Origin of the sequence: Nitrospirillum guaranorum, from assembly GCF_034653275.1 — a bacterium.
Taxonomy (GTDB): domain Bacteria; phylum Pseudomonadota; class Alphaproteobacteria; order Azospirillales; family Azospirillaceae; genus Nitrospirillum.
Map to the genome: position 1 here is coordinate 230,878 of NZ_JAYEES010000003.1, position 221,861 is coordinate 452,738.

Annotated in this window: 211 protein-coding genes, 7 tRNA genes, 1 other RNA gene and 4 pseudogenes (2 of these 223 only partly in view); 115 read left to right on the plus strand and 108 right to left on the minus strand. The window is 68.9% G+C overall.

Features of this window, described 5'->3' with window-relative positions; genetic code table 11:
* Positions 1–785: the 3' portion of an acetylglutamate kinase gene (gene argB / locus UAJ10_RS09860; RefSeq protein WP_322915209.1), read on the plus strand. 142 nt of this gene lie to the left of the window's left edge; only the last 785 of its 927 coding nucleotides appear in the window; the start codon falls outside the window, past its left edge; the stop codon is at positions 783–785.
* Positions 786–858: 73 nt separating this feature from the next.
* Here argB and UAJ10_RS09865 read toward each other — a convergent pair whose 3' ends face one another.
* The 3 genes from UAJ10_RS09865 to UAJ10_RS09875 are packed head-to-tail and all read right to left on the minus strand — an operon-like array spanning position 859 to position 5,239.
* Positions 859–2,238 (minus strand): DUF6880 family protein, encoded by a 1,380-nt coding sequence (locus tag UAJ10_RS09865; protein ID WP_416235358.1) that lies wholly within the window; start codon positions 2,236–2,238, stop codon positions 859–861.
* A 17-nt stretch (positions 2,239–2,255) separates the two neighbouring features.
* A complete protein-coding gene (locus tag UAJ10_RS09870; protein ID WP_322915211.1) occupies positions 2,256–3,500 on the minus strand; it encodes a DUF2336 domain-containing protein in 1,245 nt (414 codons plus the stop codon).
* On the minus strand, positions 3,500–5,239 hold the full coding sequence (locus tag UAJ10_RS09875; RefSeq protein ID WP_322915212.1) for a sensor domain-containing diguanylate cyclase: 1,740 nt from the start codon (positions 5,237–5,239) through the stop codon (positions 3,500–3,502). Before UAJ10_RS09875 ends, UAJ10_RS09870 begins: the two co-directional genes overlap by 1 nt.
* 220 nt (positions 5,240–5,459) lie before the next feature.
* Here UAJ10_RS09875 and UAJ10_RS09880 point away from each other — a divergent pair, with 220 nt between their 5' ends.
* From UAJ10_RS09880 to UAJ10_RS09895, 4 genes are all read left to right on the plus strand, one after another.
* A complete protein-coding gene (locus UAJ10_RS09880; RefSeq protein ID WP_322915213.1) occupies positions 5,460–6,206 on the plus strand; it encodes a pyrimidine 5'-nucleotidase in 747 nt (248 codons plus the stop codon).
* Between the two features lie 162 nt (positions 6,207–6,368).
* On the plus strand, positions 6,369–7,214 hold the full coding sequence (dapD, locus tag UAJ10_RS09885; RefSeq protein ID WP_322915214.1) for a 2,3,4,5-tetrahydropyridine-2,6-dicarboxylate N-succinyltransferase: 846 nt from the start codon (positions 6,369–6,371) through the stop codon (positions 7,212–7,214).
* Positions 7,215–7,220: 6 nt separating this feature from the next.
* Complete coding sequence (dapE, locus tag UAJ10_RS09890) at positions 7,221–8,444, plus strand: succinyl-diaminopimelate desuccinylase (protein WP_322915215.1); 1,224 nt, start codon at positions 7,221–7,223, stop codon at positions 8,442–8,444.
* Between the two features lie 8 nt (positions 8,445–8,452).
* On the plus strand, positions 8,453–9,046 hold the full coding sequence (locus tag UAJ10_RS09895; protein ID WP_322915216.1) for a hypothetical protein: 594 nt from the start codon (positions 8,453–8,455) through the stop codon (positions 9,044–9,046).
* Between the two features lie 135 nt (positions 9,047–9,181).
* Here UAJ10_RS09895 and truA read toward each other — a convergent pair whose 3' ends face one another.
* The 3 genes from truA to def form a co-directional block, all read right to left on the minus strand.
* Entirely contained in the window at positions 9,182–9,922 is a 741-nt protein-coding gene (gene truA / locus UAJ10_RS09900) for a tRNA pseudouridine(38-40) synthase TruA (RefSeq protein ID WP_322915217.1), read from the minus strand.
* A gap of 5 nt (positions 9,923–9,927) precedes the next feature.
* Positions 9,928–10,887: a methionyl-tRNA formyltransferase gene (gene fmt / locus UAJ10_RS09905; RefSeq protein ID WP_322915218.1), complete on the minus strand. Its 960-nt coding sequence runs from the start codon at positions 10,885–10,887 to the stop codon at positions 9,928–9,930.
* Positions 10,888–11,053: 166 nt separating this feature from the next.
* Positions 11,054–11,560, minus strand: coding sequence for a peptide deformylase (def, locus tag UAJ10_RS09910; RefSeq protein ID WP_322915219.1), 507 nt, complete (start codon positions 11,558–11,560; stop codon positions 11,054–11,056).
* 253 nt (positions 11,561–11,813) lie between these two features.
* On the opposite strand from def, the gene UAJ10_RS09915 reads away from it, so the two are divergent.
* Positions 11,814–12,377: an energy transducer TonB gene (locus UAJ10_RS09915; RefSeq protein WP_322915220.1), complete on the plus strand. Its 564-nt coding sequence runs from the start codon at positions 11,814–11,816 to the stop codon at positions 12,375–12,377.
* A gap of 46 nt (positions 12,378–12,423) precedes the next feature.
* On the opposite strand, the gene recR is transcribed toward UAJ10_RS09915, so the two are convergent.
* The 4 genes from recR to ffs all read right to left on the minus strand — a co-directional run bounded on the left by recR (position 12,424) and on the right by ffs (position 15,624).
* On the minus strand, positions 12,424–13,032 hold the full coding sequence (gene recR / locus UAJ10_RS09920) for a recombination mediator RecR (protein WP_322915221.1): 609 nt from the start codon (positions 13,030–13,032) through the stop codon (positions 12,424–12,426).
* Between the two features lie 108 nt (positions 13,033–13,140).
* Complete coding sequence (locus UAJ10_RS09925) at positions 13,141–13,464, minus strand: YbaB/EbfC family nucleoid-associated protein (RefSeq protein WP_040842623.1); 324 nt, start codon at positions 13,462–13,464, stop codon at positions 13,141–13,143.
* A gap of 3 nt (positions 13,465–13,467) precedes the next feature.
* Positions 13,468–15,432, minus strand: coding sequence for a DNA polymerase III subunit gamma/tau (locus tag UAJ10_RS09930; protein WP_322915222.1), 1,965 nt, complete (start codon positions 15,430–15,432; stop codon positions 13,468–13,470).
* 94 nt (positions 15,433–15,526) lie between these two features.
* Positions 15,527–15,624, minus strand: an RNA gene (ffs, locus tag UAJ10_RS09935) — signal recognition particle sRNA small type.
* 133 nt (positions 15,625–15,757) lie between these two features.
* Between ffs and nudC the strand changes: the two genes are divergently transcribed.
* Together nudC and UAJ10_RS09945 are read left to right on the plus strand one after the other, a co-directional pair.
* Positions 15,758–16,720 carry an NAD(+) diphosphatase gene (nudC, locus tag UAJ10_RS09940; protein WP_322915223.1) on the plus strand — a complete coding sequence of 321 codons (963 nt, stop codon included), beginning with the start codon at positions 15,758–15,760 and terminating at the stop codon, positions 16,718–16,720.
* A 30-nt stretch (positions 16,721–16,750) separates the two neighbouring features.
* Positions 16,751–17,167, plus strand: a complete 417-nt coding sequence (locus UAJ10_RS09945) for a phage tail protein (protein ID WP_322915224.1) — start codon at positions 16,751–16,753, stop codon at positions 17,165–17,167.
* Between the two features lie 9 nt (positions 17,168–17,176).
* Here the strand turns inward: UAJ10_RS09945 and hisN are convergent, their stop codons facing one another.
* Positions 17,177–17,962 (minus strand): histidinol-phosphatase, encoded by a 786-nt coding sequence (gene hisN, locus UAJ10_RS09950; RefSeq protein WP_322915225.1) that lies wholly within the window; start codon positions 17,960–17,962, stop codon positions 17,177–17,179.
* A 173-nt stretch (positions 17,963–18,135) separates the two neighbouring features.
* Between hisN and UAJ10_RS09955 the strand changes: the two genes are divergently transcribed.
* Complete coding sequence (locus UAJ10_RS09955) at positions 18,136–18,405, plus strand: AbrB/MazE/SpoVT family DNA-binding domain-containing protein (RefSeq protein WP_322915226.1); 270 nt, start codon at positions 18,136–18,138, stop codon at positions 18,403–18,405.
* Positions 18,402–18,800, plus strand: a complete 399-nt coding sequence (locus UAJ10_RS09960) for a type II toxin-antitoxin system VapC family toxin (RefSeq protein ID WP_322915227.1) — start codon at positions 18,402–18,404, stop codon at positions 18,798–18,800. Before UAJ10_RS09955 ends, UAJ10_RS09960 begins: the two co-directional genes overlap by 4 nt.
* A gap of 69 nt (positions 18,801–18,869) precedes the next feature.
* On the opposite strand, the gene UAJ10_RS09965 is transcribed toward UAJ10_RS09960, so the two are convergent.
* Positions 18,870–19,409, minus strand: a complete 540-nt coding sequence (locus UAJ10_RS09965) for a c-type cytochrome (protein ID WP_322915228.1) — start codon at positions 19,407–19,409, stop codon at positions 18,870–18,872.
* Between the two features lie 273 nt (positions 19,410–19,682).
* Here UAJ10_RS09965 and UAJ10_RS09970 point away from each other — a divergent pair, with 273 nt between their 5' ends.
* From UAJ10_RS09970 to UAJ10_RS09980, 3 genes are all read left to right on the plus strand, one after another.
* A complete protein-coding gene (locus UAJ10_RS09970) occupies positions 19,683–20,453 on the plus strand; it encodes a 3-deoxy-manno-octulosonate cytidylyltransferase (RefSeq protein WP_322915229.1) in 771 nt (256 codons plus the stop codon).
* Positions 20,454–20,534: 81 nt separating this feature from the next.
* Positions 20,535–21,419: a prephenate dehydratase gene (locus UAJ10_RS09975; RefSeq protein WP_322915230.1), complete on the plus strand. Its 885-nt coding sequence runs from the start codon at positions 20,535–20,537 to the stop codon at positions 21,417–21,419.
* A 188-nt stretch (positions 21,420–21,607) separates the two neighbouring features.
* On the plus strand, positions 21,608–22,540 hold the full coding sequence (locus UAJ10_RS09980) for a 2-hydroxyacid dehydrogenase (protein WP_322915231.1): 933 nt from the start codon (positions 21,608–21,610) through the stop codon (positions 22,538–22,540).
* A gap of 6 nt (positions 22,541–22,546) precedes the next feature.
* Here the strand turns inward: UAJ10_RS09980 and UAJ10_RS09985 are convergent, their stop codons facing one another.
* From UAJ10_RS09985 to UAJ10_RS10015, 7 genes are all read right to left on the minus strand, one after another.
* Complete coding sequence (locus tag UAJ10_RS09985) at positions 22,547–23,434, minus strand: cyclic nucleotide-binding domain-containing protein (RefSeq protein WP_322917303.1); 888 nt, start codon at positions 23,432–23,434, stop codon at positions 22,547–22,549.
* Entirely contained in the window at positions 23,431–23,808 is a 378-nt protein-coding gene (locus tag UAJ10_RS09990; RefSeq protein WP_322915232.1) for a response regulator transcription factor, read from the minus strand. The genes UAJ10_RS09985 and UAJ10_RS09990 overlap by 4 nt, the downstream gene beginning before the upstream one ends.
* A gap of 128 nt (positions 23,809–23,936) precedes the next feature.
* A complete protein-coding gene (locus UAJ10_RS09995) occupies positions 23,937–24,581 on the minus strand; it encodes a response regulator transcription factor (protein WP_322915233.1) in 645 nt (214 codons plus the stop codon).
* Positions 24,571–26,085: a PAS domain-containing sensor histidine kinase gene (locus UAJ10_RS10000; protein ID WP_322915234.1), complete on the minus strand. Its 1,515-nt coding sequence runs from the start codon at positions 26,083–26,085 to the stop codon at positions 24,571–24,573. The genes UAJ10_RS09995 and UAJ10_RS10000 overlap by 11 nt, the downstream gene beginning before the upstream one ends.
* 127 nt (positions 26,086–26,212) lie before the next feature.
* Positions 26,213–27,082 carry a C40 family peptidase gene (locus tag UAJ10_RS10005; RefSeq protein WP_322915235.1) on the minus strand — a complete coding sequence of 290 codons (870 nt, stop codon included), beginning with the start codon at positions 27,080–27,082 and terminating at the stop codon, positions 26,213–26,215.
* Between the two features lie 6 nt (positions 27,083–27,088).
* On the minus strand, positions 27,089–27,520 hold the full coding sequence (locus UAJ10_RS10010) for a MarR family transcriptional regulator (protein WP_322915236.1): 432 nt from the start codon (positions 27,518–27,520) through the stop codon (positions 27,089–27,091).
* 221 nt (positions 27,521–27,741) lie between these two features.
* Entirely contained in the window at positions 27,742–29,154 is a 1,413-nt protein-coding gene (locus tag UAJ10_RS10015) for a leucyl aminopeptidase family protein (RefSeq protein ID WP_322915237.1), read from the minus strand.
* A 164-nt stretch (positions 29,155–29,318) separates the two neighbouring features.
* Here UAJ10_RS10015 and UAJ10_RS10020 point away from each other — a divergent pair, with 164 nt between their 5' ends.
* Entirely contained in the window at positions 29,319–29,981 is a 663-nt protein-coding gene (locus UAJ10_RS10020) for a glutathione S-transferase family protein (protein WP_322915238.1), read from the plus strand.
* Between the two features lie 4 nt (positions 29,982–29,985).
* On the opposite strand, the gene UAJ10_RS10025 is transcribed toward UAJ10_RS10020, so the two are convergent.
* Both UAJ10_RS10025 and UAJ10_RS10030 read right to left on the minus strand, forming a co-directional pair.
* The gene (locus UAJ10_RS10025; RefSeq protein ID WP_322915239.1) at positions 29,986–31,044 is read right to left on the minus strand and encodes a TAXI family TRAP transporter solute-binding subunit; all 1,059 of its coding nucleotides are present in this window, start codon (positions 31,042–31,044) and stop codon (positions 29,986–29,988) included.
* A gap of 238 nt (positions 31,045–31,282) precedes the next feature.
* Positions 31,283–31,831, minus strand: coding sequence for a PAS domain-containing protein (locus tag UAJ10_RS10030; RefSeq protein ID WP_322915240.1), 549 nt, complete (start codon positions 31,829–31,831; stop codon positions 31,283–31,285).
* Between the two features lie 112 nt (positions 31,832–31,943).
* On the opposite strand from UAJ10_RS10030, the gene UAJ10_RS10035 reads away from it, so the two are divergent.
* Complete coding sequence (locus UAJ10_RS10035) at positions 31,944–32,600, plus strand: glutathione S-transferase family protein (RefSeq protein WP_322915241.1); 657 nt, start codon at positions 31,944–31,946, stop codon at positions 32,598–32,600.
* An 84-nt stretch (positions 32,601–32,684) separates the two neighbouring features.
* Here the strand turns inward: UAJ10_RS10035 and UAJ10_RS10040 are convergent, their stop codons facing one another.
* Positions 32,685–33,446: an SDR family NAD(P)-dependent oxidoreductase gene (locus UAJ10_RS10040; RefSeq protein ID WP_145749332.1), complete on the minus strand. Its 762-nt coding sequence runs from the start codon at positions 33,444–33,446 to the stop codon at positions 32,685–32,687.
* Positions 33,447–33,695: 249 nt separating this feature from the next.
* Between UAJ10_RS10040 and UAJ10_RS10045 the strand changes: the two genes are divergently transcribed.
* The 4 genes from UAJ10_RS10045 (at position 33,696) to UAJ10_RS10060 (ending at position 38,525) form a co-directional block, all read left to right on the plus strand.
* On the plus strand, positions 33,696–35,636 hold the full coding sequence (locus tag UAJ10_RS10045; protein WP_322915242.1) for a di-heme-cytochrome C peroxidase: 1,941 nt from the start codon (positions 33,696–33,698) through the stop codon (positions 35,634–35,636).
* A 135-nt stretch (positions 35,637–35,771) separates the two neighbouring features.
* Complete coding sequence (locus tag UAJ10_RS10050; RefSeq protein ID WP_322915243.1) at positions 35,772–37,052, plus strand: Tox-REase-5 domain-containing protein; 1,281 nt, start codon at positions 35,772–35,774, stop codon at positions 37,050–37,052.
* Between the two features lie 7 nt (positions 37,053–37,059).
* Complete coding sequence (locus UAJ10_RS10055) at positions 37,060–37,755, plus strand: Imm52 family immunity protein (RefSeq protein ID WP_322915244.1); 696 nt, start codon at positions 37,060–37,062, stop codon at positions 37,753–37,755.
* A gap of 395 nt (positions 37,756–38,150) precedes the next feature.
* The gene (locus UAJ10_RS10060) at positions 38,151–38,525 is read left to right on the plus strand and encodes a hypothetical protein (protein WP_322915245.1); all 375 of its coding nucleotides are present in this window, start codon (positions 38,151–38,153) and stop codon (positions 38,523–38,525) included.
* A gap of 12 nt (positions 38,526–38,537) precedes the next feature.
* Here the strand turns inward: UAJ10_RS10060 and UAJ10_RS10065 are convergent, their stop codons facing one another.
* The 3 genes from UAJ10_RS10065 to UAJ10_RS10075 form a co-directional block, all read right to left on the minus strand.
* Positions 38,538–39,164, minus strand: coding sequence for a ParA family protein (locus UAJ10_RS10065; RefSeq protein ID WP_322915246.1), 627 nt, complete (start codon positions 39,162–39,164; stop codon positions 38,538–38,540).
* Positions 39,165–39,201: 37 nt separating this feature from the next.
* On the minus strand, positions 39,202–40,890 hold the full coding sequence (locus UAJ10_RS10070) for a CYTH and CHAD domain-containing protein (RefSeq protein ID WP_322915247.1): 1,689 nt from the start codon (positions 40,888–40,890) through the stop codon (positions 39,202–39,204).
* Between the two features lie 115 nt (positions 40,891–41,005).
* Positions 41,006–41,590: a hypothetical protein gene (locus UAJ10_RS10075; protein ID WP_322915248.1), complete on the minus strand. Its 585-nt coding sequence runs from the start codon at positions 41,588–41,590 to the stop codon at positions 41,006–41,008.
* Between the two features lie 339 nt (positions 41,591–41,929).
* On the opposite strand from UAJ10_RS10075, the gene UAJ10_RS10080 reads away from it, so the two are divergent.
* The gene (locus UAJ10_RS10080) at positions 41,930–43,126 is read left to right on the plus strand and encodes a phosphoglycerate kinase (RefSeq protein WP_322915249.1); all 1,197 of its coding nucleotides are present in this window, start codon (positions 41,930–41,932) and stop codon (positions 43,124–43,126) included.
* 96 nt (positions 43,127–43,222) lie between these two features.
* Here the strand turns inward: UAJ10_RS10080 and UAJ10_RS10085 are convergent, their stop codons facing one another.
* A complete protein-coding gene (locus UAJ10_RS10085; protein ID WP_322915250.1) occupies positions 43,223–43,936 on the minus strand; it encodes a M48 family metallopeptidase in 714 nt (237 codons plus the stop codon).
* A 725-nt stretch (positions 43,937–44,661) separates the two neighbouring features.
* Here UAJ10_RS10085 and glpK point away from each other — a divergent pair.
* The 4 genes from glpK (at position 44,662) to UAJ10_RS10105 (ending at position 49,754) form a co-directional block, all read left to right on the plus strand.
* A complete protein-coding gene (gene glpK, locus UAJ10_RS10090; RefSeq protein ID WP_322915251.1) occupies positions 44,662–46,152 on the plus strand; it encodes a glycerol kinase GlpK in 1,491 nt (496 codons plus the stop codon).
* Positions 46,153–46,316: 164 nt separating this feature from the next.
* Positions 46,317–47,405, plus strand: coding sequence for a retropepsin-like aspartic protease family protein (locus UAJ10_RS10095; protein WP_322915252.1), 1,089 nt, complete (start codon positions 46,317–46,319; stop codon positions 47,403–47,405).
* 221 nt (positions 47,406–47,626) lie between these two features.
* Complete coding sequence (locus tag UAJ10_RS10100; protein WP_322915253.1) at positions 47,627–48,568, plus strand: retroviral-like aspartic protease family protein; 942 nt, start codon at positions 47,627–47,629, stop codon at positions 48,566–48,568.
* Between the two features lie 97 nt (positions 48,569–48,665).
* The gene (locus UAJ10_RS10105) at positions 48,666–49,754 is read left to right on the plus strand and encodes a retroviral-like aspartic protease family protein (protein WP_322915254.1); all 1,089 of its coding nucleotides are present in this window, start codon (positions 48,666–48,668) and stop codon (positions 49,752–49,754) included.
* A gap of 180 nt (positions 49,755–49,934) precedes the next feature.
* On the opposite strand, the gene gltB is transcribed toward UAJ10_RS10105, so the two are convergent.
* A complete protein-coding gene (gltB, locus tag UAJ10_RS10110; RefSeq protein ID WP_322917304.1) occupies positions 49,935–54,506 on the minus strand; it encodes a glutamate synthase large subunit in 4,572 nt (1,523 codons plus the stop codon).
* A 21-nt stretch (positions 54,507–54,527) separates the two neighbouring features.
* Positions 54,528–55,976, minus strand: a complete 1,449-nt coding sequence (locus UAJ10_RS10115) for an NAD(P)-dependent oxidoreductase (RefSeq protein WP_322915255.1) — start codon at positions 55,974–55,976, stop codon at positions 54,528–54,530.
* A 453-nt stretch (positions 55,977–56,429) separates the two neighbouring features.
* Between UAJ10_RS10115 and UAJ10_RS10120 the strand changes: the two genes are divergently transcribed.
* On the plus strand, positions 56,430–57,245 hold the full coding sequence (locus UAJ10_RS10120) for an undecaprenyl-diphosphate phosphatase (protein WP_322915256.1): 816 nt from the start codon (positions 56,430–56,432) through the stop codon (positions 57,243–57,245).
* 217 nt (positions 57,246–57,462) lie between these two features.
* Here UAJ10_RS10120 and UAJ10_RS10125 read toward each other — a convergent pair whose 3' ends face one another.
* Positions 57,463–58,467 carry a complex I NDUFA9 subunit family protein gene (locus tag UAJ10_RS10125; RefSeq protein ID WP_322915257.1) on the minus strand — a complete coding sequence of 335 codons (1,005 nt, stop codon included), beginning with the start codon at positions 58,465–58,467 and terminating at the stop codon, positions 57,463–57,465.
* 299 nt (positions 58,468–58,766) lie between these two features.
* On the opposite strand from UAJ10_RS10125, the gene UAJ10_RS10130 reads away from it, so the two are divergent.
* The 9 genes from UAJ10_RS10130 to ptsN all read left to right on the plus strand — a co-directional run bounded on the left by UAJ10_RS10130 (position 58,767) and on the right by ptsN (position 65,907).
* A tRNA-Leu gene (locus UAJ10_RS10130) sits at positions 58,767–58,853 on the plus strand.
* A 268-nt stretch (positions 58,854–59,121) separates the two neighbouring features.
* A tRNA-Leu gene (locus UAJ10_RS10135) sits at positions 59,122–59,208 on the plus strand.
* A 145-nt stretch (positions 59,209–59,353) separates the two neighbouring features.
* Positions 59,354–59,965: a ribonuclease D gene (locus UAJ10_RS10140; protein ID WP_322915258.1), complete on the plus strand. Its 612-nt coding sequence runs from the start codon at positions 59,354–59,356 to the stop codon at positions 59,963–59,965.
* A 230-nt stretch (positions 59,966–60,195) separates the two neighbouring features.
* Positions 60,196–60,993 (plus strand): LPS export ABC transporter periplasmic protein LptC, encoded by a 798-nt coding sequence (gene lptC, locus UAJ10_RS10145; protein WP_322915259.1) that lies wholly within the window; start codon positions 60,196–60,198, stop codon positions 60,991–60,993.
* Positions 60,990–62,036, plus strand: a complete 1,047-nt coding sequence (locus tag UAJ10_RS10150) for an LptA/OstA family protein (RefSeq protein WP_322915260.1) — start codon at positions 60,990–60,992, stop codon at positions 62,034–62,036. Before lptC ends, UAJ10_RS10150 begins: the two co-directional genes overlap by 4 nt.
* Positions 62,033–62,866 (plus strand): LPS export ABC transporter ATP-binding protein, encoded by an 834-nt coding sequence (gene lptB / locus UAJ10_RS10155; RefSeq protein ID WP_322915261.1) that lies wholly within the window; start codon positions 62,033–62,035, stop codon positions 62,864–62,866. The genes UAJ10_RS10150 and lptB overlap by 4 nt, the downstream gene beginning before the upstream one ends.
* A 61-nt stretch (positions 62,867–62,927) precedes the next feature.
* Complete coding sequence (gene rpoN, locus UAJ10_RS10160) at positions 62,928–64,463, plus strand: RNA polymerase factor sigma-54 (protein ID WP_322915262.1); 1,536 nt, start codon at positions 62,928–62,930, stop codon at positions 64,461–64,463.
* A 138-nt stretch (positions 64,464–64,601) separates the two neighbouring features.
* Entirely contained in the window at positions 64,602–65,246 is a 645-nt protein-coding gene (gene hpf / locus UAJ10_RS10165) for a ribosome hibernation-promoting factor, HPF/YfiA family (RefSeq protein WP_322915263.1), read from the plus strand.
* Between the two features lie 202 nt (positions 65,247–65,448).
* Positions 65,449–65,907: a PTS IIA-like nitrogen regulatory protein PtsN gene (gene ptsN / locus UAJ10_RS10170; protein WP_040844426.1), complete on the plus strand. Its 459-nt coding sequence runs from the start codon at positions 65,449–65,451 to the stop codon at positions 65,905–65,907.
* A 164-nt stretch (positions 65,908–66,071) separates the two neighbouring features.
* On the opposite strand, the gene ubiG is transcribed toward ptsN, so the two are convergent.
* Positions 66,072–66,815 (minus strand): bifunctional 2-polyprenyl-6-hydroxyphenol methylase/3-demethylubiquinol 3-O-methyltransferase UbiG, encoded by a 744-nt coding sequence (gene ubiG / locus UAJ10_RS10175; RefSeq protein ID WP_322915264.1) that lies wholly within the window; start codon positions 66,813–66,815, stop codon positions 66,072–66,074.
* A 339-nt stretch (positions 66,816–67,154) separates the two neighbouring features.
* Between ubiG and UAJ10_RS10180 the strand changes: the two genes are divergently transcribed.
* From UAJ10_RS10180 to leuC, 10 genes are all read left to right on the plus strand, one after another.
* Entirely contained in the window at positions 67,155–68,390 is a 1,236-nt protein-coding gene (locus UAJ10_RS10180; RefSeq protein ID WP_322915265.1) for an aspartate kinase, read from the plus strand.
* Between the two features lie 170 nt (positions 68,391–68,560).
* On the plus strand, positions 68,561–69,658 hold the full coding sequence (locus UAJ10_RS10185; RefSeq protein ID WP_322915266.1) for an NAD(P)H-dependent flavin oxidoreductase: 1,098 nt from the start codon (positions 68,561–68,563) through the stop codon (positions 69,656–69,658).
* Between the two features lie 155 nt (positions 69,659–69,813).
* On the plus strand, positions 69,814–72,021 hold the full coding sequence (gene ptsP, locus UAJ10_RS10190; protein ID WP_322917305.1) for a phosphoenolpyruvate--protein phosphotransferase: 2,208 nt from the start codon (positions 69,814–69,816) through the stop codon (positions 72,019–72,021).
* 162 nt (positions 72,022–72,183) lie between these two features.
* On the plus strand, positions 72,184–73,404 hold the full coding sequence (locus UAJ10_RS10195) for a helix-turn-helix domain-containing protein (RefSeq protein WP_322915267.1): 1,221 nt from the start codon (positions 72,184–72,186) through the stop codon (positions 73,402–73,404).
* Positions 73,404–75,014 (plus strand): GH39 family glycosyl hydrolase, encoded by a 1,611-nt coding sequence (locus tag UAJ10_RS10200; RefSeq protein WP_322915268.1) that lies wholly within the window; start codon positions 73,404–73,406, stop codon positions 75,012–75,014. Before UAJ10_RS10195 ends, UAJ10_RS10200 begins: the two co-directional genes overlap by 1 nt.
* Positions 75,015–75,154: 140 nt before the next feature.
* Positions 75,155–76,291 (plus strand): flavodoxin-dependent (E)-4-hydroxy-3-methylbut-2-enyl-diphosphate synthase, encoded by a 1,137-nt coding sequence (ispG, locus tag UAJ10_RS10205; protein ID WP_322915269.1) that lies wholly within the window; start codon positions 75,155–75,157, stop codon positions 76,289–76,291.
* 202 nt (positions 76,292–76,493) lie between these two features.
* A complete protein-coding gene (gene prfA / locus UAJ10_RS10210) occupies positions 76,494–77,579 on the plus strand; it encodes a peptide chain release factor 1 (RefSeq protein WP_322915270.1) in 1,086 nt (361 codons plus the stop codon).
* Positions 77,576–78,457: a peptide chain release factor N(5)-glutamine methyltransferase gene (gene prmC, locus UAJ10_RS10215; protein ID WP_416235359.1), complete on the plus strand. Its 882-nt coding sequence runs from the start codon at positions 77,576–77,578 to the stop codon at positions 78,455–78,457. Before prfA ends, prmC begins: the two co-directional genes overlap by 4 nt.
* Before the next feature lie 348 nt (positions 78,458–78,805).
* Positions 78,806–79,255: a DUF4167 domain-containing protein gene (locus tag UAJ10_RS10220; protein ID WP_322915271.1), complete on the plus strand. Its 450-nt coding sequence runs from the start codon at positions 78,806–78,808 to the stop codon at positions 79,253–79,255.
* Positions 79,256–79,535: 280 nt separating this feature from the next.
* Entirely contained in the window at positions 79,536–80,945 is a 1,410-nt protein-coding gene (gene leuC / locus UAJ10_RS10225) for a 3-isopropylmalate dehydratase large subunit (RefSeq protein ID WP_322915272.1), read from the plus strand.
* Between the two features lie 128 nt (positions 80,946–81,073).
* Here the strand turns inward: leuC and UAJ10_RS10230 are convergent, their stop codons facing one another.
* Positions 81,074–82,345 (minus strand): NADH:flavin oxidoreductase/NADH oxidase family protein, encoded by a 1,272-nt coding sequence (locus UAJ10_RS10230; protein ID WP_322915273.1) that lies wholly within the window; start codon positions 82,343–82,345, stop codon positions 81,074–81,076.
* A gap of 69 nt (positions 82,346–82,414) precedes the next feature.
* On the opposite strand from UAJ10_RS10230, the gene UAJ10_RS10235 reads away from it, so the two are divergent.
* Positions 82,415–82,867, plus strand: coding sequence for a MerR family transcriptional regulator (locus UAJ10_RS10235; protein WP_322915274.1), 453 nt, complete (start codon positions 82,415–82,417; stop codon positions 82,865–82,867).
* Positions 82,864–83,319, plus strand: coding sequence for a GFA family protein (locus tag UAJ10_RS10240; RefSeq protein ID WP_322915275.1), 456 nt, complete (start codon positions 82,864–82,866; stop codon positions 83,317–83,319). The genes UAJ10_RS10235 and UAJ10_RS10240 overlap by 4 nt, the downstream gene beginning before the upstream one ends.
* Positions 83,320–83,336: 17 nt before the next feature.
* Here UAJ10_RS10240 and UAJ10_RS10245 read toward each other — a convergent pair whose 3' ends face one another.
* Positions 83,337–83,882 (minus strand): NUDIX hydrolase, encoded by a 546-nt coding sequence (locus tag UAJ10_RS10245; protein WP_322915276.1) that lies wholly within the window; start codon positions 83,880–83,882, stop codon positions 83,337–83,339.
* A 210-nt stretch (positions 83,883–84,092) separates the two neighbouring features.
* The gene (locus UAJ10_RS10250; protein WP_322915277.1) at positions 84,093–84,581 is read right to left on the minus strand and encodes a DUF1178 family protein; all 489 of its coding nucleotides are present in this window, start codon (positions 84,579–84,581) and stop codon (positions 84,093–84,095) included.
* Positions 84,582–84,723: 142 nt separating this feature from the next.
* Here UAJ10_RS10250 and UAJ10_RS10255 point away from each other — a divergent pair, with 142 nt between their 5' ends.
* Positions 84,724–85,329 carry a class I SAM-dependent methyltransferase gene (locus UAJ10_RS10255; RefSeq protein WP_322915278.1) on the plus strand — a complete coding sequence of 202 codons (606 nt, stop codon included), beginning with the start codon at positions 84,724–84,726 and terminating at the stop codon, positions 85,327–85,329.
* Positions 85,330–85,451: 122 nt separating this feature from the next.
* Here UAJ10_RS10255 and UAJ10_RS10260 read toward each other — a convergent pair whose 3' ends face one another.
* Positions 85,452–85,814 (minus strand): hypothetical protein, encoded by a 363-nt coding sequence (locus UAJ10_RS10260; protein ID WP_322915279.1) that lies wholly within the window; start codon positions 85,812–85,814, stop codon positions 85,452–85,454.
* Between the two features lie 346 nt (positions 85,815–86,160).
* Here UAJ10_RS10260 and UAJ10_RS10265 point away from each other — a divergent pair, with 346 nt between their 5' ends.
* Complete coding sequence (locus tag UAJ10_RS10265) at positions 86,161–86,976, plus strand: hypothetical protein (RefSeq protein WP_322915280.1); 816 nt, start codon at positions 86,161–86,163, stop codon at positions 86,974–86,976.
* 18 nt (positions 86,977–86,994) lie between these two features.
* Here UAJ10_RS10265 and UAJ10_RS10270 read toward each other — a convergent pair whose 3' ends face one another.
* The gene (locus UAJ10_RS10270; RefSeq protein WP_322915281.1) at positions 86,995–87,846 is read right to left on the minus strand and encodes a tetratricopeptide repeat protein; all 852 of its coding nucleotides are present in this window, start codon (positions 87,844–87,846) and stop codon (positions 86,995–86,997) included.
* A 188-nt stretch (positions 87,847–88,034) separates the two neighbouring features.
* Here UAJ10_RS10270 and UAJ10_RS10275 point away from each other — a divergent pair, with 188 nt between their 5' ends.
* On the plus strand, positions 88,035–88,931 hold the full coding sequence (locus tag UAJ10_RS10275) for an SDR family oxidoreductase (RefSeq protein ID WP_322915282.1): 897 nt from the start codon (positions 88,035–88,037) through the stop codon (positions 88,929–88,931).
* Here the strand turns inward: UAJ10_RS10275 and UAJ10_RS10280 are convergent.
* Both UAJ10_RS10280 and UAJ10_RS10285 read right to left on the minus strand, forming a co-directional pair.
* The gene (locus UAJ10_RS10280) at positions 88,919–89,650 is read right to left on the minus strand and encodes a hypothetical protein (protein WP_322915283.1); all 732 of its coding nucleotides are present in this window, start codon (positions 89,648–89,650) and stop codon (positions 88,919–88,921) included. The two genes, UAJ10_RS10275 and UAJ10_RS10280, sit on opposite strands and share 13 nt — an antisense overlap.
* Positions 89,651–89,904: 254 nt before the next feature.
* Positions 89,905–90,576 (minus strand): glutathione S-transferase family protein, encoded by a 672-nt coding sequence (locus tag UAJ10_RS10285; protein WP_322915284.1) that lies wholly within the window; start codon positions 90,574–90,576, stop codon positions 89,905–89,907.
* A gap of 76 nt (positions 90,577–90,652) precedes the next feature.
* On the opposite strand from UAJ10_RS10285, the gene UAJ10_RS10290 reads away from it, so the two are divergent.
* Positions 90,653–91,129 carry a GNAT family N-acetyltransferase gene (locus UAJ10_RS10290; protein ID WP_322917307.1) on the plus strand — a complete coding sequence of 159 codons (477 nt, stop codon included), beginning with the start codon at positions 90,653–90,655 and terminating at the stop codon, positions 91,127–91,129.
* 48 nt (positions 91,130–91,177) lie between these two features.
* On the opposite strand, the gene UAJ10_RS10295 is transcribed toward UAJ10_RS10290, so the two are convergent.
* The gene (locus tag UAJ10_RS10295) at positions 91,178–92,443 is read right to left on the minus strand and encodes a polyhydroxyalkanoate depolymerase (RefSeq protein WP_322917308.1); all 1,266 of its coding nucleotides are present in this window, start codon (positions 92,441–92,443) and stop codon (positions 91,178–91,180) included.
* 492 nt (positions 92,444–92,935) lie between these two features.
* Between UAJ10_RS10295 and recQ the strand changes: the two genes are divergently transcribed.
* Entirely contained in the window at positions 92,936–94,993 is a 2,058-nt protein-coding gene (gene recQ, locus UAJ10_RS10300; RefSeq protein ID WP_322915285.1) for a DNA helicase RecQ, read from the plus strand.
* Between the two features lie 292 nt (positions 94,994–95,285).
* On the plus strand, positions 95,286–97,586 hold the full coding sequence (locus tag UAJ10_RS10305; RefSeq protein ID WP_322915286.1) for a transglycosylase domain-containing protein: 2,301 nt from the start codon (positions 95,286–95,288) through the stop codon (positions 97,584–97,586).
* 52 nt (positions 97,587–97,638) lie between these two features.
* Here UAJ10_RS10305 and UAJ10_RS10310 read toward each other — a convergent pair whose 3' ends face one another.
* The 17 genes from UAJ10_RS10310 to UAJ10_RS10390 form a co-directional block, all read right to left on the minus strand.
* On the minus strand, positions 97,639–99,357 hold the full coding sequence (locus UAJ10_RS10310; RefSeq protein WP_322915287.1) for an acyl-CoA dehydrogenase family protein: 1,719 nt from the start codon (positions 99,355–99,357) through the stop codon (positions 97,639–97,641).
* Between the two features lie 74 nt (positions 99,358–99,431).
* On the minus strand, positions 99,432–100,073 hold the full coding sequence (locus UAJ10_RS10315; protein ID WP_322915288.1) for a MarC family protein: 642 nt from the start codon (positions 100,071–100,073) through the stop codon (positions 99,432–99,434).
* A gap of 114 nt (positions 100,074–100,187) precedes the next feature.
* On the minus strand, positions 100,188–101,198 hold the full coding sequence (gene ltaE / locus UAJ10_RS10320) for a low-specificity L-threonine aldolase (protein WP_322915289.1): 1,011 nt from the start codon (positions 101,196–101,198) through the stop codon (positions 100,188–100,190).
* A gap of 72 nt (positions 101,199–101,270) precedes the next feature.
* Positions 101,271–102,878: a lysine--tRNA ligase gene (locus UAJ10_RS10325; protein WP_322915290.1), complete on the minus strand. Its 1,608-nt coding sequence runs from the start codon at positions 102,876–102,878 to the stop codon at positions 101,271–101,273.
* A 106-nt stretch (positions 102,879–102,984) separates the two neighbouring features.
* Positions 102,985–104,247, minus strand: a complete 1,263-nt coding sequence (tgt, locus tag UAJ10_RS10330) for a tRNA guanosine(34) transglycosylase Tgt (RefSeq protein WP_322915291.1) — start codon at positions 104,245–104,247, stop codon at positions 102,985–102,987.
* Positions 104,248–104,281: 34 nt separating this feature from the next.
* A complete protein-coding gene (locus UAJ10_RS10335) occupies positions 104,282–105,079 on the minus strand; it encodes a queuosine precursor transporter (protein ID WP_322915292.1) in 798 nt (265 codons plus the stop codon).
* A gap of 146 nt (positions 105,080–105,225) precedes the next feature.
* Positions 105,226–105,522, minus strand: coding sequence for a 50S ribosomal protein L28 (gene rpmB / locus UAJ10_RS10340; protein WP_040846783.1), 297 nt, complete (start codon positions 105,520–105,522; stop codon positions 105,226–105,228).
* Positions 105,523–105,793: 271 nt separating this feature from the next.
* Entirely contained in the window at positions 105,794–106,288 is a 495-nt protein-coding gene (locus tag UAJ10_RS10345; RefSeq protein WP_322915293.1) for a DUF6265 family protein, read from the minus strand.
* A gap of 2 nt (positions 106,289–106,290) precedes the next feature.
* The gene (gene meaB, locus UAJ10_RS10350) at positions 106,291–107,304 is read right to left on the minus strand and encodes a methylmalonyl Co-A mutase-associated GTPase MeaB (RefSeq protein WP_322915294.1); all 1,014 of its coding nucleotides are present in this window, start codon (positions 107,302–107,304) and stop codon (positions 106,291–106,293) included.
* Positions 107,305–107,385: 81 nt separating this feature from the next.
* Positions 107,386–109,257: an ABCB family ABC transporter ATP-binding protein/permease gene (locus UAJ10_RS10355; protein ID WP_322915295.1), complete on the minus strand. Its 1,872-nt coding sequence runs from the start codon at positions 109,255–109,257 to the stop codon at positions 107,386–107,388.
* 85 nt (positions 109,258–109,342) lie between these two features.
* Complete coding sequence (locus UAJ10_RS10360) at positions 109,343–109,549, minus strand: hypothetical protein (RefSeq protein WP_322915296.1); 207 nt, start codon at positions 109,547–109,549, stop codon at positions 109,343–109,345.
* A gap of 107 nt (positions 109,550–109,656) precedes the next feature.
* On the minus strand, positions 109,657–111,414 hold the full coding sequence (locus UAJ10_RS10365; RefSeq protein ID WP_322915297.1) for a sensor histidine kinase: 1,758 nt from the start codon (positions 111,412–111,414) through the stop codon (positions 109,657–109,659).
* Positions 111,415–111,561: 147 nt separating this feature from the next.
* Positions 111,562–112,707, minus strand: a complete 1,146-nt coding sequence (locus UAJ10_RS10370) for a hypothetical protein (RefSeq protein ID WP_322915298.1) — start codon at positions 112,705–112,707, stop codon at positions 111,562–111,564.
* A gap of 189 nt (positions 112,708–112,896) precedes the next feature.
* Positions 112,897–113,781, minus strand: a complete 885-nt coding sequence (locus tag UAJ10_RS10375; RefSeq protein ID WP_322915299.1) for a TIGR01459 family HAD-type hydrolase — start codon at positions 113,779–113,781, stop codon at positions 112,897–112,899.
* 29 nt (positions 113,782–113,810) lie between these two features.
* Complete coding sequence (locus UAJ10_RS10380; RefSeq protein ID WP_322915300.1) at positions 113,811–115,052, minus strand: EAL domain-containing protein; 1,242 nt, start codon at positions 115,050–115,052, stop codon at positions 113,811–113,813.
* A 151-nt stretch (positions 115,053–115,203) separates the two neighbouring features.
* Positions 115,204–116,271, minus strand: coding sequence for a quinone-dependent dihydroorotate dehydrogenase (locus UAJ10_RS10385; RefSeq protein ID WP_322915301.1), 1,068 nt, complete (start codon positions 116,269–116,271; stop codon positions 115,204–115,206).
* Positions 116,271–116,630: a DUF952 domain-containing protein gene (locus UAJ10_RS10390; RefSeq protein WP_322915302.1), complete on the minus strand. Its 360-nt coding sequence runs from the start codon at positions 116,628–116,630 to the stop codon at positions 116,271–116,273. The genes UAJ10_RS10385 and UAJ10_RS10390 overlap by 1 nt, the downstream gene beginning before the upstream one ends.
* Positions 116,631–116,908: 278 nt before the next feature.
* Between UAJ10_RS10390 and UAJ10_RS10395 the strand changes: the two genes are divergently transcribed.
* The gene (locus UAJ10_RS10395) at positions 116,909–117,127 is read left to right on the plus strand and encodes a hypothetical protein (protein ID WP_322915303.1); all 219 of its coding nucleotides are present in this window, start codon (positions 116,909–116,911) and stop codon (positions 117,125–117,127) included.
* Between the two features lie 53 nt (positions 117,128–117,180).
* Here UAJ10_RS10395 and UAJ10_RS10400 read toward each other — a convergent pair whose 3' ends face one another.
* Entirely contained in the window at positions 117,181–120,159 is a 2,979-nt protein-coding gene (locus UAJ10_RS10400; protein WP_322915304.1) for an ATP-dependent DNA helicase, read from the minus strand.
* 134 nt (positions 120,160–120,293) lie between these two features.
* Here UAJ10_RS10400 and UAJ10_RS10405 point away from each other — a divergent pair, with 134 nt between their 5' ends.
* The 5 genes from UAJ10_RS10405 to UAJ10_RS10425 all read left to right on the plus strand — a co-directional run bounded on the left by UAJ10_RS10405 (position 120,294) and on the right by UAJ10_RS10425 (position 123,305).
* Complete coding sequence (locus UAJ10_RS10405; RefSeq protein WP_322915305.1) at positions 120,294–121,784, plus strand: hypothetical protein; 1,491 nt, start codon at positions 120,294–120,296, stop codon at positions 121,782–121,784.
* A 10-nt stretch (positions 121,785–121,794) separates the two neighbouring features.
* Positions 121,795–122,025, plus strand: a complete 231-nt coding sequence (locus UAJ10_RS10410; RefSeq protein ID WP_322915306.1) for a hypothetical protein — start codon at positions 121,795–121,797, stop codon at positions 122,023–122,025.
* A gap of 139 nt (positions 122,026–122,164) precedes the next feature.
* Entirely contained in the window at positions 122,165–122,479 is a 315-nt protein-coding gene (locus UAJ10_RS10415) for a hypothetical protein (RefSeq protein ID WP_322915307.1), read from the plus strand.
* A 36-nt stretch (positions 122,480–122,515) separates the two neighbouring features.
* Positions 122,516–122,944, plus strand: a complete 429-nt coding sequence (locus UAJ10_RS10420; RefSeq protein ID WP_322915308.1) for a hypothetical protein — start codon at positions 122,516–122,518, stop codon at positions 122,942–122,944.
* 100 nt (positions 122,945–123,044) lie between these two features.
* A complete protein-coding gene (locus UAJ10_RS10425; RefSeq protein WP_322915309.1) occupies positions 123,045–123,305 on the plus strand; it encodes an immunity protein Tsi6 family protein in 261 nt (86 codons plus the stop codon).
* On the opposite strand, the gene UAJ10_RS10430 is transcribed toward UAJ10_RS10425, so the two are convergent.
* On the minus strand, positions 123,302–123,952 hold the full coding sequence (locus tag UAJ10_RS10430; protein WP_322915310.1) for a glutathione S-transferase family protein: 651 nt from the start codon (positions 123,950–123,952) through the stop codon (positions 123,302–123,304). The genes UAJ10_RS10425 and UAJ10_RS10430 overlap by 4 nt on opposite strands.
* Here UAJ10_RS10430 and mtgA point away from each other — a divergent pair.
* From mtgA to UAJ10_RS10450, 5 genes are all read left to right on the plus strand, one after another.
* Positions 123,951–124,706, plus strand: a complete 756-nt coding sequence (mtgA, locus tag UAJ10_RS10435; RefSeq protein WP_322915311.1) for a monofunctional biosynthetic peptidoglycan transglycosylase — start codon at positions 123,951–123,953, stop codon at positions 124,704–124,706. The two genes, UAJ10_RS10430 and mtgA, sit on opposite strands and share 2 nt — an antisense overlap.
* A gap of 308 nt (positions 124,707–125,014) precedes the next feature.
* Entirely contained in the window at positions 125,015–125,320 is a 306-nt protein-coding gene (locus UAJ10_RS10440; RefSeq protein WP_322915312.1) for a FeoA family protein, read from the plus strand.
* Positions 125,317–126,903: a ferrous iron transporter B gene (gene feoB / locus UAJ10_RS10445; protein WP_463667861.1), complete on the plus strand. Its 1,587-nt coding sequence runs from the start codon at positions 125,317–125,319 to the stop codon at positions 126,901–126,903. Before UAJ10_RS10440 ends, feoB begins: the two co-directional genes overlap by 4 nt.
* Positions 126,861–127,208, plus strand: a complete 348-nt coding sequence (locus tag UAJ10_RS30005) for a nucleoside recognition domain-containing protein (RefSeq protein WP_463667862.1) — start codon at positions 126,861–126,863, stop codon at positions 127,206–127,208. The genes feoB and UAJ10_RS30005 overlap by 43 nt, the downstream gene beginning before the upstream one ends.
* Before the next feature lie 10 nt (positions 127,209–127,218).
* On the plus strand, positions 127,219–127,371 hold the full coding sequence (locus UAJ10_RS10450; RefSeq protein WP_186457229.1) for a hypothetical protein: 153 nt from the start codon (positions 127,219–127,221) through the stop codon (positions 127,369–127,371).
* Between the two features lie 159 nt (positions 127,372–127,530).
* Here UAJ10_RS10450 and UAJ10_RS10455 read toward each other — a convergent pair whose 3' ends face one another.
* A complete protein-coding gene (locus UAJ10_RS10455) occupies positions 127,531–128,502 on the minus strand; it encodes a hypothetical protein (RefSeq protein ID WP_322915313.1) in 972 nt (323 codons plus the stop codon).
* A 316-nt stretch (positions 128,503–128,818) separates the two neighbouring features.
* Here UAJ10_RS10455 and UAJ10_RS10460 point away from each other — a divergent pair, with 316 nt between their 5' ends.
* From UAJ10_RS10460 to UAJ10_RS10480, 5 genes are all read left to right on the plus strand, one after another.
* The gene (locus tag UAJ10_RS10460) at positions 128,819–129,619 is read left to right on the plus strand and encodes an ABC transporter ATP-binding protein (protein ID WP_322915314.1); all 801 of its coding nucleotides are present in this window, start codon (positions 128,819–128,821) and stop codon (positions 129,617–129,619) included.
* An 86-nt stretch (positions 129,620–129,705) separates the two neighbouring features.
* The gene (locus tag UAJ10_RS10465; RefSeq protein WP_322915315.1) at positions 129,706–130,593 is read left to right on the plus strand and encodes a transporter substrate-binding domain-containing protein; all 888 of its coding nucleotides are present in this window, start codon (positions 129,706–129,708) and stop codon (positions 130,591–130,593) included.
* A 369-nt stretch (positions 130,594–130,962) separates the two neighbouring features.
* Positions 130,963–131,673: an ABC transporter permease gene (locus tag UAJ10_RS10470; RefSeq protein ID WP_322915316.1), complete on the plus strand. Its 711-nt coding sequence runs from the start codon at positions 130,963–130,965 to the stop codon at positions 131,671–131,673.
* The gene (locus UAJ10_RS10475) at positions 131,670–132,359 is read left to right on the plus strand and encodes an ABC transporter permease (protein WP_322915317.1); all 690 of its coding nucleotides are present in this window, start codon (positions 131,670–131,672) and stop codon (positions 132,357–132,359) included. The genes UAJ10_RS10470 and UAJ10_RS10475 overlap by 4 nt, the downstream gene beginning before the upstream one ends.
* A gap of 162 nt (positions 132,360–132,521) precedes the next feature.
* Entirely contained in the window at positions 132,522–133,166 is a 645-nt protein-coding gene (locus UAJ10_RS10480; protein ID WP_322915318.1) for an acyloxyacyl hydrolase, read from the plus strand.
* Between the two features lie 150 nt (positions 133,167–133,316).
* Here the strand turns inward: UAJ10_RS10480 and UAJ10_RS10485 are convergent.
* A tRNA-Ala gene (locus tag UAJ10_RS10485) sits at positions 133,317–133,392 on the minus strand.
* A 254-nt stretch (positions 133,393–133,646) separates the two neighbouring features.
* Here UAJ10_RS10485 and UAJ10_RS10490 point away from each other — a divergent pair.
* From UAJ10_RS10490 to UAJ10_RS10500, 3 genes are all read left to right on the plus strand, one after another.
* Positions 133,647–133,955 carry a YggT family protein gene (locus UAJ10_RS10490; RefSeq protein WP_211098507.1) on the plus strand — a complete coding sequence of 103 codons (309 nt, stop codon included), beginning with the start codon at positions 133,647–133,649 and terminating at the stop codon, positions 133,953–133,955.
* 4 nt (positions 133,956–133,959) lie between these two features.
* Positions 133,960–134,289, plus strand: a complete 330-nt coding sequence (locus UAJ10_RS10495) for a DUF167 domain-containing protein (RefSeq protein ID WP_322915319.1) — start codon at positions 133,960–133,962, stop codon at positions 134,287–134,289.
* An 87-nt stretch (positions 134,290–134,376) separates the two neighbouring features.
* A complete protein-coding gene (locus UAJ10_RS10500) occupies positions 134,377–134,595 on the plus strand; it encodes a hypothetical protein (protein WP_322915320.1) in 219 nt (72 codons plus the stop codon).
* Between the two features lie 80 nt (positions 134,596–134,675).
* Here UAJ10_RS10500 and UAJ10_RS10505 read toward each other — a convergent pair whose 3' ends face one another.
* From UAJ10_RS10505 to rlmN, 4 genes are all read right to left on the minus strand, one after another.
* Entirely contained in the window at positions 134,676–135,887 is a 1,212-nt protein-coding gene (locus UAJ10_RS10505) for an argininosuccinate synthase (RefSeq protein ID WP_088870560.1), read from the minus strand.
* Between the two features lie 118 nt (positions 135,888–136,005).
* The gene (locus UAJ10_RS10510; protein WP_322915321.1) at positions 136,006–136,230 is read right to left on the minus strand and encodes a hypothetical protein; all 225 of its coding nucleotides are present in this window, start codon (positions 136,228–136,230) and stop codon (positions 136,006–136,008) included.
* Between the two features lie 47 nt (positions 136,231–136,277).
* Positions 136,278–136,508, minus strand: a complete 231-nt coding sequence (locus UAJ10_RS10515) for a hypothetical protein (protein ID WP_322915322.1) — start codon at positions 136,506–136,508, stop codon at positions 136,278–136,280.
* 247 nt (positions 136,509–136,755) lie between these two features.
* The gene (rlmN, locus tag UAJ10_RS10520; RefSeq protein WP_416235360.1) at positions 136,756–137,970 is read right to left on the minus strand and encodes a dual-specificity RNA methyltransferase RlmN; all 1,215 of its coding nucleotides are present in this window, start codon (positions 137,968–137,970) and stop codon (positions 136,756–136,758) included.
* Positions 137,971–138,102: 132 nt separating this feature from the next.
* Here rlmN and UAJ10_RS10525 point away from each other — a divergent pair, with 132 nt between their 5' ends.
* Positions 138,103–138,921, plus strand: coding sequence for an alpha/beta fold hydrolase (locus UAJ10_RS10525; RefSeq protein WP_322915324.1), 819 nt, complete (start codon positions 138,103–138,105; stop codon positions 138,919–138,921).
* Between the two features lie 5 nt (positions 138,922–138,926).
* Here UAJ10_RS10525 and UAJ10_RS10530 read toward each other — a convergent pair whose 3' ends face one another.
* Together UAJ10_RS10530 and UAJ10_RS10535 are read right to left on the minus strand one after the other, a co-directional pair.
* Entirely contained in the window at positions 138,927–140,975 is a 2,049-nt protein-coding gene (locus UAJ10_RS10530) for a methyl-accepting chemotaxis protein (RefSeq protein WP_322915325.1), read from the minus strand.
* A 243-nt stretch (positions 140,976–141,218) separates the two neighbouring features.
* Entirely contained in the window at positions 141,219–141,905 is a 687-nt protein-coding gene (locus UAJ10_RS10535; protein ID WP_088872405.1) for a Crp/Fnr family transcriptional regulator, read from the minus strand.
* 326 nt (positions 141,906–142,231) lie between these two features.
* On the opposite strand from UAJ10_RS10535, the gene UAJ10_RS10540 reads away from it, so the two are divergent.
* From UAJ10_RS10540 to UAJ10_RS10575, 7 genes and pseudogenes are all read left to right on the plus strand, one after another.
* The gene (locus UAJ10_RS10540; protein ID WP_322915326.1) at positions 142,232–142,702 is read left to right on the plus strand and encodes a hypothetical protein; all 471 of its coding nucleotides are present in this window, start codon (positions 142,232–142,234) and stop codon (positions 142,700–142,702) included.
* A gap of 81 nt (positions 142,703–142,783) precedes the next feature.
* Positions 142,784–143,974: a class I SAM-dependent rRNA methyltransferase gene (locus UAJ10_RS10545; protein ID WP_322915327.1), complete on the plus strand. Its 1,191-nt coding sequence runs from the start codon at positions 142,784–142,786 to the stop codon at positions 143,972–143,974.
* A 454-nt stretch (positions 143,975–144,428) separates the two neighbouring features.
* Positions 144,429–145,439, plus strand: a complete 1,011-nt coding sequence (gene nadA, locus UAJ10_RS10550; RefSeq protein ID WP_322915328.1) for a quinolinate synthase NadA — start codon at positions 144,429–144,431, stop codon at positions 145,437–145,439.
* A gap of 170 nt (positions 145,440–145,609) precedes the next feature.
* A pseudogene (locus UAJ10_RS10555) lies at positions 145,610–147,183 on the plus strand (L-aspartate oxidase).
* Positions 147,180–148,037, plus strand: coding sequence for a carboxylating nicotinate-nucleotide diphosphorylase (nadC, locus tag UAJ10_RS10565; protein ID WP_322915329.1), 858 nt, complete (start codon positions 147,180–147,182; stop codon positions 148,035–148,037). The pseudogene UAJ10_RS10555 and the gene nadC overlap by 4 nt, the downstream one beginning before the upstream one ends.
* An 82-nt stretch (positions 148,038–148,119) precedes the next feature.
* A complete protein-coding gene (locus UAJ10_RS10570) occupies positions 148,120–148,506 on the plus strand; it encodes an MbcA/ParS/Xre antitoxin family protein (RefSeq protein WP_322915330.1) in 387 nt (128 codons plus the stop codon).
* On the plus strand, positions 148,478–149,182 hold the full coding sequence (locus UAJ10_RS10575) for an RES family NAD+ phosphorylase (RefSeq protein WP_322915331.1): 705 nt from the start codon (positions 148,478–148,480) through the stop codon (positions 149,180–149,182). Before UAJ10_RS10570 ends, UAJ10_RS10575 begins: the two co-directional genes overlap by 29 nt.
* Here the strand turns inward: UAJ10_RS10575 and murI are convergent.
* Positions 149,179–150,063, minus strand: a complete 885-nt coding sequence (gene murI / locus UAJ10_RS10580; RefSeq protein WP_322915332.1) for a glutamate racemase — start codon at positions 150,061–150,063, stop codon at positions 149,179–149,181. The genes UAJ10_RS10575 and murI overlap by 4 nt on opposite strands.
* Positions 150,064–150,272: 209 nt before the next feature.
* Here murI and UAJ10_RS10585 point away from each other — a divergent pair, with 209 nt between their 5' ends.
* A complete protein-coding gene (locus UAJ10_RS10585; RefSeq protein WP_322915333.1) occupies positions 150,273–150,827 on the plus strand; it encodes a hypothetical protein in 555 nt (184 codons plus the stop codon).
* 70 nt (positions 150,828–150,897) lie between these two features.
* On the opposite strand, the gene cobT is transcribed toward UAJ10_RS10585, so the two are convergent.
* From cobT to UAJ10_RS10600, 3 genes are all read right to left on the minus strand, one after another.
* Entirely contained in the window at positions 150,898–152,784 is a 1,887-nt protein-coding gene (gene cobT / locus UAJ10_RS10590; protein WP_322915334.1) for a cobaltochelatase subunit CobT, read from the minus strand.
* A gap of 19 nt (positions 152,785–152,803) precedes the next feature.
* Positions 152,804–153,796, minus strand: a complete 993-nt coding sequence (gene cobS, locus UAJ10_RS10595) for a cobaltochelatase subunit CobS (RefSeq protein WP_050898122.1) — start codon at positions 153,794–153,796, stop codon at positions 152,804–152,806.
* Between the two features lie 83 nt (positions 153,797–153,879).
* Positions 153,880–154,458 (minus strand): J domain-containing protein, encoded by a 579-nt coding sequence (locus UAJ10_RS10600; RefSeq protein ID WP_322915335.1) that lies wholly within the window; start codon positions 154,456–154,458, stop codon positions 153,880–153,882.
* A gap of 182 nt (positions 154,459–154,640) precedes the next feature.
* Between UAJ10_RS10600 and UAJ10_RS10605 the strand changes: the two genes are divergently transcribed.
* Positions 154,641–154,913, plus strand: a complete 273-nt coding sequence (locus tag UAJ10_RS10605) for a BolA family protein (protein WP_322915336.1) — start codon at positions 154,641–154,643, stop codon at positions 154,911–154,913.
* On the opposite strand, the gene UAJ10_RS10610 is transcribed toward UAJ10_RS10605, so the two are convergent.
* The 4 genes from UAJ10_RS10610 to UAJ10_RS10625 all read right to left on the minus strand — a co-directional run bounded on the left by UAJ10_RS10610 (position 154,910) and on the right by UAJ10_RS10625 (position 158,469).
* Entirely contained in the window at positions 154,910–156,001 is a 1,092-nt protein-coding gene (locus UAJ10_RS10610; RefSeq protein ID WP_322915337.1) for a Fic family protein, read from the minus strand. The two genes, UAJ10_RS10605 and UAJ10_RS10610, sit on opposite strands and share 4 nt — an antisense overlap.
* Positions 156,002–156,086: 85 nt before the next feature.
* Positions 156,087–156,647 (minus strand): DUF2889 domain-containing protein, encoded by a 561-nt coding sequence (locus UAJ10_RS10615; RefSeq protein WP_322915338.1) that lies wholly within the window; start codon positions 156,645–156,647, stop codon positions 156,087–156,089.
* A 116-nt stretch (positions 156,648–156,763) separates the two neighbouring features.
* Entirely contained in the window at positions 156,764–157,876 is a 1,113-nt protein-coding gene (gene aroB, locus UAJ10_RS10620; RefSeq protein WP_322915339.1) for a 3-dehydroquinate synthase, read from the minus strand.
* Positions 157,873–158,469 carry a shikimate kinase gene (locus UAJ10_RS10625; protein ID WP_322915340.1) on the minus strand — a complete coding sequence of 199 codons (597 nt, stop codon included), beginning with the start codon at positions 158,467–158,469 and terminating at the stop codon, positions 157,873–157,875. The genes aroB and UAJ10_RS10625 overlap by 4 nt, the downstream gene beginning before the upstream one ends.
* 416 nt (positions 158,470–158,885) lie before the next feature.
* On the opposite strand from UAJ10_RS10625, the gene UAJ10_RS10630 reads away from it, so the two are divergent.
* From UAJ10_RS10630 to UAJ10_RS10645, 4 genes and pseudogenes are all read left to right on the plus strand, one after another.
* A complete protein-coding gene (locus UAJ10_RS10630) occupies positions 158,886–159,026 on the plus strand; it encodes a hypothetical protein (RefSeq protein WP_157999514.1) in 141 nt (46 codons plus the stop codon).
* Positions 159,007–160,848, plus strand: a complete 1,842-nt coding sequence (locus tag UAJ10_RS10635) for a hypothetical protein (protein WP_322915341.1) — start codon at positions 159,007–159,009, stop codon at positions 160,846–160,848. Before UAJ10_RS10630 ends, UAJ10_RS10635 begins: the two co-directional genes overlap by 20 nt.
* Positions 160,849–160,853: 5 nt before the next feature.
* Positions 160,854–161,896 (plus strand): annotated as a pseudogene (locus UAJ10_RS10640) (site-specific tyrosine recombinase XerD).
* Positions 161,897–162,021: 125 nt separating this feature from the next.
* On the plus strand, positions 162,022–162,975 hold the full coding sequence (locus UAJ10_RS10645) for an acetyl-CoA carboxylase carboxyltransferase subunit alpha (RefSeq protein WP_322915342.1): 954 nt from the start codon (positions 162,022–162,024) through the stop codon (positions 162,973–162,975).
* A 242-nt stretch (positions 162,976–163,217) separates the two neighbouring features.
* On the opposite strand, the gene UAJ10_RS10650 is transcribed toward UAJ10_RS10645, so the two are convergent.
* From UAJ10_RS10650 to UAJ10_RS10670, 5 genes are all read right to left on the minus strand, one after another.
* Positions 163,218–163,478, minus strand: a complete 261-nt coding sequence (locus UAJ10_RS10650) for a hypothetical protein (protein ID WP_322915343.1) — start codon at positions 163,476–163,478, stop codon at positions 163,218–163,220.
* 261 nt (positions 163,479–163,739) lie between these two features.
* The gene (locus UAJ10_RS10655; protein ID WP_322915344.1) at positions 163,740–164,744 is read right to left on the minus strand and encodes an aspartate-semialdehyde dehydrogenase; all 1,005 of its coding nucleotides are present in this window, start codon (positions 164,742–164,744) and stop codon (positions 163,740–163,742) included.
* Between the two features lie 285 nt (positions 164,745–165,029).
* The gene (ubiB, locus tag UAJ10_RS10660; RefSeq protein ID WP_322915345.1) at positions 165,030–166,568 is read right to left on the minus strand and encodes a 2-polyprenylphenol 6-hydroxylase; all 1,539 of its coding nucleotides are present in this window, start codon (positions 166,566–166,568) and stop codon (positions 165,030–165,032) included.
* A gap of 2 nt (positions 166,569–166,570) precedes the next feature.
* Positions 166,571–167,410 carry a class I SAM-dependent methyltransferase gene (locus UAJ10_RS10665; RefSeq protein WP_322915346.1) on the minus strand — a complete coding sequence of 280 codons (840 nt, stop codon included), beginning with the start codon at positions 167,408–167,410 and terminating at the stop codon, positions 166,571–166,573.
* Positions 167,411–167,527: 117 nt separating this feature from the next.
* Positions 167,528–168,367, minus strand: a complete 840-nt coding sequence (locus UAJ10_RS10670) for an AraC family transcriptional regulator (protein ID WP_322915347.1) — start codon at positions 168,365–168,367, stop codon at positions 167,528–167,530.
* A 140-nt stretch (positions 168,368–168,507) separates the two neighbouring features.
* Here UAJ10_RS10670 and UAJ10_RS10675 point away from each other — a divergent pair, with 140 nt between their 5' ends.
* On the plus strand, positions 168,508–169,680 hold the full coding sequence (locus tag UAJ10_RS10675; protein ID WP_322915348.1) for an FAD-dependent oxidoreductase: 1,173 nt from the start codon (positions 168,508–168,510) through the stop codon (positions 169,678–169,680).
* 158 nt (positions 169,681–169,838) lie between these two features.
* Here UAJ10_RS10675 and phoB read toward each other — a convergent pair whose 3' ends face one another.
* The 4 genes and pseudogenes from phoB to UAJ10_RS10695 all read right to left on the minus strand — a co-directional run bounded on the left by phoB (position 169,839) and on the right by UAJ10_RS10695 (position 175,727).
* Positions 169,839–170,543, minus strand: coding sequence for a phosphate regulon transcriptional regulator PhoB (gene phoB, locus UAJ10_RS10680; protein ID WP_004272237.1), 705 nt, complete (start codon positions 170,541–170,543; stop codon positions 169,839–169,841).
* A 95-nt stretch (positions 170,544–170,638) separates the two neighbouring features.
* Positions 170,639–171,403 (minus strand): phosphate signaling complex protein PhoU, encoded by a 765-nt coding sequence (phoU, locus tag UAJ10_RS10685; protein WP_322915349.1) that lies wholly within the window; start codon positions 171,401–171,403, stop codon positions 170,639–170,641.
* Between the two features lie 329 nt (positions 171,404–171,732).
* Positions 171,733–173,151, minus strand: a pseudogene (locus UAJ10_RS10690) (ATP-binding protein); the annotation flags it as partial.
* A 290-nt stretch (positions 173,152–173,441) separates the two neighbouring features.
* Positions 173,442–175,727, minus strand: coding sequence for an NADP-dependent malic enzyme (locus UAJ10_RS10695; RefSeq protein ID WP_322915351.1), 2,286 nt, complete (start codon positions 175,725–175,727; stop codon positions 173,442–173,444).
* 447 nt (positions 175,728–176,174) lie between these two features.
* Between UAJ10_RS10695 and UAJ10_RS10700 the strand changes: the two genes are divergently transcribed.
* From UAJ10_RS10700 to UAJ10_RS10710, 3 genes are read left to right on the plus strand one after another with little or no spacing between them, the layout of a single operon-like run.
* Positions 176,175–176,834: an RNA polymerase sigma factor gene (locus UAJ10_RS10700; protein WP_322915352.1), complete on the plus strand. Its 660-nt coding sequence runs from the start codon at positions 176,175–176,177 to the stop codon at positions 176,832–176,834.
* A gap of 10 nt (positions 176,835–176,844) precedes the next feature.
* Positions 176,845–177,420 carry a hypothetical protein gene (locus UAJ10_RS10705; RefSeq protein WP_322915353.1) on the plus strand — a complete coding sequence of 192 codons (576 nt, stop codon included), beginning with the start codon at positions 176,845–176,847 and terminating at the stop codon, positions 177,418–177,420.
* Positions 177,417–178,166 carry a periplasmic heavy metal sensor gene (locus UAJ10_RS10710; RefSeq protein ID WP_322915354.1) on the plus strand — a complete coding sequence of 250 codons (750 nt, stop codon included), beginning with the start codon at positions 177,417–177,419 and terminating at the stop codon, positions 178,164–178,166. The genes UAJ10_RS10705 and UAJ10_RS10710 overlap by 4 nt, the downstream gene beginning before the upstream one ends.
* A 42-nt stretch (positions 178,167–178,208) precedes the next feature.
* Here UAJ10_RS10710 and UAJ10_RS10715 read toward each other — a convergent pair whose 3' ends face one another.
* Positions 178,209–180,488, minus strand: a complete 2,280-nt coding sequence (locus UAJ10_RS10715) for an ATP-binding protein (protein ID WP_322915355.1) — start codon at positions 180,486–180,488, stop codon at positions 178,209–178,211.
* A gap of 837 nt (positions 180,489–181,325) precedes the next feature.
* Complete coding sequence (locus UAJ10_RS10720; protein WP_322915356.1) at positions 181,326–181,613, minus strand: hypothetical protein; 288 nt, start codon at positions 181,611–181,613, stop codon at positions 181,326–181,328.
* 189 nt (positions 181,614–181,802) lie between these two features.
* Here UAJ10_RS10720 and UAJ10_RS10725 point away from each other — a divergent pair, with 189 nt between their 5' ends.
* From UAJ10_RS10725 to UAJ10_RS10735, 3 genes are all read left to right on the plus strand, one after another.
* Complete coding sequence (locus tag UAJ10_RS10725) at positions 181,803–182,294, plus strand: hypothetical protein (RefSeq protein WP_322915357.1); 492 nt, start codon at positions 181,803–181,805, stop codon at positions 182,292–182,294.
* Positions 182,295–182,470: 176 nt separating this feature from the next.
* Positions 182,471–183,772: a hypothetical protein gene (locus tag UAJ10_RS10730; protein ID WP_322915358.1), complete on the plus strand. Its 1,302-nt coding sequence runs from the start codon at positions 182,471–182,473 to the stop codon at positions 183,770–183,772.
* A gap of 8 nt (positions 183,773–183,780) precedes the next feature.
* A complete protein-coding gene (locus UAJ10_RS10735; RefSeq protein WP_322915359.1) occupies positions 183,781–184,077 on the plus strand; it encodes a hypothetical protein in 297 nt (98 codons plus the stop codon).
* 106 nt (positions 184,078–184,183) lie between these two features.
* Here UAJ10_RS10735 and acnA read toward each other — a convergent pair whose 3' ends face one another.
* The 5 genes from acnA to pspF form a co-directional block, all read right to left on the minus strand.
* A complete protein-coding gene (gene acnA / locus UAJ10_RS10740; protein WP_145727982.1) occupies positions 184,184–186,892 on the minus strand; it encodes an aconitate hydratase AcnA in 2,709 nt (902 codons plus the stop codon).
* A 362-nt stretch (positions 186,893–187,254) separates the two neighbouring features.
* Positions 187,255–187,893 (minus strand): TerC family protein, encoded by a 639-nt coding sequence (locus UAJ10_RS10745; RefSeq protein ID WP_322915360.1) that lies wholly within the window; start codon positions 187,891–187,893, stop codon positions 187,255–187,257.
* Positions 187,894–188,660: 767 nt separating this feature from the next.
* Positions 188,661–189,359 carry a phosphate signaling complex protein PhoU gene (gene phoU, locus UAJ10_RS10750; RefSeq protein ID WP_322915361.1) on the minus strand — a complete coding sequence of 233 codons (699 nt, stop codon included), beginning with the start codon at positions 189,357–189,359 and terminating at the stop codon, positions 188,661–188,663.
* A gap of 179 nt (positions 189,360–189,538) precedes the next feature.
* Positions 189,539–189,613: transfer RNA gene (locus UAJ10_RS10755), tRNA-Thr, on the minus strand.
* A gap of 147 nt (positions 189,614–189,760) precedes the next feature.
* A complete protein-coding gene (gene pspF, locus UAJ10_RS10760; protein ID WP_322915362.1) occupies positions 189,761–190,849 on the minus strand; it encodes a phage shock protein operon transcriptional activator in 1,089 nt (362 codons plus the stop codon).
* Between the two features lie 235 nt (positions 190,850–191,084).
* On the opposite strand from pspF, the gene UAJ10_RS10765 reads away from it, so the two are divergent.
* The 7 genes from UAJ10_RS10765 to UAJ10_RS10795 all read left to right on the plus strand — a co-directional run bounded on the left by UAJ10_RS10765 (position 191,085) and on the right by UAJ10_RS10795 (position 194,336).
* The gene (locus tag UAJ10_RS10765) at positions 191,085–191,255 is read left to right on the plus strand and encodes a hypothetical protein (RefSeq protein WP_322915363.1); all 171 of its coding nucleotides are present in this window, start codon (positions 191,085–191,087) and stop codon (positions 191,253–191,255) included.
* Between the two features lie 14 nt (positions 191,256–191,269).
* Complete coding sequence (gene pspA, locus UAJ10_RS10770; protein WP_322915364.1) at positions 191,270–191,941, plus strand: phage shock protein PspA; 672 nt, start codon at positions 191,270–191,272, stop codon at positions 191,939–191,941.
* Between the two features lie 7 nt (positions 191,942–191,948).
* Entirely contained in the window at positions 191,949–192,179 is a 231-nt protein-coding gene (gene pspB, locus UAJ10_RS10775) for an envelope stress response membrane protein PspB (protein ID WP_040845458.1), read from the plus strand.
* The gene (gene pspC / locus UAJ10_RS10780; RefSeq protein WP_322915365.1) at positions 192,176–192,718 is read left to right on the plus strand and encodes an envelope stress response membrane protein PspC; all 543 of its coding nucleotides are present in this window, start codon (positions 192,176–192,178) and stop codon (positions 192,716–192,718) included. The genes pspB and pspC overlap by 4 nt, the downstream gene beginning before the upstream one ends.
* Before the next feature lie 240 nt (positions 192,719–192,958).
* Positions 192,959–193,195: a hypothetical protein gene (locus UAJ10_RS10785; protein ID WP_138918615.1), complete on the plus strand. Its 237-nt coding sequence runs from the start codon at positions 192,959–192,961 to the stop codon at positions 193,193–193,195.
* Between the two features lie 14 nt (positions 193,196–193,209).
* A complete protein-coding gene (locus UAJ10_RS10790) occupies positions 193,210–193,425 on the plus strand; it encodes a hypothetical protein (RefSeq protein WP_040845461.1) in 216 nt (71 codons plus the stop codon).
* Between the two features lie 137 nt (positions 193,426–193,562).
* Positions 193,563–194,336: a substrate-binding periplasmic protein gene (locus UAJ10_RS10795; protein ID WP_322915366.1), complete on the plus strand. Its 774-nt coding sequence runs from the start codon at positions 193,563–193,565 to the stop codon at positions 194,334–194,336.
* A gap of 60 nt (positions 194,337–194,396) precedes the next feature.
* Here the strand turns inward: UAJ10_RS10795 and UAJ10_RS10800 are convergent, their stop codons facing one another.
* Positions 194,397–195,062: a 3-oxoacid CoA-transferase subunit B gene (locus UAJ10_RS10800; protein ID WP_145610706.1), complete on the minus strand. Its 666-nt coding sequence runs from the start codon at positions 195,060–195,062 to the stop codon at positions 194,397–194,399.
* Positions 195,063–195,074: 12 nt separating this feature from the next.
* Positions 195,075–195,779, minus strand: coding sequence for a CoA transferase subunit A (locus UAJ10_RS10805; protein WP_322915367.1), 705 nt, complete (start codon positions 195,777–195,779; stop codon positions 195,075–195,077).
* Between the two features lie 262 nt (positions 195,780–196,041).
* Here UAJ10_RS10805 and UAJ10_RS10810 point away from each other — a divergent pair, with 262 nt between their 5' ends.
* Entirely contained in the window at positions 196,042–196,680 is a 639-nt protein-coding gene (locus UAJ10_RS10810) for a MarC family protein (protein ID WP_322915368.1), read from the plus strand.
* Between the two features lie 285 nt (positions 196,681–196,965).
* Here the strand turns inward: UAJ10_RS10810 and UAJ10_RS10815 are convergent, their stop codons facing one another.
* From UAJ10_RS10815 to UAJ10_RS10830, 4 genes are read right to left on the minus strand one after another with little or no spacing between them, the layout of a single operon-like run.
* A complete protein-coding gene (locus UAJ10_RS10815; protein ID WP_322915369.1) occupies positions 196,966–197,406 on the minus strand; it encodes a gamma-butyrobetaine hydroxylase family protein in 441 nt (146 codons plus the stop codon).
* Between the two features lie 11 nt (positions 197,407–197,417).
* Entirely contained in the window at positions 197,418–197,603 is a 186-nt protein-coding gene (locus UAJ10_RS10820; protein ID WP_040845462.1) for a Trm112 family protein, read from the minus strand.
* Positions 197,604–197,643: 40 nt separating this feature from the next.
* A complete protein-coding gene (locus UAJ10_RS10825; protein ID WP_322915370.1) occupies positions 197,644–198,309 on the minus strand; it encodes an LON peptidase substrate-binding domain-containing protein in 666 nt (221 codons plus the stop codon).
* Between the two features lie 40 nt (positions 198,310–198,349).
* A complete protein-coding gene (locus UAJ10_RS10830; RefSeq protein WP_322915371.1) occupies positions 198,350–199,282 on the minus strand; it encodes a co-chaperone YbbN in 933 nt (310 codons plus the stop codon).
* Positions 199,283–199,577: 295 nt separating this feature from the next.
* Between UAJ10_RS10830 and UAJ10_RS10835 the strand changes: the two genes are divergently transcribed.
* From UAJ10_RS10835 to UAJ10_RS10845, 3 genes are all read left to right on the plus strand, one after another.
* Positions 199,578–199,652: transfer RNA gene (locus UAJ10_RS10835), tRNA-Gly, on the plus strand.
* Between the two features lie 99 nt (positions 199,653–199,751).
* Positions 199,752–199,826, plus strand: a tRNA-Gly gene (locus UAJ10_RS10840).
* Between the two features lie 238 nt (positions 199,827–200,064).
* Entirely contained in the window at positions 200,065–201,315 is a 1,251-nt protein-coding gene (locus tag UAJ10_RS10845) for an MFS transporter (protein WP_322915372.1), read from the plus strand.
* A gap of 20 nt (positions 201,316–201,335) precedes the next feature.
* On the opposite strand, the gene UAJ10_RS10850 is transcribed toward UAJ10_RS10845, so the two are convergent.
* A complete protein-coding gene (locus UAJ10_RS10850; protein WP_322917310.1) occupies positions 201,336–202,232 on the minus strand; it encodes a LysR substrate-binding domain-containing protein in 897 nt (298 codons plus the stop codon).
* 135 nt (positions 202,233–202,367) lie between these two features.
* On the opposite strand from UAJ10_RS10850, the gene UAJ10_RS10855 reads away from it, so the two are divergent.
* Entirely contained in the window at positions 202,368–202,757 is a 390-nt protein-coding gene (locus tag UAJ10_RS10855) for a tautomerase family protein (protein ID WP_322915373.1), read from the plus strand.
* 24 nt (positions 202,758–202,781) lie between these two features.
* The gene (locus tag UAJ10_RS10860) at positions 202,782–203,147 is read left to right on the plus strand and encodes a hypothetical protein (RefSeq protein ID WP_322915374.1); all 366 of its coding nucleotides are present in this window, start codon (positions 202,782–202,784) and stop codon (positions 203,145–203,147) included.
* A gap of 40 nt (positions 203,148–203,187) precedes the next feature.
* Here UAJ10_RS10860 and UAJ10_RS10865 read toward each other — a convergent pair whose 3' ends face one another.
* The gene (locus tag UAJ10_RS10865; RefSeq protein ID WP_322915375.1) at positions 203,188–204,006 is read right to left on the minus strand and encodes an SDR family NAD(P)-dependent oxidoreductase; all 819 of its coding nucleotides are present in this window, start codon (positions 204,004–204,006) and stop codon (positions 203,188–203,190) included.
* A 128-nt stretch (positions 204,007–204,134) separates the two neighbouring features.
* On the opposite strand from UAJ10_RS10865, the gene UAJ10_RS10870 reads away from it, so the two are divergent.
* Positions 204,135–204,452 carry a TetR/AcrR family transcriptional regulator gene (locus UAJ10_RS10870; RefSeq protein ID WP_322915376.1) on the plus strand — a complete coding sequence of 106 codons (318 nt, stop codon included), beginning with the start codon at positions 204,135–204,137 and terminating at the stop codon, positions 204,450–204,452.
* 101 nt (positions 204,453–204,553) lie between these two features.
* Positions 204,554–204,826, plus strand: coding sequence for a hypothetical protein (locus UAJ10_RS10875; protein ID WP_322915377.1), 273 nt, complete (start codon positions 204,554–204,556; stop codon positions 204,824–204,826).
* Here UAJ10_RS10875 and UAJ10_RS10880 read toward each other — a convergent pair.
* The 4 genes and pseudogenes from UAJ10_RS10880 to UAJ10_RS10895 all read right to left on the minus strand — a co-directional run bounded on the left by UAJ10_RS10880 (position 204,823) and on the right by UAJ10_RS10895 (position 207,294).
* Positions 204,823–205,152 carry a CorA family divalent cation transporter gene (locus UAJ10_RS10880; RefSeq protein WP_322915378.1) on the minus strand — a complete coding sequence of 110 codons (330 nt, stop codon included), beginning with the start codon at positions 205,150–205,152 and terminating at the stop codon, positions 204,823–204,825. The genes UAJ10_RS10875 and UAJ10_RS10880 overlap by 4 nt on opposite strands.
* A gap of 29 nt (positions 205,153–205,181) precedes the next feature.
* A pseudogene (locus tag UAJ10_RS10885) lies at positions 205,182–205,862 on the minus strand (CorA family divalent cation transporter); the annotation flags it as partial.
* 123 nt (positions 205,863–205,985) lie between these two features.
* The gene (locus UAJ10_RS10890; protein WP_322915379.1) at positions 205,986–206,405 is read right to left on the minus strand and encodes a CopD family protein; all 420 of its coding nucleotides are present in this window, start codon (positions 206,403–206,405) and stop codon (positions 205,986–205,988) included.
* A 133-nt stretch (positions 206,406–206,538) separates the two neighbouring features.
* The gene (locus UAJ10_RS10895) at positions 206,539–207,294 is read right to left on the minus strand and encodes an SDR family oxidoreductase (protein ID WP_322915380.1); all 756 of its coding nucleotides are present in this window, start codon (positions 207,292–207,294) and stop codon (positions 206,539–206,541) included.
* A gap of 168 nt (positions 207,295–207,462) precedes the next feature.
* On the opposite strand from UAJ10_RS10895, the gene UAJ10_RS10900 reads away from it, so the two are divergent.
* The 3 genes from UAJ10_RS10900 (at position 207,463) to UAJ10_RS10910 (ending at position 210,120) form a co-directional block, all read left to right on the plus strand.
* Positions 207,463–208,347: a LysR family transcriptional regulator gene (locus UAJ10_RS10900; RefSeq protein ID WP_322915381.1), complete on the plus strand. Its 885-nt coding sequence runs from the start codon at positions 207,463–207,465 to the stop codon at positions 208,345–208,347.
* A gap of 221 nt (positions 208,348–208,568) precedes the next feature.
* Positions 208,569–209,123, plus strand: coding sequence for a flavin reductase family protein (locus UAJ10_RS10905; protein ID WP_322915382.1), 555 nt, complete (start codon positions 208,569–208,571; stop codon positions 209,121–209,123).
* A 100-nt stretch (positions 209,124–209,223) separates the two neighbouring features.
* Positions 209,224–210,120: a DMT family transporter gene (locus tag UAJ10_RS10910; RefSeq protein WP_322915383.1), complete on the plus strand. Its 897-nt coding sequence runs from the start codon at positions 209,224–209,226 to the stop codon at positions 210,118–210,120.
* Positions 210,121–210,126: 6 nt separating this feature from the next.
* On the opposite strand, the gene UAJ10_RS10915 is transcribed toward UAJ10_RS10910, so the two are convergent.
* A complete protein-coding gene (locus UAJ10_RS10915) occupies positions 210,127–210,996 on the minus strand; it encodes an NAD(P)-dependent oxidoreductase (protein ID WP_322915384.1) in 870 nt (289 codons plus the stop codon).
* 47 nt (positions 210,997–211,043) lie between these two features.
* The gene (locus UAJ10_RS10920; protein WP_322915385.1) at positions 211,044–211,742 is read right to left on the minus strand and encodes an SDR family NAD(P)-dependent oxidoreductase; all 699 of its coding nucleotides are present in this window, start codon (positions 211,740–211,742) and stop codon (positions 211,044–211,046) included.
* 259 nt (positions 211,743–212,001) lie between these two features.
* Between UAJ10_RS10920 and UAJ10_RS10925 the strand changes: the two genes are divergently transcribed.
* Entirely contained in the window at positions 212,002–212,340 is a 339-nt protein-coding gene (locus tag UAJ10_RS10925; protein ID WP_322915386.1) for a GIY-YIG nuclease family protein, read from the plus strand.
* Positions 212,341–212,416: 76 nt separating this feature from the next.
* Here the strand turns inward: UAJ10_RS10925 and UAJ10_RS10930 are convergent, their stop codons facing one another.
* Together UAJ10_RS10930 and UAJ10_RS10935 are read right to left on the minus strand one after the other, a co-directional pair.
* The gene (locus tag UAJ10_RS10930; protein ID WP_322915387.1) at positions 212,417–213,124 is read right to left on the minus strand and encodes a glutathione S-transferase N-terminal domain-containing protein; all 708 of its coding nucleotides are present in this window, start codon (positions 213,122–213,124) and stop codon (positions 212,417–212,419) included.
* A 274-nt stretch (positions 213,125–213,398) separates the two neighbouring features.
* On the minus strand, positions 213,399–215,864 hold the full coding sequence (locus UAJ10_RS10935; RefSeq protein ID WP_322915388.1) for a glycoside hydrolase family 31 protein: 2,466 nt from the start codon (positions 215,862–215,864) through the stop codon (positions 213,399–213,401).
* Positions 215,865–216,115: 251 nt separating this feature from the next.
* On the opposite strand from UAJ10_RS10935, the gene UAJ10_RS10940 reads away from it, so the two are divergent.
* Positions 216,116–216,967, plus strand: a complete 852-nt coding sequence (locus UAJ10_RS10940) for a pirin family protein (RefSeq protein WP_322915389.1) — start codon at positions 216,116–216,118, stop codon at positions 216,965–216,967.
* 59 nt (positions 216,968–217,026) lie between these two features.
* On the opposite strand, the gene UAJ10_RS10945 is transcribed toward UAJ10_RS10940, so the two are convergent.
* A complete protein-coding gene (locus UAJ10_RS10945) occupies positions 217,027–217,233 on the minus strand; it encodes a helix-turn-helix transcriptional regulator (RefSeq protein ID WP_322915390.1) in 207 nt (68 codons plus the stop codon).
* The gene (locus UAJ10_RS10950) at positions 217,233–217,628 is read right to left on the minus strand and encodes a hypothetical protein (protein WP_004272006.1); all 396 of its coding nucleotides are present in this window, start codon (positions 217,626–217,628) and stop codon (positions 217,233–217,235) included. Before UAJ10_RS10950 ends, UAJ10_RS10945 begins: the two co-directional genes overlap by 1 nt.
* 351 nt (positions 217,629–217,979) lie before the next feature.
* Between UAJ10_RS10950 and UAJ10_RS10955 the strand changes: the two genes are divergently transcribed.
* Together UAJ10_RS10955 and UAJ10_RS10960 are read left to right on the plus strand one after the other, a co-directional pair.
* A complete protein-coding gene (locus tag UAJ10_RS10955) occupies positions 217,980–218,450 on the plus strand; it encodes a hypothetical protein (RefSeq protein ID WP_322915391.1) in 471 nt (156 codons plus the stop codon).
* A 76-nt stretch (positions 218,451–218,526) separates the two neighbouring features.
* Positions 218,527–218,603, plus strand: a tRNA-Arg gene (locus UAJ10_RS10960).
* An 81-nt stretch (positions 218,604–218,684) separates the two neighbouring features.
* Here UAJ10_RS10960 and UAJ10_RS10965 read toward each other — a convergent pair.
* Positions 218,685–220,703, minus strand: a complete 2,019-nt coding sequence (locus UAJ10_RS10965; protein ID WP_322915392.1) for a S9 family peptidase — start codon at positions 220,701–220,703, stop codon at positions 218,685–218,687.
* 196 nt (positions 220,704–220,899) lie between these two features.
* On the opposite strand from UAJ10_RS10965, the gene UAJ10_RS10970 reads away from it, so the two are divergent.
* Positions 220,900–221,861: the 5' portion of a lysine-2,3-aminomutase-like protein gene (locus UAJ10_RS10970; RefSeq protein WP_322915393.1), read on the plus strand. The gene runs 109 nt beyond the window's last position; the window shows 962 of its 1,071 coding nt (coding positions 1–962); the start codon lies at positions 220,900–220,902; its stop codon lies beyond the right edge, outside the window.

Here is a 221,861-nt window from a genome sequence, read left to right on the forward strand (position 1 = left end):
CCATGGGCGACGAGCGCCTGGGCGAGATGTTCGCCCGCGACATCGTCCTGCTGAAGCAGGTGGGCATCAACCCCATCGTGGTGCACGGCGGCGGGCCGCAGATCGGCCAGATGCTGGACCGGCTGAAGATCAAGTCGGAATTCATCGACGGCCTGCGCGTCACCGACAAGGAGACGGTTGAGATCGTCGAGATGGTGCTGTCCGGCTCCATCAACAAGCAGCTGGTGCAGCTGATCAACGACCAGGGCGGCCAGGCCATCGGCCTGTCGGGCAAGGACGGCAACCTGATCGAGGCCCGCAAGGTGATGCGCACCAAGCGCGACCCCGACAGCAACATCGAGCGGGTGCTGGACCTGGGCTTCGTGGGTGACCCCTTCAACGTCAACCCGGGCATGATCCGCCGCATCCAGGACGCCGGCCTGATCCCCGTCATCGCCCCCATCGGCTTCGGCCCGCATGGCGAGACGTTCAACATCAACGCCGACACCGCCGCCGGCGCCGTGGCCGCCGCCATGAACGCCAAGCGCCTGCTGCTGCTGACCGACGTGGCCGGCGTGCTGAACAAGGACAAGGCCCTGATCCCCGAGCTGTCGGTGGACCAGGCCAAGGCCCTGATCACCGACGGCACCGCCAGCGGCGGCATGATCCCCAAGATCGAGACCTGCATCCAGGCGGTGGAAAAGGGTGTCGACGCCTCCGTCATCCTGGACGGCCGCGTGCCCCACGCCATCCTCATGGAAATCTTCACCGAAGGCGGCGCCGGCACCCTGATCGGCCACAAGTAGGCGCCGACGGCGGTCAAAGAAAGCGGAACGCCGGGTGGAGTGATCCGCCCGGCGTTTTTCTTTTGTCGCGCTGTCAGTCCGGCGTCACCTGGCTCCAGAAGGACGACTTGCGGCCATGGTCCTTGCGCAAACGCAGGGCGTAGGTGGTGTGATTTTCCATGTCGGCATAGGCGTCGACGCGGCGCGCCAGGGCACCCAAACGGTGGAGGTAACGCGCAGCATGCCCGTAAGCGGCCGAGACGCCGCGACCGAGGATGTCATCCAGCAGCACACGGTATAGAACGATCGCCGCCAAGGGGAACCCTTCCTCCAGCGCCGACGCCGCGTCGGAGAGCACGTCGTAGTAAGCCCCCCTCCAGTCGCCACGCCGGGCAAAGACCAGGGACGCCGCCAGGTCGAGACGAGGCCAACGGATGAAAAAGTCGAGCGCCTTATGTGGATCCTCGCTGGCGGCGACGAGGGCGAACGCGCGGTCCAACTCGTCGAATTCCTGGAAGTCATCCAGCTTGTCGATGTATTCGCGCAGGAGGCTGGCGTTCAACGTGGCCTCGAAGCCCTTCCATCGCAGCGCCTGCGCGGCGGCCCGATCCTTCATGGCCTCCAGGATTTTCGCTTCCAGCTGGAGCTTTTCGGGATTGGACCACCGGCGCTGCAAGGTACCGGACATCAGTTCCGCCCTGGTCGCCATGATCAGCCGGTTGGGCTTGTCCTCGGTGCGCACCCAGCGCAGCGCGTCCTCATGGCGCCCCGCCGCCAGCAAGCGCTCGGCAAGGCGCAAGGGATTCTGCCGCCAGGACGGCAACCGCGCCTCCAGCGCCATCACCGTGTCCATGTCGCCTCGGGCTTCCGCCAGGGCCTGGCGCACCTCCAAGGGGGCTGCAAGATCACCCGCCACCTTGGCCAGCGCCGTTTCCCAGTCCCGGCCCTGCGCATCGGACAACAGGGACGCCAGAACCAGAGCGACGCGCAGGAACAAGGAATAATCGTCCGACTGCAGCGTGCCGGTCAGCCACTGGGCAACCTGCGCCCGCTCCATCGGCTTCAGCCGCTCCAGCAACCCATGGGCGGACTCCGCGGCCTCCCAATAGAGGTTGCTCACGCGCCCACCGGAATCGGCCGTGCGCTCAAGCACATCCTGCTGCGTTCCCAGGAAGCGCAGCAGGCGATTGACGGCGGAGAACGCGTCCGCCGGGGCCAGTTCCTTGACGATGGTATCCACCGTCGCCTGGAGGTCGGCGACGAACGCCTTTTCCTTTTCCCAAGGAATGATGGCCTGGGCCCGCTCCAGCGCGGCGAGACGGCGGTCTACCAGCTTGGCCACCGCGTCCGGCCCCTTCAGAGCCGCCAGCGCCGCGTTCACCCGCTTGCGGAAGGGCGCGCTGTCGGTGGCCTCGTCCAGAATGATCTGCGCCAGTTTCTCCGGCCCCAGCGCCACCAGGGCTTCCACCGACAAGGCGGGCCTGCGCGCCATCACTCCACCCCGAAGAACTCAAGTTGCCACTTCATCTCGTCGTCGGTCATGGGGTACTTGGTGCCCTCACGCGCGTTCAGCACGTTGGACGGGGGGATTTGGGCCAAGCGCATCTGCACCTGGCGGGCGGCGCGCATCGTCAGCTTGGCCTTCCAGCACAGGGCGGTGACGCCGCGCGGGCTCTGGCCGGCGATGATCTTTTCCACGATGGGCTGGGGCAAGCCGGACAGCAGCGCCAGCGAGGCCATGACGAAGCCGCGGTCGCCCTGGCCCAGGGCCATGGTCACCGTGTCCTCCGTCAGCTTCTTTTCCTTGTGCAGGCGCCGGGCGCGGTCGGCCGGGCGCTCCTTGGGCGCCTCCTCCTCATCCACCAGGCCGTTGCCGGCGGCGGCGGTCTTGGCGGCGGGCAGGCGCTGGCGCACGGCCTGGGTGATGGCCTGGCGGGTTTCCACCGGCAGGTCGCTGCGGCTTTCCAGCACCTTCACCAGGCTGTCGGTGACGAAGCCGGCGATGCGCGCGGCGGCCGCCGGCGGCAGGTGGGGCCGCCGCACAAGGGGGGCGTGCCAGGGCTCATGCTTGGGCGCCAGGTCCAGGATACGGTCCAGCGTCTCTTCCCGGATCTGGGCGCTGGCGTTGCCCAGCAGGCTGGCCACCGCCGCCTCGCGCTCCGTCTGCACGATGGCGTCGGACACGGCCACGCTGACGTCCGCGCGCTCGGCGATGGCGCACAGCCGCTCATCCTCCGGCGCGCCGGCGATGATCTCCAGCAGGTCGTCGTCGGTCAGGATGGGGGAGTGGCGCAGGACGGGACCGGAGATGGAGGCGTCCAGGTCGCGGGCCAGTTGCTGGATGACCGTGGGCGGGGCGTTGGGCAGGTCCTTCAGTGCCGCCACCATGACGCCGCGCACCGCCACCGCCCGGTCGCGGGCCAGGGTTTCCAGGATCTGCAGGGTCATGCGCTCGATCTGCCCCACCCGGTCGGCGGACAGCGTGGGCACCAGGGCCGCGATCTTGGTGGCCAGGCCGCTGCGCACGCCCTCGTCCGCGTCGGTGGACAGCATCATGTCCGCCTGGCGCGGGGTGGAACTGTTCAGCGCGATCTCACGCCGCACCTCGGCACTCTTGTCGGTCGCCAGCAAGTACAGGATCTCAGGCTGGGTTTCCGTGCGCGAGGCGACGAAACGCCGGTCGGCCGCGTCGCCGGTGGCCAGCTTCTTGGCGGTATCGTAGTCCAGTCCGCCCATCACTTATCCTTTTCCCCGGGTTCCCCGGGACCCTCTTTCCCGGTGTCGTCACTGTAGGCGGGCGACAGGCAGCGATGGCCCTTGCCCAGACGCTTGGCGGCATACATGCCCTGGTCGCCGCGATCCACCAGGCTTTGCACCGGCTCGCCCCCGCCGCCCAGGTGGACGGCCACGCCCACGGAGACGCCCAGCGGCTTCTCCGGCGCGGCGGACAGCGGCCGCAGGAATTCCGCCGCCTCGCGCAGCAGGCGGTCGGCCACGGACAGGGCCTGGGCCTCGTCCACGCGGTCGATCCACAGCACGAACTCGTCGCCGCCCAGGCGTCCGGCCAAGTCACCGGGCCGCGCCATGCGGCGCAGCAGGTCGCCCACGGCGCGCAGCACGTCGTCGCCGGCGGTGTGCCCGCGCAGGTCGTTCACCGCCTTGAAGTTGTCCAGGTCGAAATACAGCAGGGCGGAGGCGCCCCCGGTCTTGGCGCCCAGCCGCTGGCCCAGCAGTTCCATGACCGTGCGGCGGTTGTACAGCCCGGTCAGGCCGTCGCGCTCCGACAGGGTTTTCAGCCGTTCCTGATAGCGGGCCTGGGCGATGGCGGCGCCCACGTGGTCGGCGATGGTGCGGGCCATGGACAAATCGTCGGCCGACCAGCCGCCCCCTTCGCCGCCGGAAGGGCTCCCCTCGGAAGAGCCACCGCCGGGGGCGTTGTCCGGCGTGGGTCGCCACACCAGAACCGCGCCGTTGACCTCGTGCCGGAACAGGGTGCGGGCGGCCAGCACGTCGTAACCCGCCGCCGTGACGGTCACCGGCCCCTCGCTTTCCGCCGCGCGGTGGGGCAATTCGGCCAGTGTGGCCTCCAGTTCCGCCGGGATGCTTTCCGCCACGCCCACGGGGACGTAGCTGTCCGCCCCCTCCGCCCGGGCGCGCAGGGCGGAGCCGGCGGCGCCGGTGGCGTTCACCGCCACGCCGGCCGCGATCTCCAGCGTGCGCGCGGGGTCGACGTCGTCGCGGGTGGAGGAGACGATGTAGCCCAGGTAGCGCTCGCGCAAGCGCACCTGCGCCAGTTCCATGGCCCGCAGCCGGGCGTCGGTGATATCGCGGCAGGCGCCGCGCGCCCCCACCCATTGACCCTCCGGCCCCGTCAGCGGCAGGGCGGATGAGATGAGGCAAGCGGGCCGGCCATCCGCCGCGCGCAGCCAGACCTCCACCCGCTCGATGGCGTCCCGCGCCTCGAACGGAGACAGCCCATCGTCGAACTCCGGCAGCAGGAAGTCGTTGGGGTGGAGGCCCACCAGGTCGTCCGGACGGTAACCGATGGCCCCGGCGGGGGAGACGAAGGCGAAGCGCCCGTCCGGCCCGGTTTCCCAGGCGAAGTCGCTGGAGATTTCCACCAGGTCCTTATAGCGCTGGCGCGATTCCGTCAGCGCCTGGCGCAGGCGGCGCTCCAGGGTGGCCATGCGCCCCAGCAGCAGGTACCGCGCGCCGCCCGCCCCGTCGGGCGGCAGCGCCAGCGGCGTCCATTCCACCACCTCCTGGTCCGGCAGGGGGCTGGAATGGGTGCCGGGCTGCAGCACGCCGCCATCCGCCACCCAGCGCGACAGCAGGTCCAGCCAGCCGTCGTCCCGCATCAGCAGCTGGGCGCCCGCCGGGTTGGCGGCGGTGACCCGGCCCTCGGCGTCGACCGCCAGCCCGGGGCCGGCCCACCCCGTCAGCAATGCCTGGCCATCGATCAAATCGGAACCCATGCCCCCGCCTCGCGCGCCCAACAGCCGCCCCGCGCCCGCCAAGTCCCTGGGCTCAAACACCTGGACCGGCAAGCCCGCCTCACCAAAGGAGTAGCCTACTCCCCGGATGGCGGCAACTGGCCCGGACGGGCACCCTGTGCCGCGTCGGGATAGGGGATGGACGGCGCCAACGGGCAGTCGCGGCTTGCCCGGAACGGGCGGCGGGCCCATGGTGGGGGCCATGATGACCGACACCGCCCCCCTGACCGTCACCGCCGCCGGCCATGCGCCCATGGGCAGCCCCTTCGCCCACGTCGACACCTGGATTTTCGACCTGGACAACACGCTGTATCCGGCGGCGTGCAACCTGTTCGCCCAGGTCGACGTGCGCATCGGCGCCTACATCGCCGACGCCCTGGGCCTGGACGCCGATGCGGCCAAGCGCCTGCAAAAGGACTATTTCCGCCAGTACGGCACCAGCCTGCGTGGCCTGATGCTGAACCATGGGGTGCAGCCGGGGCCCTTCCTGGACTATGTCCACGACATCGACGTCAGCGCCATCCTGCCGCAGCCGGCCATGGCGGAAAGCCTGGCGGCCCTGCCGGGGCGCAAGATCATCTACACCAACGGCTCCGCCGGCCACGCGGAGAATGTGATGCGGCGCCTGGGCGTGGCCGACCAGTTCCACGCCGTGTTCGACATCGTGGCCGCCGATTTCACGCCCAAGCCCGACGCCTTGCCCTACACCACCCTGATCCAGCGCCACGGCATCGACCCCACCCGCGCCGTGATGGTGGAGGACATCGCCCGCAACCTGGCGCCGGCCCGGGCGCTGGGCATGGCCACCGTGCTGGTGGAGACGGACTCGCCCTTCTCCCTGCCCAATCCCGACGCGCCGCCCGAGGCGCTGCCTTATGTGCAGCACCGCATCACCGACGTGCCCGCCTGGCTGGCCCAGGTGGTGGCCGACCTGACCGCATCCAAATAGCCCCGTCCGCGCAAGAATATGTCCGGGAGAGGCTGCTAAAGTAGGGTCTGGCCTGCCGCCGGGGGCGTTGACAGGGGTCGAAGGCCCCCGCCATTGTCCCCCCGCCTAATCAGATCCTCCGCCCCCAAAGCCGCCGACCAGGCGCCATCCGGACGACGCCCCATGACCGCTTTCACCGACCTGCAGAGCCATATCGAGCAAGCGTGGGAAACCCGCGACACCCTGAACGCCGGCACCACCGGCGCCACCCGCGACGCGGTGAACGAGGCACTGTCGGCCCTGGACCGGGGTGAGCTGCGGGTGGCGGAGAAGGTGGACGGCGCCTGGGTGGTGAACCAGTGGCTGAAGAAGGCCGTGCTGCTGTCCTTCCGCCTGACGGACAGCGCGCCGATGCCCGGCGCGCCGGGGGGCAGCACCTGGTTCGACAAGGTGCCCACCAAGTTCGAGGGCTGGGACGACGCCCGCTTCCGCGCCGCCGGCTTCCGCGCCGTGCCGGGCGCCATCGTGCGCCGCAGCGCCTACATCGCCCCCGGCGTGGTGCTGATGCCCAGCTTCGTCAACATCGGCGCCCGCGTGGGCAAGGGCACCATGGTGGACACTTGGGCCACGGTCGGTTCTTGCGCCCAGATCGGCGCCAACGTCCACCTGTCGGGCGGTGTCGGCATCGGCGGCGTGCTGGAGCCGCTGCAGGCCGGCCCGGTGATCATCGAGGACAACTGCTTCATCGGCGCCCGGTCCGAGGTGGTGGAGGGCGTGGTGGTCGAGGAAGGCGCCGTCCTGTCCATGGGCGTCTACATCGGCGCCAGCACCAAGATCATCGACCGCGCCACCGGTGAAGTCTTTATCGGCCGCGTGCCCGCCTATTCCGTCGTCGTGCCCGGCAGCATGCCCGGCAAGCCCCTGCCCGACGGCACCCCGGGCCCCAGCCTGTACTGCGCCGTCATCGTCAAGCGCGTGGATGAGCAGACCCGGGCCAAGACCTCGATCAACGACCTGCTGCGGGACTGATCGCCCATGGCCCACGCCTCCCCCACGCCCCGGAACGCCGCGCCGGACCCCTCGGATCCGGTGGCGCTGACCCAGGCGCTGATCCGCTGCGCCAGCGTCACGCCGGCCGACGCCGGCGCCCTGGGCGTGCTGGAGGGGGTGCTGGCGCCCCTGGGTTTCACCTGCCACCGCCTGACCTTCACGGAGGAAGGGACGGCGCCGGTGGAGAACCTGTACGCCCGCCTGGGCGACGCCGGCCCCAACTTCTGCTTCGCCGGCCACACCGACGTGGTACCGGTGGGGGATGAGGCGGCGTGGACGGTGGCGCCCTTCGCCGGCGACATCATCGACGGCCGGCTGTTCGGCCGGGGCGCCTCGGACATGAAGGGGGCCATCGCCGCCTTCATCGCCGCCGTCGCCCGGCACAAGGCCGCCGGACTGCCCAGGACCGGCAGCCTCAGCCTGCTGATCACCGGGGATGAGGAAGGCCCGTCCATCAACGGCACGCGCAAGGTGCTGGGCTGGCTGGCGGAGCGGGGGGAGACCCTGGACGCCTGCCTGGTGGGGGAACCCACCAACCCGCAGCGCCTGGGCCAGATGATGAAGATCGGCCGGCGCGGCAGCATCACCTTCACCATCACCAGCCTGGGCGCCCAAGGCCACGTGGCCTATCCCCACCTGGCCGACAACCCCCTGCCCCGCCTGGCTCGGGCCCTGGCCCGCCTGTCGGGGGAGCCGCTGGACCAGGGCACGCCCCACTTCCAGCCCAGCAGCCTGCAGATCACCACCATCGACGTGGGCAATCCCACCACCAACATCATCCCGGCCAAGGGCACGGCGGTGTTCAACATCCGCTTCAACGACCTGCACAGCCCCGCCAGCCTGGAGGCCCACGTGCGCGGCGTCCTGACCGAGGTGGGCGGATCGTGGGACGTGAAGGTCGCCGTCAGCGGCGACGCCTTCCTAACCCCGCCAGGCCAGCTGAGTGGCATCGTTGCGCAAGCGGTACGATCTGTGACGGGGCTGGAGCCGGAGTTGAGCACCAGCGGCGGCACCTCCGACGCGCGCTTCATCAAGAACCACTGCCCGGTGGTGGAGTTCGGCGGCGTGGGCGCCAGCATGCACAAGGTGGATGAGCACATCGCCGTGGACGACCTGATCCGCCTGACCGATATCTACGCCCGCGTGCTGGCCGACTGGTTCGCCGCCCACGGCGCGCCTCAAGGCGCCACCGCCGGCGTCGCCGCGTGATGGGCGGAATGGCCGGCAGCCTGGTCGGCGCCCTGCGCCTGGTCTTCCTGGACAAGACGGCCGCTGGACGCTTCCCGTCCGACCGGGCCGGCGCCCTGCGCAGCTTCTGGGTCTTCCTGGCCTTGCTGCCGGGCGTGGTGGCACTGGACACGGTGGAGCGCTGGATGGGCCATCCGCTGACGCCGCTGGGCGACGGTACCGCGCTCGCCACCATTCCCCTGGCGCGGGCCCTTCCGGCCACCCTGCTGGCCTACCTGATCGGCACCTTCGGCTATTTCCTGATGGTGGAGCGTATCCTGCACCTGCAGGGCAATGGCGCCTTGTTCCCCCGCTTCATCGCCGCCTTCAACTGGAGCGGCGTCATCGCCCTGATCGTGGCGCTGCCCCTGGCCGTGCTGGCGCACAGCGGCGTCGTGTCCATGCCCATGGGGGCCGCCATCATGGCGGTCACCTATTTCTGGAGCCTGTTTTACGAAGCCTACGTGACCCGCGCCGTGCTGGGCTGCGGCTGGCTGACCGCCACCGGCTTCGTGCTGCTGGACGTGGTCGTCAGCGACCTGATCACCACCCTGGTCCACGGGCCGCTGATGGCTGTCAGCTAGTTTTCCCTCAATCGCCGGGCGGCCACCTCCGTGGCCTTGGCTTCCTCAGCTTCCAGTCCACTGCGTTCCCCGGAAACTTCCGGCGGACGCGGTCGCGTCCCATTACGGGATAAGGCCCTGGCTCATTCCGTAGGGCTAATCGTACCACGCCTCGGTGAAGTACAGCCCATCCGGCGGCGCCGTCTGGCCGGCGGCGGCGCGGTCGCGCGCCTCCAGGGCCCGGGTCACGTCGTCCGGCGTCCACTTGCCCTCCCCCACCAGGCGCAGGGTGCCGATCATGTTGCGGATCTGGTGGTGCAGGAAAGAGCGGGCGCGGGCCACCATGTGGATCTCTTCCCCCACCCGCGTCACCGTCAGCAGGCTCAGCGTCTTCACCGGGCTCTTGGCCTGGCAGATGCTGGCGCGGAAGCTGGTGAAGTCGTGATTGCCCACCAAGCGCTGGGCGCCCGCGTTCATGGCGTCGGCATCCAGGATCGTGGGCACATGCCAGGCGCGGCCGATGTCCAGCGCCAAGGGCGCCCGGCGGTTGACGATGCGGTAGAGGTAGGCGCGGCCCTTGCAGGACAGGCGGGCGTGGAAGTCGTCGTCCACCGCCTCCGCCCTCACCACCGCCACGGGCTCGGGCCGCAGATGGAAATTCAGGGCGTCGCGCACCGTATCGGCCTTGGTCGGTTTCTCCAGGTCGAAGTGGCAGACCTGGCCCAGGGCATGGACGCCAGCGTCGGTGCGGCCGGCGGCATGCACGCGCACCGCCTCCCCCGAGAAGCGCCGGATGGCTTCCTCCAGGCAGGCCTGGACGGAGGGGCCATGCGGCTGCAACTGCCAGCCCTGGTAGGGCCGGCCGTCATATTCGACGGTGAGCTTCCAGCGCGGCATGGGGGTCAGACGGCGGCGATGGGCTTGCCCACCGCGTGCGGGAAGCCGCGCAGGAAGGCCGCCCCCTCCACCGGGCCCTTGCCCGGACGCTGCACGGTCGTGAGGCGCAGGGCGCCCTCGCCGCAGGCCACGGTCAGGGCGCTGTCCAGCAAGGTGCCGGGCGCGCCGGAACCGGCGACAGGTTCGGCCGCCAGCACCTTGATCTTCTCGACCGCTCCCCCCGTGGCGGCGCCGCCCTCGACCGGGGCCTCGAACCAGGTGCCGGGCCAGGGGGTCAGCGCCCGCACCTGCCGGTCCAGCTCGACCGCCGGCTTGGTGAAGTCCAGCAGCCCTTCCTCCTTGGCCAGCTTGGCGGCGTAGGTCACGCCGTCCTCCGGCTGTACGGTGGCAGGCAGGTCGCCGGCGGCCAGGCGGTCCAGCGCCGTGACGATCAGGCGGGCGCCCATGGCGGAGAGGCCGTCGTGCAGTTGGCTGGCGGTCATGCGCGGGGTGATGGTGATGCGCTTTTCCAGCAGCATGGGGCCGGTGTCGAGGCCCGCCTCCATCTGCATGATGGTGACGCCGCTCTCGGCGTCGCCGGCCAGGATGGCGCGCTGGATGGGGGCGGCGCCGCGCCAGCGGGGCAGCAGCGAGGCATGGATGTTGAGGCAGCCCAGGCGCGGCGCGTCCAGCACCGCCTGCGGCAGGATCAGGCCATAGGCCACCACCACCGCCACATCCAGGTTGAGGTCCCGGAACTCCGCCTGCGCCTCTTCCTTGCGCAGGGTGCGCGGCGTGCGGACGGGAATGCCCAGCGCCTGCGCCCGCGCATGCACCGGCGTCAGCTGTTCCTTATGCCCCCGCCCGGCGGGGCGGGGCGGCTGGCTGTACACGCAGGCGACCTCGTGCCCCGCCGCCACCAGCGCGTCCAGCACCGGAACGGAAAAGTCGGGCGTGCCCATGAAGGCAAGGCGCAGGCGGATCATGGGGCTAGCCTCCAACGGGAAATAAAACGCGCACCCTATAAACCAGGCCTGCGACCGCAGGCCCCGGAGCGAGTACCGCAGGGCGGAGCGAGGACAGCCAAGCCGCCGGATGGCGGCGCCCGGCGCTTGAGGGAAAAACGAAAACGCCGGCGCCTGAGGAACAGCGTCAACGAGCCGCCTTGGTCACCTTGCGCAGGATCATGTTGCGCTTCAGGGAGGACAGGTGGTCGATGAACAGCACGCCGTTCAGGTGGTCGACCTCGTGCTGGATGCAACGGGCCAGTAGGTCGTCGCAATCGCGTTCCTGCACGCTGCCGTCGCGGTCGACATAGCGCACGCGGATCTGCTTGGGCCGCACCACGTCGGCGTAGATCTCGGGGATGGAGAGGCAGCCCTCGTTGTGCACGCAGGTCTCATCCGACAGCCACAGCAGCTCCGGATTGGCCATGGCGATGGGTTCCTTGGCGCCTTCCTTATGCTCGGACACGTCCACCACGATGATGCGCTCCAGCAGGCCGATCTGCGGGGCGGCCAGGCCGATGCCGGGAGCCTTGTACATAGTCTCCAGCATGTCATCCATCAGCTTAACCACGCGGCCGTCGACATTGGCGATGGGCGCGCACTTCTTCTTCAGGCGGGCGTCGGGAACGGTCAGGATGGGCAGGAGGGCCATGGGTGTCGTGTCCGGATCAGGCGGCTAAGGCGAAGGGCGGCAAGTATAAACGCTTGTTCCCCTGCGAGATAGGGGAAGCGGCCCGCCAGGGCAAGGGCGGGTTGCGCCCGGGGGGTATGCGGGAGATTTCATAGGCGACAGTGCCAAGTACTTAAGGAACGCCACCAAGCTTGAGCGGACGGAAAAAGTAAGGCGACGACCGGGGCCATTTCTGCAACCATCGCCCTCATAGTTTCATGGCCTGGAGGAAGTCATGCGGACAAGCGCGGCGCATGCGATTCTCAGTGGCGTCCTGGTGGTGCTGGCCTGTTGGCCGTTCGCCCCACCCACCCCGTCCGCAACCGCCGCGGAGAAGCTGTCCCTGCCGATCACGATGCTACCGCCCATCGGCGCCCCCGTCGTGCTTGAGGGCGACAATCCGGACACTGGGTCGCCGCTGGAGACATCCTCGCCATCGAAGGCCGGGCCCGTCACGGCCAAGATCGACTTGGCTTCCCTTCGCAAGTTTCGTCCGGCCTTCCCCGTGGAATCGGGCCAAATGAACGGACAGGGCCGGGTGGTCTTCCTTGCCCGTTGCGGCACTGATTACCTGGTTTCCGACGCGGTCATCCTGGAAAGCAGCGGCTACGAACCACTGGACCGGGCGGTGCTGGATACCGCCCGGTCGCACCGCTGGCGATGCAAGCCTCTTTCGGCAAAGGGCCGCGCCCATGACACATGGGCAAAGGCGGCATACCGCGTTCTCCCGGGCGATCTGCCGCCGAATCAGCTGGATGCCGACGGCAACCTCTACCCGCCGCCACCGTTCAATTATTGAGGAAACCAACCCGGTGAGAGCCGATTCGCGGGGCGTGGCCCCCACCTCACCCCAACGTCCGCCGCGCCCGTAAGGCGGCGGTGAGGGTGCCGTCGTCCAGGTAGTCCAGTTCGCCGCCCACGGGGACGCCGTGGGCCAGGCGGCTGATGGCGACGTTCAGGCCCGAGAGGCGGTCGGTCAGGTAGTGGGCGGTGGTCTGGCCGCCGGCGGTGGCGTTCAGGGCCAGGATGACCTCGCGCACCGGCGTGCCATCCGAACCCTGGGCCACGCGGGCCAGCAATCCCGGCACGGCCAGGTCGTCGGGGCCGATGCCGTCCAGCGCCGACAGGGTGCCGCCCAGCACATGGTAGAGGCCGCGATAGGCGCCCGTGCGCTCCAGCGCCCAGAGGTCGCCCACCTCCTCCACCACGCACAGGGTGGCACGGTCGCGGGCGGGGTCGCGGCAGACGCCGCAGGGGTCCACCGTGTCCAGGTTGCCGCAGACGGGGCAGGTGCGGATGCGGGCGGCGGCCCCGGCCAGCGCCTCGGCCAGCGGGTCCATCAGCTGCTCGCGCTTCTTGATCAGATGCAGGGCGGCGCGGCGGGCCGAGCGCGGGCCCAGGCCCGGCAGGCGCGACAACAGCTGTATCAGGCGGTCGATTTCAGGGCCGATCATGGCCCCAAGATAGGGGCTGTGCCGGCTTTGTTCCAGCGGGGAAAATAAGAACGCCGGGCCCGTCGCCAGGCCCGGCGTTCAAAACCACACCCTGAAGGGCGGTGCCGATCAGAACGGCAGCTTCATGCCCGGCGGCAGCTTCAGGCCGCCCATGAGCTTGTTGGTCTCTTCGGCGATGTGCGCCTCGACCTTGCTCTTGGCGTCGTTGAAGGCGGCGACCAGCAGGTCCTCCAGCACCTCGATGTCCTCGGGGTCGACGACGGACTTGTCGAGCTTCACCTTCTTCAGCTCGCCCTTGCCGTTGACCACGACGCGGACCATGCCGGCGCCGGACTGGCCATCGGCCTCGATCTCGCCCAGCTTGCCCTGCATTTCCTGCATCTTGGCCTGCATCTGCTGGGCCTGCTTCATCATCTGGCCGATGTTCTTCATGGCCTAAAAATCTCCTTCCCAGTCGCCGTCGCTCATATCGGGCGGCGCGTCGAAATACGGGTTGTCCGGGGCATCCATACCGCCATCCTCGTAAGAAGGGAAGGCGGGGGTGAGGGCGGCCTCTTCGGCGGCGGCCTTGGCTGCCGCCGCGGCCACCTGGTCCAGGTCGCGCACCGCCGCCATCTTGGCGCCGGGAAAGGCGGCCATGAGGGCCTGCACCAGGGGGTTGGCGGCGGCCTGTTCGCGGGTGCGGTTCTCCGCCGCGCGGTCCTGGTCGCTGAGCGTGGGCTCGCCGGGCGCGCTGGAGACGGTGACGATCCAGCGCCGCCCGGTCCATTCCGTCAGCAGCTGGCCCACGCGGCCGGCCAGGTTGGGCACGGCCATGGCGGTGGGCCGCAGCTCGATCAGCCCCGGCTCGAACTTCACCAGGTGGACCATGCTCAACAGGTTGCCCTGCAGCATGCCCTCGCGCCGGGCGCCGAACAGCTCCGCCACCTCGCGGAAGGATTTGGGATCGGCCGGGGGCAGGTCGGGCGCCGGTTCCACCACTGGTGCCGGAGCCGCCACGGGCGCCGCCTTGACCGCGCCGGCCAAGCCGCCCCCCAAGCCGCCACGGAGCACGGCCATGGGGGCCCCGCCGCCGTTCGACCCGCCGCTGGACAGGGCCATGCCCCGGGCCGTGGCGCCACCGTTGCCGCCGCCGGAGGGAGCGCCACCACCGCCCATCGGGGCGCCGCCGCCATTCCCACCCGTGGCGGGCACGCCGCCCTCCATCACCTTGCGCACCAGATCGCCGGGGCTGGGCAGGTCGGCGGCGTAGGCCAGGCGGATCAGCACCATTTCCAGGGCCTGCATGGGTACCGGCGCCTGCTGCACCTCCGCCAGGCCCTTCAGCAGGACCTGCCAGGCGCGGGCCAGGGCGGGCATGCCCAGCTTGGCCGCCAGGTCGCCGCCGCGCACCCGCTCCATCTCTGGGATGCCCTGGTCCTGGGCGGTGCCGGGAACCACGCGGGCGCGGGTCAGGAAATGGGTGAAGTCCAGCAGGTCCTGGGCGATGACCACCGGGTCGGCGCCGCGCTTGTGCAAATCGTCCAGCACGGCCAAGGCGTCGGCCGGCTTGCCGGACATGGTCGATTCGAACAGGTCCACCACCAGGGTGCGGTCGGCCAGGCCCAGCATGTCGCGGACCTGAAGCCCGGTCACGGCACCGCCGCCCAGCGCGATGGCCTGGTCCAGCAGCGACAGGCCGTCACGCACCGAACCGTCGGCGGCGCGGGCGATGAGGCTCAAGGCCTCCGCCTCCACCGGCACCGATTCCTGGTCGGCGATGCGGCCGAAATGGGCCTGCAAGGTGCCCTGGTCAACCCGGCGCAGGTCGAAGCGCTGGCAGCGCGACAGCACCGTCACCGGCACCTTGCGGATCTCGGTGGTGGCGAAGACGAACTTCACATGGGGCGGCGGCTCCTCCAGTGTCTTCAGCAGCGCGTTGAACGCGCTGCGCGACAGCATGTGGACCTCGTCGATGACGTAGACCTTGTAGCGGGCGCCGGCCGGGGCGTAGCGCACGCCCTCGATGATCTCGCGGATGTTGTCGACCGAGGTGTTGCTGGCCGCGTCCATCTCGATGACGTCGACGTTGCGGTCCTGCGAGATTGACACGCACTGCTCGCACACGCCGCAGGGGCTGACCGTGGGGCCGCCCTGGCCGTCGGGGCCGACGCAGTTCAGCGCGCGGGCGATGATGCGGGCGGTGGTGGTCTTGCCAACGCCCCGCACGCCGGTCAGCATGTAGGCCTGGTGGATGCGCCCCGACTGGATGGCGTTGCGCAGGGTGCGCACCAGGGCGTCCTGGCCGATCAGCTCATCGAAATTGCGGGGGCGGTACTTGCGGGCCAGGACGCGGTAGACGGCGTTCCCGGCGGGGGCGGGGGACTGAACGTCGGGGGAAAGCGTGCTCTGATCGGTCACGGGATCGCTCAACCCTTCCGGCACTGGCTGGCCGCCAGCCCTGTGCGGGCCGGACCTTGTGACCGGCCAAAAGGCGGCGTTCAGATTTTATGAGGTGGGAGGCTGGACATGCGACCCGCGCCGAAACTCGTTACGGCTGCTTCCTTCCGGACCTGACCGGGTTGGCGAGGGACACGTCCGCCGCCAACCTCCCGCCGCCATATATCGGCATCGACCCACCCCATAGCAAGCGAAAAGGCGGCAGGGCCGCCCCGCCTGTTCCGATGCGCCCGCGACCCGGGGTGGCCTTGCCCCCTCCGGTCCCATCATGAGACGAATGGTGATCATGACGAACCGGTCCCAGAAGAACTTCTACACCGGCGCCGGCCTCGACCGCGCCACCGTCGCCCGCAAGCAGGCCGACTGGCTGGCCCAGCGCCTGGCGGCACCCGAAAGCCGTTTCCTGGCCGTCTGGCGCGGCCAGTTCCTGGTGGCATCGCCGCAGGAGGGGGCGGAAGCGCTGGACGGGACGCCAGTACGGCCCGTCTACCTGGATCCCACCAGCCCTTGGTGGCGCGAGGCCGCGACCCTGGCCCCCGCCTTCCTGGGGGTGGAGGGCGACATCGCCCATTTCGCCGTCGACCTGTCCGGCCTTGAGGAAGACCATCCGGAGCTGCTGGGCCTGGGCACGCCGACGGAGCTGCGCACCCTGGCCCACCAGGTGGACCGGCCCACGGCCAGCCTGCTGGCCTATGTGCGCGGCCTCTTGGGCTGGCATCAGCGCCACCGCTTCTGCGGCGTCTGCGGCACCGTGACCGAGGTGATCGAGGGCGGGCACGTCCGCCGCTGCACCAACCCCGACTGCAAGACCCTGCACTTCCCCCGCACCGATCCGGCCGTGATCATGCTGGTGCATGACGGCGACCGCTGCGTCATGGGCCGGCAGGCCCGATTCGGCCAAGGCATGTATTCCACCCTGGCCGGCTTCGTCGAACCGGGCGAAAGCCTGGAGGAGGCGGTGGCGCGCGAGGTGATGGAGGAGGCGGGCATCCAAGTGACGGACGTGCGCTATCAATCCTCCCAGCCCTGGCCCTTCCCCTCCTCCCTCATGCTGGGCTTCCACGCCCGCGCCGTGACCACCGAGCTGAAGGTGGATTTGGAGGAGCTGGAGGACGCGCGCTGGTTCACCCGGGATGAGGTGTACCAGGCCAGCCTGCGCCGTGGGCCGCCGGACGGGTCCTTGCGCCTGCCCGGCGCCGACAGCATCGCCCGCCGCCTGATCGAGGATTGGCTGGAGGGCGACGTGTGAAACGCGAACCGATTCGGGGGTAAAGGCATCATGTCGGGCGAGACGCAAACCAGCACTTGGCCGCTGCCCAAGTTCTATTTCTCGGCCCAGCTGGGCGGCACCGTCACGGCCACGTTCCAGGAAGTGACCGGGCTGGACACCGGGGCCGCCCCCGCCGCCACAATGCCGGGCTCACGCAAGGTCGGAAACGTCACCCTGCACAAGGGCCTCTTCGCGAACGACTCCGCCCTGTCGGACTGGTTCAACCAGATCAAGCTGAACACCATCGCGCGCCAGACGGTGGTGATCAGTCTGTTGGACGAAACCGGCGCGCCCAAAATGGTCTGGACCCTGGACAACGCCTGGCCGACCACGTTCACCGGCACGGACCTGAAGTCCGACGGCAACGAGGTGGCCGTGGAGTCGGTGGAGGTCGCCTATGAGACGATGGTGATCTCCGCGCCTTAAGGCACGGACTCAGGCGGCCCCACCCATGATGGCCAGCGCCTGGGCGTGCGCCCGGGCGTCGCCGGAGGCCACGACCTCACCCACCGCGCCTAGAACCAGGTCGCGGCCCTGCCAGTCGGTCATGCGGCCGCCCGCCCCCTCCACCACCGGCACCAGGGCGGCCCAGTCCCAGGGCGCCAGGTCGCGCTCCACCGAGATGTCCAGCCAGCCGTTGGCCACCTGGGCGTAGCCGTAGCAGTCGCTGCCGTAGACGACGTAGCGCGAGGCGGCCTTGAGCCGGGCGAAGCGTTCCGCCTCCACGCCCTTGAACATGTCGGGGCTGGTGGTGGTCACCGTCGCCTCCGCCAAGGTGGGGCAGGCGCGGGTGCGCACGGGCGTGCCGTTGAAGCGGGTGGGATATCCCGCGCCGCCGATCCAGCGTTCGCCCAGGATGGGCTGGTCGATGACGCCCAGCACCGGGCGGCCGTGGCGCAGCAGGCCGATCAGGGTGCCGAAGATGGGCCGGCCGGTCATGAAGCTCTTGGTGCCGTCGATGGGATCCAGCACCCAGACGTATTCCCGCTCCAGGCCGTGGGTCCCCAGCTCCTCCCCCAGGATGCCGTCGTCGGGGCGCTCGGCCGCCAGGATGGCGCGCAGGGCCTCTTCCGCCTGGCGGTCGGCGATGGTGACCGGCGTCAGGTTGGACTTGGCGTCGATCTCCACATCTGCCCGGAAATAGCGGCGGATGACGGCGCCCGCCGACTCGGCCATGCGGTGGGCGAGGGCGATGAACTCTTCCGGAATGGGCGTCGTCATGGGGGCACTTCCTGATCAATGAGCGGACGGAAAGAGAGCCCCTGCCGGGGGCGCCCGGCTCTTATACCGGAATTGGCGCCCAATTTGACGCCCACTTGGGTGCGGGTGCCGTCATCGTCGCCAAGCTTGAAGTAATGCGATTTTGCATTACGTTATGAACATCGGAGGACGACATGACGACGACACTCACCGTGACGACCCGGGGTCAGGTCACGTTCAGGAAGGAAATCCTGAAGCATCTCGGCATTGAGCCGGGCGGCAAAGTCACGCTGGACCTCCTGCCGGATGGCCGGGCGGAACTCAGGGCCGAACAGCCGAAAGGCACCTGGCGCGCGCTGCGGGGCATGCTGAAGGACAAAGGCAACGGCGCCCGGCTTTCCATCGACGCGCTGAACGACGCCATCGCCGAGGCGGGGACCGCCGCCGGACTGGGCCGGGAATGAAGATCACCGCCGATACGAACGTGCTGGTAAGGCTGATCATGGCGGATGACGAGACGCAAAGCGCCCTGGCCATCGCGGTCGTGGAAAAGGCCAGCGTCGTGGCCGTCAGCATCCATGCCCTCTGTGAACTGGTGTGGGTGCTGGACCGGCATTACGGCGTGGCGCGCGCCGACATCGCGGCGGCGATCCGCACGCTGATCGGCACAAGCAACGTCGTGGTCAATCGCCCAACCGCCGAGGCCGGGTTGGCCATGCTGGATGCAGGCGGCGATTTCGCCGATGGCGTTGTCGCCTATGAGGGGAAGTGGTTGGGCGGCGAACGTTTTGTCTCGTTCGACAAAAGAGCGGTGAGCCGCCTTCTGGCCCAAGGACAGGCGGCCCAGCTGTTGCAGTGAATGGGCCTTTGGCAAGCCGTCCGTCCGTGATTCGCCGCCCGGGGCAATCCGGGCGGCGTCCTCATGACATCAAGGCAGCGGAGCCGGGCTGTCGGCCTGGGCCCGCAGGTAGGCGATGACGTCGGCGCGGTCCTTGACCGACTTGAAGCCGGCGAAGGTCATCTTGGTGCCCGGGGCATAGGTCTTGGGGCTGGCCAGGAACTCGTTCAGCTTTTCGTAGTCCCAGGTGCCGCCCAGCTTCTTGATGGCGTCGGAGTAGGCGAAGCCCTCCATATGGCCCTGCTTGTTGCCGATGATGCCCCACAGGTTGGGGCCCACCTTGGCCGGGCCGCCCTTGTCGAAGGTGTGGCAGGCCTGGCAGACCTTGGTCAGCTTGGCGCCGTTATCGGCGCTGGCGCTGGCCAGCAGCGGGCTGACCGGATCCGGCTTGGCCGGCGCCGCCGGCTCGCCACCCGCGGCCGGGGCCGCCTCCACGCCTTCGATCTTGTACACGTTCTCGGTCAACATCGTCGGGTGCACGGCCTTCTTGGCGATGAACCCCGCCAACAGGGCGATCAACGCGCCCAACAGAATGGCCATGGAAATCTTGTTGAAGAAGCTACCCGCCATCAGATCAAGCCCTCATGTCCCACGCTGTTTGCCGTTCGCGTGCTGGTTATGGTTCCTGCGCGTCCAGGTTAACGCCAGGTGGTGACGCTTGTCGATGCCCGGGGCCGTTATGGTCCGGCCATCATTCTCCCAAATTCCGGGCGACGATAAGCGGCCTGTTCAACCAGGGCAAGATAGTTCGGCGCCCTGCCTGCAAACCGGCTTGACCATGGGAGGTAAATGTCGCACGCCTGCCCCAGCCATGAGCCAAATCAAATCGTAGGCCGAAGCCCGATGTCTTCAAGCCCCGCCGGCGCCCCCAAAGCCCCCATCGTGATCATCCCGGCGCGGATGGCCTCCACCCGCCTGCCGAACAAGCCGCTGGCCGACATCGGCGGCGCGCCCATGATCGTGCAGGTGTGGCGCCGCGCGGCGGAGGCCGACATCGGCCCGGTGCTGGTGGCGGCGGCGGAGCAGGAGATCGTCGAGGCGGTGCGGGACGCCGGCGGCCAGGCGGTGCTGACCGACCCCAACCACCCCTCGGGCTCCGACCGCATTCACGAGGCGCTGCGCCTGGTGGATGCGGAGGGGCGGCACGACGCCGTGGTCAACGTCCAGGGCGACCTGCCGACGGTGGAGCCGGCGACGGTGCGCGCCGCCTTCGGCCCGCTGGCCAATCCCGCGGTGGACATCGCCACCCTGGCGGTGGAGATCACGGTGGAGGAGGAGCGGCACAACCCCAACGTGGTCAAGGCGGTGATCGAGCTGGCGCCCGGCGCCCGCGTCGGCCGCGCCCTGTACTTCACCCGGACCACCAGCCCCTGGGGTGCCGGCCCGCACCATCACCACATCGGCCTTTACGCCTATCGCCGGGAGGCCCTGGCCCGCTTCGTCGCCCTGCCCCCTGCCGCCCTGGAGCGGCGCGAGAAGCTGGAGCAGTTGCGCGCGCTGGCCAACGGCATGCGCATCGATGTGGCGGTGGTGGACGCCGTTCCCCTGGGCGTGGACACGCCGGAGGACCTGGAACGCGCCCGCGCCCTCATCGGCCGCATAGGCGCCCCCTAAAACCAACGGCATGAGATTCCAGCTCAGGCCGTTGTAGGATGCGGCCGCGCCGTCAAGGGGCGGTCCAAGAAGGGGAAAACAATGTCCAGCAGTGAGCGGGGCGCCGAGAACACCATCGCCTACCAGGGGGCGCCGGGCGCCAATTCCGACATGGCGTGCCGCCAGGTGTTTCCGGACATGGTACCCCTGCCCTGCCACTCGTTCGAGGACGCCTTCGCCGCCGTGACGGAGGGGCGCGCCCGCCTGGCCATGATCCCCATCGAGAATTCGGTGGCCGGCCGCGTCGCCGACATGCACCACCTGCTGCCCCAGGGCGGCCTGCATATCATCGGGGAGCATTTCCAGCGCGTGGTCCACTGCCTGGTGGCGCCCAAGGGGGCGACCATCGCCGGCCTGCGCCAGGTGCATTCCCACATCCAGGCGCTGTCGCAGTGCCGTGGCTACCTGCGCGCCCACGGCATGGCGCCCATCACCCACGCCGACACGGCCGGTGCGGCCGCCGACGTGGCCAAGTGGGGCGACCTGGCCCAGGGGGCCATCGCCTCGGAACTGGCGGCGCAGATTTACGGGCTGGAGGTGCTGGCGCGCGGCATCGAGGACGCGGAGCACAACACCACCCGCTTCCTGATCCTGTCGCGGGAACCCAAGCCGGCGCCGCGCGGGGCGGGCCCCGTCATCACCAGCTTCGTCTTCCGCGTGCGCAGCGTGCCGGCGGCCCTGTACAAGGCCATGGGTGGCTTCGCCACCAACGGCGTCAACATGACCAAGCTGGAAAGCTACATGGTGGGTGGGCGCTTCACCTCCACCCAGTTCTATGCCGACGTGGAGGGCCATCCCGAGGACCGGCCCCTGCGCCTGGCCTTGGAGGAACTGGACTTCTTCGCCCGCGAGCTGAAGATCCTGGGCGTCTACCCCGCCCACCCGTTCCGCTCCGAAAGCAGCCAGCGCGACGACGGGCAGGATTAGCTTTACGCTGACCGTTGCTCGTAACCGATCAACGGCCCCCTCAAGCGCCGGGCGCCAGCATCCGCCGGCTTGGCTTCCTCGCTGCGCCCTGCGGTACTCGCTCCGGGGCCGGCGGTCGCCGGCCTCCAGCAGTATAAGGCTGGGCCTTATGCTGCTGGTTCATACCTTTCCGTAACGGGATCGATGCCATGGCCCTGCTGTTCGTCTCCGCCCACGACCATGCCGCCGACTGGGTGGCCGAGCTGCACGCCCAGCTGCCTGAAATGGACGTGCGCGTCTGGCCGGAGGGCATGGGCGACCCGGCGGAGATCGACTACGCCCTGGTGTGGAAGCCGCCGGCGGGCCTGCTGGCCAGCCTGCCCAACCTGAAGGTCATCTTCTCGCTGGGCGCCGGGGTCGACGCCTTGCTGGCCGATCCTACCCTGCCCAACCTGCCGCTGGTGCGGATGGTGGAGCCGGGCCTGACCGAGGGCATGACCGAATATGTCTGCCTGCACGTGCTGCGCTGGCACCGCGACGCCCCCCTGTTCGAGGCGCAGCAGCGGGCCGGGGAATGGAAACAGCTGACCCACCAGCTCCTGGCGCGGGAACGCAAGGTGGGCATCCTGGGCCTGGGCGCCCTGGGCAGTGACGCCGCGCAGGCCCTGAAGGCCCTGCGCTTCGACGTGGCGGGATGGAGCCGGTCGCCCAAGCGGCTGGACGGCATCGCGACCTATCACGGGGCGGAGGGCCTGGCGCCCTTCCTGGCGCGCACGGACATCCTGGTCTGCCTGCTGCCGCTGACGCCGGACACCGAGAACATCCTGGACGCGGGCCTGTTCGCCCAGTTGCCCCGGGGGGCCGTGATCATCAACGCGGCCCGGGGCCGCCACATGGTGGAAGAGGATTTGCTGGCCGCCCTGGACAGCGGCCACCTGGCGGGCGCCACCCTGGATGTGTTCCGCACCGAGCCCCTGCCGGCCAGCCACCCCTTCTGGACGCATCCCAAGGTGACCATCACCCCCCACGTCGCCGCCATCACCCAGGCGCGCACGGCGGTGGAACAGGTGGTGGGCGGCCTCAAGCGGCTGGCCGCCGGGCAACCGCTGATCAACCTGGTGGATCGCCAGCGGGGATACTGAACCCTCTTACTGAACCAGGCCGGACCGGCCGCCGCCCTCCGACAGGTCGGTCAGGGCACCGACATCCACCAGTTCCACCATCTGGTCGGGCAACAGGCGGATGAGGCGGGTGGTCTTCAGCTTGGTGAAGGCGCGGGACACGGTTTCCATGGTCAGCCCCAGGAAATCCCCGATGTCGGTGCGGGTCATGGGCAAGGGGACGCGGCAGTGGTCCTGAGGCTCGGGCGTCACGCGCCGGGCCTGGCGCAACAGGAAGCTGGCCAGCCGCTCCGGCGCCGTCTTGCGGCCCAGCAGCAGCATCTGTTCCTGGGCCACCTGCAATTCGGTGGCGGTGGCCGCCAGCAGGCGCAGGCGCAATTCCGGATCCCGCTCCAGCAGCGTGTCGAACTGGCCGCGGGACAGGCGCCGCAAGGTCACGGGCGTCACGGCCTCGGCGGAATAGAGGTAGGAGCCGCCCATGGCCAGGCCCAGCATGTCGCCGGGCTGCAGGAAGCCGACGATCTGCCGCCGGCCGTCGGCCATCATGCGCAGGATGCGCACCATGCCGGAGGTGACGATGCGCACGCTGCTGGCCGCGTCGCCTTCCGAGAAGATCACCTGGTCCCGGTCATAGGCGGAGGCCTCGTCCCCCAGGGGGCGAACGGCCCGGCCAGCGCGGCGCGACCGGCGGGGGACATCGGCCGGGCGCTGAAGACGGCCGGGCTGGGTTGGCGGGAAGTGGTCGGGGCGGTGGCGAGCGATGGCGTCATCTGGGGGCTCCCGTTCCTGTCGGGCCTGAACCAGCCCGTCGTCGTTTCGTGAGAGGACGTTAGCGCCCGGCGTCCCGCCTGATGAGTTCGGTCTTCTACCTACGTAAAACCCCTTACGGCTGTAAAACCCCTTATGGCCCGTCAGGCGGGGCGCGCCAGCAGCAGCCGCAACTCATCCACCAGCCGGCCGGTATCGACCGGCTTGTCCAGGAAGCTGGCGACACCGGCCCGAAGGGCCCGGTCGCGCGTCTCCGCCTCCATGTTGGCGGACATCATCAGGATGGGCAGGCCGCGCAACAGGGCGCGGTGCCCCTCGACGAACTCGAGGCCCGTCATGCCGGGCATATGCTGGTCCAGCAGCAGGCACCCCGGACCACCATCGAAATGGGCGGCGAAGTCTTGGCAGGAGGCGTGAAGGTCGACCTCGAAGCCGTACAGCCGCAGCAGGAACTTAAGGGACTCGCGGACGGACTCGTCGTCGTCGACGACATGGATCCGTCCCGCCGCGATCTCGGCCACATCCAATCTCCCAAAGGCGACATACCGGCGTCGAAGGTGCCGGCCCCGTCGCCTCCCGTGAAGGTAAGGCGTCGGCGCCTACAGGAGTAATAAGGGTTTCCCCGTATTCCGGCCGTGTTTGACGCGGATCAACCCGCGTTCGGGCGAATACCTGCCGCCAGCGCCAGGCGCACCAGGTGGGACAGGCTGCTGGCGCGCATCTTCTCCATCACCCGGGCGCGGTGGATTTCAACGGTGCGCGGGCTGATGGACAGATCGAAGGCGATGATCTTGTTGGGCTTGCCGTCGACCAGCCCTTGCAACACGTCCAATTCCCGCGGCGTCAGCGCATTCAGGCTGGCCAGCGCCTCCGGCGACGGCGCCTCGCTCCCGGGAGGCGGGGGGGCCGCGTCGGCCACGGTACGGGGCCGCGACAGCGCCGACTGGAGGGACGCCAGCAACATCTCCTCCTCGAACGGCTTTTCGATGAAATCCAGGGCCCCGGCCTTCATCGCCGCCACCGCCAGGGGGACGTCGCCATGGCCGGTCATGATGATGACCGGCAGGGTGGATCCCCGCGCGACCAGCCGTTCCTGGACCTCCAGCCCGCTCAGGCCGGGCATGCGCACATCCACCACCAGGCAGGCGCAGCGCGTCGGCGCGTCGGAGTCCAAGAATTCCAGGGGCGAGGAAAAGACCGCGACCTGGTAGCCGGATGCCATCAGCAACAGCCGCAGCGAATCCCGCACGGCGGCATCGTCATCCAGCACGGCGATGACCGGATCAGGCGTCATGGCTTCTCTCAGCCTCGGGCAGCAGGGGCAGCGTGAAACGGAAGGTCGCGCCACCCTGTTCGTTACGGTCCGGCCACAGCCGGCCACCGTGGGCCTCGACGATGGACCGGCTGATCGACAGCCCCACCCCCATGCCCCGTTCCTTGCCGGAAACGAAGGGCTGGAACAGGCGGGCCATGGCGGCGTCATCCAGCCCGTGCCCGGTATCGGCCACGGCGATCTCCATGAATCTCGCGCCATCCGGGGCCACCATGGGGGCCGCCGTGATGGATAGGATGCGTTCCGGCTGGCCCTCCATCGCCTCGACCGCGTTGCGGATGAGGTTGAGCAGCACCTGCTGGATCTGGATTTTGTCGATCACGGCGCGCAGGTCCTGCCGCTGCAGGCGCAAGTCCATGCGCACGCCGCTTTCCCGCGCCCCAACCAAGGCCAGGGCGGCCGCCTCTTCGATCAGGCCGTCCAGGCTCTCGGCGCGCCGGTCGGTGCCGCCCTTGGCGATGAAGTCGCGCAGCCGCCGGATGATCTGCCCGGCCCGCAACGCCTGCGCCGACGCCTTTTCCATGGCCTCGCGCGCCAGGGGCATGTCAACGGTCTCCGGCCGCTCCAGCAGCCGCAGGGACGCCTTGATGTAGTTGACCACCGCCGTCAGCGGCTGGTTCAGCTCATGCGCCAGGGCCGACGCCAACTGCCCCATGACACTGACCCGGCTGACGTGCAGCAGTTCGGCCTGCAACTGCTGCAGCCGCCGCTCCACCGCCTGGTGTTCCGTCAGGTCGTGGATGAAGCCGGTGAACAGGCGCTCCCCCTCCAGGTCCACGGCGCCGACCGCCAGTTCCATGGGGAACACGCTTCCGTCGCGGCGCTGGCCGGAGACGATGCGGCCGACGCCGATGATGCGCTTCTCCCCCGTGGCGAGGTAGCGGGCGATGTACTGGTCGTGCTGTTCCCGGTAGGGCGAGGGCATCAGCATGCTGACGTTCAGCCCCTGCACCTCGGCCTCGGTGTAGCCGAACAGGCGCTGGGCGGCCGGGCTGAACGAGCGGATCAGCCCCTGCCCGTCGATGACGATGAGGGCGTCCGGGATGGTCTCGATGATGGAGGCCAGGCGCGCCTCGCGGTTGCGCAGGGCCTCTTCCGCCGCCCGCCGGTCGCTGATGTCGCGGATGATGCCGATATAGGCCGGTGGCCCGTCCTGCAGCGCCTCGCCCACCGACAGTTCCATGGGGAAGGTGGTGCCGTCGCGGCGCAGGCCCGTGACCTCGCGGCCGATGCCGATGATTCGCTTTTCCCCGGTGGCGCGGTAGCGGGCCAGATACTGGTCGTGCTCGCCCTGGTAGGGGGCGGGCATCAGCATCTTGACGTTACGGCCGATCACCTCCGCCGCCGTCCAGCCAAACAGGCGTTCGCAGGCGGGATTGAAGGACTGGATCGTGCCCTGGCCGTCGATGACGATCACGCCATCGGGCACAGTGTCCATCAACGCGCGGAAATGGGGTGACAGCATGGGGGTCTCCGTTCGTCACACCATATGTCGCGACCCGAACGTTTCCCATACCTAACAATTCCCGACCCGCCGATGCAGGTTGAAATGCGCCGGGATGTTCGCGGACATCACGGAGGCCGCCGCCAGCTCACCCCAGGCGCTTCACCGCCGTGACGCCCTTGCCCGCCGCCGCCCGCGCCAGGACATCGGCCAGGGGTTCGCGCACCGTGGCCATGTGATGGGCGTTTGCGTGCACCAGATGGGTCTCATCCGCCATGATGCCGACATGGCCGGGGAAGAACACCAGGTCGCCGCGCTGGTAGGTATGGCCGACGCCATCGGCCGAAACCAGGGTGCCCAGGGCCGCCTGCTGCTGGTCGCTGTCGCGCGGACACGGCAGGCCGGCGGCATCCAGCGCCAGCTGGATCAGGCCGGAGCAATCGATGCCCACGCTGGTGCGGCCACCCCACAGATAGGGCGTGCCCAGCAGGCGCAGGGCCGTCTCCACCGGGTCGGCCTTCAGGGAACCGATCTCCGCCACATGGACCAGCGGGACCCAGCCGCCGCCGGCCACGCCGGCGAAGCCGTTCTCCACCTCCACCACGCACAGGGGCGCGCCCAGGCTGATCATGTCCAGCGGCGGGGTTTTCAGGTCCGGCTCGGGATGGAAGAAGCTGCGCAGGGCCGTCAGCTTGTGCGTCGGCTCCGCCAACTCGTCATCCAGGGCCTCCAGCTGCAGATAGCCGACATAGCCGTCGGTGGCGTTCTGGCCCCAGACCCAGCCGTCCTTCTCCTCGAACACCGTGAACACTTCGCCGAACAGCAGCTGGCTGGACTGGCGGGCGGTGAAGGTGGGCTCTTCCTTCAGGCTGACGTAGCCGGCGCGCACCTGGCAGGGCACACCGTCGACATAGCGCTCGGCCGTGACCTTGCCGTAAAGGTGGGCGGAGGCGAGGTCGGAACGGTAGGGGTTCACGCGCGGGTCTAGCACCGGCGTGGTCTTGGGCTTGCTGGACATCTCACATCATACCGGCGCTGACACCGGCTCCGAAGCTGACGGGGGGGCGACCGGGGTCGCTGCGGCCGGCCGGGGGGCCGCGGCGCGTGCCCCGTCCAATGCGCCCTGCACGGCGCCCGCGTCAATCACCATCTGCCCGAACTCATGCAGGAAGACGGAGCCCTTGACCGTGCGCTGCACCAGGACATTGCGCCGATCCTCCGCATCCCGCTTGCGCTTGGTGAAGCCCAGGCGGCCCAGGCGGTCCAGGGCGCGGGTGATGGCGGGCTTGGACACGTTCAGCGTCGCCGCCAGGCCACGCACCGTATGGGGCGGCGGGGTCATGTAGACGGTCAGCAGCAAGGCCAGCTGGCGGGCCGAGAGGTCCGGGCTGGCGGCCCGCACGCTGGCCACCAGCGCGCCGCGCCAGAGTTCCAGGGCTTCGAGATTACGCGACATGATGCCCCCCGCACCCGGAAACGTTCATCCGGCCCGCCCGTTGTTCCGGCCCCGCCGTCATTCCGACAGCGTATCGGCCAGCCGCAACTGTCGGGAGTGTGCCGAAAGTCCAGCCCAGCGGCAAGGGCCTGCCACCCCCGAAGGGGTAGCGGGACGCTACATAATTATTTTTTATCCAAGCCGGCGCTTCCCGGTCGTTTCCCGGGAAGCGCCGGGGGATTTCAGGCCTGGGCGGGGTACCGGCGGCTCAGCATGGCGAAGGCGGCGCGCAGGCCCATGGCCTCGCCCCCCTCCGGCCGGCCAGGCTTGGCACTGGCGTTCCAGGCCATCAGGTCGATGTGGGCCCAGGGCGTGCCCTTGGTGATGAAGCGCTCCAGGTACAGGGCCGCGGTGATGGCGCCGCCATAGCCACCGCCCGGCGCGTTGTTCAGGTCGGCGATCTTGCTGTCCAGCTGCTTGGCGTAGCCCTGCCACAGCGGCATGCGCCACAGCGGGTCTCCCGTTTCCTTGGCGGCGGCCAGGATGTCGTCGGCCAGCTGGTCGTCGTTGGCGAACAGGGCCGGCAGGTCGGTGCCCAGTGCGATGCGGGCGGCGCCCGTCAGGGTGGCGAAGTCCAGGATCAGGGCGGGCTTGGCGCTGTCGGCCTCCGTCAGGGCGTCGCACAGGATCAGCCGGCCCTCGGCATCGGTGTTGCCGATCTCCACCGTCAGGCCCTTGCGGGTGGTGATGATGTCCATGGGGCGGAAGGCGTTGCCGGAGATGGCGTTCTCCACCGCCGGCACCAGCACGCGCAGGCGCACCGGCAGCTTGGCCGCCATGACCAGGCGCGCCAGGCCCAGCACATGGGCGGCACCGCCCATGTCCTTCTTCATCAGCAGCATGCCGCCCGCCGCCTTGATGTCCAGGCCGCCGCTGTCGAAGCACACACCCTTGCCCACCAGGCAGACCAGCGGGTGGGCGGCATCCCCCCAGGTGAGGTCGATGAAGTGGGGCTTCTTGTCCGCTGCCCTGCCCACGGCATGGACGGTGGGGTAGTTGTGGGCCAGCAGGTCGTCGCCGACGATGACCGAGACCTCGGCGCCGAACTCGGCCCCCAGTTCCTTCGCCGTGGCCGCCAGATCGGCCGGCCCCATGTCCTCCGCCGGGGTGTTGATCAGGTCGCGCACCAGGTAGACGGCGCGGGCCATGCTGTCCACGGCATCGGTGTCGGCACCGGCCGGCAGCACCAGGCGCGGCAGGTCCTTCGTCGCCTTGCGATAGCGGGTGAAGCGGTAGCTGGCCAGCGCCCAGCCCGTGGCGGCAGCCGTCGCCTGCTCGGGCGTCAGGCTGTGGTCGAGGGCGTAGCTGGCGCCGCCGCCCTTGGACGTTTTAGGACCCGCCGGCAGCGTCGTCGGCAGGCCGGCGAAACTCCACAGATCCACCGTCTCGCCCACGCCCACCAGCACCCGGTCCAACTGACCGTCGGCCGAGGGCAGCAGCGCGGTGGCGCCCGGCTCGGCCGTGAAGCCGACGCTGCGCACCCAGGCGGCGGTGGCGGCTGGGGCCGTTTCCAGCCAGGCGTCCAGCCCATCCTTGCGCACAGGGACCAGGGTGACGGTGTCGGCGGCCTTCTGGGCCAGGAAGCAGGGCAGCACAGGCGGAACCTTTCGGCTTCGGAAAGTCAGGCGCGCAGGGTTCCACATCCGGAGCTCGGTTTCAAACGCGGCGGCGTCACACGGGTGGCGACACCGCTGGCGCGGAAGGACATCCCCCGCTACCCTCACCCGCCCGTCGCCACCGATCCCGAGGGACCAGCCCCATGTCCGCCGACCTGACCCTGATCCTGGGCAGCAAGACCTATTCCTCCTGGTCGCTGCGCCCCTACCTGGCGCTGCGCCACGCCGGCCTGGCCTTCGAGGAGGTGGTAATTCCCCTGCGGCAGGCGGACAGCAAGGCGCGCATGCTGGCCCACAGCCCGGCGGGCAAGGTGCCGGCGCTGATCCACAGCACCGCCGGCGGCGATGTCACGGTGTGGGACAGCCTGGCCATTTGCGAATACGCCGCCGAGCTGGCGCCCGAGGCCCGGCTGTGGCCGCAAGACCGCGCCGCCCGCGCCCACGCGCGGTCCATCAGCGCCGAGATGCACGCCGGCTTCATGGACGTGCGCCGCAACCTGTTCATGGACCTGGGCCGCACCATCGACCGTCCGGAGCGGCTGGCCAAGGCCGCCGGCGACATCACCCGCATCCAGGCCATCTGGACCGATTGCCTGGACCGGCATGGCGGCCCCTTCCTGTTCGGCGCCTTCACCATCGCCGACGCCATGTACGCCCCGGTCGTCACCCGTTTCCAAACCTGGAAGGTGCCGCTGACCGAAACGTCCCAGGCCTATGCCGCCGCCATCGAGGGCCTGCCCGCCATGAAGGACTGGCGCGCGGACGCGGCGCGGGAGACGGTGGTCTTGGACATGTTGCTGGATTAAGGGCTCAGCCTGACGTGGCCAGCGTCACGTCGAAGCCCTGCTCCCGGTAATAGCGGGCTGCACCCGGGTGCAGGGGCACGGCCAGGCCGGTCAGCGCCGCTTCCTTGCGGATGCTGTCGCCCCGGGGGTGGCCAGCCACCAGCAGGCGGTGGGTGTTGGGGTGCCACAGCGCCTTGACGATGCCGTAGGCCAGCTCATCCGGCAGGGCGGTGGTGGCCAGCCACTGGGCGCCCACGCCCAGGGTCTTGGTCTCCGGCACGCCGACATAGGCGCCGTCGCCGCCGATGGTGGTCTCGGTGAACAGGGGCAGGCCGGGGCTGAGGCGCGGCAGGCGGGCGTCGATGATGGAGATGAGGCGCACCGGCAGGCGCGCCGCCACGTCGGCCACCGCCGGCAGGGGATAGCCGCCGATGATGAAGAAGGCGTCCAGCTGGCCCGAGGCCAAGCGGTCCCCCGCCGTGCCGGGGTTCAGGTAGAAAGGCTGCACCGTCTTTTCCGACAAATCGTGCGCCTGCAGGATCAGCAGGGCGGTGGGCAGGGTGCCGGAGCCCTTCTCACCCAGGGCCACGCGCCGGCCCTTCAGGTCGTTCACCGTCTTGATGGGGCTGTCGCCCCGCACCACCAGGTGCACCGTCTCGCTGTACAGGTTGGCCAGGGCCCGCAGCTCGGTGAAGGGCGGCTTGCCGGCGTAGGGGCCCTTGCCCTTGTAGGCCAGGAAGCCGATGTCGGCCTGCACCAGCCCCGTCTCATACCGCGCGGCGCGCAGGGCCTCGATATTCTCCACAGCACCCGAGGTGGTCTGCGCCACGGCGATGACGCCGGGTATGCCGCAGCTGCCGCCCCGGTCGCAGCCCGGGCTGCCCGGCGGGTTGCTGATGGCGTTGGCCAGGATGCCGCCGATGGGGAAGTAGGTACCGCCGGTGGTGCCGGTGCCGATGGTCAGGAAGCGGATGGATTCGGCGTGGCCGCCCCGGCCGCCGCCGCCCCAGCCCAAACCGGCCGCCGCCAGGGCGCTGGCGACGCCCACCAACACATGGCGGCGCGGCAGAGGGCGGCGCGGCACTGGGCCAGGCGAAGGCGCCGTGGAGGCCTCGCGGCCCTCCCCCGGTGACAAGACCCCGTCCGGCGGCGGAAGGGGGGACCGGGTGTGCGGTGCCTCAGACACGGGAAGACATCCTTCGGGGGACGGCGCGGCGGCGCCCCACATGGGGTGCTGTCCGGGTAATTATTATCGCGCCGGGGGTGCGTTTCGCGCAACGTTCGAATGCCGCGCCTGCACACTTCCTTCCGCCACTGTGGCCTTAAAGCGCCACCAGCCGCAGTTCGCGCCGCAGCAGCCGGGCGCGGTCCTGGAACACCCGCAACCGCACCTTGAAGTTCTCCGGCGTCGGTTGGTAGTGCATGACGATGGCCAGCCGGTCCAGGCTGCCGTCGGCGCCCTGGAAGGGCAGGCCGATGCGGGGCACATGGTACATCACGCCCTCGTCCGTGCCCACCTGGTCCTGGCCGAAGATGGGCTGGGCGTCGCGCACGATGGCCGCCTGGAACCCCAGAGCCGCCTCCAGCATGTCGGGCGGATAGAATTCATCGAAATAGCGGCCCGTGGGGTCGCTGCCGGCGGCCAGCGCGGAAAGGGAGCCGCAGAACACCACCCGCACCCGGCCATCGGCACGGAAAGCCGTGGTCACCGCCAGATGGGGCAGGAAACTGTCCGGCACCGCCGCCACGTCCAATGCCGCCGAGGGCGGCGGCACGGCCCCGCCCCCCAGCCCCCGCCACCACGCGTAGGCGTGGGCGATGGGGCCGTCGGGCAATTCATCGGCACGGATGAAACCCGCGATATCCGGCAAGGGTTGGCAGGCATTCAATGGCATGATGAATGACCATACCGTCCGGCCCCGTCGACCGCCAGCCGCAAGACCATCATGCCTGGTCCACCTTTACGGTTAGAGGAGACAGCCCTTGAAACTTTACAGCGCCGCCCTGTCCCCCTATTCCGCCCGCGTGGTGTTGGCCATTCGCGCCAAGGGCCTGAAAATTCCCTTGGTGGATCCCCCGGACGGCCAGAGATCGGCCGCGTTCCAGGCCATCAACCCGCTGGGGAAGACCCCGGTGCTGGACGCCGGCGGCGCCCACATCCTGGAGTCCGCCGTCATTTGTGAATTTTTGGAGGATGCGTTCCCCAGGCCGGCGTTGCTGCCGGCCGACCCGGTGGCGCGGGCGGCCCAGCGCACGGTGGCGCGCCTGCTGGACCTGTATGTCCTGCCGCCGCTGCTGTCTTTGATGGCACAGCGGGGGACGGCCCAAACCGCCGACCCCGCCGCCAGCGCCGCCCGCCTGGCGGAGTTGACCCGGGGTCTGGACGCGCTGGAGGTGGTGGTGGCGCGGGGGCCCCTGCCGGCGCCCTCGCCCGGCACGCTGAGCCTGGCCGATTGCGCGCTGGCCCCCACGCTGATCTTCCTGGCGCGCTTCCTGCCCCGCTACACGCCGCAGGACATGCTGGAAAAGCGACCGGCGCTGGCGGCCCTGTGGACCGCCTACGCCGCCCACCCCCTGGTCACCCCCATCGCGCGCGAGATGGAGAAGGCATTGGAAGCGTTCCGTCAGCGGCGGGGTTAGCCACCGGTCGGCCCGCCCATTTTTCCTCTTAGCCCCCGACCGGGGCCGCCGGACGGCGGCGCCCGGCGGCCGAGGGCACCCTAATCACTTCGCATTCATGCGCACGGCGCCATCCAGGCGGATGGTCTCGCCATTCAGCATGACGTTGCGGACAATGGTCAGGGCCAGTTCCGCGTATTCCTCCGGCTTGCCCAGGCGTTTGGGGAAGGGGATGGAAGCCGCCAGGCTGTCCTGCACCTCTTGCGTGAAGCCCGCCACCATGGGGGTCCAGAAGATGCCGGGGGCGATGGTCATGACGCGCACGCCCACGCGGGCCAGTTCACGGGCGATGGGCAGGGCCATGGCGTGCACGCCGCCCTTGGACGCGCTGTAGGCGGCCTGCCCCACCTGGCCGTCGAAGGCGGCGACGGATGCGGTGTTGATGATCACGCCGCGCTCGCCATCCTCCAGCGGATCCAGCGTGCTCATGTCGGCGGCGGCCAGGCGCAGGATGTTGAAGCTGCCGATCAGGTTGATCTCGATGACCTTGCGGAAGGCGTCCAGGGCCAGCGGGCCCTCGCGGCCCAGCACGCGGCCGGCCGTGGCGACACCGGCGCAGTTCACGGCGATGCGGGCGGCGCCATGGGCCTCGCGCGCGGCGGCGATGGCGGCGGTGGCGCTGTCGGCGCTGGTGACGTCGCAGCTGAGCGCCAGGCCGCCGATCTCGGCGGCGACCGCCTCGGCCGCGGCCAGGTTCACGTCCAGCAGGGCCACCTTGGCGCCCTCGGCCGCCAGGCGGCGCGCCGTGGCGGCGCCCAGACCCGAACCACCGCCGGTGATGATGGCGGCAACACCTTGAACCTGCATGCTTCTCTCCCAATGGTTAGGCGGGTGACCAGTCTTCCCCGGCTTTTACTCGCCTTTCTGGCAAGGATGGGCGGCCGCGTCCAGCGGGCATCCGGCACGCCGGCTGTGCGCGGGACCACATGCGTCACCGTGGGCGACGGGGCCCATGCGTACGCGTGGTTGAAAAAACCCCTTGCCATTCCGTACGGCACGGCGCAAAGGCACGATCGGGGGATCAAAGCGCGACGACGGCGATGGGGGACGGGTGCCATGCGGGTTTTCAACGCGCGGCGGCGCATGGTGGCGGCCTTGGCCGGCCTGGGCTTACTGGCGGCCGGCCATGCCGGGGCGCCCCGGGCGCGGGCGGCCACGCCCGCCCCCTTCCCCACGGGGGCGGCGCCCGAGGTGGTCCACCTGCTGGACCAGAATTGGCCGCAGTCAGTGCGCCAGGGCTTCTACACCACCAGCCAAGGCTCGCAGCTCATGTTGTACAGCTGGTTCAAGGCGCTGGAGCGGCCGGCCTCGACCGAGCTGTTCTTCGCCGACCGGCTGGCGCGCTTCAACTACCTGCCCAACGACGTCTCGGCGCAGAACCCCGAAGGGCTGCCCGTGGGCTTCGCCCTGGATCGGGGTACAGGCCCAACGTACATCGGCATGACCTGCGCCGCCTGCCACACCGGGCAGATCACCTACAAGGGCACGGCCCTGCGCGTGGACGGCGGCCCGGCCGACGCCGACTTCCAGGGCTTCCTGGTGGAGCTGTCGGCCGCCCTGGCCGACACGGTGTCGGACCCGGCCAAGTTCAGCCGCTTCGCCGCCCGGGTTGGCGGGGACAAAGCCGCGCTGAAGGCCAGCCTGGCCGCCTTCTCCACCGCCTGGGGGACGTTCTTCAGCGCCGCCCTGGACGGGCAAGCGTGGGGCCCGGCGCGGCTGGACGCCTTCAGCATGATCTTCAACCGCCTGACCGGCCTGGATTTCCGCGTGCCGTCCAACGTGCTGCCGGCCCATGCCCCGGTCAGCTACCCCTTCCTGTGGAACGCCCACCAGCAGGATGCGGTGCAGTGGAACCTGTCCGCCCCCAACGGCAACTACATCAAGGCGCTGGCCCGCAACACGGGTGAGGTGCTGGGCGTGTTCGGCGCGCTGAACGTCTGCGTCGCCGGCAAGGACATCGCGGGCAAGGCCTGCCCGGGCGACCGGCGGCGCTTCGCCTCCAGGCTGTTCCCCCACATCCCCTTCTACGACACCTCGGTCAGCGTACCGGGCCTGATGAAGCTGGAATGGGCCATCACCCAGCTGGCACCACCCGCCTGGCCGTCCACCGTCTTCGGCGCGATCGACGCCGGCAAGGCGGAACAGGGGCGCCAGCTGTTCAACGAGGTCTGCGCCGACTGCCACCACATGACCCGGGCGGCCCTGAGCCAGGACGTCTGGCCGGTGATGGACCAGCGCCCCACCGACACCGACCCCACCGTGTACCGCAACGCCCTGCGCTGGGCGAAGACCGGGCCGCTGCAAGGCACCCGCGCCCTGCTGTTCGGCGACGGCGGATCGGTCAGCGAGGGCGACATGCCGGCGGAGGCCCAGGCCGTCAGCGTCCTGACCAACGGCGTCATCGGCAGCGTGGTCGACGGCCTGCTGAACCAGAAGGGCGGCACGCTGAACCATGACGACTACGCCAACCTGGGACTGACGCCACTGAGCCTGATCAAGCTGGCCATCGACCAGAAGACGGGGTCGGTCAACGATGTCGAACAGGCCATGGGCCCGGCCTTCAAGGCGGTGCCGCCCGCCGGCCCGCCGGCGCACAAGACATCCTGCGTCACCAGCGACGGTGCCGCCGGCGACCAGACGCCGCCGGTCTACGAGGCGCGGCCCCTGTTCGGCATCTGGGCCACCGCCCCCTACCTGCACAACGGGTCCGTCCCCACCCTGTGGGGCGTGCTGAAATCCTCCGCCCGGCCCCAGGCCTTCGCCGTGGGCGCCCGGGAGTTCGACCCCGTGCAGGTGGGTTATGTCAACGCCGTGGGCACGCCCGGCACCGCGCAAACTTGGGTCTACGACACCACCCTGCCCGGCAACTGCAACCGCGGCCACGACGATTATCGCCGCGCCGACGGCAGTTCGCTGACCGATGACCAGTTGTGGGCCATCCTGGAATTCCTGAAGATGCTGACCACCAAGGACCAGCTGTGGCGCAGCGTGTACTGAGGTAAGGGGGCGCCGCCGAGTCCTATACCGGGCGGCTTACCCCTGTGGGAAATCCCCTCTTCCCGCCCCTTTCCATCCCCCGTCGCCGCCTTAGTTCAACCGCCGAGGCCGGCTGAACCAGAGGCGGGAGGGGCGGTGCCTGACAGTTTTTCCAGCCACGCACCCTTCGCGGCGGCGTCCGGCCAGGCCATGCCCGGCTGGGTGGAGGCCACCGTGCCCGAAGGCCGCCTGCTGATCGGCCCCACCCTGGCCGTGCCGGCCGGCATGCGCCGCTACGCCATCACCGTGCCCTTCCGCCCCTGGCAGGACGGCCGCGTCGTCCACGCCCTGAACAGCCTGGATGACATCGGGCGCCAGCGGTTGCGCCTGGTGGTGGACGGCGTGGACCATCGCTGCAGCACCGGGCAGTTGATGGCCCGCGTCATGGCCGACTTCGCCAACGGCAGCCTCACCGCCTATCTCATCCCCCACGCCACGCCGCCCATATCTCCGCCCACCACGCCCCCGCCCCACCCCGCAGCGCACGGGGAGCAGGAGGGCGACCCGCCGGGCCAGCCGGCGCAGTGGTCGATGATCCAGCGCGTGGTGGGCATGCTGCGCCGCACCATCCCCTATCTGCCGCGCGACATGCAGCAGGCGGCGAGAAGCCTGTTCACGCTGGAGACGCTGTACTGGCTGGCGGGTTTCCTGGCCGCCTGGGCGGTGGGACACGCCGCCGGCTATGGCGAGGCCATCGACGTCATCCTGCTGGGCGTGGGCTATGCCATGGTGGGCTGGTCGGTGTTCGGCGGCCTGAACGACCTGGGCCACGGCGTGGCCATGGCCACCACCGCCAAGACTGAGCACGACCTGGACGAGGCGGCGAAACGCACCGCCGCCGGCCTCACGGTGCTGACCATCAACGCCCTGATCGTCCTGATCGCCAAGGTGAAGCCGGCCTCCGGCGGCAAGCGCCCGCCCGTGGTTGAGGAGGAACCACCGCCACCCCCGCCGCCGCCGGACCCGCCAGTGAAGCCGGTTGAGCCGCCGCCACCACCGCCCAAGGGCCCGGGATTTTGGAAGAGTGTTAACGAATCCATGTCTGAACGGGCTTCGTCTTACCAGGCGCAGATCACCGGACGACCCGGCGAAGCCTACATGGTAGACGGCGTGAAGTTCGACGGATTCGCCGACGGCACCCTGCTCGATGCCAAGGGGCCTGGCTACGCTAGCTTTGTCAAGGACGGCAAATTCAGAAGCTTCTTCCGCGGCCAGGATAGTTTATTAGATCAGGCGCTGCGTCAGACTCGGGCGGCGGATGGCACCCCGATCACCTGGCATGTCGCCGAGCCGGAAGCAGCCACGGCGATGCGCAATCTGCTGAAGCAGAATGACATCGAAGGAATAACCGTCGTCCATACCCCGATGAATCCGTAGGAATTATATGGCACAACAGGATCTTGTCATTGGCGCCTACTGGGGGCCCCGTCGCGAGACCGCAGAGGATTGCGCAAGCCGCGCGGCCATCTTTTTTGACGACCTAGTTCAGACCGCCCCTCTTCTTGCCCGTTGGTATGAGCGCGGCCGCTCCCGTAAGGACGCGCTGGCGCTTGCCGTCGACGTGTCGAACAGGGATGCGCTGCGAAAGCTGCTGCTGAAAGGCCAAAATAGGAAGGACGCCAACCAGGAGGTGATCGCCGACCTCGGCTTCCGCATCGGACTTTGGAATGGTGCGGCGACGGAAGAAGGTGAGGCCGGCCTAAGCATCCTGTGCGGCGGATATCACGAACGCGTCCGGAACAATGTGGTGCTGGACCTACCCCGCAGCTTTTCCGGCGCGCTGACCGCCGAGGGCGCAGCCGCCCTCTTAGCCGCCACAGCCAAGGCCTGGAACCCCGACTGGGCCGGCGTTATGACGCGCCAGGCGATGGAGTCGCGGGACTTCAGCGGCCGACGACCCTTCGTGGACTGGCTGGTCTACGTGCCCCGGACCATGACATCCCCGCCAGCGCCATCGACAGTGGCGGCGGTGGCCTCGTTAGGCTCCATCATCGTGGTTCAGCCGACCCCACCGGGCAACGGCGACACCGAGGCGCTACAGCGAATTCAGCGGGTGGAGGCCCTGCTGGCGGCCGGATGACGGATGCGTTCCCAGCCGTTGCCGTCTCAGCTGTTCGGGTCTCGGCAATGTCACAATTGGAGACTAATAGTGTTTGATTCTCGAAGAAAGAGATCGAGTACGCGGCAGCAAACGGCCCCGCTAAGCTGGAAAAGCTGTTCGCCGAACGCGATACCGACATCTATAACTTGAACCGGCTGAATGGCGGCGGATGACGATCAATTCCAAGTTTGGCTAATGGACATGGAGGACGCCATCGGGCGTCTCCACGGCCTCCCCCAGCTGTCGGGCATGAAGGGGCAGCGGACGGCATCCTGCCCGCTGACCTTGGTGACGGCGTCAACCGATCGGCGGACCGGGAGGTTCATTCGAACGGTGTTCGAGAACTACCGCCAGAGAATCACGCAGGCCCCGGAATGAACGACGCGGCATCGGCGCTGGTCATCGACCTCGCGCGGGAATTCATCGCCTTCCTGAACAGCCACAGCCCCCCCGGCTGGATCAAAGGCTATTACCGGTTTCGGGCGGAGGAGGGCCGGCATGGTGCCAACGCCTCCTACACCACCGCCTCGGATGTCCTGCTCATCGGCGCGGTGAGGGCCAGCGCACTTTACACCACGATGAACGAAATGGCGGCTGCATTGCTCCGCGCCCTGGAGAGGGAAACCGGTGTCTTCCTACTGACGGTGGACGCCGGCGCTCAATACGATATCCAGTTCGACTGGGATGATCTGGACCGGTGGCGGATCACCAAGCTGGACGGCGGCACGGGCCTGCCAGTGGGGGCGTGACGCCCCCGCCCCTCAGCTCGGGTCCTCGATGAACGCGATCAGCGGGGCCCAGTCCTGGCGCAGGTCGGCCAGGCGCTTGGCCTTCTGGTCGAACAGGGTGAGGCCGGCGGCGGCCGCGTCGGGGTAGGCCTGGCTGTCGCGCAGGCGGGTCACCACGCGGTGGCCCACCGTGCCCAGGAAAGTGTCCAGCCGGTCGGCGGCGCGGGTGCGGGCGCGCACGCGGTTGCCCACTACCGCCACGGCCTTGCGGCTTTTGCGGATGGGCTTCAGCTCGTCCAGCTTCTTCAGGAAGCGTTCCGTCGCCTGCTCGTCGAACGCGCCGGGCAGCAGGGGCAGCACGATCACGTCGGCCTCGGCCACCAGCTGCTCCACCTCCTTGGGCTTCAGGGCGGCGGGCGCGTCGATGACCAGCACCTCCGCCCCCTTGGGCACGCCGTCGATCTCCTTGGTCCAGTCCAATGCTGCGATGACCGGGGCGGTCACCGGCCGGCGGGCCAGCCAGCCCAGCGACGACTTCTGCCGGTCCACGTCGGCCAGGACGGTCTGCCGGCCGGTGGCGGCGAAGGCGGCGGCCAGGTGGGTGGCGACCGTGGTCTTGCCGACGCCGCCCTTGATGTTGGCCACGAGGATGGAAAGCATGGGGTGCCAGTTCCTTGAAATGCAGCGGTGAGGAAGATCAGGAGGGCGGATGCGGCCAGTGGTCGACCGGCGTCCAGAAAGGGTCGGCGTCCAGGAAGTCCTCCACCGCGCGGCAGAGCGCCTCCTCCCCCACGGCCATGTGGGCGGCATGCCAGCCCAGCACCAAGCCGGCGCCCATGTCCCAGCCGCCCATGGCGTCATCAAGGGGCGCCGCACCCCGGGCGGCGGCCAGGTCGGCCCGCAGCTCGCGGATCAGCCCGTCCATGGTGGCGACGTCATTCAGGTGGCCCAGCCCGTCCTGCAGGCCGGACAGCCGCTCCAGGTACTTTCGCACGGCCTTCTGCGGGTACAGCTCGCGGAAGAAATCCACGGCGTAGCGCAGCTTCTTCATGGCGATGCGCAGGCCGTGGCGGGCGGGCGCGTCCAGCCGGGCGAAATGGCGGCTGCGCTTGGCGGCGCGGTGGCGCTGGCGGGTCAGCACGGCGTCGGCGAAGGGCAGCAGCGGCTGGCCCAGCCAGGCCAGGCGGTCGGCCGGGGCGTCATCGCGCCAGCAGCGCCCATCCACCCAGCGGCCCAGGGTCAGCAGCAGCTCGGTATAGCCCGGGCCCGACACGGCGGCGCGCGCCGCGGTATGGCCCCGGCCGCGCGCGCCCTGCGCCGCCACGGCCAGCGCCAGCAGGCTTTCCTGATCCGGCATGGCCGCCGCCACGGGCGCCAGCAACTCTTCCAGGAACACGTCCCAGGACCGCGCGGGCCCCACGGCGTCGGCCAGGCCCTTCAGCGCCACCTTCAGGGTGGCCGCCTGGGCCTCGGGCAGGATGGCCTTGAACAGGGTGAGGGCGGAGCGCAGGCGCCGCACCGCCACCCGCAGCTGGTGCACGCCCGACGGGTCGCCGGCCAGCACCGCGCCCTCGTTCGCCGCCATGTGGTGCAGGCAAGCGCGGGCCACGCCGGCCAGCGCCGCCTCCACCGTGTCGTCGGGATGGAAGTTCAGGGGGCCGGCCTTCACCGCCTTGGGCGCGCCGCCCTCGCCCCGCGCCAGGGCGTAGCCGCGCTCCGCCTTCGTGCGCAGTTCCAGACGCAGGGGTACGCCGCGGTGCAGGGCCAGCGCCAGGTCGTACAGCACGCGGCGGTCCTGCCCGGCGGCCAGCTCCAGCTCCAGCTCCGCGATGGGCTCTTCCCGGCCATCGGCCGCGCGGGTGACGCCCTGGTCCACCGCCACGTCCACCGCCAGGCCGGCGGCGAGATGCAGGGTGCGGGTCCAGCGCTTGACCTCGTTGCTGAAAACGGGACCCAGCCGGCGCAGGTCCACGCCCTCCAGCAGGGCCTGGGCGGCGGGGTCGGTGAAGGCCTGGGGCACCAGGTGCCCATCCGGCGCCGGTATTTCCCATTCCGACCGGGCCATGGCCATGCCGCCGCCGGCGGAGGGCCCCTTCAGCGTCTGCAGTATCTTTCCCGCCCCCTGGGCGCCCGAATGACGCAGGCGCAGGCTGACGCCCCGGGCGGCGAGATCGCCCTCCGGCGTGTCGAAATAGGTGTTGCGCAGCGTCTTGGTGACGGCGCGCGGGCCGGCCAGGACCGCCGCCGTCTTCAACCGGCCGAGGTGCCGGGGATCGACCGCCAGCTTCAGCTCGATCTCCTGCGGGGCGGCCGCGGGTACGGAAACGGGCGCACCCTCCACCGGATCGGCGGGGGGAACGGATGACGTCGACGGGGATTCGGGCATCTAGGCGGGGTCCGGCATTGCCAGGGGCGGCGGCCGCTGGGGCGCGCCCTTGTCCCCCAACGCTATAGGACGCCCCGGGCGGCGACAATATGGTGAATGGTTAAACTTTGAGCGCTCACAGGTGGCCGTGCCGCACGATGGCCAGGTTGATGGCCAGGTGCACCACCACGGTCAGCACGAACCACAGCGTGCGCGCCGCCGGATATGTGGCCCGCACCGCCCACAGCTGGCCGAAGGACAGCGCCACGTGCAGCAGGCTGGGAACCGAGCGCGCCACCAGCACCGTGCCCAGGGCCAGCAGGGGCGGGAAGCCCAGGCTGAGGCAGTGGACATTGCCGGCGGCGCACAGCGGCAGCATGCCCCGCGCCAGCGCCCAGACGGCCACGCCCAGCTCCCATGCCGCCCAGGCGTAGCCGGCGCTGACCGCCGCCCGGGTGTCGCGATTGCTGAGCGACAGCAGCAGGTAGCGCCCCGCCTCCTCCACGCAGGCCCCCAGGATCAGCAGCAGGGTCACGGGTCCGACATGGCCGCCGGACAGGCCCAGGGCCCCCATGTCGCGGGCGGCCCAATCCTCCATGGCCGTCACGCCGGGCAAAACCAGCAGGCCGGCGGCCAGCACCCGGCCCTCCAGCACGCCGCGCCGCGCCAGCACCAGGGTCACCAAGGCCAGGAAGATCAGGAACAGGATGTAATAGATCACGAACGCTCCCCCATGCCGTTTCAGTACGTGGCATTTCATCGGTCATGATCAAATGCCCCCTCAGTCGCCGGGCGCCAGCATCCGCTGGCTTGGCTTCCTCAATTTCCAGTCCGCTGACGCTCCCCGGAAATTTCCGGCGGCCGCAGTCGCGGCCTACAGCGGCATGAGTTGTAATCTCGTGCCGCTGACACTTGAGCCCTGATGAGGTAACGCGGGCTCCGCCTTTCGGCCAGAGAGGTGTAGCGGGGCGCCTTGTGCGGTTGCAACAGGGTCCCGCCTATGCTTCCTTGGCCTCCGTCTCACGCCATTCCACCTTGATACGGGCCGGGAACCGACGCCATGACTTTCAAGACCCTAGACGATATCGCCCCCGCCAGCCGCACCGTGCTGGTCCGCGCCGACCTCAACGTCCCCGTGCAGGACGGCCAGGTCACGGACGCCACCCGCCTGGTCCGTCTGGTCCCCACCTTGAAGGAACTGGCGTCCAAGGGCGCCAAGGTCGTCGTGTTGTCGCATTTCGGCCGGCCCAAGAACGGCCCGGACGAGAAGAACTCCCTGCGCCAGGTGGTGCCGGCGCTCTCGGACGCCCTGGGCGCCCCGGTGGCCTTCGCCGGCGACTGCATCGGCAAGCCGGCGCAGGACGCCATCCGCGCCCTGGAAAAGGGCCAGGTGCTGGTGCTGGAGAACCTGCGCTTCCACGCCGGTGAGGAGAAGAACGACCCCGCCTTCGCCGCCGAGCTGGCCAAGCTGGGCGACATCTACGTCAACGACGCCTTCTCCGCCGCCCACCGCGCCCATGCCTCGACCGAGGCGCTGGCCCGCCTGCTGCCGGCGGCCGCCGGCCGCCTGATGCAGGCCGAGCTGGTGGCACTGTCCAAGGCCCTGGGCCAGCCGCAGCGGCCGGTGGCCGCCGTGGTCGGGGGCGCCAAGATCAGCACCAAGCTGGACCTGCTGCTGAACCTGGTGGGCAAGGTCGACATCCTGGCGCTGGGCGGCGGCATGGCCAACACCTTCCTCTACGCCCAGGGCGTGGACGTCGGCGCCTCGCTGGCGGAGAAGGACATGGCCGACCAGGCCCGCGCCATCCTGGCCAAGGCCGAGGCTGGCGGCTGCCAGATCCTGCTGCCGAAGGACGGCGCGGTGGCCAAACAGTTCAAGGCCCACGCCCCCTCGCGCATCGCCGCCCCCGGCGACATCGCCGCCGATGAGATGATCCTGGACGCCGGCCCCGCCACCGTCGCCTACTACGGTGAGAAGCTGGCCACCGCCAAGACCGTGGTGTGGAACGGCCCCATGGGCGCCTTCGAGATCGAGCCCTTCGACGCCGCCACCAACGCCGTGGCCAAGATCGTGGCCGACCTGACCAAGGCCGGCACCGTCCTGTCGGTGGCCGGCGGCGGCGACACCGTCGCGGCCCTGGAGCATGCCGGCGTGGCCGACGCCTTCAGCTACATCTCCACCGCCGGCGGCGCCTTCCTGGAATGGCTGGAAGGCAAGGAGCTGCCCGGCGTGAAGGCTTTGGAGGCCGCCGCTTAAGGCGTCAGGAGAAGCAGGGCCCACGGCATGAGGTCAGGCTCATGCCGTGGTAAGCCCGGACGGGGCTGCCGGCGGCTATGGAACACGAAACAGGTTTCACCCATAGCGGTGAAGCCGACCCCCGTGCGCTTTCAACCACGCGCGGGGCTTGTCCACGTCGCCGGCCAGCGCCGCGCACAGGGCCCAGAAGTTGGGGCCGTGGTTCATCTCCTTCAGGTGCGCCACCTCGTGCGCCACGACGTACGCGACGATCTGCGGCGGGGCCAGGATCAGGCGCCAGGAATAGCTGATGCGGCCGGTGGCGGAGCAGCTGCCCCAGCGGCTGCGGGTGTCGCGCACGGAAACGCCGCTGGCGCGCAGGCCGGCGCGGGCCGCCGTTTCGGCCGTCAGGGCCGACAGGTGGCGACGCGCCTCCGCCTTCAGGAAGTCGGTCACCCGGCGGTTCAGGAACGCCGTCTCTCCGCCCACGTGCAATTCCAGGCCGGCCGGCCCGTCCACTAGGCGGGCGCCGCCCCGGCGGCCAGGATCGTGGTGGATGAGGGCGGACCGGCCCAGCAGGGGTACCGCCATGCCGTCGATGAAGGGCTGGCGCGGCGGCAGGGCGGCCAGGCGGGCGTTCACCCAATCCAGATGGCGGCCGACGAAGCCCGCGACCTCGGCGTCGCCCACGCGCGGCGGCACGGTGACGCGCACGGTGTCGGTGGCGCCGTCGACCTTCAGCGACAGGCGGCGGGCGCGCGGGCTGCGCCGCACCTCGACCGGTTGGTCGATGCCGGCGACGCGCAATTGCGACACGGTGGTCGGCGCCACCCGCGCCTTCGTTCTGGTTCTCGGCGCCGGCTTTTTCGGGGCCGTCAGCCCCATGCCGCGCAACAGGCCCATCAACCCCATTTGGTCCCGGCCCTCAACTCCTTAGGTGGCCGCACCATGGGGCCACCGCTTACCCTCTATATACGGGGTCCCGCCACGGGACGCACCCCATATGCGCCGCCGCTGGCGTGACAGGGGCTGGGCGGATGATCGCCGCGACGCGACGGGGGAATGGAAAGGGGGATTGACGCGCCCGGGGCCGGCCCCACAAAAGCGAACCCCCGTGCCGGTCAGGGCAACGGGGGTTCTGTTGGCTTCAGCGAAGCTCAGATAGTCCATCGAGCGATACACCGGTCAGAAACCGGCATCAGCTACCGCTATATGTGTGGAGCTGTCACACAGCTCATACAGTACGCGTCGGTGGAGTCATGATTTGACACACCCTCCTGGTTACGGGCAACACATCGAATACTGCATGCATTCGACGATTTACCTGATCTGGTGGGCTAATCTGGTTTCTGATGCCTCCTGAGTGCTTCTGTAAGACAGATGGTGCGCCTGTTACAGTTCCGCGTCAACCCCATTGCGCAGGACTTTTCGCCCCCCTTCTGGATAGCTTTTCCGGGTCCGACCGTTGACAGGTCGGTGCCCGCGCCGCACCGTCGGCGTACCGCGCACGGGCGGCCGACCGCCGCGATAACAAGACCTTGAGGGAGGGGCCCGCCATGCCCGCCGACCTGATCCTGGCCATCGACCAGGGTACCACCTCCACCCGCGCCATCCTGTTCGACGACGCCGGCCGGCCCCTGGCCACGGCCCAGCGCGAGCTGCCGCAGCATTACCCCGCCGACGGCCAGGTGGAGCATGACCCGGAGGACATTTGGCGCGACACGGTGGCGGTTTGCCGGGGGGCGGTGGACAAGGCCGGGGTGGATGCCGCCCGCGTGGCCGCCATCGGCATCACCAACCAGCGCGAAACCACACTGGTGTGGGACCGCCGGACGGGGGAAGCCCTGCACCCCGCCATCGTCTGGCAGGACCGCCGCACCGCCGGCCTGTGCCAGGCCCTGCGCCGGGAGGGAGCGGAGGCCATGGTGAGGCAACGCACCGGCCTGCTGCTGGACCCCTATTTCTCCGCCACCAAGTTGGCCTGGATCCTGGATACCGTCCCCGGCGCCCGGGCGCGGGCCGAGGCGGGGGAGTTGGCCTTCGGCACCATCGACTGCTTCCTGCTGTGGCGCCTGACGGGCGGCCAGGTGCACGCGACCGACGCCACCAACGCCGCCCGCACCCTGCTGTTCAACCTGCAGACCCTGGACTGGGATCCGGAGCTGCTACGCCTGTTCGGCATCCCGGCGGCGGTCCTGCCCCGGGTGCTGGACAACGCCGGCGCCTTCGGCGTCGCCACCGCCGACCTGCTGGGCCGGCCCGTGCCCGTGCTGGGCATGGCGGGCGACCAGCAGGCCGCCGCCATCGGCCAGGCCTGCCTAGGCCCCGGCATGATCAAGAGCACCTATGGCACCGGCTGTTTCGCCCTGATGAACATCGGCGACACGCCGCGCCCGTCCAACCATCGCCTGCTGACCACCCTGGCCTATCGCCTGGACGGCCGCGCCAGCTACGCGCTGGAAGGGTCGATCTTCGTGGCGGGGGCGGCGGTGCAGTGGCTGCGCGACGGGCTGAAGCTGATCCCCGACGCGGCGTCGAGCCAGGGCCATGCCCAGGCGCTGGCCGACACCGGCGGCGTCTACCTGGTGCCGGCCTTCACCGGCCTGGGCGCCCCCTATTGGGATCCTGACGCGCGTGGCGCCATCCTGGGCCTGACGCGTGACAGCGGCATCAGCCACATCGTGCGCGCGGCGCTGGAGTCCGTCTGCTACCAGACCCGCGACCTGATGGACGCCATGGCGGCCGACAGCGGCTGCGCCCTGACAGCCCTGCGCGTGGATGGCGGCATGGTCGCCAACGACTGGCTGATGCAGTTCCTGGCCGACCAGCTGGACCTGACGGTCGAGCGCCCGGCCGTGACGGAGACCACGGCCCTGGGCGCCGCCTTCCTGGCCGGCCTGGCGGCGGGCCTGTTCCCCAGCCTGGGGGCCATATCCACCCTGTGGCGGGAAGAACGGCGCTTCGAACCCGCGGCCGACCCAGCGGCGCGGGAGCGCTTGTATGACGGCTGGAAACGGGCGGTGGGCCGGGTGCGGACGGCAGGCTGAGCGTTACTGGTCGTTGCACCGCGCTATCGCTTTACGCGCACATTTGCGACGATATTCTTATGCTGACAAATGCCAAGGATAGTATCGTGGCTCGTTGGGACGGACCGCCTTGGGGGCACGACCGTTACAGCGATGTGAACCCAACAGAGGATAAGGGGGCGGTGATGGGGATGGGGATTCGCACGTCGACGAAAATCCGCGCGGGCATATCGGCCCTGGCGCTGAGCCTTGCCGCCTTGGCCGCCCCCGCCCAGGCGGCCTCCTCCTGCAAGCTGGCCCAGGTCGCGGCCATTCCCCTGGAAATGGACGGCAATACACTGCTGGCCCGCGTCGCCATCAACGGCAAGCCTGTCCACATGCTGGTCGACACCGGGGCCTGGATGTCGGTGCTGAACCGGTCGTCGCTGGCCCCCTTGGGCCTGAAGGCGGTGGACGCCCAAGGCGAGATGATTGGCGTCGACGGAACCAGCCGGTTGCTGCAGACCACGATGGACAGCCTGGAACTGGGCTCTTGGCGTGGCCGTGATGTCCGCGTCTATGTCGGCGGCTATGGGTCCCTGGGGAGCGATACCGTCGGCGCCCTGGGCATGGACCTGCTGGAACGCTACGACATGGAGTTCGACCTGGGCCACAGCCTGCTGAACCTGTTCAAGCCGGAGAAGTGCGAGCAGGACGTCCTGGCCTATTGGTCGAACAGCTACAACGTCACCGACATGGACGACGTGCGCGGCAACCGCGCCCGCATCCGCGTTCCCGTGCTGGTCAACGGCCAAACCGTGCACGCCGAGCTGGACAGCGGCGCCAGCATCACCGTGCTGGATGAGGGGGTAGCCCGGCGCGTGGGCGTTGACGTCGTCGCCGGTGATGGCGCGAAAGCGGGGAACATGCAGGGCGCCAACGGCTATGCCATCGAAACCCATATCGGCACCTTCGACAGCTTCAGCATCGGCGATGAGACCATCCGCCATGCCAAGCTGCGTGTGACCGACCTCTACAACCGTGTGGGCACGACCTATGTCGGCAGCCGCCTGAGCACTTCGTACGGCGATACCGACATGTACCTGGGCGCGGATTTCCTGCGCAGCCACCGCGTCTATATCGCGTCCAGCCAGCGCAAGGTCTACTTCACCTACCAGGGCGGCCCCGTGTTCCAGGTGGTCGGCCCGGCACTGAGTTCGGCGGCCCGCGGCGTCCAGGCGGACGAGGAGACGGAGCCGTCCGCCGGCCCCGCCAAAAAGGCCCAAGGACAATAGCGACGGCGACCCATTTCCCGTCGGGGGCGCTTGATCCCCACACTGTTTGCGTGCACTCCTGTTGGCGCATAAATGCGAATACCGTTGGCTGACAGGGTGGGAAACGGATGCGCGTCATAACCAGGGCCGCACTTGCGGGGGCGGCGCTAGCAGGGTTCACCCTCGCGGCCCTGTCCATGATCGGTGGGGTGGGGACCGCCCGAGCGGCGAACACCTGCCAGATGATCAAGTCGGACAGCCTGCCGGTGATCATGGACGGCAACCAGCCGCTGGTGAAGGTGGAGGTCAACGGCCACCCTGTGTATTTCCTGGTCGATACCGGCGCCTCGCTCAGCATGATCCTGCGCAGCAAGGCGGAGCAGCTGGAATTGCCCAGTTTCAGTGGCCGCAACGGGACGCTGGTGGGCGTCGGCGGACGCAGCGACATCCAGGGCACCCGCATTAAAACCTTCACCCTGGGCAAACAGACGGTCACCGACATGCCCCTGAAATTGGCAGGGGAACGCAGCCTAGGCCGCGACGACGTCGTTGGCCTGTTGGGCGAGGACGTCTTCCGCAAGTTCGACGTGGAGATCGACTTGGCGAACAACGTCATCAACCTGTACCAGCCGCGCGGCTGCGACTCCGCCTTCCTCGGCTTCTGGTCGGAAAGCGCCATGACCGCCGACTTCCGGCCCCTGGACTGGCAGGCGCCCAGCATCGTCCTGGATGTCGCCGTGGGCGGCAAACCGGTCAGGGCCATTCTGGACAGCGGAGCGACCCATTCGGTCGTGTCCCTGGAAGCGGCCAGCCGCGCCGGCGTCACCCCCGACACACCGGGCGTGATCATGGCCGAGAAGAGCGAGGGCATCGGTGCCAAGCTCGTGCAGGACTGGGTGGGCGTCTTCGACGGTTTCACTCTGGGCGATGAGACCATCAAGCGCGCCAAGCTGCGCTTCGGCGACCTTTTCGGTAGCGGGACCCTTATGGAAACGGGGTCTCGGATCGCGCGCGCCGAGACAGGGCCGGAGATGCTGCTGGGTGCCGACTTCCTGAAGGCCCACCATGTCTTGATCGCCCACAGCCAGAACAGGCTGTACTTCACCTACAACGGCGGCCCGGTATTCCAGGTCACCGGCCCGGCCTTGCAGAGAGGCGGCGGCACACCGGCTTCGAAGGACTGACCCCGTCCCCGCCTTCACCGCATCCGTGTATGATCATCTGCGCTATGAGTAGCGCATCGCGGCGGGGGCCGGGATCGTTCGGGGGGAAGAGCTTTACATGATTTCACGTCACTCGCGTCGACGCCCGGCCCTTGCGCTGAGCGCTTGTGCCCTAGTCGCCGCCATGTGGTCGGCGGGCGCCTCCGCCGCGTCGTCGTGCAAGCTGGCCAAGGTCGGCGTCGTGCCCGTCACCATGGATGGCAACCAGCCGCTGATCAACGCCACCGTCAATGGCACGTCTGTGCATTTCCTGCTGGATACTGGGGCGGACAGCTCGATCCTCAGCCGTCCGGCCGCCACGCGCCTGAATCTGCACACCCACAAGACGGGCGGATTGCTAATCGGCATCGATGGGGCCGCGCCGTTGCGACGGACCACCATAGACACCCTGGAAATGGGGACCTACCGGGGCGAAGATATTCGAGTGCTGGTGGGCGGCGACAACGACGTCGGGGCTGGCGACGATGTCGTGGGCGTGCTGGGGATGGATTTCCTATCAGGACACGACTTGGAATTTGACTTCGCCCATAACCTGCTGAGCCTCTACAAGCCGGAAGGCTGTGACAAGGTGGAACTGGCCTATTGGACCAATTCATACAGCATGGTGGATATGGACGATAAATGGCGCACCCATGACTCCATCCGCCTAGTCATCACCGTGGACGGCCAGCCCCTTCACGCCTTTGTCGATAGCGGCGCCACCGTCAGCCTGCTGGACGCCAAGGCCATGCGTCGCTTGGCGCGTGACACAGCCGCCGTCGGGACGGGGCCAGAGGCGGACGCGACGCCGGGGGGCGCCATGCGAGGCCTCATCGGGCGATACATCCCGACCCTGATCAGTACGTTCGGAAGCGTTAACATCGGCGATGAAACCATCAAGAACGCCAAGATGCGCTACCTGGCGTACCAAGACAGCGCGGGCCAACTGGTGAGCGACCGCAAGCTGGATGATATCCTCGGCAGCAACATCGACATGATCTTAGGCGCCGATTTTTTGCGGTCCCACCGCGTCTACGTGGCTTTCAGCCAACGCAAAATCTACTTCACTTACGCCGGCGGCCCGGTCTTTCAAACCAAGGGCGAAGCCATGGTGCGCGACAGGCACGGCGACCGCCCGGCTGAACCGATGATCGAGTCCCAACAATAAGGGCCAGAAACAAAAACCGCCACCGGGAGCTATCCGGCGGCGGTCGCGTTTTCCGGGGGGCGGTGGTGGGCGCCGGTCGGCACCCCCGTGCCCCCTCTCCTTCGTCCCTCTTCGTGGGGCTCCCTTCGCGGGAGGCGCCCCGGCCCGAGGACCGGGGCGCCCAAAGGCGTGCTCGTTACCTTACTCCGCGCTGAGCGCCTGCGGCGGGACGACCGGCACCGCCAGTCGGTGCAGCATCTCCTTGGGCACGACCTGCCAGAAGTGGCCGCGCACCAGCGGCCAGTCGTTCAGCAGGGTCATGGCCCAACGGCTCTGTGTCCGGGCCACATGCTCCTCGATCAGGGACACCAGCATGTCCTCGTAATGCTGGACCTCGATGCGCTGGTAGATGACGCTGTCGGGGTTGATGTGCAGCGGCAGGGTGCCCGTCTGGTCGTAGACGAAGGCCATGCCGCCGGTCATGCCTGCCGCGAAGTTGTCGCCCACGCCGCCCAGGATGACCACCATGCCGCCGGTCATGTACTCGCAGCCGTTGGAGCCGCAGCCCTCCACCACCACGGTGGCGCCGGAGTTGCGAACGGCGAAGCGCTCACCCGCCTGGCCGGCGGCGAACAGCTTGCCGGCCGTGGCCCCGTACAGCACCGTGTTGCCGATGATGGTGTTCTCGTTCGACTTCAGCGGCGTGGCCGTCATGGGCCGGACGATGATGGTGCCGCCCGACAGGCCCTTGCCGACATAGTCGTTGGCGTCGCCGAACACCTCCAGGGTCAGGCCCTGGACCGCGAAGGCGCCCAGCGACTGACCGGCGGAGCCGCGCAGCCGCACCGTGCAGTGGCCGGGCTGCAGGCCGCTCATCCCGAACTTGCGGGTGATCATGGCCGACATCCGGGTGCCGATGGCGCGGTGCGTGTTCTGGACGTTGTAGGCCAGCTGCATCTTCTCGCCGTCGTCGAACAGCTGGCGGGCGTCGCGGATCATCTGGGCGTCCAGCGTGTCCGGCACCTCGTTGCGGCCCACCTGGGTGCAGTAGCGGGCGCTGTCGCCGGCCGGGTCGGCCTGGGCCAGCAGCGGGTTCAGGTCCAGGTCGTCCAGGTGCACGGCGCCGCGGCTGACCTGGTGCAGAAGGTCGGTACGGCCGATGACCTCGCGCAGGGTGCGGAAGCCCAGGCTGGCCAGGATCTCGCGCACCTCTTCCGCCATGAAGCTGAACAGGTTCACCACCTTTTCCGGCGTGCCCACAAACTTCTGCCGCAGGCTTTCATCCTGCACGCAGACGCCCACCGGGCAGGTGTTGCTGTGGCACTGGCGCACCATGATGCAGCCCATGGCGATCAGGCTGGCGGTGCCCACGCCGAACTCCTCCGCCCCCAGCATCGCCGCCATGACGATGTCGCGCCCGGTCTTCAGGCCGCCGTCGGTGCGCAGGGTGACGCGGTGGCGCAGACGGTTCAGCGTCAGCACCTGCTGCACCTCGCTGAGGCCCATTTCCCACGGCAGGCCCGCGAACTTCACGCTGGTCTGGGGCGAGGCGCCGGTGCCGCCGACATTGCCCGACACCAGGATGACGTCGGCGCCGGCCTTGGCCACGCCGGCGGCGATGGTGCCGATGCCGGAGCGGCTGACCAGCTTCACGCAGACCTTGGCGTCGGGGTTGATCTGCTTCAGGTCGTAGATCAGCTGCGCCAGATCCTCGATCGAATAGATGTCGTGGTGCGGCGGCGGGCTGATCAGCATGACGCCGGGCGTGCTGTGGCGCAGGCGGGCGATCAGTTCCGTCACCTTGAAGCCGGGCAGCTGCCCGCCCTCGCCGGGCTTGGCGCCCTGGGCCACCTTGATCTCGATCTCGCGGCACTGGTTCAGGTACTCGGCGGTGACGCCGAAGCGGCCCGACGCCACCTGCTTGATGGCGGAGTTCCAGTTGTCGCCGTTGGCGTCCGGCTTGAAGCGCGCCGGATCCTCACCACCCTCGCCGCTGTCGGACTTGGCGCCGATGCGGTTCATGGCGACGTTCAGCGTGCCGTGCGCCTCGGGGCTGAGGGCGCCCAGCGACATGGCCGGGGTGATGAAGCGCTTGCGGATGGCGGTGATGCTCTCCACCTCGTCCACCGCGACCTTGCCCTTCGACGGGCGGAAGTCCAGCAGGTCGCGCAACTGCAGGGGCGGGCGCTTGTGCACGCCTTCGGAGTAGCGCTTGAAGGTGGAATAGCTGTCGTTGGACACCGCCTGCTGCAGCAGGTGGATCAGGCCGCCTTCCCAGGCGTGGCGGTCGCCGCCCTTGCGGAACTTGTAGAAGCCGCCGATGGGCAGGGCCACGACCTCCTCGTTCCAGGCCAACGCATGCTGTTCCAGCACGTCCTTCTGGATGCCGACCAGGCCTAGGCCGGAGATGCGGCTGATCATGCCGGGGAAGTGCTCGGCCACCAGCGAGCGGGACAGGCCCACCGCCTCGAAGTTCAGGCCGCCGCGATAGCTGGAGACGATGGAGATGCCCATCTTGGACATGATCTTCAGCAGGCCTTCGTTGATGGCCTTCTTGTACCGCTCCAGGCACTTTTCAAGGGGCATGTCGCCGAACAGGCCGCGCCGCTGGCGGTCGGCGATGGCCTCCTGCGCCAGGTAGGCGTTGACCGTCGTGGCGCCCACGCCGATCAGCACGGCGACATAGTGCACGTCCAGGCACTCGCCCGCCCGCACGTTCACCGAGGTGAAGGTGCGCAGCTGCTGGCGGATCAGGTGGGTGTGGACCGCGCCCGTCACCAGGATCATGGGCAGGGCGGCGCGGCCCGGGCCCATGGCCTCATCCGTCAGGATCAGGTGGGTGGCGCCGCCGCGCACGGCGTCCTCCGCCTCCTGCCGCACGCGGCGCAGGGCGTCGGTCATGGCGAACTCGCCGCCCTCGGGATCGAAGGTGCAGTCGATCTCCGCCGCCGTGTCGCCCATGTAGCGGCGCATGGCGATGAATTCCGCCGTCGTCAGGACGGGGGTCTCCAGCTGCAGCAGGCGGGTCTGGCTGTCATCCTCGTCCAGGATGTTGCCCAGGTTGCCCAGGCGGGTCTTCAGGCTCATCACCCGCTGCTCGCGCAGGCTGTCGATGGGCGGGTTGGTGACTTGGCTGAAGTTCTGCCGGAAATAGTGGTGCAGGCCCCGGTAGCGGTCGGACAGCACGGCCAGCGGGCTGTCGTCGCCCATGGAGCCCACGGCCTCCTTCGCGTCCTCCACCATGGGGTGCAGGATGGTCTCCACATCCTCCATGGAGATGCCGTAAGCCACCTGGCGGCGGCGCAGCTGGTCGCGGCTGAGCTCGGCCGTGGCGGCGGGCGCCCCCTTCACCAGGTCGTCCAGCACCGTAATGTGGCGCACCCAGCTGCCGTAGGGCTTGCCGGCGGCCAGGGTGTCCTTGATCTCGCGGTCCTTGTAGAGGCGGCCCTCTGCCAGGTCCAAGGCGATCATCTGCCCGGGCCCGAGGCGGCCCTTTTCCTGCACCGAATATTCCTCGACCTTGGTCATGCCCGTCTCGGAACCGGCGATCAGCAGGCCGTCGCCGGTGACGACGTAGCGCATGGGGCGCAGGCCGTTGCGGTCCATGCCGCCCACGACCCAACGGCCGTCATACATGGCCAGGGCGGCCGGACCGTCCCACGGCTCCATGACGGCGTTGGCGTAGCTGTAGAGGTCGCGGTGGTTCTGCGGCATGGTTTCGCGGTCGGACCAGGCCTCCGGCACCAGCATGGTCTTGACCATGGGGGCGGAGCGGCCGGAGCGCACCAGCACCTCGAACACGGCGTCCAGGCAGGCGCTGTCCGACCCGCCGGCGGGAATGATGGGCTTCACGTCCTCGATCAGGTTGCCGAAGATCTCGTGACCCATGCGGGTCTCGTGCGCCTTCATCCAGTTGACATTGCCGCGCAGCGTGTTGACCTCACCGTTGTGCGCCAGCATGCGGAAGGGCTGGGCCAGCCACCAGGTGGGGAAGGTGTTGGTGGAATAGCGCTGGTGGTAGATGGCGAAGTTGGACTCGAAGCGCTCGTCCAGCAGGTCCGGGTAGAAGGACGTCAGCTGCTCGGCCAGGAACATGCCCTTGTAGATGATGGAGCGGCAGGACAGCGTGCAGATGTAGAAGTCGCTGATGCTCTCCGCCTTCACCGCCTTCTCGATGCGGCGGCGGATGACGTAGAGGTCACGTTCCAGCTGGTCTTCCGGGATGTTGCGCGGGTTGCCCACCATGATCTGTTCGATCTCGGGGCGGGTGGCGTTGGCCTTCTCGCCGATGATCTCGATGTTGATAGGAACCTGGCGCCAGCCATAGATGGTGTAGCCGAACTTCAGGATTTCCGTCTCGACGATGCAGCGGCAGCGCTCCTGCGCCTCCATGTCGGTGCGGGGCAGGAAGACCTGGCCGACGGAGATCAGCCCCTCGGGCGGCAGGTGGCCGCTGCGGGCCACGTGCTCACGGAAGAAGCTCTGCGGGATTTGCAGGTGGATGCCGGCGCCGTCGCCGGTCTTGCCGTCGGCGTCGACGGCGCCGCGGTGCCACAGGGCGCTGAGCGCCTCCACCGCCTTCTCCACGACGGAGCGGCGGGGCTTGCCGTCGATGGCCGCTACGAAGCCCACGCCGCAGGCGTCATGCTCCATCTCCGGCGACCAGACGTGCGCCGCTTCCAGGCGGGCGGCGCTGGCGCGGTAGCGCTCGACGAACTCGGCGCCGGTTTCGGTTCCATTGGAAATGGAAAGGGGGCTGCCGTTCTCGATCATCTCGCTCATCTTCAATCCCCCTTACTCGGCGGCCAGCGGCGCGGCGGCGGCGCGGGCGGTGATATGGTTATGGATGCCGGCGGCGGCGTCGCGGCCGTCGCGGATGCCCCAGACGACCAGGGAGGCGCCGCGCACGATGTCGCCGGCGGCGAACACGCCCTCCAGGTTGGTCATCAGGGTGCGCGGGTCGGCCATGACGGTGCCCCAGCGGCTGACCTTCAGGCCCGGCTCGCCGAACAGGGTGGGCAGCGGCTCGGGATCGAAGCCCAGCGCCTTGATCACCAGGTCGGCCTCCAGCGTGAAGGCGGAACCCTCGATGGCCTGCGGCGTCTGGCGGCCGGAGGCGTCGGCCACGCCCATGTGCATGCGGTGGGCGCGCACGCCGGTCACCTGGCGGTCGCCCAGGAAGGCGTCTGGCGCGGCCTGCCACACGAACTCCACGCCCTCTTCCTCGGCATGGGCGACCTCGCGCTGGCTGCCCGGCATGTTGGCGCGGTTGCGGCGGTACAGGCACTTCACCGACTTGGCGCCCTGGCGGATGGCGGTGCGCACGCAGTCCATGGCGGTGTCGCCGCCGCCGATGACGACGACGTTCTTGCCCTTGGCGTTCAGGCGGCCGTTCTCGAAATCCACCACCGTGTCGCCCAGGCCGGTGCGGTTGCTGGCGGTCAGATAGTCCAGCGCCGGGACGATGCCGTCCACGCCGCTGCCCGGGCCTTCCAGTTCACGCGCCTTGTAGACGCCGGTGGCGATCAGGATGGCGTCATGCTGGACGCGCAGCTGGCCCAACGTGGCGTGGCGGCCGACCTCGAAGCCCAGGTGGAAGACGACGCCGGCGTCGGCCAGCAGCTTGGCCCGGCGCTCCACCACCTCCTTCTCCAGCTTGAAGCCGGGGATGCCGTAGATCAGCAGGCCGCCCACACGGTCGTAGCGGTCGTAGACATGCACCTGGTAGCCCTTGCGGCGCAGTTGGTCGGCGGCGGCCAGGCCGGCGGGGCCGGCGCCGATGATGCCGACGCTCTGCGGCCGCTCACGCACCGGGGCGGCTGGCTTCACCCAACCGCGTTCCCAGGCGGTGTCGGTGATGTACTTCTCGACGGCGCCGATGGTGACGGTGCCGTGGGTCGACTGCTCGATGGTGCAGTTGCCCTCGCACAGGCGGTCCTGCGGGCAGATGCGTCCGCAAATCTCCGGGAAATTGTTGGTGGCCTGCGAGACCTCATAGGCCTCTTCCAGGCGGCCCTCGGCGGTCAGCTTCAGCCAATCGGGGATGTTGTTGGAGACGGGGCAGTGCACCTGGCAGAAGGGCACGCCGCATTGGGAGCAGCGCGAGGCCTGGGTGACCGCCTGGTCGTCCGCGAAGCGGGCGTAGATCTCATCGAAATCCTGCCGGCGCAGCGCGGGCTCGCGTTTGTCAGGCATCTGCTGGTCCGTGTGGACGAACTGGAGCATCTGCTGCTTCTGCGCCATGGCCTTGATCCTTCGTGCTCGGCCCCGACGGCCCGTGCGGTGGCCGTCGGAGATGTTCCCCGTCTCGCCCGCGCCGCGGCGAAGACCGCCGGGTCACGGGCTTGCGCACAAGCGGGTGCGCCGAGTTCATATAAGTCGTTACAACCCGTCGCTCCAGCACTTTTTTCACGTTAGGTCAGCTTATATGACCTATTGCGCCTCTGGCCGGTGACTCGGGTGTGGAAAAGCGGTGACCGCCCCATTCGCACCCGCAGTATATTGTACGCATATGTTTACCATATACAAATAAGCCGTTGATTTTGCCTGAACCACCAAAAGCGAATCCCGGTTGCGCGGCGGCACCTGTTTGCCCAAGCGGCTGTCGCGGCCCGGCGCGGCCGCTGCTATAAGCAGGCTGCCATCCAGCGGCCGGGTCCCGTCCGGCCGCCAATCGCCCCTAGACGTTGAGGCGCCATGTCTTTTTTGCAGACCCTGATCTTCGCGATCATCCAGGGCATCACCGAGCTTTTCCCCATCAGCAGCGTCGCCCACGGGGTGCTGACGCCCTTCCTGCTGGGCTGGGGCCTGGACCAGGCCTTCCTTAAGGAACACTTCCTGCCTTATCTGGTGATGCTGCACCTGGGCACGGCGGCGGCCCTGCTGGTGTTCTTCTGGCGCGACTGGATCAACCTGCTGGCGGGCGTGATCAAGGGCGGCCCGGACCGCCGCGTCCTGGCCCTGCTGGTGGTGGGCACCATCCCCGCCGCCATCCTGGGCCTGGCCTTCGAGAAGGTGCTGCGCGCCGCCTTCAGCGACCCGGCCAACGCCGCCATCTTCCTGATCCTGAACGGCTTCCTGCTGTTCTTCGGCGAGCGGCTGCGCGGCCGGGGCGAGCGCACGCTGGCCGAGCTCAGCTTCGTCCAGGCCCTGCTGATCGGCCTGGCCCAGTCCCTGGCCCTCATTCCCGGCTTCTCCCGCTCGGGCGCCAGCATGGTGGCCGGCTTCTGGGCCGGCCTGAAACATGAGGAGGCGGCGCGCTTCTCCATGCTGCTGGCCACCCCCATCATCGCCGGCGCCAGTCTGCTGGTGGTACCCAAGATGCTGCGCCAGGCCGAGGGCGACGTGATCCAGAGCGCGCTGGTCGGGGGCGTCGTGTCCGGCGTCTGCGCCCTGGTCGCCGTCTGGGCGCTGATGCGCTGGTTCAAGCGCAACGAGATCGACGCGATGCGCCCCTTCGCCTTCTACTGCTGGGCCCTGGGCGCCGTCGTGCTGGGGATGGTCTACATCTAAGAAGTGGGCCGCCCCGAATCGGCCAGCGAAAAGGGCGCCTCCCATGCCGGGAAGGCGCCCTTTTCATGAATGTCTGGAGCTCATACCAGCGGCATGAGCTCCATGCCGCTGTAGGATGCGACCGCATCCGCCGCAGGTTTACGGGGAGCGAAGCGGACTGGAAACCGAGGAAGCCAAGCCGCCGGATGGCGGCGCCCGGCACCTGAGGGACACTTAATCAATAGTGCGTGCCGTGGGCGTCGATCTTGGTCAGCGCCGGCAGGGACGGGCCCTGCCGATGGCTGTCGTAGCGGCCGGCCAACTGGAAGCGATCCAGATAGGTCGGCAGGATGACCTCGGCGGCGGTGGGCGTGACCCCCAGGTCGGCCAGGCCCGGCAGCGTGCCGGACAGGACGTTGTCGCTCTTCAGCAGGGTCACCTGGTCGCGGGTCAGCGGCTTGCCGGGCACCATCTCCAGGAAGGCGGCCTGCAGGCTGGCCAGGCCCCAGGGCACGGACACCAGGCGGGTCTTGCGGCCGGTCAGGTCCAGGACCAGCTGAATCAACTCGCGGAAGCTGTAGGCGCGGGGACCGCCCAGCTCGAAGGTCTTGCCCTCGGCACCGGCGCGGGTCACGGCACTGATGATGGCGTCGGCCACGTCACCGACGTAGACGGGCTGGAAGCGGGTGGCGCCGCCGCCGATCAGCGGGACGAAGGGCAGCGTCTTGGCCATGCCGGCGAAGCGGTTGAAGAAATTGTCCTCGGGCCCGAAAATCACGCTGGGGCGCAGGATGGTGGCCTCGGGGAACACGGCGCGAACCGCCTGCTCCCCCGCCGCCTTGCTGCGGGCGTAGGCGGAACGGGAGTTGGCGTCGGCACCCAGGGCGGAGACATGCACCAGGCGGGCGACATCGGCCCCCTTGGCCAGGCGGGCGATGCGGCCGGCGGCCTCGGCATGCACCAGGTCGAAGCGCTGGCGGCCGCTCTCGGCCAGGATGCCCATCAGGTTGATGACGACGTCGGCGCCCTGGATGGCGCGGGCGACGGAAGCGTCGTCGGCGATGTCCACGGCCATGGGGACGATCTGGCCCACGGCGCCGTTCATCTTGAGGAAGGCGGCCTCGCCCGGGTGGCGGGCGGGCACGCGGATGACGCAGCCCGTCTTGGCCAGGCGCCGGATGACATGGCGGCCGATGAAGCCGGCCCCGCCGAACACGGTGGCGATACGAATGCTAGTGCCCATCCTCTTAGACCCTCTGCCCACTAAACGAATGACCCGCCGGACCTGTCGGTTCCGGCCATCCGCGCACGCGGGCGCGGTGACCGGGGCCGGCGGCGGCCGAAGACCCAAGCTTATAGCGAAGCCGGCGGGCGAGGGCTAGGCGCTTGGAATGCAAGGAAGCGGACGCGCCCATGCGCGCGCTCACGCGTGCGGGACGGCGCGCCGGACGCCCTTACCTGGCCCCCTTCCCAAAAACCAAAAAAGCCGAAAGAAGAGTATTGACAGGCCCCGGCCATAATCGTACTTAGGCGGCCCGCGCTGCCCAGGTGGCGGAATTGGTAGACGCGCAGGTTTCAGGTACCTGTGGCAGAGATGTCGTGGAAGTTCGAGTCTTCTCCTGGGCACCAATTACAGCGCGGGTTCAACGCAGGGCCGTCGTGTTCCAAATGGAACCGGCGGCCCGCGGCGTTTCTGGGGCCGGCTGACGCACCCAACGGCCCCATCCTTCCCGTTGAATACCTGCCGGATTGCCTCCCCCTACCCACCCCGAGCGCGGTCGGCGTCGCGCACGGGGTGGGTCTTGGCGCTTGGGTGTCCCCGTCAAAAAAATTCAACGACGCCAAAAGAAGGGTGTTGACAGGCCCCGGCCATAATCGTAATTAGGCGGCCCGCGCTGCCCAGGTGGCGGAATTGGTAGACGCGCAGGTTTCAGGTACCTGTGGCAGAGATGTCGTGGAAGTTCGAGTCTTCTCCTGGGCACCAATTCAGCGCGGGTTTAAGGTCGCAGGGCCGCCGATGTTCCGATGGAACGCCGGCGGCCCGCGGCGTTTCTGGGGTCCGCTTTCGTGGGCGCCTTGGCGCCGGCGGGCCTTCCTCGGCAGCCTCTCCAGCATGAAGGACCGGTTTGATGCCCATCGATCTCTATGACGGCGATTTGCCCGACGGCCTGGACCTGGGCCCGGTGGTGGCCATCGACACCGAAACCATGGGGCTGAACCCGCACCGCGACCGCCTGTGCCTGATCCAGCTGTCGTCCGGCGACGGCCGCTGCCACCTGGTGCAGCTGCGCCAGGGCCAGTACGACGCCCCCAACCTGAAGCGCCTGCTGACCAATCCGGAGCAGCTGAAGCTGTTCCACTTCGCCCGCTTCGACGTCGCCGTCCTGAACAAGTACCTGGGCGTCGTGACCGCCCCAGTCTACTGCACCAAGATCGCGTCCAAGCTGGTGCGCACCTACACCGACCGCCACGGTCTGAAGGATCTGTGCCGCGACCTGCTGGGCGTGGAGCTGTCCAAGCAGCAGCAGTCGTCCGACTGGGGTGCGGAGGAGCTGACGGCCGAGCAGCTGAAGTACGCCGCCTCGGACGTGCTGTACCTGCATGACATCAAGGCGAAGTTCGACGCCGTGCTGGCCCGCGAGGGCCGCACCGAGCTGGCCGAGGCCTGCTTCCGCTTCCTGCCGCACCGCGCCCTGCTGGACCTGGGCGGCTGGGACGAGCCGGATATTTTCGCCCACTGAGGCGCCTGCTGGGGAAGGTGCAGGCCGCCTTCCCCCGTCCGCCCATCCCGCGCGGGCGTGCCGCATGGGTGGGTGGCGCGCCGTCCCCCTGGAAAAAGGGACGGCGTATGACGATTTGACCGTGGAATCCAGGCTCAGTTAGATTGGGCCTCAACTGGTGGCGCCTCAGCTGGTGGCGGTGGCCGCCGGACATGCCCGCGCCACAATTGGCGGCCAAACCCCGTGGAACCATGACCCTGCCTCCCCCTACAGAAAACCCCGGCGCCGACACCGGCGACGCGGGCGGGATTCGGCAGCCGGCACCCCCGGCCGGTTCCGCGCCCCCTTCCGGCCGCGCCCCCGACCAGCGCGGCCAGGAGCAACGGGGGCGGGGCGCCAGCGCCCGGCACACCCGCCGCGTCAATCAGGCCAAGGTGGTGTTGCCCACCCTGGCCGGCCTGACCATCGCCGCCATCGCGCTGTGGCCCTTGATCAAGGAAACTACCAACCCCCGCCCCGCCGACCCCGGCACCGGCCAACTGGAAATGCTGGACGCCCATTTCCTGGGAACGGACAAGACCGATCGGCCCGTGGAAGTACGTGCCGACCGGGCCATGCAGGAAAGCAATCAGGACAACCTGATCGATCTTGTTTCGCCCGAGGCGGAGATCACGCTAAAGAATGGGCAGTGGGTGACCCTGAATGGGGACACCGGGCGGTACGACAAGCAGTCTGGCCACCTGACGCTGGAGGGGAGGGTCACGCTGTTTCACGACCACGGCTATGAGTTCACCACCGACAAGGCGGAAGTGGACACCAGCAAGAACATCGCCTGGGGCAATGCGCGCGTGGCCGGCCAGGGCCCGTTCGGCGACATCGACGCCGGCGGCTTCCGCATGACCGACAAGGGCAGCACCATCGTCTTCACCGGCAAGGCGCGCCTGCGCCTGGTGGAGAAGGAGCACCACGCCGACGGCGCCGCGCCCGCCGGCCCCATCCCCGCACCCCCCACCACGGCACCGTCGCGGACCGGAGGCAAGAAACCTTGAGTATCCGGTTCACGAAGACGGTCCCGGCGATGCGGACCCTGATGCTGGGCGGCCTGGCGGTCGCGGCCACGGCCCTGGTCGCCCTGGCCCCCTCCTCCCGCGCGGAGGAACCGGCGGAGGCCAAAGCCGCCGCCGGAAAGCCCGCCGCCGAAAAGCCAACCAAGGCCAGGAAGCCTGCGGCCGCCCCGCCGGCGCAGAATCCGGCCATCCCCGGCGAGCCCGGCCTGTTGCCCTTCACCCCCGCCGAGGTGACGGCCTCGCCCCCGGGCGCCATCGACATCACCTCGGACGAGACGATGGAATGGCATAACGACCAACTGGCCGCCGTGGCCCGGGGCCATGTCATCGTGACGCGGGGGGAGGACACCCTGCACTGCGACACCCTGGTGGTCTATTATCGCAAGACCAAGGACGGCTCGACCGAGATGTACCGCATGGCGGCCGACGGCCAGGTGGTCATGACCTCGCCCAGCCAGCAGGCCTTCGGCGATCATAGCGTGTACGACGTGGACCAGGATGTCACCGTGCTGACGGGCGACCATCTGCACCTGGTCACGCGCAGCGATACCGTCTATGCCCGCGACACCTTGGAATATTGGCGCCAGCAGCAGTTGCTGGTCGCGCGCGGCAACGCCATCGCCATCAACGACAAGGGCGACCGCATCCGCGCCGACGTGCTGGTGGGCATCATGGAAGAAAACGCCGCCAAGCAGCTGGAGATGACGCGCATGGATGCCAAGGGCAACGTGCTGATCGTCACCCCCAAAGATGTCGCGCGCGGCACCGAGGGCACCTATAACGTGAAGACGCGCATCGCCATCCTGACGGGCGATGTGAAGCTGACCCAGGGTCAGAACCAGGTGAACGGCCACAGGGCCGAGGTCAACAACGCCACGGGGGTCAGCCGCATGCTGCCCGACGAGACCGTCAAGGGTGGGCGCGTGCACAGCGTGCTGATACCCAAGAAGTCCGATCAGCCGGCCACCCCTGGCGGGTCCAACCCCGCCGGTGCCAAACCCACCGGCGGCGGAGCGCAGCCATGAGCAAGACTTCCGAACCCGCGAAGGTGCCGGCGGCGCCCCTGGTGGCGCCCCCCGGGGCGCCCAAAGAATCCAAGTCGGGAGGCCCGCGCCTGGTGTCGGACAACCCCAACAGCGGCCTGACCGCCACCAAGCTGGGCAAAAGCTACAAGGGCCGCCCCGTGCTGCGCGATGTCAGCGTCGGCGTCCGCCGGGGCGAGGTCGTGGGCCTGCTGGGCCCCAACGGCGCCGGCAAGACCACCAGCTTCTACATCATGACCGGGCTGATCATGCCCGACTACGGTACCATCACCCTGGATGGGCTGGAGGTCACCGACCTGCCCATGTACCGCCGCGCGCGCCTGGGCATCGGCTACCTGCCGCAGGAGGCCTCGATTTTCCGCGGCCTGACGGTGGAAAACAACATCCGCGCCGTGCTGGAGGTGGTGGAGCAGGACCGCGACAAGCGCGAAGCCACGCTGGACGAGCTGCTGGCCGAGTTCTCCATCAGCCATCTGCGCCGCACCTCGGCCCTGGCCCTGTCGGGCGGTGAGCGCCGCCGCGTGGAAATCGCCCGCGCCCTGGCGTCCCAGCCCAACTTCATCCTGCTGGACGAACCGTTCGCCGGCATCGACCCCATCGCCGTCAACGACATCCGCGAATTGGTCAGCCATCTGCGCGAGCGCGGCATCGGCGTGCTGATCACCGACCACAACGTCCGCGAAACCCTGGACATCGTTGATCGCGCATACATTCTTCACGATGGTATGGTATTGATGGAGGGTGAACCGTCCGAGATCGTGGCCCACAAGGACGTGCGCCGCGTATATCTTGGCGAACGGTTCAGTCTGTAATTAAGTATAAGCGCGTTCTGCGCAATTTCATTTCGGGCCACTGTTCTTATTCGGGCGGGTGATGGCGCTTCAACAACGCCTTGATCTTCGGCAGACCCAGGCGCTGGTGATGACTCCCCAGCTGCAACAGGCGATCAAGCTGTTGCAGCTGTCTAACCTGGAGTTGGCCGACTACGTCGATCGCGAGATGGAGCAGAACCCGCTCCTGGAACGCGATGATGGCGACCGTAACCGCGATCCAGCCCCCGATGGGGTGGATCGGGAGGAGGTGGTCGCGCGCGCCGACGACCTGCCCGTCCGCGACACGGCCGACCTCACGTCCTCCGACCACATGGGCTCCTCCAGCGACGCGCCGCTGGACACGGACTTCGAGAACGTCTGGACCAATTCCAGCGCCGTCGACATGGCGGCCGACGGCGTGGGCGAGGGCGGCGAGGCCTTCGGCAACTGGTCGGGCCGCGGCGGCAGCTTCGAGGATGACGAGAACTCGTTCGAGCAGACGCTGTCCGGCAGCGTCTCGCTGCGCGACCACCTGACCGAACAGATCACCATGGACATCGCCGATCCCCTGGATCGGATGGTGGCCTTCGCCCTGATGGATTACCTGGATGAGGCCGGTTATTTCACCGGCGACATCGCCCTGGTGGGGGATCAGCTGGGGTGCACCGAATCGCAGGTCGTTTCGGTGCTGGAACGGTTACAGCGCCTGGACCCCGTGGGCATTTTCGCCCGGTCGCTGAAGGAATGCCTGGCGCTGCAGCTGCGGGAGCTGGACCGGCTGGACCCCTGCATGCAGGCCCTGCTGGACAACCTGCCCCTGCTGGCCGCGCGCAACGTGCCGGCCCTGCTGAAGGTCTGCCAGGTGGATGCCGAGGACCTGGCCGACATGGTCGGCGAGATCAAGGCGCTGAACCCCAAGCCGGCCCTGGCCTTCGATCATGAGCCGGTGCAGACCGTGGTGCCGGACATCGTCATGCGCGCCCAGCCCGGCGGCGGCTGGCTGGTGGAGCTGAACAGCGACACCCTGCCCCGCGTGCTGGTCAACCAGCGCTACTACGCCCGCATCCAGGGGGCCGCCCGGAACAAGCAGGACAAAGAGTATCTGACCGAACAGTTCCAGTCGGCCAGCTGGCTGGTCAAGTCGCTGCATCAGCGCGCCAACACCATCCTGAAGGTGGCGACCGAGATCGTGCGCCAGCAGGACGCGTTTTTCCTGCACGGCCTGCAGTTCCTGCGCCCCCTTATCCTTCGGGATATAGCGGAGGCGATCGGCATGCACGAATCCACCGTCAGCCGCGTCACGACCAACAAGTTCATGGCCACGCCCCGTGGCCTGTTCGAACTGAAATACTTTTTCACATCAGCCATTTCCGGGGCGGACGGCCAGGCCGCGCACTCGGCCGAGGCGGTGCGTTACCGCATCAAGGTGCTGATCGACGCGGAAAAGCCGGACGAGATCCTTTCGGATGACCGCCTGGTCGAGATCCTTCGGGATGAGGGGATCGACATTGCACGGCGGACGGTCGCCAAGTATCGTGAAGCCATGAAGATCCCTTCCTCAGTCCAGCGTCGCCGGGAGAAGGCCCTTGGGATCTGAACCATGCGCCCGATGGATGGCGCATGACGGCTGGCCTTCCCAGCAGCAAAAGGCCGGCCGCGGGCTATTGTAAAGGCCGACGGCAAGGCACCACGCCGCCGCCACTCCTGGCTTCCAACCAAGCGAGACGGACAGGCCATGCATATAATCGTCAAAGGCAAGCAGCTAGACGTTGGCGAGTCCCTGCGCACCCATGTCGAGACCACACTGACGGGGTTGGTGGAGAAATATTTCAGCAGTCCGCTTGAGGCGACCGTCGTGCTGTCGCGCGAGGCGCATCTCTACAAGGCGGACATCCAGGCGCATGTGGGCCGCGGCATCCTTCTGCAAGCCTATGCCGAAGCCACGGAACCCTACCCCGCCTTCGATGAGGCGGCGGAGCGCGTCGCCAAGCGCCTGCGCCGCTATAAGCGCCGGTTGCGCGACCATCACCAGCGCGTGCACGGCGAGGCCGAGGCCGCCGTGCCCGCCCGCAAATACATCATCAACGCCGATGCCCACGACGACGAGGCCGATGAAGGCGGTCATGGGGCCGGCAGCCACAACGGGCACGCGGTGAACGGCAACGGCGCCGACCACCACCCCATGATCATCGCCGAGATGCAGACCAACATCGACATGCTGACGGTCAGCGAGGCGGTGATGCGCATGGACCTGGCGGACCTGCCCGCCCTGCTGTTCCGCAACCGGGCGCATGGCCACCTGAACATGGTCTATCGCCGGCCGGACGGAAACGTCGGCTGGGTCGACCCCTCCGATGGCAAATCCGTGGCCGCCAACTGATCGGAACCCACTGATCAGGATAAGCTTCCGGAGCTATCCCCGCCAACCTTGGCCCCATTGACCTAGGGACGGGGATAGCCGAAGCTTGGAACCGGGGGTTGGGCGGAAAAGTTTGGTAAACCTTTCCGCCCTATAACACTTCAAGCGAAATGCCGAGTGAGCGAGCGTGGTGGCAATGCCGTCCCAGTTTTTGTTGACGCCGATGGTCGAGCTTTTGAAGCCGGACGGCATTGTCGCCAATCTCAAGGCCTCCTCCAAAAAGCAGGTGTTGCAGGAACTCGCCAAACGGGCCGCCGACCTGACGGGCCAGCATGAGCGGGCCATCTTCGACGTGCTGCTGGAGCGGGAGCGCCTGGGCACCACCGGCGTTGGCCGGGGCATCGCCATCCCCCATGGCAAGCTGCCCACCCTGCCCAAGGTCTGCGCCCTGTTCGCACGGCTGGAACGTCCGGTGGATTTCGATTCCATCGATGAACAGCCGGTGGATCTGATCTGCCTGCTGCTGGCCCCGGAATCGGCCGGCGCCGATCACCTGAAGGCCCTGGCCCTGGTCTCGCGCATGCTGCGCAACCCGCTGTTCTGCGAGAAGCTGCGCGGCGCCGACACCGCCGACGCCATCTACGCCCTGCTGACGCATACCGAAGCCAGCAACGCGGCTTAATACGTTTCCCTCAGGCGCCGGGCACCGCCATCCGGCGGCTTGGCTATCCTCACTTTTCAGTCCGCTCACGCTCTCCGAAAAGTTCCGGCGGCCCCGGTCGGGGCCTACGGCGGCATGAAAGTCTTGCCGCCGGTTGGCGCGTTGCAATTCGGGGGTGGATCGCCTCAGCGGCTGGCCCAGAGCAGGTAGTTCACGTCCAGGTCGCGGGCGTCCAGGCGGAAGGTGTCGTTGAAGGGGCTGTAGACCAGGCCCATGACCTCGCGCACCGTCAGGCCGGTGGCGCGCAGGCCGGCGGCCAGCTCCGACGGCTTCAGGAACTTGCGCCAGTCGTGGGTGCCGCGCGGCAGCCAGCGCAGGACGTATTCCGCGCCGATGATGGCCATCAGGTAGGATTTGGGCGTGCGGTTCAGCGTCGCCATGGCCAGCAGGCCCTCAGGCTTCATCAGGGCGGCCAGGCTGTCCAGGAACAGGGGCACGTCGGCCACATGCTCCACCACCTCCAGCGACAGCACGGCGTCGAACGTCTCGCCGGCGGCCACCAGCGCCTCCGCCGTGGTGTGGCGGTAATCGACGGGGGTGCCCGTCTCCATGGCGTGGGTGGCGGCGGTCTTCACGTTGCGCTCGGCCGCGTCGATGCCCACGACGTCGGCGCCCATGCGGGCCAGCGGTTCCGACAGCAAACCGCCGCCGCAGCCGATGTCCACCAGGCGCAGGCCCCGCAGCGGTTGGGGCGCCAGGGGGTCACGGCCGAAATGGGCGCAGATGCGGTCGCGCAGATATTCCAGGCGCACCGGGTTCAGCTTGTGCAAGGGCCGGAACTTGCCCGCCTCGTCCCACCATTCGGCGGCGATGGCCGAAAAGCGCTGGATTTCCCCGGGATCGACGGTGGTCGTGGCGGTCTGGCTCATCATAGGCACCCTTGAACGGAAGGCGCCGGATTATGGGCCGCCGCCCAACCCAACTCAACACCGGCCGACGTATGGCTGTACCCGGTTGGAAGAGCACAAGAAACCAGCCGGCGGATGCCAGCGCCCCCGCCCGCCGGCGCGGAAAACAAGAAATAGAAATGCTCTGTCGCCCGGTTTACGCAACCCTGACCTTTTATTACCCGTTTATTGCCTGCGCACGCCTGACAGGGTAAGGATAGCGCGCTTCCGGACCGCCCTGCGGCCCCTGCCGCGCGGCTGGAAGCCCCCTTGCATCCACCGGCTGGCGCCTGCCGGCCTCTCACAAGGCAGACACGGGTTATGGCACGCCTCGTTTTGAAGTTCGGCGGGACATCGGTCGGCACCATCGACCGGATCAAGAATGTCGCCCGCAAAGTGAAGCAGGAGGTCGACGCCGGCCATGAGGTGGCGGTGGTCGTCTCCGCCATGTCGGGCGTGACCAACCAGCTGGTGGACTATGTGAAACAGGTCGGCCGCCTGGCGGACGAGCGCGAGTACGACGCCGTCGTCGCCTCGGGCGAGCAGGTGACCAGCGGCCTGCTGGCCATCGCCCTGCAGGAGATCGGCATCCCCGCCCGGTCGTGGCAGGGCTGGCAGATTCCCCTGATCACCGACGACGTGCATGGCAAGGCCCGCATCGAGCGCATCGAGTCCGATGACCTGGTGGCCCGCATGTCCACCGGCGAGGTGGCGGTGGTGGCCGGCTTCCAGGGCGTGTCCAAGGATGGGCGCATCGCCACCCTGGGCCGCGGCGGTTCCGACACCTCGGCCGTGGCCCTGGCGGCGGCGGTCCAGGCGGAGCGCTGCGATATTTACACCGACGTGGATGGCGTCTACACCACCGACCCGCGCATCGTGACCAAGGCCCGCAAGCTGGGCCGCATCACGTACGAGGAAATGCTGGAGATGGCGTCCCTGGGCGCCAAGGTCCTGCAGACCCGGTCGGTGGAAATGGCGATGAAGCACCGGGTGCGTGTCCAGGTGCTGTCGACCTTCGAGGAAGCGGCCGGCAGCGCGTTGCCGGGAACTCTTGTCGTTGATGAGGACGAAATCGTGGAACAGGAACTGGTCAGCGGCATCGCCTACAGCCGGGATGAGGCGAAGGTGACCCTGGTGGGTGTGGAAGACCGGCCGGGCGTGGCGGCGGCCATTTTCGGCCCGCTCACCGACGCCGCCATCAACGTCGACATGATCGTGCAGAACGTGTCGGAAGACGGCACCACCACCGACATGACCTTCACCGTCACCAAGGCCGACCTGGACCGCACCGTACAGGTGCTGGAAGGCGCCAAGGACGACCTGAAGTTCCGCCGCCTGATCGCCGACAGCAACGTGGTCAAGGTCTCGGTCATCGGCGTGGGCATGCGCAGCCACGCCGGCGTGGCCCAGCGCATGTTCAAGGCCCTGGCCGACCGCGGCATCAACATCCAGGTCATCTCCACCAGCGAGATCAAGGTCAGCGTCCTGATCGCCGAGGAATACACCGAACTGGCGTTGCGCGCCCTGCACACCGCTTACGGCCTGGACCAGGCATAAGCATCTGAGCGACACTCTGCCCGGGGGACTGGAAGAGCGTCCCCCGGGGCATTGTTGTTTTCAGGGGTTGTTTTAGGTTAGGGATCGGCGTCGTTCCCCGCCGCCGGGCACGGGCCGCCGCATCACGGGCGCGGGTGATCTGTTTTTTCCGCCAAAAGGAAGCGTTTTTGATGTCGACCACCACCACGATTGGAACCGCTCGCGACAAGCTGGACGCGCTGTGGGCCCGTGGGCGCGATTTCCTGGGCACGGAGCTGGCCGTCATGGGCGGCGCCATGACCTGGGTATCGGACGCCGGCCTGGTGGCCGCCATTTCCAACGGCGGCGGCTTCGGCGTGCTGGCCTGCGGCGCCATGACGCCCGAGATGCTGGCCCAGGAGATCGACGCCACCCGGGCGCTGACGGCGAAGCCCTTCGGCGTCAACCTCATCACCATGCACCCGCAGCTGGACACGCTGGCCGCCGTCTGCCTGGACCACGGCGTGCACCATGTCGTCCTGGCCGGCGGCCTGCCCCCCGCGCCGGTGATCAAGCAGCTGAAGGACGGCGGCGCCAAGGTCGTGTGCTTCGCCCCAGCGCTGGTCCTGGCCAAGAAGCTGGTGCGCATGGGCGTGGACGCCCTGGTGATCGAGGGCATGGAGGCCGGCGGCCACATCGGCCCGGTCGCCACCTCGGTCCTGGCGCAGGAGATCCTGCCGGAGATCCGGGACGTGCCCGTGTTCGTGGCGGGCGGCATCGGCCGGGGCGAGGCCATCGTGGCCTATTTGGAGCTGGGGGCCGCCGGCGTGCAGCTGGGCACCCGCTTCGTCTGCGCCACCGAATCCCGCGCCCATCCCAATTTCAAGCGCGCCTTCATCCGGGCCAGCGCGCGCGACGCGATGCCGTCCGCCCAGCTGGACAGCCGGTTTCCCGTCATTCCCGTCCGGGCCCTGCAGAACGAGGGCACCCGCCGCTTCATGGATTTCCAGCGCGAGGTGGTGGAGCGCTTCAACCGTGGCGAGGTCGAGCAGAAGGACGCCCAGCTGGAGATCGAGCATTTCTGGGCCGGCGCCCTGCGCCGCGCCGTCATCGACGGCGACGTGGAGAATGGCAGCCTGATGGCCGGGCAGTCCGTGGGCATGGTGACGCGCGAGCAGCCGACGGCCGAGATCCTGGCCGAACTGGTGGCGCAGGCGGAGGACGCCTTGGCCGGCCGGTACGGTCATGCCAAGGACTCAGGGGCGAAGGAAACGGGACCGGCGCTGGCGCTGGCGGGAGCGGCAGGCTAGTGGCAGCGCATTCCGGAACTCCCCCCATCCTCATCGACCCGGGGCTTGAGGTTCCGGAAACCGGTACCATCACCACCGGTAGCGCTACCGAACTCCGCCGGTCCGCCGACGCGGCGGGTGGCGCCCGGCGCCTGCTGGCCCGGCTGCGCGACGTCATGGCCGCCGGCGGCACCGCCCAATCGCGGCTGGACAAGATCGTCATGCTGATCGCCGCCGAAATGGGGGCGGATGTTTGTTCCTGCTACGTCATGCGGGCGGGCGAGGTGCTGGAGCTGTTCGCCACCATCGGCCTGAACCTGGACGCCGTGCACAAGACCCGCCTGCGGGTGGGCGAGGGCCTGGTGGGCGACATCGCCGCCCACGCCCGGCCGGTGGCCCTGGCCAACGCGCCCAGCCATCCCAATTTCGCCTACCGTCCGGAAACGGGCGAGGACCCGTTCGACAGCTTCATGGGCGTGCCCATCCTGCGCGGCGGCCGCGTGCGCGGCGTGCTGGCCATCCAGCACATCGCCCGCCGCGCCTATGACGAGCAGGACGTGGAGACGCTGGAGACCATCGCCATGGTGGTGGCCGAGCTGGTGGCCACGGGCGAGCTGGTCGACAACCGCGAACTGCAGGTGGCCAACGACCTGGTGCTGCTGCCCTCGCGCCTGGATGGCGTCAGCCTGAACCGGGGCATCGCCATGGCCGTGGCCGTGCTGCACCGGCCGCAGCTGACCATCCGCCAGATGGTGGCCGACGATCCGGAGCTGGAGCTGCGCCGCCTGCGCGAGGCGGTGGACAGCATGCACTCCGCCATCGACCGCCTGCTGATCCTGTCGGGCGAGACCGGCGGCGAGCATCACGAGATCATCGAAACCTATCGCATGTTCGCCACCGACCGTGGCTGGCTGTCGCGCATCCGCGAGGCCATCCGCACCGGCCTGACGGCGGAGGCGGCGGTGCAGCAGGTGCAGAACGACAACCGCGCCCGCATGGCGTCGGTGACCGACAGCTACATCCGCGAACGCCAGCTGGACCTGGACGACATCACCAACCGCCTGTTGCAGCACCTGGCCGGCCGCCAGGACAAGGCGGACGGCGGCACACTGCCGGACGAGTTCGTGCTGGTCGCCCGCAACCTGGGCCCCGCCGAATTGCTGGATTACGACAGCACCCGCCTGCGCGGCCTGGTGCTGGAGGAGGGGGCGGCCTACAGCCACGTGGCCATCGTGGCCCGCGCCCTGGACATTCCCGTGGTGGGGCAGTGCACCGGCGTGCTGAGCCGCGTCGACCCGCTGGACTTCGTCATCGTCGATGGCGACCACGGCCAGGTCTTCGTGCGTCCCGCCGAAGACATCACCGAGGCCTTCCTGAAAAGCATCGAGGTGGGGGAGGAGCGCAAGCGCGAGTTCGCCGCCGCCCGCGAGCTGGAGTCGGTGACGCGCGACGGCGTGCCCGTGCGCCTGATGCTGAACGCCGGCTTGCTGATCGATCTGCCGCATCTGCACGCCACCGGCGCCGACGGTATTGGCCTCTACCGCACCGAAATCCCCTTCATGGTGCGGCACACCTATCCAGACACCGCCGTGCAGAAGGAAACCTATGCCAAGGTGCTGGACGAGGCGGGGGAGAAGCCCGTCACCTTCCGCACCCTGGACGTGGGCGGCGATAAGACCCTGCCCTATTTCCCCGATCTGGGGGAGGAGAACCCGGCCCTGGGCTGGCGCGCCATCCGCATCGGCCTGGACCGCCCGGCCATGCTGCGCAAGCAGCTGCGGGCCTTGCTGTGGGCGGCGTCGGGCCGCGACCTGCGGGTGATGTTCCCCATGGTGGCCGAGGTGTCGGAGTTCCTCCGCGCCCGTCGCGTGCTGGATCTGGAGCTGCGCCGGCTGGAGCAGGACGGCATGGCCCCGCCCCGCGACCTGAAGGTGGGCGTGATGATGGAGGTGCCGGCCCTGCTGTTCCAGTTGGACGCGCTGCTGCCCCACATCGACTTCATGTCCGTGGGGTCCAACGACCTGCTGCAGTACCTATTCGCCAGCGACCGCGGCAACCCCATGCTGAACAACCGCTATGACCTGCTGTCGCCGGCCATGCTGTCGGTGCTGCGCATGCTGGTGCGGCGGTGCGACGCGGCCGGGGTACAGCTGTCGCTGTGCGGCGAGATGGCCAGCCGGCCCCTGGACGCCATGGCCCTGCTGGGCTGCGGCTTCCGCACCCTGTCGATGAGCCCGGGCGCCTTCGGCGAGATCAAGACCATGATCCGCTCGGTCGACGTGGGCGTGCTGCAGCGGTTCCTGGACAGCCTGCTGGGACGCCCCGACCGGTCTTTGCGCCAGCACCTGCTGGCCTTCGCCCGCGATCACGGCGTGCGGCTCTAGCCTATCTAATCAATTCTGACGGCACGATGGTTGCGGTACCGCGGCGCCCTTGATAAGACTCCCCCGTCAACGACGGTTGGGTAATATTCGAACCGGCGGTTGGGACAATTCAAATACGAATTCCGGGTGCCCCCTGGGCCCTTCTGTGCTGGGACAGCCGTCATGACTGAACGCCGCGACCGTTATCGGGACATGATCGACGCTGGCCGCGCCGCCGAACCGCAAGCGCCGCGCGAAACCGTGGGCGACATCCTGCGCATGCGGCGCGAGGAATTGGGCTATGACCTGACGGGCGTGGCCAATGTGCTGCGCATCCGCCGCCCCTATCTGGAAGCCATCGAGGACGGCCGCTATGGCGACCTGCCGGGCCAGGCCTACATCCTGGGCTTCCTGCGCAGCTACGCCGACCTGCTGGGCATCGATTCGGGCGACCTGCTGAACCGCTTCAAGGATGAGACGGCGGGCCACGTCCGCCCGGCGGAACTGTACCTGCCCATCCCCGTCAGCGAGAACCGCGTGCCCAGCGGCGCGCTGATCGTGGGCGCCGTGGTGCTGGCGGGGGCGCTGTACGGCGGGTGGTACCTCTATTCCTCCGCCGACCGCAGCGCCCTGGACCTGGTGCCCAAGCTGCCGGAGCGGCTGGCCCACCTGACGGGCAACAACGACGCCTCCTCCCCGCCGCCGGCCAACGTGCTGCCGGCCCCGGCCGTTCAGGCCCTGCTGAACCAGGCGCAGCCCACGGCGCCGGAGGTGGGCGCCGCCCCCGACGCCACCGCGCCGCTGCCCGATGCCATGCCCGGCCCCGTGCCCGCGGCCCCCGGCACCCCCCCGGCCGCCCCGCAGGCGCCGGCGGCCAATGCCCCTGCCGGCCAGGGGACCGCCGCGCCGCCCACCACGCCGGGCAAGAACGCGGCGACGCCGCAGCCGGCCGCCCCGGCACCGGTCGCGTCCGAGGCGCCGGATGACGAGGCGCCGCAGATGCCGGACCTGGGCCAGCCCAAGACCGCCGCCGCAGATGCGGACGCCGCCCCGGCCGATGCCAGCATGCGCCCCGACACCACTGCCCCAGGGGCGACGCCGGCCCCCGCCAAGGGCCGCGTCTTCGGCCAGACCGGCCCGGCCCGCGTGGTGGTGCGCGCCACGGACGAAAGCTGGATCCAGGTGCGCGACGCCAAGGGCACGCTATGGGCGTCCCGCGTGCTGCACCCCGGCGACAGCTTCCGCGCCCCCGATGTGCCCGGCCTGACCCTGGAAACCGGCAACGCCGGCGGCGTGGTGGTCAGCCTGGACGGCAAGGACCTCGCCGCCCTTGGCGCCAAGGGCCAGGTGGTGCGCAGCTATCCCCTGCAACCGGATGATCTACAGGCTCGGGTGACTCACTGATGGCTTCCCTGTTTCGCAGCAAGGCGGCCGTCGCCGCCTGTCTTTCCGCCTGCGTGGCCCTGGCCGTGGGCTTGGCGCCCCAGGCGGCCCGGGCCGAAGGCCGCCCCCGCCAGGTCGAGGTGGACGTGGCCAAGGCGACCCAGCCTTTGGACCACTTCTACGACCTGTCCATCGGGTCGGACTATCCGGGCACCCTGATGCGCCCGGACAGCATGGCGCAGCTGAAGACCACGCAGGATGAGCTGGGCTTCCGCTACATCCGCTTCCACGCCATCTTCCACGACGTGCTGGGCACGGTGAAGGTCGAGAACGGCGCCGTCACTTATGACTGGAGCAAGATCGACCAGCTTTACGACGACCTGAAGGCGCGCGGTCTGAAGCCCTTCGTCGAGCTGGGCTTCACGCCCAAGGCCATGGCGACGTCGGAAAACAAGATTTTCTATTGGGAGGGCAACACCTCCCATCCCAGGCCCAACGCCTGGCGCGACCTGATCACCGCCTTCGTCCAGCACATCGAGGCGCGCTACGGCCAGGCCGAGGTGCGCAGCTGGTTCTTCGAGGTGTGGAACGAGCCCAACCTGGCGGGCTTCTGGGAAGGCGGCGACCAACAGGCCTATTTCGCGCTGTACGACCTGACGGCCAACACCATGAAGGCCATCGATCCGGAACTGCGCGTGGGCGGTCCCGCCACGGCCGGCGCCGCCTGGGTGCCGGAATTCCTGGACCATGTGGCCAAGAGCGGCGCGCCCGTGGACTTCATCACCACCCACACCTATGGCGTGGACGGCGGTTTCCTGGATGAGGCCGGCAAGGCCGACACCAAGCTGTCGCCCTCCCCCGACGCTATCGTGGGCGACGTGCGCAAGGTGCGCCAGCAGATCGCCGCATCGCGCTTCCCCGACCTGCCGCTCTATTTCACGGAGTGGAGCACCAGCTACACCCCGCGCGACCTGGTGCACGACAGCTACATCAGCGCGCCCTACATCCTGGCCAAGCTGAAGGCCAGCCAGGGCATGGTCCAGGGCATGAGTTACTGGACCTACAGCGATCTGTTCGAGGAACCCGGCCCGCCCACCGCCCCGTTCGAGGGGGGCTTCGGCCTGATGAACCGCGAGGGCATCCGCAAGCCGGCCTACTTCGCCTACAAGTACCTGCACGCGCTGCAGGGCGACGCCGTGCCGGTGACGGACGGCCAGGTGATGGCCTCCGCGACGGAGGGCAGGGCCGCCGCCCTGGTGTGGGATTTCCAGCAGCCGCACCAGCCGGTCAGCAACCGGTCCTTCTACAGCAAGGTCATCCCCAACAAGGCGGCCCCGCCGGTCAAGGTGTCGTTCCGGGGCCTGAAGCCCGGCACCTACCGCCTGGCGGTGCACCGCACCGGCTTCCGCGCCAACGACGCCTACTCCGCCTACATCGACATGGGCGCGCCCAAGACCCTATCGCCGGAGCAACTGGCCAAGCTGACCGACCTGACGCGCGACCTGCCCGAGGCGGACAAGTCCGTGACCGTGGGCGCCGACGGCCGCTACACCGTCCCGTTGCCCATGCACAGCAACGACATCGTGCTGGTCACGATGGAAAAGGGCGGTGCCGGCGCCGGTGCCAAATAGGCCCGACGCTTCGGCCGCTTAACCGTTGCACACCGCGCCGTCCCGCATGCGGCGCGGTGAAGCCTTGTGCGATGGCCTCTTGATCCCGGGGCCTTCCGGCAGCACTTTACCGATCAAATTCCCCCATGAGGCCAGTTCCCATGTCCACCTCCCATCGTGCGTATCGCCAGATCCTGCGCCGGACCTCCCGTCAGATTCGTGTCGGCAACGTCCTGGTCGGTGGCGACGCGCCGATTTCCGTCCAGACCATGACCAACACCCTGACCGCCGACGCCAAGGCGACGATCGAACAGGTGTTGCGGGCCGAAGAGGCCGGCGCCGACATGGTCCGCGTCTCTTGCCCCGACGAGGAGTCGACGACGGCGCTGAAGGAGATCGTGAAGGCGGTGAACGTGCCCATCGTGGCCGACATCCATTTCCACTATAAGCGCGCCATCGAGGCCGCCGAGGCGGGTGCGGCCTGCCTGCGCATCAACCCCGGCAACATCGGTTCCGCCGACCGGGTGCGCGAGGTGGTGCAGGCCGCCAAGGACCACGGCTGTGCCATGCGCATCGGCGTCAACGCCGGCTCGCTGGAGCGCGAGCTGCTGGAGCGCTATGGCGAGCCCTGCCCCGAGGCGCTGGTGGAAAGCGCCCTGACCCACGCCAAGATCCTGGAAGACCATGACTTCCGGGAGTTCAAGATTTCCGTGAAGGCGTCGGACGTGTTCCTGGCCGTGGCCGCCTACCAGGGCCTGGCCGAGGCCTGCGACTATCCCCTGCACATCGGCATCACCGAGGCCGGCGGCCTGCGCGCCGGCACCGTGAAGTCGTCCATCGGCCTGGGCATGCTGCTGTGGTCGGGCATCGGCGACACCATCCGCGTGTCGCTGTCGGCCCCCCCGGAAGAGGAGGTCAAGGTCGGCTTCGAGATGCTGAAGTCGCTGGGCCTGCGCCGCCGCGGCGTCACCGTCATCTCCTGCCCGTCCTGCGCCCGCCAGCAGTTCGACGTCATCAAGACGGTCGAGGTGCTGGAGGAGCGGCTGGCCCACATTACCACCCCCATGACCGTCTCGGTCATCGGCTGCGTGGTGAACGGACCGGGCGAGGCCACCATGACGGACATCGGCTTCACCGGCGGCGGCAAGGGCGTGCACCAGGTGTTCCTGGCGGGCCAGCCGGCCCACCGCCTGAAGGACGAGAGCATCGTCGACCACCTGGTGTCGCTGGTGGAGAAGAAGGCCGAGGAGATCAAGGCCGCCCAGGCCGCTGAGGAAGCCGCCGCCGCCGCCGAGTAGCCTGAAAGTGCCCGCGGCATGGGCCTTCGCTCATGCCGCCAGGCTGCGACCGCAGCCGCCGGAGGTTTCTTGGGAGCGTCAGCGGACCGGAAACTGAGGACAAGCCAAGGCCACGGATGTGGCCGCCCGGCGCCTGAGGGCGCACCAAAAAGATCGGCATCCCGCCGCCGGTCAAAACCGGCGACGGGATGACGGAACGACCATGACCACATTGGAAGAACGGTTCGGGGACACGCTGGCCAAGCTGTCGGCCCGGCACGACGAGTTGCGCGACGCCCTGGCGACGGGCACGCTGGCGGCCGACGCCTACACCCGCATGAGCAAGGAGTTCGCGGAGCTGACGCCGGTGGCGGAGTCCATCGCGGAGCTGCGCCGCGCCCGGTCCGACCTGGCGGATCTCGCCCGCATGGCCGAGGCGGAGGCCGATCCCGAGATGCGGGAGCTGGCGCAGGAGGAGCTGATCCAGGCGGAGAAGGCCCTGCCCGGCCTGGAGCGCCAGGTCATGCTGGCCCTGCTGCCCAAGGACGCCGCCGACGACAAGAACGCCATGCTGGAGGTGCGCGCCGGCACCGGCGGTGACGAGGCGGCCCTGTTCGCCGCCAACCTGTTCGACATGTACCGCCGCTACGCCGGCATCCAGGGCTGGCGCTTCGAGGTCATCGAGATCTCGGAGACGGGCTTGGGCGGCTACAAGGAAGCCATCGCCAGCATTTCCGGCCGGGGCGTGTTTCGCCGGCTGAAGTTCGAATCGGGCGTGCACCGGGTGCAGCGCGTGCCGGCGACGGAAACCCAGGGGCGCATCCATACCTCCGCCGCCACCGTGGCCGTCCTGCCCGAGGCGGAGGAGGTCGACATCCAGATCGACGAGAAGGATCTGCGCATCGACGTGTTCCGCTCGTCGGGCCCCGGGGGCCAGTCGGTCAACACCACCGACAGCGCCGTGCGCATCACCCATCTGCCCACCGGCCTGGTGGTCAGCCAGCAGGATGAGAAGTCGCAGCACAAGAACAAGGCCAAAGCCCTGCGGGTGCTGCGCTCCCGCCTTTATGACCTGCAGCGCAGCGCCCTGGACGCGGAGCGCGCGGCCAACCGCAAGAGCCAGGTGGGCAGCGGCGACCGCTCCGAACGCATCCGCACCTACAACTTCCCCCAAGGCCGGGTGACCGACCACCGCATCAACCTGACGCTCTACAAGATCGACAAGGTCATGGCGGGCGAGGCCCTGGATGAGGTGGTGGAGGCGCTGATCGCCCAGGACGAGGCGGAGCGCCTGGCCGAACTGCAGTGAGCGGTCCGGCCCATACCCCCCTGCCCCTTCTTCGTGACGTGCTGAAGGCGGCCGAGGAACGCCTCGCCGAGGCCGGCTGCGCCAGCCCCCGGCTGGACGTGCGCCTGCTGGCGGAGGAGGCGCTGGGCTGGTCGCGCACCACCCTGCTGCTGGACGGCGACCGCCCCGTGCCGGCCGAAGCCCAGGCCGCCCTCGCCGCCTTGGTTGACCGCCGGGCGGCGCGGGAGCCGGTGTCCCGCATCCTGGGCAAGCGGGAGTTCTGGAGCCTGGAGTTCCGCCTGGCGCCGGACACGCTGGACCCCCGCCCCGATACCGAGACCCTGGTGGAAACCGCATTGCGCCATCTGCCCGACGGCCAGCGCCCCCGGCGCGTGCTGGACCTGGGCACGGGCAGCGGCTGCATCCTGCTGGCGCTTCTGTCCGAGCTGCCGGGCGCCTGGGGCCTGGGCGTGGACATCGCCCCCGGTGCCGCCCGGGCCGCCGCCGCCAACGCGGAGGCCCTGGGATTCGCCGGCCGCAGCGCCTTCGTGGTCGGCAGCTGGACGGACGCCCTGGGCGGCGGGGCGCGCTTCGACGCCATCGTTTCCAACCCGCCCTACATCCCGGCCGCCGACATCGCCGGCCTGGAGCCGGAGGTGCGGACCTTCGACCCGATGCGCGCGCTGGACGGCGGCGCCGACGGGCTGGACCCGTACCGCCACCTGGCCACGGTGGCCGGTGGCCTGCTGGTGCCCGGGGGCCTGCTGGCGGTGGAGCACGGCGCCGGCCAGGGGGCGGACGTGGCGGCCTTGTTCAGCGCCGCAGGCCTGCAAGTGCTGGAACGGGTGGACGATTTGGCCGGCCACGACCGGGTGGTCGCCGCCCGGCGACCCGCCTGATTCCCCAAAAGATCAAGGTTCCTGACCGCTTGCGCCAGTCACGCAGGGCCGCATCGCCAAAAAAAATGTTGGATTAGCGGGATTCAGCGTTTAGGGTCATTTTGCGTGGTGAAGGCCGAAGGGGCGACGCGCCAGGTTCGAAACGGGGGACACCGTTATAGGGACCGGGCTAGCGTTCATGGGCCGATGATGATCACCACGGCATGCCAGTTTGCCCAGCATGGTCGATCCGGTTTCCTTCCGGGTTACGGTGTGGATTCCGGGATCGGATGCGGTGGCGCGGATGATGATGTCCGCCCCCTTGGCACGGCATGCATCGAACTCCAACGGGGCTAGAGCAGCAGTCGGATGAGACAGGGACCGAACTCCAGGCGTTCGCGTGGACGCGGCGGTAACAACGGTGGCAATGCCGGCGGCAACGGCGGCGGCAATGGCAACAACGGTGGCGGTAATAACCGCCGTCAGAACGTGCCCCTGCGCCACCAGACCTTTGACAGCAACGGCCCGGATGTGCGCATCCGTGGCAACGCCTTCCAGGTGCATGAGAAGTACCTGGCCCTGGCCCGTGACGCCCAGTCGTCCGGCGACCGGGTGGCGGCGGAAAACTATCTGCAGCATGCGGAGCACTATTTCCGCATCATCACGCAGATCAACGAGTCCGAACAGCGCCAGCGCGGCGGCGAGCCCCGGCCTTACCAGCCGCAGACGGGCTACGACGACGCCGAGGGCGGCGAGACGTCCGACGACGGCGAGGGCGATGCCCAAGCCGAAGATGAGCGCGAGCCGCTGAGCGCGTAGTTTCAAAAACCCCGCCCTGATAGGCGGGGTTTTTTGTTGCCAGCTGTTTGGTCGCCTCAGGCGTCGGCGCATCCGCGCCTTGGCTTATCCTCGGCTCCCATCCTGGGGCCTGCGGGGCCTTTGGATGAGCGGGTGGGCATAGGCCCTATGCGGCGGAAGCGCGTGGCCACCCTTGTCCGCGACAGGACTGGTCGTTATTCTGCGCCTCCGTGAAACAAAAAGACCCACCGTAGGGGTTTTCGTGTTTCGGAAATGTCGGTCCGCATCAGAGTGAAGATCCATGGGCAAGCCGCGCACCCTCTATGACAAGATCTGGGACAGCCATGTCGTCCACCGCCAGGAGGATGGCACCTGCGTGCTCTATATCGATCTCCACCTCGTGCACGAGGTGACCAGCCCGCAGGCGTTCGAGGGCTTGCGCATGGCCGGCCGCAAGGTGCGCCGCCCGTCCGCCACCCTGGCCGTGGCCGACCACAACGTCCCCACCAGCCATGACCGCCTGGCCGGCATCAAGAATGAGGAAAGCCGCATCCAGGTGGAGCAGCTGGCCATCAACACCCAGGAATTCGGCGTCGACTACTACGACATGTCCGACATCCGCCAGGGTATCGTCCACGTCGTGGGGCCGGAGCAGGGCCTGACCCAGCCGGGCATGACCATCGTCTGCGGCGACAGCCACACGGCCACGCACGGGGCGTTCGGCGCCCTGGCCTTCGGCATCGGCACCTCGGACGTGGAGCACGTGCTGGCCACGCAGACCCTGTTGCTGAAGCCGTCGAAGAACATGCGCATCACCGTGGACGGTGAACTGCCCGTGGGCGTGACCGCCAAGGACGTGGTACTGGCCATCATCGGCAAGATCGGCACCGCCGGTGGCACCGGCCATGTCATCGAGTTCGCCGGCTCCGTCATCCGGGGCCTCAGCATGGAAGGCCGCATGACGGTCTGCAACATGGCCATCGAGGCGGGCGCCCGCGCCGGCCTGATCGCCCCGGACGAGACCACGTTCGACTACCTGAAGGGCCGCCCGCAGGCGCCCAAGGCCGCAACCTGGGAACAAGCCGTCAACTGGTGGAAGAGCCTGCCCTCGGACGAGGGTGCCGTGTACGACCGCGAGGTGGTGCTGAAGGCCGAGGACATCGCCCCCATGGTCACCTGGGGCACCAGCCCGCAGGACGTGCTGCCCATCACCGCCGCCGTGCCCAACCCCGCCGACGAGGCGGATGAGCATCGCCGCGCCGCCATGGAACGCGCGCTGAAGTACATGGGGCTGACGGCCGGCACGCCGCTGGACGCCATCCCGGTGGACAAGGTCTTCATCGGCAGCTGCACCAACAGCCGTATCGAGGACCTGCGCGCCGCCGCCAAGGTGGTGGAAGGCCACCATGTGAAGGACGGCATCTATGCCATGGTGGTCCCGGGGTCGGGTCTTGTGAAGGAACAGGCCGAGTCCGAGGGCCTGGACAAGATCTTCGTCGCCGCCGGTTTCGATTGGCGGGAGCCCGGCTGCTCCATGTGCCTGGCCATGAACGACGACAAGCTGAAGCCGGGGGAGCGCTGCGCCTCCACCTCGAACCGCAACTTCGAGGGCCGCCAAGGCCCCGGCGGCCGTACCCATCTGGTCAGCCCCGAGATGGCCGCCGCCGCCGCCCTGACCGGCAAGCTGACGGACGTGCGCACGCTCAACTGAGCGGACGCACCGGCCGTGATGTGAGCGACGGCGCGGAGCCCCAGAATGGAGGTTCCGCGCCGTTCGTTTTTTGGGTCAAATGTCCCCTCAAACCCCGGGCGCCACCATCCGGTGGATGCGGTCGCATCCTACAGCGGCACGAGGCTAAGCCTCATGCCGCTGCATTCGGCTCCGGTATTGCCGGCCGCGCCAGCCGATGCGCACCTGGTCGGCCAGCAGGGCCAGGGCGGGCGACACGTCCGGCTTGGCCGGCTGCCCCGGCCCAGGCGCCGCAGCTGGGCCTTCACCACCGCCATGGTGCCCATGGCCGCCAGGGTCTTGCGTTCCCAGCGGATGGGGGGCAGCGCCGCCTCCACCCCCTGCCCGCGCTGCCAGGCGCGAGGTAGGCCGGGGGCCAGCGCCAGGGCGGTGGCCATGCCGGCCATGGCCACGCCGCTGTCCACCACCCGGGCCGCCACCTCCACCCGGCGGATGCCGCCCGTCACCATGAGCGGCATGCGCGCCACCTGATTGATGTCGGCGGCGAACTCCAGGAAATAGGCCTCGCGCGCCAGCGTCCGGCCGTCCCGAGCCTCCCCCTGCATGGCCGGCGCCTCGTAACTGCCGCCCGACAGTTCCACCAGGTCGACGGCCAGGTCGTTCAGCCAGGCGACCACCTGGCGCGCCTCTTCCGGCGCGAAGCCGCCGCGCTGGAAATCGGCGGAGTTCAGCTTCACCGCCACGCAGAAGCCGGAGCTGACGGCGGCGCGCACCGCCCGCACCACGTCCAACAGCAGCCGCGCCCGGTTCTCCAACGGCCCGCCCCAGCGGTCCTGGCGCCGGTTGGCCAGGGGCGACAGGAACTGACTCAGCAGATAGCCATGGGCGGCATGGACCTGCACGCCGGTGAAGCCCGCCTGTTCCGCCAGCGTGGCGGTCTGGGCGAAACGGCCGATGACGTCGGCGATGTCGGCCTCGGTCATGGCGCGGGGCATCGCGAACAGCTTGGAATAGGAACCGAGGTCCAGCGCCACGGCGGACGGCGCCACCGTCTCCTGGCCCAGGCTGGCGCGCATTTGCCGGCCGGGATGATTGATCTGCATCCACAGCTGCCCGCCGCCGGCCCGCCCGGCCTCCGCCCACTGGCGGAAGGGGCCCAGGTCGGCGCCCCGCTGCAGCACCACGCCGGCGGGACCGGTCATGGCGCGGCGGTCGACCATGACGTTGCCGGTGATGAGCAGGCCGGCGCCACCCTCCGCCCAGGCGCGGTAGAGGCGGATGAGGGTGGGCGAGGGAAGGTGGTTCGTGGTCGCCATGTTCTCTTCCATCGCCGCCTTGGCCAGGCGGTTGGGGATGATGGCGCGGTTGGGCAAGACCAGGGGTTGGAAGAGGGTGGAGACGGGCATGGTTGCGACGGTCATTCGGTTGACGATCCCCAGACCCTAAGCTTAAAGTGAACTTTAAGGTCAAGAGCCTGTTTTGAGGTCCCCATGCGCATTGGTGAGCTGGCGCAACGCAGCGGCCTGTCGGCCTCGCGTCTGCGATTCTATGAGTCCGCCGGCCTGATCGGCCCGGCCGAGCGGGGGGCCAACGGCTACCGCGCCTTCCCGGCGGAGACGCTGACGCGGCTTGAGCTGATCACCGGCGCGCAAAGGGCCGGCTTCACGCTGGATGAAATCCGCGGCCTGCTGCCGGGCTGCGACGGCCCGGCGGGCGAGGTCGGCCACGCCCCCCAGATCGCGGCGGCCCTACGCCGCAAGGTGGGGGAGATCGAGGCGCTGCAACACCGGCTGGAGACCAGCAAGATCCGGCTGCTGGCCATCGTCGACAGCCTGGAGAACGGCCCCCAGGGCCTGGATTGCGCCGCCAACACCCGCCGGGTGCTGGACGGCATCAAGCGGACCGACATCAAGGAAGCGGCGGCCAAGGAGGCAGCGGAATGAGCGACGGCAAACCCGAAGGCGTCACCGGCGGCTGCCAATGCGGCGCCGTGCGCTATCACAGCACCATGACGCCGGAGGGCGTGCACTTCTGCCATTGCCGCATGTGCCAGCGCGCCGTGGGCAACGTCTTCGCCGCGCTGGCAGGGGTGCGCAAGGACACGGTGACCTGGTCCGGAACGGGCCGGCCCACCTTCTACGCCTCCTCCTCGGTGGCGGAGCGCGGCTTCTGCGCCCAGTGCGGCACGCCGCTGACCTTCGCCTATCCCGACAGCGAGTGGATGAGCGTCACCATCGGCAGCCTGGACGATCCGGAGGTGGCGGTGCCGGAGGTGCATTGCGGCGTGGAAAGCCGCCTGTCCTGGCTGCGCATCCAGGACGGCCTGCCGGAGGAATACACCGATCCCAAGGGCGACCGCCTGCGCGACATGGTCAGCCACCAGGTTTATTTCTGACCCACGACGGATGCGTCTTACAGCCCGTCCACCGGGTTGGTGGCGGGGGCGAAGGGCTGGTCGGCGCGGATGAGGTCCCGCCGGGCCTCGTACTCGCGTAGCGCCCAGTCCACGCTGGGGAAGGCCAGGTCGGTCCAGGGGATGTCGTCCCAGGCGAACAGCGCCACCTCCTGGCTTTCCGGGCCGGCGGCGATTTCCGGGCTGGTCAGCCGCGCCAGGTAGATCAGCTGCACCTGGCTGATGCGGGGAATGTTGTAGACGGCCAGCAGGGGGCCGATGGCCAGGCGGGCGCCCGCCTCCTCCCACGCCTCGCGGGCGGCGCCATCTTGCGAGGTCTCGCCCAATTCCATGTAGCCAGCGGGCAGGGTCCAATAGCCGACACGCGGCGGGATGGCGCGGCGGCACAGCAGGATGCGGTCCTGCCACAGGGCGACCGAGCCCACCACGATCTTGGGGTTGTCATAGGCGATGTAGCCGCAGTCGGGGCAGACCAGCCGCTCCCTATCCTCCCCCGGCGGCACCGTCACCACGCGGGGGCCGAACGTCGGCACGGGATCGGACATGGGGGGCTCTCCCTCGCTGCTTTCCGCCACTATAGCGGGCCTGGCGCCGATACGAAGCGCCTCAAAGAGCATCTGCCCGCGAAGGCACCGGGCGCGACGCGCTAGCCCGCGACCGCGGGCGCCGGAATTTTCGGGGAGCGTCAGCGGACTGGAAAGTGAGGACAAGCCAAGCCAAGGGGCGGATGCCCCGCCGGCGTTTGAGGAATACGGTCAAGTGTCATGCTTGGACACCCAGGGGATGCGGGTGAAGGTCACGCCCTCATCCTCCAGCTCCGCCGCTTCCTCGTCCGTGGTCTCGCCGTAGATGGCCTTGGCCTCGGCCTCGCCATAGTGGATTTTGCGCGCTTCCTCGGCGAAGCGGTCGCCGACATGGGTGGCGTTGGCCTCCACCTGGCGGCGCATCTCGCGCAGCAAGGACATCACCGCCGCCGGCCCCTGGGCCGCGGCCTCCGCCACCACCGCGGGCGTCACCTCGGCCGCCGGCTGCGGCGGGACCGGAGCGGGCGTCGGCGCCTCTTCCGCGCGGGCGCCCCGGCCCTTGGCGATGCGGGGTGCCATGGGGGCCTTGCCCACCGTGTGGTCGCCGCAAATCGCGCAAGCGACCTCACCGGCCGCGACCTGCTGGTCGCAGGCGTCCGCGTTGCGGAACCAGACGTCGAAGGTGTGGCCCTGGCCACATTTCATTTCGTAAAGGATCATGGGTGCGCGGCGGCCATCGATAACGGCCCGCCCGGTTCGGACGGGAAAATGTCATATACAGTCTGGATGTGGGTGGGGAAAGCCACGCCCGCAACATACCCCGGCCGACGCGGCGGCCCCCAGCGCATAAGGCCCATGCCCCATGATCCCCACGCCCCCGAATTCCACGCCGCACCATGACCCCCGGGGCCAGCCCAGCGCCTGGGTCGCCCGCTTCGCGCCGCTGGTGACACGGGGCGGCGCCGTGCTGGACGTCGCCTGCGGCGGCGGGCGCCACGCCCGCCTGTTCCATGGAGCGGGTCATCCGGTGACGGCGGTGGACATCGACCCGCGCGGCGTGGCCGACCTGGCGGGCCAGCCCGGCGTCACCATCCTGCAAGCGGACCTGGAGGGCGGGACGCCGGTGGCGCTGGGCGGACCTTACGCCGGCATCGTCGTCACCAACTATCTCCATCGGCCGCTGCTGTCCCGCCTGCCCAGCCTGCTGGCGCCCGGCGGGCTGCTGCTGTACGAGACCTTCGCCCAGGGCAACCAGCGCCACGGCCGCCCGTCCAGCCCGGGGTTCCTGCTGCGCGACGGGGAGCTGCTGGACCTGGCGCGGGAAACGGGCCTGCAGGTGGTGGCGTTCGAGCAGGGGGAAACCGCCCTGCCCCGCGCCGCCGTGGTGCAGCGCCTGGCGGCCGTGCGGCCCCTGGCGGCGCCCGACCTGGACGGCGATCCGGAACCGCGCCCCCTGCCGCTGGCTTAGAATGGGACCGTTTCAGGCGGCATCACCTGAAACGGGACTTACACGACAAAGCTCCAGAAACAGGAACGGCCCCGACCGCTGGGGCCGGGGCCGTCCTGGTAAGACGGGAAGGTGTGCGGCGCTTACTTCTTGGGCGCGGCGGCGTCGGTGGTGGTCTTCGCGACCTCGGCCTTGGCCTTCTTCACGTGATGGTGGGCGACCGTCTTGGTCTCGGTCTTCGCCGCCTCGGCCTTGGTCTCGGCCTTGGCTTCGGTCTTCGCTTCCACCTTGGCCTCGGTGCCCTTGGCCTCGGTCTTCACCGCGGCGCCCTTCGCCTCCACCGCGGTCTTGGCGGCATCGGCGGTCTTGGCGGCGGCCTGGGGGGCGGCGGCCGGCGCGGTGGGGGTATCCGCCGCAAACGCCCCGGCGGAGAACGCCACCGGCACCATCATGGCCGTGGCGGTGGCGAGGGCCAGCAGGGGACGGCGGTGGGCGAACATGGTCATGGTCGTGGTCCTTGATGATCTGGGATGATCAGAGGGTTTTTGCTCGGGCGTCCCACCATCGGGGCGCAAGGTCATAGTCCCAAGGGAAGGGGGCCGTCGTTCGTCCGGATTGTGGCGAAGGCGGGATATGATCGCGGCCTTTCCGCCGAACTCCTTGCCGGAAGGTTAAGACTTTCCTTCGTCCCTGCCCCGTCCCGCATGGCGCGGCAGGCCCCTCACCCCGGCGGGAAAAGGCCCTCACCGGATGGCGGAGGCCCGCTTAAGCCTTCCGGCCGCCGCCCATTGTCCAAGGAACCCGCCAAAACCGCCGCCGTTACCCCAGCGCACCATCTCTTGAGGCGCCGGCATGACGACCGACAGTGAAACCGACAGCGACCAAGCCAATCGTGAGCAGGTGGCGAAGCTGATCCGCCTGCTGGGGTCCGATTTCGAGGGCGAGGCGGTGACGGCACTGGCCAAGCTACGCCGCCTGCTGCCCAAGCGGGGCCTGGGGTTCAACGATGTGGGCCAGTGGATCCAGTCCCCGGCCAAGGTGGTCTATCGCACGGCCCCGCCCCCGCCGCAGCCCGACACCCGGTCGCTGGAGGATCGCATCCTGGCCTTGGAGCGCCAGCGGGAGGAGGCCCTGCGCGCCCTGCGCGTGGCCCAGGCCCGCGCCGATGAGGCGGAGGACCAGGCCGGCCAACTGGTCAGCCAGCTGGCGGCGGCCCGCGCCGCCACCCGGCCGACCCAGGCGACCCGATCGGCCAATATAAAGCCGCGCGGACGCTGGCGCGGCTATGTCCTGGCAACCCTGGTGAGTGTCGTCGCGACCGTGGCGGTCCGGGCCTATATACCGCCGGCCGGTGCCACGGCCACCGATGCCGGCCAGACCCTGCTGTCGCGCGCCGCCCTGCTGTTCACGCAGCCCAAGGCCCGCGCCGCCGTGGCGGGGCGCAGCGCCTTCCTCTATCCGGCCCCCACCAACCAGCAGGCGGCCGTGGCCCTGCTGCCGCCCACCACGGAGCTGGAGGTGCTGGCGGAGGATGTGCCGGCGGGCGGCGTGCCGGGGGGCTGGGTCAAGGTACGCGCCCCGACCGACCAGGGCACGACCGTGGGTTATGTGGAGCGGCGGCGGCTGGGCCAGCCGGCACAGCTGGCCACCCGCCGCATCCCAGGATAGGGCCGGGGATAGGGCCGCTTACTGGCCCTTGGGCTTGTCGTCCGTCTTTTTGCCGTCGGCCTTCGGCGCCGCCGTGGCCGGCGCGTCATCCTTCAGCGGATCCTTGCCGTCCAGACGGGCCAGGTTGTCCTGGGCCGCGGCGCCGGCGGCGGTGTCGCCCGCCACCTGCACGGCATGGGACCAATCGGCCTTGGCCCCGACCTTGTCGCCCCGGTCGGCCTTGATGTTGCCGCTGAGCAGCAGGCCCTGGGCGTTGTCCGGGTCCAGCGACAGGGCCATGCGCAAATCGCGCCCGGCCTCCACGTCACGGCCCAGGCGGTGCTTGGTCTCCGCCCGCATGACCATGGCGTCGACGCGGCCGCCATCCAGGCTGAGCGCCCGGTCCAGGTCGCGCAACACGTCCCACCAGCGCTCGGCCCCCGCCCGTTCCGTGGCGCGGTCGATCAGCAGGTCGGGGTCCTCGGGCTGCAAGCCGATGGCCTTGGTGTAGTCGGTATCGGCCTTGGTGTGTTCCTTGGCGTTGAACCAGGCCCAGCCGGCCTTGCCCCACAGTCCAGCCGTGACCTTGGGCGGCAGGCCCAGCACCGGGATCACCGCCTCCAGCGCCACCGCCGATTCCTTGTATTCCCCCCGGAACAGCTGGGCCATAGCCTGGCACAGGCGGGCATCGTTGCCGCCGCCCTTCTTTTCCCACAGCTGGGCCTCGGCATAGGCGAAGTCGGGCAGCTCCTTGGCCCGTTGCAGGCAAGTGTCGCGGTTCAGCGCCACGGGCACGGCGCCGGCGCCGGTGGCCAAGCCGCACAGGATGGCGGTTATGGCCGGGGCCAGAACGCGGCTGGAAAGGTGGGGAAGCTTGAGGGTAATCATCATGGCGCCTAGAGTCCCGAACGGCGGATGGATCGCAAGTGCTTTCATCCCGGGGCCGGCCTTACGTGGCGCGGCCCCGGGTCACAGGATAGCACGGGCGGGCCCCGCCCCGGCAGGCGCGGGTCCCTGCCATCCTGAAGGTGCGGGGGTCGCGGGCAAGCACCCCAATTGGTTAACGGAGCCTGGTCGCCATGTCGCATTCCCCCATCCCCGGCCGCCTGTTCTGCTTCGGCCTGGGCTTCAGCGCCACGGCCCTGGCCCGCCGCCTGCTTGACGCCGGCTGGCAGGTGGCCGGCACCTGCCGCACGGCGGAGAAGGCGACCGCCCTGCGCGCCCAGGGCATCGAGGCCCACGTCTTCAGTCCCGACAAGCCGCTGGAGCCAGGCGCCATGGCCGGCACCACCCACCTGCTGGACTCGGTGCCGCCCACGGCGGAGGGCGACAGGGTGCTGGCGGCCCTCACGCCCGACATCCTGGCCCTGCCCGGTCTGCGCTGGGTTGGCTATCTGTCCACCACCGGCGTCTATGGCAACAAGGACGGTGGCTGGGTGGACGAATCGGACCCCGTGCGGCCTGCGACGGAGCGAGGCAAGGCCCGCGCGGTGGCGGAGACGCAATGGACGGCCCTGCATGACGCCCATGGCCTGCCCGTCCATCGCTTCCGCCTGCCCGGTATCTATGGCCCCGGGCGCAGCGCGCTGGACCAGATGCGGGCCGGCACCGCGCGCCGGGTGGACAAGAAGGGCCAGGTGTTCAGCCGCATCCACATCCATGATTTGGGCAGCGCCCTGATGGCCAGCATGGAACGGCCCAACCCCGGCGCCATCTACAACGTGGCCGACGACCACCCCTGCCCCTCCCCCGACGTGGTGTCCTATGCCGCCGAGCTGCTGGGGCTGGAGCCGCCGCCGCTGGTGCCGTTCGAGCAGGCCGACCTGTCGCCCATGGCCACCAGCTTCTATGGCGAGAACAAGCGCATCTCCAACGCCCGCATGAAGGCGGAGCTGGGGGTTACCCTGCGCTACCCCAGCTATCGCGAGGGGCTGGCGGACCAGCTGGCGGCCGAAAGGGCCGCTCACCGCCCCTGAGGCGCCGCCGGGGCGTAGGCCGAGAAGGTGACGTGGGCCGTCTGCGTCGCTTTCTGCGCCACGTCCAGCCCGCCGCCCTCGGCCGGGGCGCCGTCCGCCGTCTTGGCCATGGCCATCATCGGTGCGCGAGGCGCCATGCCAACGCCGATCACCGGGGTGTTGAAGTCCACCCGGCCGACGCGGAAGTCGCGGCCGGGGAAGGCGGCGTTCAGGCCCTTCATCTCCTCCGTCACGCGGCGATACAGCGTCTCTCGCAGGCGGGTGCGCACGGCCTCCTGCTCCGCCAGGGTGGGGGTGAAGTCCACGCCCTCCACCCGGATCTGCAGGCCGGCGCGGCTGGCTTGGCGGGCGCGGTCGGCCAGGCCGCCCAGCTGGACCTCCGGCAGGCGGGCCTCAAGCGCCGCCCGCCAATGATCCAGGCCGGCGGCGTCCTGCTGCCGGTCGAAGGAGACGACGCGCCACTCGCCCTTGTCGGACACGGCCTGCGCCGCCTTGAGCACGTCGGCGCGGGCGGAGCCGGCGTTGCCGCCGCCGGCATCCACCGTCAGCGACACGCGTGCCGTGTCGGTCTTCACCCAATCCTCCGCCGTCAGGGTCAAGGTCACCTGGTCCTGCGCCGGCTGGGCCGCCATGACCTGCGCCACGGCGGGCGCTGCGGCCAGGGGCAGGGCCGCCAGGCTGGCGGTCGCGATCAGGGAGGCGGCGATCAGGTTCCGCATAGGGGTCCCATCCGTTCTTGGGCCGGCGCGGGATGCACCGGCGGTCCCCCTGCTTGTGGCAAAGGGTCGCGGCGGATTTATGGCGGGAACAAATCAGAGGGATGGCTTGCCAGAACCCCCAGCGGCATGGGTTTCATGCCGCTGTAGGCCGCGACGGCGGCCGCCGGAGCTTTCCGGGGAGCGTAGCGGACTGGAAAGCGAGGAAGCCAAGCCAGCGTATGCTGGCGCCCGGCGCCTGAGGGTGCGCCAAAAAACTAAAAATCCAGATCCGCGTAGTGCTTGGGCGGCGGGGCGCCCGGCAGGTGGTCGCCCAGCAGGGGGCGGAAGCTGGGGCGGCACTTGATGCGCATGTACCAGTCCTTGGCCTCGGGGTGCTGGTCCCACGGCACGTCGCCCAGGTAATCGATGGTGGACAGGTGCGCCGCCGCCGCGATGTCGGCCAGCGAGAACTCGTTGCCTGCCAGCCACTTCCGCCGGTCCGCCAGGTAGGCGATGTAGTCCAGGTGGTAGTGGATATTGGCCAGGCCGGCTCGGATGGCCTGGGCATGCGGCGTGCCGGAGCCGGAGAAGCGCTTGATCAGCTTTTCCCCCACCAGGTTCTCCGTCACCTCCTGGTTGAACTTCACGTCGAACCAGGCGGCCAGGCGCCGCACCTCCGCCCGCAGCAGGACCTCGCGGCCCAGCAGCGTGGGGGCGTGGGGGTAGGCCTCTTCCAGGTAATTGCAGATGGCGGCGTGTTCCACCACCGTCGCCCCGTCATCCTCGACCAGCACCGGCAGTTCGCCAGCCGGGTTCAGCGCCAGAAACTCCTCACGGCGTTCCCAGGGCTTTTCGACCTCGAGGTCGACCTCGAGGCGCTTTTCCGCCAGCACGACGCGGACCTTGCGTGCGAAGGGGGACAAGGGATGGTGGACAAGTGTACGCATGTGGGCCGGCAATCTAACGTAAGCGCGTGGATTTCAATAGAGCCTAAAGGCCTTAAGCGGAGATCACCCTATGGCCATGCCCGAGTCACCCCGCCCGGAAATTAAGATAGAGCCCATTGGCACCGATGACGAGGCCGCATGGCGCCCTTTATGGGATCAATACTGCGCTTTTTACCAGGTCCGCGTTGATCCGGGTGTGACAACCACGTTATGGGCGCGCTTGCAGGACCCCAATTCGGCCGTGAAGGCGCTGGTGGCGCGGGGTGGCGACGGCCGCATCCTGGGCTTCTGCCACTACGTCCTGCACCCCAACACCTGGGGCGCCAGCCTGATCTGTTATCTCGAAGATCTGTTCACCGACCCCGCATCGCGCGGCCAGGGCGTGGGCCGGGCCCTGATCGAGCGGCTGGTGGCGCTGGGCCGGGAGCACGGCTGGGGCCGCGTCTACTGGCACACGCAAGCGACCAACGCCACCGCGCGCCGGCTGTACGATAGCGTGACTGACGGCGCGGACGGCTTCGTGCGCTACGTCATCCCGATCCAGCACCAATGAAAAAGGGCGGCCCCGAAGGACCGCCCTTTCCCATTCCGTGTCCGCTGATCAGACCGCCGCGCCCCGTCGCGGCGTGGCCGTGGCCGCGCGCTCGTGGCTGCGGATGAAGTCGCGCACGCGCGGCATGATGTGCTCACGCCACCGGCGGCCGTTGAAGATGCCGTAGTGGCCGACGCCCTGCTGCAGGTGATGCCGCTTCATGCCGTCGTCCAAGCCGCTGCACAGCGCGTGGGCCGCCACCGTCTGGCCGGGGGCGGAGATGTCGTCCAGCTCCCCCTCCACCGTGAACAGCGCCGTCTTCTTGATGGCCGAGGGATCGACCCGCATGCCCCGGTATTCCAGGGTGCCCTTGGGCAGGTCGTGGTCCTGGAAAACGATCTTGACCGTCTGCAGGTAGAACTCCGCCGTCAGGTCCATGACCGACAGGTATTCGTCGTAGAAGCGGCGGTGCGCCTCCGCACTCTCGCCGTCGCCGCGCACCAGGTGCTTGAACAGGTCGACATGGGCGCCAACGTGCCGGTCCAGGTTCATGGACATGAAGCCGGTCAGCTGGATGAAGCCGGGGTACACGTGCCGCATGGCGCCCGGGTAGTAGACCGGGACCGAGGTGGTCACCGTGCGCTCGAACCAGCCGATGTCGCGGGTCTCGGCCAGTTGGGTCACCTGGGTGGGCGACACGCGGGTGTCGATGGGGCCACCCATCAGGGTCATGCTGCGCGGCTGGCAGGTGTCCTCCATCTGGGCCATGACGGCCGCGGCCACCAGCACCGGCACGGCCGGCTGGCAGACGGCGATGACATGGGTGTCCGGACCCAGGAAGCGGATGAAATCCATGACATATTCGACGTAGTCGTCGAAGTCGAAGCGGCCACGCGACAGGGGCACCAGCTTCGCGTCCACCCAGTCCGTGATGTAAACGTCGTGGGACGGCAGCAGCGCCTCCACCGTGCCGCGCAGCAGGGTGGCGTAGTGGCCCGACATGGGGGCCACCACCAGCACCTTGGGGTCGCTGTGCGGCGTGGCGCGCTGGAAATGGCGCAGGACGCAGAAGGGCTTGCGCAGCGCCGCCTCCTCCGTCACCGCCACCTCACGGCCATCGATGTGGGTGATGTTCAGGCCGAATTCCGGCTTGCCCCAGCGGCGCGTCGTGCGCTCGATCAGCTCGCCGGCGGCGGCCATGGCGCGGCCCATGCCGGTGTAGGAGGCTGGGACGAAGGGATTGCGGAAGGTCGCCTGCGTCGCCTCCGCCACCAGGCGGAGCGGGGTCAGGGCGGCATGGTGCATGTCAAACAGCTGGTACAGCACGCGGATCATCCTCGTCATTGGACGTGGCGGCGCCGGACATCCCTTAGCGGTGGGCTGGGCGGCGTCTCGGGGACACGAAGGCTTGCCGCGATGGCGGCCCCAGGCGCGCCGCATACCCTAACTGCCGGCCCCGGAGCTATATCCGAGGGGGTAGGCGGCCATTCAACTACGCCTCGTCCCTTATCCTACGTAGGTAAGGATGAAAAGGCCCTTAATGAAGGGAGCGAACGATACCGGTCACATTTTCGCAATGGAAGACCGATTCCTTCAAGCCCTCTCGTGATCCTGGCCTCTCCTCACAAAGAAGGACGGCGGCGCTCGCGCCGTGTAGGCATCCTTAAACCGCCGGCGTTCCCGCGATGTTCCCGCCATGATGGGGAACGCCACAGGAAGCAGTGGACAGCGACCCCGTGGGGCCCCTAGATATGGGCTTATCCTAGCTTCGCACCGCTATCCCTGGCCCTGCCTGCGCCTTACGGCGGGCCACGCCTCAGAGCCGTCATGTCCCACGCCCGGCCCCTTTCCGCCAGCCTGTTCGACCGGGAGCCCGACTTCCCGGACACCGGCCATCCCGACGCCGGCTTCCCGGATGTGGGCTTCCCGGATGTGGGCTTCCAGGACCCTGGACATCCGGAGGCCGGTGACTTCGTGCCCGACCATTACGCGGACGCGCCGGAGCCCAGCATCCTTCACGGCGACTGGCCGGAAGATGAGGGGCCCCAGGGCGCACAGCGTGACCCGGTGGCGACGGCGCGGGACATCCTGAAGCGCGTCTACGGCTATTCCGCCTTCCGCGGCAACCAGGAAGACATCATCACCCACGTCATCCAGGGCGGCGACGCCCTGGTGCTGATGCCCACCGGCGGCGGCAAGTCGCTGTGCTTCCAGATCCCGGCCCTGGCGCGGCCGGGTGTGGCCATCGTCGTCAGCCCCCTGATCGCCCTGATGCGCGACCAAGTGGACACGCTGCGCCAGGCCGGCGTGCGTGCGGCCTACCTGAATTCCACCCTGGACTGGCGCGAGGCGCTGGACGTGGAGCGGGCGTGCGAGCGCGGCGACCTGGACCTCTTGTACGTGGCGCCGGAGCGGCTGGTGACCCCGCGTTTCCTGGAGCTGCTGGACCGGTCGCGCATCTCCCTCTTCGCCCTGGACGAAGCGCACTGCGTCAGCCAGTGGGGCCACGACTTCCGGCCGGAATACCTGCAGCTGTCGGTGCTGCACGAGCGTTTCCCCACCGTGCCGCGCATCGCGCTGACGGCCACGGCGGACGCGCAGACCCAAGCCGACATCGTGGAGCGGCTGGCCCTGGGCGAGGCGCGGCAGTTCGTCTCCAGCTTCGACCGGCCCAACATCACCTATCGCGTGGCGCCCAAGGACAATGAGCGCCGGCAACTGCTGGATTTCATCCGCCGCCACCATGCGGAGGACGCGGGCATCGTCTATTGCCTGTCGCGTGCCCGGGTGGAGGCGCTGGCCGACTGGCTGAAGGAACAGGGGCTGGACGCCCTGCCCTACCACGCCGGTCTGGACGCCTCGGTCCGCCAGGCCAACCAGGACCGCTTCATCAAGGGCGAGGGCGTGGTGGTGGTGGCGACCATCGCCTTCGGCATGGGCATCGACAAGCCCAACGTCCAATTCGTCGTGCACATGGACGCGCCCAAGAGCCTGGAGGCCGATTACCAGGAAACCGGCCGTGCCGGCCGCGACGGCCTGCCCGCCAACGCCCTGATGCTGTACGGCCTGCAGGACGTGGTCATGCTGCGCCAGATGATGGACGCCTCGGACAGCAGCGCCCAGCACAAGCGGACGGAGCGGCGCAAGCTGGACGCCCTGCTGGGCTTCTGCGAGACCGCGCATTGCCGCCGCCAGGTGCTGCTGACCTATTTCGGGGAAGAGCATCCCGGCAACTGCGGCAACTGCGACACCTGCTTCGAACCGGTGGAGACATGGGACGGCACGGTGGCGGCGCAGAAGGCGCTGTCGGCCGTCTACCGCACCGGCCAGAAGTTCGGCGTGGGCCATCTGATCGACGTGCTGCGCGGCGGCGCCACGGAAAAGGTGGTGCGCTTCGGCCATGACCAGCTGAAGACCTTCGGCTGCGGCGCTGAGATTTCCAAGGGCGACTGGCAGACGGTGTTCCGCCAGCTGGTGGCGCTGGGCCACCTGACCGCCGACCCGGAGGGCCATGGCGGCCTGATGCTGACCGACCAGGCGGCATCGGTGCTGAAGGGGCAGGAAACCGTGCGCCTGCGCCGCGACCGCGCCGTGCTGTCGGGCGACGGGCGCCGTGGCGGCGGCCGCGCCGGCGGCGGCCGCGCGGGCCCCTCGCTGGCCCCGCCGGACGACAAGCTGTGGCACAAGCTGAAAGCCGTGCGCCTGGAACTGGCCAAGGCCCAGGGCGTGCCGCCCTACGTCATCTTCCACGACAGCACGCTGATGGAAATGGTCATCAGCCGCCCCCGTGACCTGACCGGCCTGGGGCTGTTGCCCGGGGTGGGCGTGCGCAAGCTGGAACGCTACGGCGCGACGTTCCTGGACGCCATCCTGGCGGATGGTTGAGTGCGCCCTCAATCGCCGGGCGCCCACATGCGCTGGCTTGAGGAATAAAATACTGCGGCCAAACGCCGCCCTGAAAACGCCCTTTTTGGCCTCTAACGCTGCATCAGGGCCGATGGAGCCGCCCGTAACGCCGGGTGGACAAGGCGCCCGGGATGGCGAAGGGATAAGGGGTCAGGGTTGACCAGCCGGCGCTTTCCGCAGGGTCACCCCATCCCCTAGATAGGGCCTGTCACCGCCTGCCTTCCCCTGATGACCGGCGCTCCCAAAGGGACGCCTTAGTTGAGCCGCCGCCTTGAGCCCTGACGACACCGACACCTCGCTGCGCGCCTTCCGCCCTGTGGGCAGCCAGCCGGCGCCGCGCCGCAAGCCGGCCGCCCCGGCCAAGGCCGCCACTCCCCGCGTGACCCCCCGCCCGCGCCCCGATGGGGGCGATGAAGGCGGGGCTGGTGGCAATGGCGGCGGCAGCGCCGGTAACAGCCAGCCGCCGCGCCGCCGTCCGCCACCCGGCCGCCGGCCTGCGCCCAAGCGCCGCTCGGGCGGCCCACGCATGCCGTGGTGGGTGAAGACGCTGGTAGTGCTGGGCATCTGGGGCGTGATGGTCCTCGCCGGCGTCGTCGCCTACTTCGCCTACGACCTGCCGGAGATCAGCCAAGTCGCGCAGTTCCAGCGCCGCCCCGCCGTCACCGTGCTGGCGGCCGATGGCAGCAAGCTGGCCCGCTTCGGCGACATGCGCGGCGAGACGCTGGAGGTGTCGGAGATCTCGCCGGACCTGGTCCACGCCGTCCTGGCGGTGGAGGACCGGCGCTTCTATAGTCATTTCGGTGTCGATCCGATCGGCATCGCCCGTGCCGCCTGGACCGACTACCGCACCGGGCACATGCGCCAGGGCGCCTCCACCATCACCCAGCAGCTGGCGCGCAACCTGTTCCTGTCGCCGGCCAAGACCATGCGCCGCAAGGTGCAGGAGGCGATGCTGGCCCTGATGCTGGAGCATCGCTACACCAAGGACCAGATCCTGGGCGCCTACCTGAACCGGGTGTATCTGGGCGCCGGCACCTATGGCGTGGACGCGGCCGCCCGCACCTATTTCGACAAGCCGGCGACCGAGGTGAATTTGCGTGAGGCGGCCATCATCGCCGGCCTGCTGAAAGCGCCTTCCAAATACTCGCCCAGCGCCAACAACGAACGCACCGAGCAGCGCATGGCCGTGGTGCTGGCCACCATGGTGGACGCCGGCTACATCACGGTGGATCAGGCCAAGGCGGTGGTGAACCAGCCGGCCCAGCCGCGCGCCAACCCGGCGGTCGAGGGCGACGGACGCTATTTCGCCGCCTGGGTGGCCGACCAGGTCAACGCCTTCATCGGCCCCAACCACGGCGACCTGGTGGTGCACACCACCTATGACGCCAAGATGCAGCGGGCGGCGACAGCCCATGTGGCGGAAATCCTGAACGGCCCCGGCGCCGCCGCCAACGTCCACCAGGCCGCCGTGGTCATCATGGCGCCGGACGGCGCGGTGAAGGCCATGGTGGGTGGACGCGATTACGACGAAAGCCAGTTCAACCGCGCCACGCAGGCCCTGCGCCAGCCCGGCTCCTCCTTCAAGCCCTTCGTCTATCTGGCGGCGCTGGAGGCGGGCCGCACGCCCGACGACCTGATCCTGGACGCCCCCTACAAGCGCGGGAAGTGGGAGCCCAAGAACTACGAGCCCGGCTACATGGGCGAGATTCCGTTGCGCACGGCGCTGGCCCACTCGGTCAACACCGCCACCATCCGCCTGCTGGAAAGCGTGGGCATCGACCGCGCCATCGCCGTCGCCCGCCGCCTGGGCATCACCGCCCCCTTGCGCCGCGACCTGTCGCTGGCGCTGGGCACCAGCGAGGTGACGCCCCTGGAACTGACGGGCGCCTACACCGCCATCGCCAACGGTGGCCGGGCCGTCTTCCCCTACGGCATCACCGAGATCCGCGACGCCGACGACAGCGTGCTGTACCAGCGCAAGGGCAGCGGCGCCGGCTATGCCATCGCCGCGGCGGAGGACGCCAACCTGGTGCGCATGATGATGGGCGTGGTTCAGGTGGGCACCGGCAAGTCGGCCCAGCTGGCCGACCGCCCCATCGCCGGCAAGACCGGCACCACCCAGGACTATCGCGACGCCTGGTTCATGGGCTTCACCGCCGACTACGTCACCGGCGTTTGGCTGGGCAACGACGACGGCGATGAGATGAAGCGCATCACCGGCGGCACCCTGCCGGCCAAGCTGTGGAAGGCCATCATGACCGACCTGGAGCAAGGCCTGCCCGTGCGCGACCTGATCCCGCTGCAGCCGGCCGCCGTGCAGGACCAGGCGCCCGACGGCCCGGCCGTGCCGCCCCTGCCCACGGTGGAGACCGTGCCCCTGGACGGCACCCCCACCGCCGCCGCCGCGCCCGCCCCCGGGGTTCCGGTGGTCGACACGACGGGCCAGGTCAAGCCGGAGGCGGTGCAGAAGGAAGAGGACCAGGACGACGACAAGGACGTCCCCGACCAGCCCCCGTCCAACAAGCCGGACCCCATCGGGGATCTGCTGAACAAGCTGAAGAAAGAGCAATAGTTTTGAGGTTCCCCAGCCCCCGGCGGCGCATCCGCGCCTTGGCTGGCGCCCCTCACCCCACCGGCTGGTACAGGATCACATCCTCGAACGCGGCCAGGGCCGGTTCCATCTCCGTGGCGATGGGGTTGTGGTGGGCCAGGACGCGGGCGGCGAAGCGGTTGGCCACCAGCATCTTGCGGTGATCACCCAGCTTCAGGTCGGCCACCGCCTCCTCGCACAGCAGGGCCGTGGCCAGGGTGTCGGACAACAGGTCCAACAGGCGCCGGCCGTGGCGGGGCGCCTGATCGGGATTGCGGCGCAGGTGGGACAGGGCGGCCCGGCATTCCTCCAGCGCGCCCTCCAGCAGGTCGGCGGTGTCGCCCGCCTGGGGTGGCAGGTCGGACAGGGCGGCCCCCACCCGGCCCAGGAAGATCTGGTCGCCCGGGCGCTTGCCCGCCACCAGGCGCAACAGCTCCAGCGCCTGGATGTTGGCCGGCCCCTCCCACACGGCGGTCACCAGGCAATCGCGATAGAGCCGGGCGGTGGGGAATTCCTCGGTGTAGCCGTTGCCGCCCACCATCTCGACCGCCATGCGGCAGGCCTTCACCGCCTGGTCGGCTGTGCGGTACTTGGCCAGCGCCGTCACCAGGCGCAGCCAGTCCCCACCCTGGTCCGGGTCGCTGTCACCGGTCGCCAGGGCGTCGAAGGCGAACACCGATTCGAAGGACAGCGTCACCGCCGCCTCCAGCTCCATCTGCATGTCCAGCAACTGGTCCCGCACCATGGGGTACTGGATGACGGTCTGGCCGAAGGCGGCGCGGTGCGCCGACCAGCCCAGCGCTTCGACGAAGGCGCGGCGCAGCAGGCCGGCGGACGCCACGGCGTTGTGGATGCGGCTGTACTCCAGGGCGGCCATCATGACCTTCAGGCCTTCGCCCGGGCCCGCCACCTCGAAAGCGGTGGCGCCGTTGAGGTCCAGCTCCGCCGTGGCCAGGCCGCGCGTGCCCACCTTCTCCTTCAGGCGGCGGACGCTGTAGGCGTTCGGTTGGCCGTCCTCTAGATGGCTGGGCACCAGATAGCAGCCCAGGCCCCTTCCACCGCTTAACGGACCCTCGTTGGATGAGCCCTCCGGCCGGGCGGTGGCCAGGGCCAGGCCGGACCCGGCGTTGCTGGTGAACCATTTCAGGCCGTGCAGCGCCCAGCCCTCATCCGTCTTCATGGCCCGCGTGGTGGTGGCGCCCACATCCGATCCACCGTGCAGTTCCGTCGCCCAGGTGCCGCCGGACAGCGCCCGGCCGTCCATGCGCGTCAGTTCCGGCAGGAAGCGCGCCCGCAGATCGTCGGGCGCCACAGTGTTCAGCACATGCGCCACCGCTCCCGTCATGGTGACCGGGCAATGGATGGACACGTCCGCCTGGCTCAGCAGATAGCCCATGGTGAAGCAGGCCAGGTGCCGGCCCGACGCGCCCTTCTGATAGGGCAGGCCGACGGCACCCCGGACATAAGCCTCGGCATGGCATTCCAGATAGCGGGGGTTGAAGACGATGGGGTCGCCCTGGTGCCCGTTGGGGCCGTAAGGCTGGGGCGTGTGTTGGGGGTTGGCGTGGCGGTCGGTGTATTCCGCCTGCTCATCCAGCGGGCCGCCGGCCCAGGCCCCGAAATCGGCCAGCCTGTCCTCGTGCCGCTGCAACTCCTCCGGCGCGCGCCGCTCCAGCAGGCGCTGCAGGTTGATGTCGGCGATGTACAGGTTCGTGCCCCGGGCGGTGCGGGGAACCTCTTCCGGCTCGATCATGGTGTTTCATCTCCCTCGTTGTGGGGAGTGTGCGCCAGGATCGACGGCGCTGGAAACCTTTAAGGTCGCTGGTCTCAGCCAGCGCCGACCAAGCCGGGGAACAGGTTGCGTAGCCCGGCCGCGATGGTTTCCACCGCGACCGAGGCCAGCAGCAGGCCGAACAGGCGGCTCATGATGTTCAGGCCGATCTGGCCCAGGCGGTTGCCGATGGGACCGGCCAGGCGCAGGGCGCCCCACAGCAGCAGGCAGACGAAGACGATGCAGCCGATGATCAGGCCGCCGTGGATGGGGCCGTGGCCTTTCTGCATCTGGATGATGACGGCGGTGATGGCGCCGGGGCCGGCCAGCAGGGGCAGGCCCAGCGGCACCACGCCGATGGCGCTGCGTCCCTCCGCCTCGCTGGCCTCGCCCTCCGTCTGTTTCATGGCGGAGACGTTGGCGTTCAGCATGGACAGGGCGATCAGCAGCAGCACCAGGCCGCCGCCCACGCGGAAGCTGTCCAGGCTGGTGCCCAGCAGGCGCAGCACCAGGTCGCCGACGAGGGCGGAGACGATCAGCACGGTGGCCACGGTCAGCACCGCCTGGCGGGCGATGATGTTGCGCTCGCGCTGGCTGCGTCCCTCGGTGAGGCCCAGGAAGATGGGGATGGCGGCGAAGGGGGTCAGAATGGCGAACAGCGCGATGACGAACTTGCTGTATTCCTGCCATGACGCCACGAACGACGATAAATCCAAGGCCACCCCCGCCACGCTCGCCCCGCGGCCAGTCGCGGGGGTGTGGCAGAGTAGCGTTGGCGACGGCGCCGCTTCAACCGCTCAGCGCACGGTTTCTCAACGGAAAAAGGCCGCCACGACGTCCAGCGCCGCCTCCACGGCCGCCGCATCCACATCCAGGTGGGTCACCCAGCGCTGCAGGCCGTAGGTGCTGGTGACGGCGATGCCGTTGGCCTTCAGGTGGACGTTGAAGGCGTCGGCCACGTCGGACGCCACGGCCACGAACAGGATGTTGGTGTCGGGCGGGGTGACGGTCAGGGCGGGGAAGGCGGACAGCCCCTCGGCCAGGCGCCGGGCGTTGGCATGGTCGTCGGCCAGCCGCGCCACGTTGTGCTCCAGGGCGTACAGGCCGGCGGCGGCCAGGATGCCCACCTGGCGCAAGGCCCCGCCCAGCATCTTGCGGATGCGCCGGGCGCGCTGGATCAGGTCGGCCCCGCCCACCAGCACGCTGCCCACCGGGGCGCCCAGGCCCTTGGACAGGCAGACGGACACGGTGTCGAAGCCGGCCGCCACCTCCGCCGCCGGCACGCCCAGGGATGTCGCGGCGTTGAACACCCGGGCACCGTCCAGGTGCGTGGCCAGCCCGTGGCGCCGGGCCAGGGCCACGGCGTCCCTCATGTAGGACAGGGGCAGGGCGCGGCCGCCCAGCGTGTTCTCCAGCGCCAGCAGGCGGGTGCGGGCGAAGTGCGGGTCGTCGGGCTTGATGGCGGCCTGGATGTCGGCCAGCGCCAGGGTGCCGTCCGCCTGGTGGGCGATGGGCTGGGGCTGGATGCTGCCCAGCACGGCGGCCCCGCCCGCCTCCCAGCGATAGCAATGGGCCATCTGGCCCACGATGTATTCGTCGCCCCGGCCGCAGTGCGCCATCAGCGCCGCCAGGTTGGACTGCGTTCCCGAGGGCAGGAACAGGCCTGCCGCCTTGCCCAGCAGTTCCGCCGCCCGCTCCTCCAGCCGCTTCACCGTCGGGTCGTCGCCAAACACATCGTCCCCCACCTCCGCATCCGCCATGGCCTGGCGCATGGCGGAGCTGGGCCGGGTGACGGTGTCGCTGCGGAAGTCGTGGCGGATCATGGGGCAGGGGTCCTTGAGAGAGGGCGCCAAAGAAAACGGCCCGGGAAGTGCTTCTTCCTGGGCCGTTACCGCTTACTTGATCCCGTCGCCCAGCGCCTGGTCGATCAGGGCCTTGGTCTCGGCCACGCCATAGAGCGCGATGAAGCTGCCCATGCGGGGGCCGGTGCTCTGGCCCAGCAGCACCTCATAGAGGGTCAGGAACCAGGCGCGCAGCTCGGGGAAGGGGTGGCGTTTGCCGATCTCATAAACCTCGTTCTGCAAGGCCTCGGCATTGGTCAACTGATCGGCCGGCCACTGGGCCAGGGCGGTGCGCAACTCCTCCAGGGCCGCGCGCTCCACATCGGTGGGGGCGCGGTAAACCTTGGTGGGCTTCACGCGGTCCTGGTAGTAGGCGACGGCGTAGCCGACCAGCCGGTCCAGGAAGGGCGAGTTGGCCGGCGTGGCGGCGGGCGCGTAGCGGCTGATGAAGCCCCACATCACATCCGCGTTCTCGGCGTTGGCGGCACCGGCCAGGTTCAGCAGGATGCCGAAGGACAGGTTGGTCTTCAGCTGGTCGGCGGCGGTGGCCCACGCCGGCACCTGGCCGTTGTGGATGTGCCAGGCGGGGTTCTCCAGCGCCTTGGCCGGCTCCTCGCTCTTCAGCTTGTCGACGAAGGTCAGGTAATCGTCCACGGCGCGCGGGATGACGTCGAAGAACAGCTTCTTGGCCGCCCGCGGCTTCTGGAACATGTAGAGCGCCAGGCTTTCCGGCGGAGCGTAGCGCAGCCATTCCTCCATCGTCAGGCCGTTGCCCTTGGACTTGCTGATCTTCTGGCCCTTGTCGTCCAGGAACAGCTCGTAATTGAAGCCTTCCGGCGGCTGGGCGCCCAGGATGCGGCAGATCTTGCTGGCCAGCTCGACGGAGGGGATCAGGTCCTTGCCGGCCATCTCATAGTCCACGCCCAGGGCGAACCAGCGCATGCCCCAGTCGGGCTTCCACTGCAGCTTCACATGGCCGCCGGTGACCGGGGTCTCGACCTTCCGACCGTCCTCATCCTCGAACACCACGGTGCCGGCGTCCGGGTTGATCTCCAGCATCGGCACCTGCAGCACGCGGCCGGTGCTGGGGCTGATGGGAAGGAAGGGGCTGTAGGTCGCCCGACGCTCCTCGCCCAGGGTCGGCAGCATCACGCCCATGATCTCGTCATAGTGGCGCAGCACGGCCAGCAGGGCGTGATCGAAGCGGCCGGAGGTGTACCAGTCGGTGCTGCTCTGGAACTCGTACTCGAAGCCGTAGCTGTCGAGGAAAGCGCGCAGGCGGGCGTTGTTGTGGTGGCCGAAGCTCTCATGCGTGCCGAACGGGTCCGGCACCTTGGTCAGCGGCTTGCCCAGGTGCTGCGCCACCATCTCGCGATTCGGGATGTTGTCCGGAACCTTGCGCAGGCCGTCCATGTCGTCGGAAAAGGCGAACAGGCGGGTGGGCACGCCCGGCGCCAGGCGCTGGAAGGCTTGGCGCACCATGGTGGTGCGGGCCACCTCGCCGAAGGTGCCGATGTGCGGCAGGCCCGACGGGCCGTAGCCGGTCTCGAACAGGACGTAGCCTTTGGGCGGGGCCTTGTCGCCGTAGCGCGCGACCAGTTTGCGCGCCTCCTCAAACGGCCAAGCCTTCGCCTCGCGTGCCAGTTCCTGTTCCGTCGCCATCGCGGTCACTCACGTCAATTCGAATGTGGAAGAAGCCCGGCTCCACAGCGATGCCGAGTCGGGCTCGGCACCGTAGGCGCAGCCAGGATCAGGGTCAATCCAGGGCCTAGGCGGTCCCGCCCTGCGCCGCCTGCTCGTCCCCGCCATTTTCTTGCTGCTGGGGATCGTACACCCAGCGCTTGCGCATCTCCGGCAGTGTGCCGGTGGCGATGCCGTCGCGCACGTCGCGCAGCAGGCGGTTCATGGTGGCGACGTTGTGGATGGATAGCAGCTGCATGGCCAGCAGCTCGCCCGCCTTCAGCAGGTGGTGGATGTAGGCGCGGCTGAAATTGCGGCAGGCGTAGCAGTCGCAGGCCGGGTCGATGGGGTTGGAATCCTCGCGGAAGCGGGAGTTGCGCATGTTCAGCCGCTCCCCCTTCGCCTTCGGCGCAAGCGCCCAGCCATGGCGGGCGATGCGGGTGGGGCTGACGCAGTCGAAGGTGTCGATGCCCTGGACCACGCCCGCGAAGATATCGCGGATGCCGCCGATGCCCAGCAGGTGCACCGGCCGGTCGGGATGGGTGTGGGGCATGGTCATGGCCACCACCTCGTCCATCTGGGCGGTGTTGGCGCCCAGGCTGCCGCCCACGGCCGTGCCGAAGAAGGGGCGGTCCTTGGTGTATGTGGCGCTTTCCTTGCGCAGGTCCTCGTACACCCCGCCCTGGATGATGCCGTAGAGGGCCTGGGGCAGGCCGTTGTAGCTGACACCCCCGCCCTTCGCGAATTCCTTCAAGGACCGGTCGCCCCAGCGGTGGCTCAGCGCCATGGACTTGGCGGTATAGGCGCGGTCGACATGGAAGGGCGTGCACTCGTCGAACTGCACGATCAGGTCGGCGCCCAGCTTGCGCTGGATGTCGATGGACAGTTCGGGGCTGAGGAACAGCTTCTCGCCGTTCATGTAGCTGCGGAAGGTGGCGCCCTTCTCGCTGATCTTCAGCAGGGTGGTGTCGCGCGTCTGGGTGCGCCGTCCCTTGATCTCGTCCGCCACCGAGCCGTGGCCCATGGAGAAGATCTGGAAGCCGCCCGAGTCGGTCAGCATGGGGCCGTCCCAGCCCATGAAGCGGTGCAGGCCGCCCATCTTGGCGACGATGTCGGCGCCGGGCTGGATCATCAGGTGATAGGTGTTGGACAGGATGATGTCCGTCTTCTCCGCCCGCATCTGCGCCGGGGTGACGCCTTTGATGGACGCCTTGGTGCCGCAGAAGATGAAGTTGGGGGTGGAGATGGTGCCGTGCGGCGTCGTCAGCCGGCCCAGGCGCGCCCGGCTGTCGGGGGCCTTGTGGGTGATCTCGAACGAGAACCCGGGATAGGAGGTCGGCAGATCGGACATGGGGACGGACTCTGAAACAAGGGAAAGGACAGGGTCAGGCGCGGGTTTTGGCCAAGTGGGCGGCCAGATGCGGTGCGAGGGCCCGGCGCGACAGGTACATGAAGGGGGTATCCAGCAGGCTGGCGGCCACCCGCATCAAATAGGTGCCCAGGATGTAGGTGAACACCAGGGCATGCCAGTCCACCGGCGTCTCGGCGAAGACGCGCCAGGCCAGCAGGCTGAAGACGGTGTTGTCGATCAGCGCCGACACCATGGTGGAGCCGTTGTTGCGCAGCCACAGGTGCCTCTGCCCCGTCGCCCCCCGGATCTTCTGATAGATCCACACGTCGCACAGCTGGCTGGCCAGGTATGAGGCCATGCCGGACAGGAACAGGGCCGGGGCCGGCAGGAACAGGGCGGCCAGGTGGTCTTGCGTCGACAGCGCCCAGGCCATGTCCTCGCCGGCCTGTTCCGCCGTCATGGGGCGGAAACCCAGGGTGACCAGCATCATCAGCGTGAATAGCAGATAGCCCGCGAAGCTGAGGTAGATGCCGCGCCGCGCCGCCTCCCGCCCGTAATGCTCGGTCAGGATGTCGGTGGCGAGATAGGTCGAGCTGAACAGGATCGTGCCCATGGCCACGGGGTGTTCGTAGAAGGGGAATTGAACCGCCTTCAACACCTCGACGTTGGCGCCGATGATGGCGACGATGATGTAGATGTAGAGGCCGGACTGTCCGAACAGCCGGGCGAGCGCCAGGATGGCGCTGAAACAGAACAGCATTTGGCCCACCAGCAATGCTGCTGGCGGCAGGCCGTTCAGAAATTCGACGAGAGCGGCGGGCGAGAGCGTCATGGATGTGAGGCCCCAGCCCGCGGGCAAGGCGATCGTCACGCGGGGAATGCCGATGAACCGCAGGCGGGCCTGCCGGCGGGCATTCCCTCACAAGGATCGGGGCGGCACCCGGTGGGGCCGCCCCATTCCCGGAAGGCGTGCGATGCTTAGGCGGCGGCCTTGTTGGCCAGGACCTTGGCGATGCGGCGCTTCACGCGGCGCGCATCCAGCGACAGCTCGCTGTCCTTCATGTCCAGCAGGGCGCTGTCCAGGCCGCCCTTGTGCTCGATCGTGCGGATGCCCTTGGTGGACAGGCGCAGACGGACCATGGTGCCCAGCGCGTCGCTCAGCAGCGAGGTCTCCTGGAGGTTGGGCAGGAAACGCCGGCGGGTCTTGTTGTTGGCATGGCTAACATTGTTGCCGAACTGCAGACCTTTGCCGGTCACATCGCACTTGCGGGCCATTGGAGCACCTTCACGGAATAACAAGAATGACGACCCCGGGCGCACACCGCTCCGGAGGGAAGCGGCGATATAACCGAAGGGGCGGCGGAGAGTCAAGGGCGCCCCTGGAAAAACCAGGGGCCAGTCGCCGGCATCCCTGCCATGGCCTGACGGAGAATCAGGCTAGAACAGGCGCCGGCGGCCATGGGGCGCTACTGATGACCATTCAGGCCCCGGGAGTCAATGCCGCGCCGCTTTTTCTTGGGCGATGGATGGGGGCTATTCGCCGGACTCAATCCCCCGTCCGGGACATCTCCAGATCCACGCGGTGGGGTTTGCCTTTGTGGATGAACTCCCCCACGAAACTCAGCCTGTCCTTGGTGCGGGCATAGGTGATGCGCTCACCGGCGTGGGGCCCCACGCCCTCGAACACCACGCTCTGCAGGCTGCACTGGTTGGCGATGAAGGTGACGGGGGCCGTCTTGTCCTCCCAGGCGCGGGCCAGGGTGCCGTCGAAATGGCGCAGGCGCAGGGTGATCTTGCCGTCGGAGGGCGCCAGGCTCAGCGCCTCCACGAAATGGGGCGTGCCGTCCTTGGCCGTCTCCCACGCGCTGCCGGCCAGCGTGCCGCCCGGCAGCACGACCCAGCGCTCCTCGCCCGCCGTATCGATCGCGGTGTTGCTCCAGGTGCCCTGCAGCCAATGCAGGGCCTCCAGCGTGCAGGTCTCCGCCCGGGCGGGGGCGGCCGCCAGCAGGGGCACCAACAGGATGGGGGCGCAGAGACGCATGGTCACTCCTCGTGGCGGAAACGGGCCAGCAGGGACCGGGCCGCCATGGCTGGGGTCTGGGTTCCGGCCGTGACCGCCGATTCGGCACCGCCCAGCTGCGCGCGCACAGCCGGATCGCTGGTGAAGGCGGCCAGCAGGCTTTCACGGATTTCGTTCCACATCCAGGCGCGCGCCTGGTCGGCGCGACGGCCGTCCAGCCGGCCGCTGGCGGCCTGGGCGTCGCGGAACCGTCCTATGGTGTCCCAAACCCCGTCCACGCCCGTGCCGGTGATGGCGGAGCAGCTCAGCACCGGCACGGTCCAGTCGGGCGTGGCCGGCCGCAGCAGGGACAGGGCATGGCGATACTCCGCCACGGCGTGGCGGGCCTGGGCCACCAGGTCGCCATCGGCCTTGTTCACCACCACCAGGTCGGCCAGTTCCACGATGCCCTTCTTCAGGCCCTGCAACTCATCGCCGCCGGCCGGCAGCAGCAGCAGCAGGAACAGGTCGACCATGTCGGCCACCGCCGTCTCCGACTGGCCCACCCCCACCGTCTCCACCACGATGACGTCGAAGCCGGCGGCCTCGCACAGCAGCATGGCCTCACGCGTGCGCCGGGCGACGCCGCCCAGGGTGCTGCCGGCGGGGGAAGGACGGATGAAGGCCGCCGGGTCGCGCGACAGCTGCTCCATGCGGGTCTTGTCGCCCAGGATGGAGCCGCCTGTGCGCTGGCTGGACGGGTCGATGGCCAGCACCGCCACCTTGTGGCCTTCGCCGATGACGTGCAGGCCGAAGGCCTCGATGAAGGTGGACTTGCCCACGCCCGGCACGCCGGTGATGCCCACCCGCACCGACCGTCCGGCGTGGGGCAGCAACCGGGCCAGCAGGACGTCTGCCTGGGCGCGATGGTCGGGTCGCGTCGATTCGATCAGGGTGATGGCCCGCGCCAGGGCCCGCCGGTCCCCCGCCAGCAACGGCTCAGCCAAACCGGTCGGATCAGCGGGAGACTCGGGATGCACGGGGGTGTCGGCGTTCATAGGCGGCCTCGGGGAAACGTCCTAAGTCGCTCCATATCCCAGAACTTTGGTCCGGGCGAATGCTGATGTCAAAGCGGCCCCTCAAGCGATGACGGGTTTGGTCGGCGCGGCGGTGATGGGCTCCTTCACCGGGTCCGCCGTCTGCTGGCGCGCCCACAGCTCGGCATAGGCGCCACCCAGCGCCAGTAGGTCGGCGTGGCGGCCGCGTTCGCGCACCCGCCCCTCCTCCAGCACGATGATCTCATCGGCGTCCACCACGGTGGACAGGCGGTGGGCGATGACCAGGGTGGTGCGCCCCCGGCTGACCTCGCGCAGGTTGCGTTGGATTTCCCGCTCGGTATGGGTGTCCAGGGCGCTGGTGGCCTCGTCGAACATCAGGATGGGCGGGTTCTTCAGGATGGTGCGGGCGATGGCCACGCGCTGCTTCTCACCACCCGACAGTTTCAGGCCGCGCTCGCCCACGGTGGTGTCCCAGCCGTCGGGCAGGCCGGCGATGAAGCCGTCGATGTGGGCCAGGGCCGCCGCGTGCTCCACCTGGCTTTGCGTCGCCTCGGTGCGGCCATAGGCGACGTTGTAGCGGATGGTGTCGTTGAACAGCACGGTGTCCTGCGGGACGATGCCGATGGACGCCCGCAGGCTGGCCTGGGTCACCTGGCCGATGTCCTGCCCGTCGATCAGGATGCGGCCGCCATTGGCGTCGTAGAAGCGGAACAGCAGGCGCGACAGGGTGGACTTGCCGGCGCCGCTGGGCCCGACGATGGCCACGGTGCGCCCGGCGGGCACGGTGAAGCTGATGCCCTTCAGGATGGGCCGGCGCGGGTCGTAGCCGAAGGACACATCCTCGAACCGCACCTCGCCGCCGCTGATGACCAGGGGCTGGGCACCGGGGGCGTCCGCCACCTCGCGGTCCACGGCCAGCAGCACGAACATCCTCTCCATGTCGATCAGGGCTTCCTTCACCCCGCGATAGACAAAGCCGAAGATGTTCAGCGGCTGGTACAGCTGCAGCATATAGGTGTTCACCAGGACGAAATCGCCCAGGGTCAGGGTGCCGGCCTCGATGCCGCTGGCCGCCATCCACATGACGGCCACCAAGCCCACGGCGATGATGAAGCTCTGCCCCACGTTCAGGATGGACAGCGAGGTCTGGGTGCGCACCGCCGCCTGCTCATAGACCTTCAGCGCGCGGTCGTAGCGCTGGGCCTCATGCTCCTCATTGCCGAAGTACTTCACCGTCTCATAGTTCAGCAGGGTGTCGATGGCGCGGGCGCTGGCCTTGGTGTCGCTTTCCACCATCTGACGGCGGATGCGGGTGCGCCAGTTGCTGATGACGACGGTGAAGGCGATGTAGCCGCCCACCGCCACGAAGGTGACCAGGGCGAACCAGATGTTGAACAGCCGCCAGAGGATGCCGGTGACCAGCAGGATCTCCAGCACCGTGGGCAGGATGTTGAACAGAGCCGTGGACAGCAGGGTCTCGATGGCCTTGGTGCCCCGCTCGATGGAGCGGGACAGGCCGCCGGTCTGCCGTTCCAGGTGGAAGCGCAAGGACAGGCCGTGCAGGTGGCGGAAGACGCTCAGCGCCGCCTTGCGCATGGCGCGCTGGGCCACCCGCTCGAACACGCTGTCGCGCAGCTCGCCGAAGGCCAGCGACAGCACACGCGCCAGGCCATAGGACAGGATGGCCAGCACCGGCACCACGGCGGCGTTGGCCTTGATGCCCTCCCCCAGCTGATCCACCGCGTGCTTGTAGAAGACGGGGATGGTGACGCTGGCCGCCTTGGCGCCCAGCAACAGCAGCATGGAGAGGATGACCCGCCCGCGGGTGCCCCACTCGCCCTTGGGCCAGACATAGGGCATCAGCATGGCCAGGGCCTTGGTTTCCCCCATCTGGGGGCGGGTGGGCCGGGGTTCCGGTGCGGCGGGTGACGGGTGGGCGGTGGTCTGGGTCATCAGCACTAGATGGGGTGGGGGGACGGGTCGGCTAGGGCGGGGCGGCTATGTCATCGCCAATCAGGCGGCGGCGCAGCGGTGGGCGTCACCGCCTGTCGTTCAGCAACTGGCGGATGGCTTCGGCCAGCAGGCGGTAGGCGCGGTCGTCGCCCTTGTCGGCGGCGGCCGCCGCCTTGTCCGCCTGGGCGCGGAAGCGCGCGTAGCCCTGGTCGCGACGCAGGCTGTCCCGGGCACCGGCGGCCAGCACATCGTCCAGGGTGGACGGCACCGCCGCCGCCGTGGCCGCCGCCATGGGCGCAGCCCCTTTGGATTTGGGGGGCAACGGCTTGGACGGCCGTCTGAACGGGGACATGGGCGCCCTCGGGATACGGGGACCGGAACGGCCCCATCATGCCCCGGTCACGGCGACATCGCCAGCGCCGGGCCGGGCGGCACCTGGCGGTCGGGCGGGAAAATGACGGTGACGCGGGTGCCGCCGCCGGGCGGGCATTCCACCAGCAGGGTGCCGCCGTGCAGTTCCATCAGGCGGCGGACGATGAACAGGCCCAGGCCGCTGCCGCCATGGCGCCGGCGCAGCGAGGGCTCCGCCTGCAGGAAGGGTTGGGTGCCCAGGTTCTCCAGCACGTAGCGGGAGATGCCGGGGCCGGTGTCGATGACCGACAGGGCCAGCCCCTCGCGCCGGATGTCGGCCGACACCGTCACCTGGCCGCCGTCGGGCGTGAACTTCACGGCGTTGCCCAGCAGGTTCAGCAGCACCTGGCGCAGGGCCGTGGGGTCCAGCATGGCGTGCAGGCCGGCGGCGCCGGCCACGGTGATCTCGATCTTGCGCTGCAGGTTGCCGGCCTGGATCTGGCGCACCGCCACCGCGACCTCGGCCGCGATATCCACCACCTTGTCCTCCAGCTCGAACCGGCCCGCCTCCATGCGCGCCACGTCCAGGATGTCGTTCACCAGCTCCAGCAGGTGCAGGCCGCTGACCCGGATGTCCTCGGCATAGTCGGCATACCGCGCATCCCCCACGGGGCCGTAGGTCTGCTGGGTGATCAACTCGCTGAAGCCGATGATGGCGTTCAGCGGCGTGCGCAACTCGTGGCTCATGCTGGCCAGGAAGGCGGTCTTGCTGCGGCTGGCCATTTCGGCGTCGTGCCGGGCGCGGGCCAGCTGGCCATCCGTCTCCTTGCGCACGGTGATGTCCATGAGCGAGCCCAACAGGCGGGCCGGCCGGGGGGCGGCGTCCCCGGTTTCCGTCGCCGGCCAGACGCCCTGACCACGCAGGTGGAACCAGCGCGTGACGCCGTCGCCGCAAACCATGGGCAGTTCCAGGTCGAAGGGCTGGCGCAGGCGCAGGTGGTTGCGCACATGGGAAAAGGCGCGCGCCCGCTCCGCCTTGGGGATCATGCCCAGCACGCGGCGGGGCCCCTGGGTGCCCGGCGGCAGGCGCAGCAGGGTCTGGGCCTGGCCGGACAGGTGCAGGCTGCCGTCGCCCAAATGCCAGTCCCAGATGCCGACGGCGGAGCCGCCGGTCGCCAGTTCATATCGTTCCTTTTCCTGGCGCATGGTCTCGGCCGCCAGATGCTGGGCCGTCAGGTCTATGGCCATGCCGACATAGCCCAGCCGATCGCCCTCGCGCGCCGTCACGGGCACGGCCTCGCACAGCAGCCACACGACGCGGCCGTCGGGACGGCGGATGCGGAATTCCTCGGCGTAGCGTTCCCCCCGCTGGGTGGCGGCCAGCCAGCGGGATTGCGCGCGCTTGTGGTCCTCGGGATGGATCAGCCACCATTCCCAGCTGCCGCCGGGGTCCAATTCCGCCGGCATGCCCGTGATCTCGCGCAGGTGGGGATTGCGGTAGGTGATCAGGCCGGTGGAGTCGACATGGAAGATGCCCACGGGCGCCATGTCGGCCAGGGCGTTGTAGCGCGCTTCGCTGATGGCCAGTTCCCGGGTCTTGCGCGCGTCGGCGGCCAGGGCGCGCACCAGCACGCGGTGCAGCAGCAACGCCGTGATCAGGACGAAGCCCACGCCCTTGACCGGCCCCACCCATGCGGCGTGGACAGGACCCAACACCATGTCCACCGCGATGTCGGAACCCAGGACCCACAACCCGCCCAGCAAGGCGTAGCCCAGGCAAATCCGTGTTGCCGCCCCCAACCGCACCCTGGGTCCCGTCCTTTTACCGGCGCGGGCCGCTGCCCCGAAAGGTCAGGTGCTTGGCCGGCTGGGTTTTACCAATGGACATACTGTAGGCACGGGCAACGGTCCGGCGCAATCAGCGGAAGACGTGGGTATGGGGAAGGGGCGCGCTTATTCCCCGCCCAGCACGACCTCGCCGCTGCCCGACTTGCCGATGCGCGGCGTGCCGGTGTGCTTGGCCACCGTGATGGTGCCGCTGCCGCCCATGAACAGGTTGGGATCCTTGGCGGTGCCGTCGAAGGTGAAGTCGCCCTGGCCCAGGACGGCGACCTTCAGGGCGCTGGCGTTGCCGTCGTTGATGTGCACGTCGCCCTTGCCGTTGATGACGGCCTCGATGACGCCGTCCACCCGGTCGGCGGAGATGTCGCCGTTGCCGTAGACGGCCAGGCGCAGCGCCTTGTCGATGGTGCCCAGCGACAGGTCGGCCTGGCCCATGACGCGCACCTCGGCCTCCGACGCGCGGCCCACGTGCAGGTCGCCATGACCGGCGATGACGAACTTCAGCGACTCCGCCACCTCGTCCACGCTGATCTCGGCGCTCTCGACGATGTTGGCTTGCAACGACTTGACCTTTTTCAGCGACACCTGGGCCTTGCGCAGGTCCAGCACCACGTCGCCGTCCAGTTCGCCATCCACGGTCAGCTCACCGGACAGGCCGGCGGCCACCAGCTTGGTCTTGGCGGGCACGGTGATGGTCAACTCGGTCGACCGTCCGCTGCCCGACACCTGCAGCGCGCCGTCCTCGGCCGCCGCGCGCACGGCCCCGCCGCTGGCGGAAATGCCGATGGTGGTGGCGCCGCTGGACGGGCGGATGATGGTGTTGCCGGACAGGTTGGACAGGTTCACCACCTGCTGCGCCGGGAATTCCTGGGCGCTGTCGCTCAGGGCCCGGGCGTCACGGGCGGCGGCGCGGGCGGCCTCGGCCGCGGCGCGCGCCTGCTGCTTGATGGATTCCACGTCCAGGCCCCGCATCGCCTCTTCCACGTCGCGGCGGATCTGGTCGGCGTCGGCACGGCTGATGGGTGCGGCCGGCGACGCCGGGGATATCGGGGTGATGGGTGGAATCGGCGGGATGGGGGGAATGGGCGGGATGACACCGTCCATCTTCACCACCTTGACCGAATGTGACGAGCCGTGGCCATGGCTGCCCAGCAGCATGAAGCCCAGCGACCCGACGGCGACCAGGGCGGCGATGACGCCGCCGGCGGGTATGCCGGGCGTGAGGCGGGGACGGGGGGAGGCTACACTGGTTTCCATGGGGCGCACCCTGCGCGACATCGTAGAATTCCCCCGACTATTGGCCACTTGGTCCCGCCTGTCCGCAGCGTTTGCCTAACCGTTACACTTTTAACCCGCCTGTTACACGACCGCCAGGGGCGGTGGCGCGCGCAGGCGGTCTACCCACTTTATTTTATGCGCTTTCCGCTTGTGGGACGGGGCGGGCGTCTACCAGCCCAGACGGTTCATGACGGCGCTGATACGCAGGCCCGCCTGGGCCGCGATCTCCGCCAGCCGGCCCAGGTCGGGCAGGTCGGACAGCGGGTCGGCCACGCCCAGCTCCTCACGGTGGATGCCACCGGCGATCAGCAGGCCGTCGACGCCGGCGGCGTTGGCGCCGGCCATGTCGGTGCGCAGGCTGTCGCCCACCGCCAGGATGCGGTCCGGCGCCATGCCGCCCAGCAGGTCGAAGCAGCGGGCGTAGACGCTCGCGAACGGCTTGCCGTGCTGGCGCACGTCGCCGCCCAGCTCCTCATACCGCCGCGCCAGCTCACCGGCGCAAATCACCAGCTGCGGTCCGACATGCACCACCAGATCGGGGTTGGCGCAGACCATGGGCAGCTTCAGGGCGGCGCAGGCGGCCAGGATGGCCTCGTAATCCGCCAGCGATTCGCTGAAATCGACGATGCCGGTGTTCAGGACGAAATCCGCGTCCTCCGTTCGGTCCACCTTGGTGCGACCGGACAAATCCAGGTAGACGCCGGCGTCCCGGTCGGGACCGATGTGCAGCAGCTTCGGCCCAAGGGCCCGGTGCCAGGCGTCCGGCGGGTCGCGCAGGGCGTCGTGCGTCGCCTCGCCCGAGGTCAGCAGCGCGTCGTAATGGTCGGGCGTCAGCCCCATCTCCGTCAGCCGGGCGGCGGCGGCGTCCACGCGGCGGGGCGCGTTGGACAGCAGGCAGACCCGCTTGCCCTGGGCGCGCAGGGTCTTCAGGCATTCCGGCACGCCGGGATAGGGGGCGATGCCGTCATGCACGACCCCCCACAAATCCAGGATGAATCCGTCGTAGCGGTCCGCCAGCTGGGACAGGCCGGTGTATAGGGGAATGACGCTCATTAGGGTGTTCGTTTCACGGGGGGATAATCTCAGGACGGCAGGCGGCGGGCCATGCGGGGCTCGCCGAACAGGTAGCCCTGGCCGAAGTCGATGAACAGATCCAAAAGGTCCAGCAGCTGCTGGTCGGTTTCGATCTTTTCCACGATCAGGTCGATGTTGTTGCGGTCCAGCTGGCGTTTCAGCAGCGTCACCTTGTCCGGGTTGGCGAAGCGGCCGTCGGGATCCAGCAGGCGGGCGGCGTCCAGCTTCACGAAGCGAATCTCATGCGCCGCCAACTGGTCCCAGTCGACGTCGAAGCGGTCGACCTGGTCCATGGAAAAGCGGAAGCCCAGGCTGCGCAGCCCGTCCAGGAAGCCGGTGGCGAAAACATCGCCCTGCATCAGGTCGGCCTGGCTGAGCTCGAAGATGATCTTCTGCACCAGGTTGGGGTGCTGGCCCATGAACTGCACGAATTCCCGCATGAAGGTGCCGTCGTTCAACGTGGCGGCGGAGATGTTGCAGAAGAAGCCCACGTTCTGGTGCCGCTTCTCCGTCTCGCGCAGCAGCTGGACGCAGCGGAACAGCAGCAGGTTGTCGATGGGCGCCATCAGGTTGTGGCGGGCCGCCACGCCCAGATAGCGGTCGGGCGTGAGGTAGCTGCCGTCCTCCAGCCGGATGCGGGAGAACACCTCGTAAAAGCGGTGCTTGCGCTGCGGCAGGCTGACGATGGGCTGCAGGAAGATGTCCACCCGGTCGGACCGCAGCGCCTCGCGGATGCCGTTCATCACCGGGCCGTCGTCCTCCGGCGCGTCCGCCGACGCCGCGCCGGGCAGGGGGCCGTAAGCGGAGCCCAGGCTGGGCACGTCGGTGGCGCGGGCGGGCTGGGCCGCCAGGGGGATGGCCTGCGGCGTCGGTGCCGGGGCGGCGGCCGGCCCGCCCACGGGCGGGCTTGACGGCATCTGGTCGGCCAGGGTGCGCAGCATGCGGGCGTCGCTGACCACGGCGGCCACGGCGCCGTCGGTCCCACCGCTGGGCCGCATCAGCCGGTCCAGGGCGGCCAGCACGTCGCGCTGGCGGTCCAGCAGGCGGTCCAGCCGGTGCTCCATCCGCTCCGCCTGTTCCATGCGGGCGTAGAATTCATGCAGCAGGCCGCCGAAGACGAAGACCACCAGGCCCAGCAGAAGGCCGTACGACCGGTCAACGCCCACGCCGGCCAGCGGCAGGGCCAGGGCCACGGCCACCGCCACGGCGACATAGCAGGCGGCGAAGATGATGTGACGTAGCACGTGCATGTTTTTCGCTTCCCTCAGTCGCCGGGCGCCGGCATCCGCCGGCTTGGCTTCCTCGATTTCCAGTCCGCTGACGCTCCCCGGAAATCTCTGGCGGCCCCGTCGGGGCCCAGTCGCCACGCTCGTGGTACCGCTTGTACGTCCGCGGCAGCGCCTACCGGTGATCCGCCCCCACCGCCTGGGCCACGGTGGCGAACCCGTCGCGGCGCAGCAGGTCGGCCAGGTCGCGCTTGATGGCGGTGACCAGGCCGGGCCCCTGGTAGATCAGGGCGGAATAGATCTGCACCAGGCTGGCGCCGGCGCGAATCTTGGCATAGGCCTGCGCGCCGGACCCGATGCCGCCCACGCCCACCAAGGGCAGCTTGCCACTTGTCAGGCGGTAGAAATCACGCAGCACGGACGTCGACTTGTCGAACAGCGGCTGGCCGCTGAGGCCGCCGGCCTCCGCGCGGTGGGCGGGGGTCAGGCTGTCCGGCCGATCCAGCGTGGTGTTGGACACGATCAGGCCGTCGATGCCGCTGGCCAGCGCCACCTCCGCCACGTCCACCTTGTCATCCTCGGTCAGGTCCGGCGCCACCTTCAGCAGCAGGGGCGTGCGATGGCTCCCCCGCGCCGCCAGGCAGACCGCCAGCAGGTCGCTCAGGGCCTGCCGCCCCTGCAGCGAGCGCAGGCCGGGCGTGTTGGGGGAGGAGACGTTGACCACCAGGTAATCCGCCAGGGGCGCCAGGCGGCGGATGCCGATGGCGTAGTCGCTGGCGGCATCCGCCGTGTCCTTGTTCTTGCCCACGTTGGCGCCGACGATGCCGGTGCGTCCCAGGCCGCGCCGATCCTCCAGCCGCCGGGCGAACGTTTCCAGCCCCTCGTTGTTGAAGCCGAAGCGGTTGATGACGCCCTCGACCTCCACGGCGCGGAACAGCCGGGGCTTGGGGTTGCCGGGCTGCGGCCGGGGGGTGACGGTGCCGGCCTCCACCAGGCCGAAGCCCAGGGCCAGCATGGCGTCCGGCACCCGGGCGTTCTTGTCGAAGCCGGCGCCCAGGCCCACCGGATTGGGGAAGGAAAGGCCGAAAACAGTCTGGCTCAGCGCCGGATCGTCAACGTCGCCGGCGCCGAACAGGCCGGGGGGCAAGGCGCCGACCTTCAGCAGGTTGATGGTCAGGTCGTGCGCCCGCTCCGCCTCCATGGCGAACAGGATGGGACGGGCGAGACGATAGGCCAGGCTCATCACGCGGCCCCTTCGAGCACGTGGGCCGGAAACACGTGGCGGCCGTCGTCTCCCAAGGGCAGGGGGTCGGCGCGCAGGACGGCGGCGACCGGCAGGCCGCCGTACAGGTGGGGGAACAATTGCCCGCCGCGCGACGGCTCATACTTCAGGGCATCGCCCAGGGGGGCGGTGTCCACCGTCAGGATCAACAGGCCGGTCTGGCTGGCGCGGTGCTTGGCGGCGCTCTCCACCACCTGGCCGGCGGTGGAGAAATGGATGAAGCCGTCGGCCTGGTCCTGCGAGGACCCCGGATAGACGCCAACCGCAAGGGCCGCCAGCCATTCGTCGGCGCGGCACATATGGAAAATCACATCGCTCATGCTATCGCCCCCATCTTGGCGCCGACCCTAGTGCATTTCGGTGTGCATCTGGATGGGAAAATGCGGGAATCGCAAATTGAGACGAATGCCGCAGGTCTCGTCGCAAAATGACAATGCGAGGGCGTTGAAATTTTGTGACCCCTCCCCGGACGCAAACGGAAAGCGGCCTGTTCCTTAGGACAGCGCCGGATCTACCCTTAGGGAATAGGCACCGGTCGCAATGGCACCACTCTTGCGTCCCGCCCCTTCGCACACCTGCAATCGAAGGGAACGGAACGATGAGCCTGCTGGACGCGCCGCACCGTGATGACCAAACCCTGAGCGCCGGCTTCCTGACGGTGGGCGGCGGCCGCGCCGTGCTGGCGGAGCCGGTGGTGACCCACACGCCCGTGCCCCTGAAGCCGACGACCGAGATGCTGGCGGCCGGCGCCCGCGCCGGCGGCGTCAGCGTCGCCACCGCCTGGGCCATCTACACGTCCATGCTCAAGTCGGCGTGAAGCCGACAGGGACGCTCAAGCCGGCCCGACCCAGGCCAGCCTTCAGCTGAGCTTCAGTCCAGATCGAATCCCTGCAGATGGAAGGGCTCGTCACCCCACGGATCGTCGTGCGGCGACGACAGCCTTGGCGGCGTAGGTGCCGGCGGGGGCGGCAGGGCGAGGTCCGGCCCCTGCCCCGGCGCATGCAGAAAGTCGCGCGTGATGCGCACGGCCTCGGCCAGGCCCACGCGCTGCGGCTCCACCCCACCGGGGAAGGCGCCCTTCAGCCGGCTGGGCATCATCGGGTCCAGCAGCACGAACACGCCGGTGTCGTCGGCCCGCCGCACCAGGCGGCCGAAGGCCTGGCGCAGGCGCAGCCGGGTGATCATGTCGTCGTAATGCCGCCGCCGGGCGGTGCGGTCGAAATAGTCGCGCCGCGCCTTGTGCAGGATGTCCGGCCGGGGCCAGGGCACGCGATCGAAGACGATCAGGCGCAGGGACCGGCCGGGCACGTCCACGCCGTCGCGCACCGCGTCGGTACCCAGCAGGCAGGCGTTGTCCTCCCCCCGGAAGATGTCGACCAGCGTGGCCACGTCCAGCCCGTCCAGATGTTGGGACAGGAGCGGCAGGCCGGCGGCCTCGAGCGGCGCGCCGATGCGCTCATGCACCGCGCGCAGGCGCTGCACCGCCGTGAAAAGGCCGATGGCGCCGCCGCCCGATGCCAGGAACAGCTCGCGATAGGCGGCGGCCACCTGGGCCAAATCGTCCTTGCGCACGTCGTTGACGATCAGCACCCGCGTCTGCTTGGCGTAGTCGAAGGGCGACGGCACCTGGGCGCGCAAGGCGGGGCGGGGCAGATGCACCGCGCCGGTGCGGGCGTGGGCCGCCTGCCAGTCCGCCTCCACATCGCCGGTGCCGTCGGTCAGGGTGGCGGAGGTCATGACCAGGCCGTGGGCCTGAGCACCCAGGATTTGGGCCAGCGGCCAGGTGGGGTCCACCCAGTGGCGGTACATGCCCACGTCCAGGTCGCGTCCGTCCTGCCGCTCCACCCCGAACCAGTCGACGTAGCGGCTGGGCGTCTCCTCCGCCAGGGCCGCCAGCATCTGGCGCCAGCCACCGATCTCGTTGGCGGAACGGCGCTTCAGGCTGCGGGCGATGGCGTCGATGCGCCGGCGGGTATCGCTCTCCAGCTCATCCGATTCGTCGTCCAGCCGCTCGCGCAGCCGGTCGGCCAGGGCCTCCAGCGGGGCGGACAGCTCGCCCAGGGCGGTGGACAGCGCCTGCGCCGCCTCCAGCACCCCGTCCACCAGGGGCTGGACCTCCACCTCCAGGCTGTAGGGGTTGTCCGGCCCGTGGGCGCGGGCATAGACCTGGGCGCGCACCTGGGCCAGGAAGGCCTCCGTCGGGCCCACCGGCTCGCCGCCGCCCACACGCTGCGGCCAGGCCTCCCCCGGCAGCAGGCGGGCGGCGCGCGCGATCTCATCCAGCAGGCGGTTGGCGTGGTCGTCGCCGCCAATCAGATCCTCCACCCGGCGGCGCAGGCCGCGCGCCCGGCTGCGTCCGCCGCTCTCGGCGCCCAGCAGCCAGCGGCGCAGCTCCGCCGTCTCGAACCCCGTCAGGTGGCCGGCGAAGGCGTTGTCGGCGGCATCGAAGACGTGGTGGCCCTCATCGAAGACATAGCGGGTGGGGATATAGGCGTCGTCCCCGCCGCCCAGGGCCGCCTGGATCATGACCAGGGCGTGGTTGGCGATGACGATGTCGGCCCGCCGCGCCCGGCGCACGCTCTTCTCGATGAAGCACTTGGTATAGTGGCTGCAGGCGCTGTAGACGCACTCGCCCCGCCGGTCGGCCAGCGCCAGGGTGCGCCCCTTGCCCAGCAGGTCGACCAGCCAGCCGGGGAAGTCGCCGCCCTGCATGTCGCCGTCGCGGGTGGCGGCGGCCCAGCGCGCCATCAGGCCGATGGCCACGGCGTACTGCGGGTTGGCGGTGGCCACACCGGCCGCCTCTTCCAGGTTCAGCAGGCATAGGTAGTTTTCCCGCCCCTTGCGGATCACGACCTTGCGCGCCTTGGTGGCCGGGTCGCGGTGCAGGCGGTCCATCTCCTTGTCGATCTGGTGCTGCAGCTGGCGGGTGTAGGTGGAAATCCAGACGGGGCCCTTGTTCTTCTCCGCCCACACGGTGGCCGGCGCCAGATAGCCCAGGGTCTTGCCCACGCCCGTGCCCGCCTCCGCCAGCACCAGGTTGGGCTCCCCCTCCACGTCACGGGGGGTGAAGGCGGTGGAGACGGCGCTGGCGTAGTCCGACTGCTGCGGCCGGGGTTCGGCCTGGCTGCCGCTCATCACCAGGTCGGCCAGGCGGCGGCGGGCCTCGGCGGGCTCCACCGGCAAGTGGCCGGGCGGCGGCTCCGGCGCGTCCGCCTGCCATTCCTTCATGCCGGCCCACACCTGGTAGGCGCGGATGGCGCCGCCGCGCCAGCGCGACTTCTCCGGTCCCGCCGGCGCGCCCAGGGCCGCCAGCACCAGGGGCGACCACAACCACGTGCCCACCTGGCCCCCGCCACTGCCCTCGGCGCCCATGGCCCAGGCCAAGCCGATGGGATCGGAACGCTGGTCGTCGACCGGGCCCATCAGTTCCCGCAGCAGGGCCTCGGCCGCGCGCACCAGGGTCAGGGCCTCGGCCTCCGCATCCGCCGGCCGGGGCAGGTCCAGCGCCTGCGCCAGGCCGCGCGGCGTGGGCAGGCAGAAGGTGGCGGGCCGCACGAAGGCGTACAGCTCCAGCAGGTCATAGCCCTGGATCAGCTTGTCGGTGCCCAAGCGCCGGGCGGTGGCGCGGGCATGGCACAACAGGTGGGGCTTGGCGATGGCGCGACGCACCGCCTCCGCCTTGTCGATGAGCTCCACCTCGCCATCGGCGCTCAGCCACACCGCCTGGCGCGCGCCGGGCACCAGGGCCGGCGCGTCCGGCACCAGCAGACGCCGCGGCCCGGTGGGGGCGGACACCAGGCTGGCGGGCGGCGGTTTCGGTGCGGCGGGTGGTTGAAACGGATCGGTCATCGGGGGCTTCGGCGTTGGGCGGGCCGGAGTATAGACGGCGACTCGCGGCTTTTCATGAACAAAAGCGGTACGGCTGCGCCGGCGCTATTTCGGGGCGCGCGCGGTGGCCGGCGCGCGGGCTGGCCTGTTGGGATATGCCCCTTTCCCGTGCAGGGGATCGCCTTAATTCACCCCCCTGGGTCGCGTGGCGGCCCGGGTTGAACGCAGGGGAAGGGACGGTGCCTGACAGTTTCATCAGCGGCGGCGGCTCGGCCGGTTTATCCATGGCCGACTGGATGGATGCCGAGATCCCCGAGGGCCGCCTGCTGATCGGCCCCACGCGCGGCATCCCCGCCGGCATGCGGCGCTATGCCCTGGGCGGGGCCGCCAGCGGCCCCATCTGGCGGGATGCCCGCGTCATCCGGTATTTGCACGGCCTGGATGCGATCGGCCGCCTGCGCCTGCGCCTGCGCCATGTGGTGCAGGGCGTGGACTTCCGCGTCAGCGACACCCAACTCATCGACCAGGCGATGCGCGACCTGGCCATGGGCAACCTCAGCGCCTTTCTCATCCCCCGCGCCGTCGCCCCGCTCTCGCCCCCTCCCGTGGACCCGCCCCGGCACGACCAGGGGGACGAGGACCCGCCGGGCCAGCCGGCGCAATGGTCGGTGACCGACCGCGTCGTCGCCACGCTGCGCCGCTGCGTGCCCCTGCTGCCGCGCGACATGCAGCAGGCGGCCAAAAGCCTGTTCACGCGGGAGACGCTATACTGGCTGGCCGGCTTCCTGGTGGTGTGGGCCGGCGGACACCTGGCCGGCTATGGCGAGGCCATCGATGTCATCCTGCTGGGCGTGGGCTACGCCATGGTGGGTTGGTCGGTGTTCCAGGGACTGAACGACCTGGGCCACGGCATCGCCCTGGCCACCACCGCCAAGACCCAGCACAACCTGGACGAGGCCGCCCGCCGCACCGCCGCCGGCCTCACCATCCTGACCATCAACGCCCTCATCGCCCTGATCGCCAAGGTGAAGCCGGCCTCGGGCGGCAAGCGCCCCGTGGTGGAGGAACCGCCGCCCCCGCCGCAGGATCCGCCGCTGCCGCCGAAGAGGGTGGCGGAGGCGCCTCAGCCCTCCCCTATCCAAAGGGATTTGCCTCCCCCGCCAAAAAAGGCTTTGGGTCCTCTTACCCCAGAATATCTGCCAGGCTATAGCGAGGCCGATATTCTTGCTATCCCTAAGGGGGAAAGGCCGAGTCCGTCCACATACCTTACCCAGGAATATCAAGAAGCTCACGCTGCTCTGTTCAAGGATGGAGCTGTTCGGATTCAACCATCGGCACCCACTGGTATCATCGGCAAAACTGAAACATGGGTCCTTCCACCTTCGGTGGCAAATGAAGCGATTGCCAAATCGGGTGGAGACGTTGGCAAACTTGAGCAGCTACTGGGCTTGGATTCGGGATATCTTGGCAGTTCTCCGGTTCGAGTGGACATTCCGGCATCACCCGGATACCGCATCCCCACAGGAAATGAGTTCGCGGCAAATAATTTCTGGCGCCCGGGCGGGCTCACGTGGCCAGGAGGCCTACCTGAAGCTGTTATTGATCCCGTGACGCCGGGAAATTACATCGTGAAGCCACTGTTTTGAGGGGAATATAATGCGTAAAATAATCTACGATGACGGTGCGATGGCCATTATTAACGATGATGGCAAATTCTATATTAGATACGATGTGGGGACGCACCAGATCAAAATTAGAGAAGATGAGATATCTGAAGATGAAGCCAATCTAGCAATGGTCGGAACCGCCGAGGCGACACGAGTATTGTTTGCTGTACAAAGACGTTTGCAGCTTGCAGGGGTAGATCCTTATGTCTCAAACACATAAACCCAGAATTTGACGTGGTTATTCGTGCTGGATCATTGAAAATTTTCTAGAGGTTAAAATAGATAAGACGCTTATTCGAGGGATTATAATTACCAAACAATAATGGATAATTTCCATCGACAATGAACTAGGCCGAAAAATGGATCAGGAACATCTCAAACAGTCAGCCCTGATACTGGAGGAAGTGTCACGCCGCTATGCGGCGATAGATCCGGAAGCCAAGAAATTTGCAAGTGCAATCGAAGCCGTCATCGACGACGCTAAGGCGGGTAGAATTCAGGAGCCGACGGATGGACACCCGGGCTTGCACAGGGCGTATTTCTTCGAAGGAATGTTGCAGCAATACCGCGACCTGGAAAGCGCCTTCGCGCGGTTCGAAATAGAGGTTACCGGGGGTGAGACGCCAGCGGTCAAGGCGGCGTTGGACGCAATACGGGCAACGAAGCCGGAGTGATGGAAAGCCGCCACCGGGTTTTGGAGAGGGGGCTGCGTGTTCAGCGATCTCGACCTCGTGGAATTGGTGAAGGCCGAGATGGCCGATTTTATGGTCGGGCACGGCCTGGAACTGGCCGTTATCGGGAGGGGAGAGGTCCTTCTTCGACGGGCCGACTGTGCGATAAAGCTCATCGCCGACCGGGAAACGATTCACGTCGTTTACTTTGATAAAAGGTCCGAGCCTGTGAAGGGCTACAACATCCTCCTCCATCTGGCGCACAAGCGCCGCGATCCTGTGCCGTACTCGGCGGAATGGGAATCGCCGTCGCAGGGCTATGCCGACCACATGAAACGTGTGCTTCGCGCGTTGACGCGCCTGTTGGACGTCGAAGCGAAAGATATCCTGGACGGTTCCATGGAATGGACCAGGGCCTACCACTGGCCGACCGTGATACCCGATGCCGAGACCGCCGCCCTTCTTTGAAGAGGGCCGACCCTGTCGAGGATTGGCGTCAATAGCGCTGATGGCCGCGCACGCCATCACCACGCGGATGAGCCGGGGTGTATGAAGCGGGGAATGATCGATGCGCACGATGATCCAGGATGCCCTCCTCCGCTGCCGGCAGCTGCGGGTGGCATGGCCGGACAGCGCCACCCTTGGTTCCATTCACCGCCAGCTCGACTATCTTCTTTTGATCGCGACCGATCCGGCGACCAATCGCGCCCGGCTCGTGGACATCGTCATTGGCGTGCAGGCGGCCCGCGAGGTCGAGGCCATGGATCCTGACCTGGCGGATCTTCTCCATGCCATCAGCGCTTGGGTAGATCGCCTGCTCGCCCGCTAAATAAACGGCGCCGCCAGCCCTTCCTGCTCAAGCGCGCGCCGCACGGACGGGCGGGCCAGAAGCTCGGCGCAGAGGCGGCCCACGTGGGGCAGGTCGCGGGGCGGGTGGGCGAAATTGCGGCCCCAGCGCACCAGCATCAGCAGCAGGAAGTCGGCGACGGTCAGGTGGTCGGCGGCGATGTGGGGGCGGGTGGCCAGCTCGCGGTCGATCAGGGCGAACATGTCGTTCAGGCGCCGCTCCGCCGTGGCCTTGGCGTCGGCCACATGGGCGGGGTTGCGGGCGGGATCGCCCACATGCTGCTCGGGATAATAAAAGACGCGGTATTCCGGCTGGATGGTGTTGGTCAGGTGGAACAGCCAGGTCAGGAACCGGCCCCGGCCGGGCGCGCCGGGGGCGGGCGCCAGCGTGGACTCGGGGTGCCTGTCCGCCAGGTGCAGCAGGATGGCGGCGGTTTCGAACACCGTCTCCGCCCCGTCCAGCAGGGTGGGGATGCGGCCGGTGGGGTTGCGGGCCAGGTAGGGGGCCGATTTATGCTCGGCGTTGGCGCGGTCCAGCAGCGCCAGCTCATAGGGTGCCCCGATTTCCTCCAGCGCCATGTGCGGCGCCAGGTTGGCATTTCCCGGGAAATAGAACAGCGTGTAGGCCATGGACGACACCCCCTTCGTAAACGCGAGGCCGGCCAAGGCCGGCGCCGGCCGACAGGCCCCGCGGCGCGCGATGCTACGGCGGGCCGTCCGCTGGGCACAAGTGGCCCTGCTGGCGGGGGTGGCGCTCACCCTGGGCTGGGTCTGCCTCTACGCCGTGGCGGACCCGCCGGGCACGCCCCTGATGCTTATCCGCCGGATGCAGGGCGCGCCCACCCAGGGCTGGACCTTCGTGCCGCTGGACCGCATCGCCCCTGCCCTGCAGCGCGCCGTCATCGGGGCGGAGGATAGCCGCTTCTGCAGCCACCACGGCGTGGACTGGGAGGCGGTGGACGCTGCCATGGACGAGGATGAGGAAGGCCACAAGCTGCGCGGCGCCAGCACCATCAGCCAGCAGACGGCCAAGAACGCCTTCCTCTGGCCCGGCCGCACCTGGCTGCGAAAGGGGGTGGAGTTCGGCTTCACCGAGCTGATCGAACTGGTCTGGGGCAAGCGCCGCATCCTGGAGATGTACCTGAACATCGTGGAATGGGGCGATGGCTTCTATGGGGCGGAGGCGGCGGCGCGCGCCTATTTCGGCGTGCCGGCATCCGCCTTGTCGCCGTCACAGGCGGCCGCGCTGGCGGCGGTGCTGCCCAGCCCGCGCAAGTGGAACGCCCGCCACCCCGGCCCCTATGTCGCGCGGCGCATCGGCATCCTGGAACAGCGCGCCGCCATCGTCGCCCGTGACGGGCTGGACGGCTGCCTGCGGCGCTGACCGCGGCGGCGACCATAACCTCATGCGACTAACCTCATGCGACGCGGGGCCGCGTGCCCACGTCCCTTGTGCAGAGGCGTGAGAATAACTATTAATTTCCGGGACGCCCCGGGTGCCCCTGGGGCATCCCCCTTTTGACGGGTTCCTGGCGACGGGCCCCGAGGCGTACACGGATGCACATCTCTCCCCGCCCCGCTGGGCTTAACGGCGCGCCCGACCATGGTCACGATCACGGTCACGACCAGGGACCGGACGCCCTTCCTGCCGCCACCCTTCCCGCCCCCGCCCTTCCCGCTGGCGCCCGCCCCTTGAGCCGGGCCGCGAAGGGTGAGGTGGGCCGGGTGATCCGCGTGGGGCTGGACGGCGCCCTGCACGACAGCCTGGACCCGGATGAGCTGGAGCGGCGGCTGCTGGAAATCGGCTTCGTCGAGGGGGCCAGGGTGGAAATCCTGCACGAAGGCCTGTTCGGCCGGGATCCCATCGCCGTGAAGGTGGACGACATGCGTGTGGCCCTGCGCCGCCGCGAGGCCGAGGCCATCCTGATCACCGCGTGGCAACAGCCGGACGCGCCGGGCACCGCCCCGCGCGCCGTCGCCGAAGACCGCCGGTCATGAACGCCATCGCCCCCGTCCTCCAGACCGCCCCGCGCATCGCCCTGGTCGGCAACCCCAATTGCGGCAAGACCGCCCTGTTCAACGCGCTGACCGGCAGCCGGCAGAAGGTGGCGAACTACGCCGGCGTGACCGTGGAGCGCAAGGAAGGCAGCTTCACCACGCCCGAGGGGCGGCGCGTCCAGGTCCTGGACCTGCCCGGCACCTATTCCTTGCGCGCCCGCAGCCCGGATGAGGAGGTGACGCGCGACGTCGTGCTGGGCCGCTTCCGGGGCGAGGCGGAGCCGGACCTGCTGGTCTGCGTGGCCGACGCCACCAACCTGCGCCTGGTGCTGCGCCTGGTGCTGGAGCTGAAGCAGGTGGGCCGGCCGTTGCTGCTGGCCCTGAACATGTTCGACATCGCCAAGCATCGCGGCATCGAGATCGACATCGACCGCCTGTCGGCGGAACTGGGCGTGGCGGTGGTGCCCACCGTGGCGGTGCGCAAGGCCGGCACCGCCGACCTGCTGAAGCATATCGACACCGTGGCGGTGGAATTGGCGGGCGCCGCGTCCGCCGGCGCCAACACCTGGCACGAGCCCTCGGCGGAGGAGGTGCGCGCCACCCACCGCGAGGCCGACCGCATCATCAAGCTGGCGGTGCGCCCGCCGACCAAGCCCGACACCTGGACCAACCGGCTGGACGCCGTGCTGCTGAACCCGGTGGCGGGGCTGCTGATCCTGCTGACCGTGCTGTTCTTCATGTTCCAGGCGGTGTTCACCTGGGCGCAGCCGGCCATGGACGGCATCAAGGCCGGGTTCGACGCCCTGGCAGCCTGGATCAACGGCGCCATGCCCGACGGCATCCTGCGCAGCCTGATCACCGACGGCGTCATCGCCGGCGTGGGCAGCATCATCGTCTTCCTGCCGCAGATCGTCATCCTGTTCACCTTCATCATCCTGCTGGAAGATTTCGGCTATATGCCGCGCGCGGCCTTCCTGATGGACAAGATCATGGGCGGGGCGGGCCTGCATGGCCGCGCCTTCATCCCCCTGCTGTCCAGCTTCGCCTGCGCCATTCCCGGCATCATGGCCACACGCGTCATCGACAACCGGCGCGACCGCCTGGCCACCATCATGGTGGCGCCGCTCATGACCTGCTCCGCCCGCATCCCGGTCTACACCCTGATCATCTCCGCCTTCGTGCCGGACCGCACGGTGGGCGGGGTGTTCTCGTTGCAGGGCCTGGTCATGTTCGGGCTCTATGCGGCGGGAATCCTGAGCGCCCTGCTGGTGGCCTTCGTCATGCGGCGCCTGGTGTGGCGCGGCACGGTGGAACCCTTCCTGATGGAACTGCCGGCCTACAAGGTGCCGGACGTGAAGAACCTGGTGATGGGCGTGTGGACGCGGGCCAAGGCCTTCCTGCAGCGGGCGGGCACCACCATCCTCAGCATCATGATCCTGATCTGGTTCCTCAGCTCCTTCCCGGGGCGCCGGCGGGGGCGACCGATCCCGCCATCGACTATTCCATCGCCGGCATGGTGGGGCATTGGCTGCAGCCGCTGGTGGCGCCCATCGGCTTCAACTGGCAGATCACCGTGGCGCTGATACCGGGCATGGCCGCGCGCGAGGTGGCGGTGGCGGCCCTGGGCACCGTGTACGCCGTGGGCGGCGGCGAGGAGAATGTGACGGCGCTGATGGACACGCTGGGCCATAGCTGGTCGCTGGCCACGGCCCTGTCGCTGCTGGCCTGGTACGTCTTCGCGCCCCAGTGCGCCTCCACCCTGGGCGTGGTGCGGCGCGAGACCAACTCCCTGAAATGGCCGCTCATCATGTTCGGCTACATGCTGACCCTGGCCTACCTGGCCTCGTTCGCCACCTACCACATCGCCGCCAGCCTGGGGTGGGCGTAAGGGGGACATCATGGCTCAACAGATCGTCGTCGGCCTGATCGTGGCGGCCGCCTTGGCCTGGGTCCTGCGCCCCACCGTGATGCGCATGGTCCGCCGCCGCCAGGTCGCCGCCGGCAAGGCCCCCGGGCCCTGCGGCTCCGACAACTGCAACTGCGGTAGTTGAGCGCAAGAGCCAAACCCTGGCCCGGAAGCTCCGGCTGGCTGGCAACGCCAGCCTAGGCCCCGACCGGGGCCGCCGGAGATTTCTGGGGAGCCGAAGGCGGACTGGAAATCGAGGATAGCCAAGCCGGCGGATGCGGGCGCCCGGCGCCTGAGGGAACAATCACTTAGGCGCCGGCCGCGTCGCCAGGCGCCACTGGGTGGCTTGGCTGTAGCGCTTGGCCAGGAAGTGGTAGGTCCGCTTCATCAGGGCCTCCAGCTCCGGGCTCTTCTCCACCGTCACGGTCAGCCAGCCGTCCAGCACCTCGTCCCAGGGCAGCAGCGACTGGTGCAGGTCGTCGCGCATCTCGCGGATGTAACTGATGTTCTGGTCGAACTTGCGCAGCATGGCCAGGATCTCGCCCGTCTGGGCGTCGACCTGGGCGAATCGGGATTCTAGGTCGGCGATGGGCGGCAGCGACAGGGTCTGCATGCGCACGATCTCTTCCTTGACCATGCGCTCGGCCTTGTAGATGCGGTGGGCCATCTCCAGCCCCTGGCGGACCTTGTGCAGGGCCAGGGCCCGCTCGCGCAGCGCCTCGATATAGGACAGTTCCTTGGCCAGCATGTCGATGTGCAGGCCGATCTCCTCCTCCGGGTCGCCGGCCAGCGACAGCCGGTTGGCGATCATGCGGAAGGCTTCGTGCACCCGGACCTTGGTGCCGGGGTCCTCCACCACCTGTTCCAGCTGTTCGGGACTGGACACCACGGTCTCACCGCCCGTCAGCCAGGTGACCAGCTGAACCGTCAGGCGGCCCTTGGCCACGTTGTAGTGCCGCTCGTCCACCCGCCAGCTGGCGGTGCCGTCGATCAGTTCGTTGGGGATGGTGTCGCCGGGGCGGATTTCGCGGACATAGCGCAGGCCCTTGGCCGCCATGGTCAGCAACTGGCCGTCGAAGGATTTGGGCTGGATGCCGAACTCGGTGCAGATCTTCTCGATGGGCACCTCGACGTCCAGCTTGCCCAGCTTCATGCACATCACCGGCTCATCGTTCGTCTTGGACAGGATGAAGCGGCAGCCGTCGACCGTGAAGACCTTGTGGTCGAACAGGAAGTGGGTGCTGCGGTTGGCCGTGGGCTGGATGCCTGTGCTCATGGGCGCTGGACTGTTCCGGGTGATGAACGACGGCGCCCCACCGCCGCCGGGCGCCGGGGTGCCAGGTCACACTACCACGTTTGGCGGGGGCCGCATCGGCAATGGGTGCCGCCCGGCCACCTGAGCTTGCTCCAAGGGGCGTGACAGGAAACCTCTTTCCGTCCCGGGCGGCGCACGGTAGTTTTGCCGGCTTCGGGGTTTCCTCAGGGAACGTCCCACGGTCATTCACGGTCACCGGCTGGCGCGCGGCCCCCATCGCCGCGCCGGCCGGGTGCGCTTTCAGGTCCGGATGGGTCCGGACGAATTTCGGGGTCCTATGACGCAATCGCCGGCTGTCGCCGTGGCCGACCAAGCCAACACCGCCATCGCCGTGCGGGATCTGCACAAGCGCTTCGGCGAGACGGAGGTGCTGAAGGGCGTCTCCCTGACGGCGCGGGACGGCGACGTCATCTCCCTCATCGGATCCTCCGGGTCGGGCAAGAGCACGCTCTTGCGCTGCATCAACCTGCTGGAGACCCCGGACGAGGGCCAGGTCTGGGTGAATGGCGAGCTGATCCGCATGGGCCGTGACCGTCGCGGCGCGGCCGTGCCCGCCGATCGCCGCCAGGTGGACCGCATCCGCCAGCGCCTCGGCATGGTGTTCCAGGGCTTCAACCTGTGGACCCACATGACGGCTCTGGAAAACGTCATCGAGGCGCCGGTGCATGTCCTGGGCGTGCCCCGGGCCGAGGCGGTGGACCGGGCCAAGGCCCTGCTCGACAAGGTGGGCCTGGGCCAGCGCCAGGACTATTATCCCAGCCAGCTGTCGGGCGGGCAGCAGCAGCGCGCCGCCATCGCCCGTATGCTGGCGATGCAGCCCCGCGTCATGCTGTTCGATGAGCCGACCTCGGCGTTGGATCCGGAACTGGTGGGCGAGGTGCTGCGCGTCATCCGCCAGCTGGCGGATGAGGGCGCCACCATGCTGATCGTGACGCATGAGATGGCCTTCGCCCGCGACGTCTCCTCCCACGTGCTGTTCCTGCACCAGGGCCGGGTGGAGGAGGAGGGGACGCCCGACGAGGTGTTCGGCAACCCCCGCAGCGAACGCTGCCGGCAATTCCTGGCCCGGCCCGCTTAAGGCATACTGGACAACAAAGAGCGGCGGCCGATCGGACACGGGGTGTTGATGCGGACCGTCCCGTCATTGGTTTCGTAGGGGGTTTCATGAAGAAGCTGGTCTTGGGCCTGATCGCGGTGGCGGTGGTCGCCGGGGCTGCGTACCTGGCGACGCACCGCGCGCCGTCCGGCGCCGGCGCGCCCACCGTGACCGACCAGGGGGTGCCCAACCCCCTGCGCGTGGCGACGGAGGGGGCCTACCCGCCCTTCAACGTGGCGGAGCCCGACGGCACCCTGAAGGGGTTCGAGATCGACCTGGCCAAGGATTTGTGCCGGCGCATGGGCGTGAAATGCGAGATCGCCGCCCAGGCCTGGGACGGCATCATCCCCGGGCTGCAGGCCGGCAAGTACGACGTCATCCTGGCCGGCATGTCCGCCACGGACGAGCGGCGGCAGGCGGTGGACTTCACCGTCCCCTACGTGCTGACCCCGGCCTACTTCGTGGCCCCCAAGGACAGCCCCCTGACCAAGATCGACTTCGGCCTGCAGCGGCTGGACATCGCCAACATGGACGAGGCCGGGACCCAGGCCATGGACAAGCTGAAGGCGGCGCTGAAGGGCAAGACCGTGGGCGTGCAGGTGGCCACCATCCACGCCAACTTCCTGGACACCTACCTGGGCGACACCGTCACCATCCGCCGTTACGACACGCTGCAGAACCTGTCGCTGGACCTGGCCACCGGCCGTGTCGACGCCGGCCTGGCCGACATGACCGGCTGGCAGCCCTTCCTGGAGGGCACGGACGGTCAGAACGCCGCCACCTTCGGCCCGGGCATCACCGGCGGCCTGCTGGGCCCCGGCATCGCCGCCGCCCTGCGCAAGGGGGACGGCCGCCTGCTGGACGCCCTGAACAACGCCATCGCCGCCGCCAAGGAAGACGGCACCATGAAGAAGCTGGCGGAACAGTGGTTCCACTTCGACGCGTCGGCGCATTGAGTTTGCCTCAGGCGCCGGCGGGGCATCCGCCCCTTGGCTATCCTCGCTGCGCCCCTTTACGTTGACTGGGCGGTGCTCGCTCCGGCGGCCGCGGTCGCGGCCTAGATTTTAGAGCGTTCCGGATGTTCGAGTCGAAAATGAAACTAGGCCGCGACTGCGGCCGCCGGAGATTTCCGGGGAACGCAGTGGACTGGAAATCGAGGATGAGCCAGGGGCGGATGCCCCGCCGGCGTTTGAGGAATAAGAGGGAAGCGTAGCGACTAGGCCCCGACGGGGCCGCCGGAGATTTCCGGGGAACGCAGTGGACTGGAAATCGAGGACGAGCCAAGGGGCGGATGCCCCGCCGGCGCCTGAGGAATTGACACGGTAATGATAGACCTATTGGGCTTTGGGGGCCGGGGCTGGGGCTTGCAGCTGCTGCAGGGCATGGGGATGACCCTGCTGGTGGCGGTGTCGGCCTACCTGTGGGGCTTGGCTCTAGGCGGGGCGGCGGCGGCCCTGAAGCTGTCGGGCCATCGTGGCGGCCGGGTCGCGGCCGACGTCTACACCACCATCGTGCGCGGCGTGCCCTCGCTGCTGGTCATCTACCTGCTGTTCTTCGGCGGCAACAGCGCCGCCACCTGGGTCGTCGGCCTGCTGGGCTTCAACGGCCCGGTGGAGCTTTCGGCCCTGCCGGTCGGCATCCTGGCGGTGGGCACGGTGTCCGGCGCCTATTCCGCCGAGGTGCTGCGCGGTGGCGCCCTGGCCGTGCCCCACGGCCAGGTCGAGGCGGCGAAGGCCCTGGGCATGAACCGCTGGCTGACCTTCCGTCGCGTCATGCTGCCCCAGACCCTGCGCTATGCCCTGCCGGGCCTCGGCAACGTCTGGCAGCTGACCCTGAAGGACACCTCGCTGGTCTCCGTGGTCGCCCTGGTGGAGTTGATGCGCGTGGCCTATCTGGCCCAGGGCGCCACCCGCCAGCCCTTCCTGTTCTTCACCACCGCCGGCCTGCTGTACCTCGCCATGGCCGGCCTGTCCGGCCGCCTGTTCGCCCGGGCGGAGCTGTGGGCCGGGCGCGGCGTGCGGAGGGCCGCCCGATGAACTCCCCCCTCGTCGCCGCCCTGATGGCGGCCCTGCCCCAGTTCGTCACCGGCACCTGGCTGACGGTGCAGCTGGTGGCCCTGTCGCTGCTGGTGGGCCTGGTGCTGGCCACGCTGGTGGCCCTCATGCGCCTGTCGCACCTGGCGCCCCTGTCGTGGGTGGCGCGCGGCTACATCTACGTCTTCCGCTCCACGCCCCTGCTGGTGCAGATCTTCCTGATCTATTACGGCCTGGGCCAGTTCGACGCCGTGCGCCAGAGCGTGCTGTGGCCCCTGCTGCGGGAGCCATACTGGTGCGCCATCATCGCCTTCGTGCTGAACACCGGCGCCTACACGGCGGAGATCATGCGCGGCGGCATCGAGGCCGTGCCCCATGGCCAGGTGGAGGCGGCGCGTGCCTGCGGCATGGGCGGCCGCCTGCTGTTTCGCCGCATCATCCTGCCCCAGGCCTTCCGCCTGGCGCTGCCCGCATACGGCAATGAGATCATCCTGATGCTGCAAGGCAGCGCGCTCGCCAGCACCATCACCCTGATGGAACTGACGGGCGTGGCCAAGGCCGTCGCCGCCCGCACCTTCCAGCCCATCGAGGTCTTCTGCCTGGCCGGTGCCGTGTACCTGGGCATGAGCTTCCTCATCACCCGGGGGGTGCAGTTGGCGGAACGCCGGCTGAACCCCGCCCGGCGCTGAGGCGCCCCTGGCGGCTGCGGGCCATCCGGCCTATGGCCGGCCTGGCTATGTAGGGGGTATAGGCGGTCGCACCTTGGGCAATTTTGTCCGTTTCCCCTTGAGTTGGCGCGGGATTGCTCTGCATAAAGACGGAAGCCCTTCCCATCTTTTCCAAGCAGGATCATGACGAAGACCTCCCGCAAGGCTCCGCGCGGCCGTGGTTTGCGCGCCGCCACCTCTCTGCTGGCCCGGTCCCTGTTGGCCACGTCCCTGTTGACCGCTGCCGCCGGCATCGCGACGCCGGCCCTGGCCGCTGACCGGGATCCCGACCTGCTGGCCCTGGGCATCGGCATCTATGACCAGTCCTGGATCGATCCGCCCGCCTTCTTCCAGGTGGACGCCGACACCCCACACGACCGCAGCCAGTTCGTCACCGCCGAATACCGCTTCGGCTGGTCGCTGGTGAAGGTGGACGACTGGTTCGCCATCAAGCCGCTGGTGGGCGTGATGGAAACCTTCAAGGGCGCCTTCTACGGCTATGGCGGCCTGCAGGCCGATTTCACCTGGGGCCCCTTCTTCATCACCCCCAGCGCCGCCGCCGGCTATTACGCCCATGGCGACGGCAAGGACATGGGCTACCCCCTGGAGTTCCGCACCCAGATCGAGACCGGCTACCGTTTCAGCAACGGCGACCGTTTTTCCATCGCCCTCAGCCACATCTCCAACGCCGAGCTGGGCAAGACCGTCACCATCCCCGGCACGCCGCGCACGCGCACGGTCAACCCCGGGGCCAACAACTTGGTGGCCTACTACAGCTTCGCCCTCTGATCGTCAGTCGGCGGGTATCGATGAAGACGGCGCGGGGCCGGTTTCCCGCGCCGTCTTCGTTGGTGTGCGACGGGCGGATGGCGGACAGGACGAAGGAACGGCACCGATCGGTCCGTTCCACATCATCACGCATTGTCCGGAAGGGGGATTTGGTGGAGCCGAGGAGGATCGAACTCCCGACCTACGCATTGCGAACGCGTCGCTCTCCCAGCTGAGCTACGGCCCCACACTCAAATCCGGCGGTGGGCCTTGGCCCGGGCGCCTGAAGTGGGCGGGATAATGCTCAGGGTGACCGGGCATGTCAAGCGGCCATTCCGCGAAAAGAATGGAATGCGGGCCATGCGGGCGCCGGGGTGCTTGCGGCGGTGGGGCCGCTTGGGGCGAGGCGCGCACGTCCAATGCGGGCCCGCGCTGGACATGGGGACGCCCCGCCCGTAGGGTGGCGGCCATGCCGTTGAAACCATTGGGGACGGACCTGCTATGGATCCTTTGATCCGCACCATCCTGGAACTGCTGCTCGTGGTTCTGAACCTGGCCTGGTGGGTGCTGATGATCAGCGCCATCCTGAGCTGGCTGGTGTTCTTCGGGGTGATCAACACCCGCAACCGGTTCGTCGCCACCCTGATGGACATCACCTATCGCCTGACGGAACCGCTGCTGCGTCCCATCCGCAACGTGGTGCCCAACCTGGGCGGCGTCGACATCTCCTTCATCGTCCTGATGCTGATCATCTGGGCGCTGGAACGGCTGATCCAGAACTACATGTTCAGCAGCCTGATGTTCCGCTAAGGCCGTGGCCGCCGACACCGGCAAACCCACCGTCGAGCCGATTCCCGGCGGGGTGCGCGTGCACCTGCGCGTCACCCCCCGCGCCTCCCGCACCGCCCTCCAGGGCCTCATGGAGGGGCCGGAGGGTCGCCGGCTGCTGAAGGTGGCCGTCACCGCCGTGCCCGAGGACGGCAAGGCCAACGAGGCCGTGCTGAAGCTGCTGTCCAAGACCTGGCGCGTGCCCAAATCCAGCCTGACCATCGTCGCCGGCCTGACCGACCGTAACAAGGTGGTGGAGGTGGCGGGGGAGGCGGAGGCGCTGCTGGCGGTGGTGCGCGCTTCCTGCGAGGGCTGATCGAGGCGTCATTGGCCGCCGGGACCGGCACGCTATCGCCGTCCCCTTGGCTGGAGTAGGATTATGGCCTCCCACCAGCGAGGCCCCATGCCACCCCCGAAGAAGAAGCCGCCGCCCCCGGCCAAGCTCAGCGCCATGGACCAGATGATCGCCGACTGCGTCAAGAAGGCCAAGGCGCGCAAGCGCTCCGGCCAGACCGACAAGGAGTGGCGGGCGACATACGCCGCGACGCTCAAAGGCCAGGACGACCGGGCGGCCCCGATGAGCGAGACGCCCTTCGCCGGGGATGCGTTCAAAAAGAAATAGAGGTGGCGTTCCTCCCGAGCGCCCACAAGAAAAAAGCCCCGCCCGGTCTCCCAGGCGGGGCTTTTCCTGAGTGCTGAGACTTACTGCTTGCCGGCCATGGCGCCCAGGCGCAGGCGCAGGGCGTTCAGCTTGATGAAGCCTTCGGCGTCCTTCTGGTTGTACACGCTGTCGGCCTCGAAGGTGACGTAGTCCAGGCGGTACAGCGAGTTCGGGCTCTGGCGGCCGACCACGCGGGCCGAGCCCTTGTACAGCTTCAGGCGCACGACACCGGTGACGCGCTTCTGGGTGTTGTCGATCAGGGCCTGCAGGGCCTCACGCTCCGGGCTGAACCAGAAGCCGTTGTAGATCAGCTCGGCATAGCGCGGCATGATCTCGTCCTTCAGGTGCATGGCGCCGCGGTCCAGCGTCAGGCTCTCGATGGCGCGGTGGGCGACCGACAGCAGGGTGCCGCCGGGGGTCTCGTACACGCCACGGCTCTTCATGCCGACGTAGCGGTTCTCCACCAGGTCCAGGCGGCCGATGCCGTTGGCGCCGGCCAGCTCGTTCAGGCGGGTCAGCAGGGCCGCCGGGCCCAGCTTCTGCCCGTCGACGGCCACCGGGTCGCCGCCCTCGAACTCGATCTCGACATAGGTCGGGGTATCCGGCGCCTTTTCCGGGGCGACGGTGCGGGTGTACATGTCCTCATCGGGCTCTTCCCACGGGTTCTCCAGCGCCTTGCCCTCGTAAGAGATGTGCAGCAGGTTGGCGTCCGTGCTGTACGGCGCCTCGCCGCGCTTGTCCTTGGCGATGGGAATCTGGTGCTTCTCGGCGAACTCCAGCAGAGCGGTGCGGCTGTTCAGGGTCCATTCGCGCCAGGGGGCGATGACCTTGATGTCCGGCTTCAGGGCGTAGTAGCCCAGCTCGAACCGCACCTGGTCGTTGCCCTTGCCGGTGGCGCCGTGGGCCACGGCGTCGGCGCCGACGGCCTTGGCGATCTCGATCTGGCGCTTGGCGATCAGCGGGCGGGCGATGGAGGTGCCCAGCAGGTAGACGCCCTCGTACAGCGTGTTGGCCCGGAACATGGGGAACACGAAGTCGCGCACGAACTCGTCACGCAGGTCGTCGATGTAGATGTTCTCGGGCTTCACGCCCAGCAGCTCGGCCTTCTTGCGGGCGGGCTCCAGCTCTTCACCCTGGCCCAGGTCGGCGGTGAAGGTCACGATCTCGCACTTATACGTCTCCTGCAGGTATTTCAGGATGACGGAGGTGTCGAGACCGCCAGAGTAGGCGAGGACAACTTTCTTGACGCTCATGACTGTACGCCCGCTTAAGGTCAGGGTGGAATGCGTCCGGACGTTATCCCCCGGCCGCCCGCCTGGCAAGATTAGTGCGCCTGTCGCGACCGCATCCCCAGCCCGCCTTGTGCGCGGTTCACGCCTGCTGCCGGGGCCAGCGCGTGTAGGCCAGGTACCACAGGGCGGGGACGCCCAGGACGGGGAAGTACAGCAGCAGCGCCCAATAGGGGTTGCGGCCCACCTTGGCCAGCACCAGGCCTGCGGCGCAGACGGCGATGGTGGCCAGGATGACGACGATCAGCAGGGCGGCCCAGTTGGGCAGCAGCAGGCCGAGGGCGGGGGCGTAGGCTAGGGGCAGCATGGGCGCTTACTCCGACGCGGTGGCTTGGGCGGCCGCCCGCTCGCGCCTCAGGCGCTCGCGCGGGTGCATCCTGGGGGGCGGACGGGCAGGACGGGCCAGGGCGTCTTGGCCAGCAGCACCAGGAAGATGACGGGCCCCAGCAGCGGCAGGGCCAGCCACAGGGGCCAGCGGCGGGGAAGGCCGGCGCGCATGACCACACGATAGGCTGGCCACAGCAACAGAGCCGTGACGCCGATGTGGATCATCAGGCTGTTGACGAGATCGGTACCGAGATCCAAAGCGCACGTCCCCCCAGGGTCTTATCGGCCGGATGATAGCCAAAGCGCCGCAGGGATTACAGGCCGGCGTCGCCCCCGGCCTTGAGGTGCCTCAGCGCCAGCCTGGGAAAGCGCCCCAGCGGCATGATCCCTCATGCCGCTGTAGGACGCGACCGCGTCCGCCGGAGATTTCCGGGGAACGAAGTGGACTGGAAATCGAGGACAAGCCAAAGGGCCGGATGGCCCTGCCGGCGCTTGAGGAACCTAACTAAAGAGTCCCCGTCGCGGCCAGAACGGCTTCCTTTTCCGCCACCTGGGCGGCGTACTCGGCCTGCAGGGCCTTGTGCGCCTCCAGGGCCGCGATGCGGGCCTGGGCGGTGGGCTTGGTGCTCTCGCTTTTCAGCTGGCCGCAGGCGGCCAGGATGTCGCGACCGCGCGGGGTGCGCACGGGCGAGGCGTAGCCGGCGTTGTTCACGAAGTCAGCGAACTTGGTGATTTGCTCATCGGTCGAGCACTCGAACGGGGCGCCCGGCCAATAGTTGAAGGGGATCAGGTTGATCTTGGCCGGAATGCCGCGCAGCAGGCGCACCAACTCGCGCGCGTCGGCCAGGCTGTCGTTCACGCCCTTCAGCATGACGTATTCGAAGGTGATGCGGCGCGCGTTGCTCAGGCCCGGATAGTCCCGGCAGGCCTGCATCAGTTCCTTGATGGGGTACTTGCGGTTCAGCGGCACGATGCGGTCGCGCAGCTCATCATTCACCGCGTGCAGGCTGACGGCCAGGTTCACACCCAGATCATCGCCGCACTGCCGCATCATGGGCACCACGCCAGAGGTCGACAGGGTGATGCGCCGCTTGGAAATGGCGATGCCCTCGCCATCCATGACGATCTTCAGCGCCTTGGCGACGTTGGCGTAGTTGAACAGCGGCTCGCCCATGCCCATCATGACGATGTTGCTCAGCATGCGCCCATCGGGCGGGGCCGGCCATTCGTCCAGGTGGTCGCGGGCCAGCATGACCTGGCCCACGATCTCGGTGGCGTCCAGGTTGCGCACCAGGCGCTGCGTGCCGGTGTGGCAGAAGCGGCAGGTCAGGGTGCAGCCCACCTGGGAGGAGACGCAGAGCGTGCCGCGGTCTTCCTCGGGAATGTGGACGGTTTCGATCTCCTGGCCGTCGGGCATGCGGGCCAGCCACTTGCGCGTGCCGTCCTCGCTCTTCAGGTCCTTCACGGCGGTGGGCCGGTCGATGACGTAGAGGTTGGCCAGCGTCTCGCGCACGCCCTTGGCCAGCGTGCTCATCACCGCGAAGTCGGTGGCGCCGCGATGATAGATCCAGTGCCACAGCTGGCGCGCGCGGAAACGCTCCAGCCCGGCCTTCGCGACCTCAGCCTCCAGATCGTCCCGCGAGAGGCCGACCAGGTTCACCCGCCCGTCCGCCCGAGGAGGCGGCGGGGCGAATTCCTTCATGTGATTTTCCACGCCCATGCCGGCGATAGATGGGCCAGATCGGCCCTCGAGTCAAAGGGGGACTCGGGAAAAATGCGCGGGGCGGGGTTGCGTGCGGGGCCAGACCCCGCTATCGCGGGAGGACGAAGAGAACGGACGGGAGACCGGGCCATGGCCTTGCATCAGGTGACGGCGGGGGATGGAACCCTGCTGGCGGTGGCCGAGGGCGGTGTGCCCCATGGGCGGCCGCTGCTGTTCCTGCACGGCTTCGGCCAGAGCCATCGCGCCTTCCGCGTCCAATTCGCCGGTCCCTTGGCGAGGGAGTTCCGCCTGCTGGCGCTGGACCTGCGGGGGCACGGCCGGTCCGGCCGGCCGGAGGATCCGGCCGCCTATGGCGACGGCCCGCACTGGGGCGACGATGTCATGGCTGTGCGCCGCGCCTTGGGCCTGGCGGACGTGATCCTGGTGGGCTGGTCCTATGGCGGCGCCGTGCTGGCCGACCATGTGGCGGCCTACGGGACGGAGGGGATCGCCGGCGCGGTTTTCGTCGGGGCCTGCCCCCGCCTGGGCAAGGCGGCCGCCCCCTATCTGGGGCCCGCCGCCAAGGCCCATTTCCCGCCCCTGCTGTCCGACGACCCGGCGGCGCAGGCGGCCGGCGCCCAGGCTCTGGCCCACGCCCTGGCCCTGGGGGAGGAGATATGGGATGAGGCGGGGACGGCGGCGGCCGATACCCTGTCGGTGCCCCTGGCGGCACGGCGGGCGATGATGCGCCGCCAGATGGACGGCGCCGCCCTGGCGGCCTTCGACCGTCCCGCCCTGGTGGTCCATGGCGGGGCGGACCCGGTGATCCTGCCGGCCATGGCCGACTGGCTGGCGGAAACCCTGCCCCAGGCGCAGGTGCGCGTGTACGAGGGCGTTGGGCACGCCCCGTTCATCGAGGCGCCCCGCCGTTTCGATGCCGACGTGGCGGCGTTCGCCCGCCAGATTTGATCGCCTTACGCCGCGCGCACCTTGGAAATGAAGGCGTCGACCTGGGCGCGCAGCGCATCCGACTGACGCGACAGGTCCGCCGCCGCCGTCAGGACCTGGCTGGAGGCGGCCCCCGTCTCCCCGGCCGCCTGCGTGACCGCGGTGATGTTGGTGGCGACCTCCGCCGTGCCGGAGGAGGCTTGATGGACGCTGCGCGCGATTTCCTGGGTGGCGGCCCCCTGTTCCTCAACCGCCGATGCCACCGTGGTCGCGATCTCGTTGATCCGCGTGATCGTGCCGGTGATGCCGTCGATGGCCTGCACCGAATCGGCGGTGGCCTGCTGGATGGCCTTGACCTGGGCTGAAATGTCCTCGGTCGCCTTGGCGGTCTGGGTGGCGAGAAGCTTGACCTCGGAGGCGACGACGGCGAAGCCCTTGCCCGCCTCGCCCGCGCGCGCCGCCTCGATGGTCGCGTTCAGGGCCAGCAGGTTGGTCTGGCCGGCGATGCCGTTGATCAGCTTCACCACGTCGTCGATCTTTTGCGCGGCGGACGCCAGGGCCTGCACCTGCGCGTTCGTCCGGCCGGCATCGGTCACCGCCTGGCTGGCGATGCGGGTCGACTCCGCCACATGCCGGCTGATCTCCCCGATGGAAGAGGACAGCTCCGCCGCCGCCGAGGCGACCGTCTGCACATTGGCCGACGCCTGCTCGGCCGCCGCCGCCACCGTGGTTGACCGCTGGCTCGTCTGCGCGGCCGTGAACGACATGGACTGCGCCGTGGACTGCAACTGCGCCGAGGCGGAGGACACCGTGCCGACCACCCCCCTGACACTGGCCTCGAACTCATCGGCCAGCTTGGTCATCGCCGCCCGCTTTTCCTCCTCGGCCCGACGCTCCATCGCCGCTTGCTCGGCGCGCAGCCGTTCCGCCTCGGTCATCTTGCGCTTGAACACCTGAACGGCCGCCGCCATGTCGCCGATCTCGTCCCTACGGCTGATACCCGGCACATCGACCGACTGGTCGCCCCCCGCCAGCCGGGTCATGGCGTCGGTCATGCCGGCCACCGGCCGGGTGATGTCGCGCACGATCACGGTGCTGAGCACGCCGGTGACACCGAAAAGGACCAGCGTCGCCGCCAGGGCCGTCCACAGCACGCCGCGCGCCTCGTCCCGGACGCGATCACCCTGCGCCAGCAGGTTGCGGGCCAGATAGTCCTCGACCGTCTTCATCATGTCGATGCGCGCGGTCGCCGTCTTGAACCAATAGGCGCCATCGATGCCACCCAGCGCGTCGCCCGGTGCCGTCTCCACGGCGACCTTGCGCATCCGCTCGACTTCGCTGACCGCCTCGCCGGTCACCGTCCGGTCCAGGAAGGCTTGGTCCTCGGGGGAGGCGCTGGCGGTGAACAGCCGGAAATAGGTGGCCTCTTCCGCGAGCGTGCCCAGGAAGCGCCGGTATTGGGTGATGTCGAACTTACCGGCGGCGAAGGCGGGGGCGCCGTTCGCCCGCTCCTCCCCCGCGCGCTCTTTCGCCTGGGTGAAGTTGACATAGGTCGACAGCACGCGCGCCACGCTCGGGTTCGTGACCGACTTGGAAATCTCGATGTCGACGTCCAACTGGCGCAGGATCGTCGCGGTGAAATAGGCGCTCGACTCGGCGGCCGGTATCTGCAAGCCGTCGATCTTGCGCCGCATCTCGTCCAGTTGCGCCAGCCGCCCGGTGGCGTCCGCCAGGATCTGGGCCAGCGCGCGGCCAGCCGAGGCGGTGGCGTCGCTTTTCAGCGCCGCTTCCAGCGCCTGACGCCGCTGATCGGTGCGGGCCCGCTGCTCCGGCAACTCACGCTGGAGCTGGGCGCCCTTGCTGCCCAGGAACACGGCCGACGCGCCCCGCTCGCGCTGCATCTCATGCACGAGGTCGCCCACCGTGGTGGCGAGCTGCGTCAACCGCGACAGCGTCCGCATCTGGGATACCGTCGCCTGTTTTTCAGCGAGGATGAGGGCGGCGGCCAGCAGCAGGCCCAGCGACGGCACCAGCAACGCCAGCACCACGCGGTGCAGGATCCTGAATCGAGTCATCGGTCGCGTCTTCGGCTTTTTCTGAAAAAAGCACGCTAATGCAAGCGGATAGGATCGAGAATCCAAAAGATCGGTTAATTATAAGTTTGATTTATTAAATAACGCGCCTAGTTTCTTTATTGCGCCAACGGTCGCCAAAACGACTCGATTTGAACAATGCAAAAAGGCAAAGCCCTGGGAAGTCTGCGCAAAGCGGGCGCGGCGGCTGCAATCGCTCCGCTTGTGATCATCGCCCCTTGTGACTCAGGCGCCCTCGGCCAGATCCAGCAGATCGTCCATGTCCTGGATTTGCACCTTGTTGCCTTCCAGCAGGCTGATGACCCGGCTGGTCTTCAGCTGGGTGAAGGTGCGGCTGACGGTTTCGGTGGTCAGGCCCAGATAGTCGGCGATGTCAGCGCGGCTCATGGGCACATGCACCGGGTTGGTTTTGTGGCCGCGCCGGCTGGCCCGCTGGGACAGCAGCAGCAGGAAGGAGCAGATCTTCTCCTTGGCCGTCTTGCGGCCCAGCAGCAGCATCTGGTCCTGCGCCGCCGCCAGCTCATTCGACGCCATGGAGAACAGGCGGCGCTGCATCTTGGGGAATTCGTCGAGCAGCGCCTCCATGCGGCGCCGGGGGAAACGGCACAGCGACACGGGCGTCACCGTCTCGGCGGTGTAAGCGTAGCTGTCGTTGACCGACAGGCCGAAGAAGTCACCGGGCAGCAGGAAGCCGGTGATCTGCCGCCGCCCGTCGGGCAGCAGCTTGTAGACCTTCACCGTGCCGGACGTGACGTTGTACAGCGTTTCCGCCGGATCGCCCTCGCCGAACACGGTATGGCCGGCGTCGAAGCGGGTGGTCTGCAGGATCTCGGCCAGGCGGCGCAGCTCCTCCGCCTCCAGGGCGGCGCAGACGGTCAGGGTGCGGACGGTGCAGGCGCTGCAGGGGTGGATTTCGCCCGCCGGGTCGGTCTTCCCGTTGGTTTGGCCATTCGGATCCCTGGAATAGGCAAAATCGATGTGGGTCATCGCCGCACTCCGCTGTCAGCCGTCACCCCCGGGGCCCCGCGCGGATCGCGGTCGGAGTGATGCGGCCGGTCTTTCGTTCCCCAATCAGTGCCGCGGGATCAGCATATAGCCGGGAAACGACTGAGGAAAAGCCTAGACATGGCGATGACTGGCTTACTCCATCCCCGCGTTTATTCTTTGATCCATGTCATGGCGGCGGTTCGGCTGCCGGCATCAGGATGGCTATCCCTCAGTCTCGGATTTGCGCCTTCATGCCCACCTTCGTGACCCGTCCGCTGGACGCCCGACAGATCGACCAGGCCTACGCGCTGATGCGCCCGTTCTATCCGGACTTGACGGTGGAGCGTTGGCGCGACCATGCCCAAGCCCTGCTGGCGCCCGGCAGCCGCGGCGGCATCGTCACGGTGCAGCTGGACCACCGCTACATGCACGGCCTGTTCTCCTACCTGCTGGTGCCGGACCTGGACCACCGTCTGGGGTTGCAGGTGGACGTGTTCGTGGCCCTGGACCTTTTTGACCCGGAGGGGGCGGGGGATGCCCTGCTGGTGGAAATGGACCGCATCGCCCGCCGGCACGGCTGCGACGCCATCCACATCACCCTGCCGGACAGCCAGGTGAAGGCCCACCCGTCTTTGGCGCGCTTCCACGCCCTGGGCCATTTGCCCGAGGGGCGGCGCCTGTGCAAGCACCTGATGGCCGAGGCGGCGGGCGCGCCAGCCTGAGGACGAGATGCGTTCCCGGCGACGGGATCCCTTGCGCCCTTTGCCGTTGTGCCTTCGGGGCCGCGCGCTATGCTCCGGCCCATGACTGAAAAGCTTCCCACCCTGCTGTTCCAGGCGGGCCGGCACAAGCGCGTGGCCGGTGGCCACCCCTGGGCCTATTCCAACGAGATCCAGATGGACGCCGCCGCCAAGGCCCTGCCCAAGGGCGGGCTGGTGCGGCTGGCCGACGCCGGCGGCGGCGTGCTGGGCATCGCCACCTTCAACCCCCACACCCTGATCGCGGCGCGCGTGCTGACCCGCGACCTAACGGTGACCATCGACGCCGGCTTCTTCGCCGACCGCTTCCGCGCGGCGGCGGCGCTGCGCGACCGGCTGATCGGGCGGCCCTACTATCGCCTGGTGCATGCCGAGGCCGACGGCCTGCCGGCGCTGATCGTCGACCGCTATGGCGCCGTGCTGGTGGTGCAGGCAAATTCCGCCGGCATGGACCGCCTGCTGCCCCAGATCCTGGACGGCCTGGCCACGGTGTTCCCGGGTTCCTCCGTCATCCTGCGCAACGACAGCGCCGCCCGCGGCCTGGAAGGCGTGGGGGAAGAGGTGCGCGTGGCCGTGGGCGCGGTCGACGGCCCCATCAAGGTGGAAGAAAACGGCGCCACCTTCTTCGCCGATCCGGCGGGCGGTCAGAAGACGGGCTGGTTCTATGACCAGCGCGACCACCGCGCCTTCGTCGCCAGCCTGGCGCGGGGCCGCTCGGTCATCGACTTCTACAGCTATTGCGGCGGGTTCGGCGTGCTGGCCGCCACGCGCGGGGCCGCGCGCACCGTGCTGGTGGACCGTTCGGCCGGCGCCCTGGAACTGGCGGGCAAGGCGGCGGCGGCCAACGGTGTGGCCGACACGGTGGAACTGCGCAAGGCCGACGCCTTCGCCGAATTGGAACGCCTGGCCGAGGCCGGTGAGACCTTCGAGGTGGTGATCTGCGATCCCCCGGCCTTCGTGAAGTCCAAGAAGGACCTGGCCAACGGCAGCCGCGCCTATCGCAAGCTGGCCAAGCTGGGCGCCCAGATCACCGCCCCCGGCGGCGTCCTGCTGGTGGCCAGCTGCAGCCACAACATGCCGCCCGAGCTGTTCGCCGAGCTGGTGGCCAAGGGCCTGGGCGACGCCCGCCGCCAAGGGCGCATCCTGCGCTTCTCCGGCGCCGGCCCCGACCATCCGGTGCACCCCCTGCTCCCGGAAAGCGCCTACCTCAAGGCCGAGGTCTTCGCGCTGGACTGATATCGCCTCCCAGCGGCGGCAGGAGCGTGTCTCCCGCCGCTGTGGCCCCGACCCGGGCCGCTGGAGCTTTTCGGGGAGCGTCAGCAGATTGGAAAGCGAGGGCAAGCCAGCCCGCGGATGCGGGCGCCCGCCCCTGGGGGTAAAAAACACCCCACCCGGGCCTGAGGAAAATATATAAGCGGCTGATTTCGGCTGCTTTTTCCGTTTCCGGGTCACGCTTCTTCGCACCCGCAGCGATGCGGTGGACCCGGGGCACCCCTGTGACAGTTACATGAATGGCCCCTTAAAGCGGGCTTGACACCCCTTATGCTCCGAGCGAGCATTAGTCACCCTAATGCTCAAATAGAGCATAAGGGGTGAGGTTACAGGGAAGACGCCCCCGCTTGTCGCGCCGTGGGGGCCGGCCATGCGGGCCGATGTCGTTCGTGGGCGCGTTCGCTTGCCAGGTGTCCCGATGTCCGTTGCCGAGCTCGATCTCGAATACACCCCCGCCGTCGCCGCCGCGACCCGCCCCCTGTATGAGCGGGTGGCCAAGGTGATCCCGGAGGTGGAGTGGCCCTTCCACGCGCCGCTGGTGCACGCCATCAACACGCTGAAGAAGGAACGCAACGCCGTCATCCTGGCGCACAACTACCAGACGCCGGAAATCTTCCACTGTGTCTCCGACATCGTGGGCGACAGCCTGGCGCTGGCGCGCAAGGCGGCTCAAACGGACGCCGACGTCATCGTCATGGCCGGCGTGCACTTCATGGCCGAGACGGCCAAGATCCTGAACCCGGCCAAGACGGTGCTGATGCCCGACATGCGGGCCGGCTGCTCGCTGGCCGACAGCATCACCGCCGCCGACATCCGCCTGCTGCGCGAAGCGCACCCCGGCGTGCCGGTGGTGACCTATGTGAACACCTCGGCCGAGGTTAAGGCGGAAAGCGACATCTGCTGCACCTCCGGCAACGCGGTGGAGATCGTGGAATCGCTGGACAGCGACAGCGTGCTGTTCCTGCCCGACGAATACCTGGCCAGCTGGGTCGCCACCCAGACCAAGAAGAAGATCATCAAGTGGAAGGGCCACTGCGAGGTGCATGAGCGCTTCACGGGGGCGGAGCTGCGCGATTACCGCACCCGCTTCAAGGACCTGACCATCATCGCCCACCCCGAATGCCCGCCCGAGGTGCTGGCCGAGGCCGACTTCGTCGGCAGCACCGCCCGCATGGTGGAGTATGTGGGCGAGGCGCGGCCGAACCGGGTGCTGATGGTCACCGAATGCTCCATGAGCGACAACGTCGCCACCGAGTATCCGGACGTGGAATTCATCCGCCCCTGCAACCTGTGCCCCCATATGAAGCGGGTCAGCCTCTCCAACATCCTGGAGTCGCTGCGCACCCTGGAGCCCAAGGTGGAGATCGATCCCACGGTGGCCGATCGCGCCCGCCTGGCGGTGGAGCGCATGCTGGCCGTGGGCCGCTGATCGCCCGCGTCTTTTCCTGCTAGGCCGGCGTCGGGCCGGCCTTCCTTCCCGTTCCCCTGGTGACGGAGCCTGATGCCATGGATGGCGCGTCTTATCCGATATCGCCTGTGCAGGTTGTCCACAGCGACGTGGTGGTGGTCGGATCCGGCACCGCCGGCATGGCGGCCTCGCTGGCCCTGGCCCGGGCCGGGCGGCGGGTGCGGCTGCTGACCAAGACGGACGATCTGCCCGGCGGGTCCAGCCTGTGGGCCCAGGGCGGGGTCGCCGTGGCGCTGGGCGCCGGCGACAGCGCCGCCGACCATGCCGCCGACACGGTGGCCGCCGGGGCGGGACTGACCGACCCCGGCATGGCCCGCCTGCTGGCCGAGGCCGGCATTGTCGAGATGTCGGCCCTGCTGGAGGCCGGCCTGCCCGCCGACCGGGGGGCGGATGGCAAGCCCCTGCTGGGGCGCGAGGCGGCGCACGGACGCCATCGCATCCTGCATGCCGGCGGTGACGCCACCGGCCGCACCCTGGTGACCTTCCTGGCCGCCCGCGTGCGCGCCACCCCCGGCATCACCATCCACACCCGCGCCGCCGCCGCCGACCTGGTGGTGCGCGAGACGGGGCGCAGCCGCCGGGCGCAAGGCGTCCTGGCCTATGAGGACGGTGTCGGCCCAAGGGGTGGGTGGGTGCTGCATGTCGCCCCGCACGTGGTGCTGGCCACCGGCGGCACCGGCCAGCTGTGGGCCGTGACCACCAACCCGCCGGAGGCCACCGGCGACGGCATGGCCCTGGCCGCCCGCGCCGGCGCCCACCTGGCCGACCTGGAATTCGTGCAGTTCCATCCCACCGCCCTGGCCGTCGCCGGCCCGCCGGGCCGCCGGCCCCTGCTGACCGAGGCGCTGCGCGGCGCCGGCGCCAAGGTCCTGGACGCCACCGGCCACGCCTTCATGGCGGACGAGCATCCCGATGCCGAGCTGGCGCCCCGCGACGTGGTGGCCCGCGCCATCGGCCGCCGTGTGGCGCGGGGGAAAAGGTGTTCCTGGACCTGCGCCCGATCTGGGCCGCCGGCGGCGCCCGGAAATTCCCCACCGTGGCCGGCATCTGCGCCGAGGCCGGCCTGGACCCCGCCGCCGCCCCGGTGCCTGTGGCGCCCGCCGCGCACTACCACATGGGCGGCGTGCTGACGGATGCCGACGGCCGCACCTCCATCCCTGGCCTGTGGGCGGCGGGTGAGGTCGCCTGCACCCATGTCCACGGCGCCAACCGCCTAGCCAGCAACTCGCTGCTGGAGGCGGTGGTGTTCGCCGGCCGCGTGGCGGCGGCGCTGATGGCCGAGCCGGCGGCACCCCAGCCGGTGGCCGTGCCCCACGCCCCCGTGGTGCCCGGTGGCGCCGCCACCGCCGACCTCACCGCCGAGGCCCAGCTGCTGATGGCGGAAAAGGTAGGCCTGGTGCGCGACGGTGCGGGCCTGGCCGAGGCCGCCTTGCGCCTGCAGGGCCTGACCCTGGCGGCCGAGCGCCTGGCGCCGGCCGACGACTATGCCGGCATCCGTGCCGGCCTGGAGCTGCGCAACCGCCTGGTGCTGTCCCGCTTGGTGGTGGAGGCGGCCAAGCGGCGCGAGGAGAGCCGGGGCGCCCACACCCGCGCCGACCATCCCGAAACGCGCGACAGCTGGCGCCATCACCAGATACTCACTTATGCCGACCTGGGCCGCGTGGCCGGGGTCGAGCCTGCCACCACCCGGGAAACCCGTTCATGAGCACGCCTGCCCCGCTGTATCCCGTGATGTACGAAGGCCTGGTCCGCGCCGCGTTGCTGGAGGATCTGGGCCGGGCGGGTGACATCACGGCCGACGCCTGCATCCCGGTGGAGGCCCAGGCCCGCGCCCTGTTCCAGGCCCGCCACGCCGGCGTCATCGCCGGCTTGGCCCCGGCGCTGTCCGCCTTCTCCCTGCTGGACCCCGGCCTGTCGGTGCGCCCCCTGGTGGCCGATGGCGCCCGCGTGGCGCCGGGCCAGGCGGTGGCGGTGGTGGAGGGGGCGGCCCGTCCCATCCTGTCGGGCGAGCGCACGGCGCTGAACCTGCTGGGCCGTCTGTGCGGCATCGCCTCCAAGACGGCGGAGTTGGTGCGGGCCATCGAGGGCACGGGCGCCCACATCGTCTGCACCCGCAAGACCACGCCCGGCCTGCGCGCGCTGGAGAAGTACGCCGTGCGCGTGGGCGGGGGCAGCAACCACCGCTTCGGCCTGGATGACGCCGTCCTGATCAAGGACAACCATCTGGTGGCCGGCGGCGGCATCCGCGCCGCCGTGGAGCGCGCCCGCGCCCATGTCGGACACATGGTGAAGATCGAGGTGGAGGTCGACACCCTGGCCCAGCTGGAGGAACTGCTATCCCTGCCGGTGGACGCCGTGCTGCTGGACAACATGAGCCCCGCCACCCTGCGCCAGGCCGTGGACATGGTGGCCGGCCGCCTGATCACCGAGGCCTCGGGCGGCATCGCGCCGGAGACGGTGCGGGCGGTGGCGGAAACGGGCGTGACCCTGATCTCCCTGGGCTGGCTCACCCACTCCGTCACCAACTTCGACATCGGGCTGGATTTCGAGAGTTTATGAGTGGAACTCATTGACCCGGCGCCCTGACGGCCTTAAATTTCCATAGAAAGATTGATCTGAAAATCTTTCCATGGAGATGCTGATGGTCCAGCCGCGTGAGGAACTGGAACGGTCCGAGGAGCGTGAGGGCGCGGTACTGGCGCAGGCGCTGTGCCGCGCGGCGGACATCCTGGACGTGTCCGATGCCGCGCTGGCCCGTATCATCGGCGTGTCGCCGCCCTCACTCAGCCGCCTGCGCAAGGGCGCCTTCAGGCTGACCCGCAAGGACAAGGCCTTCGAACTGGCCCTGCTGTTCATCCGGATGTTTCGCGGCTTGGACGCCATCACCGGCGGTGACGATGCCAGTTCCCGCTCGTGGATGCGGGCGGAGAATCTGGTGCTGCGCGGCCGTCCCATCGATCTCGCCCAAACCGTCGCCGGCCTGGCCTCATTGGTGAGTTATGTGGACGCCCGCCGCGCTCGCGTCTGAGGCCCGGTCCTACAAGCACGACCTCTGGCGGCTGGTGGAAAATCAGGCGCGGGCTTCCACCATCCGGCTGGTGGGCACGCTGGCCGACCAGGTCCTGCTGGAAGACATGCTGGAGGAAACCAAGCCGCCCATGCCACCGGAGTGCGATGGGTTGCACTTCCTGCTGGCCACGCCATTCCGCTACAGCCCCTATCCCCACGGCTCGCGCTTCCGCCGCATGCACCAGGCCGAGGGCGTCTATTACGCGGCGGAGCGGCCGGAAACCGCGGCGGCCGAGGCGGCGCACTACGCCCTGCTGTTCTTCCTGGAATCGCCCGGCACCCAGCTTCCCGCCCGGCCCATGGAGCGCACAGGCATCGAGGTTCCTTGCGCCGTGGAGCGTGCGATCGATTTGACGGCGCCACCGCTGGACCGTGACCAAGCCTTGTGGACAGACAAGGCCAACTATGCCGCCTGCCAGGATCTGGCCGATGCCACCCGTCAAGCGGGGGCTCAGCTGATCCGCTATCAGTCGGTGCGCGACCCCTTGGCCGGCGCCAACGTGGCCCTGCTGACGCCTCGGGGCTTCGGCGCCAAAAGGCCCAAGCGGCTGTCCAGCTGGCATCTGTTCATTCGTCCCCAGGCCGTCCAGGTCTGGTGTGAATTTCCCGTCATAAAGCTGGAATTCCCGCGTTAGCCTTTCAGGCTCGCCGGGATGGGATCCGGCCCCACGCTGTGGAAGCGCGCCTCGCCGCGGAAGAAGCGGGTGGCCAGGCGAGTGATGGGCTCCGCCGCGCCGGTGGTGTGGAACGCTTCCACCCCACCCTGCTCTTTCGCCCGGCTGGGCAGGTCGAATTCCGGGTGCCGTTCCAGATAGGCGCGCAGGCTGCTGACCGTCAGGTTGGGCTGGTCCAGGATCTCCACGCCGAGTGGCAGGGCCTGGGCGAACAGGTCGGCCACCAGGGGATAGTGGGTGCATCCCAGGACCACGGCGTCGGGCGGCACGCCCTCCAACTGGGCCATCAGCTGGCCGACATAGTCCTCGATGGCGGCGCGTATGGTCTCGACCGGGGCGTCGGCCTCGATCAGGCGCACCAGGTCGGGGCAGGCTTGCTGCACCACCCGCACCTCCGGCGCGCGCTTGGCGATCTCGGTGGGGTAGGCCCCGCTGCTGACCGTATGCTGAGTGGCGAAGATGGCGACGGTGCGCGGCTCACCCGCGCGCGACCCGGCGGCCACGTCCGCCATCCACGGCACGCCGGTGATGGCCTCCACCATCGGCACCAGCACGCCCAGCACCCGGCGGTCGGGATAGGCGGTGGGCAGCCAGGTCTGCTGCAGGCGGCGCAGGGCCTGGGCCGAGGCGGTGTTGCAGGCCAGGATGACCAGGGGGCAGCCCAGGCCGAACAGGCGCTCCACCCCGGCCACGGTGTAGCGGTAGATTTCCTCCGGCGTGCGGTTGCCGTAGGGGGCGTTGGCATGGTCGCCCAGATAGACGAAGCGGCGGTCGGGCATCTGATCGGCCAGGGCGCGCAACACCGTCAATCCACCGTGGCCTGAATCGAAAACGCCGATCATCGCTCGCAACCGCACCGTTCGCCTGGGGGTGCGCAGGCGCACCCGTCATCACCGGTTTAGCACGATCCGCCGGGGCAGCGGCAACGGCGTTGCGGCCGGTTGCCGCCCCGTCTTGCCAATGCATGTCGGCTATGCCTTAGTGCGCCGGTCCACTATGCTGCCGCCATTATGCTGGCGCCATTCGCCCTTCGTCTTGAGGAACCTTGCCCGTGAGCCTGCGTGTCGCCGTCCGCCGGTCCCTGTTGATCCTGTCCGTCCTCGCCTCGGCGACAACCCTTGCGGTCGCCGGTTCCGCGCCTGCCTGGGCCCAGGCGGCGAAGCCGGCGGCACCCGCGGCCGGTTCCGCGCCCATCATGCCGTCCGCTGCGAAGCCCACCGCGCCCGCCGCCGCGGCCCCCGCCGCCGGCGCCAAGGCGGATGACGACGACGGCTGGACCTGTCCCTTCCCCAAGAAGGTTCCCACCATTCCCGACGGCAAGACGGCGCCCGAGGCCGACATGCGCAAGGCGCATGAAGAGATGCAGTCCTACGTCAACAGCGGCCAGGGCTTCATCTCCTGCGTAGATCAACTGGTGGCCCAGCATCCGGACAAGGTGACGGTGGCGAAGTTCCTGCAGCTGACCGGCGTGCAGGACGCTGTGGTCAGCAACATGCAGATCCTGGCGGCCCGCTTTAACGAGCAGCTGCATGTGTACAAGGCGCGCACCGGTGGCGCGCCGGCCCCCGCCACCCCGGCGCCGGCGACCAAGCCGGCCGGCAAGTAAGCCGCCCCGCAGAAGAGATCAGGGCCGCCCGGCGTCCGCCTGGCGGCCCCTTTCTTATGTGGGTTGAGCGTTAACGACGTCCGCCCCGCGCCGGGCGCCGGGCGCCCCCCTGGCGGCGGTCGTCCTCGTCGAACAGCTCGGCCAGCTTCTCCATGACCGTGCCGCCCAACTGCTCCACATCCACGATGGTGACGGCACGCCGGTAATAGCGCGTGACGTCGTGGCCGATGCCGATGGCGATCAGTTCCACCGGGCTGCGGGTCTCAATGTACTCGATGACGCTGCGCAGGTGCTTTTCCAGGTAGCTGCCGCTGTTGACCGACAGGGTGCTGTCGTCCACCGGCGCGCCGTCGGAAATGACCATCAGGATGCGCCGTTGCTCCGGCCGGGCGATCAACCGGGTGTGCGCCCACAGCAGGGCCTCACCGTCGATGTTCTCCTTCAGGATGCCTTCGCGCAGCATCAGGCCCAGGTTGCGCCGGGCCCGGCGCCAGGGGGCGTCGGCCTCCTTGTAGACGATGTGGCGCAGGTCGTTCAGGCGGCCGGGGGCGGCGGGCTTGCCGCCGGCCAGCCAACGCTCGCGACTCTGCCCACCCTTCCACGCCCGGGTGGTGAAGCCCAGGATCTCCACCTTCACGCCGCAGCGTTCCAGAGTACGCGCCAGGATGTCGGCGCTCATGGCGGCGATGGTGATGGGCCGCCCGCGCATGGACCCGGAATTGTCGATCAGCAGGGTCACGACGGTGTCGCGGAAGTTGGTGTCGTTCTCCTGCTTGAACGACAGGGGCAGCACCGGGTTGGCCACCACGCGGGCCAGGCGGGCCGCGTCCAGGATGCCTTCCTCCAGGTCGAACACCCAGGCGCGGGTCTGCTTGGCCATCAGGCGGCGCTGCAGCCGGTTGGCCAGCTTGGCTATGACGCCCTGCAAGTGCTGCAGCTGCTGGTCCAGCATCATGCGCAGGCGGGCCAGCTCATCCGCGTCGCACAGGTCGGCGGCGCCCACCACCTCATCGAATTCGGTGGTGAAGGGGCGGTAGTTGCCGCTGTCCAGGCTGTTGCGGCCGAAATCGGGGCGGGACGGCTCGCCAGGCTCGCCCGATTGCTCGGCCCCGGCCCCCTCCATCTCCTGCTGCTCGCCCTCGGCGCTTTCGGCGGCGCCGGCGGTCTCCTCCGTCTGGCCGCCGGCCTGCTGCTGCTCCCCGGTCGCTTCCGGTTCGGCATCATCGGACTGGCCGCCGCCGGCCTCGTCATTGTCGGCGCCCTCGGGGCTCTGGGCGTCGCCGGACTCGGCGGTCTCTTCCTCTTCCGACTTTTCGGGCTCGCCGCCCACTTCCAGATCCAGGTCGGCCAGGATGCGGCGGGCCTCGCGGGCATAGGCCTGCTGGTCGGCCATGGCGGCCTTCAGCTGCGCCAGGTCGGCGCCCGCCTTTTCCTCGATGAAGGGGCGCCACAGGTCCAGCGCCGCCTGGGTGGCCGGGGCGACGGGGGCGCCGGTCAGGGCCTCGCGCGCGATCAGGCGCAGGGCGTCGGCCAGCGACACCTGGTCCCGCGCCGTGGCCCGGTCCAGGCCCTGGCGGCGGAACCGTTCCTCCAGCGCCGCCGTCAAATTGTCGGCCACGCCGGCCATGGCGTTGGCGCCCAGGGCCTCGCACCGCGCCTGTTCCAGCGCCTCGAAGGCCAGGCGGGCGGTGTCGCCCGTGGGCAGCAGGCGGGCGTGGGCGGCGGCGTCGTGGTGGCGCAGGCGCAGGGCGGCGGCGTCGGCCGCACCCCGCACCGGCGCCACGTCGCGCACGTTCAGGTCACGCGTGGGCAGGGGCACCCGCACCCGCGTGCCGGAATAACCCGGCGGCTCGGCGGAGAAGCCCACCGTCAGGTCCCCGCGTTCCGCGATGGCCCGGACGGCGGCGCCGGTGGCCCGCTTGAACGCCTCCAGCGGCGATTCCCGGTCGGAAGACATGGCGTCGGTCTCCCCCGCGTCAGGCGAGGGTGGCGCGCACGCCGCTCTCGGGCAGTTCGGTGCCGAAGCAGCGCTGGTAGTACTCGGCCACAGCCGCGCGCTCCACCTCGTCGCACTTGTTCAGGAAGGTGACGCGGAAGGCGAAGCCGACGTCGCCGAAGATGTCGGCGTTCTGCGCCCAGGTGATGACCGTGCGCGGGCTCATGACGGTGGAGATGTCGCCGGCGATGAAGCCGGCGCGGGTCAGGTCGGCCAGGCGCACCATGGCGTTGACCAGCACGCGACGGTCATCCGTGTCGTAGGTCGGCACCTTGGCCAGGACGATCTTCACCTCGGCGTCATGGGGTAGGTAGTTCAGGGTGGAGACGATGTTCCACCGGTCCATCTGGCCCTGGTTGATCTGCTGGGTGCCGTGATAGAGGCCCGTGGTGTCGCCCAGGCCGATGGTGTTGGCGGTGGCGAACAGGCGGAAGGCCGGGTGGGGGCGGATGACCTTGTTCTGGTCCAGCAGGGTCAGCTTGCCCTCGACCTCCAGCACGCGCTGGATGACGAACATCACGTCCGGGCGGCCGGCGTCGTACTCGTCGAACACGATGGCGCAGGGATGCTGCAGGGCCCAGGGCAGGATGCCCTCGCGATACTCCGTCACCTGCACGCCCTCACGCAGGACGATGGCGTCCTTGCCGATCAGGTCGATGCGGCTGATGTGGCTGTCCAGGTTGACGCGCAGGCAGGGCCAGTTCAGGCGCGCGGCCACCTGCTCGATGTGGGTGGACTTGCCCGTCCCGTGATAGCCCTGGACCATGACGCGGCGGTTGTAGGCGAAGCCGGCAAGGATGGCCATGGTCGTTTCGCGATCGAAACGATAGGTGCTGTCGATCTCCGGCACATGTTCCGTGGGGGAGCTGAACGCCGGCACCTGCATGTCGCTGTCGATCCCGAAGGTCTGGCGGACAGAGATCTTGATGTCGGGCAGCGAGGCGGCGTTCATCGGTGTCGGTTCCTGGGACATGGGACGGTCGGCTTTCCTGCGATATCGAACAGAACGATTGGTCTTGGTTATTGTTTCAACGGCTTGGGCGCCGGCGGCGGGCTTCAGCCGTGGTCGGCATAGGCGGCTTTCAGCACGTTGTAGGCTTGGTTGATGCGCTTCAGGCGCTCTTCCGCGTCCTTGTCACCGCCGTGGGTGTCGGGATGGTTCTGCTTGGCCAGCTCGCGATAGCGCTGTTTGATCTCGGCGAACCCGACGGGCGCCTTCAGGCCCAGCACGTCCAGCGCCTCATCCTCCGGCGTGCGGGGGGCGGGCGGGGGCGGGCGATGCGACGCGCCGGCTTCCCAGTCGGCGCCGAAGCTATGGCCCCGGCTCATGCTGTCGCGCAGATTTCGTTCCCGGGTGCGCCAGTCGCCCATGGGCCAGGTGGGGCGCTGCCAGGTGGTGTCGTAGCGCATGGCGCGCTCGATCTCTTCCGTGCTCATGCCCTGGTAATAGTCCCAGGCCTTGTTGTAGGCCCGCACGTGGTCCAGGCAGAACCAGTAATAGTCGTTCAGCTGGCTGCGATTCTTGGGCGCGCGGTATTCCCCCACCTCGGCGCAGCCGGGATGGTCGCAGGCCCTGACCTGGACCTGCGGCGGATCGTCGAACGAGAAGGAGAATCCGGGGCGCTGTTTCTGCATCGCGAAAGTATGGGGTCAGGCCCCGGCCGTGACAAGCGCGGCGGGTCGCCCACGCCACCATTGCGGCGGCAAAGCTGGGCTGCTGTCCCGGGTGCCGGAAATCACCTTCCGGCCATTGACAGTGCCGCCCCGGCGTCGCACCTGAGGGGGATAGGACCTTCCATCCATTCCGGGCATTTCCCATGCGCTACGCCGACCGCATCCACACCAAGCTGACCCAGGCGCTGGCGCCCGTCACGCTGATCGTCGACGACCAGTCGGCCGCCCACGCCGGCCACGGCGGCGCCGCCCCGGGTGGCGAGACCCATTTCGAGGTGACGGTGGTGTCGGCCGCCTTCGCCGGCAAGTCGCGCGTGGCGCGCCAGCGCCTGGTCTACGACATCCTGAAGGACGAACTGGCCGAGCGCGTCCACGCCCTGTCGATCAAGACGCTGACGCCGGAAGAGGTGGCTTAAGAAGTGCGCTGTGTGCCGTTCGTGAATAAATTTACCAGTGGAACGTTAACGTAATAGTTATTTCGTCCTTGTTGCCGCTTTAGCAGTAGACCGCCGTCAGCAAGTTGATCGAGGTATTTGGCCGCTGTTTGCCGAGAAATACCAAGTTCATTCTGAACAAAATCAATCCGCGTATATGGGTGGCGGAACAGGTTATTTAATAGGTCCTGTGAATATATTTTTGCGTGCCAAGTGCGGATTCGGTTTTTGTAATTTGCCATAAGCTCCCTGATTCCATCGATCAAGGCTAGGGCGTGGATCGATGATTCCGAAACGGCCTGCATCATATACAGCAGCCACGGCTGCCATTCTCCGGTGTCTCGCGTCGATTGCAGTAGGGCGTAATATTTTCCTTTATTCTCAGTGATATAACGACTCAAATAAAGAATTGGAATTTCGAGAAGGCCCTGCTGGGTCAAGTATAATACATTAATGATTCGTCCGATCCGGCCATTTCCATCCGGAAAAGGGTGTATGCTCTCGAATTGGTGGTGGATCACCGCCATCTTGATCAATGGATCAAGCGAACATAGAGAATCGTCATTAATAAATTTCTCCAAGTCAGACATGGCTGCCACGATAGTATTATTATCTTGTGGTGGCACATAGACAAGGTCACCTGTTGTTTCATTTTTCAAGGCAGCACTAGGGGTGTCTCGAAACTCCCCCGTCGTGCGTTTCAGTAATTGGAACATCGAAATAATGGTGTTGTTCGTCAGCAGGCCTGTTCTTCCAAGATGATCAAATCCAAGCTTCAAGGCGTCTCGATATAGCGCGACTTCTTTCGCTGCCGGCGACGCAGCTGGCGGAAAGAAGCTAGCCTGGAATAATTCGTCCTGAGTGGTGACGATGTTCTCTATCTCGGAACTGGCTTTAGCTTCTTGAAGCGACAGGGTGTCGATCAATATGCCCTGGTTGGGCATGCTTGTGGCACGGCCCTTCAGTTCACCAAGGTGCCGATGGGCTTGGGCCATCTCCCGGAATACTTGAGTTGTTTCCAAATTTCCCGGAGGTGGAAGCGTCGGCAGATTGTACGTTGGTTTTAACATGTCGGCCGCTCATGTCGAAGAATTGCGACATCCCTAACACATCAACAGAACATGTTAGAGAAATCGAGAAACCGTAACATGGCCGCTAATTTTCTACGTCCCTCGGCCCGGCGTAGTGCTCCGGAAACCAGCGCTTCACCACGGGGCCGTCGCTGGCCATGACGTGGCAGGTGTTCAGCACGGGCGGCGGCCCGCCGGCGCCGCCGTTGCGCCGGGCGCTCAGCACCGGGGCCAGGGTCTGGAAGGCGGTGGTGGCCACGGGGCCCAACAGTTCCACCAGGTGGGTGCACCCCTCCGTCCGGCCCAGGCGCTGCTTGACCGCGTTGGTCCAGCCGGACGCGATGCTGAGGCCCACCAGGCGCTGGAAATTGGGCAGGATGGCGGGGCAGTGGGCGAAGGGGGAGTTGTCGGTCGACACCTCCACCGCCCGCACGGTCAGCGTGTCGTCCACCGTCAGGCGCACCCACATCTCATGCAGGAATTGCCCGGGTTGGATGGTACCGCGCCACTCATTGTCGAAAGCGTAGTGCTTCTCGTCGGTGATATGGCCTTCGATGTCCCAAAGGCCATCGGCGCGTTCGTATCCCCGGCACGTGACGCGGCGGGTGTGCAGCGGCTTGCGCTCAGCGGCGGGGGGTAGGGGCATGGGGCAAGGGGACTTTAAAGCAAGGTCACGGACGCGGGGGCCATCATGGGCGCCCCCCCTCTCCCCGGTCAAGAAACTCCCCCGCCGGAGAGCTCCCCGGCCAGGGTACCCGCGTCTCACGCCGCCAGCGCCGCCGCCACCACGGCCCGCACCGGCTCGGCGTCGATGCCCCGGGCGGTGAAGGCCTGGCCGATGCCGCGCGCCAGGATGAAGGTGATGCCGCCGTCCTTCACTTTCTTGTCCTTGGCCATGTGGGCCATCAGGGCGTCCACGGTCCAGCGGCCCTTGCTGAGGTGCGCGGCGCCGGTCGGCAGGCCCACGGCCGCCAGGTGGCGGCGCATGCGCGCCAGGTCGTCCGGCGGGCACAGGCCCAGGCGCACCGACAGGTCGAAGGCCATGACCATGCCGATGCCCACGGCCTCGCCGTGCAGCAGCTCGCCGCCATAACCCACCTCCGCCTCCAGGGCGTGGCCGAAGGTATGGCCCAGGTTCAGCAGGGCGCGCAGGCCGCCCTCGCGTTCATCCTGGGCGACGATGGCAGCCTTGGCGGCCACGCTTTCCTTCACGGCGGCCGTGCGCAGGGCGGCGTCGCCGGCCACCAGGGCCGGGCCGTTTTCCTCCAGCCAAGTGAAGAAGCCGGGGCGGTCGATCAGGCCGTACTTCACCACCTCGGCATAACCCGCCAGCACCTCGCGCCGGGGCAGGCTGTCCAGCGCGCCGATGTCGGCCAGCACCAGCCGCGGCTGGTGGAAGGCGCCGATGAGGTTCTTGCCCTGGCGGCTGTTGATGCCGGTCTTGCCGCCCACACTGCTGTCCACCTGCGACAGCAGCGTGGTAGGCACCTGGATGAAGTCCAGCCCGCGCAGGGCGATGGCGGCCGCGAAGCCGCCCAGGTCGCCGATGACGCCGCCACCCAGGGCCACCAGCATGGCGCCCCGCTCTATGCCGCGCGACAGCAGGATTTCCAGCACCGCCTCCAGATGGTGGAAGCTCTTGGTCGCCTCCCCCGCCGGCACCACGATGGGATCCAGCACACGGGCCCCGGCCGCTTCCAGCGAGCGGGCCAGGGTGCCCAGGTACAGGGGCGCCACCGTCTCATCGCTGAGGATGATCAGGGGCCGCTTGCCCGCCATGGGCGCCACCAGCGATCCCGCCCCCTCGATCAGGCCGGAACCGACCACCACGTCGTAGGAACGCTCACCCAAGCTGACGGCAACGGTCTCGTTCATGATTGCACCGCGGCCGGCTGGGACCGCGTCTCCGTGTTTTGGGTATCGGCCTCGTTATCCAGGTAGGCCTGCAGCGATTCCACCACCCGGTCCACCGTGTCCTCCGCCGGCCGGTCGCCGCTGTCCACGGTGATGTCGGCCTGGGCGTAGTAGGGGTGGCGCAGTTCCATCAGCTTGCGCAGGGTCTCGCGCGGGTCGCTGTCCTTCAGCAGGGGCCGGTTGCCACGCCGGGCCGTGCGCTGCACCAGCAGGTCCAGCTCCGCCCGCAGCCAGATGGAATGGGCGCGCTGGCGCACCAGGGCGCGGGTGTCGGCGTCCATGAAGGCGCCGCCGCCGGTGGACAGCACCTGCAGCGGCTGGTCCAGCAGGCGGGCGATCACCCGCCGCTCCCCCTCGCGGAAGGCGGGCTCACCATAGCGCTCGAAGAATTCGGGGATGCTGCAGCCGGCGGCGCGCTCTATCTCCTGGTCCGCATCGACGAAGGGCAGGCCAAGGCGGGCGGCCAGGCGGCGGCCGATGCTGGTCTTTCCGGCCCCCATCAGGCCGACCAGGACCAGGGTGCGGGGCGGGCGCTGGCGCAGCATGGGGCGCATCACCGGTTCCCCCTCGGGGCGAGGGCGGGCACCCGATGGGTCGGGGTGGCGTTGCGCGCCGGGGGGGCGGACGCTACAGTGCCGAGCGCTAACACCATGTTTGCCGTGTCATCCATTCCAGCCGAGACCTGAAAGCCGTGCCCCGTTCCGGGGGTTGTTCTTCATCCCTAGACCCGGCCGTCCACCCTGGCCCTGCGGCTTCAGGCGGACTGTCCGGCCCCCGTCTTCCCGTGCCAGTCTGGTGGGCGCCACCACAGGGGGAAACGGTTCGGGGGGACTGCATAACACAGTCGACCCCGCCTGTCCCTTAACTCCACCGGGGGCTGGCGCACTGCGGCCTTGCTTGAGCCGACATGGTCTCGCAACTTTCTTTCTGAATTCGCCCTTCCCTATCAGCGATTGATGCCGATCCCACGATGAAAAAGCTTCTCCTGATCCTGATCGCCCTGGTTGTCCTTGGCGGTGCCGGCGCCGCCCTGGTCGTGGCCGCCACCACCTCCCCGGCGCCGTCCGCGCCCACCGAACGGGTGATCTCCAATGACCGCTTCCCGCAGTAAGGTGCTTTGGAGCCTGGCGCTGGTCACCGGCCTGATGACGGCGCCGGTGGCCTTCGCGCAAAGCTCCTCCGGTCCCACGCCCCTATGGCCGCAGGGACCGGCGACCTCCCCCACCGTCGCGCCACCGGCCGGGACGACACCATCCGGAACCCCACCGGCCGGACCCGACACGGCCGCGCCCGGTCCCACGCCCTTGGGCGCCTACACGCCACCGCCGCCGCGCGCTTCCTCCTTCGAGGTCAAGACCCTGGCGGCGGTCACGCCGGACGGTGGCGGCCTGCTGGACGCGGGCCAGGGCGGCCTGGGCCAGGGGCTCTGGGGTGACAGCCCGCGCGGCCTGCTCGACAGGGCGTTGGCGTCGCTGCCCCAGTCCAGCCCCTCTCCGGCCGTGCGCGCCCTGCTGGGCCGGGTGCTGATGTCCTCCGGCACCGCGCCGCAGGCGGGCAAGGACGCGCGCAATTTCCTGGGCCTGCGGCTGGAACGCCTGGCCCTGCTGGGCGATGGCAAGCACGCCGACGCCATGGCCACCCTGCCCACGGCGCTGGATGACGCCGGCGGGGCGGAGGCCTGGGCCCGCCTGTCGCTGCTGACCGGCGACGGTGCCGCCTGCGACCAGATGGCCGACCTGCAGAAGCGCTTCAGCGACGGCGAGATCCAGATGCTGGGCGTCGTCTGCCAGGTGCGCGGCGGATCCACCGACAACATCATGTTCTCGCTGGACATCATGCGGGAACAGGGCGTGAAGGACGACGGCTTCTCCCGCCTCGCCGAAGTGGCGGCCGGTGGGCAGAAGGGCGCCCTCAAGGGCTTCACCGCCGTGTCGGCCGAGGCGGTGGCGCTGGCTCGCGCCATGAACCGGGGCCTGCCGGCGGAGGTGCCGGCGGCGCAGATCCTGGCGCTGAACCCGGCCGCCGCCGCCGCCGTGGCCGACCTGCCCGACACGGCGGCGGCGCTGAAGCTGGCGGCGGGCGACCGCGCCGCCAGCTACGGCACCCTGCCGGCGGCGGCGCTGGCCCCCCTCTACAAGGCGGCCAAGGTCAGCCCGAACGACCTGAAGAACGCCGTGGGCGTGGCGGACAAGCGCCAGGGCGCCGACCAGCGCGCCATCCTGTACCAGGCCCTGACGGGGGAGACGATCCCGTCGCTGAAGGGCGCCATCCTGGCCAAGGCGGTGGACGTCAGCGACCCGGCCCTGCTGGCCGGCGCCTGGGGCGACCTGCTGGCCCAGGAACTGGAAGGGCTGGCCCCCGGGCCGGCGCTGAAGGATCTGGCCCCGGCCGCCACCCGCCTGTTGCTGCTGCAGAACCGGCGTGACCTGGCCCAGCCGTGGTTCGAGCTGGCCCGCCAGTCGGCGCAAGACGCCAAGGAAGGCAAGCCGCTTCAGGCCTACCTGCGCCTGGTGCCGCTGGCCGTGCTGGGCGGCCTGCTGCCCAGCGACGGCGCCAACTGGGCCCAGTGGCTGGACGCGGTGAAGGCGGACGCCGACGCCCCGTCCCGCCTGCGGGCCGCCTCCATCCTGGCCTTGCTGACCGCGGCGGGGGAGAAGGTGGATCCGCTGCTGCTGGCCCGCACGGCGCCGGTGGTCGAGGCGCCGGGGGTGATTCCCGACGCCGCGTCCTGGCTGCGCCTGGACCAGTCCGTGTCCGTGCCCCGGCGGGGCGAGGTCGCGGTGCTGGCCCTGGCGGAACTGGCGGACACCGGTCCCGCCGCCACCACGCCCACGGTGGCGGCCCATGCCCTGTCGGCCCTGACCGCCGTCGGCCTGAAGGACGACGCCCGGCGCCTGGCGCTGGAGGCGGTGGCCGTCCTGGCCGGGCCGTGACGGCCATGGCGCCGCGCGCCACGAAGGGTGAGACCGTCGGGGGGGCGCCGAAGAAGCGCTTCCCCGGGCGGCCGCGCGGCGCCACCCTGGCATTGCCCCCGGGGGTGGACGCCTTCCTGGACATGCTGGTGGCGGAACGGGGGGCGGCGGCCAACACCCGCGATGCCTACCGCCGCGACCTGGTGGACGCCGCCCGCTTCATCGCCGGTCAAAAAGGCGGCAAGGGCCCCGCCCTGGACCAGGCGGGCACCGACGACCTGCGCGCCTACCTGGACCATCTGGGCCGCGACGGCACCCAGGCGGCGGTACGCACGGTGGCCCGCCGCCTGTCGGCCCTGCGCCAGTACTACAAGTTCCTGGTGTCGGAAGGCCGGCGCGACATCGACCCGGCCGCCGTGCTGGACGGCCCGCGCCTGGGCCGCCCCCTGCCCAAGATTTTGTCCGAGGACGACGTCGGCCGCATGCTGGATACGGCGGCGGCCCAGGGCGGGGCCGAGGGGTTGCGCCTGGCGGCCCTGCTGGAACTGCTCTACGCCACGGGCCTGCGCGTTTCCGAACTGGTGGGCCTGCCACTGTCGGCCTTCAGCCGCGACGGCCGGGTGCTGGTGGTCAAGGGCAAGGGCGGGAAGGAACGCATGGTGCCCCTGTCCCCCCGGCCCGGGACGCGCTGGCCGCCTACCTTCCGCATCGCGCCGCCTTCTTCTCCCCCGGGCGGGAGGCTAGGCAGGCCAGCCTGCTGTTCCCCTCGCGCAGTTCCGGCGGCACGCTGACCCGCCAGCGCTTCGGCCAGCTGCTGAAGGACCTGGCCCTGGCCGCCGGCCTGGACCCGGCCAAGGTCAGCCCCCACGTGCTGCGCCACGCCTTCGCCACCCACCTGCTGGACCATGGCGCCGACTTGCGCTCCGTCCAGAAGATGCTGGGCCACGCCGACATCGGCACCACCCAAATCTACACCCACGTGGTGGGCGAACGGCTGCGCCGCACGGTGGAGGATCACCACCCTCTGGCCAAGGGAAACCCTGGGGGTCGCGGCCCACGCAAGGGGTAGGCGCAAGATGCGGGTCTCGATAGCGCTGGCCCCTGGCCCGCGCTCATGGTAATCAGCCGCCTTCGACCTTTGTGCGGCCCGCCCTTCGGTGCAGCACCTCTTACAAGCAGTTGTAAGCCGAACCCATGCATTTCCTTGAATTTGAAAAGCCGATCGCCGAACTCGAAGGCAAGATCGATGAACTCCGCCACCTGTCCGATGGCGGCGGTCTCAACATCGCCGACGAAGTCCGCAAGCTTGAGGACAAGGTCGACAAGCTGCTGCGCTCGACCTACGCCAAGCTGACGCCGGCCCAGAAGGTCCAGGTGGCGCGCCATCCCAACCGGCCGCACTGCCTGGACTACATCAACGCCCTGATCACCGATTTCACGCCGCTGGCGGGTGACCGGGTGTTCGGCGAGGATCGCGCCATCGTCGGCGGCCTGGGCCGCTTCCGTGGCCGGTCGGTGGTGGTCATCGGCCAGGAAAAGGGCCACGACACCGACAGCCGCATCCGCCACAACTTCGGCTCGGCCAAGCCGGAAGGCTACCGCAAGTCCCAGCGCCTGCTGGAACTGGCCAGCCGCTTCAACCTGCCGGTCATCACCCTGGTAGACACGGCCGGCGCCTATCCCGGCGTGGGCGCGGAAGAGCGCGGCCAGGCGGAAGCCATCGCCAAGTCCATCGAGACCTGCCTGCGCGCCCGCGTTCCCATCGTTTCCGCCGTCATCGGTGAAGGCGGCTCGGGCGGCGCCATCGCCATCGCCACGGCCGACCGCGTGCTGATGCTGGAGCACTCGATCTATTCCGTCATCTCGCCCGAAGGCTGCTCGGGCATCCTGTGGCGCAGCAACACCAACGCCGCCGACGCGGCCGCGGCCCTGCGCCTGACCGCCCAGGACCTGAAGGAGTTGGGCGTCATCGACCGCATCGTCATGGAACCCATCGGCGGCGCGCACCGCCGACGCGAGGAGACCATCCTGGCGCTGGGCAACGCCATCGACGACAGCCTGGACTCCATGCGCGGCCAGGACGGCGGCACCCTGATCGCCCGCCGCCGCGAGAAGTACCTGAGCATGGGCCAGAAGGGCCTGGGCTGAGACTCCCGGAAGGGCCTGGGCCGAACTTCACGCCCACACGCGAATAAGAAAGGGGCGCTTCCCGCTGGGGAGCGCCCCTTTCTTATGCTCGAATACCTCATCAGCCGCATGAGTCCAATCTCATGCGGCTGTAGGCTGCGACCGCAGCCGCCGGACCTTTTCGGGGAGCCGAAGGCGGACCGGAAAGGGGGGCTCCAAGCCGGCGAATGCCGGCGTCGGCGTATAGAAAAAGGCCGTAAACCCTAGCTGCGCAGCACCAGGCGAGAGCAACCACCGCCGGCCGGCTGCACGTCGCTGGCCAGCCCTGCCAGGGTCAGCATGGCCTGCACATCCAGGATGGTGTCCGTGGACCGGGTCAGGGTCAGGCTGACGTTGCGGCAGCCCATCTTCCGGAAGCGCGTGACCGCGTCCAGGATTTGGTGGGCGGGGGCGGCGGAGGAACGGGACTGGGGCGGCGGGGTATCAAGGGTGCTGGGGGTGGCTGCCATGACGGCGGCGGCCATGCCGGGTTCCGGATTAAGGGCTCCGGTCGCCTCATGCGGAAGCATGCGAGGTCCCTGGTTGGGGTTCGCCCGGGAACGACCCCGGACAACCAGGATATTGCGACCAATTGAGGCTTTTCCGCGACCGTAAAATTCGGGCTGCGGCCGATTTTCCCATCAGGATGGGACCGGCATGCCGCCGCCCGCCTGAACTTACTCCGAAAGGATGAGGCCGCCGGCGTTCCCACCGACGGCCCCGTCACAGGCTGATGCGGATCGGCCTTACAGCAGCTCGGCGATCTGCACGGCGTTCAGCGCGGCGCCCTTCAGCAGCTGATCGCCGGCGACGAACAGCTGGATGGAACGGCCGCTGGGGTCGCTGATGTCCTGGCGGATGCGGCCCACCAGTATGTCGCCCTGGCCCGACGCGTCCACCGGCATGGGGAAGTAGTTCTTCTCCACATCGTCGACGATGCGCACGCCCGGCGCCGTGGCCAGGATGTCCTTGACCTCGGCCGGGGTGATGGGCCGCTCGAACTCCACGGTCAACGCCTCGGAATGGGCGCGCAGCACGGGCACCCGCACGCAGGTGGCGGAGATGCGGATGTCGGCGTCGCCGAAGATCTTCCACGTCTCCTTCACCATCTTCATCTCTTCCTCATTGTAGCCGTTGGCCGGGTCGACCTTGGCGTTGTGGCTGAAGAGGTTGAAGGCGTAGGGGTGCGGCAGCACGGTGGGGGTGAAGGGCCGGCCCTCCAGATATGCGCGCGTGCCCTCGCGCAGCTCTTCCATGGCGGCGGCGCCGGCGCCCGAGGCCGCCTGGTAGGTGGCGGCGATGAAGCGGGTGATGCGGTTCTTCACATGCAGGGGCCACAGCGGCACCAGCGCGATGATGGTGGAGCAGTTGGGGTTGGCAATGATGCCCTGGTGCTGCTTCACCGCCTCCGGGTTCACCTCCGGCACCACCAGGGGCACGGTCGGGTCCTGGCGGAAGGCGCTGGAATTGTCGACAACCACGGCCCCGGCCTTGACGGCGATGGGGCCGTAGACCTTGGAGATGGAACCGCCGGCGGAGAACAGAGCAATGTTCACGCCCTCGAAGCTGTTCTCATCCAGGGCCTGGATGGTGATCTCTTTGCCTTTGAAGGTCATAGTCTTGCCGGCCGACCGGGCCGACGCCAGCAGGCGCAGCTCGGACAGGGGGAAATCACGCTGCTCCAGGCACTCAAGCAGCTCGACGCCAACGGCACCGGTGGCGCCGACGATGGCAACGACGGGCAAGGCCATGACCTAATTCCTCAAAGACGAAGGGGGAAACATATGGAACGCGAGGCGCCATCCTCTTGTTCGTTTCGTACCCGCGTCAAGCGGACGACTCGCAGGGCTGCCTTGTGGCCAAGGCCGCGCCGCGCAAGTTTTGGTTAGGGCTTATCTGCATTGCCCCTCAATCGCCGGGCGCCCGCGTCCGCGGGCTTGGCTTCCTCGCCTTTCAGTCCGCTGACACTCCCCAAAGGCTCCGGCGGACGCGGTCGCGTCCTACCGGCATGAGGCAGAACCTCATGCCGGTTGGGTTCAGCGCAGCGCCAGGACCGTAACAGCCACGGTCAGCGCGATGATGGCGGCCCATTGCCAGCCGCCCCGGCCACGCCCCAAGCGGGTGGCTAGGTCGTCGATGCTGCGCGGGTCGATGGGCAGGCCGCCTTTGTCCAGGTGCTCCGCCAGCCGGTCGGCGTGGCGCAGCAGCAGGGGCAGTTTGGACGCGGTGGCGCTGATGTTGCGCACGGCCTCGGCCAGGCGCGCCTCCGGCCCTCGGTTCTCCCGCATCCATTCCTCGATCAGGGGGCGGGCCACTTCCCACATGTTCAGCTTGGGGTTCAGGGCGCGGCCCACGCCTTCCGCCGTCAGCATGCTTTTCTGCAGCAGCAGCAGCTGGGGCTGGGTCTCCATCTCGAACTGCTCGGTCACGGCGAACAGCTGGGCCAGCAGCCGGCCGACGGAGATGTCGTGCAGCGGCTTGTTGTGCACCTGTTCACCGATGGCGCGGGCGGCCTGCATGAACAGCTCGCGCGACTGGTGGGCGGGGACGTAGCCGGCATCGAAATGCACGTCGGCCACCAGGCGATAGTCGCGGTTCAGGAAGCCCAGCAGCATGTCGGCCAGGTACAGCCGGGTCTGCCGGTCCAGCCGGCCCATGATGCCGAAATCCACCGGCGCCAAGTGGCCGGACATGTTGACGAACATGTTCCCGGGGTGCAGGTCGGCATGGAAGAAGCCGTCGCGGAACACCTGGTTGAAGAAGGAATTGGCCGCCTGGCGCAGCACGTCGTCGGGGTCGAAGCCGGCGGCGCGGATGGCGTCCACCTGGTCCACGGGAATGCCATGGATGCGGTCGATGGTCAGCACCCGCTGGCCGGTGCGGTCCCAATCCACCCGGGGGATGTTGAAGGTGACGTCGCCCTTGAAGTTGTCCGCCAGTTCCGAGGCGGCGCTGGCCTCCAGGCGCAGGTCCATTTCCATGCGCACGGTCTCGGCGAAGGTCTCCACCACCTCCACCGGCTTCAGGCGCTTCAGCCGGGGCAGAATGCGCACGGCCAGGCCGGCCAGCCAGAACATAAGGTCGATGTCGCGACGGAAGGCCAGCTCCACGCCGGGGCGCAGCACCTTCACCGCCACCTCCTTGCCCTCCGCCGTCACGGCGAAGTGCACCTGGGCGATGCTGGCGGCGGCCACCGACTCGGGCTCGAAGCTCTGGAAAATCTCGCCCAGGGGACGGCCCAGCTGTTCCTCGATGATGGCCACGGCCTGGGGCGTTGGGAAGGGCGGCAGCCGGTCGCGCAGCAGGGCCAGGTCTTCCGCCACGGCGTCGCCCACCAAGTCCGACCGCGTGGACAGGGCCTGGCCCAGCTTGATGAAGCTGGGGCCCAGCTCCTGGATGGCGGCGGCCAGGCGCTGGCCCTTGCGGCCGGGCGCGCGGTTGTTGTTCATCAGGCGCAGAACCAGGGCCACGCCCGGCGCCACGTCGCGGAACTCCTCCGGGAACAGGGCGCCATGCCGGCCCAGCGTACGCCCGATGATGTACAGGCGGCGCAGGTTGCGCAGGATGCGGAGCATGGTCAGACGCGCCAGGCGGAATGGATGGCGGCCACACCACCCGTCAGCGGCCGGGCCTTGGCCTGGCTGAAGCCAACGGCCTCCAGCCGGCGGCACAGCGCCTCACGCTCGGGGAAGCGGCGGATGCTTTCCACCAGGTACTGATAGCTGTCGCGGTCGCCCGCCACCACTTGGCCGATGCGGGGCAGCACCTCGAAGGAATAGCGGTCGTACAGCTCCCGCAGGATGGGCAGGTTCACCTGGCTGAATTCTAGGCAGTAGAAGCGCCCGCCCGGCTTCAGCACGCGCCGCGCCTCGGCCAGGGCCTTGTCGATGTGGGTGACGTTGCGCAGGCCGAAGGCGATGGTATAGGCGTCGACCGAGCGGTCGGCCAGGGGCAGCGACTCGGCGTTGCCCACGGTCCAGTGAAGGCCGCCCCGGCTCTCCTCGCTCTTGTCCCAGCCGGGCAGGCTGCCCTTGTCGATGCCCCGGTCGCGGCCCACGCGCACCATGGCCTCCGTCAGGTCGCAGACCATGATCTTCGCGCTGGGCGCCTTGGCCGCCATGCGGAAGGCGATGTCGCCGGTGCCGCCGGCGACGTCCAGGATGGTCTCGCCCGCGCGGGGGTTCACCAGGCCGACGAAATCCGCCTTCCACAGCCGGTGGATGCCCACCGACATCAGGTCGTTCATGATGTCGTAGCGGCTGGCGACGCTGGAGAACACGCCCTGCACCAGCGGCGCCTTCTCCGCCGGGTTGATGGCGCGGAATCCGAAGGATCGCGCCTCACGCTCCTGCGCCGTCAGGGCGTCGGCTGCGGTGGTGTCAGCGGTGAAGGGCGGGGGCGTGGGATGGTCGACCATGGCCGCACCATAGCGTCGGGAAGGGCGCTTGGGTAGCGGGCTTGGTGGGCAGCCCTGCCCTGAAAAGGGAACAGGATAAACGGCCTATCCGTTCGGTCCCCATCGCGTCGGCGGTCGTTATGCCGCATCGCTGCGCCGGGCGAAATAGCGGGCGGGCGGCTCGCCGAAGGCCCGGCGGAACATGGCGATGAAGTTGCTGGGCGTGGCATAGCCCAGCGCGTCCGCCACCTCCGCCACCGGCTCCCCCCTCGCCAGGCGTTCCAGGGCCTGGGTCAGGCGGGCCTGCTGGCGCCACTGGGTCACGCTCAGGCCGGTTTCCGCCGTGAACAGGCGGCGGGCGGTGCGTTCCGACAGGCCGGCCTCGCGCGCCAGCACGTCCAGCGTGCGGTCGTCGTCCGGCGCCTCCAGCAGGCGCAGGGCTAGGCGCAACAGGCGGGGGTCGGTGGGCATGGGCAGGTGCAGCGGTTCGCGTGGGGCCAGGCGGACCTCATCCAGCAGCACGGCCAGCAGCCGCTCCTGCTCCGGCGCCAACGCCGCCTCCAGCGGCCATTCCGCGACCCGCCGCACCAGGGACCGCAGCAAATCGCTGATGCCCATGACGCTGGGACGGTCGGGCAGGCCGGCGCTGGCCTCCGGCGTCAGCATCATGCCCCAGCCATCCAGCACGCCGCTGATGGTCACCTTGTGCATCATGCCGGGTGGCATCCACCCTGCCCGCTGCGGCGGCAGCATCCAGGACCCATGGGCGGTGCGGATATGGACCAGGCCGTTGGCGATGCAGAACAGCTGGCCGCGCCGATGGGCGTGCCAGTCGATCTCCCGCGTGCCCATGCGGGTCCGGTCCTCCGCCGAATGGCTGCCCCAGAAGGTCAGAACGGGCGGGCCATCCGCCCGCTCGCACATCTCCAGGAAGGCTTCCTTGGTCAGGCGGGTGGTGTCATTGGCGGCGGGGCGCATGGATTTCCTCGGCGGGGCTGGCGGCCGGCGAACGGTTTGGCCGTTTCGCATTATTTTTCGTCCGACTGTCGTTATCAAGCATACCCCGTTCCGCGGTATCGAATCCCCACTGCAAAGTTCCAGTGACGATGGTGAGAGACATGGACGGGACGCGGGTGGCGATCATCGGCGCGGGCCTGGGCGGCCTGTGCCTGGCGCAGGCGTTGACGCGCGCGGGTATCGACTGCGTTGTGTATGAGCGGGATGCGGCCTTGGACAGCCGGTCCCAGGGTTATCGCCTGCGCATCGACGCGGACGGCGCCGATGCCCTGTCCCGCTGCCTGCCCCCCAACCTGTATGACCTGTTCCGGCGCACCTGCGCCGTACCCGCCCCGCGCACCCGCTTCCTGGATGGCCGGCTGGCGCCGGTGACGGGCCGGGCGCCAGCGGTATGGAGCGCGGCTGACGATGGCGCCCCGAGCCGGGAGACGGCCGGCGACCTGTGCGCCCACCGCCAGACCCTGCGGGAAATCCTGCTGATGGGCGTCGCGGACCGGGTGCGCTTCGGCGCGGCCTTCCAGGCGCTGGCCGTGGGTGCCGATGGCCGGGCCCATGTCGCCTTCGCCGACGGCACGTCGGTGCGCGCCGACCTGGTGGTGGCGGCCGATGGGGTCAACTCCGCCGTCCGCCGCCAATTGTTGCCCCAGGCGGAGCCGTTGGACGTTGGCGCGGTGTGCCTCTACGGCCGTACCCCTTTGACGGCCCCGGTGCGGGCGGCGGTGGGTGACGACCTGTGCGCCGGCACCAGCGTGGTCTTCGCTGACGGTTATGCCGGCATCATCGAGCCCATGCTGTTCGACCCCACGGAGGGTGACCGGGGCGGGCTCAGCCCCGTGGACGACTATCTGTACTGGGCGCTGATCGGCCCCAGGACCCGGATGACGGGGCGCTTCCCGGGTGCCGCGCCGGCGGCGGTGGCGGACCATCTGGCGCGTGACTGGCATCCCCAGCTGCGGGGCCTGTTCCGGCATGCCGATCCCGGGGAGATGGCGCTGCTGCCGGTACGCAGCGCGCGGCTGGCCCGCACCTGGCCCTGCTGGACACCGGGGCCAATCACCTTCCTGGGCGACGCCATCCACGCCATGAGCCCCGCCGGCGGACTGGGCGCCAACGTCACCCTGCGCGACGCCGCCGTGCTGGCGGCCAGCCTGTCCCGCGTCCCCTCCGTCACGGCGGCGGCACGGGAGTACGAGGCGGAGATGCGCACCCGCGCGGCCCGCGCCATCCACCTCTCGGAAGTGGGCGCCGCCGCTTTATTCGCGGACGTGTTTTGAGAGGTTAGGCGCTTCATACCAGCGGCACGAGCAAACTCGTGCCGCTGTAGGACGCGACCGCGTTCGCCGGAACTTTCCGGGGAGCGCAGCGGACTGGAAAGTGAGGAAGGCAAGCGGGCGGATGCCCGCGCCCGCCGCCTGAGGGCACCCTCAAATACTCAAGCCGACTTCATGTCCAGGGCATAGCCGGCCGAGCGCACCGTGCGGATCATGTCCAGTTCGGTGTCCTCGTTCAGGGCCTTGCGCAGGCGGCGGATGTGCACGTCGACGGTGCGGGGTTCGACATAGACGTCATGGCCCCAGACGATGTCCAGCAGCTGCTCACGCGAGAACACGCGGCCCGGGTGCTGCATGAAGTGGCGCAGCAGGCGGAACTCGGTGGGCCCCAGGTGGATGTCGCGGCTGTTACGGCGCACGCGGTGGGCCGCCAGGTCCATGCTGATGTCGCCGTAGCGCAGCAGTTCCTCGGCCAGCGAGGGCACCGCCCGGCGCAGCACGGCGCGGATGCGGGCCACCAGCTCGGTCGGGCTGAAGGGCTTGGAGATATAGTCGTCGGCGCCGGAGTTCAGGCCGCGCACCTTGTCCGCCTCCTCGCCCCGGGCGGTCAGCATGATGATGGGGATTTCGCGGGTCTTGGGGTTGCGGCGCATCTGGCGGCAGACCTCCAGCCCGCTCATCAGCGGCAGCATCCAGTCCAGCAGCACCAGGTGCGGCGCCTGCTCGTCGGCCAGCAACAGGGCTTCCTCGCCGTCGCCGGCGGTCAGCACCCGGAAGCCTTCCTTCTCCAGGTTGTAGCTCAGCAGCGTGACGAGGTCGGCTTCATCCTCGACGATCAGAACCAAGGGCTTCAACGAGGCGTTCATGGGGTGTCCCTAAAACTGGCTGTCCCGGGTCGGGGTAAGCGGTGGCGACTCTAATCGTTTACAGGCCCGGGCGTGCAGGGGGCCGGGGAAAGGGCTCACAAATCGTCCACGGCGTCGGCGCCGTGCAGGCCGCTGCCATGCAGGTCAACATCGGCCGAGGGGCCGACGAGGAAGCTGGACTGGTCATGCTTGGGCCGGTCGGAGGTCAGCGTCTGGCCCAGCACCAGGAAATGAATGGTTTCCGCGATGTTGGTGGCGTGGTCGCCCGCCCGCTCCAGATTCTTGGCGATGAACAGCAGGTGGGTGCAAGGGGTGATGTTGCGCGGGTCTTCCATCATGTAGGTCAGCACCTCGCGGAACAGGCTGGTGTACAGGTCGTCCAGCTCCTCATCCCGGTTCCAGGCGTCGATGGCCTTGCCCACGTCGCGGTCGATATAGGCGTCCAGCACGTCCTTCAGCATGCTTTCCACCAGCTTGCCCATGCGCGGGATGGCGCTGACGGGCCGCACGGCGGGCAGCTTGGCCAGCGCCATGCTGCGCTTGGCGATGTTGGCGGCATAGTCGCCGGTGCGTTCCAGGTCGGCGGAAATCTTCAAGGCGGCCAGGATTTCGCGCAGATCGCTGCCCACGGGCTGGCGCAGGGCCAGCATGCGCACGGCCTCCTGCTCGATGCCCCGTTCATAGTCGTCCAGCTGGTGGTCGGCCTGCATCACCCGGGCGGCCAGATCCACGTCGCGGCGCACCACCGCCTGGACGGCGCCATCCACCTGGGCCTCGGCCACGCCACCCATCTGGGTGATCAGGTTGGACAGGCGCTGCAGCTGCTGCTCGAACGACTTAACCGTATGCTCGGCCGGCATTCTCTTACCACCCCACCCCCGGCGGTCCTGGCCGGGGCATGAAAAACGGCGGCCGGCGGGACACGTCGCCGGTCGGGCAGGGTGGACCATAACGACAGGTCGCTATGGAATTGCTACAGATAAGCGACAGTTTTATGACGGTGCGTCCGGGCGCGCCGTTCCTCGAAAGGCACGTTACCTCAGTGGCTTATCTCATACGGGCGTAGCGCCACCACGGGCCTGACCGGCGCGGCCCCGCCGTCATGCGGCGCCCCGGCCGCTTTCCTGTGACAGATTCTGGGCAGATTGGGGTACGGGCTTTTCCGCCTTCTCCCCGTTTTCTCCACACCGGGCAGGTGCACGGTGAAGGTGCTGCCCTTGCCCACCTCGCTGTCGATGGTCAGCCGGCCGCGGTGGCGGTTCACGATATGCTTCACGATGGCCAGGCCCAGGCCGGTGCCGCCCAGGGCGCGGCTGCGGGCGGCGTCCACGCGGTAGAAGCGCTCGGTCAGGCGGGGCAGATGGGTGCGGGCGATGCCCTCGCCCTTGTCGGTCACCGACACCTTGATGCCGGCCACCTTCTGCGGCGCCTGGCGGGCGCGGATGCCGGTGGCACCCGGCGCCGGCGGCGCCTCCGCCCGTTCCAGCGACACCACCACGTCGGTCTGCTCGCGCCCGTACTTGATGGCGTTGTCGATCAGGTTCTGGAACACCTGGGCCAACTGATCCTCATCGCCCTGCACGCGCGGCAGGTCCTCGCCGCCCTGGACACGGATGGTGATCTTGCGCGCCGCCGCCTTCAGCTCCAGCATGGCGACCACGCTCTGCACCAGTTGGGCGACGTTGGCCTCCCCCGTGGGGTGGGTGTGCTCGTCAAGCTCGATGCGCGACAGGGACAAGAGGTCCATGACCAGGCGCGACATGCGGCCGGCCTGCTCCTGCATGATGGCCAGGAAGCGGTCGCGGGCGTCGGCGTCGTCGCGGGCGGGGCCGCGCAAGGTCTCGATGAAGCCCACCAGGGTGGACAGCGGCGTGCGCAGCTCATGGCTGGCATTGGCCACGAAGTCGGCGCGCATCTGTTCCGACCGCTTGATGGCGGTGATGTCGTGCAGGGTGACGATGGCGGTGATCTCGTGCTGCGGCGCGCCGTCCTCCGCCGCCGGGCGGAAGGGCGTCACCCGCACCTCCAGCACGCGCTCCACCGGCAGGGGCAGGGTGAATTCCACCCGCCGGCTGTCGCCGCCGGCCAGCACGGCGTCCACCGCCGCCAGGACGTCGGGGTTGCGCACGCTGACCGCGAGGTCACGGCTCAGCATGCGGTCGCCGAACAGGGCGCGGGCGGCGCTGTTGGCGCGGCTCACCTTGCGCTTGTCGTCCACCAGCATCAGCGGGTCGTGCAGGGCCTCCACCACCGCCTCGTCGGCGGCCAGGCGGTGCTCGATCTCATCGCGGTGGCGCAGCCAGTTCTGGTGCAGCTGGGCGATGTCCTCCAGCAGGGCGGCGCCGGTCAGGGTGCGGGCCTGGGGCGGGGGCAGGAACGTGCGGCGGTCCCGCACCTGGTCCAGATAGGCGGCGATCAGCCGGCTGTCGCGCAACACCAGATGGCGGGCCACGGCGGTCACGGCGGCCACCAGGGCGAACGCCGCCAGCGCCAGCAGGATGTTGAGCCGTCCGGCGATCACCAGCGCGCCCAGCAACGCCGCCGTCGGCGCCAGCATCAGCACGGCGATGGCGACAAAACGATCTGGACGCGTTTCCAAACGACTCATCTCCCAAACCCACCCATGCTGGTTCCCGCGACTCGGCCAAAACAGGCCAGGTCAAAAGTGCGCCTTCCCGTTCATTGCACCGAACATAGCGCAGGAATGGCGCCCGGAACCCACGTCATGGAAGTTTAATCCCGGGACAGGCGGCGGACCAATCCCGCTTCATAAGAAAAGGCCGCGACCTATGGGGATGCCCCCGCCGGCCGCGGCCCGTTTTTACTTGAACCCCGCCGCCGGCCATGACCGGCGGCGGGCGGATACTGGATACGCTTTTCCGCGTCCGCCCCGGGATGTCAGCCGACGGTATAAAGGCTGTCGTGGGCCGCCATGACGGCGGCGGTCAGCAGTTCGTTGGACGTGGCGCCCATCTGCACGATCTGCGCCGGCTTCTCCAGGTTGATCAGCAGCGGGCCGATCAGGGTGCCGCCGCCCATCTTCTGCAGCAGCTTGGCGCCGATGTTGGCGGTGTGCAGCGCCGGCATGATCAGCACGTTGGCCGGGCCGGACAGGCGGCTGAACGGGTACAGGCGCTTCATCAGGTCGTGGTCCAGGGCCACGTCCACCGACATCTCGCCCTCATACTCGAAATCGGCGCCGCGCTGGTCCATCAGGGCCACGGCGTCCCGCACATGCTGCGCCCGCTCCCGCATCGGCTGGCCGAAGTTGGAGAAGGACAGAAAGGCCACGCGCGGCTCGTGCCCCATCTGGCGGGCCATGCGGGCCGCCCCTTCGGCGATGCAGACCAGCTGCGGGGCGGTCGGGCGCTCATGCACCGTGGTGTCGGCGATGAACACCGTCTGCTTGCGCAGCGCCAGCACCGACAGGCCGAAGGCCGGCGCGCCCTCGCGCGGGTCGATGACGTGGCCGATCTCCTCATACGAGGTGAAAAAGTCGCGGGTCAGGCCCGTGACCACCGCGTCGGCGTCGCCCAGCGCCACCATGCAGGCGGCGAAGACGTTGCGGTGCTGGTTCACGAGGCGCTGGCAGTCCCGGTGCAGCATACCCTTGCGCTGCAGGCGCGCGTACAGGAAGTCGGTATAGCGCTGGTTTTCCGTGGACTGGTACAGGCGGGCGTTGCGCACCTCCAGCGGGGCGCTGCCCTGGGGCAAGCCCAGGGCGGCCATCTGGTCCGCCACCACCTTCTCACGGCCAATCAGGATGGGCGTGCCGTAGCCGGCGGAGCGGAAGGCCAGGGCGGCGCGGATGGTCCGTTCCTCCTCGCCCTCGGCGAAGACGACGCGGCGGGGGTTGGCCTTCACCTTGTCGAAGATCTGCTGCAGGCTGTCGGCCGTGGGGTCCAGGCGCAGGCGCAGGGCCCGGCCATAGGCCTCCATGTCCGTGATGGGGCGCTTGGCCACCCCGGTGTCCATGGCGGCCTGGGCCACGGCCGCCGGCACCTTCACGATCAGGCGCGGATCGAAGGGCACGGGGATGATGTATTCCGGACCATAACGCAGGCGCCGGCCGGAATAGGCCGCGTCCACCTCGTCCGGCACGTCCTCGCGCGCCAGCTCGGCCAACGCGTTCACGGCCGCGATCTTCATGGCGTCGTTGATGGTGCTGGCCCGCACGTCCAGGGCGCCGCGGAAGATGTAGGGGAAGCCCAGGACGTTGTTGACCTGGTTGGGATAGTCGGACCGGCCGGTGGCGACGATGGCGTCGTCACGCACCGACTTCACCTCTTCCGGCGTGATTTCCGGATCGGGGTTGGCCATGGCGAAGATGATGGGCTTGGCCGCCATGGTGGCCACCATCTCGGCCGTCAGGGCCCCCTTGACCGACAAGCCCAGGAACACGTCGGCGCCCTTGACCGCCTCGGCCAGGGTGCGGGCGTCGGTGGTGATGGCGTGCGCCGACTTCCACTGGTTCATGCCGTTGGTGCGGCCCTGGTAGACGACGCCCTTGGTGTCGCACAGGGTCACGTTCTCATGCGGCACGCCCATGGACTTGATCAATTCCACGCAGGCGATGGCGGCCGCGCCGGCGCCGTTCACCACCAGGCGCGCGTCGGTCATGGCGCGGCCGGTCAGGTGCAGGGCGTTGATCAGGCCGGCGGCGGCGATGATGGCGGTGCCGTGCTGGTCGTCGTGGAAGACGGGGATGTCCATCAGCTCGCGCAGGCGCTGCTCGATGATGAAACAGTCGGGCGCCTTGATGTCTTCCAGGTTGATGCCGCCGAAGCTGGGGCCCAGGTAACGCACGGAATTGATGAACTCATCCACGTCGCGGGTGTCGACTTCCAGGTCGATGCCGTCGACGTCGGCGAAGCGCTTGAACAGGACGGCCTTGCCTTCCATCACCGGCTTGGAGGCCAGCGCCCCCAGGTCACCCAGGCCCAACACGGCGGTGCCGTTGGAGATGACGGCCACCAGGTTGCCCTTGGCGGTGTAGTCGTAGGCCGTGGCCGGGTCTTCATGGATGCGCAGGCAGGGCACCGCGACGCCGGGGGAATAGGCCAGCGACAGGTCGCGCTGGGTCGTCAGGGGCTTGGTCGGGGTGATTTCCAGCTTGCCCGGACGGCCGCTGGCGTGCAGGTGCAGGGCCTCGGCGTCGGTGACGCGCTTCTCGGTATCAGCCATACGTTCTCTCTCCACCGCGTTTACGGGCTGGTCTTCGCCGGCCCTTCGAGTGCCGGGCCGGTCGGTGCCGGCCCTTGTGATTATTGCGCGCGATGGTAGCTGAGCGATCCGGGCGGGGTCACGGGCAAATCCGCCCCCGACCTCTGTTCCGCGGGCGGGGCTGCAATCGCGGTAGGTCGGGGGCGGCGCCGGGATGCGTGCGGGGGCGCGCATCCGCATGGTCCCGCCCAATCGGGGCTGGCGGGACCGGGCGTCGCGGGGGCGGCGGTTTGGGGCAGGACCGCCCCCGTGACAGTCCTTTTACGGCCGCCGACCTTGGATCCCGTCTGCGGCCCGCCCAGATTTTATCTGGTACCCTCGCCGACAGGGCATTGCCCATGGCCCGTATAAGGGGTCATGTATGCTCTTCGCGACATAGACGTCCCGGGTCACTCTTCAGGGGAACTGATGGACGAATCTGTCCAGCCGCAGCCGCGCGCGGGCACGGCTTCGGCTTCCGCCGCCGCCCCGTACGCGGGCAACCCGGCCGGCACCTTGACGGGGCCGGGGCCGGAGCCAGGTGACGACGCCCTGCTGGCCCGCATCGCCCAGGGGGACCGGCAGGCCTTCGCCCTGCTGGCCGCCCGCCACGCGCCCAAGGCCATGAAACTGGCCCAGCGCGTCCTGGGCAACGCGGCCGACGCCGACGAGGTGGTGCAGGAGGCCATGCTGCGGGTGTGGACGGGGGCCAAGAACTGGATCCCCGACGGCCGCGCCCGCTTCTCCACCTGGCTGCACCGGGTGGTGGTGAACTTGTGTGTGGACCGGCGCCGGCGTCCCGCCTTCGCCGGCTTGGAAGGAATACCGGAGCCGCCCGACCCGACGCCATCCGCGGTGAATGTGATGGCGCGGCAACAGACGGCCAAATTGGTGTCGCAGGCCTTGGCGGAGCTGCCGGAACGGCAGCGGTTGGCCGTCACGCTCTGCTATTACGAGGAGCGCAGCGCCGCCGACGCCGCGCAGATCCTGTCCCTGTCTGTTTCGGCGGTCGAGTCGCTGTTGGCCCGGGCCCGGCGCGCGTTGCGGGCGCGCCTGTCCGGTGTGGTTCAGGATACGGGTGAGGTCTAGGGGGTTGGTCATGGCTGACAGGGAATGGTCCACGCTCGACGTGGAGGATATCGCGGCATTGACGGCCGTGTACGGCGGCAACCCCGCCCGCTGGCCGGCGGATCGGCGCGCCGCGGCGGTGCGCGCGCTGGCCACGGACGGCGCCGCGCATGAGCTGGTGGTGAACGAGGCGCGGCTGGACGCCCTCTTGTCCATGGTGGCGGAGCCTGAGATTTCCGCCGCCCGGGTGGACAGCGTGGTGGCCGGCGCGCTTGCTCGCTTGGACGAGTCTCGGCTGGGCGCGGTGACCGCGCCGGCGGCCAAGGCCGCGCCGCGCAAGCTGGACACCTTCCTGCCCTCGCCCTTCGACGTGGTGCGCACGGCCCTGTCCTGGCTCAGCGTGCGGGCGCCGCAGGCCGGGTGGTTGGCGGGCGCCACGGTGGCCGGTATCCTGGTGGGCGTCATGACCATGCCGTCCGCCACGCTGCCCATCACCGAGACCACGAAGGCCCAGGCCGGGGCGACGGTGGAGACGGCTCAGGCCGACGTCACGGACATGCCCAGCCTGCTGTTCACCTCCTACACCGTGGAGACCCACGCCCAATGAGTGTGTTTTCCAGCCGGTGGCGTGGGCCCCTGCTCATCGCGTCGGTCGGTGTGAACCTGTTCCTGGCCGGCACCTTCGTCCCGCATCTTTTGCGGCACCATGAGGTGGGGCCGGAGCATGGGCCGGCGCCCGGCCTGAACTACCGGCCGCGTCCGCTGTCCGACATCCTGCCGCCGGCGGATGCCGAACTGCTGCAGAAGGCCATGGCGCCCGACCGCGCCGATTTCCAGGCGCTGGAGAAGCAGGCCCGGGAAAGCTGGGCCGAGATCCAGCCCTTGCTGGCGACCGCCCCCTTCGACGCCCAGGCCTTCGCCGCCGCCTTGAGCAAGGTGGCGGACAGCCGGCGCGCCTTCGAGGCGTCGCGCCAGGCGGCCTTGGTCGACGCCTTGTCGCGGATGTCGCCGGAAGGCCGCAAGAAGCTGTCGGAGATGAAGGCCCCCTTCATCCTGGGCGGCATGCACGGCCCCCGTCCGGACGGGCGAGGGCCGGATGGGCGCGGCCCTGACGGCCGGGGTCCCGATGGACACGGCCCCGATGGGCGCGGCCCCGATGGACACGGATGGCCGGACGGCCGCTTCGACCGTCCGCCTTTCCCCGAGGGCCCGCCCCCGCCGCCCGATGAGGGCCCGGATGGGCCTGGCCCGGCGGGCGGCCCGGCCGCCAATCCAGCGGTCACACCGCGCAACGACGGCGGTATTCCCCTGACGCCGCGCGCCCCCACCGCGACCCCGGTGACCCCGCACTGACATGCGCGGCCTTTGATCGCGATCGGTCAAAGGCCGCGTTGGTCAGGCGACGGCACTGTCCGTGGCGGCCGGCTGGCCGCCCAGCCATTCACCCAGCCAGCGGCCCAGCATCTCCGCCGCCTCTTCCGCGTTGTCCCGCAGGCGGGCGGCCAGGGCGCGCTGGATTTCGGGGTGGTCGTCGCGCAGGGCCTGCTGCGCCCGGCGGGCGTCGGCCGACAGTCCCGTCAGGCCCACGTTGGCGGCCACGCCATAGAGGGTGTGGGCGGCCTGGCCCGCGCCCGGCAGATCGCCCCCCGCCACCTTCTCCAGGAAGCGTTCCGCCGTCTCCACCAGGGTGCGGGCGGTGATGGCGATGAATTCCGGCATGTCCTGGGGACCGATGGCCTGGGCGACGGTGTCCATCTGGCGCATGTCCAGCAGGGCCGCGCCCTCCGCCGCCGTCTCCTCCGGCCACACCCGCGCGCCGCGCGCCACCCACGCCTGGTGCATGGCCTCGACCAGCGCCTCAGGACGCAGGGGCTTGGTGACGAAGCCGTCCATGCCCGCCGCCAGGCAGCGGCCGCCGTCGGCGGCGTCGGTGTTGGCGGTGGTGGCCACCACCGGCACCCGGGCCCGAGTGGCGTCGGGCAGGGCGCGGATGCGGCGCGCGGCCTCCAGCCCATCGATGCCGGGCAGTTGCATATCCATCAGCACCAGGTCGAAACGGCCGCGCGCCACCAGCCGGACGGCGGCGGCGCCATCGGCGGCCACGGTGACCTTGTGTCCACGCGCCCGCAGCAGGGCGTCCAGAACCACCTGGTTGGCGGTCACATCCTCCACCACCAGCACCGCCAGCGGCGGCAGGGCGATGGCGGCGGCCTGGGGGCCCATCGCGCCGGCGGCGATTTGGGCCTCCGGTTCCGCCGTGGGGATGGTGAACCAGAAATGGCTGCCGTCCCCCGGCCGGCTGTGGAAGCCGATCTCCCCGCCCATGGCCTGGATCAGCTGCTTGGCGATGGCCAGGCCCAGGCCGCTGCCGCCATAGCGGCGGGTGACCTCGGCGCTGGCCTGGCTGAAGGTCTCGAACAGGCGGCCCTGCGCCGCCTCCGGCACGCCGACGCCGGTGTCGGACACGATGATGCCGAACTGCAGCCGGCCGTCGGCCAGGCGGTCGACCGACGCGCTCATGCGCACCCAGCCCCGTTCGGTGAACTTGATGGCGTTGCCCACCAGGTTCAGCAGCACCTGGCGCAGGCGCAAGGGGTCGCCCATCAGGCGCTCGGGGAAACCGGGACCCTTGCGGATTTGCAGGTCCAGCCCCTTTTCCGCGGCGCGGCCGGCCATCAGGTTGCGCACGCCCTCCAGCAGCGGGCCGGTGTCGAAGGCCGTCCGCTCGATCTCCAGCTTGCCGGCCTCCACCTTCGACAGGTCCAGCACATCGTTCAGGATGGCCAGCAGCGATTCGCCGGATTCGTGCACCGTGCGGACATAGTCGCGCTGGCGCATGGACAGGCCCGTTTCCAGCAGCAGCTGCGTCAGGCCCAGGATGCCGGTCATGGGGGTGCGGATTTCATGGCTCAGCGTCGCCAGGAAACCGGATTTTACGCCGTTGGCCTGGTCGGCGGCGCGCTTGGCCGCCGTCAGGTCCAGCTGCAGCTCCAGCATGTGGCGCATGCGCAGGCAGGTCTGCCGCCCCATGCGATAGAGGAACACGGGATAGAGCAGGCTGCTCAGGACCAGGGCCAGGCCCGGCGCGTCCGCCTGGGCGCCGCCGCCGGGGCCCACCAGGGCGGTGCCTGTCAGAACCAGCAGCGCCAGGGCGGGCGGCACCAGTTGCAGGCGGAGCACCAGGGGGTGGGGGGCGGTGCCGCTGGTGCGCAGGGCCATGGCCGCCCCCAGCGCCAGGATCAGGAAAAAGCGGCCGGCCATATGTTCGCCCGGCCAGGCGAACAGGGGCAGCAGGCTCCACACCACCGAGGGCAGCAAGCGGGCGGTCGCCAGCAGCCGCAGCCAGGGGCGGGAATCGGTCAGGCGGTCGGCCTGGGCCAGGAAACGATGAAGGGCCAGCTGCGACACACCCACCGTGGCGACCGACAGCAGGGCCCAGGCGGCCACGGCGGGCCAGGGCGCCCAGGTGGCGGCGCCGCCAGCCACCACCGCCGTCAGCACCGGCACCAGCCACGCGTCCTCGCGATGGTTCAGGGCCATCAGGATCAGCTGGCCGAGTTCGATCAGTTGCCCACGCGGCACGGAGTCGGCACGGCGGCCCAGGGCTTCCAGGGGATCGGCACGGCCGCCGCCAGAGGGCGCGCGCCCCGCCAGCGGGCGATCCCATCGCCGCAATCCCCGTTTCAAACGCCGCACGTCCGGTTACCCCGTAGTCCGATCCGGATCGACCCGCCGGCTTTGGCGCCGGCGATTCCACTGCCAACCGGGGCGCCGGTGTCGGCTGGTCACTGATCCGATGCCGGCCAGGACCCCATCCCCGGGGCGGGACTGTACGATGGTGACGGGAATCGGCCAATCATATTTGCGAATGGGCCGCGCAATTATCGATCAGACAAAATCCCTAAAATTTTAAAATTCGATCTGGAGCGGCCTCGGCCGCAACCCGGGAGGTAAGTGGAATCCGGACGGTGTAGGGATCAATCCACGATTGCTGTCCCCCGCTTGTCACGCCGGCGCGGGGAAATGTGACGAGGTTCGGCAGAAGACGCCTTTTTTCTTGCATTACAGGGCTCAAGAGCCCGAAGAATTCGTAGGGGATGGAAAATTGAATCGGCCGGACAGGCCGTGGTAACCATTAGTCCGTCGAGAACTTACGGCCGGTGCAAACCGTTTGCCGTGCCGGGACCCGCGGGGTCATAATCCGGTCTCTTGCAGGGGGCAGGGTGGCATGTTTCGGAAGGTGATGGGCTGGATCGCCGGCAAGGGGGATGATGCGTCCGCCTCGCCGGATGCTCTCCTTCCCACCAACGGGCCTGACGGCAACAGGCCCCAGGGGGAAACGTCCGGAGGGGACGCATCGCATGGGCCCGAGGCGCCGGGTCCAACAGGCGCCCGGGCGGAGCCTGCGCGCATGGACATCAGCCGATCCGAGGGGGGCCGCAGCCCCGTCTTCTCCTCCCGGGCCGTGCGCGACGCCGCCGTCGTCACCTCCACCATCGAGACCATCCGCCGCTATGTCGCGGGCGAGGAACAGGCCGAGGGTCTGACCCGCAAGCTCCAGTCGCTGTCGACCGAGCAATTCGGCTTCCTGCAGATCAGCATCGACCCCGCCCTCACCGCCAAGGCGCTCGACCGGGTGGGGGAACCGCGCTCCGCCGCCGCCACGGTGCTGCGCCGCCTGCTGACCGACGTCAGCGACGGCGTCAAGGGGCCGGACGAAACGCCGGCCGCCACCCCGGCACCCGCGCCGCCCCCCTCCGTCCGGACGGAGGCGGCGATGTCGCCGGCACCGGCGCCCATCGCCCCGCCGGCGCCGCCCAGCGCCGCCGTGGGGGCCGCCCCCTGTCGGTCCCCGTCCAGCCGGCACCGGCCCCCACGGTTGCGACCCAGCCCATTCCCGGGCCGCAGCCGTCGCGCGCCGGGCCCCTGTTCACCAGCCTGGCGTCCAAGGGGCGCGACGCGGCGCCCGGCCAGGCGGAGATGCGGGCCGTGCCCACGCCCACCCCCCGCGTGCCGGGGGCCATGTCCTTGCGCGCCGCGCCGCCCACGCCCGTGCGCCCGTCGGCCGTCGCCGGGCCCCCGCCGGCCCAGCCCCTGTCCACGCCCAGCCAACCGGTGCCGCCGCGCGTCGCGGCCCCTGTCGTGACCGTGCCGGGGGCGATCCGCATGGCCGTCGCCCCCGCCACCGCGGCCCGGGTGACCCTGCATTCGTTCAAGTCGACGCCGGCCCAGCGCGCGCCCGCCGCCCCCGTGCCGCCCTCGCCTCCACCCTCGGCCCCGGTGACGGAGACGGCCGAGGCGCCGTCGCTGGCGACGCCGGTGGTGGTGGAGACACCGCCCCAGGCCTCCTCCGACGCGCCGGTGCCGCCGCCCCAGCCGCCGGTGGCGCGCCGCCCGGCCGCCGCCGTGCCGCGTCTACCACGCGAACAGGCGGACAAGCGCCGTGCCCGTCTGCTAGAAGCCATTGCGGGCGACCTCTGAACGCCAGCTCCTTTTCCCCGATCCTCGTGAGCGATGCCATGACCGACGAGCACCGTGACGCCCCAGGCCCCGATGGCGACGCCGGTCCGGGCATCCCTCCCGTCGCGCCCTCCGGCGCGTCCGCCCCTGGGACGGGCGCTCCCGCCCCGGATACTCCCGCCTCGGATGCTCCGTTGATGGACGTGGAGGTGGTGACGCCTGCCGTGCCCAAGGACGCTGTGCCCGAAGGGGCCGCGCGGCAGGGGGAGATCGATGAGGGCGTCGACCCCTTCGATTACGCCGAATCCATCGTCCGCGATCTGGCGCTGCATGTCGGCAGCCGGTTGCGCGACCTGCGTAACGACCTGACAGCCATGCATTCCGCCGTCGTTTCGTTGCCGGAAACGATGCGCATCAACGCGCTGGGGCAGTCCATCCAGGAACTGCGTGAGCGTGTGGCCCACCTGACGGGGGTAGTCAGCCATCATGCCGGCCGTCCGGCGGAAGAGGCGGAGCGCCTGGCCCGGGGCGTGGGCGAGTTGAAGCACACCCTCGACGATGTCACCCAGCGGGTGGGCGTGCTGGAGAATTGGCTCAGCCACGCCAAGGCGGTGAACGGCGTGCGCCTGCCCGACCTGCCGCCCGGCCCCCTGCCGGAACAGCTCAGCGCCCTGGTCGACCATCTGCATGAATCGCTGCTGCGCGTGGTCAACGCCGTGCGCACCACCCAGCTGGACGTGCGGGATCTGCGCGATCAGGTGAAGGGTGGCCTCCCCGCCCTGCCGGCGCCCGCCGGCGGCGAGGCCAAGGCCCCGGACACCGCAAAGGCGGCTGGCGACGCCGGCGCCGTCCAGGCCCTGGCCGGCCGGCTGGACGCCGTGGAGGAAAAGCTGCGCCGCGCGCCCGCGGCAGCCCCGGCGGCGGACCGGGCCGACGGCGGTACCGCCGGCCTGGCCTCCCTGGTGTTCGGCGCCTGGCCCAGCCTGATGCGCCCCACGGGGGCGGAGGCGTTGGCCCAGGCCGTGGCCTCGGTCCTGGACAGTGTGAAGCACATTCTGGGTGGTACCGTGCAACTGCCGCGGACGCCGCAGGATGGCGGCCTGGTGGCCGTCGCCACGGGCCGTCACCGGGGCATGCCGCTGGCCATCCTGGTGGGGGTCGAGGACCTGGTGGGTCGCCACTGGGTGCTGGGGGAGGAGGGCGACACCCTCAGCGATAGCGGCTTCCCACGGGTCTCCACCTTGCGCGGCCTGATGAACGCGGCCGCCCTGGTGGAAAAGAGCCGGCCGGGCACCCTTGCCGTTTCCATCCTCATCTACGGCAACGGCGTCATCAGCCAGGCGCCGACGCGCGAGGCCCTGGCCACCCTGGCCCAGGCCGCCGGCATCCCCGGGGCCGCCGGCCGCACCCTGCTGGTGGCGGCGGGCGACCTGACGGCGGCCGGCCTGCTGCCCGTGTCCGAGGTCGGCGGCGCCGTCAGCGACCTGCAGTTTGATTGAGGGGCGGAATGGGCGAAGGCGGATGGCTGTCTTCCGCTCATCAAACTCGGTGGTGTAAGGCGCGACGGGCCTACGCGGCTATCGCCGCATTCCTAGGCCTCGTGGCGCTTCTGCTGGTGGGGGCTGCTGTCGCATGGAAATCGCTGTTCGGCGATTGGCCCGGCATGCGCGTCATCTATGGACTTGTCATCGGTATTGGCACCTTGGGGATGGCAATCGGCCGGTTCCTGCCTTTGCTTCCCATGCCCGGCAAGACGCCGGAGGAAGTCGCGGCGGATAGGTTTTTCAAAGGCCCGCCGCACTGACATCACGGCAATGAAAAAGGGGCGCTACCCGGCCGGGTGGCGCCCCTTCCTTTTGGCCCCAACGTTCCGAAGAGCGCCGGGGCCGATATCACGCTTCCAGCGGGCCTTACTCGGCGGCCTGGGGCTGGTTCAGCATGTTGCGCAGCACGTACTGCAGGATGCCGCCGTGCTTGAAGTAGTCGACCTCGTCCAGGGTGTCGATGCGGCACAGCACCGGCACGGTGTCGACCTTGCCATCCGCGCGGGTGATGGTCAGGGTCAGGTCCATGCGGGGCTTCAGGCCGGCCTCGACGCCGGTGATGTCGATGACCTCGGTGCCGTCCAGGCCCAGGGTCTTGCGGCTGGCGCCGTCCTTGAACTGCAGGGGCAGCACGCCCATACCCACCAGGTTGGACCGGTGGATGCGCTCAAAGCTCTCGGCCACCACGGCGCGGACACCCAGCAGGCGGGTGCCCTTGGCCGCCCAGTCGCGGGACGAGCCGGTGCCGTACTCCTGACCGGCGAACACCACCAGCGGGGTGCCGTCGGCCTGGTACTTCATGGCGGCGTCGTAGATCGACATGACGTCGCCGGTGGGGATGTACTTGGTCACGCCGCCTTCGACGCCCGGCACCATTTCGTTCTTGATGCGGATGTTGGCGAAGGTGCCGCGCATCATGACTTCGTGGTTGCCGCGGCGGGCGCCGTAGCCGTTGAAGTCCACCGGCTCCACGCCGTGGCCGATCAGGTAGGTGCCAGCGGGGCTGGTCTTCTTGATCGAACCGGCGGGGGAGATGTGGTCGGTGGTGATGCTGTCGCCCAGGATGGCCAGCGGGCGGGCCTTCTTCACGTCATGCACCGCACCCGGGGTAGTGGTCATGCCTTCGAAGATCGGCGGCAGCTTCACATAGGTGCTGTCGTCCTCCCACTTGTAAGTCAGGCCGGTGGCGGTCTCGATGGACTGCCACTGCTGCGGGCCCAGGAACACGTTGGCGTAGCGCGAGCGGTACATCTCCGGCGTCAGGGACTTGGAGATGGCGTCCTCGATCTCGGCGCTGCTCGGCCAGATGTCCTTCAGGAAGACGTCCTTGCCGTCCTTGCCCTTGCCCAGCGGCTCGGTGGTCAGGTCCTTGCGCAAGGTGCCAGCCAGGGCGTAGGCCACGACCAGCGGCGGGGAGGCCAGGTAGTTGGCCTTCACCTGCGGGTTCACGCGGCCTTCGAAGTTGCGGTTGCCCGACAGGACGGAGCAAGCCAGCAGATCGTTGGCGTCCACCGCGGCGCCGATGGCGTCGGGCAGCGGGCCGGAGTTGCCGATGCAGGTGGTGCAGCCGTAGCCGACCAGGTTGAAGCCCAGCTTGTCCAGGAACGGGGTCAGGCCGGCGGCGTTCAGATAGTCGGTCACGACCTGGCTGCCGGGGGCCAGCGAGGTCTTCACCCACGGCTTGGTGGCCAGGCCGGCCTCGACCGCCTTCTTGGCCAGCAGGCCGGCGGCGACCAGCACGTTGGGGTTGGAGGTGTTGGTGCAGCTGGTGATGGCCGCGATCACCACGTCGCCGTGGTCGACCGTGAAGTCCTCACCGGCGACCTTGGCCGGGTTGCTGGCGGGCTTGCCGGCGTAGTCCTTGGCGAACACGCCCTCGAACTCGGTCTTGGCGTTGGACAGCAGCACGCGGTCCTGCGGGCGCTTCGGGCCGGCCAGCGAGGACTCGACGCTGTTCAGGTCCAGTTCCAGCGTGTCGGTGAACACCGGCTCGGGGCTGTTGGCGTCGCGCCACATGCCCTGCGCCTTGGCGTAGGCTTCCACCAGGGCCACGCGGTCGGCATCACGGCCGGTGAAGTTCAGGAAGCGGATGGTCTCGGCGTCGATCGGGAAGATGCCGCAGGTGGCGCCATATTCCGGGGCCATGTTGGCGATCGTCGCGCGGTCCGCCAGGGTCAGCGCGTCCAGGCCGGGGCCGTAGAACTCCACGAACTTGCCCACCACGCCCTTCTTGCGCAGCATCTGGGTGACGGTCAGCACCAGGTCGGTCGCCGTGGCGCCTTCCTTCAGCTTGCCCGTCAGGCGGAAGCCGATGACTTCCGGGATCAGCATGGAGATGGGCTGGCCCAGCATGGCCGCCTCGGCCTCGATGCCGCCCACGCCCCAGCCCAGCACGCCCAGGCCGTTCACCATGGTGGTGTGGCTGTCGGTGCCGACCAGGGTGTCGGGGTAGGCGACGGTGGCGCCGGTCTGGTCGCCGTCGGTCCACACGGTCTGGGCCAGGTACTCAACGTTCACCTGGTGGCAGATGCCGGTGCCCGGGGGCACGACGCGGAAGTTGTTGAAGGCCTTCTGGCCCCAGCGCAGGAACGCGTAGCGCTCGCCATTGCGCTGGAATTCGACGTCGACGTTCTTCTGGAAGGCGTCGGGGCCGCCGAAGTAGTCCACCATCACCGAGTGGTCGATGACCAGGTCGACGGCCGTCAGCGGGTTGATGCGCTCCGGCTTGCCACCCAGGCCCACCATGGCCTCACGCATCGCGGCCAGGTCGCACACGGCGGGAACGCCGGTGAAGTCCTGCATCAGCACGCGGGCGGGGCGGTAGGCGATCTCACGGTCGCTGCGGCGGTCGACCAGCCACTGGGCGGCGGCCTTCACGTCGTCGACGCTGACGGTGCGGCCGTCTTCGAAGCGCAGCAGGTTCTCCAGCAGCACCTTCAGGCTGTAGGGCAGGCGGGACAGGTCGCCCAGGCCGGCTTCCTCAGCCGCCTTGAGGCTGAAGTAGTCATAGCTCTTGCTGCCGACGCTCAGGCTGCGGCGGGTTTTCAGCGTGTCGTGACCGGTGATCGTGGACACAGGAGTGGCCTCCTAGGGGAAGGGGATGGTACCGCGCCGCCGGCACCCTTCAGCGGGTGTCATGGCCAACGATGCGGACGGCCATTCCGACACCCTCCGCGCCGCCCCCTTATGAAACCCTTATGGAATAAGAATACCGGGCTGGGGACGCGCGTGATCGAAGGTTTGCGCGGAAAGGCGCGCGCGCGAGGTTTACCGCTTTTTGCGCCTGCGATCAAATGCCCGGACGGTTGCGGCGGAGGCGACATCGCATGCCTCCCCTGCCGAGATTCCCCGGCGCATTGACGGAGCAACCTGATGGCCCGGCGCCGCCGTCAGGCGACGCCCGCCGCCCGCCGCGCAGGCGGCGTTCGCCGCGGGTGTCAAATGCGGTGGATCATGTCGATCAGGGGCTGGGCGAACGGGGCGACCTCCGTGCCGCCGTCCCAGATCATGTGGCAGGCGACATAGGCGATGATGGCCAGGCCGATGTAGGAGATCCAGAAATAGCGAGCCAGCAGGCGGGCGATCAGGGTGGCGGCGGCCCCCATCAGGGCCACGGACAGCACCAGGCCCAGCACCATGACCCAGGTGTGGTCCTCGGCGGCGCCCGCCACGGCCAGAACGTTGTCCAGCGACATGGAAACGTCGGCCAGCGCGATCTGGCGGATGGCCACGCCCACGCTCTTGCCCGCCAGCGAAGGGATGTGGGGCTCCTCCCCCGCCGTCTCCGCCTGGTCCTTGCCGTGCTGGCGCAGTTCGCGCCACAGCTTCCAGCATACCCACAGCAGCAGGATGCCGCCGGCCAGGGTCAGGCCGATGACGTCCAACAGGCGGGTGGCCAGCAGGGCGAAGCCGATGCGCATCAGCACGGCCACGCCGATACCCCAGAAGATGACCTTGCGGCGCTTCTCCACCGGCACGCCGCTGGCCGCCATGCCCACCACCAGGGCGTTGTCGCCCGCCAGGACGAGGTCGATCAGCAGCACCTGGATCAGGGCGGTCAATTCAGCGAGCAGCATGGGGAAGGCAGCCGTTCCGGTCGAGGATCGACCCTTCATAACACGGCTGCGGCATAAGCGCGCGCCGGATCGCATCCCGTTCATCACCGAACCGGGCGCGCAACGGCCGCAAGTCACGGCGCGCTTTACCTGGCGTGGTTGCGGTGCCGATCAGAAACGACCGGGGGCGACGAAGTGTATTTTGGATAAAATACGGCCCGCACACTTCAAGAAGTGGCGGGCCGAGAGTTTTGGCAGTTGGGTCCTGCTCTGTGATACAGGACACATTACCTAAAGCCCATGGCGTAAAAGATGTCAAGCAATGAACCGGTAGCAAAAGGATATGTATTCGTTTACGCGACGCCGCGTTTTCAAAACCTTTCCTAAGATCGTAGCTCATTATCCAAATGATGAACGGGTTAATTCATATAATCCGAACCTGCGGTTGGGGTTGATTTGGCAACCTCAACAGGCCTCGGCGTCGCGAAATTGAGCTAAACGCCTCGCGGGAAAAGAAAAAGGCGGGCGGACAAGTCGCGGGGGCACACGCCTGCCGGGAACCTGGAAACTAGGCTAAGGAGGGGTGGTCCGACCACAGCTGGCCGACCGCCTTGGGCCACTGGCGGGCGCTGGCTGAACGTAGGCGTCCCCCGCCCGACGGCGCCCCTGCGGAACGGCCGTGCAAAAACGCCGGGCCGCCAGACTCGGAAAAGCGAGCGGCGGCCCAGACAGCCCTCAACCGGGAACCGGAACCGTTTGGTCCCCGGCCGGTACAAGCGATCAATCGATCAGTGCGCCTCGCCGCCGCGCGGACGGCCGGGGTCCACCAGCGTGCCGGTGGCGTCGAACTGCACCATCTCGGCGATGTTGGTGGCCAAATCCCCCACACGCTCCAGGTTCTTGGCGATGAACTGCAGACTGGTGCAGGCCTCGATCAGGCTGGCGTCCTTGGCGACGAAGGCGAAAATCTCCTGCGTCACGCCCGCGTGCATGTCGTCCAGTTCGGCGTCCCGGCGCCAAACTTCGGCGGCCAGGGCGGTATCGCGGCGGGTGAAGGCCTCGATGGCGCTGGCCAGCTGCTTGCGGGCCAGATCCGACAGGCGGCCGACCGACGCGGTGGCGCTGATCGCGGGGACGCCGTTCAGCACCAGGGCGCGCTTGGCCATGTTCTTGGCATAGTCGCCGACCCGCTCCAGCGCGTTGGCGGCCTTCAGCGCGGCCAGGGTGTGCCTCAGGTCGATGGCCATCGGGTGACGCAAGGCCAGCAGCCGGATGATGAGGCTCTCGACCTCATGCTCCAGCGCGTCCAGCACCTGGTCCTGCGCCACGGTCTCGCGCGCCAGCGTGTCGTCGCGGTCCAGCACGGCGCGGGTCGCCTGTTCCAGCTGCTGCTCGGCCCGGCCGCCCATTTCCGCCAGCAGCGCGTCCAGGCGCTGCAGCTCGTTTTCGTAGGAGGTGACGATGTGACGGGGCAACTGCTCGGACATGGGCGGTGCATCCAGGATGGGTGGAAACCAAGGTGGCGCCACCATACCGTCATCATATTGCAATCGTGCGACCGGCGTCGCAGGGAATGGCAATTCCGCGCCCAGTTGGACGTTCGCCAGGTGGGCGTTCGACAGCTGGACGTTCGACAGGGCCGATGATGCGGGGATGATGGGAAGGATGGTGCCCCAAGTCGGATTTGAACCAACGGCCTACCGCTTACGAAGCGGTTGCTCTACCACTGAGCTATTGGGGCGCCCCTTGGAATGGAGGGGGGTATTAGCAGACCGAAACGCGGATGGCAACAGCGCGCTGTGCGTTTGAGTTTATTTAGTTGCCTCAAACACCGGCGGGGCATTCGCCCCTTGGCCTGTCCTCGCCATGCGCTGCGGTGCGCTGACCGTCACTCCGCGGCGGTGCGGCGGTCCAGCAACTCATATTTGCGCAGGTAGCCGCGGAACTGGTGATAGTTCAGGCCCAGGTCGGCGGCGGCGCGTTTCTGGTGAAACTGGTTGCGTTCCAGCGCCGCGCGCAGCAGCGCCTTCTCGAAGTCCGCCACCTGTTCCAGGAAGTTGCAGGGGCCGCTGGGCGCCGCCATCGAGGAACCGGGCGTGGCGGCGCTGGCCGTGGCGGCGGGTGCCGCCTCGTCGGACACCTCTTCCGCCGGCGCCGGGCCGGCGCGGCGGTCGCCGGGCATAGCCACGGGGCGGAAGGGGGAGTCGAAGGGGTCGAAGATAACCTCGTCGATGGGCCGCTCCGCCCCCTGCGCGCGATAGACCGCCCGCTCCACCACGTTCTTCAGTTCGCGGATGTTGCCGGGCCAGGGATAGGCCAGCAGTTGGCTCATGGCCTTGGGCGCGAAGCCGGGGAAGAAGGGCCGCCCCAGTTCGCGCGCCATGGCGATGCCGAAATGATCGACCAGCATGGGGATGTCGTCGGCCCGCGCCCGCAAGGGGGGGATGGTCACCACGTCAAAGGACAGGCGGTCCAGCAGGTCGGCGCGGAACTTGCCCGCAGACGCCATCCGGGGCAGGTCGGCATTGGTGGCCCCCACCACGCGCACGTCCACCGACACCGTCTGGGTGCCGCCCACGCGCTCGAACTCCCCATACTCGATAACGCGCAGGATCTTTTCCTGCACCGAGGCCGAGCTGGTGGCGATCTCATCCAGGAACAGCGTGCCGCCGTCGGCCAGCTCGAAGCGGCCGACATGACGCTTGGCGGCGCCGGTGAAGGCGCCCTGTTCGTGCCCGAACAGCTCCGTCTCCAGCAGCGTCTCGGACAACGCGGCGCAGTTCAGCTTGATGAAGGGCTTGTCCCAGCGGGGGGACAGGTAGTGCAGGCGGGCGGCCACCAGTTCCTTGCCCGTGCCGCGCTCCCCGATGACCAGGGTGGGGCGGTTCAGCGGGGCCGCCCGCGACACATGCTCCATGAGCTGCAGGAAGGACGCGGCCTGGCCGACCAGGGACGGCGGAGTAGCGGAGGACGCCATCGGTGATTCGCTCGCCTTGGAAAAACGGGGCTGTTTCGCCGATGATGGCAGCGATTGGCGAAATTCGCCACATAATCGTCAATTTGGATAAATCAATTGAGGCGCCCTCAGGCCTCACGAGATGTCTTTTATTATATATCAAGAGCTTAGCGGTAATTTGGCCAACTGGCACGCCCCTTGCTGATGTAGGGACACACGATCGAATGCAAGGAACTCATCGAAGGGGAATGCAGCGATGACCGACCACACGATCCACGACAAGGCCGGCGATGCCGGCTTCTTCGCCAGCCGGGCCCCGAGCCAACTGGCCATGTTGGCGGACGATTTCCGCGCCGTGCCGGCTGAAGCTTGGATCATCCTTGCGGTCGCCACCGTGTTGAGCAACCTTTTCATCGCCCTTGCCTGAAGGAGACCTGACTCATGGGCATCTTTTCGCGCCTCAGCGACATCATCAATTCCAACCTGAACGCCATCCTGGATCGCGCCGAGGACCCGGAGAAGATCATCCGTCTGGTCATCCAGGAAATGGAAGACACGCTGGTCGAGGTTCGTTCCTCCGCGGTGAAGACCGTGGCGGAGAAGAAGGAGATCGAGCGCCGCCTGGTCGAACTCCGCCGCGAGGCCGAGGAATGGCAGCGCAAGGCCGAGCTGGCCCTGTCCAAGGACCGCGAGGACCTGGCCAAGGGCGCCCTGATGGCCCGCGCCAAGATCGCCGAAGCCGCCGACGGGCTGACGACCGACCTGGGCCGCCTGGATGAGGCCCTGGCGAAGACCAACGACGACATCGGCCAGTTGCAGGCCAAACTGCAGGACGCCAAGACGCGGGAACGCGCCATCGTCGCCCGCCAGAAGACCGCCACGGCGCGTCTGAAGGTCAAGACCCAGCTCCACGACGACCGCATCACGGACGCCTTCTCGCGTTTCGAACAGATCGAGCGCAACCTGGACGTCCTGGAAGGCAAGGCGGAAGTCCTGGACATGGGACGCAAGCGCAGCCTGGCGGACGAGATCGCCGAGCTGGAGAGCAACGACAAGGTCGAATCCGAGCTGCAGGCCCTGAAGGCCAAGCTGGCGACCAAGAACCAGGGGTAATCTGTCCATGGACCTGGACGCACTTGTCGCCGTACCCATCATCTTCATGGTCATCGTGGCGCCGGTGTGGATCATCGCCCACTATGTGACCAAGTGGCGGGTCGCCAAGACACTGTCGGTCGATGACGAGCGCATGCTGTCGGACCTGTGGCACAGCGCCACTGAAATGGACAGCCGCATCCAGCAGCTGGAGAAGATCCTGGATGCGGAGGCCCCGGGCTGGAGGGCACGGCAATGACTGGTAGAGGCTCTAACCCGCCGCCCTTCCCCGGGCGGCGGCCCCCCGGCGGAAACGCCGGCGGCCCCCCCGGGGGCGGTTCGGGCGGGTATGGCGGCGGCAGCCGCTGGACCAACCCGGCGGCCGGTTCCGGCGGCGGTTATGGCGGCGGCACCTTCGGCAGCCCCAACCCCCACCGCCTGTACCGCAACCCCCGCGCCGGCAAGGTGGCCGGCGTCTGCGCCGGCGTCGCGGATTACTTCAGCGTCGACGCCTGGCTGATACGGCTGGGCATGGTCCTGGGTCTGGTGTTCTTCTTCCCGGCCACGATCATCGCCTACATCGTGCTGGCGGTCGTGCTGAAGCCGCAGCCCCAGGGGCTGTACGGCAGCAATGAGGAAGAGGTGTTCTGGCGGTCGGTCACCACCCGCCCCGACCAGACCCTGGCCGGCCTGCGCGCCAAGTTCCGCGACCTGGATCGCGAGATCGGCGCCATGGAGACCGCCGTCGCCTCCCGCGAGTTCGACCTGCGGCGGCAGTTCAAGGACCTGGAGAAGTAAGTCTCCGGGTGTTCAACGGGGGACGCGGGTGGCCGAGGGGGCAGACCTTCCGGCCCTTCCCCTCCCTCCCCCCGGTGCGGCCACCCCGGCCGTTTATTGCGGCGACCCATCCCAATGGTTGCCAGGGGCCTGTCACCAGGCACAAAATAATCTAAGATTGCGCGGGCTGACGGGATCGGTTTGGTCCCGTCGACGCCCCAGTTTTACCCGTCACACGACCCTTAGCAGGTGGCCTTCCCCATGTCGCCGATACTTGTCCCCCTCTTGGCGCTGTGTATCCCCATCGTGGCCATCGTCTTGCGGGCGATGCAGAAGCTGCAGGATATCGAGGCCATGGCCCAGGCGCGCCGCGGCCAGCAGGACCAGCGCTTCCGCTGCTACGATGATTTAGAACGCCGCGTGACCCAGATGGAGCGGCACGTCACCAGCCCCGAATTCGACCTCAACCGCAAGCTGAGCCAGCTGGCCCAGCGCTGATAGGACGAAGCCCCATGTCCCCCCTGCTGATCCCCCTCGCCGCCCTGATGATCCCCATCGTGGCCCTGGTGACCCGTTACATGATCCGCGCGCGCGAGCTGCAGGCCCAGGGCCTGTCGGATCACGCCGCCGGCGACCTGCTGGCCCGCGCCGACCGCCTGGAGCAGCGGGTGCAACAGCTGGAACGCCTGCTGGATGCCGAATCCCCCGGCTGGCGCGCCCGCGCCTGACGCCGTTCCCCTATCCCTTCGCCCCGCCACGGCGCGCTTGAACGGCGCCGCGGTGGGGCCTTAGATGGGAAGACCGTCATCTTCCCCTGACAGGACACCCAGCACCCGTGCCGCGATCCACCCTTGCCGGGGCTGTCTTGTCGATCACGGCCGCGGCGGCCGGCCTGGTGGCGTTGTTTTCCGCCGGGGCCGGCGCCCAATCCCCCGCCTCTCCTCCAGCATTGGTCTTCGGCATTCTGGAGACGGAGCAGCCGCCGCTGGTGGAAATGCGCAATGGCGAGGTGGCCGGCGGCCTGATCAAGGCCATGGGCGACGAGATCGCCCGGCGCACGGGCTTGCGCCCCCTCTACCGCCTGGTCCCGCGTAACCGTCTTGAGGCCGACTTGGCCGACGGCCGGGTCGACCTGGCCTGCGGCTACAGCCCCGATTGGCTGCCCAAGGTGGCCATCACCCGGTTCTCCACCCCCATCCTTGTCAGCCACAGCGTTCTGGTCGTCCGCCGGGCCGACGCCGAGCACTTGCGCACTCTGGGCGATCTGGCCGGGCGGCCCATCGGCGCCATCCTGGGCTTCCGCTACCCGCGCGAGGTGGAGGATGCCTTCATCGACGGCACCTGGCAGCGGGAGGACGCTCCGTCCGCCGAAAGCAATTTCCTGAAGCTGCGCAACCGGCGGGTGGACGCCATCCTGACCACGGACCTGGAGGCCGACTACCGCCAGACGGTGGACAAGACCTGGGCGCAGGCGCTGACGGTCCTGCCCCAAACGGTGGGCGATCATGAGGAACGCTGCGCCAACGCCCCCCGCTCCCCCTTGCCGATGGAAACGCTGGACGCCGCCATCGAGGCCATGCGGGCCGACGGCACCCTGACCCGCCTGCGCCTGGCCGCCACCGGGCGGGCGGGAAGTTGAAAGAAAACGGGCCGCCCCTCGAGGGACGGCCCGCTGCCAGCCACGCGACAAGGCGAAGTCTTAGAGACCCGGCCCCACCTTGAACTCCGCCTCGGTCTTCTGGCGGATCTCATCCACCGTCACACCGGGCGCGACCTCGGCCAGGGTCAGGCCGCTGCCGCCTTCCTTGTCGACCTGGAAGACGCCCAGGTCGGTGATGATCATGTCCACCACCTTGGTACCGGTCAGGGGCAGGGTGCAGGCCTTCAGGATCTTGGGCTCCAGCGCGCCGGTCTTCTTGTCGACGGCGCAGTGTTCCATGACCACGACCACCTTCTTCACGCCGGCCACCAGGTCCATGGCGCCGCCCATGCCCTTGACCATCTTGCCCGGGATCATCCAGTTGGCGAGATCGCCGTTGGCCGCCACCTGCATGGCGCCCAGCACCGACAGGTCGATATGGCCACCGCGGATCATGGCGAAGCTGTCGGCCGAGCTGAAGAAGCTGCTGTACGGCAGTTCGGTGATGGTCTGCTTGCCGGCGTTGATCAGGTCCGGATCCTCCTCCCCCTCATAGGGGAAGGGGCCCATGCCCAGCATGCCGTTCTCGCTCTGCAGCGTCACGTGCACGCCGTCGGGGATGTAGTTGGCCACCAGGGTCGGGATGCCGATGCCCAGGTTGACGTAGAAACCGTCACGCAGCTCCTTGGCGGCGCGGGCGGCGATGTCCTCACGGGTCCATGCCATAGGTCAGCTCCTTCACGCGCGCGGACGGGTGGTGCGCTGCTCGATGCGCTTTTCGAACTTGGCGCCTTTGATGATGCGCTGGACGAAGATGCCAGGGGTATGGATGTGGTCGGGGTCGAAGCTGCCCGGTTCCACCAATTCCTCGACCTCCACCACCGTCACCTTGCCGGCGGTGGCCATCATCGGGTTGAAGTTCCGCGCCGTCTTGCGATAGACGAGGTTGCCTTCCGTGTCGCCTTTCCACGCCTTCACGATGGAGAGGTCCGCGACGATGCCGCGCTCCATCACATAGGTCTCGCCATCGAACTCGCGCAGTTCCTTGCCCTCGGCCACCAGTGTGCCCACGCCCGTCTTGGTGAAGAAGGCGGGGATGCCGGCGCCACCGGCGCGGATGCGCTCGGCCAGGGTGCCCTGCGGGTTGAATTCCAGCTCAAGCTCACCGGACAGGTACTGCTGGGCGAACAGCTTGTTCTCACCCACGTAGCTGCTGATCATCTTCCTGATCTGCTTGGTTTCCAGCAGCACGCCCAGGCCGAAGCCATCGACGCCGGCGTTGTTGGAAACAACCGTCAGCCCGGTCACGCCGGAGAGGCGGATGGCCTCGATCAGGTTTTCCGGAATGCCGCACAGGCCGAAGCCGCCGGCCATGACGGTAATGTCGTTGCGCAACAGCCCGGCCAGGGCGGTTACGGCGTCGGGGTAGACCTTCTTGCTCATCGTGTCTCCGGACGGCCCCCTAGAATGTTTGGATTATGGTGCCGCCCCTCTCCCGGGCACGAATGCACCGCAGCATTGCTTACGGCCCCCGGCGGGGTTCGTCAACTTGAACGGACATTCAACTTGGACACCCCTGCCCCCTGCCTGCAACGGCTTGCAGCAGGCGCCGCAACGCGCTAGACCCTGGGACGTCTGCCGAACGCCTGGTTCTTCCGGGTGGCCTACCCCCATTCCCCCTCACTTCTGGGGCCCCCGCCCGCCCGTGCTGGACCTCATCCTCACCACCGCAGTCGCCCTGTTCGTCACCATCGATCCGGTGGGGCTGGGCCCCATGTTCGTGGGCCTGACGGCGGGCATGGACCAGCGTTACCGCCGGCGCATGGCCATCAAGGGCACGGTCATCGCGGCCCTGATCCTGTTCTTCTTCGCCTTCGCCGGCGATCTGCTGCTGCGGGCGCTGGGCATCGGCTTCGCCGCCTTCCGCATCGCCGGCGGCGTGCTGCTGATGCTGGTCGCCATCGACATGGTGTTCGCCCGCGAAAGCGGCGTGCGCACCGCCACGGCGGACGAGCGGGAAGAGGCGCGCCACCGCGCCGACATCTCCGTCTTCCCCCTGGCCATCCCGCTGATCAGCGGCCCGGGCACCATGACCACCATCGTGCTGTTCATGGGCCGCGCCCACGGCGATTTCGCCAAGCAGGCCGTGGTGCTGGGCGTCCTGGCCGGCATCCTGGCCCTGACCCTGTTCGTCCTGATCTTCGCCACCAAGGTCAGCCGTCTCCTGGGCCGTACCGGCATCACCGTGCTGAACCGCGTGCTGGGGATTTTGCTGTCGGCCCTGGCCTGCCAGTTCGTGATCGACGGGATTTTGGCCAGCGGGCTGATCCCGCATACAAATTAAGGCCGGCGGCTGGGGCTTGAACCCGGGTACATCCGGGATCGCTGTGGCGATACGTCTACCAATTCCGTCACGCCGGCCATGAAAGGTGTATCATGGGCCCGAACCGTGCTGGGGAGGCCGCTCGCCATGCCATCGCCAGATGAAAACTCCAAGTCGGAGTCGCCGCCACGGCTGGGCGACGCATTGGCAGCGCTGAGCCGCGAAGCCGGTCTCAGTAATGAAGATGTCGCGGCCTTAGGGATGGTACGCGATAAGGTGCCCGCTGAACCGCCAACGCTCGACTGATCAGCCGCAGCCCCCGCCCGAACCACAGCTGGGGCCGTGGCGGTGGGGGGCGGTGTCGCGGTCCAGGCCCTGGGCCTCCAGCTCGGACAGGTAGCGGGCCCAGCGCTCGTCATACTCCAGGCCCAGCTCGTACAGGTATTTCCAGGAGAAGATGCCGGTGTCGTGGCCGTCGTCGAAGATCAGGCGGACGGCGTAGTTGCCGATGGGCTCCAGCTCCGCCACCGCGACGGCGCGCTTGCCCGGCACCGTCTGCTTCTGGTCGGGGCTGTGGCCCTGCACCTCGGCCGACGGGCTTTCCACCCGCAGGTATTCCGCCGGCAAGGTGGCGCGGGCGCCGTTGTCGAAGGTGATGACCAGTTCACGCTCCGCCCGCTTGTAGCGGATCTCTGTCGGCCAGTGCTGGGTGCCGTGGGCGTCGGTGGCGAAGTTTTCCTGGGTCATGGCTGTCGGCCTCAATCGTCGAGGGACCGGGCCTCATCCACCAGCATGATGGGGATGCCGTCACGGATGGGGTAGGCCAGGCGCGCCTGCTGGCTGACCAGTTCCTGGCGCTGGGCGTCATAGCTGAGCGGCCCCTTGGTCAAGGGGCAGACCAGGATCTCCAACAGCTTGGGATCGACCTTGGCGGTATCGGACATGGGAATGGGTCCCTCGGAAAGTAAAATGACTGCAAGAAGGTCAGTGGCGCGCGGCGTCGCCGTCCGCCGATTCATGCGCCGCCATCTGCACCAACGCCAGCAACATCGACGCGCGATGGATGAAATCCGGCGCCTCCAGCAGGGCCTGCTTCTCAGCCGGCGTGAAGGGGCACAGCATGGCGATGGTGGCGACCAGCTGCTCGTCCGACGCCGTCTCCAACGCCTGCCAATTCACCGTCAGCGACCGCCGGGTGAAATAGGGCTTCAACGCCGCCATGAGGCCGGAACGGTCGAAACCGCCCTCGGCCGGGGCCACGAAATCACCGGCGAACGGCGACCAGTCGGCCATGACGCGGCGGTAGCCGCGCATGGTCGACACCTCTTCCCGGATGCGGAAGCGGCAAAGGCCGGACAGGGTGATGAGATAGCGCCCGTCGTCCGTCTCGGCGAAGGCCGTCAGCCGGCCACAGCAGCCCACGCCGGCCAGCGGCGGGTCGACGCTGCTGTCCGTTTCCGTTCCCGGTTCCATCGGCTGGATCATGCCGATCAACCGGTCTCCGGCCAGGCTGTCCTGCACCATGGCCAGGTAGCGCGGCTCGAAGACGTTGAGCGGCAGGCGGGCCCGGGGCAGCAGCAGCCCCCCCGTCAGCGGAAAGACGGGGATGCTGGCCGGCAACCGCTCAAAGGTGGGGGCGAAGGGGTTCATCACATCGTTACGACAGCGAAATCACTTAGGAAAGGAGGCCTCAAGCGAAAAGAATGGAAGACAGCTTGCGCCGCCCCGCGATGGCCAGCGGGTGCTTGAAGCCCAGGGCCTCGAAGAACTTCACCAGCTGCTTGCGGGCCGCCTGCTCGTTCCATTCGCGGTCGCGCTTCACGATGTCCAGCAGGTGGTCCACCGCCGCCTCCTGCTGGCCGCCGGCATACAGGGCCAGCGCCAGATCGTAGCGGGCCTGGTGGTTGTCGGGATCGGCCGCCACCGCCCGTTCCAGGTCGCCCACCGGGCCCATGTCCGCCGCCTGGCGGGCCAGATCCATCTGGGTGCGCAGGGCCACGATCTCCGGCGCCTTGGCCAGGGCCGCCGGCGCCTGGTCCAGCATCTCCTGCGCCGTGTCGGTCTGGTCGGCGGCCAGCAGGCACCGGATCAGGCCGGCATAGGCGGCGGCGTTCTCCGGCTCCTCACCCAGCACCTCGTTATAGAGGGCGGCGGCGGTCTGGGCATCGCCCGACTCCAGCAGCTGGCCGGCCTCTTCCAGCACGGCGGCGATGTCGGCGGCGCCGGGCACGCCACCGGCCGCCTGCACCAGGCGGTCGATGAACTGCTTCACCTGGCTTTCCGGCAGGGCGCCGGTGAAGCCGTCCACCGGCCGGCCCTGGAAGAAGGCGTAGACAGCGGGAATGGACTGGATGCGCAGCTGGCCGGCGATGGCCGGGTTCTGGTCGGTGTCGATCTTGACCAGCTTCACGGCACCCTTGGCGGCCAGCACGGCCTTTTCGATGATGGGGCCCAGGGTCTTGCAGGGGCCGCACCACGGCGCCCAGAAGTCCACGATCACCGGCACCTCGCGTGAGGCTTCGATGACATCGGCCATGAAGGTGCGGTCGCTGCCGTCCTTGATCAGGTCGGACTTGTCCACCGGGGCGTTGCCGCCGGGGGCGGCACTGGTCGGAAACTGCATGGCCTCTTATCCCTTCTCAGCCGCAGGAGCCGCCGCCCACCTTGGGCACGGCATGGGGCCCCCGCGCATAGGTCCCTGAAATGAGTCCGCCGGGCCGCCGCCGCAAGGGGCACGGCGGCCCCACGCGCCGTCGGGGCGGGTGACCGGTCCCTTATAGCCGCCTCCGCGCGGGGAAAAAAGGCGCCCGATTTTTCCCCGAAAAAAGCGCTTGCATTCGATCCGCACCTGCATATTATCCGCGCTCACCGCCGGGGGGCACTGATCGCAAGGTCGGCGCCAGACGTCGGGATGGAGTGCGGGCGTAGCTCAGGGGTAGAGCACAACCTTGCCAAGGTTGGGGTCGAGGGTTCGAATCCCTTCGCCCGCTCCAGTCTTCCGATAGGGAAGATCAAGCGAGAAAAGGCCGGGCCGGCTGGTTCGGCCTTTCGCTTTTGGGTGAGCCTTCCCATGAAGGCGGAGAGTTGGGTACGCGGGCGTAGCTCAGGGGTAGAGCACAACCTTGCCAAGGTTGGGGTCGAGGGTTCGAATCCCTTCGCCCGCTCCAGTCTCTCCAGAACGCGGCAAAGAACGCAAAACGCATCAAAGGCGCCCACCCGGGCGCCTTTTGTGTTTCCGGCGTCAACTCCCCCCCTTGCCGCCACCCTGCTGCCTGTCCTTGCCATCCCATCTATCTGACGCGCAGCGTTCGCGAAAGCCGCTGGAAGGCGGCGCCCTCTCCTGCTTTCCTGTCCCCGGGGCGGTCGCGGGGGCTTTGGGCGATGGCGGCGTGGCGGCGGTCACTGGTGGGATGGTCATTGGGCGGACGGTCGCTGGGCCCGCAGTTCAATTGGCTATGGACGGCCTACGCCGTCAGCGTCGCGGGCACCTGGCTGGCCTGGGGCGGCTTTCCCCTGATCGCGGTCACGGTCCTGCACTGCGGGCCCGCCGCCGTGTCCCTGATGATGGCGGGGGGCCTGGCGGCGGGGGCGGTCGCCGCCATTCCCATGGGGCCCTGGGCCGAGTTCCGGGCCAAGCGCGGCGTGCTGATCCTCATGGATCTGGTCCGCTTCGCCGCCATCATCACCGTCCCCATCGCCTATCCGCTGGGCTGGCTGAGCTATGCCCAGTTGCTGATCGTCTCCATCATCGTCGCCACCGCCAACATCACCTTCACGGCGGCCAGTGGCGCCTACATCAAGGCGCTGGTGCCGCGGGAGGATCTGATCACCGCCAACGCGGTGCTGGAGTCCACCGGCTGGGTCGCGACCATCGCCGGGCCGCCCCTGGGTGGGATGGCCATCGGCCTGATGGGTCCCGTGACCACCGTCCTGGTCGATGCCGTCAGCTATCTGCTATCGGCCCTGGGCATCGGCATGATCAAGGGACGGGAACGGCCGCCGACGCGGGCCCCCGGGCCCAGCCGGCGGCTGGCCGAATTGCTGGACGGCTGGCGTTTCATCCTGGCGCACCCGACGCTGCTGCGGCTGTTCCTCAACACCGTGCTGGTGAACGCCATGATCATGGTCAGCGCCCCGCTGATGGCCTTCCTGATGCTGGGGCCGTTGGCGTACACGCCCTGGCAGTACGGCCTGGCCTTCGGCCTGCCCTGCGTCGGCGGCCTGGTCGGATCGCGCCTGGCGCGCCCGCTGGCGGCGCGCCTGGGCCAGCGCACCACCATCCTGGCCACGGGAACCCTGCGGGCCGCCTGGTCCCTGGGCCTGGCCTTCATCGGCCCGGGCACCCCCGGCCTGGTCCTGGTCATCGCCGTCCAGTTCGGGCTGGTGCTGTGCTGCGGCGCCTTCAACCCGGTCATGGCCTCTTTCCGCCTGGAACAGCTGGCCGCCGACCGCGTCGCCCGCACCCTGTCCGCCTGGTCAGTCACCAACAGCCTGACCACCGCGGCGCTGATCGCCCTGTGGGGCCTGCTGGCCGACATGACCAGCCCCCGCGTCGCCATCGCCATCGCCGGCATCCTCATGCTGGCGACGCCCATCCTGCTGCCCTGGCGCCAGATGCGACCGGCCGCCGGCCTGGCCCCGGGCCTGTCGTCATGACCCATGCCGGCTGACGGCGGTCAGCCTTCCGCCGGCAACCCCAGTTCGTCCCGGATGGTGTCCAACAGGATCTCGGCCAGGCGGGCGGCGGCCGGGGACGGATCCGCCTCCGCCCGGTGCAGGGCCAGGGGAACGCGCGGCAGGGGCGGCAGACCGGTGGCGGCGGGGTCCAGCACGGACAAGGTGCGCGGCATGGTGACGGTGGTGCGCACCGTCAGGCCCAGCCCGCCCGCCGCCGCCGCCCACAGGCCGGACAGGCTGGGGCTGGTGAAGGCCAGGCGCCAGGGCAGGCCGGCGCCATCCAGCGCCGCCACCGCGGCGGAGCGGAAGGCGCAAGGGGCCGGCAGCACGGCCAGGGGCAGCGGCTCCCCCTCCAAGGCGGCCATGCCGGGCCAATCGGGCCGCCCGATCCAGGCGATGGGCAGGTCGGCCACCTGCCGGGCATGCGGGGTGCCCCGACCGTCGCCCCAGATAAGGGCCAGGTCCAGTTCGCCCTTCACCGTTTTCTCCGTCAGCGGGGTGCTGCGGTCCACCTGCACCTCCACCCGCACCTTGGGATGGGCGCGGTTGAAACGGTTCAGCACACCGGGCAGCCAGGTCTCGGCGAAATCCTGCGGCAGGCCCAGGCGCACCCAGCCCGCCACCTCCGCCCCCCGGATGCCGTCCACCGCCTCGTCATTCAGGTCCAGCAGGCGCTTGGCGTAGCTCAGCAGGCTCTCGCCGGCGGGGGTCAAGGCCAGGCCGCGCCCGGATTTCTGCACCAGGGGCCGGCCGATCTGATCCTCCAGCTTGCGCAACTGGGTGCTGATCGCGGACTGCGACCGCCCCAGCCGCTCCGCCGCGCGGGCGAAGCTGCCCAGCTCGAAGCCGGTCACGAAGGTTCGCAGGACATCCATGTCGAGGTTGACGCGCGCCACCAAGGCCAGGCTCCAATAGTTCGATTCCGTGAATGTATCTGTTCTTAAGTTTCAAATTTTCGGAACGATTGTGCGCTCGTACCTTCAAGGACGTCAAGCGGGTCCGCCCGCGCCTTTTGAAGAACGGAGCGCATCATGCCCCTCGTCCGCATTTCCCTGATCAAGGGCAAGCCGGCCGCCCATATCCGCGCCATCGCCGACGGCGTGCACCTGGCGCTGGTCGACACCTTCGGCGTGCCGGCCGCCGACCGCTTCCAGTTGATCGACCAGCATGAGCGGGACGCCTTCCTCTACGACGCCGACTACCTAGGCGTGCACCGCACCGAAGACCTGGTGATGATCACCATCCTGGCCAGCAACTGGCGCGACACCGCGCAGAAGCAGGCGCTGTACCGCGCCATCGCCGAGAACCTGGCCCGCGCGCCCGGCCTGCGACCGGAGGACGTGATGGTGGCGCTGGCACCCAACCAGCGGGACGACTGGTCCTTCGGCAATGGCCTCGCCTCTTACGTCAGCCCCACCTGACCCCTTTCACGCAGGAGAACCGCCATGAACATCTTGGCCCATGAAAGCCTTGCCCACGACACCCTGGCCCGCGACGCCTATGCCCGCAGCGCGTTGGCCAATTCCCCTCTCACCCGCCTGGGACCGCTGCTGCCGTCCCTGGTGTCCATCGGCGGCGGCTTGGCCCTGCTGGCCCTGCGCAACGACCCGCGCGGGGCGGGCGGGGTGGAAATGGCCGCCTATGCCATCGCGGCCTTGGCCGGCCTGGCCGCCACCCGCCGGCGGCTGAGGGGGGCGGCCTGGTGCTGGCGGCTTTGGCCCTGCTGGTGGCGGCCGCCGCCGCGCTGGTGGGCGTGGCACTGGACGGGGCGCCCGTCCTGCCCGCGGGCGCCAGCGCCCTGGCCGCCCTGACGCTCGGATCGCTGGCGGCCGGGGCCGGGCTGGAGGGCGGTCAGCGCTGACCGTGGGCCGCGGCCGAGACATCCGCCCATTCCTCCCACGCGGCCAGGCGGCGGGCATAGACCTGGCGGATCAGGGGCAGCGGCCCCGTGCCCAACAGCAGGCGCAGGGGCGGGGTCTCGGCATCCACCACCTTCAGGATGGCATCGGCGGTGGCCTGGGGATCTCCCGACATTTCCGGCTTGAAGTTGGCCATGACGGCGGCGCGCACGCCGTCATAGTTGGCCATCGCCGGCGCGTGGGCGATGGAGGCGCGGAAATCGGTGGCGAAGCTGCCGGGCTCGATGATGGTCACCTTGATGCCGAAGCCCGCGACCTCTCCGGCCAAGGCCTCGCTCAACGCCTCGACCGCGTGCTTGGTGGCGGTGTAGACGCCGGCGGTGGGGAAGCTGACCACGCCGCCGATGCTGGATACCGTCAGGATATGGCCGTGCCCCTGGGCCCGCAGCAACGGCACCGCCGCCTGGATGACGGACAGCGTGCCGAAGACGTTGGTGTCGAAATTGGCGCGCGCCGCCTCCACCGTCATCTCCTCCACGGCGCCCATGCAGCCATAGCCGGCGTTGCTCAGCACCACGTCCAGCCCGCCGAAGTGCGCGTGGGCTCGCGCCACCGCCCGGAACACGCCGTCACGATCGGTGACGTCCAAGGCCAGGGGCGCCAGCCGATCGCCATGCGTGGCGCCCAGGTCGGCCAAGGCCCCGATGTCACGGGCGGTGGCGGCCACCCGGTCGCCGCGCCGCAGGGCCGCCTCCGCCCAGATACGGCCAAAGCCGCGATTGGCGCCGGTGATGAACCAGGTCTTCGACATTGTGCCTCTCCGATAAATTTACACCATGCGTAAATTCGCACTGAGTGCGATATCAAATATCGCACCGGGTGCGGCATTTCAAGGCCAAGCCGTTTCAAGGGCAGGCCGTTCATGCGATAAGAACCGCCATGGACACCGCCCCCCCATCCCCCGCGACGCCGGGCAAGACCGAAGGCCTGCGCGACCGCAAGCGCCGGGAAACGATGCAGCGCATCGCCGATACCGGCCTGAAGCTGTTCATGGAGAACGGGTTCGAGGCGACGACCCTGGATGCCATCGCCGCCGCCGCCGGCATCGCCCGGCGCACCTTCTTCTATTATTTCAAGTCCAAGGAGGACGTGCTGCTGGCCTGGCAGGGCAGCGGCTTCGTGGAGGCCATCGGCCCGGCCCTGCGGCAGGAGCCGACGGACCAGTCCCCCTGGCCGCCGCGCGGCACTGCCTGCTGACGCTGCTCGCCCGCTTCGAAACCAAGGCGGCCATCGCCGCCGACGCCCTGCTGCGCTCCACCGAGACGCTGCGCGCCCGCAAACTGGCCAAGATGGTGGATATGGAGCGCGACCTGGCCCAGGTGATGGCGGAACGGTGGCCCGACCGCCCGCCGGAGGAGCTGCGTATGGCGGCCATGTTGGCGATCGGCGCCCTGCGCCTGGCCCAGGAGGATTGGCGCCGGGACCATGCGACCCATCCCGACACCGCCCGCCCCCTGGCCGAGCATCTGGAAGCCACCTTCGCCCTGTTGGATCGGCAGGTGCCGCCGGCTGAGGGCAAGGAGCGGCCCAGGAGTTCCTCCGACGCTTCAGCGAACTTTGGAAACGCCTAGAACAGCCGGCGCCAGTGCAACACCACCAGGGACACCAGGATGGTGAAGACCATGACGCCGCAGACCCATATGAAGCCGGCGTCGTGGCCGCTCCACGGCAGGCCCCCCACATTCATGCCGAAGATGCCGGTGATCAGGTTCACAGGCAGCAGGATGGTGGTGACGATGGACAGGATGTAGAGGTTGCGGTTGGTGGCCTCGCTGAAGCGGTTGGACAGCTCGTCCTGCAGCAGGCGGGCGCGTTCCTGCACCAGGTCCAGATCCTGGCCGACGCCGTCCAGCCGATCGATGCCCTGACGCAGGCGGGCCTGGTCCTCCCCCCGCACCAGCCGGGCAGGCGGCCCAGCGCCACGTTCAGCGCCGTGCGCTGCGGGCCGATGTGGCGGCGCAGGCGGGCGGAGGTGCGACGGATGCGCCCCAGCTTCTCCCCCTCATCCTCCAGCCGGTCGGCCAGCAGGGCGTCCTCCACATCGTCGACATCGTTGGCCAGCTCGCTGACCTCCGCCGCCACCGTGTCGGTCAGGTGGAACATGAGGTGGGCGATCAGGTCGACGGCGCTGGTGGGCGCCAGGCCCTGGCTAAGGGCGCGGCGCAGCTGATCCACCGCCATCAGGGGCTGGCGCCGGGCGGTGATGACCAGGTGGGAATCCATGTACAGGCGCAGTTGGCCCAAGCCGCCGGCGGGATCATCGAAGCGGTGGTGCAGGTCGGCCAGCACGCCGGTGAGGCCGTCGCCCACCGGTTCCAGGCGGAAATGGCTGTCCTGGCCCAGCAGCGCCTGGCGGGCGCCGCGCGGCAGGGCGGGCATGGCCTCGATCCACTGCCGCGCCCGCACGTCCACCAGGTTGAAATGCAGCCAGACCAGGCCGCCGGGCTCCGCCATGGCGTCGTTGATGCCGGGCCAGGAAACCGGTGCCACCATTCCGTTGCGGACCAGGAATCCGCAGATCAGCCCATGTTCCTCGCTGATGTCCGACGCCGCGCGCGTGCCCATGGCCCCTCCGCCTATCGGGACGGCCCCACCGCCGCCGCCCATCCTGTGATGCCGGGCGGGAACGGCCAACGTCAATGCCTTGGAATCTTACGGGTTTGTGACAAGACCGCTCCCGGCCCTGCGACGCGATGGCATGCGTCCCTTTGCCGCAACAAAGTGCGCGAATCAGAAGGGCTTGCCGATCACCAGGAACAGGATGCCCACCACCGCCAGCATGATCAGGGCGGGCGTGAAACGACCCAGGGCGGCGCGGCGGCGCTCAGCCCCGGTCGCCAGGCGGCGCAGGGCGCCGGCCTGGGCGCCGTGCAGGCCCGACAGCGCCGTGACCAGCGCCAGCTTGGCCCAAAGCCAACCGGCGGAAGGCAGCCAGCCGCCCTCGACCGCCAGGGTCAGGCCCAGCCCCCAGACCAGCAGGATGGCCGGTCCCGTCACCCAGCGATGCCAGGCCCGCGCCGCGCGCCAGAAGGCGGGCGACAGCGCGTCGGCGCTGGGCACGAAGGCCAACAGCAGGGCCGCCGCCAGCAAGCCCGCCACGAAGGTGACGGCGGCCGCGGCGTGCAGCGATTCCAGCCAGAGGTAGGGCATGGGTCCGGGTTCCCGATCTGAAGTCCGCCCCCTTGATACACCAGCCGGCCCCCCGCCGGATGGGGCCAATTCGACCAGGCGAAACGGCCCCGGATCGCCCCGGGGCCGCCAATCGCATCATGCTTGCGACGTCTTAAACCTGCGCCAGGCCACCGTCGGCGAACAGCTCGGCGCCGGCGACGAAGCTGCTGTCGCTGGAGGCCAGGAACAGGGCGGCCTTGGCGATCTCCTCCACCTCGCCCACGCGGCCCAGGGGCACCTGGCTCGCCATGTAGTCCAGCAGGCCCTGCTGCTGGGCGGCGTCGGGGCCGGCCAATTCCACCAGGCCCGGCGTGCGGATGGGGCCGGGGCTGAGGACGTTCACGCGGATGCCGCGTTCCTTCAGGTCCAGGGTCCAGCTGCGGGCGAAGTTGCGCACCGCCGCCTTGCTGGCGCTGTAGACGCTGAAGGCCGCCGTGCCGCTGCTGCCGGCGGTGGAGCCGGTCAGGATGACCGAGGCGCCGTCCACCAGCAGGGGCAGGGCCTTCTGCACCGTGAACAGCACGGCCTTCACGTTGCGGCCGAAGATGTCGTCGTAATGCTCTTCCGTGATCTGGCCCAGGGGCAGCATGGTGCCGCCGCCGGCGTTGGCGAACAGGACGTCGATACGGCCAGCCTGGGCCTTCACCTGCTCATACAGGCGGTTCAGGTCTTCCGCCTTGGCGCTGTCGGCCTGGACGCCGGTGGCGTTGGGGCCGATGGCCGCCACCGCCGCCTGCAGTTCCGGGGCGCGGCGGCCGGTGATGAACACCCGGGCGCCCTCGGCCGCGAAGGCCTTGGCGGTGGCGAGGCCGATGCCGCTGGTGCCGCCGGTGACGACCGCGACCTTGCCTTCGAGTTTGCGAGCCATTTTACTTTCCTTTCAGTGACTTGATTTGTGCCGCCCATCTCTGTCCGTGGTGGGCGGCGGCTGATGGACAAAAGATGTCGCCAAACCCGAATTTTCAAAATAGAAAGGACTGAAAAATATCGTTGCAGGTTTGGTGTGACCAAGGTTCCAGACTTTGAAGGCCTGGCCATGTTCGCGAAGGTGGCGGAAGAGCGGTCGTACGCCGCCGCGGCCCGGGCCATGGGCGTGTCGGTCGCCACCGTGTCGCGCGGCGTCAGCCGGCTGGAAGACAGGTTGGGCGCCCGCCTGTTCAACCGCACGTCGCGCCGCCTGGCCCTGACCGACGTGGGCGCCGCCCTGGCCGCCCGGGCGTCCCATCTCTATGCCGAGGCGGAGGCGGTGGAGGATGCGGCACGCGAGCTGTCCAGCCGGCCGCGCGGCACCATCCGGCTGGCCGTGCCCATGTCCTTCGGCGTGCGTTGGGTGGCGCCGTTGTTGCCGGCCTTCCTGCGCGCCTATCCCGAGATCACCATCGATTTGCACCTGAGCGACGCCACGGTGGACCTGATCGGCGAGGGGTTCGACGCCGCCCTGCGCATCGCGGTGCTGACCGACAGCTCACTGGTGGCGCGACAGCTGTGCCCCATCGCCCGGCACATCGTGGCCGCCCCGGCCTACATCGCCCGCTATGGCCGGCCGCACCATCCGGGTGAGCTGGCGGCCCACCATTGCCTGGGGTACGCCTACCGCGCCCGGCAGGACGTCTGGCGCCTCACCAACGGCGCGGGGGAAGAGGCGGTGGTGACGCCCACCGGCCCCTTGCGCGCCACCAATGTGGAGGCGCTGCTGCCCACCGTGCTGGACGGCCTGGCCATCACCGAATTCCCGGAGTTCGTGGTGGCGGAGCACCTGGCCGACGGCCGGCTGGTGGAGCTGCTGGACGGCTGGTCACTGCCCCTGGGCGGGCTGTACCTGGTGACTCCCACCACCCGCGCCCGCCCCGCCAAGGTGGAAGCGCTGGCCGATTTCTTCATCGCGCACATGGGCCGCCCCGCGTGGCGCCAGCCGCGATAGGAACCCCCACGCGGCGTCGGCCGCGATAGGAACCCCGCGCGGCGTCGGCCGCGGTAGGAACCCCGCACGGCGTCGGCCGCGGTAGGAACCCCGCACGGCGTCGGCCGCGGTAGGAACCCCGCGCGGCGTCGGCCGCGGTAGGAACCCCGCGCGGCGTCGGCCGCGGTAGGAACCCAAGCCTGCGCCCGGGGTTCACAGCGGCAAGCCAGGGGAGACGAGACATGACCGAGAAAGCGGAGTTTCCAGTGTCCAAGGTGCGCCGCTATCTTGAACCGGGGCCCATCGTGCTGCTGTCCAGCGCCCATCGGGGGCAACGGGACATCATGGCGCTGGGCTGGCACACGATGATGGAGTTCACGCCGGCGCTGGTGGGCTGCGTCATCGCCGCCGAAAACCACAGCTTCGAACTGGTGCGGGGCAGCGGCGAATGCGTGCTGAACCTGCCCACCGCCGCCATGATCGACACCGTGGTAGGCATCAGCAACACCAGCGGGGCCGAGGTCGACAAGTTCGAGCATTTCGGCCTGACAGCGGGCCAGGGGGTGGATGTGGATGCCCCGCTGATTCGCGACTGTCCCGTCAACCTGGAGTGCCGGCTGGCCGACGCCAGCCTGCTGGACCGCTACAACTTCTTCATTTTCCAGGTGATGAGGGCCCACGCGGTACCGCAGCCGGAACACCATGAGACCCTGCACTACACCGGCGACGGCGTCTTCAGGGTGGCAGGCCAGATCGTCAGCCGGCGGGAGCAGTTCCGGCCCGAACTCCTGGATTGACCGCCAGCGGGCCGATAGCTGCCGTCGCAAAGTCGCTCTACAGCCGTGGCGCGTCCGGCATTAGGGTCGCCATCCCAAGGATGATGACCCGGCACGTTTCATGTCGCCCCGCCTGTACCTGACCTTCCCCTTGCTGGCCGTGCTGATCTGGACCGGCAACAACCTGGTGACCAAGGCGTCGGCCGGGGCCATCCCGCCCAGCGTCATCGCCTTCGACCGCTGGTTCCTGGCCTTCGTCCTGCTGACGCCCTTCTGCCTGCGCGGCGCCTGGGCGCGGCGGGCCGTCATCCGCCGGCACCTGCCGCAAATCGCCCTTCTGGGCCTGCTGGGCATGGCCCTGTACCAGGGGCTGGCCTATTACGCCGCGGCCAGCACCAGCGCCACCAACATCGGCATCTTCGTGGCCCTGGTGCCACTGCTGACGCTGGGCCTCAGCAGCGTCTGGCTGCGGCAGCGGCACGGGCCCCTGGCCCTGGCGGGCGGGGTCGTGTCGCTGGCCGGCATCCTGTTCGTGCTGGGCCAGGGGGACTACGGCCGCCTGCTGTCCCACGGCGTGGGCAGGGGCGACGCCTTCATGCTGGGCGCCTGCGTCGCCTATGCCGGCTACGGCGTCTGTCTGAAGCGCTGGCCCCTGCCGCTGCCGGTGTGGACGGCGCTGTACGTCCAGGTGGCGGCGGCGCTGGTCTTCCTGCTGCCTGGCTACCTGCTGTCGCCGCCGGCCCCGGCCACGCCGGGTAACGTGGCGCTGATCCTGTACGCCGGCATCCCGGCCTCCATCCTGGCGCCGGTGTTCTGGATGCAGGGGGTGAAGCACCTGGGGCCGGGCCGCACCGCCATCTTCATGAACCTGCTGCCCATCACCACCGCCGTGCTGGCGGCCCTGCTGTTGGGGGAGGTGCTGCGCCCCTATCATCTGGTGGGCGGCGGCCTGGTGGTGCTGGGCATCCTGCTGGCGCAGCGCCCGGCCCGGCCGCGACCGGCCACCGCCCCATCCTGACCGGTTTCAGCCGCCGGTGTAGAGGCGGATGAGGGCGGAGACGTTCTCGGCGCCATGGCCGGCCTCTCGCGCCCGCTCCAAAACCGCCAGGGTCGCGTCCGCCACCGGCGTGTCGGCCTTCAGCGCATCCGCCGCCTGCGTGCCGTAGCGGAAGTCCTTGGCCATCAGGTCCACCGGGAAGCGCACGGCGAAGTCGCCCGCCTGCATCATGCGGGCGTAGCCGGCGGCGGCCGGGCTGGCCACCGGCAGGGTGGTCAGGATATCCAGGGCGGCGGCCCCGTCGAAGCCGGCCCTGGCCAGGAAGCCCATCATCTCCGCCCAGGCGGCCAGCTGGATGCCCAGCAGGCCGTTCACCGCCAGCTTCATCGCCGCCCCCCGGCCCACCGGGCCGACGTGGCGGACGACTGCCGCCAGGGGCGCCAGCGCCGGCTGCGCCCGGTCGAAGGCGTCACGGTCGCCCCCGGCCAGGATGATCAGCTTTCCCTCCTGCGCCTGGGGCAGGCTGCCCACCACCGGCGCCTCCAAGAAGCCCGCCCCGGTGGCGGTCACCGCCGCCGCCAGCTGGGTGGCCCAGGCGGGGGAGACGGTGCCGCACTCGATGGCGATGGCCCCCGTGTCCAGACCCGCCAGGGCGCCCGTCCCCTCATCCAGCCACACGGCCCGGGACGCCGTGTCGTCGGCCACCATGGTGACGACAAGGTCCGCCCCGGCCGCAGCCGCGCGCGGGCTGGGGGCGACGGCGGCGCCCAGGGCGGCCAGGTCCGCCGTGGCGGCGGGGGAGCGGTTCCACACCGTGACGGTGTGTCCCGCCCTGACCAGGTTGGCGGCCATGCGGGTGCCCATGGCGCCCAGGCCCAGGAATGCGACCTTGCTCATGCTGTCATGCTCCTTCAGGAGAACGCTTTTCCAACCGTGATGCCGGGTCACCAGGGAACGGTGGCGCCCTGGTAATCCAGGTACCGCAGGCCGGGCTTGCCGGCCTGGGCCGTCACCACGTCGACAACGCGGGGAATGCTTTCCGACACATCCAGGCTGGCGGCCGGCCCGCCCATGTCGGTGCGCACCCAGCCGGGGGCGATGACCAGCAGGGTGCGGCCGTGCGCCGGCTGCCGAGCGGCGTAGGACCGCATGAGGGTGTTCAGCGCCGCCTTGCTGGCGCGGTAGACCTCCCACCCGCCGCTGACGTTGTTGGCCACGCTGCCCAGGCCGGACGACATGACGGCGATGGTGCCCTTGGGCGTCACCAGTTGGCCCAGCACCTCGACACAGCGCATGGGGGCCAGGGCGTTGGTCACCTGGACGCGGACGAACTCCTCGGTCGACACCTCGCCGATGGTTTCCTGCGGGTTGTTGGTGACGCCGGCGTTAACGAACAGCACGTCGACGCGGCTGCCCTCCAGGCGCCGGCGCAGGGCCGCGATCTGGTCGGCATGGACGATGTCGACCGTCTCCACCGTAAGGCGGCCCTGGGCCTCACCGGCCAGCTCATGCAGGGGTCCGGGCTCGGCGCCAGGGCGGACGGTGGCGATGACCTGCCAGCCACGGCTCAGATACTCCTGGGCCAAGGCCAGGCCCAGCCCGCGGGAGGCGCCGACGATGAACGCCGTGGGGGAAGTGGACATTTCGGGGAACCCTTTCTGCTGGGGGCGCCGGCCGCCCCGGCGCGCCGGGATCGAGCCATGAAGGGAAAGGAGACGCCTGATATGGGGCGGCCCCCATAAAAGTCAGGGGGCCGCCGTCCAAGATGCCGCAACCTGGGTCACGCGGGCGATTGCCGATCCGTCATCAGCCGGCTGACCGGGCGGCATTGTCGCTTGACCTTATTTTACCCGGGTATTATATCATCGCCCAGATATCACCCGGGTGAAATAGGATCGCATCATGCAGGGCCAGGACCGGAAGGCCGCCATCGCCGACTACAAGAAGCGGGAGGATGAGCCCGGCATCTACGCGCTGCGCTGTGCCGCCCTGCCGGACACCGTGTGGGTGGGGCCCACGCCGACCCTGGACACCATCCGGAACCGGCTGTGGTTCAGCCTGCGCCACGGCGGCCACACGCACCGGGGCCTGCAGGCGGCCTGGACCGCCCACGGCGCCGACGCCTTCACCTTCGAGGTGCTGGAACGGCTGGAGCCGGAGGAGAGCCCCTACCTGGCCCGCGCCCAACTGAAGGATCGCGCCGCCCACTGGCGGGCGGCGCTGAAGGCGGAGAGTATCTGATCGTATGGCGTCTGATCGTGGCCGATCATACGCCCCCCTCAGTCGCCGGGCGCGGCCATCCGGCCGCCTGGCTTCCTCACCCCGGCCGCTTCGGGATGTCCAGCCCGCGCTGCACCGCCGGCCGCGCCAGGCCGCGTTCCAGCCAGGCGGGAACGTTCTTGAGGCTGGCGTAGTCCACCAGCTCGCCGGCACCGTAGAAGCCCACCAGGTTGCGCACCCAGCCCAGACAGGCGATGTCGGCGATGGTGTAGTCCTCACCCATGATCCAGGGGCGGTCGGCCAGGCGGCCCTCCAGCACACCCAGCAGGCGCTTGGATTCATCGGCGTAACGCTTCAGGGGGCGCTTATCCTCATAATCCTTGCCGGCGAATTTGTGGAAGAAGCCCACCTGGCCGAACATGGGACCGATGGCGGCCATCTGGAAGAACACCCATTGCAGGGTCTCATAGCGGGCGGTAGCACCGGCGGGCAGGAACTTGCCCGTCTTTTCCGCCAGATAGACCAGGATGGCGCCGGACTCGAACAGGGCGATGGGCGTGCCCTCCGGCCCGTTGGGGTCGATGATGGCCGGGATCTTGCCATTGGGGTTCAGCGACAGGAATTCCGGCGTCCAGCTCTCGTTCTGCATGATGTTGACGAGATGCGGCTCATAGGGCAGCCCGGTCTCCTCCAGCATGATGGAGACCTTCACCCCATTGGGTGTGGGCAGCCCATAGAGCTGGATGCGGTCAGGGTGCTGGGCCGGCCAGCGGCGGGTGATGGGGAAGGCGGACAGGTCGGTCATCGGGGCGGCTCATCGTTCGGCACGGGAGACCGGCATTGAACCGCCAATCCGCCCCCGCTTCAACGATGCGGGTCACAACGCAAAAGAAAAGGGCAGCCCTGCCTGACCGCCCCGTTCTAAAATTCCCTCAGTCGCCGGGCGCCAGCATCCGCTGGCTCGGCTTCCTCAATTTCCGGTCCGCCTTCGGCTCCCCAGAAATCTCCGGCGGCCCCAGTCGGGGCCGACAGCGGCATGAGTCGAGCCTCATGCCGCTGCGCATCACGCGATGCGAGCTTTACCTGGCCTGCACCACCTCCACCACCTTGGCGTCGGGCTCGCTCCAGCCCTTGGCGCCGGCGTGGCTCAGGCTGTGGCCGGCCTCGCTCCAGCTCAGCTCGGTGACACTGCCGCCACCCTGCTCATAGGCGTAGGTGAAGCCGTCGTCCTGGAACAGGGTGAAGCGGCCGTCGGCGCCCGGATAGACCTTCACCTTGGCGATGGTCTGCTTCTGGTGCGTGTTCTCGATGGGGGAGCCCAAGGGCAGGATGGACCCCGCCTTGACGAACACCGGGATGCGGTCGATGGGGGCCGCCACCGTCACCGTCTGGCCGCCGGTGTAGCGCTTGTCCGTCCAGAAGTCGTACCAGTCGCTGCCAGCCGGCAGGTAGACCTGCTTGGTCGTCGCCCCCTGCTCCGTCACCGGGGCCACCAGCAAGGCGGGGCCGAACATGTACTCGTCGCGCATGTCGGTCACGGCCGGATCGTTGGGGAAGTCCAACGGCAGGGCCCGCAGGAAGGGCGCGCCGGTCTTATAGGTCTTGTAACCCAGGGAGTAGATGTACGGGATCAGCTGATAGCGCAGCTTCACGTACTTTTCCAAGATGGCCTGGGCGTCGGGCCCATAGGACCAGATCTCGTTGGCCGGGCGGCTGCCGTGGGTGCGCAGCACCGGCAGGAAGGTCGCGTACTGGAACCAGCGGGTGTACAGCTCGGGATAATCGTCATAGCCGCCGACCACGCCGCGCGCCGGCGTCGGGTCCAGCAGCGGCGCCTTGGCGGGCTTGTGCTCCTCCGGCAGGTACTGCCAGCCGCCGGTGTCGTTGCTCCAGTAGGTGATGCCGCTGGCGGCGAAGTCCAGGCCCGTGGGCACCTGGCGCTTGAACGCGTCCCAGGTGGGGGTGATGTCGGACGACCAGACGATGGCGCCGTTGCGCTGCACGCCCAGATAGGCGTCGCGCGACAGGATGACGGTGCGCTTGTCCTTGAAGTCGCGACGGAAGCCGTCATACAGCGCGCTGGTGTGGAACAGCGGGTAGACGTTGAAGTACTTCGTGCCCGGTCCGATGTGGTAGTAGCTGCCGTTGGGCGGCAGGTCCGGCTCCGTCTCATCCGACCACAGGCTGTCGAAGCCCTGGGACAGGATGTTGTCGCGGATGGTGTTCCAGTACCATTTGGCGGCATCGGGGTTGGTGGTGTCGATGTCCGACCCCGCCTTGTCATAGGGCAGGCCGTTGGTGGGCGTGCCGTCCGCCTGGCTCAGGAACCAGCCGTTCTTCTTCAGCAGGTCATAGTAGCGGCCGTCGGAGGTGAAGCGCGGCCACACGCTGATCATGGTCTCGAAGCCCATGTCGTGCAGCTGCTTGTTCATGGCCTTGGGGTTGGGCCACAGCTCCGGCACGAAATCGAACTGGCCCATGATGGTGTAGTAGAACCAGTCCACCACCAGCACGTCGGCCGGGATATGGCGCTCGCGATAGCCCTTGGCCACGTCCAGCACCTCTTGCTGCGAGCGGTAGCGCTGCTTGGACTGGATGTAGCCGTAGGCCGATTTGGGCAGCATGGGGGTGGCGCCGGTCAGCTGGCGGTAGCCGGCGTAGATCTCATCCGGCGTCTTGCCGGAGATAACGAAGAAGGAGACGCGGTCGCCGACCTCCGACGTCCAGCGGGTGACCTCGTTGAAGCCGGGCTCGATCGTCGTCTTCGACGGGTTGTCCCACAGCAGGCCATAGCCGTAGTTGGTGATCATGAAGGGCACGCAGGTGCTCTGCCCGCCCGAGGCGTTGTAGTCGTTCCAGCAGCGCACGACCTGGCCGCGGTGGTCCAGGAAGCCTTCCTGGTTCTGGCCCAGGCCGTAGTAATGCTCATCCGCCGGCGAGGCGAAGACGCCGTTCACGGTGTAGAACGGGTCATCCGAGGGACGCCGGTCGTGCAGCAGCTGGCTGTTGCCGTCCTTGAAGTTGGGCACGCCCATGGACCAGCCGGTGAAGTCCAGGATGGTCTTGCCCGCCGCGTCCTTGAACAGGATGTGGGCGCCGTTGGTGGTGCCGCCGAAATAGCGGCTGATGTCCACGGCCGTCTGCTGCGGCGGCACGGCGTGCGGCGGCGGGTGCCAGCCGACGACGGTGGCCGACATCTGGCCGGACTTCAGCACGGTGTCACCGCGCTCATCCTGGCCCTGCGTCCAGCCGGCGGTGTTGGCGCCGGGGATGATGCCGTAGCCGGGGCCGGCCAGGGCGGCATCCTTCTTCAGGCTGAGGGTGACGCGGATGATGTTGGGGCCGTAGGGCTCCAGCACCAGGGTCTGTTCCTGGGTCTTGTTCGACTGGTCCACCACCACGGGCGCGGTCACGCCACCATCGTCCGCTCCGACGGCCGCCAGGGCGGGCGCCGCGACGCTGAGACCCATGGCCAGCGCCAAGGCCCCATATTTCCGCATGGATTTCGGTGTGGCGCCCCGCACGGGCTGCCCCTGACTCTTCATGGTCCGTATTCCCCCTGGAGAATTCTTATAAATCATATGATAGCGGTACCATCCGTCAGGACCGGGCCGGGGTCAACCCGAAAACTCCCGGGCCACCACCCTTGTCCCGCTGTGGCCCATCGTTCCGAAACGGCAACAGTCCGTGCCGTCCAGGGGTCTATCGCGCGGGCCCGCCACCGCTTAGATGTAAGGGTATGACGGGCGCGCCGATGCCGCGCCCGGGTGAGATTTTGCCCCGGAAGGACCGGCCGATGAGCCCGCTGAAGACCCTGAAACGCCTGCACGCGGCCTATCGCGACGACATCGCGGACCTGACGACGCGCCGCCCCCTGCCCGGCCCCGCCCTGCCGCAGCTGAGCCCCTTCCTGTTCCTGAACCACCATGGGCCGCAGGTCTATCCGCCCAACAACGGCGGCCTGCCCTTCGGCCCCCACCCCCACCGGGGGTTCGAAACGGTGACCTTCATCCTGGAGGGGGAGCTGACCCACGCCGACAGCGCCGGCCATGAAAGCGTTATCAGGGCCGGCGGCGTGCAATGGATGACGGCGGGGCGCGGTGTCGTGCATTCCGAGCTGTCGCCGGCGGAGTTCCGCCGCCAGGGCGGGCCGCTGGAAATCCTGCAGCTGTGGGTGAACCTGCCGGCACGGCTGAAGTTCGCGGATCCGGGCTATACCGGCCTGCAGCGTGACGCCATCCCCGCCCTACCCACGCCGGACGGGCGCGGCACCGTCAACCTGATCGCCGGAAGCTGGGGCGGCGCCACCGGCCCCGTCCCCTCGCTGACCGGTGTGTTCATGAGCACGGTGACCCTGGGGGCTGGCGGCAGTGTGCGCTTCGATGGCGCCGCCGGCCGTACCGTCTTCCTCTATGTCGTGCGTGGCGCCATTTCCGTTGGCGGCGGCACGGCCCCCGCCCATCAGCTGGTGGAGCTGAGCCTGGAGGGCGACGCGGTGGAGATCACGGCGCGGGAGGACGCGGTGCTGCTGTTCGGCCATGGCGAGCCCATCGCCGAACCGATGGTGGCCCATGGCCCCTTCGTCATGAACACCCGGGAAGAGATCATCGCCGCCATCCGCGATTACCAGGCGGGTTTGTTCGAGTAATTCAAGCGCCGGGCGCCGCCATCCGGCGGCCCCGGTCGGGGCCGGCGGCGGCGTGGGTCTCATGCCGCCGGTCGGTGGGGGTTGTGGAAAATAGCCTCCACCGACAACCCGAACAGCGCGGCGATGCGATAGGCGAGGTCCAGCGACGGGTCGTGCTTCTCCGTCTCCAGCGCGTTGACCGCCTGGCGGGAGACGCCCAGCCTCTCGCTCAGGTCGTTCTGCGTCCAGCCGCGTTCGGCCCGCAGCACCTTCAGCGTGTTCCGCATCAGCGCGTGCTCCGGATGAAGGGCGAGACGATGCAGAAGGCCACCCAGAAGATGGCGTAGACCATGTAGCCCGGCAGGTGGTCCACCCGCGCGAAGGTTTCCAGGAAGCCCCAGGCGCTGGCGACGATGAAGGCCAGGCAGGCGGCGATGATGAAGCGCCGGGCCAGCAGCGCCCGCATGAACTCATCCACCTGGGCCATGAGCCTTAGCGTCGCCCATAGCTGTACGGCGATACAGCCCACCGGCACCAGGATCGCCGCCCACAGCAACGGCCCGTCCAGCTGCGATTGGCCCCAGCTGATGGCCTTGATGGACAGGACGTAGAGGACCGCGGTGACGACCGAGGTGAGGATGTAGCGCCGCGAGGCCGGCGGGAAGAGAACGGCGACAGACATGATGTCATGATCTCCTGACGTTTTGTCAGGTAAACATGACTCCGCTTTTATGTCAGGTCAACCTGACTTTTTGACATTCGGGTCCCCCCGAGCGTCATTTTTTCGAGTCGCGCCCCGGTACATGCGGCACGCAAGCGCAAATCCACGCCTTTCGGATAGGTCGGCGTGCTAAGGAAGCCTTAAGGAAGGCGTCCTAGTATCCCGCATACCAGGCGGGACAAGACTCGGGCTTCCTCTTGGGACGCCCGTGCTAGACTAAATAACCCGCCCGGTTTTGAACCGTGAACCGTTGCCGTACCCAGTATTCACCCCACCCCAGCGTGATCGCTGGCCACAGGAACTCGCCCCGGAATGACCCGCGACGACGAACGCCTGCCCCGTGACCGCCGCCGCGGCGCCCTGCTGCGCGGGGTGCTGGCCGGCGCCCTCCTGGCGCTGGCGGCCGCCACGGTCCTGCCGCAGGCGGCCCGGGCGGGTGAAGGCGGCGGCCAGAAGTCGGAAGATCCGGAGGTGCTGCGCAAGATCAAGATGAACCCCATGCTGCTGCCGGGGAAGGACCGCTTCTCCTACGTCCGGCTGCAGGTAATGTTGGTCGTGCGCATGAGCAAGCATTTGAATGAGGATGTGGACCTGGTCACCAATCTCAAGCCCCGCATCAATGGCGAGCTGACCGAGGCCCTGACCGTCGACCATTTGACCCATAACCGGCTGAACACCGCCGACGTCCAGGCCCTGAAGGGTCGCATCATGGAAGTGGCCAACGAGGCCGTGGGCAAGCCCCTGGTGGACGAGGTCCTGATCGTCAGCCTGCTGGTCGGCTGATTGAATTCGGGACGCCCGAGCCTTGCGCGCCCCGGGGCTGTGCAACCCGCCCAAACCTGCTATAACCCGCCCCGGCGTCTCCGTAGCTCAGCAGGATAGAGCACAGGATTCCTAATCCTGGGGCCGTGGGTTCGAATCCCGCCGGGGACACCAATTCCCCCGCCCTCTCTATCCCGTGGATAAAAAAAGGGGCGGAGACTTTTCCCGCCCCTTCGGCCCTTCAGACGCCGGACCTCACTTCAGATTATCGATCGTCACCCCCGGCAGCGCATCCGCTGGCGTGAAGCCGAAGATGCGGCCGTAGAAGTACAGCTCCGCCTCCTGCGCGCGGATGATGCTGTCGGCCTTGCGGAAGCCGTGCTGTTCGCCCTCGAACTCGATGTAGGCGACGGGCACGCCCTTGGCCTTGAGCGCGTTGACGATGCTGCGGGACTGCGCCGGCGGCACCACGGCATCCTCCGCCCCCTGGAAGGTGATCAGCGGGGCGGAGAAGCCGTCCAGGTGGTGCAGGGGGCTGCGGGCGTCGTAGACGGCCTTGCCCGCCGGATAGGGCGCGACCAGGCTGTCCAGGTAGCGGCTCTCGAACTTGTGGGTGTCCTTGGCCAGGGATTCCATGTCCGACACGCCGTAATAGTTGGCGCCGGCCTTGAACACCTTGGTGAAGGCCAGGGCCGCCAGGGTGGTGTAACCGCCGGCGCTGCCACCCCGGATGGCGGCGCGGTTGGCGTCGGCCAGGCCGGCCTTGTCCAGGTAGGCCACCAGGGCGGTGGCGTCCTGCACGTCGGTGATGCCCCAGGTGCCGCGCAGGCGGTTGCGATAGGCGCGGCCGTAGCCGGTGCTGCCGCCATAGTTCACGTCCACCACGGCGAAGCCGCGGCTGGTCCAGTACTGGACGCTCATGTCCATCGAGGGCTTGGCGGCACTGGTGGGGCCACCGTGCACCTTGACCAGCAGGGGCGGCTTTTCCCCCGCCGGGGCCCGGAAGGCCGGGTTGGTGGGGGCATAGTAGAAGGCGTGGGCCGTCCGCGCCTGGCCATCCGGGCCGGGGGCGGTGGGGAATTCGATGGGCTGGGCGCGCGACACCAGGGCGGGTTCCAGGCTTTCCGGCGCCGGGCGGCGCAGCACCGCGTGGGCGCCGGTGGCCAGGTCGACGGTCACCACCGCCGGGGTGGCGTCGGCGAAGCTGGCGATCATGACCGCCTGGTCGGGGCCCGCCAAGCGCACGCCAGTGATGCCGACGAAGGGCAGGTCCAGCTCGCGCGCCGCCCCGGTCTTGAGGTCGATCACCGCCAGGTGGTCCAGACCCTTGGCGGCGTAGCGCGCCACCGCCTGGCCCTTTCCGGTCAGGGCATAGGTGGTGAGGCCCAGGTTCCACAGGGGGCCGCCGAATTCCGCCGCCTTGGGCGCGACGGCGCGGGCCGTTCCCCCGGCCCGCCAGGCGTAGAGGTTCCACCAGTCGCTGCGGTCGGAGATGAAGTACAGCGTGCCGTCGGCATCCCACTGCGGCTCCAGCACCGACTCGTCATGCCCGCCGGCGACCACCGTCGGGCTGCCCAGCCCCTGGGGCGTGATGTCGGCCACATAGAGCGTGGTGGTGTCCCAGGGCATGTTGGGGTGGGACCAGGCGACCCAGGCCAAGCGCTTGCCATCCGGGCTGGGACGGGGGTAGGCCACGAAGTCGCTGGCGCCGAACAGCACGGTGCCGGCGTCGCCGGGCTGGTCCACCGCCAGGCTGACGATGGCGTTTTTGGCCTCCCCCGGGGCGCTATGGTCCTCGCGCACGCAATAGAGGTGGCCGGGGGCGCCCGCCACGCAGTCGGCGTAGCGGTATCCCTCCGGCGTCAGCGGCTGCGGCGCGCCGCCGGCCTCGGGCACCGTGTACAGGCGCTGGTCGGCGAAGTTGCTGAAGTACAGACGGCCGCCGGCGGCCAGCAGGGCGCCGCCGCCGTATTCATGGACGCGGGTGCGGGCGTTGACCGCCGTCCCCGTCAGCTCACGGATGCCGCCCTTCCCGTCGGGGGTGACGACGGCGAAGCGCCCCTTCTCCGCCGGGCGGCTTTCCAGCCAATAGGGCACGCCGCCGTCCACCATCAGGTCGCCCAGGCGGATTTCACTGCCCGCCAGGCGGGCGGCGGTGATGGGCGAGGCCCAGGTGCCATAAGCGGCGGTCTTTGTCTCGGCGGCGGTCGCGTCCGTCATGCCAGTCACCAATCCCATCAGCAGCGCCGCCACAGCGGCCCGTTTCAGCCCCATGCCCTGTTCCCCATTTGCCTGGTTATCAAAGGGATGCCCCCGCATCAGGGCGCCAGTGTGCCCCAAGCCCAGGCCCCGCGCCAACGCCGATGCGGGGGCCCCATGCGGGCGGGCCGCTTGACGAAGGGCCGCCCAGGGTCGATCTAAGCCCCTGTTTCCATCAATCGCCATCCATCGCATCGCCAGGGAGAGGCCCATGGGCATCGCCGTTCGCCAGCTCGCCCCGCGCAAGGCCCCCATCCGCACCCCGGATGGTTTGGTCGAGGCCGGCCTGGCCGAGCCCGCCGCCCTGCCGGTGCTGGAGCGGGTGGCGGCCAGCTTCGCCGTCTCCGTCACCGACCAAATGGCCGGGCTGATCGACCCCACCGACCCGAACGACCCCGTGGCCCGCCAGTTCATCCCGGCGGGGGAGGAGCTGGAGACCACGCCCGGCGAACTGGCCGACCCCATCGGCGACGGGCCGCACAGCCCGGTGAAGGGCATCGTCCACCGCTACCGCGACCGCGTGCTGCTGAAGGCCGTCAACGTCTGCCCAGTCTATTGCCGCTTCTGCTTCCGGCGCGAAATGGTGGGCCCGGGCAGCGAAACCCTGGACGGGGCGGAGCTGGACGCCGCCCTCGCCTACATCGCCGGCCATGAAGAGGTGTGGGAGGTCATCCTGACCGGGGGCGACCCGCTGATTCTCTCGCCCCGCCGCCTGGCCGAGATCGTCACCCGCCTGGACGCCATCCCCCATGTCGGCATCGTCCGTTTCCACACCCGCGTGCCGGTGGTGGACCCCGAGCGCGTGACGCCGGAACTGGTGGCGGCCTTGAAGGGCAAGCGCATCGCCAGTTGGCTGATGCTGCACGCCAACCATTGGCGTGAACTGAACGACGCGGCGCGCGGCGCCATCGCCCGCCTGGTCGACGCCGGCATCCCCCTGCTGTCACAGACCGTGCTGCTGAAGGGCGTCAACGACGACGCCGAGACCTTGACCCGCACCTTCCGCGCCCTGGTCCAGGCACGGGTGAAGCCGCATTACCTGCACCAAGGGGATTTGGCCAAGGGGACCGGCCATTTCCGCACGACGATCCAGCGCGGCCGCGCCCTGATGCGCGAATTGCGCGGCGATGTCTCCGGCCTGTGCCAGCCCACCTACGTGCTGGACATCCCCGG

What these genes read in the sequence shown, in the direction of transcription:
- UAJ10_RS09870 (WP_322915211.1), bottom strand. Translation starts at nt 3,500, where the DNA reads ATGGGCGGACTGGACTACGATACCGCCAAGAAGCTGGCCACCGGCGAC.
- UAJ10_RS09875 (WP_322915212.1), bottom strand. Translation starts at nt 5,239, where the DNA reads ATGGGTTCCGATTTGATCGATGGCCAGGCATTGCTGACGGGGTGGGCC.
- UAJ10_RS09880 (WP_322915213.1), top strand. Translation starts at nt 5,460, where the DNA reads ATGATGACCGACACCGCCCCCCTGACCGTCACCGCCGCCGGCCATGCG.
- dapD (WP_322915214.1), top strand. Translation starts at nt 6,369, where the DNA reads ATGACCGCTTTCACCGACCTGCAGAGCCATATCGAGCAAGCGTGGGAA.
- dapE (WP_322915215.1), top strand. Translation starts at nt 7,221, where the DNA reads ATGGCCCACGCCTCCCCCACGCCCCGGAACGCCGCGCCGGACCCCTCG.
- UAJ10_RS09895 (WP_322915216.1), top strand. Translation starts at nt 8,453, where the DNA reads ATGGCCGGCAGCCTGGTCGGCGCCCTGCGCCTGGTCTTCCTGGACAAG.
- truA (WP_322915217.1), bottom strand. Translation starts at nt 9,922, where the DNA reads ATGCCGCGCTGGAAGCTCACCGTCGAATATGACGGCCGGCCCTACCAG.
- fmt (WP_322915218.1), bottom strand. Translation starts at nt 10,887, where the DNA reads ATGATCCGCCTGCGCCTTGCCTTCATGGGCACGCCCGACTTTTCCGTT.
- def (WP_322915219.1), bottom strand. Translation starts at nt 11,560, where the DNA reads ATGGCCCTCCTGCCCATCCTGACCGTTCCCGACGCCCGCCTGAAGAAG.
- UAJ10_RS09915 (WP_322915220.1), top strand. Translation starts at nt 11,814, where the DNA reads ATGCGGACAAGCGCGGCGCATGCGATTCTCAGTGGCGTCCTGGTGGTG.
- recR (WP_322915221.1), bottom strand. Translation starts at nt 13,032, where the DNA reads ATGATCGGCCCTGAAATCGACCGCCTGATACAGCTGTTGTCGCGCCTG.
- UAJ10_RS09925 (WP_040842623.1), bottom strand. Translation starts at nt 13,464, where the DNA reads ATGAAGAACATCGGCCAGATGATGAAGCAGGCCCAGCAGATGCAGGCC.
- nudC (WP_322915223.1), top strand. Translation starts at nt 15,758, where the DNA reads ATGACGAACCGGTCCCAGAAGAACTTCTACACCGGCGCCGGCCTCGAC.
- UAJ10_RS09945 (WP_322915224.1), top strand. Translation starts at nt 16,751, where the DNA reads ATGTCGGGCGAGACGCAAACCAGCACTTGGCCGCTGCCCAAGTTCTAT.
- hisN (WP_322915225.1), bottom strand. Translation starts at nt 17,962, where the DNA reads ATGACGACGCCCATTCCGGAAGAGTTCATCGCCCTCGCCCACCGCATG.
- UAJ10_RS09955 (WP_322915226.1), top strand. Translation starts at nt 18,136, where the DNA reads ATGACGACGACACTCACCGTGACGACCCGGGGTCAGGTCACGTTCAGG.
- UAJ10_RS09960 (WP_322915227.1), top strand. Translation starts at nt 18,402, where the DNA reads ATGAAGATCACCGCCGATACGAACGTGCTGGTAAGGCTGATCATGGCG.
- UAJ10_RS09965 (WP_322915228.1), bottom strand. Translation starts at nt 19,409, where the DNA reads ATGGCGGGTAGCTTCTTCAACAAGATTTCCATGGCCATTCTGTTGGGC.
- UAJ10_RS09970 (WP_322915229.1), top strand. Translation starts at nt 19,683, where the DNA reads ATGTCTTCAAGCCCCGCCGGCGCCCCCAAAGCCCCCATCGTGATCATC.
- UAJ10_RS09975 (WP_322915230.1), top strand. Translation starts at nt 20,535, where the DNA reads ATGTCCAGCAGTGAGCGGGGCGCCGAGAACACCATCGCCTACCAGGGG.
- UAJ10_RS09980 (WP_322915231.1), top strand. Translation starts at nt 21,608, where the DNA reads ATGGCCCTGCTGTTCGTCTCCGCCCACGACCATGCCGCCGACTGGGTG.
- UAJ10_RS09995 (WP_322915233.1), bottom strand. Translation starts at nt 24,581, where the DNA reads ATGACGCCTGATCCGGTCATCGCCGTGCTGGATGACGATGCCGCCGTG.
- UAJ10_RS10000 (WP_322915234.1), bottom strand. Translation starts at nt 26,085, where the DNA reads ATGCTGTCACCCCATTTCCGCGCGTTGATGGACACTGTGCCCGATGGC.
- UAJ10_RS10005 (WP_322915235.1), bottom strand. Translation starts at nt 27,082, where the DNA reads ATGTCCAGCAAGCCCAAGACCACGCCGGTGCTAGACCCGCGCGTGAAC.
- UAJ10_RS10010 (WP_322915236.1), bottom strand. Translation starts at nt 27,520, where the DNA reads ATGTCGCGTAATCTCGAAGCCCTGGAACTCTGGCGCGGCGCGCTGGTG.
- UAJ10_RS10020 (WP_322915238.1), top strand. Translation starts at nt 29,319, where the DNA reads ATGTCCGCCGACCTGACCCTGATCCTGGGCAGCAAGACCTATTCCTCC.
- UAJ10_RS10040 (WP_145749332.1), bottom strand. Translation starts at nt 33,446, where the DNA reads ATGCAGGTTCAAGGTGTTGCCGCCATCATCACCGGCGGTGGTTCGGGT.
- UAJ10_RS10045 (WP_322915242.1), top strand. Translation starts at nt 33,696, where the DNA reads ATGCGGGTTTTCAACGCGCGGCGGCGCATGGTGGCGGCCTTGGCCGGC.
- UAJ10_RS10055 (WP_322915244.1), top strand. Translation starts at nt 37,060, where the DNA reads ATGGCACAACAGGATCTTGTCATTGGCGCCTACTGGGGGCCCCGTCGC.
- UAJ10_RS10060 (WP_322915245.1), top strand. Translation starts at nt 38,151, where the DNA reads ATGAACGACGCGGCATCGGCGCTGGTCATCGACCTCGCGCGGGAATTC.
- UAJ10_RS10065 (WP_322915246.1), bottom strand. Translation starts at nt 39,164, where the DNA reads ATGCTTTCCATCCTCGTGGCCAACATCAAGGGCGGCGTCGGCAAGACC.
- UAJ10_RS10070 (WP_322915247.1), bottom strand. Translation starts at nt 40,890, where the DNA reads ATGCCCGAATCCCCGTCGACGTCATCCGTTCCCCCCGCCGATCCGGTG.
- UAJ10_RS10080 (WP_322915249.1), top strand. Translation starts at nt 41,930, where the DNA reads ATGACTTTCAAGACCCTAGACGATATCGCCCCCGCCAGCCGCACCGTG.
- glpK (WP_322915251.1), top strand. Translation starts at nt 44,662, where the DNA reads ATGCCCGCCGACCTGATCCTGGCCATCGACCAGGGTACCACCTCCACC.
- UAJ10_RS10095 (WP_322915252.1), top strand. Translation starts at nt 46,317, where the DNA reads ATGGGGATGGGGATTCGCACGTCGACGAAAATCCGCGCGGGCATATCG.
- UAJ10_RS10100 (WP_322915253.1), top strand. Translation starts at nt 47,627, where the DNA reads ATGATCAAGTCGGACAGCCTGCCGGTGATCATGGACGGCAACCAGCCG.
- UAJ10_RS10105 (WP_322915254.1), top strand. Translation starts at nt 48,666, where the DNA reads ATGATTTCACGTCACTCGCGTCGACGCCCGGCCCTTGCGCTGAGCGCT.
- gltB (WP_322917304.1), bottom strand. Translation starts at nt 54,506, where the DNA reads ATGATCGAGAACGGCAGCCCCCTTTCCATTTCCAATGGAACCGAAACC.
- UAJ10_RS10115 (WP_322915255.1), bottom strand. Translation starts at nt 55,976, where the DNA reads ATGGCGCAGAAGCAGCAGATGCTCCAGTTCGTCCACACGGACCAGCAG.
- UAJ10_RS10120 (WP_322915256.1), top strand. Translation starts at nt 56,430, where the DNA reads ATGTCTTTTTTGCAGACCCTGATCTTCGCGATCATCCAGGGCATCACC.
- UAJ10_RS10125 (WP_322915257.1), bottom strand. Translation starts at nt 58,467, where the DNA reads ATGGGCACTAGCATTCGTATCGCCACCGTGTTCGGCGGGGCCGGCTTC.
- UAJ10_RS10140 (WP_322915258.1), top strand. Translation starts at nt 59,354, where the DNA reads ATGCCCATCGATCTCTATGACGGCGATTTGCCCGACGGCCTGGACCTG.
- lptC (WP_322915259.1), top strand. Translation starts at nt 60,196, where the DNA reads ATGACCCTGCCTCCCCCTACAGAAAACCCCGGCGCCGACACCGGCGAC.
- lptB (WP_322915261.1), top strand. Translation starts at nt 62,033, where the DNA reads ATGAGCAAGACTTCCGAACCCGCGAAGGTGCCGGCGGCGCCCCTGGTG.
- rpoN (WP_322915262.1), top strand. Translation starts at nt 62,928, where the DNA reads ATGGCGCTTCAACAACGCCTTGATCTTCGGCAGACCCAGGCGCTGGTG.
- hpf (WP_322915263.1), top strand. Translation starts at nt 64,602, where the DNA reads ATGCATATAATCGTCAAAGGCAAGCAGCTAGACGTTGGCGAGTCCCTG.
- ptsN (WP_040844426.1), top strand. Translation starts at nt 65,449, where the DNA reads ATGGTCGAGCTTTTGAAGCCGGACGGCATTGTCGCCAATCTCAAGGCC.
- ubiG (WP_322915264.1), bottom strand. Translation starts at nt 66,815, where the DNA reads ATGAGCCAGACCGCCACGACCACCGTCGATCCCGGGGAAATCCAGCGC.
- UAJ10_RS10180 (WP_322915265.1), top strand. Translation starts at nt 67,155, where the DNA reads ATGGCACGCCTCGTTTTGAAGTTCGGCGGGACATCGGTCGGCACCATC.
- UAJ10_RS10185 (WP_322915266.1), top strand. Translation starts at nt 68,561, where the DNA reads ATGTCGACCACCACCACGATTGGAACCGCTCGCGACAAGCTGGACGCG.
- ptsP (WP_322917305.1), top strand. Translation starts at nt 69,814, where the DNA reads ATGGCCGCCGGCGGCACCGCCCAATCGCGGCTGGACAAGATCGTCATG.
- UAJ10_RS10195 (WP_322915267.1), top strand. Translation starts at nt 72,184, where the DNA reads ATGACTGAACGCCGCGACCGTTATCGGGACATGATCGACGCTGGCCGC.
- UAJ10_RS10200 (WP_322915268.1), top strand. Translation starts at nt 73,404, where the DNA reads ATGGCTTCCCTGTTTCGCAGCAAGGCGGCCGTCGCCGCCTGTCTTTCC.
- ispG (WP_322915269.1), top strand. Translation starts at nt 75,155, where the DNA reads ATGTCCACCTCCCATCGTGCGTATCGCCAGATCCTGCGCCGGACCTCC.
- prfA (WP_322915270.1), top strand. Translation starts at nt 76,494, where the DNA reads ATGACCACATTGGAAGAACGGTTCGGGGACACGCTGGCCAAGCTGTCG.
- UAJ10_RS10220 (WP_322915271.1), top strand. Translation starts at nt 78,806, where the DNA reads ATGAGACAGGGACCGAACTCCAGGCGTTCGCGTGGACGCGGCGGTAAC.
- leuC (WP_322915272.1), top strand. Translation starts at nt 79,536, where the DNA reads ATGGGCAAGCCGCGCACCCTCTATGACAAGATCTGGGACAGCCATGTC.
- UAJ10_RS10230 (WP_322915273.1), bottom strand. Translation starts at nt 82,345, where the DNA reads ATGACCGTCGCAACCATGCCCGTCTCCACCCTCTTCCAACCCCTGGTC.
- UAJ10_RS10235 (WP_322915274.1), top strand. Translation starts at nt 82,415, where the DNA reads ATGCGCATTGGTGAGCTGGCGCAACGCAGCGGCCTGTCGGCCTCGCGT.
- UAJ10_RS10240 (WP_322915275.1), top strand. Translation starts at nt 82,864, where the DNA reads ATGAGCGACGGCAAACCCGAAGGCGTCACCGGCGGCTGCCAATGCGGC.
- UAJ10_RS10245 (WP_322915276.1), bottom strand. Translation starts at nt 83,882, where the DNA reads ATGTCCGATCCCGTGCCGACGTTCGGCCCCCGCGTGGTGACGGTGCCG.
- UAJ10_RS10250 (WP_322915277.1), bottom strand. Translation starts at nt 84,581, where the DNA reads ATGATCCTTTACGAAATGAAATGTGGCCAGGGCCACACCTTCGACGTC.
- UAJ10_RS10255 (WP_322915278.1), top strand. Translation starts at nt 84,724, where the DNA reads ATGATCCCCACGCCCCCGAATTCCACGCCGCACCATGACCCCCGGGGC.
- UAJ10_RS10260 (WP_322915279.1), bottom strand. Translation starts at nt 85,814, where the DNA reads ATGACCATGTTCGCCCACCGCCGTCCCCTGCTGGCCCTCGCCACCGCC.
- UAJ10_RS10265 (WP_322915280.1), top strand. Translation starts at nt 86,161, where the DNA reads ATGACGACCGACAGTGAAACCGACAGCGACCAAGCCAATCGTGAGCAG.
- UAJ10_RS10270 (WP_322915281.1), bottom strand. Translation starts at nt 87,846, where the DNA reads ATGATGATTACCCTCAAGCTTCCCCACCTTTCCAGCCGCGTTCTGGCC.
- UAJ10_RS10275 (WP_322915282.1), top strand. Translation starts at nt 88,035, where the DNA reads ATGTCGCATTCCCCCATCCCCGGCCGCCTGTTCTGCTTCGGCCTGGGC.
- UAJ10_RS10280 (WP_322915283.1), bottom strand. Translation starts at nt 89,650, where the DNA reads ATGCGGAACCTGATCGCCGCCTCCCTGATCGCGACCGCCAGCCTGGCG.
- UAJ10_RS10285 (WP_322915284.1), bottom strand. Translation starts at nt 90,576, where the DNA reads ATGCGTACACTTGTCCACCATCCCTTGTCCCCCTTCGCACGCAAGGTC.
- UAJ10_RS10290 (WP_322917307.1), top strand. Translation starts at nt 90,653, where the DNA reads ATGCCCGAGTCACCCCGCCCGGAAATTAAGATAGAGCCCATTGGCACC.
- UAJ10_RS10295 (WP_322917308.1), bottom strand. Translation starts at nt 92,443, where the DNA reads ATGATCCGCGTGCTGTACCAGCTGTTTGACATGCACCATGCCGCCCTG.
- recQ (WP_322915285.1), top strand. Translation starts at nt 92,936, where the DNA reads ATGTCCCACGCCCGGCCCCTTTCCGCCAGCCTGTTCGACCGGGAGCCC.
- UAJ10_RS10310 (WP_322915287.1), bottom strand. Translation starts at nt 99,357, where the DNA reads ATGATCGAGCCGGAAGAGGTTCCCCGCACCGCCCGGGGCACGAACCTG.
- ltaE (WP_322915289.1), bottom strand. Translation starts at nt 101,198, where the DNA reads ATGATCCGCCACGACTTCCGCAGCGACACCGTCACCCGGCCCAGCTCC.
- UAJ10_RS10325 (WP_322915290.1), bottom strand. Translation starts at nt 102,878, where the DNA reads ATGGCGACGGAACAGGAACTGGCACGCGAGGCGAAGGCTTGGCCGTTT.
- tgt (WP_322915291.1), bottom strand. Translation starts at nt 104,247, where the DNA reads ATGTCCGATCTGCCGACCTCCTATCCCGGGTTCTCGTTCGAGATCACC.
- UAJ10_RS10335 (WP_322915292.1), bottom strand. Translation starts at nt 105,079, where the DNA reads ATGACGCTCTCGCCCGCCGCTCTCGTCGAATTTCTGAACGGCCTGCCG.
- rpmB (WP_040846783.1), bottom strand. Translation starts at nt 105,522, where the DNA reads ATGGCCCGCAAGTGCGATGTGACCGGCAAAGGTCTGCAGTTCGGCAAC.
- UAJ10_RS10345 (WP_322915293.1), bottom strand. Translation starts at nt 106,288, where the DNA reads ATGCGTCTCTGCGCCCCCATCCTGTTGGTGCCCCTGCTGGCGGCCGCC.
- meaB (WP_322915294.1), bottom strand. Translation starts at nt 107,304, where the DNA reads ATGAACGCCGACACCCCCGTGCATCCCGAGTCTCCCGCTGATCCGACC.
- UAJ10_RS10355 (WP_322915295.1), bottom strand. Translation starts at nt 109,257, where the DNA reads ATGACCCAGACCACCGCCCACCCGTCACCCGCCGCACCGGAACCCCGG.
- UAJ10_RS10360 (WP_322915296.1), bottom strand. Translation starts at nt 109,549, where the DNA reads ATGGCGGCGGCCACGGCGGCGGCGGTGCCGTCCACCCTGGACGATGTG.
- UAJ10_RS10370 (WP_322915298.1), bottom strand. Translation starts at nt 112,707, where the DNA reads ATGGAAACCAGTGTAGCCTCCCCCCGTCCCCGCCTCACGCCCGGCATA.
- UAJ10_RS10375 (WP_322915299.1), bottom strand. Translation starts at nt 113,781, where the DNA reads ATGAGCGTCATTCCCCTATACACCGGCCTGTCCCAGCTGGCGGACCGC.
- UAJ10_RS10380 (WP_322915300.1), bottom strand. Translation starts at nt 115,052, where the DNA reads ATGCACGTGCTACGTCACATCATCTTCGCCGCCTGCTATGTCGCCGTG.
- UAJ10_RS10385 (WP_322915301.1), bottom strand. Translation starts at nt 116,271, where the DNA reads ATGAGCCTGGCCTATCGTCTCGCCCGTCCCATCCTGTTCGCCATGGAG.
- UAJ10_RS10390 (WP_322915302.1), bottom strand. Translation starts at nt 116,630, where the DNA reads ATGAGCGATGTGATTTTCCATATGTGCCGCGCCGACGAATGGCTGGCG.
- UAJ10_RS10395 (WP_322915303.1), top strand. Translation starts at nt 116,909, where the DNA reads ATGAGCCTGCTGGACGCGCCGCACCGTGATGACCAAACCCTGAGCGCC.
- UAJ10_RS10400 (WP_322915304.1), bottom strand. Translation starts at nt 120,159, where the DNA reads ATGACCGATCCGTTTCAACCACCCGCCGCACCGAAACCGCCGCCCGCC.
- UAJ10_RS10405 (WP_322915305.1), top strand. Translation starts at nt 120,294, where the DNA reads ATGCCCCTTTCCCGTGCAGGGGATCGCCTTAATTCACCCCCCTGGGTC.
- UAJ10_RS10410 (WP_322915306.1), top strand. Translation starts at nt 121,795, where the DNA reads ATGCGTAAAATAATCTACGATGACGGTGCGATGGCCATTATTAACGAT.
- UAJ10_RS10415 (WP_322915307.1), top strand. Translation starts at nt 122,165, where the DNA reads ATGGATCAGGAACATCTCAAACAGTCAGCCCTGATACTGGAGGAAGTG.
- UAJ10_RS10425 (WP_322915309.1), top strand. Translation starts at nt 123,045, where the DNA reads ATGCGCACGATGATCCAGGATGCCCTCCTCCGCTGCCGGCAGCTGCGG.
- mtgA (WP_322915311.1), top strand. Translation starts at nt 123,951, where the DNA reads ATGGACGACACCCCCTTCGTAAACGCGAGGCCGGCCAAGGCCGGCGCC.
- UAJ10_RS10430 (WP_322915310.1), bottom strand. Translation starts at nt 123,952, where the DNA reads ATGGCCTACACGCTGTTCTATTTCCCGGGAAATGCCAACCTGGCGCCG.
- feoB (WP_463667861.1), top strand. Translation starts at nt 125,317, where the DNA reads ATGAACGCCATCGCCCCCGTCCTCCAGACCGCCCCGCGCATCGCCCTG.
- UAJ10_RS10450 (WP_186457229.1), top strand. Translation starts at nt 127,219, where the DNA reads ATGGCTCAACAGATCGTCGTCGGCCTGATCGTGGCGGCCGCCTTGGCC.
- UAJ10_RS10455 (WP_322915313.1), bottom strand. Translation starts at nt 128,502, where the DNA reads ATGAGCACAGGCATCCAGCCCACGGCCAACCGCAGCACCCACTTCCTG.
- UAJ10_RS10460 (WP_322915314.1), top strand. Translation starts at nt 128,819, where the DNA reads ATGACGCAATCGCCGGCTGTCGCCGTGGCCGACCAAGCCAACACCGCC.
- UAJ10_RS10465 (WP_322915315.1), top strand. Translation starts at nt 129,706, where the DNA reads ATGAAGAAGCTGGTCTTGGGCCTGATCGCGGTGGCGGTGGTCGCCGGG.
- UAJ10_RS10470 (WP_322915316.1), top strand. Translation starts at nt 130,963, where the DNA reads ATGATAGACCTATTGGGCTTTGGGGGCCGGGGCTGGGGCTTGCAGCTG.
- UAJ10_RS10475 (WP_322915317.1), top strand. Translation starts at nt 131,670, where the DNA reads ATGAACTCCCCCCTCGTCGCCGCCCTGATGGCGGCCCTGCCCCAGTTC.
- UAJ10_RS10480 (WP_322915318.1), top strand. Translation starts at nt 132,522, where the DNA reads ATGACGAAGACCTCCCGCAAGGCTCCGCGCGGCCGTGGTTTGCGCGCC.
- UAJ10_RS10490 (WP_211098507.1), top strand. Translation starts at nt 133,647, where the DNA reads ATGGATCCTTTGATCCGCACCATCCTGGAACTGCTGCTCGTGGTTCTG.
- UAJ10_RS10500 (WP_322915320.1), top strand. Translation starts at nt 134,377, where the DNA reads ATGCCACCCCCGAAGAAGAAGCCGCCGCCCCCGGCCAAGCTCAGCGCC.
- UAJ10_RS10505 (WP_088870560.1), bottom strand. Translation starts at nt 135,887, where the DNA reads ATGAGCGTCAAGAAAGTTGTCCTCGCCTACTCTGGCGGTCTCGACACC.
- UAJ10_RS10510 (WP_322915321.1), bottom strand. Translation starts at nt 136,230, where the DNA reads ATGCTGCCCCTAGCCTACGCCCCCGCCCTCGGCCTGCTGCTGCCCAAC.
- rlmN (WP_416235360.1), bottom strand. Translation starts at nt 137,970, where the DNA reads ATGGGCGTGGAAAATCACATGAAGGAATTCGCCCCGCCGCCTCCTCGG.
- UAJ10_RS10525 (WP_322915324.1), top strand. Translation starts at nt 138,103, where the DNA reads ATGGCCTTGCATCAGGTGACGGCGGGGGATGGAACCCTGCTGGCGGTG.
- UAJ10_RS10530 (WP_322915325.1), bottom strand. Translation starts at nt 140,975, where the DNA reads ATGACTCGATTCAGGATCCTGCACCGCGTGGTGCTGGCGTTGCTGGTG.
- UAJ10_RS10540 (WP_322915326.1), top strand. Translation starts at nt 142,232, where the DNA reads ATGCCCACCTTCGTGACCCGTCCGCTGGACGCCCGACAGATCGACCAG.
- UAJ10_RS10545 (WP_322915327.1), top strand. Translation starts at nt 142,784, where the DNA reads ATGACTGAAAAGCTTCCCACCCTGCTGTTCCAGGCGGGCCGGCACAAG.
- nadA (WP_322915328.1), top strand. Translation starts at nt 144,429, where the DNA reads ATGTCCGTTGCCGAGCTCGATCTCGAATACACCCCCGCCGTCGCCGCC.
- nadC (WP_322915329.1), top strand. Translation starts at nt 147,180, where the DNA reads ATGAGCACGCCTGCCCCGCTGTATCCCGTGATGTACGAAGGCCTGGTC.
- UAJ10_RS10570 (WP_322915330.1), top strand. Translation starts at nt 148,120, where the DNA reads ATGGTCCAGCCGCGTGAGGAACTGGAACGGTCCGAGGAGCGTGAGGGC.
- UAJ10_RS10575 (WP_322915331.1), top strand. Translation starts at nt 148,478, where the DNA reads ATGTGGACGCCCGCCGCGCTCGCGTCTGAGGCCCGGTCCTACAAGCAC.
- murI (WP_322915332.1), bottom strand. Translation starts at nt 150,063, where the DNA reads ATGATCGGCGTTTTCGATTCAGGCCACGGTGGATTGACGGTGTTGCGC.
- cobT (WP_322915334.1), bottom strand. Translation starts at nt 152,784, where the DNA reads ATGTCTTCCGACCGGGAATCGCCGCTGGAGGCGTTCAAGCGGGCCACC.
- cobS (WP_050898122.1), bottom strand. Translation starts at nt 153,796, where the DNA reads ATGTCCCAGGAACCGACACCGATGAACGCCGCCTCGCTGCCCGACATC.
- UAJ10_RS10600 (WP_322915335.1), bottom strand. Translation starts at nt 154,458, where the DNA reads ATGCAGAAACAGCGCCCCGGATTCTCCTTCTCGTTCGACGATCCGCCG.
- UAJ10_RS10605 (WP_322915336.1), top strand. Translation starts at nt 154,641, where the DNA reads ATGCGCTACGCCGACCGCATCCACACCAAGCTGACCCAGGCGCTGGCG.
- UAJ10_RS10610 (WP_322915337.1), bottom strand. Translation starts at nt 156,001, where the DNA reads ATGTTAAAACCAACGTACAATCTGCCGACGCTTCCACCTCCGGGAAAT.
- UAJ10_RS10615 (WP_322915338.1), bottom strand. Translation starts at nt 156,647, where the DNA reads ATGCCCCTACCCCCCGCCGCTGAGCGCAAGCCGCTGCACACCCGCCGC.
- aroB (WP_322915339.1), bottom strand. Translation starts at nt 157,876, where the DNA reads ATGAACGAGACCGTTGCCGTCAGCTTGGGTGAGCGTTCCTACGACGTG.
- UAJ10_RS10625 (WP_322915340.1), bottom strand. Translation starts at nt 158,469, where the DNA reads ATGCGCCCCATGCTGCGCCAGCGCCCGCCCCGCACCCTGGTCCTGGTC.
- UAJ10_RS10630 (WP_157999514.1), top strand. Translation starts at nt 158,886, where the DNA reads ATGAAAAAGCTTCTCCTGATCCTGATCGCCCTGGTTGTCCTTGGCGGT.
- UAJ10_RS10635 (WP_322915341.1), top strand. Translation starts at nt 159,007, where the DNA reads ATGACCGCTTCCCGCAGTAAGGTGCTTTGGAGCCTGGCGCTGGTCACC.
- UAJ10_RS10645 (WP_322915342.1), top strand. Translation starts at nt 162,022, where the DNA reads ATGCATTTCCTTGAATTTGAAAAGCCGATCGCCGAACTCGAAGGCAAG.
- UAJ10_RS10650 (WP_322915343.1), bottom strand. Translation starts at nt 163,478, where the DNA reads ATGGCCGCCGCCGTCATGGCAGCCACCCCCAGCACCCTTGATACCCCG.
- UAJ10_RS10655 (WP_322915344.1), bottom strand. Translation starts at nt 164,744, where the DNA reads ATGGCCTTGCCCGTCGTTGCCATCGTCGGCGCCACCGGTGCCGTTGGC.
- ubiB (WP_322915345.1), bottom strand. Translation starts at nt 166,568, where the DNA reads ATGCTCCGCATCCTGCGCAACCTGCGCCGCCTGTACATCATCGGGCGT.
- UAJ10_RS10665 (WP_322915346.1), bottom strand. Translation starts at nt 167,410, where the DNA reads ATGGTCGACCATCCCACGCCCCCGCCCTTCACCGCTGACACCACCGCA.
- UAJ10_RS10670 (WP_322915347.1), bottom strand. Translation starts at nt 168,367, where the DNA reads ATGCGCCCCGCCGCCAATGACACCACCCGCCTGACCAAGGAAGCCTTC.
- UAJ10_RS10675 (WP_322915348.1), top strand. Translation starts at nt 168,508, where the DNA reads ATGGACGGGACGCGGGTGGCGATCATCGGCGCGGGCCTGGGCGGCCTG.
- phoB (WP_004272237.1), bottom strand. Translation starts at nt 170,543, where the DNA reads ATGAACGCCTCGTTGAAGCCCTTGGTTCTGATCGTCGAGGATGAAGCC.
- phoU (WP_322915349.1), bottom strand. Translation starts at nt 171,403, where the DNA reads ATGCCGGCCGAGCATACGGTTAAGTCGTTCGAGCAGCAGCTGCAGCGC.
- UAJ10_RS10695 (WP_322915351.1), bottom strand. Translation starts at nt 175,727, where the DNA reads ATGGCTGATACCGAGAAGCGCGTCACCGACGCCGAGGCCCTGCACCTG.
- UAJ10_RS10700 (WP_322915352.1), top strand. Translation starts at nt 176,175, where the DNA reads ATGGACGAATCTGTCCAGCCGCAGCCGCGCGCGGGCACGGCTTCGGCT.
- UAJ10_RS10705 (WP_322915353.1), top strand. Translation starts at nt 176,845, where the DNA reads ATGGCTGACAGGGAATGGTCCACGCTCGACGTGGAGGATATCGCGGCA.
- UAJ10_RS10710 (WP_322915354.1), top strand. Translation starts at nt 177,417, where the DNA reads ATGAGTGTGTTTTCCAGCCGGTGGCGTGGGCCCCTGCTCATCGCGTCG.
- UAJ10_RS10720 (WP_322915356.1), bottom strand. Translation starts at nt 181,613, where the DNA reads ATGGGCGCCGGTGCCGGCGACATCGCCGCCTCCGTCCGGACGGAGGGG.
- UAJ10_RS10730 (WP_322915358.1), top strand. Translation starts at nt 182,471, where the DNA reads ATGGACGTGGAGGTGGTGACGCCTGCCGTGCCCAAGGACGCTGTGCCC.
- UAJ10_RS10735 (WP_322915359.1), top strand. Translation starts at nt 183,781, where the DNA reads ATGGGCGAAGGCGGATGGCTGTCTTCCGCTCATCAAACTCGGTGGTGT.
- UAJ10_RS10745 (WP_322915360.1), bottom strand. Translation starts at nt 187,893, where the DNA reads ATGCTGCTCGCTGAATTGACCGCCCTGATCCAGGTGCTGCTGATCGAC.
- phoU (WP_322915361.1), bottom strand. Translation starts at nt 189,359, where the DNA reads ATGTCCGAGCAGTTGCCCCGTCACATCGTCACCTCCTACGAAAACGAG.
- pspF (WP_322915362.1), bottom strand. Translation starts at nt 190,849, where the DNA reads ATGGCGTCCTCCGCTACTCCGCCGTCCCTGGTCGGCCAGGCCGCGTCC.
- UAJ10_RS10765 (WP_322915363.1), top strand. Translation starts at nt 191,085, where the DNA reads ATGACCGACCACACGATCCACGACAAGGCCGGCGATGCCGGCTTCTTC.
- pspA (WP_322915364.1), top strand. Translation starts at nt 191,270, where the DNA reads ATGGGCATCTTTTCGCGCCTCAGCGACATCATCAATTCCAACCTGAAC.
- pspB (WP_040845458.1), top strand. Translation starts at nt 191,949, where the DNA reads ATGGACCTGGACGCACTTGTCGCCGTACCCATCATCTTCATGGTCATC.
- pspC (WP_322915365.1), top strand. Translation starts at nt 192,176, where the DNA reads ATGACTGGTAGAGGCTCTAACCCGCCGCCCTTCCCCGGGCGGCGGCCC.
- UAJ10_RS10785 (WP_138918615.1), top strand. Translation starts at nt 192,959, where the DNA reads ATGTCGCCGATACTTGTCCCCCTCTTGGCGCTGTGTATCCCCATCGTG.
- UAJ10_RS10790 (WP_040845461.1), top strand. Translation starts at nt 193,210, where the DNA reads ATGTCCCCCCTGCTGATCCCCCTCGCCGCCCTGATGATCCCCATCGTG.
- UAJ10_RS10800 (WP_145610706.1), bottom strand. Translation starts at nt 195,062, where the DNA reads ATGGCATGGACCCGTGAGGACATCGCCGCCCGCGCCGCCAAGGAGCTG.
- UAJ10_RS10805 (WP_322915367.1), bottom strand. Translation starts at nt 195,779, where the DNA reads ATGAGCAAGAAGGTCTACCCCGACGCCGTAACCGCCCTGGCCGGGCTG.
- UAJ10_RS10815 (WP_322915369.1), bottom strand. Translation starts at nt 197,406, where the DNA reads ATGACCCAGGAAAACTTCGCCACCGACGCCCACGGCACCCAGCACTGG.
- UAJ10_RS10820 (WP_040845462.1), bottom strand. Translation starts at nt 197,603, where the DNA reads ATGTCCGATACCGCCAAGGTCGATCCCAAGCTGTTGGAGATCCTGGTC.
- UAJ10_RS10825 (WP_322915370.1), bottom strand. Translation starts at nt 198,309, where the DNA reads ATGAACCCCTTCGCCCCCACCTTTGAGCGGTTGCCGGCCAGCATCCCC.
- UAJ10_RS10830 (WP_322915371.1), bottom strand. Translation starts at nt 199,282, where the DNA reads ATGCAGTTTCCGACCAGTGCCGCCCCCGGCGGCAACGCCCCGGTGGAC.
- UAJ10_RS10855 (WP_322915373.1), top strand. Translation starts at nt 202,368, where the DNA reads ATGCCCCTCGTCCGCATTTCCCTGATCAAGGGCAAGCCGGCCGCCCAT.
- UAJ10_RS10860 (WP_322915374.1), top strand. Translation starts at nt 202,782, where the DNA reads ATGAACATCTTGGCCCATGAAAGCCTTGCCCACGACACCCTGGCCCGC.
- UAJ10_RS10865 (WP_322915375.1), bottom strand. Translation starts at nt 204,006, where the DNA reads ATGTCGAAGACCTGGTTCATCACCGGCGCCAATCGCGGCTTTGGCCGT.
- UAJ10_RS10870 (WP_322915376.1), top strand. Translation starts at nt 204,135, where the DNA reads ATGGACACCGCCCCCCCATCCCCCGCGACGCCGGGCAAGACCGAAGGC.
- UAJ10_RS10875 (WP_322915377.1), top strand. Translation starts at nt 204,554, where the DNA reads ATGGAGCGCGACCTGGCCCAGGTGATGGCGGAACGGTGGCCCGACCGC.
- UAJ10_RS10890 (WP_322915379.1), bottom strand. Translation starts at nt 206,405, where the DNA reads ATGCCCTACCTCTGGCTGGAATCGCTGCACGCCGCGGCCGCCGTCACC.
- UAJ10_RS10895 (WP_322915380.1), bottom strand. Translation starts at nt 207,294, where the DNA reads ATGGCTCGCAAACTCGAAGGCAAGGTCGCGGTCGTCACCGGCGGCACC.
- UAJ10_RS10900 (WP_322915381.1), top strand. Translation starts at nt 207,463, where the DNA reads ATGTTCGCGAAGGTGGCGGAAGAGCGGTCGTACGCCGCCGCGGCCCGG.
- UAJ10_RS10905 (WP_322915382.1), top strand. Translation starts at nt 208,569, where the DNA reads ATGACCGAGAAAGCGGAGTTTCCAGTGTCCAAGGTGCGCCGCTATCTT.
- UAJ10_RS10910 (WP_322915383.1), top strand. Translation starts at nt 209,224, where the DNA reads ATGTCGCCCCGCCTGTACCTGACCTTCCCCTTGCTGGCCGTGCTGATC.
- UAJ10_RS10915 (WP_322915384.1), bottom strand. Translation starts at nt 210,996, where the DNA reads ATGAGCAAGGTCGCATTCCTGGGCCTGGGCGCCATGGGCACCCGCATG.
- UAJ10_RS10920 (WP_322915385.1), bottom strand. Translation starts at nt 211,742, where the DNA reads ATGTCCACTTCCCCCACGGCGTTCATCGTCGGCGCCTCCCGCGGGCTG.
- UAJ10_RS10925 (WP_322915386.1), top strand. Translation starts at nt 212,002, where the DNA reads ATGCAGGGCCAGGACCGGAAGGCCGCCATCGCCGACTACAAGAAGCGG.
- UAJ10_RS10930 (WP_322915387.1), bottom strand. Translation starts at nt 213,124, where the DNA reads ATGACCGACCTGTCCGCCTTCCCCATCACCCGCCGCTGGCCGGCCCAG.
- UAJ10_RS10935 (WP_322915388.1), bottom strand. Translation starts at nt 215,864, where the DNA reads ATGAAGAGTCAGGGGCAGCCCGTGCGGGGCGCCACACCGAAATCCATG.
- UAJ10_RS10940 (WP_322915389.1), top strand. Translation starts at nt 216,116, where the DNA reads ATGAGCCCGCTGAAGACCCTGAAACGCCTGCACGCGGCCTATCGCGAC.
- UAJ10_RS10945 (WP_322915390.1), bottom strand. Translation starts at nt 217,233, where the DNA reads ATGCGGAACACGCTGAAGGTGCTGCGGGCCGAACGCGGCTGGACGCAG.
- UAJ10_RS10950 (WP_004272006.1), bottom strand. Translation starts at nt 217,628, where the DNA reads ATGTCTGTCGCCGTTCTCTTCCCGCCGGCCTCGCGGCGCTACATCCTC.
- UAJ10_RS10955 (WP_322915391.1), top strand. Translation starts at nt 217,980, where the DNA reads ATGACCCGCGACGACGAACGCCTGCCCCGTGACCGCCGCCGCGGCGCC.
- UAJ10_RS10965 (WP_322915392.1), bottom strand. Translation starts at nt 220,703, where the DNA reads ATGGGGCTGAAACGGGCCGCTGTGGCGGCGCTGCTGATGGGATTGGTG.